The sequence below is a fragment of the Rhodococcus parequi genome, assembly GCF_046042785.1.
Taxonomy (GTDB): domain Bacteria; phylum Actinomycetota; class Actinomycetes; order Mycobacteriales; family Mycobacteriaceae; genus Prescottella; species Prescottella parequi.
Map to the genome: position 1 here is coordinate 57,003 of NZ_JBDLNV010000003.1, position 222,573 is coordinate 279,575.

General features: G+C 69.1%; 219 protein-coding genes, 3 tRNA genes and 2 pseudogenes (1 of these 224 cut by a window edge). 123 read left to right on the plus strand and 101 right to left on the minus strand.

What is annotated here, in order from left to right; translation table 11 throughout:
• Nucleotides 1-39: 39 nt before the first annotated feature.
• Nucleotides 40-1,005, minus strand: coding sequence for an alpha/beta hydrolase (locus tag ABEU20_RS08465; RefSeq protein ID WP_420163978.1), 966 nt, complete (start codon nt 1,003-1,005; stop codon nt 40-42).
• 85 nt (nt 1,006-1,090) lie between these two features.
• Between ABEU20_RS08465 and ABEU20_RS08470 the strand changes: the two genes are divergently transcribed.
• Nucleotides 1,091-2,485 (plus strand): ATP-binding protein, encoded by a 1,395-nt coding sequence (locus ABEU20_RS08470; RefSeq protein ID WP_420163979.1) that lies wholly within the window; start codon nt 1,091-1,093, stop codon nt 2,483-2,485.
• A complete protein-coding gene (locus ABEU20_RS08475; protein WP_420163980.1) occupies nt 2,482-4,431 on the plus strand; it encodes a vWA domain-containing protein in 1,950 nt (649 codons plus the stop codon). The genes ABEU20_RS08470 and ABEU20_RS08475 overlap by 4 nt, the downstream gene beginning before the upstream one ends.
• 9 nt (nt 4,432-4,440) lie before the next feature.
• Here the strand turns inward: ABEU20_RS08475 and ABEU20_RS08480 are convergent, their stop codons facing one another.
• Nucleotides 4,441-4,827 carry a VOC family protein gene (locus tag ABEU20_RS08480; RefSeq protein WP_420163981.1) on the minus strand — a complete coding sequence of 129 codons (387 nt, stop codon included), beginning with the start codon at nt 4,825-4,827 and terminating at the stop codon, nt 4,441-4,443.
• Nucleotides 4,824-5,126 (minus strand): ArsR/SmtB family transcription factor, encoded by a 303-nt coding sequence (locus tag ABEU20_RS08485; RefSeq protein ID WP_420163982.1) that lies wholly within the window; start codon nt 5,124-5,126, stop codon nt 4,824-4,826. The genes ABEU20_RS08480 and ABEU20_RS08485 overlap by 4 nt, the downstream gene beginning before the upstream one ends.
• Before the next feature lie 142 nt (nt 5,127-5,268).
• Between ABEU20_RS08485 and ABEU20_RS08490 the strand changes: the two genes are divergently transcribed.
• Both ABEU20_RS08490 and ABEU20_RS08495 read left to right on the plus strand, forming a co-directional pair.
• On the plus strand, nt 5,269-6,687 hold the full coding sequence (locus tag ABEU20_RS08490; RefSeq protein ID WP_420163983.1) for an amidase: 1,419 nt from the start codon (nt 5,269-5,271) through the stop codon (nt 6,685-6,687).
• A 20-nt stretch (nt 6,688-6,707) separates the two neighbouring features.
• Nucleotides 6,708-7,403 carry a helix-turn-helix transcriptional regulator gene (locus ABEU20_RS08495; protein ID WP_420163984.1) on the plus strand — a complete coding sequence of 232 codons (696 nt, stop codon included), beginning with the start codon at nt 6,708-6,710 and terminating at the stop codon, nt 7,401-7,403.
• Nucleotides 7,404-7,413: 10 nt separating this feature from the next.
• Here the strand turns inward: ABEU20_RS08495 and ABEU20_RS08500 are convergent, their stop codons facing one another.
• Nucleotides 7,414-8,340 carry an AEC family transporter gene (locus ABEU20_RS08500; RefSeq protein ID WP_420163985.1) on the minus strand — a complete coding sequence of 309 codons (927 nt, stop codon included), beginning with the start codon at nt 8,338-8,340 and terminating at the stop codon, nt 7,414-7,416.
• A gap of 145 nt (nt 8,341-8,485) precedes the next feature.
• Here ABEU20_RS08500 and ABEU20_RS08505 point away from each other — a divergent pair, with 145 nt between their 5' ends.
• Nucleotides 8,486-8,809: a MerR family transcriptional regulator gene (locus tag ABEU20_RS08505; protein WP_420163986.1), complete on the plus strand. Its 324-nt coding sequence runs from the start codon at nt 8,486-8,488 to the stop codon at nt 8,807-8,809.
• A gap of 48 nt (nt 8,810-8,857) precedes the next feature.
• Nucleotides 8,858-9,253 carry a hypothetical protein gene (locus ABEU20_RS08510; RefSeq protein WP_420163987.1) on the plus strand — a complete coding sequence of 132 codons (396 nt, stop codon included), beginning with the start codon at nt 8,858-8,860 and terminating at the stop codon, nt 9,251-9,253.
• A 19-nt stretch (nt 9,254-9,272) separates the two neighbouring features.
• Here the strand turns inward: ABEU20_RS08510 and ABEU20_RS08515 are convergent, their stop codons facing one another.
• The 8 genes from ABEU20_RS08515 to rpmB all read right to left on the minus strand — a co-directional run bounded on the left by ABEU20_RS08515 (nt 9,273) and on the right by rpmB (nt 15,797).
• Nucleotides 9,273-11,603: an arylsulfatase gene (locus ABEU20_RS08515; protein WP_420163988.1), complete on the minus strand. Its 2,331-nt coding sequence runs from the start codon at nt 11,601-11,603 to the stop codon at nt 9,273-9,275.
• Between the two features lie 113 nt (nt 11,604-11,716).
• Nucleotides 11,717-12,493: an ABC transporter ATP-binding protein gene (locus tag ABEU20_RS08520; RefSeq protein WP_420163989.1), complete on the minus strand. Its 777-nt coding sequence runs from the start codon at nt 12,491-12,493 to the stop codon at nt 11,717-11,719.
• Entirely contained in the window at nt 12,490-13,527 is a 1,038-nt protein-coding gene (locus ABEU20_RS08525; RefSeq protein ID WP_420163990.1) for an iron chelate uptake ABC transporter family permease subunit, read from the minus strand. The genes ABEU20_RS08520 and ABEU20_RS08525 overlap by 4 nt, the downstream gene beginning before the upstream one ends.
• Complete coding sequence (locus ABEU20_RS08530) at nt 13,524-14,711, minus strand: ABC transporter substrate-binding protein (RefSeq protein ID WP_420163991.1); 1,188 nt, start codon at nt 14,709-14,711, stop codon at nt 13,524-13,526. The genes ABEU20_RS08525 and ABEU20_RS08530 overlap by 4 nt, the downstream gene beginning before the upstream one ends.
• 101 nt (nt 14,712-14,812) lie before the next feature.
• A complete protein-coding gene (rpsR, locus tag ABEU20_RS08535; RefSeq protein ID WP_031940661.1) occupies nt 14,813-15,070 on the minus strand; it encodes a 30S ribosomal protein S18 in 258 nt (85 codons plus the stop codon).
• Nucleotides 15,071-15,079: 9 nt separating this feature from the next.
• Nucleotides 15,080-15,385 (minus strand): 30S ribosomal protein S14, encoded by a 306-nt coding sequence (gene rpsN / locus ABEU20_RS08540; protein ID WP_420163992.1) that lies wholly within the window; start codon nt 15,383-15,385, stop codon nt 15,080-15,082.
• Nucleotides 15,386-15,390: 5 nt separating this feature from the next.
• Nucleotides 15,391-15,555: a 50S ribosomal protein L33 gene (rpmG, locus tag ABEU20_RS08545; RefSeq protein ID WP_420163993.1), complete on the minus strand. Its 165-nt coding sequence runs from the start codon at nt 15,553-15,555 to the stop codon at nt 15,391-15,393.
• 5 nt (nt 15,556-15,560) lie between these two features.
• A complete protein-coding gene (gene rpmB / locus ABEU20_RS08550) occupies nt 15,561-15,797 on the minus strand; it encodes a 50S ribosomal protein L28 (RefSeq protein WP_420163994.1) in 237 nt (78 codons plus the stop codon).
• Between the two features lie 113 nt (nt 15,798-15,910).
• On the opposite strand from rpmB, the gene mrf reads away from it, so the two are divergent.
• The 8 genes from mrf to ABEU20_RS08590 all read left to right on the plus strand — a co-directional run bounded on the left by mrf (nt 15,911) and on the right by ABEU20_RS08590 (nt 22,618).
• Nucleotides 15,911-17,149, plus strand: a complete 1,239-nt coding sequence (gene mrf / locus ABEU20_RS08555; protein ID WP_420163995.1) for a ribosome hibernation factor-recruiting GTPase MRF — start codon at nt 15,911-15,913, stop codon at nt 17,147-17,149.
• The gene (locus tag ABEU20_RS08560) at nt 17,146-17,415 is read left to right on the plus strand and encodes a type B 50S ribosomal protein L31 (protein WP_420163996.1); all 270 of its coding nucleotides are present in this window, start codon (nt 17,146-17,148) and stop codon (nt 17,413-17,415) included. Before mrf ends, ABEU20_RS08560 begins: the two co-directional genes overlap by 4 nt.
• Before the next feature lie 83 nt (nt 17,416-17,498).
• A complete protein-coding gene (locus ABEU20_RS08565; RefSeq protein WP_420163997.1) occupies nt 17,499-18,110 on the plus strand; it encodes a trimeric intracellular cation channel family protein in 612 nt (203 codons plus the stop codon).
• A 62-nt stretch (nt 18,111-18,172) separates the two neighbouring features.
• Entirely contained in the window at nt 18,173-18,859 is a 687-nt protein-coding gene (locus ABEU20_RS08570) for a response regulator transcription factor (RefSeq protein WP_420163998.1), read from the plus strand.
• A 65-nt stretch (nt 18,860-18,924) separates the two neighbouring features.
• Complete coding sequence (locus tag ABEU20_RS08575; RefSeq protein WP_420163999.1) at nt 18,925-20,325, plus strand: HAMP domain-containing sensor histidine kinase; 1,401 nt, start codon at nt 18,925-18,927, stop codon at nt 20,323-20,325.
• Between the two features lie 165 nt (nt 20,326-20,490).
• A complete protein-coding gene (locus ABEU20_RS08580; RefSeq protein WP_420164000.1) occupies nt 20,491-21,873 on the plus strand; it encodes a S1C family serine protease in 1,383 nt (460 codons plus the stop codon).
• A gap of 80 nt (nt 21,874-21,953) precedes the next feature.
• Complete coding sequence (locus tag ABEU20_RS08585) at nt 21,954-22,448, plus strand: MogA/MoaB family molybdenum cofactor biosynthesis protein (protein WP_420164001.1); 495 nt, start codon at nt 21,954-21,956, stop codon at nt 22,446-22,448.
• Nucleotides 22,445-22,618 (plus strand): hypothetical protein, encoded by a 174-nt coding sequence (locus ABEU20_RS08590; RefSeq protein WP_420164002.1) that lies wholly within the window; start codon nt 22,445-22,447, stop codon nt 22,616-22,618. Before ABEU20_RS08585 ends, ABEU20_RS08590 begins: the two co-directional genes overlap by 4 nt.
• Before the next feature lie 94 nt (nt 22,619-22,712).
• Here ABEU20_RS08590 and mscL read toward each other — a convergent pair whose 3' ends face one another.
• The 4 genes from mscL to ABEU20_RS08610 form a co-directional block, all read right to left on the minus strand.
• Nucleotides 22,713-23,147 (minus strand): large-conductance mechanosensitive channel protein MscL, encoded by a 435-nt coding sequence (mscL, locus tag ABEU20_RS08595; protein ID WP_420164003.1) that lies wholly within the window; start codon nt 23,145-23,147, stop codon nt 22,713-22,715.
• A 78-nt stretch (nt 23,148-23,225) separates the two neighbouring features.
• Entirely contained in the window at nt 23,226-23,930 is a 705-nt protein-coding gene (locus tag ABEU20_RS08600; RefSeq protein WP_420164004.1) for an SAF domain-containing protein, read from the minus strand.
• Nucleotides 23,931-24,039: 109 nt separating this feature from the next.
• Nucleotides 24,040-24,318 carry an FmdB family zinc ribbon protein gene (locus ABEU20_RS08605; RefSeq protein WP_420164005.1) on the minus strand — a complete coding sequence of 93 codons (279 nt, stop codon included), beginning with the start codon at nt 24,316-24,318 and terminating at the stop codon, nt 24,040-24,042.
• A 113-nt stretch (nt 24,319-24,431) separates the two neighbouring features.
• Entirely contained in the window at nt 24,432-25,022 is a 591-nt protein-coding gene (locus ABEU20_RS08610) for a 5-formyltetrahydrofolate cyclo-ligase (RefSeq protein WP_420164006.1), read from the minus strand.
• Between the two features lie 61 nt (nt 25,023-25,083).
• Here ABEU20_RS08610 and ABEU20_RS08615 point away from each other — a divergent pair, with 61 nt between their 5' ends.
• The 3 genes from ABEU20_RS08615 to ABEU20_RS08625 are packed head-to-tail and all read left to right on the plus strand — an operon-like array spanning nt 25,084 to nt 27,963.
• Nucleotides 25,084-26,007 carry a UTP--glucose-1-phosphate uridylyltransferase gene (locus tag ABEU20_RS08615; protein ID WP_420164007.1) on the plus strand — a complete coding sequence of 308 codons (924 nt, stop codon included), beginning with the start codon at nt 25,084-25,086 and terminating at the stop codon, nt 26,005-26,007.
• A gap of 53 nt (nt 26,008-26,060) precedes the next feature.
• A complete protein-coding gene (gene glp / locus ABEU20_RS08620; protein WP_420164008.1) occupies nt 26,061-27,320 on the plus strand; it encodes a molybdotransferase-like divisome protein Glp in 1,260 nt (419 codons plus the stop codon).
• Nucleotides 27,304-27,963 (plus strand): GNAT family N-acetyltransferase, encoded by a 660-nt coding sequence (locus ABEU20_RS08625; RefSeq protein ID WP_420164009.1) that lies wholly within the window; start codon nt 27,304-27,306, stop codon nt 27,961-27,963. The genes glp and ABEU20_RS08625 overlap by 17 nt, the downstream gene beginning before the upstream one ends.
• Nucleotides 27,964-28,026: 63 nt before the next feature.
• On the opposite strand, the gene ABEU20_RS08630 is transcribed toward ABEU20_RS08625, so the two are convergent.
• Complete coding sequence (locus ABEU20_RS08630; RefSeq protein WP_420164010.1) at nt 28,027-28,776, minus strand: MspA family porin; 750 nt, start codon at nt 28,774-28,776, stop codon at nt 28,027-28,029.
• 498 nt (nt 28,777-29,274) lie between these two features.
• On the opposite strand from ABEU20_RS08630, the gene sepX reads away from it, so the two are divergent.
• Both sepX and ABEU20_RS08640 read left to right on the plus strand, forming a co-directional pair.
• A complete protein-coding gene (gene sepX / locus ABEU20_RS08635) occupies nt 29,275-30,084 on the plus strand; it encodes a divisome protein SepX/GlpR (protein WP_420164011.1) in 810 nt (269 codons plus the stop codon).
• 172 nt (nt 30,085-30,256) lie between these two features.
• Nucleotides 30,257-30,329, plus strand: a tRNA-Ala gene (locus ABEU20_RS08640).
• A gap of 96 nt (nt 30,330-30,425) precedes the next feature.
• On the opposite strand, the gene ABEU20_RS08645 is transcribed toward ABEU20_RS08640, so the two are convergent.
• Complete coding sequence (locus ABEU20_RS08645; protein ID WP_420164012.1) at nt 30,426-30,842, minus strand: helix-turn-helix domain-containing protein; 417 nt, start codon at nt 30,840-30,842, stop codon at nt 30,426-30,428.
• 235 nt (nt 30,843-31,077) lie between these two features.
• Between ABEU20_RS08645 and ABEU20_RS08650 the strand changes: the two genes are divergently transcribed.
• The gene (locus tag ABEU20_RS08650) at nt 31,078-31,221 is read left to right on the plus strand and encodes a hypothetical protein (protein WP_022594568.1); all 144 of its coding nucleotides are present in this window, start codon (nt 31,078-31,080) and stop codon (nt 31,219-31,221) included.
• Between the two features lie 148 nt (nt 31,222-31,369).
• Nucleotides 31,370-32,209, plus strand: coding sequence for an SDR family oxidoreductase (locus ABEU20_RS08655; RefSeq protein WP_420164013.1), 840 nt, complete (start codon nt 31,370-31,372; stop codon nt 32,207-32,209).
• On the opposite strand, the gene ABEU20_RS08660 is transcribed toward ABEU20_RS08655, so the two are convergent.
• Nucleotides 32,193-32,885: an ABC transporter ATP-binding protein gene (locus ABEU20_RS08660; RefSeq protein WP_420164014.1), complete on the minus strand. Its 693-nt coding sequence runs from the start codon at nt 32,883-32,885 to the stop codon at nt 32,193-32,195. The two genes, ABEU20_RS08655 and ABEU20_RS08660, sit on opposite strands and share 17 nt — an antisense overlap.
• A 27-nt stretch (nt 32,886-32,912) precedes the next feature.
• Complete coding sequence (locus ABEU20_RS08665) at nt 32,913-33,980, minus strand: ABC transporter permease (protein ID WP_420164015.1); 1,068 nt, start codon at nt 33,978-33,980, stop codon at nt 32,913-32,915.
• 128 nt (nt 33,981-34,108) lie between these two features.
• On the opposite strand from ABEU20_RS08665, the gene ABEU20_RS08670 reads away from it, so the two are divergent.
• The 3 genes from ABEU20_RS08670 to ABEU20_RS08680 are packed head-to-tail and all read left to right on the plus strand — an operon-like array spanning nt 34,109 to nt 36,472.
• Entirely contained in the window at nt 34,109-35,317 is a 1,209-nt protein-coding gene (locus tag ABEU20_RS08670) for a sensor histidine kinase (protein ID WP_420164016.1), read from the plus strand.
• A complete protein-coding gene (locus tag ABEU20_RS08675) occupies nt 35,314-35,940 on the plus strand; it encodes a response regulator (RefSeq protein ID WP_420164017.1) in 627 nt (208 codons plus the stop codon). Before ABEU20_RS08670 ends, ABEU20_RS08675 begins: the two co-directional genes overlap by 4 nt.
• 22 nt (nt 35,941-35,962) lie before the next feature.
• Nucleotides 35,963-36,472, plus strand: coding sequence for a DUF2505 domain-containing protein (locus tag ABEU20_RS08680; protein WP_420164018.1), 510 nt, complete (start codon nt 35,963-35,965; stop codon nt 36,470-36,472).
• Nucleotides 36,473-36,483: 11 nt separating this feature from the next.
• Here ABEU20_RS08680 and soxR read toward each other — a convergent pair whose 3' ends face one another.
• On the minus strand, nt 36,484-36,945 hold the full coding sequence (gene soxR / locus ABEU20_RS08685) for a redox-sensitive transcriptional activator SoxR (protein ID WP_420164019.1): 462 nt from the start codon (nt 36,943-36,945) through the stop codon (nt 36,484-36,486).
• Nucleotides 36,946-37,035: 90 nt separating this feature from the next.
• On the opposite strand from soxR, the gene ABEU20_RS08690 reads away from it, so the two are divergent.
• Nucleotides 37,036-38,262, plus strand: a complete 1,227-nt coding sequence (locus ABEU20_RS08690; protein ID WP_420164020.1) for an arginine deiminase — start codon at nt 37,036-37,038, stop codon at nt 38,260-38,262.
• A gap of 11 nt (nt 38,263-38,273) precedes the next feature.
• On the opposite strand, the gene arsC is transcribed toward ABEU20_RS08690, so the two are convergent.
• Nucleotides 38,274-38,630, minus strand: coding sequence for an arsenate reductase (glutaredoxin) (arsC, locus tag ABEU20_RS08695; protein ID WP_420164021.1), 357 nt, complete (start codon nt 38,628-38,630; stop codon nt 38,274-38,276).
• Nucleotides 38,631-38,711: 81 nt separating this feature from the next.
• On the opposite strand from arsC, the gene ABEU20_RS08700 reads away from it, so the two are divergent.
• The 4 genes from ABEU20_RS08700 (at nt 38,712) to ABEU20_RS08715 (ending at nt 41,920) form a co-directional block, all read left to right on the plus strand.
• A complete protein-coding gene (locus ABEU20_RS08700; RefSeq protein WP_420164022.1) occupies nt 38,712-39,395 on the plus strand; it encodes an SDR family oxidoreductase in 684 nt (227 codons plus the stop codon).
• Nucleotides 39,396-39,446: 51 nt separating this feature from the next.
• Nucleotides 39,447-39,806 (plus strand): GntR family transcriptional regulator, encoded by a 360-nt coding sequence (locus ABEU20_RS08705; RefSeq protein ID WP_420164023.1) that lies wholly within the window; start codon nt 39,447-39,449, stop codon nt 39,804-39,806.
• 45 nt (nt 39,807-39,851) lie between these two features.
• Nucleotides 39,852-40,280: a DoxX family protein gene (locus tag ABEU20_RS08710; protein WP_420164024.1), complete on the plus strand. Its 429-nt coding sequence runs from the start codon at nt 39,852-39,854 to the stop codon at nt 40,278-40,280.
• Nucleotides 40,281-40,363: 83 nt separating this feature from the next.
• Nucleotides 40,364-41,920, plus strand: a complete 1,557-nt coding sequence (locus tag ABEU20_RS08715) for a BCCT family transporter (RefSeq protein ID WP_420164025.1) — start codon at nt 40,364-40,366, stop codon at nt 41,918-41,920.
• A gap of 12 nt (nt 41,921-41,932) precedes the next feature.
• Here ABEU20_RS08715 and ABEU20_RS08720 read toward each other — a convergent pair whose 3' ends face one another.
• Both ABEU20_RS08720 and ABEU20_RS08725 read right to left on the minus strand, forming a co-directional pair.
• A complete protein-coding gene (locus tag ABEU20_RS08720; protein ID WP_420164026.1) occupies nt 41,933-42,976 on the minus strand; it encodes a phosphatidylinositol-specific phospholipase C domain-containing protein in 1,044 nt (347 codons plus the stop codon).
• A gap of 71 nt (nt 42,977-43,047) precedes the next feature.
• Entirely contained in the window at nt 43,048-44,628 is a 1,581-nt protein-coding gene (locus tag ABEU20_RS08725; protein ID WP_420164027.1) for a dolichyl-phosphate-mannose--protein mannosyltransferase, read from the minus strand.
• A 2-nt stretch (nt 44,629-44,630) separates the two neighbouring features.
• On the opposite strand from ABEU20_RS08725, the gene rsmI reads away from it, so the two are divergent.
• Nucleotides 44,631-45,461 carry a 16S rRNA (cytidine(1402)-2'-O)-methyltransferase gene (rsmI, locus tag ABEU20_RS08730; RefSeq protein ID WP_420164028.1) on the plus strand — a complete coding sequence of 277 codons (831 nt, stop codon included), beginning with the start codon at nt 44,631-44,633 and terminating at the stop codon, nt 45,459-45,461.
• Between the two features lie 48 nt (nt 45,462-45,509).
• Here the strand turns inward: rsmI and ABEU20_RS08735 are convergent, their stop codons facing one another.
• A complete protein-coding gene (locus ABEU20_RS08735; RefSeq protein WP_420164029.1) occupies nt 45,510-45,683 on the minus strand; it encodes a hypothetical protein in 174 nt (57 codons plus the stop codon).
• 293 nt (nt 45,684-45,976) lie between these two features.
• Between ABEU20_RS08735 and ABEU20_RS08740 the strand changes: the two genes are divergently transcribed.
• Nucleotides 45,977-50,044: an nSTAND1 domain-containing NTPase gene (locus ABEU20_RS08740; protein ID WP_420164030.1), complete on the plus strand. Its 4,068-nt coding sequence runs from the start codon at nt 45,977-45,979 to the stop codon at nt 50,042-50,044.
• Here the strand turns inward: ABEU20_RS08740 and ABEU20_RS08745 are convergent.
• From ABEU20_RS08745 to metG, 3 genes are all read right to left on the minus strand, one after another.
• On the minus strand, nt 49,965-51,275 hold the full coding sequence (locus ABEU20_RS08745; RefSeq protein WP_420164031.1) for an aminodeoxychorismate synthase component I: 1,311 nt from the start codon (nt 51,273-51,275) through the stop codon (nt 49,965-49,967). The two genes, ABEU20_RS08740 and ABEU20_RS08745, sit on opposite strands and share 80 nt — an antisense overlap.
• A gap of 88 nt (nt 51,276-51,363) precedes the next feature.
• Nucleotides 51,364-52,617: a DUF2786 domain-containing protein gene (locus ABEU20_RS08750; protein ID WP_420164032.1), complete on the minus strand. Its 1,254-nt coding sequence runs from the start codon at nt 52,615-52,617 to the stop codon at nt 51,364-51,366.
• A gap of 45 nt (nt 52,618-52,662) precedes the next feature.
• Nucleotides 52,663-54,249, minus strand: coding sequence for a methionine--tRNA ligase (gene metG / locus ABEU20_RS08755; RefSeq protein ID WP_420164033.1), 1,587 nt, complete (start codon nt 54,247-54,249; stop codon nt 52,663-52,665).
• 20 nt (nt 54,250-54,269) lie between these two features.
• Here metG and ABEU20_RS08760 point away from each other — a divergent pair, with 20 nt between their 5' ends.
• Entirely contained in the window at nt 54,270-55,109 is an 840-nt protein-coding gene (locus ABEU20_RS08760; protein ID WP_420164034.1) for a TatD family hydrolase, read from the plus strand.
• A gap of 19 nt (nt 55,110-55,128) precedes the next feature.
• On the opposite strand, the gene ABEU20_RS08765 is transcribed toward ABEU20_RS08760, so the two are convergent.
• The gene (locus tag ABEU20_RS08765) at nt 55,129-56,130 is read right to left on the minus strand and encodes a pirin family protein (RefSeq protein WP_420164035.1); all 1,002 of its coding nucleotides are present in this window, start codon (nt 56,128-56,130) and stop codon (nt 55,129-55,131) included.
• Nucleotides 56,131-56,330: 200 nt separating this feature from the next.
• On the opposite strand from ABEU20_RS08765, the gene ABEU20_RS08770 reads away from it, so the two are divergent.
• From ABEU20_RS08770 to ABEU20_RS08795, 6 genes are all read left to right on the plus strand, one after another.
• Nucleotides 56,331-57,458: a transglycosylase family protein gene (locus tag ABEU20_RS08770; RefSeq protein ID WP_420164036.1), complete on the plus strand. Its 1,128-nt coding sequence runs from the start codon at nt 56,331-56,333 to the stop codon at nt 57,456-57,458.
• Between the two features lie 9 nt (nt 57,459-57,467).
• Nucleotides 57,468-58,595: a transglycosylase family protein gene (locus ABEU20_RS08775; RefSeq protein ID WP_420164037.1), complete on the plus strand. Its 1,128-nt coding sequence runs from the start codon at nt 57,468-57,470 to the stop codon at nt 58,593-58,595.
• A 29-nt stretch (nt 58,596-58,624) separates the two neighbouring features.
• The gene (rsmA, locus tag ABEU20_RS08780; RefSeq protein ID WP_420164038.1) at nt 58,625-59,515 is read left to right on the plus strand and encodes a 16S rRNA (adenine(1518)-N(6)/adenine(1519)-N(6))-dimethyltransferase RsmA; all 891 of its coding nucleotides are present in this window, start codon (nt 58,625-58,627) and stop codon (nt 59,513-59,515) included.
• Nucleotides 59,516-59,632: 117 nt separating this feature from the next.
• Entirely contained in the window at nt 59,633-60,250 is a 618-nt protein-coding gene (lppU, locus tag ABEU20_RS08785) for an LppU family putative lipoprotein (RefSeq protein WP_420164560.1), read from the plus strand.
• A 152-nt stretch (nt 60,251-60,402) separates the two neighbouring features.
• Nucleotides 60,403-61,233 carry a hypothetical protein gene (locus tag ABEU20_RS08790; RefSeq protein WP_420164039.1) on the plus strand — a complete coding sequence of 277 codons (831 nt, stop codon included), beginning with the start codon at nt 60,403-60,405 and terminating at the stop codon, nt 61,231-61,233.
• Nucleotides 61,234-61,357: 124 nt separating this feature from the next.
• A complete protein-coding gene (locus ABEU20_RS08795; RefSeq protein WP_420164040.1) occupies nt 61,358-62,959 on the plus strand; it encodes an ABC transporter substrate-binding protein in 1,602 nt (533 codons plus the stop codon).
• Nucleotides 62,960-63,029: 70 nt separating this feature from the next.
• Here ABEU20_RS08795 and ABEU20_RS08800 read toward each other — a convergent pair whose 3' ends face one another.
• The 3 genes from ABEU20_RS08800 to ABEU20_RS08810 are packed head-to-tail and all read right to left on the minus strand — an operon-like array spanning nt 63,030 to nt 66,435.
• Nucleotides 63,030-65,288: a heavy metal translocating P-type ATPase gene (locus ABEU20_RS08800; protein ID WP_420164041.1), complete on the minus strand. Its 2,259-nt coding sequence runs from the start codon at nt 65,286-65,288 to the stop codon at nt 63,030-63,032.
• Nucleotides 65,288-66,217: a hypothetical protein gene (locus ABEU20_RS08805; RefSeq protein ID WP_420164042.1), complete on the minus strand. Its 930-nt coding sequence runs from the start codon at nt 66,215-66,217 to the stop codon at nt 65,288-65,290. The genes ABEU20_RS08800 and ABEU20_RS08805 overlap by 1 nt, the downstream gene beginning before the upstream one ends.
• An 8-nt stretch (nt 66,218-66,225) precedes the next feature.
• Nucleotides 66,226-66,435: a heavy-metal-associated domain-containing protein gene (locus tag ABEU20_RS08810; RefSeq protein ID WP_420164043.1), complete on the minus strand. Its 210-nt coding sequence runs from the start codon at nt 66,433-66,435 to the stop codon at nt 66,226-66,228.
• 337 nt (nt 66,436-66,772) lie between these two features.
• Between ABEU20_RS08810 and cspE the strand changes: the two genes are divergently transcribed.
• Nucleotides 66,773-66,976 carry a transcription antiterminator/RNA stability regulator CspE gene (gene cspE / locus ABEU20_RS08815; protein WP_005514750.1) on the plus strand — a complete coding sequence of 68 codons (204 nt, stop codon included), beginning with the start codon at nt 66,773-66,775 and terminating at the stop codon, nt 66,974-66,976.
• 133 nt (nt 66,977-67,109) lie between these two features.
• Nucleotides 67,110-67,607 carry a nuclear transport factor 2 family protein gene (locus tag ABEU20_RS08820; RefSeq protein WP_420164044.1) on the plus strand — a complete coding sequence of 166 codons (498 nt, stop codon included), beginning with the start codon at nt 67,110-67,112 and terminating at the stop codon, nt 67,605-67,607.
• On the opposite strand, the gene ABEU20_RS08825 is transcribed toward ABEU20_RS08820, so the two are convergent.
• Nucleotides 67,592-68,560 carry a helix-turn-helix transcriptional regulator gene (locus ABEU20_RS08825; RefSeq protein ID WP_420164045.1) on the minus strand — a complete coding sequence of 323 codons (969 nt, stop codon included), beginning with the start codon at nt 68,558-68,560 and terminating at the stop codon, nt 67,592-67,594. The genes ABEU20_RS08820 and ABEU20_RS08825 overlap by 16 nt on opposite strands.
• A 110-nt stretch (nt 68,561-68,670) precedes the next feature.
• Between ABEU20_RS08825 and ABEU20_RS08830 the strand changes: the two genes are divergently transcribed.
• The 8 genes and pseudogenes from ABEU20_RS08830 (at nt 68,671) to ABEU20_RS08865 (ending at nt 76,015) form a co-directional block, all read left to right on the plus strand.
• A complete protein-coding gene (locus ABEU20_RS08830) occupies nt 68,671-69,630 on the plus strand; it encodes an ATP-binding cassette domain-containing protein (protein ID WP_420164046.1) in 960 nt (319 codons plus the stop codon).
• 59 nt (nt 69,631-69,689) lie between these two features.
• Nucleotides 69,690-70,437: pseudogene (locus ABEU20_RS08835) on the plus strand (ABC transporter permease).
• A 62-nt stretch (nt 70,438-70,499) separates the two neighbouring features.
• Nucleotides 70,500-71,435: a 4-(cytidine 5'-diphospho)-2-C-methyl-D-erythritol kinase gene (locus ABEU20_RS08840; protein WP_420164047.1), complete on the plus strand. Its 936-nt coding sequence runs from the start codon at nt 70,500-70,502 to the stop codon at nt 71,433-71,435.
• Nucleotides 71,435-73,225 (plus strand): ABC-F family ATP-binding cassette domain-containing protein, encoded by a 1,791-nt coding sequence (locus ABEU20_RS08845; protein WP_420164048.1) that lies wholly within the window; start codon nt 71,435-71,437, stop codon nt 73,223-73,225. The genes ABEU20_RS08840 and ABEU20_RS08845 overlap by 1 nt, the downstream gene beginning before the upstream one ends.
• 111 nt (nt 73,226-73,336) lie before the next feature.
• On the plus strand, nt 73,337-73,831 hold the full coding sequence (locus ABEU20_RS08850) for a nuclear transport factor 2 family protein (RefSeq protein ID WP_420164049.1): 495 nt from the start codon (nt 73,337-73,339) through the stop codon (nt 73,829-73,831).
• Nucleotides 73,780-74,238 carry a VOC family protein gene (locus tag ABEU20_RS08855; protein ID WP_420164050.1) on the plus strand — a complete coding sequence of 153 codons (459 nt, stop codon included), beginning with the start codon at nt 73,780-73,782 and terminating at the stop codon, nt 74,236-74,238. Before ABEU20_RS08850 ends, ABEU20_RS08855 begins: the two co-directional genes overlap by 52 nt.
• A 9-nt stretch (nt 74,239-74,247) precedes the next feature.
• Nucleotides 74,248-74,952 carry a pyridoxine/pyridoxamine 5'-phosphate oxidase gene (locus ABEU20_RS08860; protein ID WP_420164051.1) on the plus strand — a complete coding sequence of 235 codons (705 nt, stop codon included), beginning with the start codon at nt 74,248-74,250 and terminating at the stop codon, nt 74,950-74,952.
• A gap of 25 nt (nt 74,953-74,977) precedes the next feature.
• A complete protein-coding gene (locus ABEU20_RS08865; RefSeq protein ID WP_420164052.1) occupies nt 74,978-76,015 on the plus strand; it encodes an enoyl-CoA hydratase/isomerase family protein in 1,038 nt (345 codons plus the stop codon).
• Nucleotides 76,016-76,021: 6 nt separating this feature from the next.
• Here ABEU20_RS08865 and ABEU20_RS08870 read toward each other — a convergent pair whose 3' ends face one another.
• The 5 genes from ABEU20_RS08870 to ABEU20_RS08890 all read right to left on the minus strand — a co-directional run bounded on the left by ABEU20_RS08870 (nt 76,022) and on the right by ABEU20_RS08890 (nt 80,649).
• Entirely contained in the window at nt 76,022-77,311 is a 1,290-nt protein-coding gene (locus ABEU20_RS08870) for a sensor histidine kinase (protein ID WP_420164053.1), read from the minus strand.
• Nucleotides 77,308-78,009, minus strand: coding sequence for a response regulator transcription factor (locus tag ABEU20_RS08875; protein WP_420164054.1), 702 nt, complete (start codon nt 78,007-78,009; stop codon nt 77,308-77,310). The genes ABEU20_RS08870 and ABEU20_RS08875 overlap by 4 nt, the downstream gene beginning before the upstream one ends.
• Before the next feature lie 22 nt (nt 78,010-78,031).
• Entirely contained in the window at nt 78,032-78,469 is a 438-nt protein-coding gene (locus ABEU20_RS08880) for a hypothetical protein (RefSeq protein ID WP_420164055.1), read from the minus strand.
• A gap of 112 nt (nt 78,470-78,581) precedes the next feature.
• A complete protein-coding gene (locus ABEU20_RS08885; RefSeq protein WP_420164056.1) occupies nt 78,582-79,409 on the minus strand; it encodes an aldo/keto reductase in 828 nt (275 codons plus the stop codon).
• Between the two features lie 43 nt (nt 79,410-79,452).
• Nucleotides 79,453-80,649, minus strand: a complete 1,197-nt coding sequence (locus ABEU20_RS08890; RefSeq protein WP_420164057.1) for an MFS transporter — start codon at nt 80,647-80,649, stop codon at nt 79,453-79,455.
• A gap of 144 nt (nt 80,650-80,793) precedes the next feature.
• Between ABEU20_RS08890 and ABEU20_RS08895 the strand changes: the two genes are divergently transcribed.
• Nucleotides 80,794-81,243: a MarR family winged helix-turn-helix transcriptional regulator gene (locus ABEU20_RS08895; protein WP_420164058.1), complete on the plus strand. Its 450-nt coding sequence runs from the start codon at nt 80,794-80,796 to the stop codon at nt 81,241-81,243.
• A gap of 11 nt (nt 81,244-81,254) precedes the next feature.
• Here ABEU20_RS08895 and ABEU20_RS08900 read toward each other — a convergent pair whose 3' ends face one another.
• From ABEU20_RS08900 to ABEU20_RS08910, 3 genes are read right to left on the minus strand one after another with little or no spacing between them, the layout of a single operon-like run.
• Nucleotides 81,255-82,124 (minus strand): LLM class F420-dependent oxidoreductase, encoded by an 870-nt coding sequence (locus ABEU20_RS08900; RefSeq protein ID WP_420164059.1) that lies wholly within the window; start codon nt 82,122-82,124, stop codon nt 81,255-81,257.
• A gap of 28 nt (nt 82,125-82,152) precedes the next feature.
• Nucleotides 82,153-82,821 (minus strand): nicotinamide riboside transporter PnuC, encoded by a 669-nt coding sequence (pnuC, locus tag ABEU20_RS08905; RefSeq protein WP_420164060.1) that lies wholly within the window; start codon nt 82,819-82,821, stop codon nt 82,153-82,155.
• Nucleotides 82,818-84,494, minus strand: a complete 1,677-nt coding sequence (locus ABEU20_RS08910) for a peptide chain release factor 3 (RefSeq protein ID WP_420164061.1) — start codon at nt 84,492-84,494, stop codon at nt 82,818-82,820. Before ABEU20_RS08910 ends, pnuC begins: the two co-directional genes overlap by 4 nt.
• Before the next feature lie 156 nt (nt 84,495-84,650).
• Between ABEU20_RS08910 and ABEU20_RS08915 the strand changes: the two genes are divergently transcribed.
• Complete coding sequence (locus ABEU20_RS08915) at nt 84,651-86,279, plus strand: fatty acyl-AMP ligase (protein WP_420164062.1); 1,629 nt, start codon at nt 84,651-84,653, stop codon at nt 86,277-86,279.
• A 4-nt stretch (nt 86,280-86,283) separates the two neighbouring features.
• Here ABEU20_RS08915 and ABEU20_RS08920 read toward each other — a convergent pair whose 3' ends face one another.
• Nucleotides 86,284-87,150, minus strand: a complete 867-nt coding sequence (locus ABEU20_RS08920) for an RNase H family protein (RefSeq protein WP_420164063.1) — start codon at nt 87,148-87,150, stop codon at nt 86,284-86,286.
• A gap of 259 nt (nt 87,151-87,409) precedes the next feature.
• Between ABEU20_RS08920 and ABEU20_RS08925 the strand changes: the two genes are divergently transcribed.
• On the plus strand, nt 87,410-88,990 hold the full coding sequence (locus ABEU20_RS08925; protein ID WP_420164064.1) for an HNH endonuclease signature motif containing protein: 1,581 nt from the start codon (nt 87,410-87,412) through the stop codon (nt 88,988-88,990).
• Nucleotides 88,991-89,069: 79 nt separating this feature from the next.
• On the opposite strand, the gene pth is transcribed toward ABEU20_RS08925, so the two are convergent.
• The 5 genes from pth to ABEU20_RS08950 all read right to left on the minus strand — a co-directional run bounded on the left by pth (nt 89,070) and on the right by ABEU20_RS08950 (nt 94,039).
• A complete protein-coding gene (gene pth / locus ABEU20_RS08930) occupies nt 89,070-89,648 on the minus strand; it encodes an aminoacyl-tRNA hydrolase (protein WP_420164065.1) in 579 nt (192 codons plus the stop codon).
• A gap of 112 nt (nt 89,649-89,760) precedes the next feature.
• Nucleotides 89,761-90,354 (minus strand): 50S ribosomal protein L25/general stress protein Ctc, encoded by a 594-nt coding sequence (locus tag ABEU20_RS08935; RefSeq protein WP_420164066.1) that lies wholly within the window; start codon nt 90,352-90,354, stop codon nt 89,761-89,763.
• 258 nt (nt 90,355-90,612) lie between these two features.
• Entirely contained in the window at nt 90,613-92,088 is a 1,476-nt protein-coding gene (locus tag ABEU20_RS08940; RefSeq protein WP_420164067.1) for an FAD-dependent oxidoreductase, read from the minus strand.
• A gap of 174 nt (nt 92,089-92,262) precedes the next feature.
• Nucleotides 92,263-92,763, minus strand: coding sequence for a hypothetical protein (locus ABEU20_RS08945; protein WP_420164068.1), 501 nt, complete (start codon nt 92,761-92,763; stop codon nt 92,263-92,265).
• Nucleotides 92,764-92,860: 97 nt separating this feature from the next.
• On the minus strand, nt 92,861-94,039 hold the full coding sequence (locus tag ABEU20_RS08950) for an aminotransferase class V-fold PLP-dependent enzyme (RefSeq protein ID WP_420164069.1): 1,179 nt from the start codon (nt 94,037-94,039) through the stop codon (nt 92,861-92,863).
• Between the two features lie 87 nt (nt 94,040-94,126).
• Between ABEU20_RS08950 and egtA the strand changes: the two genes are divergently transcribed.
• The 4 genes from egtA to egtD all read left to right on the plus strand — a co-directional run bounded on the left by egtA (nt 94,127) and on the right by egtD (nt 98,421).
• Entirely contained in the window at nt 94,127-95,365 is a 1,239-nt protein-coding gene (gene egtA, locus ABEU20_RS08955) for an ergothioneine biosynthesis glutamate--cysteine ligase EgtA (protein WP_420164070.1), read from the plus strand.
• Nucleotides 95,362-96,654, plus strand: coding sequence for an ergothioneine biosynthesis protein EgtB (gene egtB, locus ABEU20_RS08960; RefSeq protein WP_420164071.1), 1,293 nt, complete (start codon nt 95,362-95,364; stop codon nt 96,652-96,654). Before egtA ends, egtB begins: the two co-directional genes overlap by 4 nt.
• The gene (gene egtC, locus ABEU20_RS08965) at nt 96,654-97,382 is read left to right on the plus strand and encodes an ergothioneine biosynthesis protein EgtC (RefSeq protein WP_420164072.1); all 729 of its coding nucleotides are present in this window, start codon (nt 96,654-96,656) and stop codon (nt 97,380-97,382) included. The genes egtB and egtC overlap by 1 nt, the downstream gene beginning before the upstream one ends.
• A gap of 67 nt (nt 97,383-97,449) precedes the next feature.
• On the plus strand, nt 97,450-98,421 hold the full coding sequence (gene egtD, locus ABEU20_RS08970) for an L-histidine N(alpha)-methyltransferase (protein ID WP_420164073.1): 972 nt from the start codon (nt 97,450-97,452) through the stop codon (nt 98,419-98,421).
• A gap of 31 nt (nt 98,422-98,452) precedes the next feature.
• Here the strand turns inward: egtD and ABEU20_RS08975 are convergent, their stop codons facing one another.
• The 6 genes from ABEU20_RS08975 to ABEU20_RS09000 all read right to left on the minus strand — a co-directional run bounded on the left by ABEU20_RS08975 (nt 98,453) and on the right by ABEU20_RS09000 (nt 103,283).
• Nucleotides 98,453-98,941, minus strand: a complete 489-nt coding sequence (locus tag ABEU20_RS08975) for a GNAT family N-acetyltransferase (RefSeq protein ID WP_420164074.1) — start codon at nt 98,939-98,941, stop codon at nt 98,453-98,455.
• A gap of 13 nt (nt 98,942-98,954) precedes the next feature.
• Entirely contained in the window at nt 98,955-99,467 is a 513-nt protein-coding gene (locus ABEU20_RS08980) for a hypothetical protein (protein WP_420164075.1), read from the minus strand.
• A 320-nt stretch (nt 99,468-99,787) separates the two neighbouring features.
• Complete coding sequence (locus ABEU20_RS08985) at nt 99,788-100,423, minus strand: DUF2461 domain-containing protein (protein WP_420164076.1); 636 nt, start codon at nt 100,421-100,423, stop codon at nt 99,788-99,790.
• 68 nt (nt 100,424-100,491) lie between these two features.
• Nucleotides 100,492-101,472 carry a ribose-phosphate diphosphokinase gene (locus ABEU20_RS08990; RefSeq protein ID WP_005514695.1) on the minus strand — a complete coding sequence of 327 codons (981 nt, stop codon included), beginning with the start codon at nt 101,470-101,472 and terminating at the stop codon, nt 100,492-100,494.
• Entirely contained in the window at nt 101,469-102,947 is a 1,479-nt protein-coding gene (glmU, locus tag ABEU20_RS08995) for a bifunctional UDP-N-acetylglucosamine diphosphorylase/glucosamine-1-phosphate N-acetyltransferase GlmU (RefSeq protein WP_420164077.1), read from the minus strand. Before glmU ends, ABEU20_RS08990 begins: the two co-directional genes overlap by 4 nt.
• Nucleotides 102,948-103,212: 265 nt before the next feature.
• Nucleotides 103,213-103,283 (minus strand) — tRNA-Gln (locus ABEU20_RS09000).
• Between the two features lie 220 nt (nt 103,284-103,503).
• Here ABEU20_RS09000 and ABEU20_RS09005 point away from each other — a divergent pair.
• From ABEU20_RS09005 to ABEU20_RS09015, 3 genes are all read left to right on the plus strand, one after another.
• Complete coding sequence (locus ABEU20_RS09005; RefSeq protein ID WP_420164078.1) at nt 103,504-104,094, plus strand: TetR/AcrR family transcriptional regulator; 591 nt, start codon at nt 103,504-103,506, stop codon at nt 104,092-104,094.
• A gap of 85 nt (nt 104,095-104,179) precedes the next feature.
• Nucleotides 104,180-107,857: a transcription-repair coupling factor gene (mfd, locus tag ABEU20_RS09010; protein ID WP_420164079.1), complete on the plus strand. Its 3,678-nt coding sequence runs from the start codon at nt 104,180-104,182 to the stop codon at nt 107,855-107,857.
• Between the two features lie 5 nt (nt 107,858-107,862).
• Complete coding sequence (locus ABEU20_RS09015; RefSeq protein ID WP_420164080.1) at nt 107,863-108,549, plus strand: MazG family protein; 687 nt, start codon at nt 107,863-107,865, stop codon at nt 108,547-108,549.
• A 25-nt stretch (nt 108,550-108,574) separates the two neighbouring features.
• On the opposite strand, the gene ABEU20_RS09020 is transcribed toward ABEU20_RS09015, so the two are convergent.
• The 5 genes and pseudogenes from ABEU20_RS09020 to efeU all read right to left on the minus strand — a co-directional run bounded on the left by ABEU20_RS09020 (nt 108,575) and on the right by efeU (nt 113,842).
• Nucleotides 108,575-109,633 carry an ATP-binding cassette domain-containing protein gene (locus tag ABEU20_RS09020; RefSeq protein WP_420164561.1) on the minus strand — a complete coding sequence of 353 codons (1,059 nt, stop codon included), beginning with the start codon at nt 109,631-109,633 and terminating at the stop codon, nt 108,575-108,577.
• Between the two features lie 48 nt (nt 109,634-109,681).
• Nucleotides 109,682-110,182, minus strand: a pseudogene (locus ABEU20_RS09025) (ATP-binding cassette domain-containing protein); the annotation flags it as partial.
• 294 nt (nt 110,183-110,476) lie between these two features.
• Complete coding sequence (efeB, locus tag ABEU20_RS09030) at nt 110,477-111,718, minus strand: iron uptake transporter deferrochelatase/peroxidase subunit (RefSeq protein WP_420164562.1); 1,242 nt, start codon at nt 111,716-111,718, stop codon at nt 110,477-110,479.
• 55 nt (nt 111,719-111,773) lie between these two features.
• Nucleotides 111,774-112,934: an iron uptake system protein EfeO gene (gene efeO, locus ABEU20_RS09035; RefSeq protein WP_420164081.1), complete on the minus strand. Its 1,161-nt coding sequence runs from the start codon at nt 112,932-112,934 to the stop codon at nt 111,774-111,776.
• Nucleotides 112,931-113,842, minus strand: coding sequence for an iron uptake transporter permease EfeU (gene efeU, locus ABEU20_RS09040; protein ID WP_420164082.1), 912 nt, complete (start codon nt 113,840-113,842; stop codon nt 112,931-112,933). Before efeU ends, efeO begins: the two co-directional genes overlap by 4 nt.
• Before the next feature lie 179 nt (nt 113,843-114,021).
• Between efeU and ABEU20_RS09045 the strand changes: the two genes are divergently transcribed.
• The 6 genes from ABEU20_RS09045 (at nt 114,022) to ABEU20_RS09070 (ending at nt 118,721) form a co-directional block, all read left to right on the plus strand.
• Nucleotides 114,022-114,876 (plus strand): lytic transglycosylase domain-containing protein, encoded by an 855-nt coding sequence (locus tag ABEU20_RS09045; RefSeq protein ID WP_420164083.1) that lies wholly within the window; start codon nt 114,022-114,024, stop codon nt 114,874-114,876.
• A 181-nt stretch (nt 114,877-115,057) separates the two neighbouring features.
• Nucleotides 115,058-116,344: a phosphopyruvate hydratase gene (gene eno, locus ABEU20_RS09050; protein WP_420164084.1), complete on the plus strand. Its 1,287-nt coding sequence runs from the start codon at nt 115,058-115,060 to the stop codon at nt 116,342-116,344.
• A 326-nt stretch (nt 116,345-116,670) separates the two neighbouring features.
• Nucleotides 116,671-117,084: an FtsB family cell division protein gene (locus tag ABEU20_RS09055; protein ID WP_420164085.1), complete on the plus strand. Its 414-nt coding sequence runs from the start codon at nt 116,671-116,673 to the stop codon at nt 117,082-117,084.
• On the plus strand, nt 117,081-117,617 hold the full coding sequence (locus ABEU20_RS09060; RefSeq protein ID WP_420164086.1) for a DUF501 domain-containing protein: 537 nt from the start codon (nt 117,081-117,083) through the stop codon (nt 117,615-117,617). Before ABEU20_RS09055 ends, ABEU20_RS09060 begins: the two co-directional genes overlap by 4 nt.
• Nucleotides 117,614-118,570, plus strand: a complete 957-nt coding sequence (locus ABEU20_RS09065) for a Ppx/GppA phosphatase family protein (protein ID WP_420164087.1) — start codon at nt 117,614-117,616, stop codon at nt 118,568-118,570. Before ABEU20_RS09060 ends, ABEU20_RS09065 begins: the two co-directional genes overlap by 4 nt.
• A 77-nt stretch (nt 118,571-118,647) precedes the next feature.
• Nucleotides 118,648-118,721 (plus strand) — tRNA-Leu (locus ABEU20_RS09070).
• Nucleotides 118,722-118,825: 104 nt separating this feature from the next.
• Here ABEU20_RS09070 and ABEU20_RS09075 read toward each other — a convergent pair.
• Complete coding sequence (locus ABEU20_RS09075) at nt 118,826-119,068, minus strand: hypothetical protein (protein WP_420164088.1); 243 nt, start codon at nt 119,066-119,068, stop codon at nt 118,826-118,828.
• A 664-nt stretch (nt 119,069-119,732) separates the two neighbouring features.
• Nucleotides 119,733-119,957 carry a hypothetical protein gene (locus ABEU20_RS09080; RefSeq protein ID WP_420164089.1) on the minus strand — a complete coding sequence of 75 codons (225 nt, stop codon included), beginning with the start codon at nt 119,955-119,957 and terminating at the stop codon, nt 119,733-119,735.
• A gap of 142 nt (nt 119,958-120,099) precedes the next feature.
• On the opposite strand from ABEU20_RS09080, the gene ABEU20_RS09085 reads away from it, so the two are divergent.
• A complete protein-coding gene (locus ABEU20_RS09085) occupies nt 120,100-120,303 on the plus strand; it encodes a cold-shock protein (RefSeq protein WP_420164090.1) in 204 nt (67 codons plus the stop codon).
• 86 nt (nt 120,304-120,389) lie between these two features.
• On the opposite strand, the gene ABEU20_RS09090 is transcribed toward ABEU20_RS09085, so the two are convergent.
• Entirely contained in the window at nt 120,390-120,731 is a 342-nt protein-coding gene (locus tag ABEU20_RS09090) for a GNAT family N-acetyltransferase (protein WP_420164091.1), read from the minus strand.
• A 40-nt stretch (nt 120,732-120,771) separates the two neighbouring features.
• Nucleotides 120,772-122,409 carry an acyl-CoA dehydrogenase family protein gene (locus tag ABEU20_RS09095; protein ID WP_420164092.1) on the minus strand — a complete coding sequence of 546 codons (1,638 nt, stop codon included), beginning with the start codon at nt 122,407-122,409 and terminating at the stop codon, nt 120,772-120,774.
• 145 nt (nt 122,410-122,554) lie between these two features.
• Here ABEU20_RS09095 and ABEU20_RS09100 point away from each other — a divergent pair, with 145 nt between their 5' ends.
• Genes ABEU20_RS09100 through ABEU20_RS09110 form a run of 3 tightly spaced genes read left to right on the plus strand, consistent with a single transcriptional unit; the run spans nt 122,555 to nt 125,374 of the window.
• Entirely contained in the window at nt 122,555-123,643 is a 1,089-nt protein-coding gene (locus ABEU20_RS09100; protein ID WP_420164093.1) for an LLM class flavin-dependent oxidoreductase, read from the plus strand.
• The gene (locus ABEU20_RS09105) at nt 123,640-124,269 is read left to right on the plus strand and encodes an FMN reductase (RefSeq protein ID WP_420164094.1); all 630 of its coding nucleotides are present in this window, start codon (nt 123,640-123,642) and stop codon (nt 124,267-124,269) included. The genes ABEU20_RS09100 and ABEU20_RS09105 overlap by 4 nt, the downstream gene beginning before the upstream one ends.
• A 49-nt stretch (nt 124,270-124,318) precedes the next feature.
• Nucleotides 124,319-125,374 carry an alpha/beta fold hydrolase gene (locus ABEU20_RS09110; protein ID WP_420164095.1) on the plus strand — a complete coding sequence of 352 codons (1,056 nt, stop codon included), beginning with the start codon at nt 124,319-124,321 and terminating at the stop codon, nt 125,372-125,374.
• A 3-nt stretch (nt 125,375-125,377) separates the two neighbouring features.
• Here ABEU20_RS09110 and ABEU20_RS09115 read toward each other — a convergent pair whose 3' ends face one another.
• On the minus strand, nt 125,378-126,175 hold the full coding sequence (locus tag ABEU20_RS09115) for an SDR family NAD(P)-dependent oxidoreductase (RefSeq protein ID WP_420164096.1): 798 nt from the start codon (nt 126,173-126,175) through the stop codon (nt 125,378-125,380).
• Nucleotides 126,176-126,360: 185 nt separating this feature from the next.
• Between ABEU20_RS09115 and ABEU20_RS09120 the strand changes: the two genes are divergently transcribed.
• Nucleotides 126,361-127,494 (plus strand): methyltransferase, encoded by a 1,134-nt coding sequence (locus tag ABEU20_RS09120; RefSeq protein ID WP_420164097.1) that lies wholly within the window; start codon nt 126,361-126,363, stop codon nt 127,492-127,494.
• A gap of 3 nt (nt 127,495-127,497) precedes the next feature.
• Here ABEU20_RS09120 and ABEU20_RS09125 read toward each other — a convergent pair whose 3' ends face one another.
• Nucleotides 127,498-127,845: a hypothetical protein gene (locus tag ABEU20_RS09125; RefSeq protein WP_420164098.1), complete on the minus strand. Its 348-nt coding sequence runs from the start codon at nt 127,843-127,845 to the stop codon at nt 127,498-127,500.
• A gap of 243 nt (nt 127,846-128,088) precedes the next feature.
• Here ABEU20_RS09125 and ABEU20_RS09130 point away from each other — a divergent pair, with 243 nt between their 5' ends.
• Nucleotides 128,089-128,940: a Bax inhibitor-1/YccA family protein gene (locus ABEU20_RS09130; protein ID WP_420164099.1), complete on the plus strand. Its 852-nt coding sequence runs from the start codon at nt 128,089-128,091 to the stop codon at nt 128,938-128,940.
• A gap of 144 nt (nt 128,941-129,084) precedes the next feature.
• Here the strand turns inward: ABEU20_RS09130 and ABEU20_RS09135 are convergent, their stop codons facing one another.
• Both ABEU20_RS09135 and ABEU20_RS09140 read right to left on the minus strand, forming a co-directional pair.
• Nucleotides 129,085-130,302 carry an acetyl-CoA C-acetyltransferase gene (locus ABEU20_RS09135; protein ID WP_420164100.1) on the minus strand — a complete coding sequence of 406 codons (1,218 nt, stop codon included), beginning with the start codon at nt 130,300-130,302 and terminating at the stop codon, nt 129,085-129,087.
• 38 nt (nt 130,303-130,340) lie between these two features.
• Entirely contained in the window at nt 130,341-131,318 is a 978-nt protein-coding gene (locus ABEU20_RS09140) for an SGNH/GDSL hydrolase family protein (protein ID WP_420164101.1), read from the minus strand.
• 141 nt (nt 131,319-131,459) lie between these two features.
• On the opposite strand from ABEU20_RS09140, the gene ABEU20_RS09145 reads away from it, so the two are divergent.
• The 5 genes from ABEU20_RS09145 to ABEU20_RS09165 all read left to right on the plus strand — a co-directional run bounded on the left by ABEU20_RS09145 (nt 131,460) and on the right by ABEU20_RS09165 (nt 138,103).
• A complete protein-coding gene (locus tag ABEU20_RS09145) occupies nt 131,460-132,842 on the plus strand; it encodes a cystathionine beta-synthase (protein WP_420164102.1) in 1,383 nt (460 codons plus the stop codon).
• Nucleotides 132,843-132,918: 76 nt separating this feature from the next.
• The gene (locus ABEU20_RS09150; RefSeq protein ID WP_420164103.1) at nt 132,919-133,524 is read left to right on the plus strand and encodes a hypothetical protein; all 606 of its coding nucleotides are present in this window, start codon (nt 132,919-132,921) and stop codon (nt 133,522-133,524) included.
• A gap of 10 nt (nt 133,525-133,534) precedes the next feature.
• Entirely contained in the window at nt 133,535-134,689 is a 1,155-nt protein-coding gene (locus ABEU20_RS09155; RefSeq protein WP_420164104.1) for a cystathionine gamma-synthase, read from the plus strand.
• 162 nt (nt 134,690-134,851) lie between these two features.
• A complete protein-coding gene (locus ABEU20_RS09160; RefSeq protein WP_420164105.1) occupies nt 134,852-136,222 on the plus strand; it encodes a C40 family peptidase in 1,371 nt (456 codons plus the stop codon).
• 9 nt (nt 136,223-136,231) lie between these two features.
• Nucleotides 136,232-138,103, plus strand: coding sequence for an SEC-C domain-containing protein (locus tag ABEU20_RS09165; protein ID WP_420164106.1), 1,872 nt, complete (start codon nt 136,232-136,234; stop codon nt 138,101-138,103).
• A gap of 71 nt (nt 138,104-138,174) precedes the next feature.
• Here the strand turns inward: ABEU20_RS09165 and greA are convergent, their stop codons facing one another.
• Both greA and ABEU20_RS09175 read right to left on the minus strand, forming a co-directional pair.
• Complete coding sequence (gene greA, locus ABEU20_RS09170; protein ID WP_005514653.1) at nt 138,175-138,669, minus strand: transcription elongation factor GreA; 495 nt, start codon at nt 138,667-138,669, stop codon at nt 138,175-138,177.
• Nucleotides 138,670-138,918: 249 nt separating this feature from the next.
• A complete protein-coding gene (locus ABEU20_RS09175; RefSeq protein WP_420164107.1) occupies nt 138,919-139,344 on the minus strand; it encodes a DUF4307 domain-containing protein in 426 nt (141 codons plus the stop codon).
• A gap of 207 nt (nt 139,345-139,551) precedes the next feature.
• Here ABEU20_RS09175 and mca point away from each other — a divergent pair, with 207 nt between their 5' ends.
• Genes mca through ABEU20_RS09190 form a run of 3 tightly spaced genes read left to right on the plus strand, consistent with a single transcriptional unit; the run spans nt 139,552 to nt 142,797 of the window.
• Entirely contained in the window at nt 139,552-140,430 is an 879-nt protein-coding gene (gene mca / locus ABEU20_RS09180; RefSeq protein WP_420164108.1) for a mycothiol conjugate amidase Mca, read from the plus strand.
• Entirely contained in the window at nt 140,430-140,765 is a 336-nt protein-coding gene (locus ABEU20_RS09185) for a hypothetical protein (protein WP_420164109.1), read from the plus strand. Before mca ends, ABEU20_RS09185 begins: the two co-directional genes overlap by 1 nt.
• A 7-nt stretch (nt 140,766-140,772) precedes the next feature.
• Nucleotides 140,773-142,797 (plus strand): thioredoxin domain-containing protein, encoded by a 2,025-nt coding sequence (locus ABEU20_RS09190; protein ID WP_420164110.1) that lies wholly within the window; start codon nt 140,773-140,775, stop codon nt 142,795-142,797.
• Nucleotides 142,798-142,846: 49 nt separating this feature from the next.
• Here the strand turns inward: ABEU20_RS09190 and ABEU20_RS09195 are convergent, their stop codons facing one another.
• From ABEU20_RS09195 to trhA, 5 genes are all read right to left on the minus strand, one after another.
• Complete coding sequence (locus ABEU20_RS09195; RefSeq protein WP_420164111.1) at nt 142,847-142,993, minus strand: hypothetical protein; 147 nt, start codon at nt 142,991-142,993, stop codon at nt 142,847-142,849.
• Between the two features lie 1,176 nt (nt 142,994-144,169).
• Nucleotides 144,170-144,985 (minus strand): alpha/beta hydrolase, encoded by an 816-nt coding sequence (locus tag ABEU20_RS09200; protein WP_420164112.1) that lies wholly within the window; start codon nt 144,983-144,985, stop codon nt 144,170-144,172.
• 551 nt (nt 144,986-145,536) lie between these two features.
• Entirely contained in the window at nt 145,537-145,731 is a 195-nt protein-coding gene (locus ABEU20_RS09205; protein WP_041674000.1) for a hypothetical protein, read from the minus strand.
• Nucleotides 145,732-145,855: 124 nt separating this feature from the next.
• Nucleotides 145,856-147,364, minus strand: coding sequence for a wax ester/triacylglycerol synthase domain-containing protein (locus ABEU20_RS09210; RefSeq protein WP_420164113.1), 1,509 nt, complete (start codon nt 147,362-147,364; stop codon nt 145,856-145,858).
• Between the two features lie 91 nt (nt 147,365-147,455).
• Nucleotides 147,456-148,124, minus strand: coding sequence for a PAQR family membrane homeostasis protein TrhA (trhA, locus tag ABEU20_RS09215; RefSeq protein WP_420164114.1), 669 nt, complete (start codon nt 148,122-148,124; stop codon nt 147,456-147,458).
• A gap of 178 nt (nt 148,125-148,302) precedes the next feature.
• Here trhA and ABEU20_RS09220 point away from each other — a divergent pair, with 178 nt between their 5' ends.
• Nucleotides 148,303-149,070: an isoprenyl transferase gene (locus tag ABEU20_RS09220; protein ID WP_420164115.1), complete on the plus strand. Its 768-nt coding sequence runs from the start codon at nt 148,303-148,305 to the stop codon at nt 149,068-149,070.
• A gap of 91 nt (nt 149,071-149,161) precedes the next feature.
• On the opposite strand, the gene ABEU20_RS09225 is transcribed toward ABEU20_RS09220, so the two are convergent.
• Nucleotides 149,162-149,791 (minus strand): TetR/AcrR family transcriptional regulator, encoded by a 630-nt coding sequence (locus tag ABEU20_RS09225; RefSeq protein ID WP_420164116.1) that lies wholly within the window; start codon nt 149,789-149,791, stop codon nt 149,162-149,164.
• A 147-nt stretch (nt 149,792-149,938) separates the two neighbouring features.
• On the opposite strand from ABEU20_RS09225, the gene ABEU20_RS09230 reads away from it, so the two are divergent.
• Nucleotides 149,939-151,273, plus strand: coding sequence for a flavin-containing monooxygenase (locus ABEU20_RS09230; RefSeq protein WP_420164117.1), 1,335 nt, complete (start codon nt 149,939-149,941; stop codon nt 151,271-151,273).
• Nucleotides 151,270-152,409 carry a serine hydrolase domain-containing protein gene (locus tag ABEU20_RS09235; RefSeq protein ID WP_420164118.1) on the plus strand — a complete coding sequence of 380 codons (1,140 nt, stop codon included), beginning with the start codon at nt 151,270-151,272 and terminating at the stop codon, nt 152,407-152,409. The genes ABEU20_RS09230 and ABEU20_RS09235 overlap by 4 nt, the downstream gene beginning before the upstream one ends.
• A 53-nt stretch (nt 152,410-152,462) precedes the next feature.
• On the opposite strand, the gene coaA is transcribed toward ABEU20_RS09235, so the two are convergent.
• Nucleotides 152,463-153,395, minus strand: a complete 933-nt coding sequence (coaA, locus tag ABEU20_RS09240) for a type I pantothenate kinase (protein ID WP_225015775.1) — start codon at nt 153,393-153,395, stop codon at nt 152,463-152,465.
• Between the two features lie 183 nt (nt 153,396-153,578).
• Between coaA and ABEU20_RS09245 the strand changes: the two genes are divergently transcribed.
• Nucleotides 153,579-154,856: a DUF885 domain-containing protein gene (locus ABEU20_RS09245; protein ID WP_420164119.1), complete on the plus strand. Its 1,278-nt coding sequence runs from the start codon at nt 153,579-153,581 to the stop codon at nt 154,854-154,856.
• A 42-nt stretch (nt 154,857-154,898) separates the two neighbouring features.
• Nucleotides 154,899-156,209 carry a serine hydroxymethyltransferase gene (glyA, locus tag ABEU20_RS09250; RefSeq protein WP_420164120.1) on the plus strand — a complete coding sequence of 437 codons (1,311 nt, stop codon included), beginning with the start codon at nt 154,899-154,901 and terminating at the stop codon, nt 156,207-156,209.
• A gap of 51 nt (nt 156,210-156,260) precedes the next feature.
• On the opposite strand, the gene ABEU20_RS09255 is transcribed toward glyA, so the two are convergent.
• Nucleotides 156,261-156,884, minus strand: a complete 624-nt coding sequence (locus ABEU20_RS09255; RefSeq protein WP_420164121.1) for a nucleoside/nucleotide kinase family protein — start codon at nt 156,882-156,884, stop codon at nt 156,261-156,263.
• Between the two features lie 296 nt (nt 156,885-157,180).
• Here ABEU20_RS09255 and ABEU20_RS09260 point away from each other — a divergent pair, with 296 nt between their 5' ends.
• Complete coding sequence (locus ABEU20_RS09260; RefSeq protein ID WP_420164122.1) at nt 157,181-158,491, plus strand: PhoH family protein; 1,311 nt, start codon at nt 157,181-157,183, stop codon at nt 158,489-158,491.
• A gap of 376 nt (nt 158,492-158,867) precedes the next feature.
• Nucleotides 158,868-160,571 carry a 3-oxosteroid 1-dehydrogenase gene (kstD, locus tag ABEU20_RS09265; RefSeq protein ID WP_420164123.1) on the plus strand — a complete coding sequence of 568 codons (1,704 nt, stop codon included), beginning with the start codon at nt 158,868-158,870 and terminating at the stop codon, nt 160,569-160,571.
• Here kstD and ABEU20_RS09270 read toward each other — a convergent pair.
• From ABEU20_RS09270 to glpX, 4 genes are all read right to left on the minus strand, one after another.
• Nucleotides 160,558-160,971: a carboxymuconolactone decarboxylase family protein gene (locus tag ABEU20_RS09270; RefSeq protein ID WP_420164124.1), complete on the minus strand. Its 414-nt coding sequence runs from the start codon at nt 160,969-160,971 to the stop codon at nt 160,558-160,560. The genes kstD and ABEU20_RS09270 overlap by 14 nt on opposite strands.
• A gap of 76 nt (nt 160,972-161,047) precedes the next feature.
• On the minus strand, nt 161,048-161,458 hold the full coding sequence (locus ABEU20_RS09275) for a limonene-1,2-epoxide hydrolase family protein (RefSeq protein ID WP_420164125.1): 411 nt from the start codon (nt 161,456-161,458) through the stop codon (nt 161,048-161,050).
• Between the two features lie 28 nt (nt 161,459-161,486).
• Entirely contained in the window at nt 161,487-162,893 is a 1,407-nt protein-coding gene (locus ABEU20_RS09280) for a class II fumarate hydratase (protein WP_420164126.1), read from the minus strand.
• A gap of 107 nt (nt 162,894-163,000) precedes the next feature.
• Nucleotides 163,001-164,041, minus strand: a complete 1,041-nt coding sequence (gene glpX, locus ABEU20_RS09285; RefSeq protein ID WP_420164127.1) for a class II fructose-bisphosphatase — start codon at nt 164,039-164,041, stop codon at nt 163,001-163,003.
• Between the two features lie 180 nt (nt 164,042-164,221).
• Here glpX and ABEU20_RS09290 point away from each other — a divergent pair, with 180 nt between their 5' ends.
• Entirely contained in the window at nt 164,222-164,788 is a 567-nt protein-coding gene (locus tag ABEU20_RS09290; RefSeq protein ID WP_420164128.1) for a DUF4245 domain-containing protein, read from the plus strand.
• Nucleotides 164,789-164,807: 19 nt separating this feature from the next.
• Here the strand turns inward: ABEU20_RS09290 and ABEU20_RS09295 are convergent, their stop codons facing one another.
• The 3 genes from ABEU20_RS09295 to ABEU20_RS09305 are packed head-to-tail and all read right to left on the minus strand — an operon-like array spanning nt 164,808 to nt 166,914.
• Nucleotides 164,808-165,044, minus strand: a complete 237-nt coding sequence (locus ABEU20_RS09295; RefSeq protein ID WP_420164129.1) for an exodeoxyribonuclease VII small subunit — start codon at nt 165,042-165,044, stop codon at nt 164,808-164,810.
• Nucleotides 165,041-166,297 (minus strand): exodeoxyribonuclease VII large subunit, encoded by a 1,257-nt coding sequence (gene xseA / locus ABEU20_RS09300; RefSeq protein WP_420164130.1) that lies wholly within the window; start codon nt 166,295-166,297, stop codon nt 165,041-165,043. Before xseA ends, ABEU20_RS09295 begins: the two co-directional genes overlap by 4 nt.
• Complete coding sequence (locus ABEU20_RS09305) at nt 166,294-166,914, minus strand: lipid droplet-associated protein (protein ID WP_420164131.1); 621 nt, start codon at nt 166,912-166,914, stop codon at nt 166,294-166,296. Before ABEU20_RS09305 ends, xseA begins: the two co-directional genes overlap by 4 nt.
• A gap of 119 nt (nt 166,915-167,033) precedes the next feature.
• On the opposite strand from ABEU20_RS09305, the gene ABEU20_RS09310 reads away from it, so the two are divergent.
• A complete protein-coding gene (locus tag ABEU20_RS09310) occupies nt 167,034-168,038 on the plus strand; it encodes a 4-hydroxy-3-methylbut-2-enyl diphosphate reductase (RefSeq protein ID WP_420164132.1) in 1,005 nt (334 codons plus the stop codon).
• 12 nt (nt 168,039-168,050) lie between these two features.
• Here ABEU20_RS09310 and ABEU20_RS09315 read toward each other — a convergent pair whose 3' ends face one another.
• The gene (locus ABEU20_RS09315; RefSeq protein WP_420164133.1) at nt 168,051-168,974 is read right to left on the minus strand and encodes a DUF6542 domain-containing protein; all 924 of its coding nucleotides are present in this window, start codon (nt 168,972-168,974) and stop codon (nt 168,051-168,053) included.
• A 116-nt stretch (nt 168,975-169,090) separates the two neighbouring features.
• Between ABEU20_RS09315 and ABEU20_RS09320 the strand changes: the two genes are divergently transcribed.
• Together ABEU20_RS09320 and ABEU20_RS09325 are read left to right on the plus strand one after the other, a co-directional pair.
• Nucleotides 169,091-170,272: a metallophosphoesterase family protein gene (locus ABEU20_RS09320; protein ID WP_420164134.1), complete on the plus strand. Its 1,182-nt coding sequence runs from the start codon at nt 169,091-169,093 to the stop codon at nt 170,270-170,272.
• Complete coding sequence (locus ABEU20_RS09325; protein WP_420164135.1) at nt 170,269-173,250, plus strand: AAA family ATPase; 2,982 nt, start codon at nt 170,269-170,271, stop codon at nt 173,248-173,250. Before ABEU20_RS09320 ends, ABEU20_RS09325 begins: the two co-directional genes overlap by 4 nt.
• Here the strand turns inward: ABEU20_RS09325 and ABEU20_RS09330 are convergent.
• Nucleotides 173,247-174,488, minus strand: a complete 1,242-nt coding sequence (locus tag ABEU20_RS09330) for an AI-2E family transporter (RefSeq protein ID WP_420164136.1) — start codon at nt 174,486-174,488, stop codon at nt 173,247-173,249. The two genes, ABEU20_RS09325 and ABEU20_RS09330, sit on opposite strands and share 4 nt — an antisense overlap.
• 141 nt (nt 174,489-174,629) lie before the next feature.
• On the opposite strand from ABEU20_RS09330, the gene ABEU20_RS09335 reads away from it, so the two are divergent.
• Complete coding sequence (locus tag ABEU20_RS09335) at nt 174,630-175,127, plus strand: hypothetical protein (protein WP_420164137.1); 498 nt, start codon at nt 174,630-174,632, stop codon at nt 175,125-175,127.
• A 9-nt stretch (nt 175,128-175,136) separates the two neighbouring features.
• On the opposite strand, the gene ABEU20_RS09340 is transcribed toward ABEU20_RS09335, so the two are convergent.
• The gene (locus tag ABEU20_RS09340; protein ID WP_420164138.1) at nt 175,137-176,714 is read right to left on the minus strand and encodes an FMN-binding glutamate synthase family protein; all 1,578 of its coding nucleotides are present in this window, start codon (nt 176,712-176,714) and stop codon (nt 175,137-175,139) included.
• 99 nt (nt 176,715-176,813) lie between these two features.
• Here ABEU20_RS09340 and ABEU20_RS09345 point away from each other — a divergent pair, with 99 nt between their 5' ends.
• The 6 genes from ABEU20_RS09345 (at nt 176,814) to ychF (ending at nt 181,841) form a co-directional block, all read left to right on the plus strand.
• Complete coding sequence (locus ABEU20_RS09345; RefSeq protein WP_420164139.1) at nt 176,814-177,245, plus strand: MarR family winged helix-turn-helix transcriptional regulator; 432 nt, start codon at nt 176,814-176,816, stop codon at nt 177,243-177,245.
• 78 nt (nt 177,246-177,323) lie between these two features.
• A complete protein-coding gene (locus ABEU20_RS09350) occupies nt 177,324-177,779 on the plus strand; it encodes a MarR family winged helix-turn-helix transcriptional regulator (protein WP_420164140.1) in 456 nt (151 codons plus the stop codon).
• Nucleotides 177,780-177,849: 70 nt separating this feature from the next.
• The gene (locus tag ABEU20_RS09355) at nt 177,850-179,526 is read left to right on the plus strand and encodes an MDR family MFS transporter (protein ID WP_420164141.1); all 1,677 of its coding nucleotides are present in this window, start codon (nt 177,850-177,852) and stop codon (nt 179,524-179,526) included.
• Between the two features lie 82 nt (nt 179,527-179,608).
• Nucleotides 179,609-180,196 (plus strand): class I SAM-dependent DNA methyltransferase, encoded by a 588-nt coding sequence (locus ABEU20_RS09360; RefSeq protein WP_420164142.1) that lies wholly within the window; start codon nt 179,609-179,611, stop codon nt 180,194-180,196.
• 68 nt (nt 180,197-180,264) lie between these two features.
• The gene (locus ABEU20_RS09365) at nt 180,265-180,687 is read left to right on the plus strand and encodes a CD225/dispanin family protein (protein ID WP_420164143.1); all 423 of its coding nucleotides are present in this window, start codon (nt 180,265-180,267) and stop codon (nt 180,685-180,687) included.
• Nucleotides 180,688-180,761: 74 nt separating this feature from the next.
• Nucleotides 180,762-181,841 (plus strand): redox-regulated ATPase YchF, encoded by a 1,080-nt coding sequence (gene ychF / locus ABEU20_RS09370; protein WP_420164144.1) that lies wholly within the window; start codon nt 180,762-180,764, stop codon nt 181,839-181,841.
• 85 nt (nt 181,842-181,926) lie between these two features.
• Here ychF and ABEU20_RS09375 read toward each other — a convergent pair whose 3' ends face one another.
• Together ABEU20_RS09375 and ABEU20_RS09380 are read right to left on the minus strand one after the other, a co-directional pair.
• Nucleotides 181,927-182,055, minus strand: a complete 129-nt coding sequence (locus ABEU20_RS09375; protein ID WP_420164145.1) for a hypothetical protein — start codon at nt 182,053-182,055, stop codon at nt 181,927-181,929.
• Between the two features lie 420 nt (nt 182,056-182,475).
• Nucleotides 182,476-182,730 carry a hypothetical protein gene (locus ABEU20_RS09380; protein WP_420164146.1) on the minus strand — a complete coding sequence of 85 codons (255 nt, stop codon included), beginning with the start codon at nt 182,728-182,730 and terminating at the stop codon, nt 182,476-182,478.
• 79 nt (nt 182,731-182,809) lie between these two features.
• On the opposite strand from ABEU20_RS09380, the gene ABEU20_RS09385 reads away from it, so the two are divergent.
• The 3 genes from ABEU20_RS09385 (at nt 182,810) to ABEU20_RS09395 (ending at nt 186,526) form a co-directional block, all read left to right on the plus strand.
• Nucleotides 182,810-183,796, plus strand: coding sequence for a glycoside hydrolase family 43 protein (locus ABEU20_RS09385; RefSeq protein WP_420164147.1), 987 nt, complete (start codon nt 182,810-182,812; stop codon nt 183,794-183,796).
• Between the two features lie 414 nt (nt 183,797-184,210).
• On the plus strand, nt 184,211-185,098 hold the full coding sequence (locus ABEU20_RS09390; protein ID WP_420164148.1) for an AurF N-oxygenase family protein: 888 nt from the start codon (nt 184,211-184,213) through the stop codon (nt 185,096-185,098).
• A gap of 12 nt (nt 185,099-185,110) precedes the next feature.
• Nucleotides 185,111-186,526: an FAD-dependent oxidoreductase gene (locus ABEU20_RS09395; RefSeq protein WP_420164149.1), complete on the plus strand. Its 1,416-nt coding sequence runs from the start codon at nt 185,111-185,113 to the stop codon at nt 186,524-186,526.
• Here ABEU20_RS09395 and ABEU20_RS09400 read toward each other — a convergent pair.
• Both ABEU20_RS09400 and ABEU20_RS09405 read right to left on the minus strand, forming a co-directional pair.
• Nucleotides 186,462-187,460, minus strand: coding sequence for a pseudouridine synthase (locus tag ABEU20_RS09400; RefSeq protein WP_420164150.1), 999 nt, complete (start codon nt 187,458-187,460; stop codon nt 186,462-186,464). The genes ABEU20_RS09395 and ABEU20_RS09400 overlap by 65 nt on opposite strands.
• A 94-nt stretch (nt 187,461-187,554) precedes the next feature.
• Nucleotides 187,555-188,625 carry a GmrSD restriction endonuclease domain-containing protein gene (locus tag ABEU20_RS09405; RefSeq protein WP_420164151.1) on the minus strand — a complete coding sequence of 357 codons (1,071 nt, stop codon included), beginning with the start codon at nt 188,623-188,625 and terminating at the stop codon, nt 187,555-187,557.
• 358 nt (nt 188,626-188,983) lie between these two features.
• On the opposite strand from ABEU20_RS09405, the gene ABEU20_RS09410 reads away from it, so the two are divergent.
• Nucleotides 188,984-189,826, plus strand: coding sequence for a dimethylarginine dimethylaminohydrolase family protein (locus ABEU20_RS09410; protein ID WP_420164152.1), 843 nt, complete (start codon nt 188,984-188,986; stop codon nt 189,824-189,826).
• Nucleotides 189,827-189,836: 10 nt separating this feature from the next.
• On the opposite strand, the gene ABEU20_RS09415 is transcribed toward ABEU20_RS09410, so the two are convergent.
• A complete protein-coding gene (locus tag ABEU20_RS09415; RefSeq protein ID WP_420164153.1) occupies nt 189,837-190,106 on the minus strand; it encodes a GlsB/YeaQ/YmgE family stress response membrane protein in 270 nt (89 codons plus the stop codon).
• A 374-nt stretch (nt 190,107-190,480) separates the two neighbouring features.
• Here ABEU20_RS09415 and ABEU20_RS09420 point away from each other — a divergent pair, with 374 nt between their 5' ends.
• The 5 genes from ABEU20_RS09420 (at nt 190,481) to ABEU20_RS09440 (ending at nt 194,707) form a co-directional block, all read left to right on the plus strand.
• The gene (locus ABEU20_RS09420; RefSeq protein WP_420164154.1) at nt 190,481-191,491 is read left to right on the plus strand and encodes an ABC transporter substrate-binding protein; all 1,011 of its coding nucleotides are present in this window, start codon (nt 190,481-190,483) and stop codon (nt 191,489-191,491) included.
• Nucleotides 191,488-192,330 carry an ABC transporter permease gene (locus ABEU20_RS09425; protein ID WP_420164155.1) on the plus strand — a complete coding sequence of 281 codons (843 nt, stop codon included), beginning with the start codon at nt 191,488-191,490 and terminating at the stop codon, nt 192,328-192,330. Before ABEU20_RS09420 ends, ABEU20_RS09425 begins: the two co-directional genes overlap by 4 nt.
• On the plus strand, nt 192,303-193,037 hold the full coding sequence (locus tag ABEU20_RS09430) for an ABC transporter ATP-binding protein (protein ID WP_420164156.1): 735 nt from the start codon (nt 192,303-192,305) through the stop codon (nt 193,035-193,037). The genes ABEU20_RS09425 and ABEU20_RS09430 overlap by 28 nt, the downstream gene beginning before the upstream one ends.
• Complete coding sequence (locus tag ABEU20_RS09435) at nt 193,034-194,131, plus strand: LLM class flavin-dependent oxidoreductase (RefSeq protein ID WP_420164157.1); 1,098 nt, start codon at nt 193,034-193,036, stop codon at nt 194,129-194,131. The genes ABEU20_RS09430 and ABEU20_RS09435 overlap by 4 nt, the downstream gene beginning before the upstream one ends.
• Nucleotides 194,132-194,218: 87 nt before the next feature.
• Entirely contained in the window at nt 194,219-194,707 is a 489-nt protein-coding gene (locus ABEU20_RS09440) for an FBP domain-containing protein (protein WP_420164158.1), read from the plus strand.
• A 26-nt stretch (nt 194,708-194,733) separates the two neighbouring features.
• Here the strand turns inward: ABEU20_RS09440 and ABEU20_RS09445 are convergent, their stop codons facing one another.
• Entirely contained in the window at nt 194,734-195,351 is a 618-nt protein-coding gene (locus ABEU20_RS09445; RefSeq protein WP_420164159.1) for a hypothetical protein, read from the minus strand.
• Between the two features lie 114 nt (nt 195,352-195,465).
• Nucleotides 195,466-196,356, minus strand: a complete 891-nt coding sequence (locus ABEU20_RS09450) for a carboxymuconolactone decarboxylase family protein (protein WP_420164160.1) — start codon at nt 196,354-196,356, stop codon at nt 195,466-195,468.
• A gap of 169 nt (nt 196,357-196,525) precedes the next feature.
• Between ABEU20_RS09450 and ABEU20_RS09455 the strand changes: the two genes are divergently transcribed.
• The gene (locus tag ABEU20_RS09455; protein WP_420164161.1) at nt 196,526-197,722 is read left to right on the plus strand and encodes an RtcB family protein; all 1,197 of its coding nucleotides are present in this window, start codon (nt 196,526-196,528) and stop codon (nt 197,720-197,722) included.
• Between the two features lie 71 nt (nt 197,723-197,793).
• Here ABEU20_RS09455 and ABEU20_RS09460 read toward each other — a convergent pair whose 3' ends face one another.
• The 3 genes from ABEU20_RS09460 to ABEU20_RS09470 form a co-directional block, all read right to left on the minus strand.
• Nucleotides 197,794-197,916: a hypothetical protein gene (locus ABEU20_RS09460; protein ID WP_258013417.1), complete on the minus strand. Its 123-nt coding sequence runs from the start codon at nt 197,914-197,916 to the stop codon at nt 197,794-197,796.
• 100 nt (nt 197,917-198,016) lie between these two features.
• On the minus strand, nt 198,017-198,496 hold the full coding sequence (locus ABEU20_RS09465; protein ID WP_420164162.1) for an SRPBCC family protein: 480 nt from the start codon (nt 198,494-198,496) through the stop codon (nt 198,017-198,019).
• A gap of 24 nt (nt 198,497-198,520) precedes the next feature.
• Complete coding sequence (locus ABEU20_RS09470) at nt 198,521-199,441, minus strand: SDR family oxidoreductase (protein ID WP_420164163.1); 921 nt, start codon at nt 199,439-199,441, stop codon at nt 198,521-198,523.
• 191 nt (nt 199,442-199,632) lie between these two features.
• Between ABEU20_RS09470 and ABEU20_RS09475 the strand changes: the two genes are divergently transcribed.
• The 4 genes from ABEU20_RS09475 (at nt 199,633) to ABEU20_RS09490 (ending at nt 202,048) form a co-directional block, all read left to right on the plus strand.
• A complete protein-coding gene (locus ABEU20_RS09475; RefSeq protein ID WP_420164164.1) occupies nt 199,633-200,109 on the plus strand; it encodes a VOC family protein in 477 nt (158 codons plus the stop codon).
• 40 nt (nt 200,110-200,149) lie between these two features.
• Nucleotides 200,150-200,719 carry a mismatch-specific DNA-glycosylase gene (locus tag ABEU20_RS09480; protein ID WP_420164165.1) on the plus strand — a complete coding sequence of 190 codons (570 nt, stop codon included), beginning with the start codon at nt 200,150-200,152 and terminating at the stop codon, nt 200,717-200,719.
• Between the two features lie 73 nt (nt 200,720-200,792).
• Nucleotides 200,793-201,395 (plus strand): methyltransferase family protein, encoded by a 603-nt coding sequence (locus ABEU20_RS09485; RefSeq protein WP_420164166.1) that lies wholly within the window; start codon nt 200,793-200,795, stop codon nt 201,393-201,395.
• A gap of 68 nt (nt 201,396-201,463) precedes the next feature.
• Nucleotides 201,464-202,048, plus strand: coding sequence for a TlpA disulfide reductase family protein (locus tag ABEU20_RS09490; protein WP_420164167.1), 585 nt, complete (start codon nt 201,464-201,466; stop codon nt 202,046-202,048).
• 13 nt (nt 202,049-202,061) lie between these two features.
• On the opposite strand, the gene ABEU20_RS09495 is transcribed toward ABEU20_RS09490, so the two are convergent.
• Nucleotides 202,062-203,075 carry an alcohol dehydrogenase catalytic domain-containing protein gene (locus ABEU20_RS09495; RefSeq protein ID WP_420164168.1) on the minus strand — a complete coding sequence of 338 codons (1,014 nt, stop codon included), beginning with the start codon at nt 203,073-203,075 and terminating at the stop codon, nt 202,062-202,064.
• A gap of 159 nt (nt 203,076-203,234) precedes the next feature.
• Nucleotides 203,235-204,932 carry a fumarate hydratase gene (locus ABEU20_RS09500; protein WP_420164169.1) on the minus strand — a complete coding sequence of 566 codons (1,698 nt, stop codon included), beginning with the start codon at nt 204,930-204,932 and terminating at the stop codon, nt 203,235-203,237.
• A gap of 233 nt (nt 204,933-205,165) precedes the next feature.
• Between ABEU20_RS09500 and ABEU20_RS09505 the strand changes: the two genes are divergently transcribed.
• The 5 genes from ABEU20_RS09505 (at nt 205,166) to ABEU20_RS09525 (ending at nt 210,515) form a co-directional block, all read left to right on the plus strand.
• Nucleotides 205,166-205,927: a CPBP family glutamic-type intramembrane protease gene (locus ABEU20_RS09505; RefSeq protein WP_420164170.1), complete on the plus strand. Its 762-nt coding sequence runs from the start codon at nt 205,166-205,168 to the stop codon at nt 205,925-205,927.
• Between the two features lie 116 nt (nt 205,928-206,043).
• A complete protein-coding gene (locus ABEU20_RS09510; protein ID WP_420164171.1) occupies nt 206,044-206,619 on the plus strand; it encodes a TetR/AcrR family transcriptional regulator in 576 nt (191 codons plus the stop codon).
• On the plus strand, nt 206,616-208,142 hold the full coding sequence (locus ABEU20_RS09515; protein WP_420164172.1) for a flavin-containing monooxygenase: 1,527 nt from the start codon (nt 206,616-206,618) through the stop codon (nt 208,140-208,142). Before ABEU20_RS09510 ends, ABEU20_RS09515 begins: the two co-directional genes overlap by 4 nt.
• Entirely contained in the window at nt 208,139-209,878 is a 1,740-nt protein-coding gene (locus tag ABEU20_RS09520) for an FAD-dependent oxidoreductase (RefSeq protein WP_420164173.1), read from the plus strand. Before ABEU20_RS09515 ends, ABEU20_RS09520 begins: the two co-directional genes overlap by 4 nt.
• The gene (locus tag ABEU20_RS09525) at nt 209,862-210,515 is read left to right on the plus strand and encodes an acetoacetate decarboxylase family protein (RefSeq protein ID WP_420164174.1); all 654 of its coding nucleotides are present in this window, start codon (nt 209,862-209,864) and stop codon (nt 210,513-210,515) included. Before ABEU20_RS09520 ends, ABEU20_RS09525 begins: the two co-directional genes overlap by 17 nt.
• Before the next feature lie 9 nt (nt 210,516-210,524).
• Here the strand turns inward: ABEU20_RS09525 and ABEU20_RS09530 are convergent, their stop codons facing one another.
• Nucleotides 210,525-211,646: a winged helix DNA-binding domain-containing protein gene (locus ABEU20_RS09530; RefSeq protein ID WP_420164175.1), complete on the minus strand. Its 1,122-nt coding sequence runs from the start codon at nt 211,644-211,646 to the stop codon at nt 210,525-210,527.
• 56 nt (nt 211,647-211,702) lie between these two features.
• Here ABEU20_RS09530 and ABEU20_RS09535 point away from each other — a divergent pair, with 56 nt between their 5' ends.
• Nucleotides 211,703-212,299: a TetR/AcrR family transcriptional regulator gene (locus tag ABEU20_RS09535; RefSeq protein ID WP_420164176.1), complete on the plus strand. Its 597-nt coding sequence runs from the start codon at nt 211,703-211,705 to the stop codon at nt 212,297-212,299.
• 3 nt (nt 212,300-212,302) lie between these two features.
• Here the strand turns inward: ABEU20_RS09535 and ABEU20_RS09540 are convergent, their stop codons facing one another.
• Nucleotides 212,303-213,229 (minus strand): alpha/beta hydrolase, encoded by a 927-nt coding sequence (locus ABEU20_RS09540; protein ID WP_420164177.1) that lies wholly within the window; start codon nt 213,227-213,229, stop codon nt 212,303-212,305.
• Nucleotides 213,230-213,256: 27 nt separating this feature from the next.
• Nucleotides 213,257-214,192: an SDR family NAD(P)-dependent oxidoreductase gene (locus ABEU20_RS09545; RefSeq protein WP_420164178.1), complete on the minus strand. Its 936-nt coding sequence runs from the start codon at nt 214,190-214,192 to the stop codon at nt 213,257-213,259.
• Nucleotides 214,193-214,432: 240 nt separating this feature from the next.
• Between ABEU20_RS09545 and ABEU20_RS09550 the strand changes: the two genes are divergently transcribed.
• From ABEU20_RS09550 to ABEU20_RS09580, 7 genes are all read left to right on the plus strand, one after another.
• A complete protein-coding gene (locus tag ABEU20_RS09550; RefSeq protein WP_420164179.1) occupies nt 214,433-216,367 on the plus strand; it encodes a flavin-containing monooxygenase in 1,935 nt (644 codons plus the stop codon).
• Nucleotides 216,368-216,432: 65 nt separating this feature from the next.
• Nucleotides 216,433-217,071 carry a TetR/AcrR family transcriptional regulator gene (locus tag ABEU20_RS09555; RefSeq protein WP_420164180.1) on the plus strand — a complete coding sequence of 213 codons (639 nt, stop codon included), beginning with the start codon at nt 216,433-216,435 and terminating at the stop codon, nt 217,069-217,071.
• A 133-nt stretch (nt 217,072-217,204) separates the two neighbouring features.
• Nucleotides 217,205-218,146: an alpha/beta hydrolase gene (locus tag ABEU20_RS09560; protein WP_420164181.1), complete on the plus strand. Its 942-nt coding sequence runs from the start codon at nt 217,205-217,207 to the stop codon at nt 218,144-218,146.
• Between the two features lie 275 nt (nt 218,147-218,421).
• Nucleotides 218,422-219,606: an LLM class flavin-dependent oxidoreductase gene (locus tag ABEU20_RS09565; RefSeq protein WP_420164182.1), complete on the plus strand. Its 1,185-nt coding sequence runs from the start codon at nt 218,422-218,424 to the stop codon at nt 219,604-219,606.
• Nucleotides 219,607-219,608: 2 nt separating this feature from the next.
• Complete coding sequence (locus tag ABEU20_RS09570) at nt 219,609-220,688, plus strand: zinc-binding dehydrogenase (protein ID WP_420164563.1); 1,080 nt, start codon at nt 219,609-219,611, stop codon at nt 220,686-220,688.
• Between the two features lie 114 nt (nt 220,689-220,802).
• Entirely contained in the window at nt 220,803-222,218 is a 1,416-nt protein-coding gene (locus ABEU20_RS09575) for an MFS transporter (RefSeq protein WP_420164183.1), read from the plus strand.
• 19 nt (nt 222,219-222,237) lie between these two features.
• Nucleotides 222,238-222,573 carry the beginning of an alpha/beta fold hydrolase gene (locus ABEU20_RS09580; protein WP_420164184.1) on the plus strand. Its footprint extends 639 nt past the window's final position, so 336 of the gene's 975 nt are visible here — the first part of the coding sequence; it begins with the start codon at nt 222,238-222,240; its stop codon lies off the right edge, out of view.

Consider the following 222,573-nt stretch of genomic DNA (forward strand, 5'->3'; position numbering starts at 1 on the left):
GTGTGTCGCCGGGCCGCGGGAAACCGGCTCCGTGCGTGCTCAGAGGGTGCGGAGCCAGCCCTCGAATCCGTTGGTGAACTCGGTCGACCACGGCAGCGGCTCGATGTAGTCGGCGCCCGTGGAGGCGGCGTCCCCGATCTCCTTGAGCACATGGTTGGCGGTCGTCATCCGCACCGGCGTCAGCGCGGTGTGGGCGAGGGCGGCGTCGAGGGCGTCGACGTCGCTGCCGATCAGCTGGATGTCCTTGACCGAGCAGCTCGTCACGACCGGGAGGCCGGCGGGCAGGCGCGAGGCGAGCTCGCGCGGGTCGAGCGCGTCCTCCTCGGCGAGGGCCTTGGCGTTGGCCGGGACCAGGCCCGCGGCGCGCAGCGGGTCGGGCAGGTCGTCACTCAGGGTGGCGTCGGTGCGCAGCGACTCGACCGCGCCGGCGAGGGCGACCCGCAGTTCGTCGGCGAGCTCCACCGGCAGCTGTCCGGCGCCGACGACGGCGGTGAGCTGGCCGTCGATCTGGGTGGTGAGCAGGTCCAGCAGCCGGACGGCGAGCGGTTCGAGCAGCCCCAGGCCGGCGACCTTCGCGCCACTGTCGGCGAGCGCGAGTGCGATGAGCGCGCCCTCGCTGTGCCCGACGACGTACACCCGATCGGGGTCGACGGCCGTCCGATCGGACAGGAACGTCAGCGCGGACCGGGCAGCGTCGGTGAACACCGAGAAACCGAGGTCGCCGATGTCGTCGACCTCGTACGGGCCGAGGCCCGTGGAGCCGCTGCCCAGCTTGTCGTAACGCAGGCTCGCGAAGCCGTGCTGCTCGAGGAGGTCCGCGAGGAATTCGAGGGTGCCGATCGAACCCGGGAGCAGTGCGCTGTCGCCGTTGCGGTCGGTCGGCCCGCTGCCGGCCAGCAGCAGGACCGCGGGGGCGGGGGCGTCGGGCCCCGACCCGGCCGGTAGGCGCAGGCTGCCGTGCAGGGTGATCGCGCCGGTGGTGAAGGTGATCTCGGTGTCGGCCATGAGGTGTGTCTATCAGAGCGGGGAGGCCACCTCGTGCGCGACGACGAGACCACGTGCCGAATCGCCCGAACACTCGTAACTTGGAGTGGTGACTGCCACACCGCCTGCGCACCTGCCCCGGACTGTCGGCCAACTCCGGGCCTCCGGCCACGTCCAGCGCCCGGTCAAGGACGAGATGCGCGAGAACCTGCTCGCGGCCCTCCGGGACGGCCTCGATCCGTGGCCCGGCATCGTCGGGTTCGAGGAGACGGTGCTGCCGCAGCTCGAACGCGCCCTCATCGCGGGCCACGACGTCGTCCTGCTCGGCGAACGCGGTCAGGGGAAGACGCGCCTGCTGCGTACGTTGCCGCTGCTGCTGGACGAGTGGACGCCGGTGATCGCGGAATCCGAACTGGGAGAGCACCCGTACGAGCCGATCACCCCGCTGTCGTTGCGCCGCGCCGCCGAACTGGGCGACGCGTTGCCGGTCGAGTGGCGGCACCGCGGCGAACGCTATGCGGAGAAGCTCGCGACACCCGACACGTCGGTGGCGGACCTGGTGGGCGACGTCGACCCGATCAAGGTGGCCGAGGGGCGCAGCCTGGGCGATCCGGAAACCATCCACTTCGGGCTCGTGCCGCGCGCGCACCGCGGCATCGTCGCGATCAACGAGCTGCCCGACCTGGCCGAGCGGATCCAGGTGTCGCTGCTCAACGTCATGGAGGAGCGCGACATCCAGGTCCGCGGCTACACGCTGCGGCTGCCGCTGGACGTGCTGTTGGTGGCCAGCGCCAACCCCGAGGACTACACCAACCGCGGACGCATCATCACCCCGCTCAAGGACCGCTTCGGGGCCGAGATCCGCACCCACTATCCGTCGCTGCTCGACGACGAGATCGCCGTGATCCGGCAGGAGGCGAACCTGCAGGCCGTCGTGCCGCACCATCTCCTCGAAGTGCTGGCCCGGTTCACGCGGCTGCTGCGCGAGTCGACGTCGGTGGATCAGCGGTCGGGTGTCTCGGCACGCTTCGCGGTGGCAGGCGCCGAGACCGTCAGCGCCGCGGCGGTGCATCGCAGTGCCGTGCTCGGCGAGGCCGAGGCGGTGGCCCGGCCCATCGACCTCGGCACCATCGTGGAGGTGCTGCGCGGCAAGGTCGAGTTCGAATCCGGCGAGGAGGGGCGGGAACTCGAGATCCTCGAACACCTGCTGCGCCGCGCCACCGCGGACACCGCCCGCACCCGGCTCGGCGGGATCGACATGGCGCCGCTCGTCACCGCCGTCGAACAGGGGCGGCCCGTCGTCACCGGCGAGCGGGTCACCGCGAAGGCGCTGCTCGGGGAACTGCCGGAACTCGACGTGCTCGACGACGTCGCGACCCGGCTCGGGGCGCAGTCGGACGGGGAGCGGGCGTCAGCTGCCGAACTCGCGCTCGAGGGTCTGTATCTGGCCCGGCGGATCTCGAAGAATCCGGACGAGAACGGGCAGGCCGTCTACTCATGAGCCCGTCCCGCGGCGCACGGTACGGCCCGTACGAGGGCGGCGATCCGCTGGCTCCGCCGGTGGATCTGCGGGATGCGCTGGCCGCGATCGGAGACGACGTGCTCGAGGGGGCCTCGCCCCGGCAGGCACTGCGCGAGTTGTTGCGGCGTGGACTCGGGGAACGGCGCGGGCTCGACGACCTCGCCGCGGAGGCCAATCGACGACGCCGGGAGTTGCTGCAGCGCAACAATCTCGGCGGGACCCTCGACGAGGTGCGGGAACTGCTCGACCGTGCGGTGCTCGAGGAGCGCAAGACGCTCGCCCGGGCACTCGACGATGATGCTCGGTTCGCGGAGATGCGGATCGAGGAACTGCCGCCGTCGACGGCGCAGGCCGTCGCGGACCTCGCCGACTACGACTGGCGCAGCAGTCGGGCCCGCGAGGACTACGAGAAGATCCGCGACCTGCTCGGCCGCGAGCTGCTGGACCAGCGGTTCGACGGGATGAAGCAGGCACTCGAGGGGGCCACCGAGCAGGACCGCCAACGCATCCGGGACATGCTCGAGGATCTGAACGCGTTGCTGGACAGTCACGCTCGCGGCGAGGACACCACGCAGCAGTTCGAGGATTTCATGGACCGGCACGGCGAGTTCTTCCCGGAGAACCCGCGCAACACCGACGAGTTGCTCGATTCGCTGGCCCGCCGGGCCGCCGCCGCGCAGCGACTGCGAAACTCGCTCACCCCGGACCAGCGGGCCGAGTTGGATGCGCTGGCGCAGCAGGCGTTCGGTGATCCGTCGTTGACGAACCAGCTGGACCGCCTCGACGCACATCTGCAGGCCGCCCGGCCCGGCGAGGACTGGGACGGCTCCGCTCAGTTCCGCGGCGACGAGGGGCTCGGGCTGGGGGAGGGGACGTCGGCCGTCGCGGACGTCGCCGACCTCGAGCGGCTGTCCGAGCAACTGTCGCAACAATATCCGGGCGCCCAACTCGACGACATCGATACCGACGCGCTGGCTCGGCAACTCGGCAACGAGGCCGTCGCGGACGCCCGGACGCTCGCCGACCTCGAGAAGGCGCTGCAACAGCAGGGCTTCTTCGACCGGGCACCGGACGGCCAGTGGCGGCTCTCACCCAAGGCGATGCGGCAACTCGGCCAGACCGCGTTGCGGGACATCGCCGGAAGCCTCGCGCACCGCGGCGGGCAGCGCGAGACGCGCCGCGCCGGGGCGATGGGAGAGCCGACCGGGGCGTCGCGGGCGTGGGAGTTCGGCGACACCGAACCGTGGGACGTGACCCGGACACTGACCAACGCGATCCTGCGTGAACCCGGCCGGACGCCGGTGCGGATGACGGTCGCCGATGTCGAGGTGGCGGAAACCGAGCAGCGCGCTCAGGCCGCTGTGGCGCTGTTGGTGGACACGTCGTTCTCGATGGTGATGGACGGGCGCTGGGTGCCGATGAAACGCACCGCGCTCGCATTGAACCATCTGGTGACCACACGATTCCGGGGAGATGCTTTGCAGCTCATCGGTTTCGGACGCTATGCGCAGGCCCTCAGCGCCGCCGAGCTCGCCGGTCTGGACGGCGCGTGGGACCAGGGCACCAACCTGCACCACGCACTGCTGCTCGCGGCCCGGCACCTGCGCCGGCACTCCAACGCGCAGCCCGTCGTGCTGATCGTCACCGATGGTGAGCCCACCGCCCACCTCGAGTCGGACGGGCAGGCGTTCTTCGACTATCCGCCGAGCATGCGGACGCTGGGGCTGACGGTGCGCGAACTCGACACCCTCGCTCGGCTCGGCGCGCAGGTCACCATCTTCCGGCTCGGCGACGACCCCGGCTTGGCTCGTGTCGTGGACCGGATGGCGCAGCGCGTCGGCGGCCGCGTCGTCGCCCCCGATCTCGACGGCCTGGGTGCCGCCGTCGTCAGTGACTACATGCGGATGCGCCGACCCGGGCGGTGAGCGTGGGCGTCAGTCCTGAGCGACGATCTGGATCAGATTGCCGCAGGTGTCGTCGAAGACGGCGGTGGTGACGGGCCCCATCGTCAACGGCTCCTGCGTGAACACGACGCCGAGTGCCTGCAGCCGTTCGAACTCGGCCTGCACGTCGTCGACCGCGAAGGACGCGGCCGGGATGCCGTCGGCGATGAGTCCGCTCTTGTATGCCTGGGCCGCGGGATGCTGATCGGGTTCGAGCAGCAGCTCGGTGCCGTCCGGGTTCTCGGGGGAGACGACGGTGAGCCACGCGAACTCGCCGAGCGGGACGTCGGACTTCTTCACGAAGCCCAGGACGTCGGTGTAGAAGGCGAGTGCCTTGTCCTGGTCGTCGACGTGCACGCTCGTCAGGTGGATCCTCATGGCGCTTCTTCCTCTCCGTCATGGTGCGGGCCGCGAACCGGCCAGCGATCTGTGATCTCCCGCAGGCGTCTGGTGTCGAGGTGGTGGAACTTGTACCGGCCCTCGCGGCGAGTGTGGAGCAGTCCGGCATCCTCGAGCACCGCGAGATGCTGCGAGACGGCCTGGCGGGACGAGCCGAGTTGGTACTTCGTGACCAGGCGCGTGCACAGCTCGAACAGCGTCTGACCGTCCCGGTCGACGAGTTCGTCGAGGATCGCCCGGCGCGTCGGGTCCGCGAGGGCCCTGAACAGGTCAGCCACGCCCGAAACGATAGGCAAGCCCACGCTTGCCTGTCAATGCCTGGTCGGCTGCACCATCGGTCACCCGACCGATGGTGCAGGTGTGACGACGGTCATAGCGTGGCGATCGACTCCGAAACACGTCACCTGAAGGGCGGTTCCCATGAACACATCGGATCTGGGCTGGATGCCGGCTACCGAGATGGCTGCGCAGGTCAGCTCGAAGAAGCTGTCGCCCAACGAGATCGCTGAGGAGATGATCCGCCGGGTCGGGGAGGTCAATCCCTCCGTCAACGCGATCGTGCACTTCGATGCCGACCAGGTGCGCCGCGACGCCGCGGACCTGACACGGGCACGGGAGGATGGCGAACCGCTCGGTCCGCTGCACGGCGTTCCGTTCACGATCAAGGATCTGACCGACGTGCGCGGCCTCCCGACCACCTTCGGTCTGAAGCCCATGCGCGACAACATCGCCGAGCGTGATGCTGTCATCGTCACGCGGTTGCGGCGGGCCGGTGGCCTCTACCTCGGCAAGACCAACACGCCGGAGAGCGGCTACTACGGCGGCACCGACAACCACCTGTTCGGCCCGACCCACAACCCGTGGAAGCCCGGTCACAGCGCCGGCGGGTCGAGTGGTGGTGCGGCGGCAGCCGTCGCCGCTGGTCTCGCTCCGCTCGCGGAAGGCAGCGACGGCGCCGGGTCGGTCCGAATCCCGTCGGCGCTGTGCGGCGTGGTCGGCCTCAAGCCCACGACCGGCGTGATCCCGCAGACGATCCTGCCCGGACGCTACAACAACTGGGCCTACCACGGCCCCATCACCCGCACCGTCACCGACAACGCCCTGATGCTGGACGTCCTTGCCGGACCGGACCATTCGGATCCGCTCAGCATCGAGCGAGTCGAGACGTCGTACGCCGAGGCGGCGCGCGGCGACATCGACGAGCTGCGGGTCGCGTGGTCGCCGAACCTCGGACTCGGCCACGTCGAACCCGACGTCGCGGCGGTATGCGCCGAGGCGGTCGCGTGCTTCGAGGAGATGGGCGCGAAGATCGTCGAGGCGACGCCCGCCTGGGGCAACCCGTCGGAGGCGATGTGGCACGGCATCTGGGTGCCCGGGTTCGCGGGTGAGCACGACATGCTCGACTGGGATGCGCTGCACGGCGACGTCGACGAGAACCTCATCGAACTGATCCACGAGGGGCGCCGCCTCACCGGGGTCGACTACGGCCGCGCGGACACCTTCCGCGGTCGCATGTGGGACACCTGGACCGAGTTCATGAACGACTACGACGTCCTGGTGTCGCCGACCCTGGCGTCCGCGACGTTCCCGCTCACCCAGTTCGCCCCCGACTGGCTGCAGGGTAAGTCGCTTCGCGAGCAATTGTTGGACTGGCTGCTCACCTACCCGTACAACATGCTGAACAATCCCGCGATCACCGTGCCCGCCGGCTTCACTCCGGACGGCCGTCCCGTCGGTCTGCAGATCGCCGCGCGGCACCGGCAGGATGCGCTGGTGCTGAAAGCCGCCGCCAATCTGGAGCGGGCGCGGCCCTGGGCCGACCGGCGTCCGGTGGCGTAGGCCGCAGGTACATTCGGGTCATGAGCGAGCGGTGCGAGACGGTGGCCGGGGAGCGGGACTTCGTGTCGTCCCGATCGCCGGTCACCGTCGCGCACGGGCTGCTCTCGCGCTGGTCGGCCGAGCTCGGCTACGTCGCGGCCGCGATCACCTACCGTCGCCGCGGCGACCGGGCCCACCGGGTGCTCGCGAACGGCGGCTACACCGTGCCCGTCGCGCAGTACCTGGCGCACGAGTTCGTCGAGGACACCCGAACTTTCGACCACATCCGGGTGGCCTCCGGGCGGCCCGTCTGCTGGGACGACGTGCCGGATTTCGAGCGGACGCCCGCGGCGGCGAACGTGTTGCGGCCGTCGGGATTCCGGGAAGGTTCTTCGGTGGCGCTCGGTCTGGAGCGGGGGCAGGTGACCAGCGTCCTGCACGTGAGCTTCACCATCCCGCGGGTCGATTCGACCGCGCGCGCCGGGATCGAGGCGCTGGCACGGCAGTGTCGTGGCATCGTCGCCGATCAGAGCGACCGAGAGTCGTTCCGGTTGAGCGGCCGGGAGTATCAGGTTCTCGGGCTGGTCGCGCAGGGCGCGAGCAACGCCGAGATCGCAGCCGAGCTTTCGATCAGCAGGCGCACCGTGGCGACGCATCTGGAGAACATCTTTGCCAAGACGGGGTCGCGGTCGCGCGTGCGGGTGGCGGTACGCGCCACGGAACTGGGCATCTTGTGAGCCGGGCGGCTCAGGTCAACAACGCCGCCACCAACCCGATGGCCGGGATCGAGGCCAGCGTCGTGACGAACGCGGCGTCCCGCGAGAGGACCATGCCGCGCTGGTAGCGGCTGGCGTAGACAAACACGTTCTGGGCCGTGGGCAGTGTCGAGACGACGACGATCGCGAACAGTTCGTGGCCCTCGAGACCCAGCAGAAAGCGGGCCATCAGGTAGCCGAGCACCGGCTGGACGCAGATCTTGAGGACGGACGCGAGCGCGACGTCGCGGCGCGGACTCGCCCCCTTCTCGAGCACCCGCACCCCGTACAGCGAGAGGCCGAACGCCAGCAGGGCGCCGGGTACCGACGCCCCACCGATGAGCTGGAACGGTTGCATCAGGGCCTCGGGCGGTGACCAACCCGACACGGCCACCGCGAGGCCGGCCGCGCCCGCGAGCACGATCGGATTCTTGAACGGTGCGGTGATCGTCTCGACCCGGGACGCGCCCTGGCGCATGGTGCTGATGTCGAGCACGGTCAGCGCGATCGGCGAGAAGATCATGATCTGGAACAGCAGCAGCGGCGCGACGAAGGATGCGTCGCCGAGTACGAACACCGCGATGGGAATGCCGAGGTTCGCCGAGTTCACGTACGACGACGCGAGCGCGCCGATGACCAGTTCCGGCAGCGGCCGGCGCAACCACAGCTTCGCGACCACCAGGTAGATGCCTGCGACCGCGAAGGCAGTGGCCGCCGCGACCGCCAGCGTGGGAGAGAACACGACCGACAGGTCGGAGTTCGCAAGGGTGTCGAACAGCAGCGCCGGTGTGGCGACGAAGAACACGAGGCGGCTGAGCACGAACTGACCGTGCTCGCCGAGCGTGCCGCTGCGACCGAGGAAGTACCCGATCGCGATGACGACGAAGATGACCGTGAAGCCTGCGACCACACCCGACACTGACTACATCCGCCGATCTACCGAGGCGTCGCTGAACTGCACATACCGTCGGGAACTCTACTCCCGGGCCGTCCCCACGCCGCGCCGGGCCGGTAGTGCGAGCCGCTGCTCATCGGGCGTGTCCGGCACTGCTACCTTTCTTTTCGTGGGAACTCAACCGCCGGAGGAATCTCCACGCTCGAAGCGTGGCGTCTACGGCATCTCGGTGACGTCGGAGCTGTCCGGGATCGGTCCGCAGACGCTGCGGCTGTACGAGAGCCGCGGACTGATCACGCCGTCTCGCACCGCCGGCGGCACCCGCCGGTACAGCGAGCACGATCTGTACCGCTTGACCCGGATCAGCGAACTGGTCGCGCTCGGGGTGAACCTGACCGGCATCGGGCTGATCCTGGCGCTCGAGGACGAGCGTGAGGAGTTGAGCGCCGAGAACGCCCGGTTGCGGGCGACGACGGCCGAATCGGCCGTGTAGCAGCGAGACCGCCGAGTCCGATCCCGCGCCTACCCGAAGGACCATCGAGTGCCACGCACCCAGGAACACGCAGACCGCTACGCCGACGCGTTGACCGCATTGGCTGCCGCCACGCATCGACCCACCAGCGTCGTCAACATCGGTGGCGAGTACGCGATCCGTGTCGACTTCGCCTTCGGAATGTACGTGCTCGCAACCAATACCGAGCACGGCCTGAGCAGTGACCCCGATGCCCGGGACATCTGGCTCGTGCGCTTCTTCGAGCAGACGCCGGACGAATCGACCAGTGACAACGAACTTGTCCGGGCCCGTCACGAATGGCTCGCCGACGCGTTCGATCTCGTGATCGCCGAACTGATCAGCACCGGCCAATGGGTGTCGTCGGACGCGATGCTCCACGAGATCGCGCCGCGCCCGGACGCCCCGGATCGATCGGACGACTAGCCGCGCGGCCGTGGTCCGGTCAGGTGTACTCGACCACCACCCGCTCGATCGTCCCGTCGAACGAGAAGGGCGCTCGGTCGCGGTAGTCGAGCGACACCGGCGACCCCAGGGACGTGCCGATGTCGAGGCAGTCGTTGGCGGTGAACAGCAGGGGCGCGCTGACCGGCACCGTGGTCTTGCAGACCGGGCGCCCGTCGACACTCAACTGGATGTTCAGCGGCCCTCCGGGGTGGGGGTCGTCGGCGTACTCGGTGAGCACCTCGACAGTGTGCGTGCCCGGGGACATCGGATGGGGCGAACGAACCTTCGTGCGCATGAGAATGAACAGGTTGTACTCGTAGCAGAGGTAGCCGTCGTCCATGAAGCACGTCAGGCCACCGCTGTTGGCGCCCAGTGAGTAGAGGACTCCGCGGGCCCGTTCGGGGGCGGTCAGCCGGACGGTGACCCGGTTGTTCCTGTTGCCCAGCGCGGGCGCGCAGAACTCGGGCATCCGGACGACGTCGCCCGTGAACTCCCAGCTCGTGAACGGCGTGGAGATTCTCTGTTCGGGATGGATCGCCGCGACCCACAGGCCCCCACCGATCGGGAGTGCATTGTTCCGCGCTGCCTCGATCGCGAAGATCTCCCGCAGCCGGGCGAGCTTTTCCGGGTGCTCCCCGGCGAGGTCGCGGTTCTGGGTCCAGTCCTCGTCGAGGTGATAGAGCTCCCAGGTGTCGTCGTCGGGGCTCCAGTCGCGGATGCCGCCGGGCAGCCCTGGTACCCACGGGGATCGCGGGCCGAACGCCGACGCCATCCAGCCGTCGTGATAGATCGCACGGCTGCCCATGATCTCGAAGTACTGGGTGATCTTGCCCGCCTTCGCATCCCGATCGATCAGGGTGGGTGCGAAGCTCGCGCCGTCGACAGGATCCTGCGGCACCCCGTTCACCGTCCGCGGCGCCGTGATGCCGAGCAATTCGTAGAACGTCGGCACGATGTCGTTGCAGTGCAGGAACTGCGTGCGCGGGACGGGGTCGGGCGTGATCTTCGCGGGCCACCGTGCCACCATCGGGTTGCGCGTGCCGCCGAGGTGGGAGGCCAGCAGCTTCATGCCCTTGTAGGGCGTGCTGCCTGCCCACGCCCATCCCGCGTGGTACATGTTGTCGGTCTTGGGGGAGCCGAGGACGTCGAGCCCGCCGAGCTCGTCCAGCGCGGCGATGTGCTGAGCGGTGGTGGTGGGGATACCGTTCTGCGCCAGCAGTTCGCTGATCGTGCCGTTCTGACCCTCGCCCGACGAGCCGTTGTCCCCCCAGATGTAGAGGACCAGAGTGTTGTCCCCGTAGCCGAGGTGGTCGAGTTCGTCGAAGAGTCGTCCGATCTGGACGTCGCAGTGTTCGGCGTAGCCCGCCGCGACCTCCATCAGCCGCCGCTGGAACGGCTTCTCGTCGTCGGGGATGTCGTCCCACGCCGTCATCGTGGGATCGCGATCGGTGAGTTCCGCCTCGGGCGGGATCCACCCCTTGTCCTTGGCGCGTGCGAAGACACGCTCCCGGTAGGCGTCCCACCCGTCGTCGAACTTACCGGCGTACCGGTCCGCCCACGGCTTCATGATGTGGTGCGGCCCGTGCAGGCACCCGCTCGCCCAGTACATGAAGAACGGCCGCTCGGCGTCGAGTGCCTTGTGGCGGCGCAACCACCCGATGGCGTCGTCGGCCAGGTCCTCGCTGAGGTGGTAGCCCTCCTCCGGGGTCTTGGGCGGAAGAACGACGGTGGTGTTGCGCACGAGATTCGGCTCGTACTGGGACGCCTCTCCGGCGAGGAAGCCGTAGAAATAGTCGAACCCGACACCGGTGGGCCAGTTGTCGAACGGCCCTGCGGCGGTGGTCTCCTCGGCCGGAGTGTTGTGCCATTTACCGAACGCGGCGGTGGTGTATCCGTAGTGGCGCAACACCTCGGCGCCGGTGGCACTGGATTTCGGGATGTGACCGGAGTAGCCGTCCCAGTCGTTGGCGAGTTCGGCGATCTGACCGTTGCCCACGCGGTGATGGTTGCGCCCGGTCAGCAGCGATGCGCGGGTCGGCGAACACATCGCCGTCGTGTGGAAGCGGTTGTAGGAGATGCCCTCTCCGAGCATCCGGTCCAGGGTCGGTGTGTTCACTTCGCCGCCGAACCCGGTCGGCAGACCCGGTCCCGCGTCGTCGACGAGGACGACGAGGATGTTCGGTGCGTCCGAGGGCAGGCGCCGCCCCTTCGGACGTGGGTTGTACACGGACTCCTGCATCGTCCGCCCGGCGATGCTGCCCGACGGCACCGGTGGAAACGGCAGGCTCTCCCCGCCGGGAATCGCCTCTGCCCACGGAACACCACTCATCGTTTCGAGCTCCTCCCACCGCGACCGGCACTGTGTCGCTCAGTGGACCATCGGCGCCGCGGCGTAAGCCTCATCCCGACCGGGTGAAAGGCGGCGAGGGGTGAAGCCCTGCCCTAGCCCTCGCCGAGCCGGAAGATTCCGTCGTACGGATCGAAACGGACGCGCCGCGAGTCGAACGCCCGCGTGATCGCGCCCGATTCGATCAGGGCGGCGGGACTGCCGTCGACGACGGTGCCGTCGCCGGCCGCGAGCCACACGTGTTGCGACGTGCGCAGCACCAGTTCCACGTCGTGCGTCGACAGCAGCACCGTGATGCCGGCATCGGTGGCGATCTCGTCGAGCAGCGCCAGCAGTTCGACGCGGGCGGCCACGTCGAGGAAGGCACTCGGCTCGTCGAGCACCAGCAGGGCCGGTTGCTGCACGAGAGCGCGGGCGATGAGGACCCGCTGGCGCTGGCCGTCGGACATCTCGTGCATGCGGACGTCGCCGAGATCGGTGGCGCCCAGCCGGTCGAGGCTCTCGGCGATCAGATGCTTCTCGTCCGCGCTCAACCGGGACGTGAAGCCCTGGTGGGGGAGCCGTCCGAGCGCGGCCACCTCGCCGCCCGTGAGGAGACCACCGTCGACGCGGTCGGTGAGGACCACCGCGATTCGCCGGGCGCGGTGCGCGGGGGAGAGCTTCGTGACGTCGTCGCCGTCCAGGAACACCGAGCCGCCGAGAACTCGCTGCAAACCGGCCACCGACCGCAGCAGGGTCGACTTGCCCGCGCCGTTGGGGCCCAGCAGCGCGGTCACCTGCCCAGAGTGCGCGGTCAGTCGCACGTCCCGCAGGACCGTGCGCGCCGGACGGCCCGGGTAGCCGACAGTGACGTCGTCCAGGACGAGGGTCACGAGACGCTCCCCGCCTGCGCGCGTCGCGACCGCATGAGGACGAGGATCACGACGGGCGCGCCGACGAGCGCGGTGACGACATTGAGGGGCAGGACGCCGTCGCGTCCGGGCAGCTGCGCCACCACCGAGCACAACAGCGACACCCCCGCTCCCATGAGGACGGCGCCGGGCAGCAGGATCCGGTGATCGGACGTCCCGAGCGCCAGCCGGGCGAGGTGCGGGACGGCGATGCCGAGAAACGCGATGGGGCCGCAGAAGGCAGTGACGGCCCCGGCCAGCAGCGCCGACGCCGTGATCGCGACGGCGCGGGTGCGCACCAGGTGGACGCCCATCGAGTGGGCGTAGTCCTCGCCGAGCAGCATCGCGTTGAGGGGCCGCACCAGCGTCGCGGCCAACGCGATGCCGACGAGGACCGCGGGCACGAGCACCCGCAGGTCCGACCACGACGCGCCCGCGTACGAGCCCAGGCTCCACAGGATGAACTGCTGCATCTGGGCGGGCTGCGAGAACGCGACCAGCAGCGAGACGATCGCGCTGGTCACCGACCCGACCATGACCCCGACGATGAGCAGCGTGACGACCGAGCGGATCCAGCGCGAGATGGCGAGCACGAGCAGCAGGACCGCCAGTGCACCGATCGCGGCGGCCGCCGCGATCCCCAACCGTCCGGTGCCCGCGACCGCGGCGAACACGCCGGCGCCGGTGCCCGAGCCCAGGACGACCAGCGCGACACCCAGACTGGCGCCGGAGGACACCCCGAGGATGTACGGGTCGGCGAGCGGATTCGCGAACAGTGTCTGCATCAGCAGGCCCGCGACCGCGAGCGCCGCACCCGCGCACGCCGCGGTGACCACGCGCGGCAGACGGATGTCCGCGATGAGCGTGGTCCAGCGCGCGGATCCCGCGTCACCCGTGAACAGGTAGCGCGCGGTGGTGCCGAACGGGATCGTCACCGACCCGACCGACACCGCGAGGATCGTGGCCGCGACGACGAACGCGACCAGCGCGGTGACGGCTGCGGCGGTGCGGTTCACTGCAGCCGGCGGTAGAAGGTGAACTCGTGGCCGGGCAGCAGGTCCGGGTGCGCGATCGCGACGAGGTCGGCGAGCACCAGATCCGGCCGCAGCACACCCTGCTCGTAGATGTCGAGCGCGCCGGCGTCGGTCATTCGCGCCGACGACGTCCACACCTGGCCGTCGCGGAACGCCGCGAACTCGGCGAGACGCGGCTCGGCGGCGATCGCCTCGGCCTTCGTCGTGTTCGACGACGTGCTGATCGCGAGCGGGAATCCACCGGCCTTCGCGTACACCGTCTCGAGGTCCGTCTGCAGGCTGCCGGTGCCCGGTTCGGTCATCCACGGGTGCGTGATGCGGGCGGTGGAGTAGAGGGCGTTGGAGTAGCTGGCCAGCGGCACCGACCATGCGCCCTGGTAGGGCAGCCCCGGGACGATCGGCACCTCCGCGGCGTCCGCGGCGAGGGTCGTGTACTTGCCGTAGTCGGAGACGATCCCGTCGAACGTCTCGCCGGCCTGCTGCTCGGTGCCGGTGAGGGCCGCGAAGAACTTGATCCACTCGGCGCGCCCGAGCGGGTCGGTCTCGAGCCAGTCGTAGTTGTCGAGGACCGGGATCTTCGAACGTTCGATCACCGCGAACGCGGGATCGGTGAAGCCTCCGGTCACGAAGGCCTGCGGCGCCTGCGCAACCACGGCCTCGGCATCGACCTGACCGGCGGTGGCGAACTGCGTGACGCCGTCGGCGGCGATGTGTTGACGCGCGGCGTCGCTGTAGACGTAGTCGGCGCTCGCGAAACCGGTCAGCACGTCGAGCTTGCCGAGCGCCTCGAGGCTGGGCAGGTGGGTGGTCGACTCGGCGAACAGGCTCGTCACCGGCGTCGTGACCTGCTGCGCGCCGGCGAGGTCACCGGTCAGTTCGGGCGCCGGGGCGCCGCAGCGGGTGAGCACGTACGACTCGTCGGCCTGGCCGGGCTGGCGGACCGTCAGCACCTGGTACGACCGGTGGTATTCGATGTCGAAGTTCTCCGCGTACTCGACCGTCTGCTTGTCCGGGAAGTAGTCGGTGCTCGCATCGAAGTCGGTGATGCAGTCGGCGCCGGCGGCGGGCGCGGAGTCACTCGGGTCATCGGACGAGCACGCCGCGACACCACCCACGGTCAGGGCGGTCGCAGCGAGAAGAACAGCGGTACGGAACGAAAACGACACCCGGAGAATCTAGCGTGCACCCGCGACGACCCGTGCGCCGCTCGCCAGTAACGCCGAGAGGCCGCGCGGTCACTCGGACCGCGCGGCGTCCGGCAAAGGTTCTAGCGGCTGGTGAAGGGGAGGAGCGCCATCTCGCGGGCGTTCTTCACGGCCACGGCGACCTGACGCTGCTGCTGCGGGGTCAGACCCGTGACGCGACGGCTGCGGATCTTGCCGCGGTCCGAGATGAACGTGCGGAGCAGGTTGACGTCCTTGTAGTCGACGTACTCGATCTTGGCCGCGAACAGCGGGTTCTTCTTGGGCTTACGGCCGGCGTCCGCGCCGCGCCCCTTCTTCGACGGTGCCCTTTTGACTGCCATTGCTCTTCCTTACCAGCTCGACTTGTGTACGCCTGGCAGTTCCCCGCGGTGGGCCATCTCGCGTACCCGCACGCGGGAAAGGCCGAACTTTCGCAGGTGACCGCGCGGACGTCCATCCGCGGCGTCTCGATTGCGCAATCGTACCGGACTCGCGTCCCGCGGCAGCCCTGCCAGCCGAAACTGTGCTGCGGCACGTTCCTCGGGAGTGGAGGTCGGTCGCCGGATCGTCTCCTTCAGTTCCGCGCGCAGCGACGCGTAGCGCGCCACCACCGCCTTGCGTTGCTCGTTCCGGACGATCTTCGACTTCTTCGCCATGCCCGTCAGCGCTCCTCTCGGAAGTCGACGTGCCGGCGCACCACCGGGTCGTAGCGGCGCAGCACCAGCCGCTCGGGGTCGTTGCGCCGGTTCTTCCGGGTGTAGTACCGGTAGCCGGTGCCCGCCGTGGACTCCAGCTTGATCGATGGACGGATCTCGTTGCGTGCCATGGTTCTCACACCTTCTCTCCGGCCGCCCGGATGCGGGCGACGACGGCTTCGATGCCGTCGCGGTCGATCGTGCGGATGCCCTTCGGGGTCACGCGCAGGGTGATGCGGCGACCCTCGCCGGGCAGGAAGTACGTCTTGGTCTGGATGTTCGGGTTCCAGCGCCGACCGGTTCGTCGGTGCGAGTGCGATACGGAGCGGCCGAACCCGGGGCGTCTGCCGGTCACCTGGCAGTGAGCGGACACGGGGCCTCCTTCCGGCCGACGGACGGCCAGTTCTTGAAAATGGTTGTCGATAACGAGAAGGGACTGTAGTCTTCGTTAATCGTAATGACAATCGTTTTCGAAAGGGGTTCTCTGTGGCTGCGCTACCGGAGCTGTCGGACGGCCGCACCCCGCTGGTGCTCGTGAGCGGGTGGCGCGGGCCGGTACACGAGACGGCCCGCTCGTTCCTCGGTGACGAGGGCACCGTCGTGATCCGTCACGATCTCGCCGAACTCGGGCAGGGCGTCGTGCGCCGAACGGTCACGACGGGGACCGCCTCCGCGCCCGTGGAGACCACGGAAATCCTCGAACTCGCCCACGGGTGCGTGTCCTGCACGCTGCGGTACGACCTGCTGCCGATGCTGCGAAGGCTGCACGCACGCAGTTCGGTGCACCGCGTCGTCCTCGAACTCGACCCGGCCCTGGAACCCGAGGCGGTGTGCTGGGCGATCGAACACGTACCGGTGGTCGGCGTCGTGGGGCAGATCGACGGGCCCGCCGCGCGCGACGTCCGAGTCGAGGGCGTCGTGACCTGTCTGAGTGCCGATGCCTGGTGGGATCCGGTGACCGGCGACGAGGACCTCGACGACGACCGGACCGTCGCGCAGGTCGCGGTGGGTCAGGTCGCGTTCGCCGACGCGCTGGTGGTCGACGACGGCGCGTGCGACCCGTGGTCGAGCCACAGGATCCGAGCAGTGCTGGCCCGTCTGGCGCCGGGCGCCCCGGTCTCGTCCGTGGCCGACGGACCCGTACTCCTGCCACGCATCGGCGCCGACGCCCGCCGCGGCCGTGTCGACGGTGCCCACTCGCCGCTGCTGCGCGGCCGCCCGCCGCTCGACGAGGATCACGGAGTGGCGCTCGTCGAGTTCGCAGCGCGCCGCCCGTTCCACCCGGGCCGCCTCCACGAGGCGATCGACGTCCTGCTCGACGGTGTCGTCACCGCCCGCGGCCGGCTCTGGCTCGCGACTCGGCCCGACGTCGCGCTGTGGCTCGAATCCGCCGGTGGTGGACTGCGGGTGGCCGCAGCAGACCGCTGGCTCGCCGACATGAGCGACGACGAGATGTCGGAGGTCGACCCGGAACGGCGGGCCCTCGCTGCCCTGCGCTGGGACGCGCGGTTCGGCGACCGGGACACCTCGATCGTCGTCCTCACCCACGACGTCGAACCGGAGGAGATCACCGCGGCGCTCCGCTGGGCGCTGCTCACCGAACGCGAACTCGTCGACGAGGCGTCGTGGCCCACCTGGGACGACCCGTTCGGCGAGTTCCACACCGACCCCTGCGCCGAGGCACCCCTGGGCGCGTTCGAGAAGAACGGAGAGAACGCATCGTGAAGACCGGAATCCATCCCGACTACCGACCCGTGGTGTTCCAGGACGCGAACACCGGAACGGCCTTTCTCACGCGATCGACGGCCCGCACCGACCGCACCGTCGTGTGGGACAACGGCCACAGTTATCCGTTGGTGGTCGTCGACGTCACCTGCGCGTCCCACCCCTTCTGGACGGGCGCGGACAGGATCGTCGACACCGAGGGCCGGGTCGAGAAGTTCGAACGCCGGTACGGCCGCCGGATCCGCGGCGAACGTCGGGAGGGCTGAGCGATGGCGGTACCGAAGCGACTCGGGTGATCGATCCGCCGCGCCTGTGATCGTCGACACGGCGGCCGTGCGAGGCTGTCGGCGTGCTGCTGAAGATCCTCGAACTGGTGGGCATCGTCGCGTTCGCCGCGTCCGGCGCCCTCGTCGGGGTCAGCAAGCGCTTCGACATCTTCGGGGTGTGTGTCGTCGGCGTCTTCACGGGCATCGGCGGCGGCATCGTGCGCGACGTCCTGCTCGGCATCCACCCACCGACGTCGCTGACCAGTTGGCCGCTGTTCGGGACGGCGGTGGGGACGTCGGTCATCGTGTTCTTCCTGCACTCGACGCTCGGCAGGGTGCGTCGGGAGATCCTGGCGCTCGACGCCCTCGGCATGGGGTTGTTCGCCAGCACCGGTGCGGTGATCGCGCTCGACGCCGACGCCGGCGTGCTCGCGTCGGTGCTGATCGGGGCCACCGCCGCGATCGGTGGCGGCATCCTGCGCGACGTCCTGGTGAACGAGGTGCCGCTGCTGCTGCACCGCGATCTGTACGCGATCCCGGCACTGCTGGGAGCCGCGCTCGTGGTGGCGGGGACGTCGGCAGGGCTGACCGGCAACACGTCGCTCGTGATCGGAACGGTCGTGGCGTCGGGGCTGCGCCTGCTCGCGCTGTGGCGGCACTGGTCCCTGCCGGGCCCGCGGCTGTCGCGGGAGTGAGCCGACACGCGTGAACGGGATCCTCTCAGCGGGATCTCAGTCGGTGGGGCCAAAATGTCGGCATGCGCATTTTGGTGGTCGACGACGACCGGGCGGTGCGGGAGTCGCTGCGGCGATCCCTCAGCTTCAACGGCTACACGGTCGAGCTCGCCGTCGACGGTATGGACGCGCTCGAGAAGGTGGCCGCGTCGCGCCCCGATGCGCTCGTGCTCGACGTGATGATGCCGCGCCTCGACGGGCTCGAGGTGTGTCGCCGGTTGCGCAGCACCGGCGACGATCTGCCGATTCTCGTTCTCACGGCCCGTGATTCGGTGTCCGAGCGGGTCGCCGGCCTGGACGCCGGGGCCGACGACTACCTGCCCAAGCCGTTCGCGCTCGAGGAGTTGCTGGCCCGCCTGCGCGCACTGTTGCGGCGCGCGGCGCCCGCGGTCGGTGACGACTCCGAGGCGATGACGTTCGAGGACCTGACACTCGACCCGGTGACCCGCGAGGTCACCCGCGGGGGGCGTTCGATCAGCCTCACCCGCACCGAGTTCGCGCTGCTCGAGATGCTGATGGCGAACCCGCGCCGGGTCCTGTCCCGCAGTCGCATCCTGGAAGAGGTGTGGGGCTACGACTTCCCGACCTCGGGCAACGCGCTCGAGGTGTACGTCGGGTACCTGCGCCGCAAGACCGAGGCGGACGGTGAGCCGCGACTGATCCACACAGTGCGCGGTGTCGGCTACGTCCTGCGGGAGACGCCTCCGTGATGGGTGCCCCCTTCGGCAGGTCCGGACCGCAACACCAGCCCGGTCCGCTTCCCCCGCTCCGTCCCATGCGTCCCGTGCAGCACGAGATGCGGCCGCCGATGCCGTTGACGCGATCGGTGTCGCTGCGCTGGCGCGTGACGCTGCTCGCGGCGTCGGTCGTCGCGATCGCGGTGGCGCTGATGGCGTTCGCCGCCTATGCGGTGGTGTCGCGGGCGCTGTACGCGGACGTCGATCACCAACTGCGCTCGCGGGCGTCGGCGATCGTCGACAACGACCTCATCACGTTCGATCCGCGCTACATCGCGGGCGCCACCCTCTACACCACCGATATCAGTGTGGCGCTCATCTTTCCGGACCTGAACAAGTACATCCCGCCGGGTTCCGTGGTGCCGATCGGGCCCGCCGAGCTCGCCGTCGCCCGCGGCCAACTCGACTCGTCGCTGCGGACCGTCGAAGGCAACCGGGTACTGGCCGAGCGGACCCGCGACGGCAGCACCCTGGTGATCGCGCAGCGACTCGAACCCACCGAGGACGTCCTCGACCGTCTCGCCTGGGTGCTGTTCGTGGTCGGTGGTTGCGGCGTCGTGCTCGCGGCGGCCGCCGGAACCACGGTGGGACGGACGGGTCTGCGCCCGATCGGACGGCTGACCGCCGCGGCCGAACGCGTCGCCCGCACCGACGACCTCACCCCCATCCCGGTGACCGGCAACGACGAACTGGCCCGGCTCACCGTCAGTTTCAACACCATGCTCCGCGCACTGGGGGAGTCGAGGAACCGGCAGAGCCGCCTGGTGGCGGACGCCGGTCACGAACTGCGCACGCCGCTGACCTCGCTGCGCACCAACATGGAGCTGCTGATCGCGTCGAGTCGCCCCGGCGCACCGAGCATCCCCGACGAGGACATGGCCGATCTGCGCGCGGACGTCGTCGCGCAGATCGAGGAGTTGTCGACGCTCGTCGGCGACCTCGTCGACCTCGCCCGTGAGGACGCCCCGGAGACGGTGTTCGAACTCGTCGACCTCAGCGAGGTCGTCGAACGATCGTTGGAGAAGGCCCGTCGGCGCCGCAACGAGATCGACTTCGAGGCGCAGACGACGCCGTGGTTCATCTACGGCGACCAGGCGGGGCTGTCCCGCGCCGTCCTCAACGTCCTCGACAACGCGGCCAAGTGGAGCCCGACCGGGGAGCGGGTCGACGTCACGATGCGGCAGATCGGCGATCGACTGCTCGAACTCGTCGTCGACGACGCCGGCCCGGGCATCCCGCTCGAGGACCGCGAACTGGTCTTCGAGCGGTTCTACCGGTCCACCGTGTCCCGTTCCATGCCGGGATCGGGGCTGGGTCTGGCCATCGTGCGGCAGGTCGTCGTCAAGCACGGCGGCACGATCGCGGTGGAGACGTCGGATCGGGGTGGCGCCCGGATCCGCATCGTGCTGCCGGGGGAGCCGGAGGCCGACGCACGCTGAGCCTTCGGGTCGGTTTCGTGTCCGAATTGCCGTGCTGGCCAGGCTGATGAGGTCACGGGAAACTGAAAGGACCGTCTCAGCGGCCTCTCAGACGGGCCGGGCAGTCTGGTAGTCAGCGACCACGAGCGCCGCCCGACACAGGCGGTCACGACAGAAAGCGGTGCGATGACCGACGACCGTAATCCTCACGGTGACCCGAACCAGGGCAATCCCTACCAGGGTCATCCCGCCCCGAACGCTCCGCAGCACGGCGAGGGGCAGCAGCCCGCCGCACCCCGCGATCCGTGGAGCCACGGCGCCGGGTACCACCCGACGACGCCGCAGGGCGCCGGATACCCGGGCTACCCGCAGCAGCCCGGCTACCGGACGGGCTACCACCCCACCGAGCAGATCCCGAGCGTCGGCGCCGGCGGAACCCTTCCCACGACGGGCGCCCCGGTACCCCCGTCCGAGCACCGCAAGGTCGGGCGATCGGCGCTCGTCGCCGGCGCCATCGCACTGGCGCTCGTGAGCGGTGGCATCGGCGGTGTCGTCGGCTCGCTCGCATCGTCGAACAACGGCAGCAGCGCCCCCGTCTCGAATGCGCTCGACGCACCCAAGCCCAGCACGAGCCCCGCGTCGAATGCGCCGGAGGGTTCCGTCGAGGCCGTCGCCGAGAAGGTCGTGCCGAGCGTCGTGCAGATCCAGGTGGCGGGCACCCGCGGTGAAGGCGAGGGCTCCGGTGTGATCCTCTCGTCCGACGGTCTGATCATGACCAACAACCACGTCGTCGCCGGCGGCGGGACGGACGGCAAACTGCTGGTCGCGTTCTCCGACGGCAGCACGGCGCCGGCCACTCTCGTCGGCACAGACCCGACCTCCGACATCGCGGTCATCAAGGTGGACGGCAAGTCGGATCTGACGCCGATCGACCTGGGCTCGTCCGAGGACGTCAAGGTCGGTGAGGAGGTCGTCGCGATCGGTTCCCCGCTCGGCCTGGCGGGCACCGTCACGGCCGGCATCGTCTCGGCCCTCGACCGGCCGGTGTCGACCAGCGGTGAGACCGGCAACCAGAACACCGTCATCGACGCGATCCAGACCGACGCCGCGATCAACCCGGGCAACTCGGGTGGCGCGCTGGTGAACATGGAAGGCCGGCTGATCGGTGTCAACACCGCGATCGCGACGGCCGGCGGGCAGGGCGGCTCGATCGGGCTCGGCTTCGCGATTCCCGTCGACCAGGCCCGGCGTATCGCCGACGAACTGGTGAAGACCGGCAAGGCCACTCAGGCGATCATCGGCGTCCAGGTGTCGGCCAAGGAGACGACGGGCGGCGCGACGGTCGTCGACGTCACCGGCGGCAGCCCGGCCGAGAAGGCCGGTATTCCCAAGGGCGCGGTCGTCACCAAGGTCGACGACCGGGTCATCACGTCGGGTGACTCGCTCATCGCCGCCATCCGGTCCCACGCCCCCGGCGACAAGGTGACCGTCACCTACAAGGACCCGTCCGGCAACGTCAAGACCGTCGACGTCGAACTCGGCACCGCGCCCACCACGGGTGGCCGTTGATGAACTCCGCAAGTGGCGCGACGCCGCGGATTCTCCGCCACGTCCGGACGTCGTCGGATGCTGCCACTACGGTAGGAACCATGGAACTCGAATCACCGATGGCCGGGCGTGCACTCGTCGTCATCGTCGACGATCGCACCGCACACGGCGACCTCGACTCGACGGGGCCGCTGGTCACCGAACTGCTCACCGAAGCCGGATTCCTGGTGGACGCGACGGTCGCGGTGACCGCGGACGAGGTGGAGATCCGCAATGCGCTCAACACCGCGGTGATCGGCGGCGTCGACCTCGTGATCTCGGTCGGTGGCACCGGTGTCACCCCGCGCGACGTCACGCCGGAGGCGACCGCCGAGGTACTCGATCGGGAGTTGCCCGGCATCAGTGAGGCGCTGCGGTCGTCGGGTCTGGCGGCGGGCGCTGTCGACGCGGTGATCTCGCGTGGGCTCGTCGGTATCTCGGGGAGCACGCTCGTGGCCAACCTCGCGTCGTCTCGGGCGGCCGTCCGTGACGGCATGGCGACGCTGACTCCGCTGGCGAGCCATGTCATCGGCCAGTTGTCGGCGATCGACGAATGACTCGGGACAAGAAGACGGAAGTCGACCGGGCACGGCTGGATGCCGTGTTCGGGACGGTCCTGCCGGAGCAGACGTCCGACGAGCGGTCGCATGACGGCGACGCGCGCGGCGACGGCGCCGGCACCCAGGACGAGTGGTTGCGTCGTCAGGTGCCTCCGCACCACGGCTGAGATCGGTTCTGCCCGAACTTCATTGCACCGAAATGCGTGATGCGCGTGCCCCTGCGGGGTCACGCGCATCACGCGTTCTGCGGTCGGTACCCGGTCAGTCGTCGACCTGTGTGTGTCGGCCGTCGGAGGCGGGTGCCGTCTCTCCGATCCGTCCCTCGGCCAGGATGTCGCGAATCTGGATGAGGAGATCCGCCTCGCTGGCCTTGGTGTCCTCCTCCTCCGTCGCGAACCGCGCCTTGACCGCGTTCGCGGGCACGATCAGGACGAAATAGACGACGGCGGCGATGATGACGAAATTGATGATCGCGGTCACGACCGCGCCGACGTTGACGAACGTGGCCTCGTTGCCCTCGATGATCGCCTTGCCCCACGGGAGATCGTCGGATCCGCCGACCGCGGCGATGAGCGGGCTGATGATGTTGTCGGTGAACGCGGTCACGATCGCGGTGAACGCGGCGCCGATGACCACCGCGACCGCCAAATCCAGGACGTTGCCCCGGAGCAGGAAGTCCTTGAATCCCTTGAGCATCTGTGCCCCCTCGCTTCGGATGACTGGTGCACCAGCAGACCCTAATTCACGGCGGCACGTCGGGCGACCGGCGCGCGTTCACCGCAGTGTCACCGTGAGCGCGTCGGTGAGTGACGCGGTGGCCACCGCGCCGGCAGCGGGCGCCGGTAGCGCGAGCATCACCACACGGTCGCGTCGTCCACCTCCGGACGCCTCGGGCGCGACGAGGACGACCGTGGCGTCGGTCGCCAGCACGGTGGGGATAGGCCGTCGAATCTCGTCGGTCCCGGACGACTGATCTACGGTGAGGACGTCGACCCGGTCCCCGGCGCGAATGAGTTCGGACAGACCGGGATCGGTCAACCGGACCGGAACCATGCGCGCGTCGGGTGATCCGGCAGCGGCCTCGGTGAGCCTGGGGCCGAGCAGGCGGACGTCGGTGAGGACCTCGCCCGCCCGGACCGGTGAGGCGACGGTGCGACCGGAGACGTCGCCGACGATGCGCACCGATCCGTCGGGCAGGTCCGGGTCCGGGCGGTCGACCGCCCGGACGTCGTCGGGAGTGAGGATGCTGCCGGGCGCCAGATCGCGCGCCGCGACGAGGACGGGCGTGCCCGCGTCGCGCAGGCCGTCGCGCACCAGGAGCACCCCGGCGGCGACGATGAGGACACCGGCGGTGATCCGCCGTGCCGTGTCGGTGCGGGCCCAGTCCGGACGCACAGCGGCGCCGACCCTGCTGAGCAGTGTCGGCGCCAACGGTGAATCGCGACGCGGCCCCCGGAAACGGGCGGAGTACTTCGGCATGCGCCGAACGCTACGACCGGGTGCGAGGAACCGGCCCCGGCGTTCATGGGAGAACCGATCGGCCTGTGGATGGGCCGGGGGCTGTGGAGAAAGTGGGTCGGGGCGGAGGCTAGCTCGCGGCGGCCGTGCTCGACCCGCTCGCGGTGGACGAGGAAGCAGTCGAGGTGGACTCGGACTTCTTCGCGGGTTCGCTCACGGTGCTCGAGCTGCCGCCACGGCTGTCGGTGCGGTAGAAGCCGCTGCCCTTGAACACGATGCCGACCGAGTTGAACAGCTTGCGGAGCTTGCCCGAGCATGCCGGGCACACGGTCAGGGTGTCGTCGCTGAACGACTGCACGATGTCGAACTTGTTGTCGCACTCGGTGCAGGCGTACGAGTAGGTGGGCACTGGGGTTCCTCCGCACTGTGTAGTCAAACCGCAGGTGTTGGCACTCTACAGTCGACAGTGCCAACAGTGGAAACCAGGATGCTATTTCCGCAGGGGCGGAGACGTCGCGAACGTCACTCGCTGCCGAGCGGGACGAGCCCGCGACCCGGGGTGAGCGCGTACCGCATCGGGACGTCGTGGGGATCGGCCGGCAGCGACGGCACCAGTTCGGCGTCCCGCACCACCGCGACGAGTGCAGTGTCGGGACGGACCGCACCGAGGGTGCGGTCGTAGAAGCCGGCGCCGCGACCGAGCCGGGCACCCTGCTCGTCCACCGCCAGCGCCGGGACGAAGATCACCGCCGCCGACGCGACGACGCCGACCGGCAGTACCGGGCCCGTCGGTTCCCGGAGGCCGTGTCCTGCAGCGACGAGGCTGTCGTCGCCGGTGAACTCGGCCCATCGGAGCGGACCGGGTTCCCCGGTGACCGGGACCAGCACCCGGTACCCGGCCGTACGCAGCCCGTCGAGCATGGCGACCGAACCGGGTTCGGAGCCGACGGGCACGTACGCGCACACCGTCGCGCCCGCGGGTGCCGTCGCGGCGACGAACGAAACCGCCCTCGCGGCCAGCGTCCGCGCCTCCGATGCCCGGGTCCCGAGGGGTACCGCACGGCGTTCACGGAGGACGTGAGCACGCCATTCCGGCTTGGAGAGCGAATCCATGACGGCCACCTTAGGATCGCTCCGTCCGGCCGCGGGGGCCGGATGGATAGGGTGGTGAGTTATGACAGATGCCGTCACCAATGGAAACAGGTGCTTTCGGACGGCGGTCGTTCCCGCTGCAGGGATGGGAACACGCTTCCTACCTGCGACGAAGACCGTCCCGAAGGAGTTACTCCCGGTGGTCGACACCCCGGGTATCGAATTGGTGGCCGGAGAGGCGGCCGACTCGGGCGCCAACCGTCTCGTCATCGTGACATCGCCCGGCAAGGACGGTGTCGTCGCTCACTTCGTCGAGGATCTCGTTCTCGAGAGCAAGCTCGAAGCCAGCGGCAAGTACCACCTTCTGGAGAAGGTGCGGAAGGCGCCGGGGCTGCTCGAGGTCGACTCGGTCGTCCAGGAGGAGCCGCTGGGCCTCGGTCACGCGGTCGGCTGCGCCGAGGCCGTGCTCGACGACGACGAGGACGCCATCGCGGTGCTCCTGCCCGACGACCTGGTCATGCCGCGCGGTGTGCTCGACACGATGGCCCGGGTGCGCGCCAAGCGCGGCGGCACCGTGCTGTGCGCGATCGACGTGCCCAAGGAGCAGGTCAGCGCGTACGGCGTGTTCGAGGTCGAGACCGTCCCCGACGCCACCAATCCGGACGTCCTCAAGGTCACCGGCATGGTCGAGAAGCCCGCGATGGAGGACGCTCCGTCCACCTTCGCTGCGGCCGGTCGGTACCTGCTCGATCGCGCGATCTTCGACGCGCTGCGCCGGATCACTCCGGGTGCGGGCGGCGAACTGCAGCTCACCGATGCGATCGCGCTGCTGATCGCCGAGGGGCATCCCGTCCACGTCGTGGTCCACCGCGGAACTCGACACGATCTGGGAAATCCCGGCGGTTACCTGCGCGCTGCGGTTGACTTTGCGTTGAACAGCGACGAGTACGGCCCGTCGCTGCGGGAGTGGCTGACCGACCGACTGCAGCAGCCCTCCGCCGAATAGCGGTTCGCAGCAGTACGGGTCGGGTCGACAGGGTCTGGAGGACGAGAAACCACATGCGCTCGGTTGAGGAGCAGCAGTCGAGAGTGACTGCTGCCGCGGTGGCACCCCGGCCCGTCCGGGTGGCGATCTCCGAGGCACAGGGATTGCTCTGCGCCGAAGAAGTGGTGACCGAACGGCCACTGCCGGGCTTCGACCAGGCTGCGATCGACGGCTACGCAGTGCGCAGTGTCGACGTCCTCGCCGCGGGTACCGATATCCGCGGCGAGGACGGCGAACCCACCGAACTCACCCTCCCGGTGGTCGGTGAGGTGACCGCGGGCTCCCGTCAGCCGATCAGGCTCCAACCGCGCCAGGCGGTGCGAGTCGACACCGGTGCGCCGCTGCCGACGCTCGCGGACGCGGTCCTGCCGATGGACCGCACCGACGGCGGCCACGCGCGGGTCAAGGTCTACAAGCCGGTCCGCTCGGGCGACTACGTGCGGCGCGCCGGCGACGACGTCCAGCCCGGCGACGTCGCGGTCCGGGCGGGAACGATCATCGGCGCGGCCCAGGTCGGGCTGCTCGCCGCGGTCGGCCGGGACAAGGTTCTCGTGCATCCGCGTCCGCGGCTCTCGGTGATCTCGGTCGGCGGCGAACTCGTCGACATCGACCGAACCCCCGGTCCGGGCCAGGTGTACGACGTCAATTCGTATGCGCTCGCGGCCGCCGCGCGCGACGCCGGCGCCGACGTCAACCGGGTCGGCATCGCGACGATGGATCCGCGCCGCCTCCGAGAGGTCGTCGAGGGGCAGCTGATCCGCTCGGAGATCGTCGTCATCGCGGGCGCCGTCGGCGGCGGGGCCTCCGACGACGTGCGGGAGGCGCTCGCCGATCTGGGCGATCTCGAGGTGGAACGGGTGGCGATGCACCCGGGATCGGTCCAGGGATTCGGGCAGCTCGGACGGGACGAGGTTCCGACCTTCCTGCTGCCGTCGAACCCGGTGAGTGCGCTCGTCGTGTTCGAGGTGATGGTGCGTCCTCTGATCCGTATCGCCCTGGGGCGACGACAGCCGATGCGCCGGATCGTCACCGCCCGCTCGGTCGCGCCCATCACGTCCATCGCGAACCGCAAGGGCTTCCTGCGCGGGCAGTTGATGAGGGACGAATCCACCGGTGAGTACCTGGTGCAGGCGCTCGGTGGCGCCCCCGGCGCGTCGTCACATCTGCTGGCCACCCTCGCCGAGGCCAACTGCCTGGTGCTCGTCGATCCCGCGGTCACCGAGGTTCGTGCCGGTGAAGAGGTGGAAGTCGCGTTCCTTGCGCAGCGGGGTTGAGCGCAGTGGGTCGGTTCACCCGGGGTGGCCGGCCCGGGTCGGGCCGCTGCGGGTGGCGGCCGGTCGAGTAACGCTGCGACCCATACGGTTACGTGATGCGGCGACGTGGAGTCGGCTGCGGATCACCAATCGTGAGCACCTCGAGCCCTGGGAGCCCACCGGGCAGGCGCTGTGGAACGATCGACACCACGTCACGACCTGGCCGGGCCTGTGCTCGAGCCTGCGGTCGGAGGCGCGCAAGGGTCGCATGCTGCCGATGGTCATCGAACTCGACGGCAACTACTGCGGGCAGATCACCGTCGGCAACATCATCCGCGGCGCGTTGAGTTCGGCGTGGATCGGCTATTGGGTCGCGAAGGACGTCGGTGGTCAGGGTGTTGCGACCGGGGCGCTCGCGCTCGGCCTGGACCACTGCTTCGGCCCGATGGGCCTGCACCGGGTGGAGGCCACGGTGCGCCCGGAAAACGTTGCGAGCCGGGCGGTTCTGGAGCACGCCGGGTTCCGCGAGGAGGGCTTGCTGCGCCGCTACCTGGACGTGGACGGCCAATGGCGCGACCACCTGCTGGTCGCGATGACGGTGGAAGAAGTTCCCGGCTCGATCTCCGATCGGCTGGTGCGTGCCGGACGCGCGACCTGGGGGTAGCCGCGCGAACGGCCGAGCGGCCCCGCCGGGGCCCGACGCCCGACGAGGCCGCTCGGCCCTCGATCACACGATGACGGGCGGTCCGTAGCTGACGACGACGTCGTCGGCGATGTCGGTGGACGCGGTGAAGATGGCGTACGAACGCACCGACACGGTGCCGAGTGCGTGATTGACCTCGAGGTGCACGTCACGCAGGGTGATGGCGCACTGCGTCGACTTGCACTCCTTCTTCTGGACCGGCACGGTCGCGATGGTGCCGGGTGCGATCTGCGTCGAGAGGTTGCCCTCCACCGGCGTCTCGACGCCCAGCTCGAGTGCCTGTCCGTTGAACAGTTCGACGACGGCGGGCACCTCGGGATCGGCCGTGAGGATCAGGTTCTCGGACACCTCGGGGATGAATACTGCGCCCGGGGTGACGCCGGCGTTGCCGGTGATGACGGCACCGTTGGAGACGTCGGCCTGGTAGCCGATCTGGTAGCCGACCTCGAGAGTGCCGCCGGTGTAGGGCGAGCCGCCGTTGCCGCTCACCGTCGCGAGCGCGCGCTGGCTGGCGAAGAGGTCGCGCGTGAACTGGTTGCCGGACAGCGGTTGCACGCTGTTGATGGATTGCCCGGTCTGCTGGACATCGAGATCCCAGCCGTCGAAGCTCACGGTGTGCGCCGAGGTGTTCTCCTGCTGCGTCACCTCGGCGCCCGCGGTGCCCACACCGGCCGCGAGGAGCAGGGCCGCCGTGCCGGCGACGACCGCGGTGGCCGAGCGGGTAAAGCTGCGGCGGCGGAAGTGTCGAAGGAAAAACCGGTGATTCACGTGCATGGGAATTCCTCGTCTTCGATTGTTGCGCGACCGGAGCGGAACTCCGGCCTCGGGCGGTGTGGAACGGGCAAATCGCGAGCGCCTGTCCCGGATGCAGTATTGGGGCTGAATCACTGATCCGTAAGATTTTGGCGACTTGTTTTCCTAGATTTGATCAAGAGGCGCTAACGATTTGGAATCGGCGTCGTGTTTTGTCGCTTTTCCCGGGTCATTGAAGGACGCTGAAGGACGCTGAAGGGCGCTTACTCCCGTGCCGGGCTCGGCCCCGGCGCGGCGACCCGCAGCGGGAGCCGATTGCTGCGCGGCCGGGGTCGTCGCACGGGGCGGGGAATCTCGAGGCTGCAATTTCTTCCTCGAGAGGTGATAATCGAGTGACGGGTGTGACACCTGCGAAACTTGAGTCGGCGCGTCTGCGACGATGGAGGCCTCGCTGCCACTACCCTGAACAGGTCATTGGCGACATCAGTGCTGGTAGACGAATGGGAGGAGGCCGCCGGTATGCCGAGTTCCTCGATCCTCTGGATCGCGCTCGTCGCCGTCTGGCTGTTCGTCCTTGTTCCGATGCTTGTCAGCAGGCGGCCTCGGATCCGGCAGACGACCGACGCGGCACTCGCGACTCGAGTGTTGTTTCGGGGCGGGGCCGAGCGGACGGCGCGGGGTCCCGCGGCCGGGCACCGCAGCGACCCGAACTGGAGACCGGCACCGCATCTCGGTGACACCCACGGTGACGACCACTACGGCGACGACCACTACGGCACGGACGCGGAGGATCGAATGGACGCTCACGCCGACGACGACCTGAGGGCGCGTGATCGCGGCGCCGCAGGAGAGTACGTTCCGGACCGGCGCGGCCGGGGCGGATTCGACCCCGAGGCCGACGCGATTGCACGCGTGGCGCGATATCAGTTCCGCCAGCGCTCCGTGCTGGGGCTGGTGTTCGCGTCGCTCCTCACAGCGGGGCTGGCCGTGGCGCTCACCCCCGTCATGTGGTGGGTCTTCGCGCTGACGTTCTTCGGGCTCGGGTTCTACCTTGCGTACCTGCGCCGCCAGGTTCACATGGAGCAGGCCATCCGCCGCCGGCGGATGGCGCGGGTCGGCCGGTCGCGGCTCGGTGTGGAGTCGCTGTCCGACGACGAACTGCGTCTCGTGCCGTCGCGGTTGCGTCGGCCCGGTGCAGTGGTCCTCGAGGTCGACGACGGAGACCCGGCGTTCGACCACCTCGACTACTACGACGCGGAGGCCGCCGAGTACGGCTACGACGACAGCCGATACCGCGACGACGATCTGCGGCGAGCGTCGGGACAGTAGTCTCCCCGGTATCTCCGACGAGCTTTCCTGAAGGGCGCCCGATCATCGATCGGGCGCCCTTCACGTTGTCGAGGACCGGACGCGAATTGTGGCCTCTGACCAGCCGATTCGTTATCCGGAGGCGCGGCCTGTTAGAGTTTCGGAGCGGTCAGGGAAAGATGGACCGTGGTTCGGGGCTGTGGCGCAGTTGGTAGCGCGCTTCGTTCGCATCGAAGAGGTCAGGGGTTCGATTCCCCTCAGCTCCACCGACAAGAAGGCCCCCTCCCTCGGGAGGGGGCCTTCTTGGTGTCTGTGCCGACAGCGGCCGGCGGATGACTCTGTCATCGCCGCCGAACGCGTGGTCAGCGTGAGGCGTCCGGCGGGATCTCGGGCAGGCCCTCCGCCGCGCGCAGCTTCTCGGCCAGCGTCGTCAGCAGCGCCTGCGACTCCTCGGACAGATCGAAGGCGCGGGTCGCGAGCCTGCGCAAGCCGTAGCCCTGCAACTGATTGAGCAGGTCGAGGTCGTGATCGATCTTGGAGGCGTAGATGTCGTTGAAGAAGTACGCCGGCTTGACCTTGAAGAACTTCGCGAACGCGGCGACGGTCTCGTCCGACGGATTGCTCCGCTGACCGGAGCGCAGCTGCGAGATGTACGGCTTGGAGATCTTGTGGCCGTCCGCGATGAGGGCATTCGCCACTTCTGCGTTGGTGTGCGGCTTCCGGCCAGGTGGGTGGACGGTCTCGAAGAGCTTGTTCAGCCGTGCGGCGAAATCAGACATCGCGACGATAGTAGCACCGGCGATAGCCCGCAGGTAGCTCGAAAGCGTTGACTGGTCATCCGTTCGGCGACTTCGTGGAATGGTGCGGACAAGGGGCGCGAGTGAATGGTGAGATGCGGTGAATAACTTCATCGTTGCTCGAATACCTATCCGGCATTTCCGGCACACGGCGGCGAATTCGGATCGGCTGGCGAACCCCGGCGGCACCGGGGAGACTTGGATCATGGACCGCAGAATGAGCGACAACGAATTGCGCAGGGCGATTCGCGTGCTGCGCGATCGGGCCGACGACGCCCGCAGCCACGGGCGCCCCGAGGACGCGGACGGCATCGAGAGGACGATCCGCGACTATCAGGACGAGATGGCGCAGCGTCTCTGAGGAACCTGACGCCTCGACGCCGCTGACGCACGAGGCGTTCGTTCCGCGCTGCCTCGCGCCGGCGTTCGGATCGGCGCCGATGTGGCGTGTGCGACGTACACTGCCGGGACGGACGAACCGATCGGCGAAGGTGGGGGATCTGCAGACGATGGCGATCAGAACGCTCGACGGAAAGAAGTGTCTCGTCACGGGCGCGGCCAGCGGGATCGGGCGGGCGACGGCTGTCGCCGCGGCCCGCCGAGGTGCCGAGTTGGTACTCACCGACGTCAACGAGGTCGGACTGGTGGAGACCGTCGCGCTGTGCGGCGACGCGGGCGGGAAGGTGCTGTCGGCGCGCGCATTCGACATCACCGACTTCGACGCCGTCACCGCGTTCGCGGACGAGGTACACGAAGAGTTCGGCAGCCTCGACGTCGTCATGAACGTGGCGGGAATCTCCGCGTGGGGCACCGTCGAGAACCTCGAACACCGGCACTGGAAGTCGATGGTCGACGTCAATCTCATGGGACCCATCCACATCATCGAGCGGTTCGTGCCGCCGATGATCGCGGCCGGGCGCGGGGGACACCTGGTGAACGTCTCGTCCGCGGCCGGGCTGCTCGCACTGCCCTGGCATGCGGCGTACAGCGCCGGCAAGTTCGGGCTGCGCGGGGTGTCGGAGGTCCTCCGGTTCGACCTCAAGCGGCACGGCATCGGGGTGAGCCTGGTGGTTCCGGGAGGCGTCAAGACTCCGCTGGTCGAGACCGTGCAGATCGCGGGCATCGACCGCGAGGACCCGCGGGTGCGGAAGCTGACCCGGCGATTCGAGAAGCACGCCGTCACGCCCGAGAAGGTGGCCGACTGCATCCTCGCCGGGATCGTGAAGAACCGTTTCCTGGTCTACACGTCGGCCGACATCCGCTTCGGCTACTGGTGGGCCCGCAAGTTCGCCCCGCCGTACGAGTTCGTGATGCAGAAGGCCAACGACCGGTTCAGCGCACTGCTGTAGCGATCGCGCGCGGACGTAGTGCGCCGCTGTGCATCTCGTATGCCGCGTCGACGAGGTCGAGCTGGCTCAGGTCGTGGGTGACCATGACCGTCGCGACGGATCGCTCGCGGCTCAGATCGGCCAGCAGCGCGACGATCTCCCGGCTGCGTTCCTCGTCGAGCGCCGACGTCGGCTCGTCGACCAGCAGCACCGCGGGATCGTTCACGAGCGAGCGGGCGATCGCGACGCGCTGACGCTGTCCGCCGGAGAGTTGGTTCGGCCGCCGGTCGAGCTGGCCCTCGAGTCCGAGGCCGACCAGCAGGTCCCGGGCGCGGCGACGGCTGTCCCGGACCTTGCCGCCGTTCAGGTGCGTGATCATCTCCAGTTGCTCGGTCGCGGTGAGGGACGGCAGCAGGTTCGACTGCTGGAACACGAAGCCGAGTTTCTCGCGCCGCACGTCGGTTCGGGCGCCGCGGTCGAGGCCTGTGACGTCGGTGCCGTCGATCGTCACGGTGCCGGAGTCGGGCGTGGTCAGCAGGCCGGCGACGGCGAGGACACTCGACTTGCCGGATCCGGACGGGCCGGTGACGGCGACCAGTTGTCCGCGGTCCACGTGGAGGTTGACGTCGTCGAGGGCGCGCAGTCGGGTGTCGCCGTCGGGGTAGGTGAGGACGATGTCGCGGAGTTCGATGCTCATGGAATTCCTTTCCGGGGGTCGGTCGGCTCAGCGGGCGGTCGCGAGTGCGGCCTGCGGATCGATGGAGACGATGCGGGCCAGGGCGGCGGTCGCGCCCACCATGCCCATCACGATCAGTGCTACGAACGGGACCAGGGTGCCGGAGACGGTCAGCGTGAACGGCACGACCTGCGCCGCGATCGCGCCCAGGCCCACCGCGGCGAGGCTGCCGAGGCCGGCGCCGAGGACGAGCACGATCAGCGACTGGCCGAGAGCATCCTTGAGCAGGTATTTCGTCGAGGCGCCGACGGCCTTGAGGACCGCGAGGTCCTGACTGCGCTGGATGGTCCAGACGGTGAAGAACGCGCCGACCACGAGAGCGCTGACGGTCATCAGCATCACCTGCATGAGGAGCAGCGAGCCCCGCTCGGACGTGTACGAGCCGATCGCGTCGAGCGCACCCTTCCGGTCGGTGATCGACGTGCCGGTCGCCGCGGCGGCGCCGGCGGCGTCGAATTCACCCGACGTGCGCAGCGCGACGACGGTGCCGTCGCTGCCGCCGGCGGACGGCAGCTGCGTCCACGCCCCGTGGTCGATCCACACCACGGGCTGGTGGCTGTAGAGGGAGTCGTCGACGAGAGCGGTGATCGTGAACGTCCGGGCGCCGATGGAGATTCGGCTACCCACGTCCCAGCCGTTGTCCTTCGCGAGGGTGGCGTCCACTGCGGCGGACGTGCCGTCGAGCGCGGCGGGGGCGGCGAAGGATCCGGTGTCGACCCCGAAGGCGGACGCGGCCACCTCCCGGATGCCGGTGCTGATCCGGACCGGGGCGATGCCGAGTACGGCGGCCTCGTCGACACCCGGTGTCGCGGCCAGGGCGTCGCGTTGCTGCTCGGTCACGGTGGATTCGCCGAACGAGAGCGACTGGCCCTCGGCGGGTTCGCCGAAGGCGAAGTTGTCGGCGCCGATGTGCTCGACGGCGGCGATCGACTGGTTGCCCAGTCCCGTGGTCAGCCCCGACAGCATGACGACCATCAGGGAGATCAGGAACAGGGCCGAGCTCATGAGAGCGAACCGGCCCTTGGCGAAGCGGAGATCTCGAATACTGAGGAACATGTGATCCAGCGTCGCGGAAAGCCGGTGTTCGGGGCATCGCGCATCGGTTCACTTCGCCGGTCCATCGAAAGTTGGACTCCGTGGTTCACGGCGGCCGGCGGTACATCGGCGGTGTTAGCGTGAGTGAAATGCAGACCTCCGACGCGTACCACCCGGGCGGTGTCGCCCCGGTACTGCGCGCCATGCAGATCGGTGCGCACACTCTCTTCCTGCTCCTGCTCGCGGTCGGTGTCGGGCGTGTCCTCGTCACGGAGGGGGCCACGAGCTGGTGGATCGTGGCGATCGCTCTCGCGGAGCTCGTCTGGTACGGGTGCGGTGTGTTCTTCGCGCGCGGCGGCCGGGCCGGTGGCACCGTCGACAAGGCGTCGGGGCGCTCGTGGCTGGGCATCCTCGTCCTCGGCTGGCTGCTGCTGGTGATCGCGGACTCCAACTTCGTGTGGCTCGTGTTCGCGCTGTTCTTCCTGTGCTTCCATCTGCTCACCATTCCGCAGGCGTTCGGGGCGACCGTTGCGCTGACAGCGGTGGCGATCGCGGCGAGCCTGTGGCACGGGGTGACCGAGACGGTGCCGTCGATCGTCGGACCGCTGATCGGTGCGGCCGTCGCGGCCGGCATGGCGACGGTGTACCAGCTACTGGTGCGCGAGGCCGCGGAGCGGCAACTACTGGTCGACGAGCTCACCGAGGCGCACCGAGAGCTCTTCGGCGCCCAGGACGAACTGGTGGCTCTGCAGCGCGAAGCGGGTGCGCTGGAGGAACGTTCACGGCTCGCCCGGGACATCCACGACACGCTCGCGCAGGGCTTCTCGTCGATCCTGCTGCTGGCCCGCGCAGGACAGCGGGGCAACGACGCCGCCCCGATCTTCGACCAGATCTCCGAGACCGCACAGGAAAATCTCGTGGAGGCCCGGCGCGTCGTGGCGGCCCTCGCGCCGGCCGACCTGGAATCGGCGCCCCTCGAATCGGCGTTGCGGCGTCTGCTGGCCCAGCTCGGTGACCAAACCGGCATCGTCGGCGAACTGCGCACCGACGGCGACGACGTCTCGTTGCCGATGGACTACGACGTCGCGCTGCTGCGGGTCGCCCAGAGCTCGCTCGCGAACGTGCGGTTGCATTCGCGAGCCCAGCGGGTGCGGGTGACACTGACGCACGAGGCCGACGAGGTGCGTCTGGACGTCGTCGACGACGGGATCGGCTTCGATACCCGGGAGGCCGGCGGGTTCGGTCTCCGGGCCATGCGCGAACGTCTCGCGGAACTGGGAGGAACGTTGGTCGTGGAGAGCGCACCGGGTGACGGAACCGCCGTCGCGGCAACGCTTCCCGTGGGGAGGCTGCTGTGAGCGGCGTTCGGGTGCTGTTGGTGGACGACCATCCTGTCGTGCGGGCGGGGCTGCGGGCCCTGCTCGCGTCGCACGACGGCGTCGAGGTGGTGGCCGAGGCGACGTCGGGCGAGGAGTCGGTGCTGCTGGCTGCGACTACGAAACCCGACGTCGTGCTGATGGACCTGCGGCTCGGCTCCGGTCTGGACGGTGCCGGAGCGACGGCGCAGATCACGGCGGTCACCGATCCACCGCGGGTGGTCGTGCTCACGACGTACGACACCGATGCCGACATCCTGCGTGCGGTCGAGGCCGGCGCCTCCGGATACCTGCTCAAGGACACGGCGCCGGAAGTGCTGATCGAGTCCGTCTTCGCGGCGGCGCGAGGTGACACGGTGCTCGATCCTGATGTGGCGCAACGGCTCTACCGCAGGATGCAACAGCCGAGGGTGGAGTTGAGTGCTCGCGAGGTCGAGGTTCTCGATCTGGTGGCGCAGGGGCTGTCGAACCGGGCGATCGCGAAGCAGTTGTTCGTGAGCGAGGCCACCGTCAAGTCCCATCTGGTGCACGCGTTCACGAAGCTCGGCGTCGACAGCCGGACGGCGGCGGTCGCGGCTGCCCGCGAACGGGGCGTGATCGCCTGATCCGTCGGGTAGCGTCCGACGCATGCCGAAGCGTTTCGAGTTCTCGGCCGAGTTCGAATATCCGGTCGAAAGTGTGCACGCCCTGCTCACCGACGAGGGGTACTGGCGCTCGCGTCTCGCGCCCGGTTCCGGCGGAACGGTGGAGGTGCTCGAATCCGCCGACCACGACGGGTCTCCGCTCGTGACGGTCACGATGACCGAGACGGTCGATCCCGGCAACTTTCCGTCGTTGGTGCGCAAAGTCGTTCGCGGGGAGATGCGCATGCAGCGCATCGACATGTGGAGGCCCGTCGACGACGGCCGGGCGTCCGGACGCGTCGAGGGCGCTTCGACCGGCATACCCGTCGCGATCGCCGGCGACTACGACCTGAGTCCGCTGGGGAGTGGGGCGCTGCTCGCGGTGAGTGGGACGATCACGGCGAAGATCCCCGTGATCGGTGGCAGCATCGAGGCGCTCGCGCGCCAGATGGTGGGCCAGATGGTGGCGCGGGACCGCGAAGAGTTGCTGCGCCGGCTCACCGACGGCGGCTGACCGCGTGCGGGTCAGTCGATCTCGACGTCGATGACGCGCGCGCCGGGGCCGTCGGTGCCCAGCTCGTCGTGCGGATTCGCGAGGGTGCAACTGGCCAGCGACAGGCATCCGCACCCGATGCAGGTGGTGAGGTCGTCCCGCAGTCGGGTGAGCTGTTCGATCCGCCGGTCCAGATCGGCGTGCCAGCGACTCGACAGCCGCGCCCAGTCGCTGCGGGTGGGGGTGCGGCCGTCCGGGAGAGTCGACAGCGCGTCACGGATCTCGGCCAGGGGGATCCCGACGCGTTGCGACAGCCGGACGAACGCGACCCGGCGCAGCACATCCCGCTTGTAGCGGCGCTGGTTGCCGCTGGTCCGGCGGCTCGAGATGAGGCCTTCACGCTCGTAGAAGTGCAGTGCCGACACCGCGACCCCGCTGCGCTCGGACAGTTGTCCGGGCGTGAGTTCCCTGGTGTTCCATTCCGGCATGTCCACGACCTCGGCCCTTCTCGCTGCGGCAACCTCGACAATACTCGAGGATTGGGACGGTGTGCCGTCCGGCGCGCGCGGGACTACCGTTTACGCATGAGCCTGCGGGAATCGTCGAAGCCGGGTGTGGATACCGAGGTGGGAGCGCTGCGCACGGTGCTGCTGCACCGCCCCGGCGACGAACTCCGCAGGCTGACCCCCCGTAACAACGACCAACTGCTCTTCGACGGCCTGCCCTGGCTGGACCGCGCGCAGGACGAGCACGACGCGTTCGCCGACGTACTGCGTGGGCGCGGCGTCGAGGTCCTGCTCCTCGCCGACCTCTTGGCCGAGACGCTCACCACCAGCGGTGCGGCGCGGATGCAGGGCATCTCGGCCGCCGTCGATCCACGCAAACTGGGGCATGTGCTCGCACAGGATCTCGCCGCGCACCTGCGGGGCATTCCCGCGGCCGATCTGGCGGACGTCCTCACCGCCGGGATGACCTTCGACGAGTTGCCGATCGGGACCGGCGCCGCGACGCCGTCGCTGGTCCGGTTGATGCACCACGGCGGCGACTTCGTGATCGACCCGTTGCCGAACCTGTTGTTCACGCGGGACTCGTCGTTCTGGGTGGGCGGGCGTGTCGCGATCACGACCCTCGCGCTACCGGCCCGGGTGCGCGAGGCGTCGCTCACCGACCTCATCTACGCGCATCACCCGCGTTTCCGCGGCGTGCGGCGAGCCTACGAATCGCACACCGCCCCGGTGGAGGGCGGCGATGTACTACTCCTGTCGCCGGGTGTGATCGCCGTCGGTGTCGGGGAGCGGACCACGCCGGCCGGTGCGGAAGCGTTGGCGCGCAGTGTCTTCGAAGACGGGCTCGCGCACACCGTGCTCGCCGTGCCGATCGAGCAGAGGCGGGCGTCCATGCATCTGGACACCGTGCTGACGATGGTGGACACCGATGCGGTCGTCATGTACCCGGCGGTGCGGGAAACGCTGTCGGCCTTCACGATTCGCAGCGAGGATGGCACCGCCCGGATCGGTGGTCCGGAACCGTTCCTCGAAGCAGCCGCGGCCGCAATGGGGATCGGCAAGCTGCGGGTGATCGACACCGGACTCGATCACGTGACCGCCGAGCGGGAACAGTGGGACGACGGCAACAACACGCTCGCGCTCGCGCCAGGTGTCGTGGTGGCCTACGAGCGCAATGTCGAGACCAACGCGCGGATGGAGGCGTCGGGCATCGAGGTGCTCCGAATCTCCGGCTCCGAGTTGGGGTCCGGGCGGGGCGGACCGCGCTGCATGTCGTGCCCGATCGCGCGCGATCCGCTGCCCTGACGATCGCCCGATCAGAGGATCTCGCGCACCTTCTCGTACGGCCGCGCCAGCACGGTGCCACGGTCGGTCACGACGATGGGGCGCTCGATGAGGATCGGATTGTCGACCATCGCGTCGAGTAGTTCGTCCTCGGAGGCGGTCGCGAGACCGAGTTCCTTGTAGACGGCCTCCTTGGTCCGGATCGCCTCGCTCGGGCGCAGGCCGGCGTCGTCGAGCAGCTTGCGCAGACCGTCGCGCGACGGTGGCGTCTCGAGGTACTTGACGACGGTCGGCTCGAGGCCGGCTTCCTCGATGAGCTTCAACGTGTTCCGCGACGTGCTGCAGCGGGGATTGTGATAGATCGTTGCGTTCTTTGCGGTACCAGCCATGCCTGCCATTCTGCACGGGGACAATGGGTGAGGGAGCATGCATACGAGCGAGTCACGAAACCGACGTGAGGAGTCTTGGACATGACCGATCGACGCATCGTCATCGCCGGAGGGCACGGCAAGATCGCCAGACATCTGATCAAGGAGTTGACCGCGTCGGGGGACCGCGCGGTGGCGCTGATCCGTAACCCCGACCACGTGGGGCCGGTGCAGGCACTCGGGGCGCTGCCGGTGGTCATCGACCTCGAACACGCGTCCGTCGACGACGTGGTGGACGTCGTCCGCGGTGCGGACGCGGTCGTGTTCGCGGCGGGCGCCGGGCCGGGAAGCGGCGCTGCCCGGAAGGACTCCGTCGATCGGGGCGCCGCGGTCCTGTTGGCCGACGCCGCCGAACGGGCCGGCGTGCGGCGATTCGTGCAGATCAGCTCGTTCGGTGCCGGCGAGCCGATTCCCGACGGCACCGACGACGGGTTCGTGGCGTACCTCGAGGCGAAGACGGCCGCGGAGGAGGACCTGAAACGCCGGGACGGCCTCGACTGGACGATCCTGCGGCCCGGGGGACTCACCGACGACGATCCGACCGGCGAGGTCGCGCTCACCGAACCGCCGCTCGAGCGGGGCACGGTGCCGCGAGGCGATGTCGCGGCGGTGATCGCGGCGTTGCTCGGGACGGACGCGGACGGCCGGCCCCGGGCGGTGGGGCGCACGTTGATGCTCACCGAGGGTTCGTTTTCCGTTGAGGACGCCGTCGCCGCGTTACCGTGAATTCACGCGCGCTTCGCTGCGGCGGAACCGTGACGGGCAGGAAGGGAAGTCGTGGACATCGAGATCGACCATGCGTCGTCGACGCCGCCGTTCGAGCAGTTGCGCACGCAGATCCTCGAACTCGTGAAGTCCGAGCGGCTCGTGGCCGGTACCAAGATCCCGACGGTTCGTGGCCTGGCGTCCCAGCTCCACATCGCGCCCAACACGGTCGCCCGGACCTATCGCGAACTCGAGCAGCTCGGGGTCATCGAAACCCGGGGGCGGCTCGGGTCGTTCGTCGCGACGTCCGGGGACCCGACGCGGGCCGAGGCGCAGAAGGCCGCGACCGAGTACGTCCGCGTGATCCGTCGGCTGGGAATCTCGGACGAGGACGCGGCGGCGTTCGTGGGGAGTGCGCTCGAGGGCGCCTGAGCAATTAGGTTGACGCTTCAACCTAATATGTGTCAGGGTGGCCTCATGAACTCCACCGCATTCCGCGACGTCAGCCTGCTCATCGCCCGTATCGGCATCGGCGTGATCTTCATTGCGCACGGATGGCAGAAGTTCTCCACCTGGGGCATCGACGGCACCCAGGCCGCCTTCGCCGGCATGGACGTCCCGCTGGCCGACGTCTCGGCGATCGTGGCCGCGACGATCGAACTGGTCGGCGGCATCGCCCTGCTCGTCGGATTCGCCACCCGCATCGCCGGCGGCCTGCTGTTCCTGAACATGCTCGGCGCGTTCTTCATCGTGCACGTCGGCAACGGCATCTTCGTCGGCGACGGCGGCTACGAACTGGTCCTGGCGCTCGGAGTCGCGTCGCTGCTGATCGCGGGGGTCGGGGCCGGTCGGTTCAGCGTCGACGCCGTGGTCGGCAGGAAGTCGCGGGTGCTGTCCGCGTCCTGACACCGATCCGCGCGCACCCGGGACTCGCCACGGCGGGCTCCGGGTGCTTGCTTTTGGCCGCGAGAGTGAGCACCGTTTGAGGAATGGCAGGCGCACGCGAGCTGTCCGGAACCGACCGGGTGGTGTTCGGCGTGGCCGCGAGCGCAGTCGCCGCGATCGTGGTCTGGGGGCTCGCTGCGCCCGACAACCTCGAATCGATCACCGGCGACATGCTCGACTGGCTGGTCACCAACATGGGCTGGCTGTTCGTCATCGCCGCGTCGTCGTTCGTCGTCTTCATCCTGTGGATCGCCGCGAGTAAGTACGGCCGGGTCCCGCTCGGGAAGGACGGCGAGAAGCCCGAGTTCACGACGGTCAGCTGGATCGCGATGATGTTCAGCGCCGGTATGGGCATCGGCCTGATGTTCTTCGGCGTCGCGGAACCGCTCGCGCACTTCGTGACGCCGCCGCCCGGCACCGACGGCGGAGTCGGTACGGCGATGGCGACCACGATGTTCCACTGGAGCCTGCATCCGTGGTCCATCTACGCGGTGATGGGACTCGCCATCGCGTACGGCACATATCGGCGGGGCCGCCCGCAGCTGATCAGCGCGGCGTTCTTCCCGCTGCTCGGCCGGCGCAGTCAAGGTCCGATCGGCAGGGTCATCGACATCCTCGCGATCTTCGCGACCATGTTCGGCACCGCGGCATCGCTCGGCCTGGGCGCCCTGCAGATCGGTTCCGGGCTCGAGGTGATCGGCTGGATGGGGGAGGTGGGTACCTTCCTGCTGGTCGCCGTCGTCGCGGTACTGACCCTCGCCTTCGTCGCGTCGGCGGTCTCCGGTGTGGCCAAGGGCATTCAGTGGCTGTCGAACATCAACATGGTCCTGGCCCTCGCGCTCGCGGTCTTCGTGTTCGTACTCGGGCCGACGGTACTGATCCTCAATCTGATTCCCACCACGATCGGCAACTACGCCGCCGACCTGGCCGCGATGTCCGCGCGCACCGCAGCGTCGAGCAATCCCGCGACCGCCGAATGGCTGTCGTCGTGGACCATCTTCTACTGGGCGTGGTGGATCTCGTGGACACCGTTCGTCGGGATGTTCCTCGCACGGATCAGTCGGGGGCGCACCATCCGCGAGTTCGTGATCGGTGTGATCCTCATTCCGAGCCTGGTCAGCCTGTTGTGGTTCTCGGTGTTCGGCGGTGCCGGGATCAACGAGCAGAGCGAGGGCGTCGACCTGGCCGGACGGGACACCACCGAGAGCCAACTGTTCGGAATGCTCGAGCACCTGCCGCTGTTCGGGATCTCCACCGTGCTCGTGATGGTGCTGGTCGCGATCTTCTTCGTCTCGGGCGCCGACGCGGCCTCGATGGTGATGGGCACCCTGTCGCAACGCGGTGCCCTCGCGCCGGCCCGCTGGGTGGTCGTCTTCTGGGGACTGCTCACCGGCGGGGTCGCCGCGCTCATCCTCTGGACCGGCGGTGCCGACGCACTCAACGGCCTGCAGACGATGACGATCATCGCCGCAGCACCGTTCGTGCTCGTCATGATCGGCCTGTGCGTCTCGCTGTACCGGGATCTGTCCCGCGATCCGATGATCCTCGCCGAACGCAAGGAGCGACGTCTGTCGTCGCGGGCGCTGCGGCGCTGGACGTGACGCCCGCGCTCGTCAGCCGCGATCGGTGACCATCGACAGGATCTGTGGAAGGGACGTCCAGTCGGTGGAGACGACGGACGCCGAGCGGCCGGCGAGGTCGAGTACCCGGGCCCGGGCGTCCGCCTCGGACGGCGCGACCGGGTCGAGCGTCGGGAACACCTTGTGCGCATCGGTGACGACGACCAGATAGCCGTTGTCGCGGTACCACCCGGTGTCGGAGTCGCCGCCGACGAAGTCCGTGGCGTCCACGTCGAACACCACGAACCACGGCCGCAGCGCGGCGTCGTACCGCAGCCGCGGGTCGCCCGCCTGTGCCCGGTGCACCGCGGGGAACGCACTCGCCAGGCCCAGGGCGCCGACCCGCGCCAGATCCGACAGGTGCGTCGCGTACGCGCGGTCGATCCACCACGTGTCGAGCGGGTTGTTCTCCTGCACGGTGCCCGGGATCAGTTCCACGAGGAACCTGCCGCGCAGCTCCCGGGCAGCGGGCCAACCCGCGGTGCGGACGGCGTCGTCGAGCGTCGCCGCGGACGGACCGCCGTGCGCCAGGAGATCGGCCGGGCCGAAGACGGCGTCGCCGAGCCGGCTGCGGACCAGGGCGTCGAACTCGCGCGGACCACGTCCGAACGGCGGGGTGAATCCGTCCTTCATCTCGACCTTCACCACCACCGGCGGGTGGTCCGGGTGGGCGTCGTGCCACGTGCGCAGGTCGTCGAGGCAGCCGCTCAGGAACTGGTCGCGCGGCCCGGTCCGTAGCCGGTCGGCCGAGGTCGCGCCCGCACAGTTGTTGTCGTTGGCGATCGGGTTCGAATGCGACACCCGCCAATCCGGACCCGCCGCGTTGGTCCACACGTCCAGCTCGATCAGACCCGCGCCGGCATCGAGGGCGTCGGCGAGGAACGGATAGCGGTGCTTCTCGAACGTGTTGTGGACGCCGACCGACGTCACGTCGGACAGGGCCGGCGCCGTACCGCCGGAATCGGCATGTGCCGTCGCGGGTACCGACAGGGCCGACACGGCGAGCGCGATCGCCGCGATCACGGACGTTCTGGACATTCGCAGCACGCTACCCACGGGGAGAGTGGTGTGGGGCGTTTCGCGGAGAAGCGGTCACCGGTGGCGGCGGATCAGCGCCAGCTCGGCAACCACAGCTGCTGCTGCCACATCTCCGGGGTGATCGGCACAGCGGTCAGGATCGGCCACAGCCACACGAAGTTCGCGACCACCAGGCCCACGTAGAGACACACCGCCAGCAGCCCGGTGCCGCGCCTCTCGGCCGAAGCCCTGGCGGCGCCGAGGATCTCGCCGAGGATCAGCGCGATCGCCATCACGAAGAACGGGGCCAGCGCGACCGCGTAGAAGTAGTACATCTGGCGGTCCAGCGTCACGAACCACGGCAGCAGCGCGGCAGCGTAGCCGGTGAGCACCGTCGCGTAGCGCCAGTCGCGGCTGACGAACGTGCGCCACAGCGCCCAGCCGAGAACCGGCACCGCAAGCCACCACATCGCGGGCGTGCCGATCAGCATCACCGCCTTGACGCAGCTGGGTCCGCCGCAGCCGGACACGTGCTCGCCCTCGGCGAAGTAGTACAGCATCGGGCGCAGGCCCATCGGCCACGTCCACGGCTTCGACTCCCACGGATGGTGGTTGCCCGCCGAATTGGTCAGGCCCGAATGGAACTCGAGCACCTTGGCGCTGTAGTACCACAGTGACCGAAGCGCCTCGGGCACGAACGAGAACGGGCCGCCGGTGCCGATCTGATTGCCGGCGGCGTGCCGGTCGACACCGGTCTCGCTCGCGAACCACGCCCCGTACGTGCCGAGGTACACGATCAACGGCACCACGACGAGCGCGTACAGCGACGGCACGATGTCGCGGATCGCGGTGCCGACCCACGGCCGCCGCACCCCGTACGCGCGGCGGGCGGCGATGTCGTATCCGACGCACAGCAGGCCGAAGAACGCGATGAAGTACATGCCGGACCACTTGGTGCCGCACGCGAGACCGAGCATGAGGCCGGCGCCGAATCGCCACCACCGCACGCCCAGCCGCGGGCCGAACTCGGTGACCCCGATACGTCCCTCCGCCCGCACCCGGGCCATCCGCTCGCGCACCTGGTCCCGGTCGACGACGAGGCAACCCAGCGCCGCGACGGTGAACAGGGCGAGGAAGATGTCGAGCATTCCGAGGCGGGAGGAGACGAAGGTGACGCCGTCGACGATCAGCAGGACGCCGGCGATCGTGCCGATCAGCGTCGATCGGGTCATGCGCCGGACGATCCGCATCACCAGCAGCACCAGGATCGTCCCGGCGACGGCCGACGCGAACCGCCAGCCCCACGCGTTGTAGCCGAACAGCGCCTCGCCCATCGCGATCAGCTGTTTGCCGACCGGCGGATGCACCACCAGTCCGTAGCCGGGGTTGTCCTCGAGCCCACCGCCGGTGAGGACCTGCCACCCCTGCGGCACGTAGTGCTTCTCGTCGAAGACCGGGGTGCCCGCGTCGGTCGGATAGTTCAGCATCACGAACCGTGTGATCGCGGCGAGCGCGGTGACCACGAGCGTCGCGATCCAGCCGCGCCGGCGGTCGGTCGGACCGAAGTCCGGGGGCGGGGCGGTCGGAACCGGGCTGACGGTTCGGGGTCCGCCGGACGAGGGCGCGGGGTGCTCGTCCGTCAGCTGGGTCACGTGTCGATCGTAGGCTGTCATCCATGACTGGTCGCCTCGTCCTCGCCGCAACTCCCATGGGGGACATCGGTGATGCCTCCGAACGCCTGCGCACCGCCCTCGGATCGGCCGACGTCGTGGCCGCCGAGGACACCCGCCGCACCAAGGCGCTCGCCGCGGCCCTCGGAGTCACGATCACCGGTCGAGTCGTCAGCTTCTACGACCAGGTCGAGGTGTCCCGGCTGCCGGTCCTCGTCGCCGATGTCGAGGAGGGCCGGACCGTGCTGCTCGTCACCGATGCCGGCATGCCGTCCGTGAGCGATCCCGGATACCGGTTGGTGGCGGCCTGTGTCGAGAAGGACCTGCCCGTGACGTGCCTGCCCGGCCCGTCGGCGGTCACCACGGCGCTCGCGCTGTCCGGGCTGCCAGTGGAACGTTTCTGCTTCGACGGCTTCCCGCCCCGCAAGCAGGGGCAGCGGCGCGCGTGGTTCCAGACGCTGAAGACCGAGCCGCGGGCGTGTGTCTTCTTCGAGGCGCCGCACCGACTGGCGGCGTCCCTCGCGGACGCGGTGGAGGTGCTCGGCGGGAGCCGACGCGCGGCGGTGTGCCGGGAACTGACGAAGACGTACGAGGAAGTCCGTCGCGGCACTCTGGCGGAACTCGCGGAGTGGGCCGTCGAGGGGGCGCGCGGCGAGATCACGGTGGTACTCGAGGGCGCGCAGCCGGTGGCGGCGGATCCGGAGGATCTGGTCGGCGAGGTCGAGCGACTCGTCGCGGACGGAGTGAGACTGAAGGACGCGTGCGCTCAGGTCGCCACCGAGGGCGTGTCGAAGCGCGAGTTGTACGAGACCGTACTGGCGTCCCGGAAGGATTGACACCTCCGGGCGCTGGGAACGCGGTTCCCGCCGACCCCCGACGAGCGGCTACCCGGGGGTGGGCGCTCCGGTCGAAACCGGAGCGCCACCCGGCGGGGCAGCGACCGCATCGGCGGGGGCCGCACCCAACAGCACCATCAGGCCCACGGTCGCGGCGATGACCAAACCTGCCCCGACAGCCGGCGGTGTCTTCGCCGTCAGTTTGGCCGCCTTCGCGATCATTCCGAGTTCCTCCTCCGTGGACGCTGCACCCGGCAGGGGATACCCCTCGTGGATTTCTCCAACCCCCACCGGTCGCAGCGCCGCTTGGCGCAGGGCCCTTGTGTGTCGACGTCGACTTTGCCGCATTCGGCGGAACGGACGAACTGGATGGTTCGCAAGACGAGCTATCATCCCTGTTCGCGGGCGGTGAGGAATAATTCCGCAGCGGAATCCGCAGGGGCCGCAGAGCGCGGAGATCGGGGTGGACCCGGTGGAATGCCGCGGCCCGCGACACGGAAGGAACGACCAGCGCGATGACAGCGGACAGTGAGGCCCAGAGCGACGCGGAACGGTCGGGCGCGGCGGCTCGGTTGATGTTCGCCGACCAGATGCGGTTGCTGTTCGCGACCGCCGGAGGCCCGCCGCTGAAGAAGGTCGTCACCGAGGCGGCAACTCTCGGCCGCTCGGTCGGCGGGGAGAAGCCCGCCACCGTCCAGCGGATCAGCGACTGGCGATCGGGCAAGCGGATGCCGGCGACGTTCGAGTCGGTCCGCCCCGTGCTCGCGGTCCTCATCCGAATGGCCCGGGCACTGCACGAAGGTCCGCCGCCCACCGACGGATTGTTCTCCATGCGGCAGTGGGAGGCGTGGTGGCGCAACGCCAGCTCCGCTCCCGCGACGAAGCCCGCGGCGTCCGGAGCCGGGGAGCCCCCTGCGACGTTGCTTCCGGCGGGCGTGCGGCCCTATCGCGGGCTGGCGCCGTACCGGGAGAAGGACGAGCGACTGTTCTTCGGGCGCACCCAGAGCGTCGACGGTCTCGTCGCCGCCGTCGAGGCCGCGCAGGGCAAGGGCATCGTGATCGTCACCGGCGCCTCGGGCGTCGGCAAGTCGTCGCTCGTGCAGGCCGGGTTGATCCCGCAGTTGCGTGCCCTCGACCGGGTCGGCGAGCGCCGCGCGTTCGCGGCGGTGGTGTTCGCGCCGGGCGCGCATCCGCTGGCGGCGCTGCGGACCGCCGTACCCGAACTGACCGAGGTGTCGCCGAGCGCGGAACAGCTCCACGACGCGCTGGCCCGCGCCGCGGACCGGCTCGGCGCCCACCACCTCCTGATCGTCGTCGACCAGATCGAGGAATTGTTCTCGCAGTGCTCCGACGCCGACGAGCGCGCGGACTTCCTCGCGCTGCTCGACATGGCCGCGACGGCGCCGGTCAGCGGTGGCGCGACCGACACGACGTCCGTCGTCGCGACGATGCGATCTGACTTCTACCCGCAGGCGCTCACGCACAAGGTGCTCGCACGGGCCCTCGAGCAGCGCAGCAAGACGGTGTCGCCGCTCCTGCGTGAGGACGTCGTCGAGGTGATCACGAAACCGGCCCGCATGATCGGACTCAAGCTCGAGCCCGGCCTGGTGGACCTCATCCTCAACGATCTCGGTGTCCTCACCGCGTCGTCGCCCAACCCGTCCGAGGGCAGCGACACCGTGCTCCCGCTGGTATCGCACCTGCTCGACACGATGTGGGAGCGGCGCCGCGGGGGACAGCTCACCATCGCGAACTACCGCTCCACCGGCGGGGTGCGCGGGTCCATCGCGGCCGCCGCCGAGCGCGCGTGGGAGCAACTCGACGAACGCGGCCGCGTTCTGGCACGGGCGATGTTCGTGCACCTCGTCTACGTCACGAGCACCGGCACCGACGTCAAGATCCGCCGGACCGTTCCGCAGCTCGTCGCGCTCGAGGGGTCCGACACCGGTGCCGGTCGCCGCGTCGTCGACCACTTCGTCAATGCCCGGGTGCTGGTGGCGGACGGTGACGCGGTCGAACTCATCCACGACGCGGTCATCTACACGTGGCCGCGGCTCAGGGCGTGGATCCAGGAGGACCGCTCCTACTCGGCGCTGCGTCAGCAGATCGAGACGGACGCGGTCCACTGGGAGGACGCCGACCGCAACAACAGCCTGCTGTACCACCGCGGCCGGCTCGACTTGCTGACCGAGCACGCGGAGAAGCAGGCCGATCACAGGTCCCCGGCGGATCAGCCGGGTGTCGAGGCTGTCGCGGCGACGCTGACGCCCGCGGCCGTGGACTTCCTGGAGGCGTCGGTTCGGCAGGTGGGTCGTCAGACGTGGCGCAAGCGCACCGTCATGACCGCGCTGGCGCTGTCGACCGTGGTCGCCGTCGCGATGGGGGCGATGGCGCTGGCCGCGAAGTCGCGGGCCGAGGACGAGCGCAGTGCCGCGCAGTTCCAGCAGGTGGTCGCGCTCGCCGACGCCCTACGGGAGAGCGATCCGACGACGTCCGCGCAGCTGTCGCTCGCCGCGTGGCGCATGCGGCCGGGCAACGACGACGCGTTCTCCCGACTGGTCGCCACCGAGAACACCCCGATCTCCCGGAGCCTGAAGGGCCACAGCGGACCTGTCTACGGCGTCGCGTTCTCGGCCGACGGCCGGACCCTCGCATCCGCGAGCGATGACCGGTCGGTGCGATTGTGGGACCTCACGGACCGGTCGGCCCCGACGCCGATCGGCGGCGAGCTGACCGGTCCGGACCAGTACATGGCGTCGGTGTCGTTCAGCCCCGACGGGCACCTCCTCGCCGCGGGCGGCGGCGACGGGACCATGTGGATCTGGGACGTCAGCGACCGGGCCGCGCCGCGGGCACTGATGTCGGGACTGCGGACCGCGCCCGGTGCAGTGCACAACGTGCGGTTCAGCCCCGACGGCCGACTGCTGGCGGTCCCGCACGACGACGGCACCGTGACGCTGTTCGACACCACGAACCCCGACTCCGGGCAGTTCCCCGCCACCACGCTGCGGGCGCACTCCGGCGCGGTGCGCACCGTGTCCTTCCGCGGCGGCACGGTGCTGGCGACGTCGAGCGACGACCGCACGGTCCGGGTGTGGGACATAGCCGACCTCGGGCGGCCGGTGCAGGTGGGGCGGGACCTGACCGGCTTCGACGACGTCGCGCACTCGGTGTCGTTCAGTCCCGACGGCACCACCCTGGCCGCGAGCAGCGACGACGGCATGATCCGGGTCTTCGATTCGACGGACCTCCAGGACGTCCGCCAGGTGGGGGCCCCGCTACAGGCCCACACGGGTGGCATCTGGACGATCGCCTTCGGTCCCGACGGGACGACACTGGCGAGTGCGTCCTGGGACGGCACCGCGAAGTTGTGGTCGGTCGATCCGGCGACGCGCGCGGTGCACGAACTGCGGCCCGCGCTCAGCGGCAACGGCGGCGGCGTCCCCGCACTCGCCCTCTCGCCGGACGGAACGACGATCGTCACCGGCGGCCAGGATTCGATCGTGCGGATGTGGACGCTGCCGTCGGGGACGGTGCCGGTGTCGGACGCGTCGCTGACCCTGCCGTCGATCGACAGCGACGGCTCGACGGTGGTGACCGCGGGATACGACGCGCAGGTGCGGTTGTGGAGGGTGTCGGCGGGCGGCGCGATGGACCGGGTCGGCTCGATCGAGCTGCCGCGGCCGTTGGGCGGCGGCAACGTCGCGGAGCTGTCGCCGGACGGAAAGGTCCTGGCGACCACCCAGACGTCGGGCGGCCACGTGCAGCTGTGGGACGTCGCCGATCCGGCACGCCCGGCGCCGCTGGGGCCGCCGATCGTGACGGCGACGCGGTTCACGTGGGAGATGGCGTTCAGCCCGGACGGCCGGACCCTCGCGATCGGCGACGACGACTTCACCGTCGCACTGTGGGACGTCCAGGATCCGCGTAACCCCGTGCGAGTGGGCGAACGCCTGACCGGGCCACGGAACCTGGTGCGCAGCGCCGCCTTCGGTCCCGACGGTGACGTGCTGGTCGCGGCCGGCGCGGACGGCGACATCTATGCGTGGGACGTGTCCTCACCGGCGCAGCCGTCGCCGCTTCCGATCCGTGCCGGCGGGCACGACGGCGGCGTCAACGCCCTGTCGTTCGATCCGGACGGAGACACCCTGGTCACCGCCAGCGACGACCACACCCTCGTACTGTGGGACCGCGACGCCGACGGTGGCTTCACGCCGCGCCCGGTGCCGCTGCGCGGACACACCGGGACGGTGTACAGCGTCGCGTTCAGCGGTGACGGCACCCACGTGGTCAGTGGCAGCGACGACGGCTCGGTGCGGCTGTGGAACATCGACGGCGCGGGGGAGTCCGAGGAGGTCGGCGGCCCGCTCACCACCATCGGGACCGGGCGGTGGCAGGTCGCGTTCCTGCCGCAGACCGACACGGTGATCGCGGGCGGTGGTGACGGCGTGCTTCGGACGTGGCGTCTCGACGAGGACCCCGTCACCGACCGGATCTGTGCGGCTACCTCGGAGCTGACACAGGATCGGCCGGCGCATTTCGAGATGCCGGAGTCCGGTCGGGGAGCGTGCGCGACGCGGTGAGCGTGACGATGCTCGACGCCTTGTCCAGGCACTCCTGCCATTCGGCATCGGGGTCGGAGTCGATGGTGATTCCACCGCCGACTCCGAGGCCGACGCGGCCGGCCGCGTCGAACTCGACCGTGCGGATCGCGACATTCAGTTCGAGTCCCGCCAGGGGGCTGTGCATTCCGACGGCGCCGCAGTAGACGCCGCGGGGGTCCGGTTCCCACGAGCGGAGCAGCGCCCGCGCCGAATGCTTGGGACACCCGGTCACCGAGGCGGGCGGGAACGCTGCGTCGAGCAGGTCCGCGGCGCTGACCCGGTCCGAGACGTCGGCGGTGACGGTCGAGACCAGGTGCCACACGCCCGGGGCCGGCTTGACCCGCAACAGGTCGGTCACCTTGACCGAACCCGCGTCGGCCACGCGGCCCAGGTCGTTGCGGACGAGGTCGACGATCATCACGTTCTCTGCGACATCCTTGACCGAGTTCCGCAGGCGCACAGGGTCTTCGCCGAGGGGAAGGGTGCCCTTGATGGGGCTGGACGTGACGGTGCCGCCGCGGCGCGACAGGAACAGTTCGGGGGACAGCGAGGCGACCGCACCCCACCGACCCTGCACGAACCCGGCCCGGCTGGGCCGGGTCCGGTCGACCGCATCGGTGAAGAAGTCGACCGGGCGGCCCGAACTGGTCCCGTGGAAACGGGCACACACGCACGCCTGGTAGACGTCGCCGCGGGCGATGGCGTCGAGACAGTCCTCGACGCCGCGCCGGTGGGCGTGCCGGTCCGGGGTGGTCCAGTCGATGTGCCACGGGCCGAGGGCGGCGTCGGGGCGCCGGACGATGTGTACCAGGTCGTCGGGACACGGACGATCGATCAGGCTCTCGAACCACCAGCAACCCGAGTCGTCCAGCCGTAGAACATGATCGGTCCAACCGCCCGCGGCCTCGGGTAGGGCTCCGGTTCGGTCCGGGTAGGCACGGTAGCCGATCCACCCACCGCCGATGACTGGACCGCCGATGACCGGACCGGTGGTGCTGATCTCCGGTCCGGCGTCGCGCCGCGGCACCGTGAAGGCGGCTCGGGCGTCGTGCGGTGTGGCGCGCACACTGGGCGCGAGAACGGCGGCGGCGTCGAACCAGTTTCCGATCAGGCCGGCCGGCGGTGCCAGCTTCCGCGAGCGAGCCCGCCGAGCCAGTGCGCGGAGCACGTCGGCGGCGCTGCCACCGTCTCCGATCCGCTCGATCCGCATTGGTCCAGCTTTCCATGCTGTGGGGCCTGCAACGACATCGGTCCGCGGTGACGTGCATCCGGTCGGCACCCGAGGTGTGGCCGCTGGCTCATCGCGCGATCGCCCGTTCGCCCGGCGCGAGCGACGCCCCGTCGGCGGCCGTCTGCCCGGCGTTCCAGCCGTGCGCGTCGACGGATCTGCTGCGGGCCGCCCGGGTGCTCGGGAAGAGTCGCTCGAACTCCGCATCGACCGCGGCGGACCGCGCGGCCAGCACCGGCAGCAGGTCGTCGATCCGCACGTCCGCGTCCACCGCGGTCTCCGCGGTCGCGCGGCTGTCGGCCTCCTTGAGGCGCTGACCGATCCGCACCGCGAACCCGAACAGGAACGCCTTGCGGAACGACGCCGTGCGCGAGTCGGCGGGTGAGCGGGCCCCGGCCTCGTGCATCGCCCGGGTCGCCTGGACCAGCAGCGACATGAACAGCAGATCGATCTGCCGCAGGTCGATGGGGTCGCCGACCACGGTCGCGATCGCGAATCGGTCGAACCACACCGTGCGGGCGCGGTTGGCCTCGCCGATCGCCGTCAGCAGATGCACCTTCTCCCGGACGTACGGGCTGTCCAGGTGGATGCGGCGACTGCGAATCGTGCTCGACCCGGGGGCGTCGGCGCCGTGCAGCAGCGCCGCACCGATCGCGTAGCGGGTCATGAGGTCCTGCGCCTTGGCCGTGAACGTCTCGGCCTCCTCGACGAACTCGGTGGCCTCGGCCTTGGCCAGCAGCCCGCGGATCCGGCCCAGGAGTTTCGGGTCGACATCGGCACTGCCCCCATCGGCACTGCCCCCATCGGCACTGCCGCCACCGGTCTCGCGCGGAGATGCCGCCGAATCGTCGCGCCGCTCCGGCCACCTCGACGGCGGATCGCACAGGTACGTCAATCGCGGTAGCTCGAGCCAGTGCACCGAGAGCGCGACCCAGTCGCGGACACCGATCTGCCAGTTCGCGGCGTCCAGGGCGGCCCCGAAGTCGTCGGGCGTGCAACGGGGCGGCAGACCGTCGGCGAACCGGGCGGCCTCGGGTTCGCGGTCGGCGATCTGCTCGAGTTGTTCGCGCCATTCCCGGGGCGCCCGGAAGTGCGCCTCGGTGGCGTGCGCATGGAACAGCAGGGCGGCGGCCGCGGTGGGCGCGGTGGCGGCGCCGAGCGCCCGCCGTGTCACGTGCAGGACATCGGCGGGCTGCCAGCCGCGCTCGTACGCGTCGGCCAGCGCGCTCACGAGTCCGGCTGCCGACCGCTGCCGGGGCGGCGGTGGGCATCCGAACCGATCGAAAGCGTCTCGCGTTCGAAAGTATGTTCTATTGCTCCCCATGCGTGACAGTGTGCACGAGGGGGCCGACAACTTCAGGAGCGACGGTTACGCCTCGGTCTCCTCGACGTACCGCGGGAACACGCCCACCGGCTTCGGTAGCGGCGTACCTGCGACGATGCGGTTCGCGATGTCCGCGAAAGCACGGGCGTCGGGCGCCTGCCCGAGCAGGTCGAGGATCTTCTCGGCCGAGTCCGGCATCACCGGCTGGACCAGCAGGCCGACGATGCGGACCACCTCGAGCGTCACGTACAGGACCGTGGCCATGCGGGCCGGATCGGTCTTGCGCAGCACCCACGGCTCCTGCTGCGAGAAGTACCGGTTGGTCTCGCCGAGCACGTGCCAGATCGCCTCGAGCCCGAGGTGCAGCGCCTGCACGTCGAACTCGGCGCGCACCTTCGCGAGCAGCGCGTCGGCCTGCGCGAGCAGCGCGCGGTCGGCGTCGGTGAGTTCACCCGGCGTCGGCACCTGCGCGTCACAGTTCTTCGCGACCATCGACAGCGACCGCTGGGCCAGGTTGCCCAGTTCGTTCGCGAGGTCGGTGTTCATCCGGGTGACGATCGCCTCGTGGCTGTAGCTGCCGTCCTGGCCGTACGAGATCTCGCGCAGCAGGAAGAAGCGCACGGCGTCGAGGCCGTACTGCTCCACCATCGCCAGCGGGTCGACGACGTTGCCGACCGACTTCGACATCTTCTCGCCCTTGTTGAACAGGAAGCCGTGCACGAAGACCCGCTCGGGCAGCTCGATGCCCGCGGACATCAGGAAGGCCGGCCAGTACACGGTGTGGAACCGCGTGATGTCCTTGCCGATGATGTGCAGGCTCGCGGGCCAGTACCGCTCGAACTCCGCGGACTCGGTGTTCGGGAAGCCCGCGCCGGTGAGGTAGTTGGTGAGCGCGTCCACCCACACGTACATGACGTGCGCGGGATCGCCGGGCACCGGAACACCCCAGTCGAACGTGGTGCGCGAGATCGACAGGTCCTTGAGCCCGCTCTTGACGAAGCTCAGGATCTCGTTACGGCGCGTGGCCGGCGCGATGAAGTCCGGGTTCTCCTCGTAGTGCGCGAGCAGGCGATCCTGGTACTTCGACAGCCGGAAGGTGTAGTTCGACTCCTCGGTCCACTCGACCGGCGTGCCGGTCTCGGTGGCGATCCGGGTGCCGTCCTCGAGGACCGTCGTCTCCTCCTCGGCGTGGAACGCCTCGTCGCGGACGGAGTACCAGCCCGAGTAGGTGTCGAGGTAGATGTCGCCGGCCGCGACCATCCGCTCCCAGATCGCCTTGCTGGCCTCGAGATGGTCGGCGTCGGTGGTCCGGATGAAACGGTCGTACGAGATGTTCAGCACCTTGTCCATGGCCTGGAACACGTCGGAGTTGCGCGTCGCGAGGTCGCGGACGTCGATGCCTTCCTTGGCCGCCGTCTGCTGCATCTTCAGGCCGTGTTCGTCCGTGCCGGTCATGAAGAACACGTCGAAACCGTCGAGGCGCTTGAAGCGCGCAATCGCGTCCGACGAGATGTACTCGTAGGCGTGTCCGATGTGCGGGACGCCGTTGGGGTACGCGATCGCCGTCGTCAGATAGAACGGCGGACGATCCGTCGGGGCAGGCATCTGGTTGGGCGAGGAAGGCACAGTCATGGTGCGCCTACTCTATCGACGTGAGCAAAGATCGTCCCGCCCCGGACCTGCCCGAGCCGCTTTTTCCGCTCGTCGACGCCCATACCCATCTCGATGCGTGCGGTGCCACCGACGCGGAGACCACGCGGGTGATCGTCGACCGTGCAGCCTCGGTCGGGGTCGAACGGATCGTCACCGTGGCCGACGATCTGGCTGCCGCGCAGTTCGCGGTGGACGCCGCGAACTGGGACGAGCGGGTCTTCGCGGCGGTTGCGATCCACCCGACCCGGGCCAACGCCCTCGACGACGACACCAAGGCGGAGATCGAGCGCCTGGCGTCCGACCCGCGCGTCGTCGCGGTGGGGGAGACGGGCCTGGACCTGTACTGGCCCGGCAAGCTCGACGGCTGCGCGACGCCGGAGGAGCAGGAGGACGGGTTCCGCTGGCACATCGACCTCGCGAAGCGCCTCGGGAAGCCGGTGATGATCCACAACCGCGAGGCCGACACCGACCTGCTGCGCGTCCTCGACTCCGAGGGCGCCCCGGACACGGTGATCTTCCACTGTTTCTCGTCCGACGCGACGATGGCGCGCGCGTGCGTCGACGCCGGCTACGTGCTGAGTTTCTCCGGCACCGTCAGCTTCAAGAACGCGAAGGCGCTGCGCGAGGCCGCGCTGCTGGTCCCGTCGGAGCAGTTGCTCGTCGAGACGGACGCGCCGTATCTCACCCCGCACCCGTTCCGCGGCGCGCCCAACCAGTCGTACTGCCTGCCGTACACGCTGCGGGCCCTCGCCGACGTGCGCGGCGAGGACCCCGTCGAACTGGCGAAGGCGTCGACCGCGACAGCCGAGCGCGTGTACCGTCTGCCCGCGCGCGGCTGATCGCTCGGCCGACGGGAATCTACGGACGGCTCGGCCGTCGCGGGTTCTTCCGGGGCCGGATCCGCGCGTTCGGCAGCGGCGGTGCGGGCAGTCGCGCCACGTCGCCGGTATAGCCCTGCACCGCGCCGAAGCGGTCCGACCCGGCTTGCCACTCGTCGCGGAACTGCTCGATCTCGTCGTGGCTGCGGCCCACGAAGTTCCACCACATCACGATTTCCTCGTCGAACGGTTCGCCGCCGAGCAGCACGACGCACGCCGGTTCGTCGGTGAGGTTCGTCAGCGTCAGGTCGGCGGCTCCGGTTCCGACGTAGCCGAGGTCGGCGCGGGCGAGTTCGAGGCCCTCGACACCGACCGCACCGGTGTCGACCAGGATGCCGTGCTCGAACGCCGGATCGACGTCGAGGCGCACCTCGGCGCGCGGCTCGAGGACGAGTTCTGCACCGAGCAGGGGAGTGAAGGTGTGGACGGGCGAGGTCGAGTCGGCCAGTGAGCCGAGGAAGACGCGGGCTGACGCGCCGTCGACGGACACGACCGGCGGTGTGTAGTGCTCGAAGTTGCGCGGGGCGTCGCGGGCGTCGTCGGGCAGCGCCACCCACAGTTGGACACCGTGCAGCACGGTCGTGTCCGCCGTCGAGACCTCGGAATGGCAGATGCCGTGGCCGCCGGTCATGAGATTGACCTCGCCGGGCCGGACCAGCGCGTGCATGCCGAGGCTGTCGCGGTGCTCGATCTCACCGGTGAACAGCCAGCTCACGGTCTGCAGTCCGGTGTGCGGGTGCGGTGCGACGTCCATGCCGCCGGTGCGCGCGACGTCGTCGGGGCCGTAGTGGTCGGCGAAGCACCATGCGCCGATCAGCGACCGCTGTCGTTGCGGCAGCGTCCGGCGCACAGGCATCGCCCGTGGTCCTCCCAGCGGGACCTCGCGGGAGGTGATGATCTCGGAGAGCGGACGGCCCGTCGCGCCCGCACGCGGGCCGTTCTCGCACTCGATCTCGATCGGTTCGGCTTCGACGTTGCTCATGTCCCTACCCTCCCACGGGCCCGGTCGGGTGTGACACGCGCAACTGCCGGAAAGTTCCCGTAACCGATTCGTGATCGACCAGCGCTTTCCTCGATATCTTCGTAGCTGCGATTGTGCTGATCGAGATCATGTGGTTGCCACATCACAGCCCCACCGTTACCGTGCTGTGATCGAACCTGTCGTCTGCCCCAGGATTTGTCGTGTCGCCTTTTGCTCGGATCAACACCGCCAGGTCGCCGCTCCTGTATGTCGTGGTCGCCGCACTCTTCATGACCCTTCTCGTCGGTGGAGGCCTGGTCGTCACTCAGCACAAGACGATCACCCTCGACGTCGACGGCGAGCAGATCGCACTCAGCACACTGCGTTCCGAGGTCGGTTCCGTGCTGGACAATGCCGGCTACCCGATCGGTGAGCACGACGTCGTCGCACCGAGCGCCGACGCGAAACTGTCCGACGGCGACACGGTCGTCCTGCGCCGCGCCCGGGAGATCGCACTCACGGTGGACGGCGAGCGCCGCACCGTCTGGTCGACCGCCCTCACGGTCGACGACGCGATGCGTCAGCTGAGCGTCGCCGGGGATGCCTACGTGTCCGCGTCGCGCGGCCAGCGAATCCCGCTCGACGGCATCGAGTTCGACGTCGTGAACGCGAAGGCGGTGCGGATCTCCGACAACGGTGCCCCGCACGCGGACGTCCGGGTCGCGGCGCCGACGGTCGGTGACCTCCTCACCGTCACGAACGTGCCGCTCGAACAGGCCGACACGGTCGTTCCCGCGCCGGAGACGCCGCTCACCGACGGTCTCGAGATCGTGGTGACCCGGACGCGCACCGAGACCCGCACGGAGACGCTGCCGATCCAGGTGCCCGAGAACCGCGTCGACGATCCGGCGCTCGAGCAGGGCAAGACCACCGTCGAGAACCCGGGCTCCCCGGGCGAGCGAACGGTGACGGCGAGCGTCACGACCGTCAACGGGGTCGAGACGCAGCGCCAGGAACTGTCGTCGGCGGTGGTCCGCGAGGCCGCACCGGCAGTCGTGCGGGTCGGAACCAAGCCCCGGCCGGCGGTTCCGTCGGTCGCGAACGGGTCGGTGTGGGACTCGCTCGCGCAGTGCGAGGCGACGGGCAACTGGTCGATCAACAACGGCAACGGCTTCCACGGCGGGCTCCAGTTCTCGCAGAGCACGTGGGCCGCCTACGGCGGCACGCAGTACGCGCCGACGGCCGACCGCGCGTCGCGCGAGCAGCAGATCGCCGTCGCCGAGAAGGTTCAGGCCGCGCAGGGCTGGGGCGCGTGGCCGTCATGTTCGAGCAAGTTGGGTCTCCGGTAAGGAATCGCGATGTCGCCACTGTCGAAGATCAACTCGAGTCGGTCGCCGCTGATGTACGGCGTGGTCGCCGCAACGCTCGTGACCCTCACGGTCGGTGGCGGAGTCGCCGTGACGCAGCACAAGACGGTGACCGTCGACGTCGACGGGGAACTGGTGACGGTCGGCACGATGTCGTCGAAGGTCGACGGGGCACTCGCGGCCGCGGGCTACAGCGTCGGCGAGCACGACGTCGTGGCACCGGCCGCGGACTCCGGGCTGTCCGACGGCGACACGGTGGTCCTCCGTCGCGGACGCGAGGTCGCGCTCACCGTGGACGGTCAGCAGCGCACGGTGTGGACGACGGCGCTCACCGTCGACGAGGCCCTGAACCAGTTCCGGCTCGCCGGTGACGTGCACGTTTCCGCGAACCGCTCGCAGCGCCTGCCGCTCGAGGGCTCCGACCTCGACGTGCTGAGCCCCCGCACGGTGAAGCTGGTCGACGGTGCGTCCGCCCCGACGGACATCCGCCTCGCCGCGCCCACGGTCGGCGATTTCCTCTCCGCGCACGGCACTCCCCTCGAGCAGGCCGACACCGTCGAGCCGCCCGCGGAGACGCCGCTCGCGGACGGTATGGAGGTCACCGTCACCCGAGGCCGGGTGGAGACCCGCGTGCTGACCGAGCCGGTCGCACCGCCGGAGCAGCGGATCGAGGATCCGTCCATGAACATGAGCCGCACCGTCGTGGAGAACCCCGGCAGTGCCGGCGTCGCGGACGTCACGTACGAGGTCACGACCGTCAACGGTGTCGAGACCGGTCGCACGCCGGTCGGGTCGACCGTCACGGCCCCGGCGCAGCCGAAGGTCGTCCGGGTCGGCGCCAAGCCGGGCACCGAGGTGCCGCCGGTGCAGAACGGTGCCACGTGGGACGCGCTGGCCCAGTGCGAGGCCACCGGCAACTGGGCGATCAACACGGGCAACGGCTTCTACGGCGGCGTGCAGTTCGACCAGAACACGTGGGAGCGCCAGGGTGGCCTGAAGTACGCGCCGCGCGCCGACCTCGCGACCCGCGAGGAGCAGATCGCGATCGCATCCCGCACCCAGCAGACGCAGGGCTGGGGTGCGTGGCCGTCGTGCACCAGCAAGCTGGGCCTGCGCTGACCCGTTTCCCCGTGCGTTAGGTTCTTCAGGTGTCAGACGCCGTGCCGCCCCCCGTCCATCCGCGAGGACAGGCCGCCCTCCTGGGGCCCGCCGAGGTCCGCGCCCTCGCCGAAGAGTTCGGGGTGCGCCCCACCAAGCAGCTCGGCCAGAACTTCGTGCACGACGCCAACACCGTCCGCCGGATCGTCTCGGTGGCCGGCGTCGGTCCGCAGGACACCGTTCTCGAGGTCGGCCCGGGTCTCGGTTCGCTGACGCTGGCCCTGCTCGATGTCGTCGATCGCGTGGTCGCCGTCGAGATCGATCCCAAGCTCGCTGCCCGGTTGCCCGCGACGGTCGCCGATCGCGCGCCCGAACTCGCGGATCGACTCACCGTGGTGGCCGCTGACGCGATGCGAGTGATGCCCGACGACGTCCCGGCCGAGCCCACCGCGCTCGTCGCGAACCTGCCCTACAACGTGGCCGTCCCGGTGCTGCTGCACCTGTTCGCCGAGTTCCCGAGTCTGCGTACCGCGCTGGTCATGGTGCAGGCCGAGGTGGCGGACCGGCTGGCGGCCACTCCCGGCAACAAGGTGTACGGCGTGCCCAGCGTCAAGGCCAACTTCTTCGGCACCGTCAAGCGTGCCGGTCACGTCGGCCGGGCGGTGTTCTGGCCGGTGCCGCAGGTCGAGTCCGGTCTGGTGCGGATCGACCGGTACCAGGATGCGCCGTGGCCGATCGACGCCGACCATCGGCGCAAGGTCTTCGCCGTGATCGATGCGGCGTTCGCTCAGCGCCGCAAGACACTTCGTGCAGCCCTCGCCGGCTGGGCCGGTTCGCCAGTCGAAGCCGAGCGACGTCTCGTCGCGGCGGGGATCGAACCATCCACGCGCGGTGAGAAACTCGACGCGGCGGCGTTCGTGCGTCTGGCCGACGTCCCCTGACACTCGACGGCCGACGTTCCCTCTCGATACTGTTTCGGCAACAATGGTCCAGGCGGTCCGTTCCTGTCGGATCGTCGAGCTGTGGTCCCCGGTGACGGGGCTGGTGTGAGGAATGTGATTGTGAGCAAGGGAATTCGGGCGATCGTTCGGCGATCCGGTGCCGTCGTGGTCGTGCTGGCGGGATTGGCTGCGGCAGGGTGTGGGACGTCGGTGGAGGGTACGGCGACAGCCGGTGGCACCTCCACGGCCGGCGAGACTTCGACGACGACGACGACGACCACGTCCGCGCCGCTGGGCGCCGACCAGGGCGGCCGGGTCGACATCGACGTCGAGATCGGCGACTGTGTGCGCCTGGGCGGTACGGCGGACGCCGCGACCATCGACGAAGCCGTCTGTGGCAGTGAGAAATCCAATTACAAGGTCGTCGGCAAGGCCGCGAAGAACGCGCAGTGCGCGTCGGACGTCGATCAGGTCTACTACGAGACCAAGTGGGGGAGTGAGCGGGGCGCGCTGTGCCTCGACATCGACTGGGTGATGGGCGGCTGCATGAGTCTGCCCGACGGTGACGACGACGAGCCGCAGCGCGTCGACTGCGATCACCCGTCCGCCCCGGGCATCGAGCGCGCGATCGAGGTCATCGAAGGCGCCACCGACGTCGAGCAGTGCTCGGAGGGCGGGTACGTCCACGACGAGCGTGAGTTCACGGTGTGCACGGAGACGGTCCGTCCGCTGTAGGCGGCGCGATGTCGACCACGAGGGTCCTCCTACTTTCGTAGGAAACGCCTCCTACCTTCGTACCGAAGACCGCTTCCGGGGCAGCGGAAACGGGCTGTGGCTCTCTAACTTCGTTGGGGTACAGCCTGTTTCTGCATCCGAAAGGTCTTCCCATGTCGAGTAGTTCGCTTCGTCGCGTCGCCACGGTGGTCGCGATCGCCGGTACCGCGATCCTGGTCTCGCCGGCCATGTCCTCGGCCGCCTCCGGCTCGCTCGGTGGTTCCCTCGGTAGTTCCTCCGGGTCCCTCGGCAGCGTGTCCGGTTCCCTCGGCAGCTCGTCCGACGAGCCGGCGGGTGGTTTCACGTGTGACGCACTGTCGACCGAGCCGACGCCCGCGGGTTGGGGCGTGCCGTTCGAGGACGAGAAGGGCCAGGAGGCCGCGTATTCCGCGGACACCGTGCTCGACGAGAACGGCTCGCTCGAGCTGGCCGTGACGGGTCCGTCGGACCGCACCGCGTGGTACCACGAGGCCGGTGGCGTCGCGCTCGCGGACGTCATCTCGAAGGACATCGGTTTCGCCGAGAAGGCGGCCACGTCCACCGCGTCGTTCCAGATCCGTCTGCTGGGCACCACCGGCGGCAAGTTCGACAACGGCTTCACCACGCTCGTGTGGGTCGCCGAGCCGGGTGCCACCGTCGCCGAAGGTGCGACGCACGAGCAGATCCAGAAGGGTCTGTGGTGGAGCACCCAGAACATCGACGGCGCGGAGGATCGTGTGCCGACCACGCTGGCGGCGATCTCGGAGGCGAACCCGAACGCGACCGTCGAGCACTACGGGGTGAGCGTCGGCTCGGGCTCGGCGGCGACGTCGACACTGGTCGATGCCGTGCAGTTCAACGGCTGCACCACCGATTTCGCCAAGAACGATCCCGAGCCGGCCGGAGCGGGATCCCTGGGCAGCCTGGGCAGCCTCGGCAACCTGTTCGGCAGCGTGTCCTCCTAGCCGTCGACGTCTTCCACGCAGGCATTTTCCCGCTCAATGGGACCGGGCATTCCGTACGTTCTGCCGCCGGATAACGTCTCCGCGGATGTGTGGCGCGAGTCACACCGTAGCGGCTGGAGGGTGCGTGGGTAGCAGGGCGAGGTTCGGTAGGGGCCTGACGACGGTGTTGGTCGCGAGTGCGCTGGTGCTCGCCGGTTGTGCCAGTTCGGACAGCGGCGGCGAGGCCGGCGACACTCGCACCCCGCCCGCGGTGGGCTTGGTGGGTGACCAGGCCCCGGACCCGACGGGCTCCACGCCGCAGCTGACGTTCAGCGTGCAGGCGCTGGCGGCGGTGCTCGACCCGGCCAGGACCACCGCGCGGGGCGGCAGTGGCGGCGACGAGTTGGCCGCCGTCTACGATGTCCTGCTCCGGTACGACGAGACGACGGGCGATTTCGTGCCGCGCCTGGCGCAGTCGCTGACGTCGGACCAGGCGGGGAACGTCTGGACGTTGAAGCTGCGCCCCGGCGTCACCTTCAGCGATGGCACCCCGCTCGATGCGAATGCGGTGGTGGCGAGCATCAACCGCTACAACACCAACAAGGGCAACGGCGCCGCGGTGTGGGTGGACGCCGTCGAGTCGACGACGGCCGTCGACCCGCAGACGGTCGAGTTCCGTCTGAGCAAGAAGTGGCCCACGTTCCCGTCGATGCTGGCGCTCGGGCACGGGATGATCGTCGCGCCCGGTGCGGGCGAGGGTGAGGCCTTCAAGCCGATCGGCGCCGGCCCCTTCGTCCTGGACCGCTACGCGCCCAACGAGGAGCGAGTGCTCACGGCGCGCGCCGACTACTGGAACGGCAAGCCCAAGTCCGACAAGCTGCGCTTCATCGCGCTGAGCGGTTCGCGTGAGAACCTGGAGTCGATGCGCACCAACGGCATCGACATCGGCTTCCTGCGAGGCAACCCCCAGGCGATCTACGACACGATCGACGCCGGCTACCCCGGCTCCTTCAGCATCCTCAACAGTGGCGGAGCCGAGCTCGTCAACAACCGTGAGGGTCGGCCCGGCGCGGATGTCCGGGTGCGCAGGGCGATTGCGCTGGCGATCGATCCGGAACTGGTCGGTCAGCGCGGCGACAACGGTCTGGGACTGCCCGGGAAGGCCATGTTCAACGACCTCTCCCGCTGGGCCACCGACGTCGACGGCGTGCCGTTCGATCCCGACGCCGCTCGCAAGCTGCTCGACGAGGCGAAGGCCGACGGCTACGACGGCAAGTTGGACTACATCGTGCTGCAGGAGCCGAGTGAGGCTGCGATAGGCCTGGCCGTGCAGTCCCTGCTGCAGGCGGTCGGGTTCACGGTGAACATCATCAACGCCAACAACGCCGGCGATATCGTCAAGCAGGTGTACGTCCAGCGCGACTACGACATGGCGCACGCCGGTATCGGCCTGTACGAGGCGATTCCGTACCTGGGCCTGGACACGACCCTGTCGGCGACGTCGACCGCCAACTTCGCGGGCTACTCGAACCCGCAGATGGAGGTGCTGCTCGACAAGCTGCAGGCCGCCGACGGCGACGACCAGATCCGCGGTGTGCTGGCCGAGATCCAGACGCTGTGGAACGAGACCGTCCCGAGCGTCCCGGTGAGTTCGGTGATGATCTACGTGGCGTGGCAGAAGAATGTCGGCGGTGTGGTTCCCACCGCGACGGGAATCATGCTGCTCGACAAGGCCGGTCGCAACTGACCGCGTCCGGCACGGTGACGTGACGAGGGCCCGGCGGCCGTGTGGTCGCCGGGCCCTCGTGCTCGTGCCGCTAGACGGACGGGGCGAACCGCCGCAGCCGCAGGCTGTTGCTGACGACGATCACGCTCGAGAATGCCATCGCCGCACCGGCGAGCATCGGGTTCAGCAGGCCCGCGGCGGCGAGCGGGATCGCCGCCGCGTTGTAGGCGAAGGCCCAGAACAGATTGCCCTTGATGGTGCGAAGGGTCTTGCGGGACAGTTCGATCGCGTCGGCGGCCGAGCGGAGGTCGCCGCGAACCAGGGTGATGTTGGCGGCCTCGATCGCGACGTCGGTGCCGGTGCCCATCGCCAGGCCCAGATCGGCCTGGGCGAGTGCGGCCGCGTCGTTGACGCCGTCGCCGACCATCGCGACGACCTTGCCGTCCGCCTGCAGCTTCTGGACGGCCTCGACCTTGTCGCCGGGCAGCACCTCGGCGATCACGGTGTCGATGCCGACCTGTGCCGCGACGGTGCGGGCGACGGTCTCGTTGTCGCCGGTGAGCAGGACCGGGTTCAGTCCCAGCTGCTTGAATCGGCGCACCGCGTCCGCGCTGGTGTCCTTGATCGCGTCGGCGACCACGAACACGGCACGCGCGCGGCCGTCCCAGCCGGCGGCGATCGCGGTGCGGCCCAGCTTCTCGGCCTCCCGCTTCGCCCGGGCGAGGGCGTCGGGCAGGTGCAGCGACCAGTCCGCGAGAAGGCTCTCACGTCCGGCGACCACGGCGTGGCCGTCGACGACGCCCTGCACGCCCTTGCCCTCGACGTTCACGAAGTCCTCCACGCCGGGCAGGGTTCCGACGCCGTCGGCAGCTCCGGCCGCGACGGCCTGTGCGATCGGGTGCTCCGACGCATTCTCGAGCGCACCCACCAGTCGCAGAGCCTCGTTGCGGTCGACTCCGTCGGCGGTCACCACGTCGAGCAGGGCCATCTTGCCGGTGGTGACGGTGCCGGTCTTGTCGAGCACGATGGTGTCGACGCCGCGCGTGGTTTCGAGTACCTCGGGTCCCTTGATGAGGACGCCGAGCTGGGCACCGCGTCCGGTGCCGACCAGCAGAGCGGTCGGGGTCGCCAGGCCCAGGGCGCACGGGCACGCGATGATGAGTACCGCGACGGCAGCCGTGAAGGCCATCTGCAGCGGATTGCCGGTGCCGATCCAGTAGCCCAGGGCCGCAACGGAGATCGCGATCGCGATGGGGACGAACACGCCGGCGATCCGGTCGGCGAGGCGTTGCACCTCGGCCTTGCCGTTCTGGGCGTCCTCGACGAGCGCGGCCATCTGGGCGAGCTGGGTGTCGCTGCCGACCCGGCGGGCCCGCACCACGAGGCGTCCGCCCGCGTTGACGGTGGCGCCGACGACGTCCTCGCCGACCCCCACCTCGACGGGCACCGATTCGCCGGTGAGCATGCTCATGTCGACGGCCGAGTTGCCCTCGACCACGACACCGTCTGTGGCGATCTTCTCGCCGGGGCGGACCACGAACAGGTCGTCGACGCGCAATTGGTCTGCGGGAATGCGGGATTCGGCACCGTCACGCAGGACCGACACTTCCTTGGCGCCCAGTTCGAGCAGGGCGCGCAGCGCGGCGCCGGCGGTCCGCTTGGACTTGGCCTCGAAGTACCGTCCGGCGAGCACGAACGTGATGACGCCGGCGGCGACCTCGAGGTAGATGTTGGCGGCGCCGTCCATCCGGTTGACGGTCAGCTCGAACGCGTGCTTCATACCTGGCGCGCCGGCGGTGCCGAAGAACAGTGCGTACAGCGACCACGCGAACGCGGCGGTGGTGCCGAGCGAGATGAGGGTGTCCATCGTCGCGGTGCCGTGCCGCAGGTTGGTCCAGGCGGCGCGGTGGAACGGTAGACCGGCCCACACGATCACCGGTGCGGCGAGCGTGAGGGAGAGCCACTGCCAGTTGTCGAACTGCAGTGCCGGGACCATCGCCATCGCGATGACCGGAATCGACAGGATCGCCGAGACGATCAGCCGGGTGCGCAGCGCCGCGAGTTCGCGATCCCGGGGGTCCTCGCCGTCGGCGGAATCCTCGGCGGACGGGGGAGTGGGTAGGGCCGCCGTGTAGCCGGCATTCTCGACCGCGGTGACGAGATCGTCAGTGCTGACGCCCTCGGGGAAGGCGATCTTCGCCTTCTCGGTGGCGTAGTTCACGGTGGCGGTGACGCCCTCGATCTTGTTGAGCTTCTTCTCGACTCGGGCGGCGCACGAGGCGCACGTCATACCGCCGATCGCGAGTTCGATGGTGTCACTGCGGCCGGTGGCGAGATCGGCGGTAGTCATCAGTGTCCTCCTTCGTGACCGTCGTGAGGCGCGGGTGTGGATCCCGCGGTGGGGGTGGGCGTCGGGCCCACCGGAACGGTGAACTCGGCGGTGCGGACGGTGCCCTCGTGCTGGAAGTCGAGGAACAGTCGGTAGGTGCCGACGCTCGGGGCCTGCGCATGGAACGTGACGTCCGGGCCGGGTGCGGTGACGCCGTCACCGGGCTCTCCCTCGGGGTGCACGTGCAGGTAGGCGAGGTCGCCGGTGCGTAGCGCGACCAGGTGGCCGTACGCGCCCAGGTAGGGGTCGAGATCGGTGACGGGTGCGCCGTCGCGGGTGACCGTGAGCGTCAGCGGGCCGCCGGCCGTGGTGAGGTCGCCGGCGAGGGCGACCGTGTAGCCGTCGACCGTCGCGGTGCGCGAGGCGGCCGGCAATGCGGCCGGCTGCAGGTCGCCGACGACGTCGACGTTGCGTCCCAGGGTCAGCTGGCCCGGGCCACCGCTCGCCTGGAAGTCGGCGAAGACCCGATAGGTGCCGCCGGTCGGCCAGGCCCAGTCGATCGACCACGTGCCGTCCGGGCCCAGGGTGGGGTGGACGTGGCGGAACTCGCCGGTGTCCGAACGGACGACGATCAGGTGCAACTGCTTCTCGTGGAGGTCGTCGTACCGGCGCACCGGGGCGCCGTCGGCATCCAGGATGCGGAAGCTCAGCGTGCCGGACCGGCCGGCGAGCGTGGGCGCGGTGATCTCGCCGAGGGTGTAGCCGTCCTGCGAAACCTGTAGCCCGGCGGGGACGCCCGAGGCGGGCTCGGGGTCGGCGGCCGCATGGCTGTCGGTGTGGGTGCTCGTCATGTCGATCGGACTTCCCGTGACGGCGCCCACGCCGAGGGCCGCGGCGAAGACGACCGCGAGCCCCCCGGCGTAGGCGATGAGCGTGGTGGACGTGCGCATCGGATTCCTCAGATCGGCTGTGCGGTGTAGCCCGCCTCTTCGACGGCGGCGGTGACCGCGTCGACGGGGAGGGGCTCGGCGGAGGTGACGGTGAGGCGGCCCGACTTCAGGTCGACCGCGACGTCGGAGACGCCGCCGATGGCGCCGACCTCTTCCTCGACCGAGGAGACGCAGTGTCCGCAGGTCATTCCGGTGACGGTGTACTCGGCGGTGCTCATGTCGACTCCTTGCTCTGGTACTGGTACCCCGTGTGGGTACCTCGTCGTGACACTTCGAAAGGTACCCCTGGGGGGTATCGATGGCAAGGGGCGGGAAGAGATGTGCGTCACCACGGCGGGGTGTGACGAGGGTCCCCGGGCGCTTCCGTGCCGGGTGTGGTTGACTTGGTCTCGGTCGTAGTTTTTGTGTTTGTGTTAGTCCACGCTCGCAAATCCTGAAGTTGCGGGCGGACGGGTTCTCTCTCCGAGAATCGACGAAGCCGCCGTGTGACACCGGCCCGGGAACCCCTGACCTGGAGTTTCCCGAGTTTGCACTTCGTAAGAGAGAGAAAGAAACATGGCAGAAGGCACCGTGAAGTGGTTCAACGCTGAAAAGGGCTTCGGCTTCATCGCGCCCGACGACGGCAGCGCCGACGTCTTCGTCCACTACTCGGCCATCCAGACCAACGGCTTCCGGACCCTCGAGGAGAACCAGCGCGTTCGCTTCGAGATCGGCCAGGGCAACAAGGGCCCGCAGGCCACCGACGTCACCGCGGTCTGATGTCGCGCCCGGCCTGACCGGGAACTGACGTGAACGGGGCTCCATCCGTGAGGATGGGGCCCCGTTTCGGCATTTCCGGGCGGATTCGCGGGACCGGTCGGCGATTCGGAAGTAGGGTTCGGCAACTGCCCAAGTGACCGAAAGGACGACGTTGGCTGCCGACGAACTCCGCGCACTCTCGGATCGTGCCGAGATCGACGACGTCCTGCTCCGCTACTTCCGGGGTGTCGACCGCCGTGACTGGGATCTGGTGCGCGGCTGCTTCTTCGACGACGCCCACAACGACTACGCGCCGTTCTACCAGGGTGGGCTGGACGACTTCATGCAGTTCCTCGCCGACCCGGCCGGCTTCGGCCTGTTCGATCGCACCTTCCACTTCGCCGGAAACCGGTTGATCGAGCTGAACGGTGACGTGGCCGACACCGAGACATACGCAATGGCGCAACACACCAGTGCGGCCGACGCGGGCCACTCGACCCGCAACTTCCTCACGGTGTGGCTGCGTTACCTGGACAGATTCGAACGCCGTGACGGCCACTGGGCGATCGCGGACCGACGGATCGAGGTGGACTGGATCCGCAACGACGTCGGCGGCAGCTGGATGGACGTCCCGGGTCAGGCGCCGCGGTAGCGCTGGGCGACCAGTGCGTGATGCTCGGCGCGACGTCGGCACTCGTCGCGCAGTTCCGGAGGATCGAGCACCGTGAAGTCGACGTCGAACGCGCTGAGCCATCGCGCGATGGAGGACGGGGATTCGCCGCCCAGCGCCACCACGCAGCGGTCGTCCGGCGCGTCCTCGAGGGTGCCCCAGGCAGGATCCACCATCGGCGAGATCTCCTCGATCGGGGCGTGCAGCAGCACCCGGGCACGCACGCGGGTCACGGCCCGGCCGATGCCGCGCGCGACGAACTCTGCAGCGCCGCCCGGCGGCAGCTCGCGGGGCGCGAAGCGCGGTCCGGTCGGGATCTTCGGTTCCATCCGGTCGACCCGGAACGAACGCCAGTCGTCCCTGGACAGGTCCCACGCGACGAGATACCAGCGCGCCCCGGAGCGGACCAGTCGATACGGCTCGACCTCGCGCCGGGTCTCGCTGCCGTCGTGTGCCCGGTAGTCGAATCGGAGGCGCTCGTGGCCGTGGCACACCGACGCGATCGCCGACAGGACCGCGGCGTCCACCGCACTCGGGGCCGGTTCGCGCTGCACGACGTCCACCTGCAGTGCTTCGAGCCGGTGTCGCAGCCGTGACGGCATCACCTGCCGCAGCTTGGTGAGCGCCCGCACCGACGATTCGCCGATCCCGACGACGGAACCGGTCGCGCCGGACTGCAGGCCGAGCGCGACGGCCAGCACTTCGTCGTCGTCGAGCAGCAGGGGCGGCATCTCCGCGCCCGCACCGAGCCGGTATCCGCCGCCGACGCCGACGGTCGCGTCGACCGGATAGCCGAGACCGCGCAGCTTGTCGACGTCGCGCCGCACCGTTCGTGGGGTGATGTCCAGGCGTGTGGCGAGCTCCACGCCCGACCAGTCCCGTCGGGTCTGGAGCAGGGAGAGCAGCCGGAGCAGCCGTGCCGAGGTTTCCCGCATGCGTCGAAGCATTCCAGAGATTGCGGACGCCAGCTGTCCGCAATTGCTCCTAGCTTTCGTGGTGAGACCGAAGGAACCACGAGAACGGGGAGGCAGAGGCGATGCACGCGATGATCCGCACGGAGGGTCTGACCAAACGTTTCAAGCAGGGCAAGAACACGGTCGAGGCGGTGGTGGACGTCGATCTGGACGTCGCCGAGGGCGAACTGGTGGCGCTGCTCGGACCCAACGGCGCGGGCAAGTCGACGACGCTGCGCATGCTGACGACCCTGCTGGCCCCGACGGCGGGGCGGGCTGTGGTGGCCGGCTTCGACGTCACCGCGGACCGGGACGAGGTGCGCCGCCGGATCGGCTACGTGGGCCAGGGAAGCGGGGCGGGGCACAACCAGCGTGTCCGGGACGAGTTGGTGACGCAGGGACGCTGCTACGGCATGACGAAGCCGGCGTCGGACGTGCGGGCGGACGAACTGCTCGAGGCCCTCGATCTCGACGACCTGGCCACGCGGAAGGTCAGCACACTCTCCGGCGGTCAGCGCCGACGGCTCGACATCGCGCTCGGGCTGGTCCACCGGCCGCCACTGCTGTTCCTCGACGAGCCGACCACCGGTATGGATCCGCAGAGCCGGGCCAATCTGTGGGAACACATCCTGCGACTGCGGGAATCGATGGGCACCACGATCGTGCTCACCACGCACTACCTCGAGGAGGCCGATGCGATGGCCGAACGGGTGATCGTCATCGACCGCGGCACGGTCATCGCCGACGACACCGCGTCGGCGCTCAAGGCGGATCTCGCCGGTGATCTGCTGACCGTGGGCTTCGACGACCCGGCGGCGGCGACCCGGGCCGCGGGCCTCGCGGCGAGTCTGGTGACGGTCCGCGATGTCACGGTGACCGGCGCCGTCGTCGAGGTGCGCTCCCGCGAGGGCGAGATGACGCTGCCCGAGCTGTTCCGGGTGGTCGAGGACCACGGACTGCACGTCGCGACCGCGGAGATCGCCCGTCCGACCCTCGACGACGTCTTCCTCGGGTTGACCGGCCGCAGCCTGCGCGAGACGGCCGCCGCGTGAACGCGTTCCCTTCCGCACCCCTCGACACCACTCGGCGTCCAGACCTCAGGAGATCTCCCATGACCGGAATCGTGCGCGACAGCGGCATCGTGATGGCCCGTGAGCTGCGTCCCACACTGCGCGACCCCGTGAGCGTCGTGTTCAGCCTCGCTCAGCCGCTGATCCTGCTGGCGTTGTTCGGGCCGCTGCTGAAGAGCGTGCCCGGCATGGGGGAGGGCGTGTGGAACTGGTTCATCCCCGGCGTGCTGGTGATGATCGCGATCTTCGGCACGTCGATGACGGGCTCGAACCTGCTGATGGAGATGCAGCAGGGTTCGCACGAGCGGATGCTGGTGACGCCGCTCCACCGGTCGTCGCTGCTGATCGGGCGCGCCGCGAAGGAGATGGTTGGTTCCCCTTGCCGCCCAGGCGGTCCTGATCATCCTGGTGGCGCTGCCGCTGGGCCTCGACGTCGATCCGCTCGGCGCGGTCGTCGGCATCGTGTTGCTCGGCGTGTTCGGGGTGGGCCTCGGCGCGCTGTCGTACGCGTTGGCGCTGGCCGTCCGTGATCAGGACTGGATGTTCTGGGTGGTGCAGCAGACGCTGATGTTCCCGATGCTCATCCTGTCCGGCACGATGCTCCCGCTCGACGACGCGCCGGGCTGGATGCGGGCGCTCGTCGCGATCAACCCGCTCGGCTACGTCGTCGACGCCGAGAGGACGCTGTTCGCGGGCGATCTCGCGTCCGGGTCGGTGCTGTCGGGCGTGATCGCGGCCGTCACCGTCGCGGTCGTCGGGCTGGGTGTCGGCGTGCGGTCCGTGCGGTAGGCGGAAGTGGCGCCTGAGGTGCGTTTTCGTCACCTCGGGCGCACCGCCTATTGTGGGAACCTGTGCTCTCCGTCGTTCCTCGCCCCGTCACGGTTCGGGCGCCGTCCAAGGTCAACCTGCACCTGTCGGTCGGTGACCTGAGAGAAGACGGCTACCACGAACTGAGCACGGTCTTCCAGGCGTTGTCACTCGCGGACGACGTGTCGGTGATCCCGTCGGACGCGCTGTCGGTCCGGGTGCGGGGTGAGGGTGCCGAGTCGGTGCCCACCGATCGCACCAACCTCGTCTGGAAGGCTGCCGAGATGCTGGCCGCCGAGGCCGGGATCGCGCCCGACGTGGAGATCTCGATCGTCAAGGGTATCCCCGTCGCCGGTGGTATGGCTGGCGGCAGCGCCGACGCGGCCGCCGCGTTGGTCGCCCTCGACGAACTGTGGCACCTCCATCTCGACCGTGACACACTCTCCGGGTTCGCCGCCCGACTGGGCAGCGACGTCCCGTTCTCACTGCACGGCGGCACCGCCGTCGGCACCGGGCGCGGAGAGAAGCTGCTGCCGGTGCTGTCCCGCAACTCGTTCCACTGGGTGCTTGCGCTCTCGAAGGGCGGGCTGTCGACGCCTACGGTGTTTCGCGAACTCGACCGGTTGCGCGCGGAGGGGGACCCACCGCGGGTCGGCGACGTCGGTGAGCTGATGCACGCGCTCGCGGCCGGTGACGCCGAGGCGCTGGCGCCGCTGCTCGGCAACGACCTGCAGGCGGCGGCCCTGTCGCTGGCGCCCGACCTGCGCCGGACCCTGCGAGCGGGAGTCACCGCCGGCGCACTTGCCGGCATCGTCTCCGGTTCCGGTCCGACGTGCGCGTTCCTGTGCACGGACGCCGACGCGGCCGTTGCGGTGGGGGCAGAACTCTCCGGTGCGGGAGTCTGCCGCACCGTCCGTGTCGCGAGCGGGCCCGTGCCCGGTGCGCGCGTGATCGACCCCGAGCCGGAAGGCAGCCTCTGATGGCGAATTTGATCAATCTCGAACAGGTTTCGAAGTCCTTCGGTATCAAGCCGCTGCTCGATTCCGTGTCGCTCGGTGTCCAGGAGGGTGAACGCATCGGCGTCGTCGGCCTCAACGGCGGCGGCAAGACCACGATGCTCGAGGTGCTCGCCGGCGTCGAGGAGCCCGACTCCGGTCGGGTCAGCCGGGTCGGCGGTCTGCGGATGGCGGTCGTCACCCAGCGCGGCGTCCTGCCCGCGGGCTCGACGGTCGGTGACGTGGTCCTCGGACCGCTCGGGGTCGCGGACCACGAGTGGGCGGGAGACGCCCGCATCCGCGGCATCCTTGCGGGCATCGGTATCGACAACCTCGGGCTCGATGTGTCGGTCGACGGCCTGTCCGGTGGCGAGCGCCGCCGCGTCGCGTTGGCCGCGGCACTCGTGCAGGAACTCGATCTGCTGGTGCTCGACGAGCCCACCAACCACCTCGACGTGGAGGGCGTGCAGTGGCTCGCCGAGCATCTGGTGTCGCGGCGCTCGGCGCTCGTCGTCGTCACCCACGACCGCTGGTTCCTCGACACCGTCGCCACGCGCACCTGGGAAGTGGTGGGCGGCAAGGTCGAGAGCTACGAGGGCGGCTACAACGACTGGATCTTCGCGCGCGCCGAACGTGCCCGGCAGGCGGACGCCGCCGAGGAGCGGCGCCAGAATCTCGCGCGTAAGGAACTGGCGTGGCTGCGCCGCGGACCGCAGGCCCGCACCTCCAAGCCGAAGTACCGCGTCGAGGCCGCCGAGGCGCTCATCGCCGACGTACCCGCCCCGCGCGACAGCATCGCGCTCGCGTCGTTCGCGAAGCGGCGGCTGGGCCGGGTCGTCATCGAACTCGAGGACGCCACGCTCACGACGCCGGACGGCCGCGAACTGGTCCACGACCTCACGTGGCGGCTGGCGCCCGGCGAGCGCGTCGGTCTCGTCGGTGTCAACGGCTCGGGCAAGACGACGCTGCTGCGGACTCTCGCAGGCGAACTGGAACCGGCCTCGGGCAAGCGGATCCAGGGCCAGACCGTCAAGATCGGCTGGCTCCGACAGGAACTCGACGACCTGCCCACCGATATGCGCGTGCTCGACGCCGTCAAGGATGTCGCGGAGCGGATCACACTGGGCGACAAGGAGATCTCGGCCGGACAGCTCGCGGAGCGGCTCGGCTTCGCGCCGGCCCGCCAGCGCACGCCGGTCGGCGACCTGTCCGGTGGTGAGCGTCGTCGTCTGCAGCTCACCCGCGTCCTGATGGCCGAGCCGAACGTGCTGCTGCTCGACGAGCCCACCAACGACCTCGACATCGACACCCTGCAGCAGCTCGAGGATCTGCTCGACGGCTGGGCCGGGACGATGGTCGTCATCTCCCACGACCGCTATCTCATCGAGCGGATCTGTGACACCACGTGGGCGTTGTTCGGCGACGGCAAGCTGACGAACCTGCCCGGCGGCATCGAGGAGTACCTGCGCCGGCGCGCGGTGCTCGCGCAGAAGCCGGAGAACGTGGCGCAGTCGGTGGCGTCGACTGCCGGGGCTTCCGCTCCCAGGGTGGCGCGCGACGGTGCCGCCGACCGCGCGGCCCGCAAGGAACTGTCTCGGCTCGAGCGTGCGGTGGCGAAGCTCGACGAGCGCGAGGCGAAGCTGCACGCCCAGCTGGCGGAGGCCGCGACCGATCCGACGAAGCTGATGACCCTCGACGCCGAACTCAAGCAGGTGGTGGCCGAGAAGGAAGCGGCCGAGGAGCAGTGGATGGAACTCGCGTCCGAACTCGACTGAGCCGGGGCGGTATCGCTGCCCTGCAACGATAATCGCACTACACACCCCATTCGGGCGTGTGGCCGGATAGCCTGCACTTGTCACCGTACGCGCGGGTGGAGGGCGGGCATCGTGGATCTGGAGGCGATAGCCGAGATCAGTCGGCTCAAGTACCGGTACGTGCGTGCCCTCGACACCAAGTCGTGGGTGGAATTCGCGGAGACCCTGCTGCCGGACGTGACGGCCACCTACGCCGAGCATCTGCGATTCGACTCGCGGGACGCGTTCGTGTCGTTCCTACAGGACACGCTCGGGCCGCACGTCATCACCGAGCACCACTGCGGGCACCCGGAGATCGACGTCCACGGCGACACCGCGACCGGCATCTGGTATCTATCCGACACCGTCGTGGTGCCGGGCGACCAGATGTTGATGCACGGCGCGGCGTTCTATCAGGACCGCTACGCCCGGGACGCCGCCGGGCGGTGGAGGATCGCGCACACCTCGTACGAGCGCACCTACGAGTCGGTGTACTCACTCGCCGACGTGCCCAGTTTCCGGCTCACCTCCAACCGATGGGCCCTCATCGGGTCGCCGCAGCCGGGGGTGTCCGGGGTGGCCCCGTGACCGACTTCCCGGCCGCCGGCGCCCTGCCCTACCTCACGGTGCGCGGGGCGCGGGAGGCCATCGAGTGGTACCGGAAGGCCTTCGGTGCCGAGCTCCTGGGCGAGCCGATCGTGATGGACGACGGCCGCATCGGGCATGCGGAGCTGCGGCTGCCGACGGGGATGATCTACCTGGCCGAGGAATTCCCCGAGATGGGCCTGACGGCGCCCGAATCCGGGGCGACATCGGTCAGTCTCATGCTCCCGGTCGACGACACGGACGCGGTCCTCGAGCGTGCCCACGACGCGGGCGGCTCCGTCGAGCGCTGGATCTCGGAGAACTACGGCCGGCGCAATGCGACGCTCGTCGACCCGTTCGGGCATCGCTGGATGCTCTCGGGCCCGGCGAAGGGCGGCGCCGCTCGATAGGGTCGGTCGGTGACCGTCCCGCCCCGCGCCGAGTTCCCCGACACCCGCGGTTGGATCCGCGCGATTCCGGGCGCGTCGGCTTCGCCGCCGGGCAGTGGCCTGCCGCCGCCCGGCGATCGGGCCCTACCCGCGGATCCCGTCGCGCTGTTCGTGTCGTGGCTCGAGGAGGCGGTGGCCGCGGGCGTGGTCGAACCGCACGTCGCGACGCTGTCGACGGTCGACGTGTCGGGCCGTCCGGATGCCCGGACGCTGCTGCTCGAGGACGTCACCGAACGCGGGTGGTGGTTCTCGGGTGACGCGCGGTCACCGAAGGGCCGCCAGCTCGATGCTCATCCCGCCGCGGCCCTGACCTTCTACTGGCGGGAACAGGGGCGTCAGGTGCGGGTGCGCGGACACGTCGAACCCGGAGACGACGAGGTGAGCGCCCGTGATTTCCGCGACCGGTCCGCCACGGCGCGGGCGGTGGCCGCGGCCAGTCGACAGAGCGAGATCCTCGCCGACGTCGCAGAGTACGACGCCGCCGTCCGGGCCGCGGAATCGGAGATGGAGGGCGACCGATCGTTCGTTTCGGCAACCTGGCAGGCTTGGTGTCTGGTTCCGGCGACAGTCGAGTTCTGGCACGCAGATCCGGGCCGACGGCACCTGCGTGTCCGCTACCGGCGCCTCCTTCCCCCGGAGGGGTCCGGCTGGCGCTCCGACGCGTTGTGGCCGTGAACAGTTCGACAGGAAGGGAGATGCGATGACGTCGTTCATCCAGACCCATGTGCACGGAAACGTCGCAGAGATCGTGCTCGATCGCCCCAAGGCTCTCAACGCCTTGGACAGCAGCATGATTCGCGACATGTATGCCGCGTTGACCCGATGGCGCGACGACGATGCGATCACCGCGGTGTTGGTCACCAGCGCATCGGAGCGCGCCTTCTGCGCGGGCGGCGACATCAAGTCCGTCCGCCAGTCCGCGCTCGATCGCGATCACAACGCGGTTCACGCGTTCTTCGAGACCGAGTACCAGCTCAACGCGCTCATCGCGAACTACCCCAAGCCGTACGTCGCGCTGATCGACGGCCACGCGATGGGCGGCGGACTCGGCATCTCGGTGCACGGTTCGGTGCGCGTGGTCACGGAGAAGGCCGCCCTCGCGATGCCCGAGACGGCCATCGGCTTCTTCCCGGACATCGGTGCCAGCTACTTCCTGCCCCGGCTGACCGGTGCCACGGGTATGTACCTGGGCCTGACCGGGGCCCGCGCGTCCGCGGCCGACGCGGTCTTCTCCGGCCTGGCCACCCACTTCGTGCCGAGCGACAAGCTCGGTGCGCTCGCCGACGACCTCCGCGCGGCGAGCAGCGCGGCGGACGTGGATGCGGTGCTGTCGCGGCACACCACCGAGGCACCTGCGTCGGACCTCGAGGACCAGCTGGCCGAGATCGACCGGGTCTTCGGTTCGGGCACCATCACCGACATGGTGGCGCGCCTGACCGGCGACGACGAGTGGACCAAGCAGACCCGTGAGGCCCTCACGACGCTCGCACCCAGCAGCCTGTGGATCACCGCGGAGCTGGTGCGCCGCGGCGCGGACCTGAGCCTGCGGCAGTGCCTCGACCTCGAGCTGGTGCTCGGGGCCGAGGTGACCCGCAACGCCGACTTCATCGAGGGCGTGCGGGCGGTCCTGGTCGACAAGGATCGCAATCCGTCGTGGAATCCGCCGTCGATCGACGACATCGACGCCGAGGCGATCGAGGCGTTGTTCACCGAGATCACCGCCGATCTGGCGGAGTAGCCACGGTCAGACGGTTCGGGGCAGCTCGAGCCGTAGCCTGGTGCCGCCGAGCGGACTGTCGGTCAGCTCGGCGGTGCCGCCGTGCAGCGACGCCTGCTGCGCGATGAGCGCCAGTCCCAACCCGGAACCGTCCGGGTGTGCGGACGAACCGCGCGCAAAGCGATCGAAGACGGTCGTCCGCTCGTGTTCCGGGACGCCGATGCCGTTGTCGTCGATCGTGACCGTGATCCGGCGCGAGTCCCGGCCGATCCCGATCTCGACGCGGTCGGCGAGACCGTGGCGAGCCGCGTTGGTGACGGCGTTCTCGAGGACCATGCGCAGTCCCGACGGCAGCCCGCGCATCGGCAGCGTCGGCGGTGCGTCCAGTTCCACGACCACGCCGGGGAGGCGACGCGTCGACTCCTGCACGCAACGGTCCGCGACCTCCACCAGGTCGAGGTCCTCGTGGTCGGCGACGTCGGAGAGTTCGCCCACCGCGAGGCTCTCCAGATCCGTCAGCGTCGCCTCGATCTGGCGTTCGGTCGCGCGCAGTTCGGCGAGGATCTCGGTGCGTTGCGCGTCGGAGAGGGGCATGGTGGCGAGCACCTCGAGGTCGGTGCGCATCGACGTCAGCGGCGTGCGCAGCTCGTGCGCCGAGACTGCCGCGAAGTCGCGCGCCGAACCGAGAGCCGACCGGGTCCTGTTCTGCGCCTTGCTGATCCGATCGAGCATGAGCGTGATCGCCTCGGCCAGGTCCTCCGCCTCGCGGGACCCGCGAATGTGGGGCAGCGGCGACGGTAGGTCGTCGCGGACGTCGTGGGTGGCGGCGGCGAGGCGCTGCAGCGGCCGGACCGCTCGTCCGGCGAGCAACCAGCCCAGCCCGGCGGCGACCGCGATCGCGACGACCGCGGCCCCGGCGACCTGCCACTGCTGTTCCCGGATGGCGCGGCCGAGCGCATCCTCCGGAACGGACACCGCAATCACCTGACCGAGAGTGCCGGCGATCGTGACGTCCTTCGCCCGCACCGCGGCGCCGTCGATCATGGTCGTGCGGACCGGCTCCGACACGGCGGCCGCCGAATAGCGATCGAGCGCGGCGATCTCGGGGGATCCGGCCGGAACGTCGGTCGGCACGGCGGTATCGGCGGCGACGCTCAGCGACACCGAATCGAGGGTGCGGTCGAGTTGCTCCGAGCTGTTGACTCGCAGGAAGACCACGAATGCCACCCCGATCGCGGCGATCACGATCGTCGCGGCCAGGGCGGAGACGAGCGCGACCCGGGCACGCAGCGAGAGTGAGCGCCGCCGCGGGATCACGGCTTCTCCCGCAACACGAAGCCGACCCCTCGCACGGTGTGCAGTACGCGTGGCCTTCCGCCTGCCTCCAACTTTCTCCTCAGATACGTCACGAAGACGTCGACGACGTTGGTGTCGGCGTCGAAGTCGTAGCCCCACACCAGTTCCAGGAGGCGCACCCGGCTGAGCACGATGCCGGCGTTCTCGGCGAGAACCTCGAGCAGATCGAACTCCCGCTTGGTCAGTTCGATCCGTTCGCCGCTCATGTGGACGCGGCGGCCCGGCAGGTCGACCTCGAGCGGACCCACCGTGACGGTTCCGGCCGGCGCCGGCCTACGCGGCGCCCGGCGCAGCAGGGCGCGCAGGCGGGCCACCAGTTCGCCCAGCTCGAACGGCTTGGTGAGGTAGTCGTCGGCGCCGGCCTCGAGTCCCGCGATCCGGTCGCCGACCGTGCTGCGCGCGCTGAGTACGCAGATCGGTACGTCGTTGCCCATCGCGCGCAGGGCGGTGACGACGCTCACCCCGTCGAGGACGGGCATGTTCACATCGAGCACGATCGCATCCGGGCGGGCTCCCGCGACGGCCCGCAGCGCGGAGGCCCCGTCCTCGGCGGTCTCGAGTTCGAAACCGGAGAGTCGGAGCCCCCGCGTGAGGGAGGACAGGACCTTGGGGTCGTCGTCGACGAGCAGGATGCGGGCACGATCGGTCACCGCATCCATAGTGCCCGTGTCCCCGGGGTGCTCAGCAGGCCTGCGCGGTGACCGTGGTCGCCGCGACGGGATCGGTTGCCGTCATCTCGCCGTCCGCGGGTGCGGCGTCCGTCTCGACGGCCGCGGTGGTGGCGGTGGCCATCGAGAACGAGACGGTCGACGACTCACCCGTCTCGGAGACCGTCTCCGACTCCTTCGTGACGATCCCACCGTCGCGCAGCGTCTGCAGTTCCGCGTCCGTCAGCGGCGTCACCGTGAGGCCGCAGACGGCTCCGTCGGGGGAGGTCGTGGCGGCGGGGACGACGGACACAGCCGGTGCGGCGGCCCCCGTCATGGCGACGGCCACCGGCGAACCACCCGGGATGGCGTTCTGCGCCCACGCGACGCCGGGCACTGCGAGGGCTCCGGCGGCTGCAATGCTCGCGGCGGCGACCGCCACGCGGTGGCGGGTGACGAAGGTCTTGTTCATGTGCGGCCTCCTGGCTCGGTGGCGGTGCCCCGGTGGCACCGACACCGGCCAAGTTATGGGCACGACTATCGGTCCCCGTTAGCGAACTGTTAGGGGTTGGTGAGGGTCGCCGCTAGCCGTTGAACTCGGCCGGGTGCGGCCCGGTCCGCCCGTCGCGATCCAGGGCGTCGACTTCCGCCAGCTCGGCGGGAGAGAGTTCGAAGCCGAGGATGTCGAGGTTTTCCCGGATGCGCGACGGCGTCACCGACTTCGGGATGATGATGCGCCCCTGCTGCAGGTGCCACCGGAGGACGACCTGGGCGGGTGTCCGCTCGTGGGCAGCCGCGATCCGCGCGATCGCCGCATCGTCGAGGACCGCGCCCTGCGCCAGCGGACTCCACGCTTCGGTGGCGATGCCGTGGGCATCGGCGAACTCGACGACGTCGCGCTGCTGCAGCGCCGGATGCAGCTCGATCTGGTTGACGGCGGGGACGATCGAGCCGGCGTCGAGTACCCGTCGCAGGTGCTCGGGCAGGAAGTTGGAGACGCCGATCGCTCGAACGCGCCCGTCCGCGTACAGCTTCTCGAGCGCACGCCAGGAATCGACGTATCGATCGTGTGCGGGTGCGGGCCAGTGGATCAGATACAGGTCGAGGTAGTCGAGGCCGAGCCGGTCCAGGCTCGCGTCGAAGCCCGCGAGAGTGGCGTCGTAGCCCTGGTCGGTGTTCCACAACTTGGACGTCACGAACAACTCGTCACGCGCGATACCGGAGGCGGCCAACGCTTTTCCGGTACCGGACTCGTTTCCGTAGACAGCCGCGGTGTCGATCGAACGGTATCCGGCGTCGAGCGCAGCGGTCACCGCCGCCGTCGTCTCGTCGTCGGGAACCTGGAAGACGCCGAAGCCGATCTGCGGCATCGTGACGCCGTTGTTCAGGGTGATGCTGGGAACGGTGGACATGATTCTCCTCGGGTGTGGGTGAAGGTCGGTCGGTTGGGGACGGTCAGACACCGGCGAGGTCGCCGGTGCGGGGTGCGAGTTCGGCTCCGGTGCGGAAGTTCGCCTTTCGGGCCGCGAGTGCCATGACAGCGACGGCGGCCAGGGTGATGGCGGCTCCGGCCCAGATCGGTGAGGTGTAACCGAGACCCGCCGAGATGGTGACGCCACCGATCCAGGCGCCGAACGCGTTGCCCGCGTTGAAGGCGCCGATGTTGGCGCCGGACGCGAGAGTGGGAGCCTCGCTGGCGTACTTCATGACGCGCATCTGCAGTCCGGGCACGGTCGCGAAGCCGAAGATGCCCATCAGCAGCAGGGACACGACCGCCATCACGGCACTCGCAGCGGTCAGCGCGAAGACGGCGAGGACGACGGTCAACACGGACAGCGCCGCCAGGAGGGTGGCGTCGACGTTGCGATCGGCAGCCTTGCCGCCCAGTGTGTTTCCGATGAACAGGCCCACACCGAACACCATGAGCAGCCACGGCACCGTCGCGCTGCCGAAGCCGCTGACCGACGTGAGCGTGAACGCGATGTACGTGAAGGCGCCGAACATTCCGCCGTAGCCGAGGACCGTGATGGCGATCGAGGCCCACACCTGGCCGGAGCGGAAGGCTCGCAGTTCGCCGCGTAGCCCGGTGGTTCCTGCGGTGCCGCGCTCGGTGACGGGGACCAGTGCGAGGATGCCGACAAGGGCGACGACGCCGATCGCGCTGATCGCCCAGAACGTCGAACGCCAACCCGCGGCCTGTCCCAACAGCGTCCCGAAGGGGACGCCGAGGACGTTCGCCGCGGTCAGTCCGGTGAACATGATCGCGATCGCTCCGGCCTTCTTGTTCGGCGCAACCATGTCGGCGGCCACGACGGCGCCGATACCGAAGAAGGCCCCGTGGCACAGTGCTGCGACGACGCGGCCGAGCAGCATCATCGAGAAGTCGGGGGCGAGCGCCGAGAGCGTGTTCCCGACGACGAACAGGACCATCAGTCCCGCGAGCACGGGTTTGCGGGGGAGGCGGGTGACCGCCGCGGTGAGCAGGAGGGCGCCGACGACGACACTGAGGGCGTAGCCGGAGATCAGCCAGCCCGCGGTGGCCTCGCTGACGGCGAAGTCGGCGGAGACTTCGGGCAGGAGGCCCATGATGACGAACTCGGTCAATCCGATGCCGAACCCGCCGAGGGCGAGGGCTATCAGGCCTATGGGCATGTGGAGTGCTCCTAGAAGCATGGTGAGAGCAGATGGGGCGCGTAAGCTGTTATTTGCAGGCGCTGCATAAATAGTTGCACGAGTAGATATGCCGCGCAAGCAACTATCGACGGATGTAAGGCTCGTCACCGGGAAAGGGGCGTCGTGGGCATCAGGGACGATGCGGTCGAGATCAGGTCGCAGGGGTGGCGGACGCTCGCTGCGCTACACGGTCTGATCGAGTCCGAGCTCGAGCGATCGCTGCAGGCGGAGGCCAAACTGTCGGTCGTGGAATACACGGTGATGGACGCCCTGAGCAGGCAGGACGGCTGGCACATGCGCATGCAGCAGCTCGCTCGTGCGGCGGCGCTCAGTGCCAGCGCCACGACCCGCCTGGTGAATCGACTCGAGGACCGGGGCCTGCTGACCCGAATCCTGTGTGCGGACGACCGGCGCGGGATCTACACCGAACTCACACCGGCCGGGCGCGCGCTGCTCGAGGAGGCGCGGCCGGTCCACGACGCGACGCTCGAGCGCGCGCTCGCCGAGGCGCGAGAGGTACCCGAACTGGCACCCCTCGTCGAAGCGCTGCCCCTGCTGCACACCGCGTCGTAGGGGCGCTGCGGCTACCCGCCGATCTGCAGTGTCGCGGCGAGTTCGCGCAGTGCGGGCAGCGGATCTCCCGCCATCGGCAGCACCTGGATCGCGACGTGGTCGGCGCCGGCGTCGAGGTGTGCGGTGAGCCGCGGGGCGATCGCGGCCGAGTCCCCGTGCGCGACGAGGGCATCGATGACGCGGTCGCTGCCGCCGTTGTCGAGTTCCTCGGTCGGGAAACCGAGCCGCTCGAGGTTGCGCCGGTAGTTCCGCAGATGCAGGTAGGGGTTCTCGACGGCCTCGCGACCGGTCGCACGGGCGGCGTCCGCGTCGGTGCTCAGCACCACCTTCTGCTCGGGGGCGAGCAGTGCGTCGGGGCCGACGATCTCTCGTGCCTGCCGGGTGTGCTCGGGCGTCGTCAGATAGGGGTGGGCGCCGGCGGTGCGGTCGGCCGCGAGCTTCAGGACCTTGGGGCCGAGCGCGGCCAGGACGCGCCGGTTCTTCGGGACGCCCGCGTCGTCGAGGACGTCGAGGTAGCGGACGAGGGCGTCGTACGGCTTCTCGGCGCCCATGCCGGGCACCTCGGGATGTCCGACGCCGATGCCGAGGACGAAGCGTCCGGGATGACGGGATTCGATGCGCTGATAGGACTGCGCGATCTCGTCGGCCGGGGCCGAGAAGATGTTCACGATGCCGGTCGCGACGGTGATCGTCTCGGTGCCGGCGATGAGGTCCTCGATGACCTGCAGGTCGGCGGGAGGTGACCCACCGGCCCAGATCGCGCCGTATCCGAGCCGTTCGATTTCGGCGCCTACCTCCGGTTGGAGGCCGAAGGCGTGTCGCCACACGCCGAACTTTCCGTACGAAGGGGTATCTGTCGTGTCATGTGTGACCGCTGCCATACCGGTTCCAACCGGACCGGTCGGTGGATCATTCCGCCGCGACCGCTGTCGACTGCTGCGCCGACTGTCGCTGGATGCGTAGCCACACCGCGAAGCCCCACAGCACGAAGCCCGCGTACACGAGGTACAGCAGCGCCGACGGGTAGTAGCCGCCGCTGAAGAGCAGCGGGACGCCGACGGCGTCGACGCCGATCCAGATCAGCCAGAACTCGGTCCAGCCGCGTGCCATGCCGTACGTCGCGAGGATCGAGCCGGTGAAGATCCAGGCATCGGGCCACGGGCCCCACGAGCCGAGCATCTCGAACACCTTCGCGAACGCGACGGTGCCGATCGCCATCGTCGCGATCATCCCGATCCGCGCGCGGGTGGACGCCCAGTGCGGCAGCACCGCCTTGCCGGAGTCGTGCCGCGACTGCAGCCAGCGCATCCAGCCGTACACGCTCACGGTGATGAACAGGAGCTGACGGCCCGCCTGCCCGTACAGGTCGAGGTTCTGCGGGGTGTGGAACAGCGCGCCCATGAACACCGTGAACAGCAGCGCGTTGCCGATGATGCCTACCGGCCACGCCCACACGACGCGCTTCATCCCGCCGATCGCCGACGCGATACCGAACGCGTTCCCGATGATCTCGCGCCACAGGATCGTGGCGCCGCCGATGTGCAGTTCGGCGTCGAACAGGTTCTGCAGCAGACTCACTGATCGCCTGCGGCGACCAGCGGTTCGAGTGTCAGCTCCGGCATCTCCTTCTGGATGTACTGCAGCCGCCACTTGTCGCTGAACAGGGCCAGCAGGACGCCGTCGGTGCGGGTGAAGACCTCGACGCCGCGCTGTCGGCCCAGCTCGACGGCCGACTCGGCGTCGGTGCGGCGGCACAGCGCGTAGCCGAGCGGTTCCATCCGGGCTTCGACGTTGAACTCGGCCTTCATGCGGGCCGCGACCACCTCGAACTGCATGGGGCCGACGGCCGCCATGACCGGGGACGCGTCGCCGCGAATGTCGTTGCGCAGGATCTGCACGACACCCTCGGACTCGAGCTGGTCGACGGCGCGACGGAACTGCTTGTACTTGCTGGCGCTCTCGGCGCGCAGCACCGAGAAGTGCTCGGGTGCGAACGACGGGATCGGCGGGAATTCCACCTTCTTGTCGGTGAACAGCGTGTGGCCGGGCGCGAGGGCGTTGGCGTTGACGAGGCCGACGATGTCGCCGGGGTACGCGTTCTCGACCGTGTTGCGGTCGCGGCCGAACACCGTCAGCGCGTACTTGGTGGCGAACGGCTTGCCGGTCTGTGCGTGTGTGACGACCATGCCGCGCTCGAACACGCCGGAGACGACGCGCATGAACGCCAGGCGGTCGCGGTGCGCGGTGTCCATGCCGGCCTGCACCTTGAACACCACGGCACTGAACGGATCGGTGACCTCGCGCGGCTTCTCGGCGATGTCCTTGCGGGCCCCCGGCGGGGGCGCGAGCGCGACGAGTGTGTCGAGGATCTGGCGGACACCGAAGTTGAGCATCGCGGATGCGAAGATCACCGGCGACGTCTGTCCGGCCAGGAACATCTCCTGATCGTGGTCCTGACCGCTTGCCGAGAGCAGCTCGCTCTCCTCGGCCGCGGTCACCCACTCGTCGCCCTCACGCTCGAGGGCGGCGTCGGCGTCCATGACCTCCTCCGGGGCGATCCGCGCGCCGCCCGCGGTGCGGGTGAAGCGGATGTACTCGCTCGGAGCACCGTCCTCGCCGCGGCGCAGGAGGCCGCGGAAGTCACCGGCGATGCCGACGGGCCAGTACAGCGGGGTGGGGGTGAGTCCGATGCGCTCGTCGATCTCGTCGAGCAGCTCGAGAGGGGTGCGGCCCGGACGGTCCCACTTGTTGATCACGGTGATGACCGGGATGCCGCGGTGGCGGCACACCTGGAACAGCTTGAGGGTCTGCGGCTCGAGGCCCTTCGCGGCGTCGATGAGCATGACGGCGGCGTCGACCGCGGTGAGGACGCGGTAGGTGTCCTCGGAGAAATCGGAGTGGCCCGGAGTATCGACGAGGTTGACGACGTTGATCTGGTCCTCGGGAGTCTCGTCCGAGTGGTAGTTGAACTGGAGAGCCGTCGAGGACACCGAGATGCCGCGGGCCTTCTCCATCTCCATCCAGTCGGAGACCGTCGACTTGCGGCCGGCCTTGCCGTGCACCGCGCCCGCCTCCGAGATCATCTTCGCGTGCAGCGCGAGGGCCTCGGTCAACGTCGACTTACCGGCGTCGGGATGGGAGATGACGGCGAACGTCCGTCGTCGGTCCGCCTCGTTCGCGAGGTTCTTGGGTGCAGTGGTCGACGCCTTCTCGGCGGTGGTGATCTCGGCCGAGTCGGGCGCGCTGGTCAACTGGGAACCTCTCGGATCGGAATAGGGGCCGCTACCAGGGTACTCGGGGCGTTCGCCGGAGTAACAGGTCGGCACCGCTTCCGGATATACGTGTCGGAGATCGGTCGTGCCGTCGTAGTGTCCGCACAGGACCGGCAGGAGCTTGCAGGAGCTTCCATGAGTATGTTCACCGACGAGATGTACGCCACGGCCGCGACCAGTTCGCAGGCACTGATCACGGGTGAACCGGACGCCCCGCTTCGCCAGACGTGGGGCGAGGTCCACAGCGTCGCCCGTCGCATGGCCGGCGCGCTCGCGGAGTCCGGGATCGGTCCCGGCGCGGCAATCGGTGTCCTCGCGGGCATGCCCGTCGACATCGCGCCAGCCTGCCAGGCGATCTGGATGCGCGGCGGGTCGGTGACGATGCTGCACCAGCCCACCCCGCGTACGGACCTGCTGGTGTGGGCGCAGGACACCGAGGCGATCATCCGAATGATCTCCGCCGCGGCCGTCATCGTGGGCGCACCGTTCGAGGCGGCCGTCCCGCTGCTTCTCGAGCGCGGCATCGAGGTCGTGACGATCGAGACGATGCGCGACGGCGACGACATCGACCCCGTCGAGACCGACGAGTCCGATATCGCGTTGCAGCAGTTGACCTCCGGATCCACCGGATCGCCCAAAGCCGTGCAACTGACGCACGGAAACTTCTACGCCAACGCGTACGCGATGATCGACCGCGTCAAGTTCAGTCCCGAGCGCGACGTGATGATCAGCTGGCTGCCACTGTTCCACGACATGGGGATGATCGGGTTCCTCACCGTCCCGATGCAGATCGGCGCCACCACCGTCCACATCACTCCGCTCGACTTCCTCCGGACGCCGTTGCTGTGGGCGGAGCTGATGGGCAAGTACCGCGGAACTGTCACCGCAGCACCGAACTTCGCGTACTCGCTGCTTGCCCGGCGGCTCGCGCAGGCGCCGGCGGGGGAGTACGACCTGTCGTCGATGCGGGTCCTGCTCAACGGTGCCGAGCCGGTCGACCCGGACACGATGGTCGCGCTCGCCGAGGCGGGCGCCCGGTTCGGCCTGGACCCACTCGCACTGGCCCCGACGTACGGGATGGCCGAGGTGACCCTCGCGGTCTCGGTGCCCGAACCGGGGCAGGGTCTGATCGTCGACCGGGTGGACCCGGATCTGCTCGAGGCCGGCGGCCTCGCGGTTCGTTCCAGTCGTGCCAACGCGCGTGCGTTGGCGACGCTCGGACCACTCGTGCCGGGGCTCGAAGGGCGGGTGGTGGCGCGGGACGGGCTGGAGCTGCCGCGGCGTGCCGTGGGTGTGATCGAGTTGCGCGGTAAGGCCGTCACCCCCGGCTATCTCACGATCGACGGGCCGGTAGCGACTCAGGACGCGGACGGCTGGATCAACACCGGCGACATCGGCTACTTCACCGAGGACGGACTCGTCGTCGTGTGTGGCCGCGCCAAGGACGTCATCATCATGGGCGGCCGCAACATCTATCCCACCGACATCGAACGTGCCGCCGGATCCGTTGCCGGAGTGCGCCCCGGCAACGCCGTCGCGATCCGCCTCGACGCCGGCGACAAGCGTGAGAGTTTCGCAGTTGCCGTGGAGACCAACGCAATCGACGACGCCGACGAGGTCAAGCGGATCGAACGCGAGGTGGCGCACGCGGTCGTCGCCGAGGTCGGCGTCCGGCCCCGCACCGTCGCCGTCCTCGGCCCGGGCTCACTGCCCAAGACGTCCTCGGGCAAGCTGCGGCGGTCGAGTTCGATCGGGCTGCTCTGATCTCTCAGGCCGCGGCCCACAGTGGCTCGACGGTCCGGTCGGCGATCGACCGGCGCGTCTCGGCGGGGATCTGGGACTCGTACGCGCGTCGGACTGCCACGGCCAATCGACCCGCGGTCTCGTTCAACAGGTGACCGTCGTGTCCACGCACCCAGGTGAATCGCACTTTCCGACCGACCAGCGAGCGCCGGATCCGGTCCGCCACCGCTGTCGCCTCGCCATCTCGGGGCAGCGGTCGATCGGGATACGTGATCCCGAGGTACTGGAGGGCGGCCTGGCTGTCGGTGAGGATGTGCAACCGACGGCCGGTGAACCGGTCGACCGCGAGTTCGGTGGCGAGCAGTTCGCCCGCCACCGCGCTCTTGATGTTCGGCAGCATCTTCTGGTGCCGATCACCTTCCTTGCTCACGCAGGCCACGCCGACTGCCCGACGGCGTGACTTGGAAGCGTCGGTGGCGACGACAAGGTCCGGCAGGGCGGCGATCTGTTCGCATTCGCGGGCCGCGGCCACTGCTTGACGGTCGAGGTTGTCCGCATCCAGGACGTCGAGCGCCGCGAGCGACAGTTGCACGACCGCACCGCGGGCCACGCCGGCCATCGTCACCGAAGGGAACGCTCCGACCACGGCCACGATCTCGCTGCGCAGCTTGTTGTCGGTGACGTGCAGGAGGATCGGCTCCGACACGGCCACCGAGATCTCCAGGATCAGAGCGAACGCGTCGAGACCTGCACCGTAGAAGGACGCGTCGCTCGCATCGTCGTACGTGAAGAGTCGGCTCTCGGTGTCTCCGGCCGTACGCCACGTGGCAACCGCGCGTACCAGTTGGACTCGGTTGCGCTGGTTTCGTCGGATGTGGATGACTGCGAGCAACGGCACTTCTTCGCATCGGCCGGCTGAACGGCCATCACGATGCACCAGGGGTGTGACAGTTCGGTTCCCGCCGGGATCGGCGAGCCGATCGGCCTCCACTTCGGTCCGGATACAGGCGGCGAACGACGAGTTCGTGGCGCGGGCCCGGGCCGGTCACGTGGCGTCTCTCGCGGGCGACGCCGACGTGGAATCACCACCCGAGTGGATCGCCGTTTCGGATTCCGCGATTCTGTCGGTGGCTCGCCTTATAGTCGAAACTATGTTCGATACGGGGGTGTTGACGGTGAGCGCGAGCGAGGGGTCGACCGCGGCGCTCGTCGCCCGCCATGCGCGGATCGCGTGCGAACAGTTCCTCGAAATCGACCTGGTGACAGACTTGTTCGTCATGCGTTGCGACGAGGACGCGCGGGCGGGCCGCAACGAGGCTCATCACGGGGAGTTCGCTCACGTCGAGATTGCTGGGCTCCTCGGGCTCACCGAGACCGCGGCCCAGCGGATGATCGGCCTCGGCTGCGATCTGCGCTGGCGACTGCATCAGGTGCGGGCCGCCTTTGCCTCCGGTCGGATCGATCTCGCGAAGGCACACGCGTTCTCCGAGGCGCTCGCGAACGTCTCCGACGACGCGCTCGCCGACATCGAGCGCCGACTGCTGGACGGTGCGGAACGCGTCAGCACCACCCGACTCAAGGATCGGGCCCGACGCCTCATCGCGCGTCTCGATCCGGAGGGCGCCCGCGAACGCCGCCGCCGCGCCGTCGCGGATCGGGATGTGCGAGTCGTTGCGCGTGACGATGCCATGACTCAGGTCGACGGCCTGCTTCCGGCGGAAGGCGGCCAGATCCTCGCGGGCAGGTTACGGGCGATGAGTTTCGACGTGTGTGCCCGAGATCCCCGTACGTACCCGCAACGCCGGGCCGATGCGCTGGTGGCTCTCGCCGCCGGCCACACACACCTCGAATGCCGGTGCGGGCTCGACAACTGCACCGCGCGAGCCGATCTCGGCTCTGCCGGGACGTCCGGCGTGACCGTACAGGTGCATGTCGGGGTGAACGCGTCCACTCTGCTCGGTCTCGACGACGCACCCGGCTACCTGTCCGGCTACGGTCCGATCGACGCGGACCTGGCACGTGAACTGGCCGCGGACGCCACGTGGAAGCAGGTTCTGACGCTGCCGGACGCCGATCGGGCCGCGTCCGACACCGAGGCCGGATCGGTTCTCGGCATCGGGCGAGGCCACCCGTCGCCCCGGACATCTCCCGTGGATGTCGCGTCGCGAACTCGGAAACGATTGCAGGAAAAGGCGTATCGGCCCAACGCTCAGCTCGTGGAGATCGTGCGAACCCGGGACGGCGCGTGCCGCTTTCCGAATTGCGGAGTCCAAGCCAGGGCGTGCGACCTCGACCACACGATTCCGTTCGACCACGACGACCCGGCTCGCGGTGGGCTCACCACCGAAACGAACCTGGCCTGTCTGTGCCGAAAACACCATCGGCTCAAGACTCTCGGCTATTGGGCCGTCCGCCAGATCGGTCGTGGACGGTTGGAATGGTCCGATCCCACCGGCCGCATCACAGTCACGGAACCCCAGGGCATGTTCGCCGACGGGTCGAGCGGTGAAGACCTTCGTACAGGCGTCCACGGTGAACTGCTCGCGCGGCTCACCGACAGTCGGGCCCTCGCGAAGCTCAACTATTCGGCGGCGGAACTCGACCTCGACTATCTCCTCGAGAGCCGGATCCCGCCCCGGCAACGCCGACGTCGTGGGTACACGCCGCGGCACAGCGACACGGCTGCCACCACGCACACGGCGGTTGCGGCCGCGGAAGATCCGCCGTTCTGAGGACGGAAACCCAGATCGCTCAGTGTGGTCAACGCTCAGTGTCGCAATGGCTCAGCGGCGCAGCTCTGCGTGCGAGCCTTCAGTGCAGCCGGTTCTGCGCCGCCTCGAGTCCGAGCTGCAGCACCAGTTCCACGGCGTCCGCGGCTTCCTCGCAGACGAGGTCGAGCTCCTTGCGTTCGACGGTCGAGAACGGCTTGAGCACGTAGTCGGCGGGATCCTGCCGACCCGGCGGGCGGCCGATACCGACGCGGGTGCGCAGGTAGTCCTTGGTGCCGAGGGACTGAGAGATCGAGCGGAGGCCGTTGTGGCCGCCCTCTCCGCCGCCCTGCTTGAGCCGGACTGTGCCGAAGTCGAGGTCGAGTTCGTCGTGGATGACGACGATGTTCTCGGGCTTCACGGAGAAGAAGCGGGCGAGCCCGGACACCGCGCCGCCCGAAAGGTTCATGTACGAGCGGGGCTTGGCGAGGATCACCTGCCGACCGACCAGCCGGGTCTGCACGATCTCCGCGCCACTGCGCTTGTGGGCGCTGAACTTGCCGCTCACTCGCCCGGCGAGGACGTCGGCCACCATGAAGCCGATGTTGTGGCGGGTCTTCTCGTACTGCGGTCCCGGATTGCCCAGGCCGACGACCACTGCGGTGCCGGTGTCGTCACTCACTGCTCGGGAGTCCTTTCGATGCGACGGTGCTCATACGACCGTGCCTATAGAACAGCGGCGCGTCGAACCCGAACGGGATCGACGCGCCGCTGGATGTTCAGCGCGGAGCTGATCAGGCCTCGGCCTCGGCCTCGGTCTCCTCGCCGGCGGCGGGCTCGGCAGCCTGAGCGGCAACGACGTTCACGAGCAGCAGCTCGGCGTCGTCGGCCAGGGTGGCGCCCTTGGGCAGCGCGACCGCGCCGGCCAGGAACTGGGTGCCGACCTCGGCGCCCTCGACCGAGATCTCGACGGACTCGGGGATGTTCAGAGCGTCGACCTCGAGCTTGATCGTGGTGGTCTCCTCGGTGACCAGCGCGCCCGGAGCGGCGTTACCGGTGACGACGATCGGGACCTCGACCGCAACCTTCTCGCCCTTCTTGACGATGAGGAGGTCGGCGTGCTCGATGTGGCGACGGATCGGGTGGACGACGATCGACTTGGTCAGCGCCAGCTGATCCTTGCCGTCGATGTCCAGGTTGATGACGACGTTGGTGCCGTGCGCGCGCAGGACGGCGGCGAACTCGCGAGCCGGGAGGTTCAGGTGCTGCGGGTCGGTGCCGTGGCCGTACAGGACAGCGGGGACCTGGCCGTCGCGGCGGGCACGGCGGGCAGCGCCCTTGCCGAACTCGGAACGAACAGAGGCTACGAGGCGATTGTCGTCAGACATGTGAAACGGCTCCTACAACTCACGTGAGATATTCGTTGACGGTCGTTCGTCGCGACGAGGGGCGGACAGACACGAACGGCCGGAGCAAACTGCTCTATCGAAGCCGTGCCGCGTCGATCACGGTGATTCAGCGCGTTACGCGAATCGCCCTCGCCGAGACAACTTGATGCAGTCTACCGGATGGCTGAACGGAAGAGAATCGGGCCCGGTCGACGCGCACGTGCGTCGACCGGGCCCGATTCGGACTACCGCTGTATGTCAGGCCTTGGCGGCGCTGATGCCGGCGCGACGGCCGAAGAAGCTGCCGTCGCCGAGCGACGTGCCCGACGCGTAGCCGCCGGCGCAGACGCCGGAGGTGCAGCGGCCGGCCGCGAACAGGCCGGGGATCGGTTCACCGGAGACGTGCAGCACCTCGGAGTCGGTGTTGGTGCGCAGGCCACCGAGCGTGAAGCCGCCGGTCATACCGCGCAGGTCGATGGCGGCGACGGGGGAGCCGATCGGCTTGACCCACTCCGTCTTCTTGCCGAACAGCGGATCCTCACCGTTCTCGGCGTGCCGGTTGAAGACGTCGACGGTCGCCTGCAGGGTGCCCGCGGGCAGCCCCATCTCGGCTTCGAGCTCCTCGACGGTCTCGGCGACCCACTTGGGCTGGTGACGCAGCTGCGGGCTCGACGTCGGGCGGGTCATGCCCTCCTCGTACGCGGCCTCGTCGATCACGAGGAACGCCTCGTTGTGGTTCTCGTACAGCGTCGCCTGGCCGACGCGGCCCGGGTAGGTGTCCTCGTTGATGTAGCGCTGGCCGCGGCCGTTGACGAGGATGCCGCGAATGAACAGCTGGGGGTCGCAGAAGAATGCGACCTCGGCGGCGTCCATGTGCGCGAGATCCGCACCGAGAGCCTGCGCCATGCGGATGGCGCGACCGTCGTGCTCCTCGATCGAGGCGGCCGGCCGGTTGACCATCTTCGGCGCGAACGACTCGAGCATCTGGTTGTTGTAGGCGAAGCTACCGGTCGCGAGGACGACGCCCTTGCGGGCGCGGACGGCGACATCCTTGCCGTACTGCTTGGCCTGCACGCCGACGACCCGTCCGTCGGCGTCGACGATCAGGGTCTGCACCCGCATGTCGTATGCGGAGCGCACGCCGAGTTCGGCGGCCTTGTCGGTGAGCGGCTTCATGAGCATGTAGCCGCCGCCCTTCTCGGTGCTGACGTGCTTGTCCTGCATCTGCGGGACGTGTCCGCGCGGCGCGGGCGGGATGGATGCGTTGAACGGTGCCGCGTTCTCGCCGCCCGTGTACTGCAGGCCGTCGTCGCCCGGCGGCTCCCAGCCCGGCTCGCCCCAGAAGGACATCTTGAACGGGACGCCACACTCGTCGACGAGCCAGTGGTAGTGGTCGACGCTGCCCTCGCAGTAGGCGTCGATCTTGGCCTCGTCGGTGCCCGGGCCCAGCGCGGCCTTCATGAAGGCCTTCATGTTGTCGACGGTGTCCTCGAAGCCGCACGCCTTCTGCAGCGGAGTGCCGCCGCCCATGTAGATGAAGCCGCCGGCCATCGCCGCGGCACCACCCCAGCCGCCGGTGCGCTCGAGCACCAGGACGTCGGCGCCGTTCTGCGCAGCGCCGACGGCGGCGGATGCACCCGCGACGCCGAATCCGGCGACGACGACGTCGGCTTCGTAAGCCCATTCGGTGATGTGATCTGCGGGAATCGGGCGAATCGGTGTGGCCTCGGCCATAGGTCGTTCCTCTCACAAACGTGACAAACAAAGGTGTGACACAAATCATCTACACGCCCCGAAAGGGTGGTGTCACACAGTTCCCGCACAGCGGGAACGAACTTCGCGGTTTGTGAACTCGGCGCAGGCGCGCGGTGTGGCGATCCACCGAGAGGTCGCCACACCGCAGGTGCGTCAGCCGTTCGAATTCCCTGGCTCGCCGTCCCCGCCGTTCTCGGTGCCCGAGCCGTCGTCGGGTGTCGTCTCGTCCTCCGGGTCGTTGTCGCCCGGCGTTTCGCCCGGGTTCTCAGCTTCCTCCTTCGGCTTCTCCGGATCCTCGGCAGGAGTCTCCGGGGCGGCCGGAGCGTCGCCGCCGCCTGGCGCGGGCGCGGGCGCCGGAGCCGGGGCTGCGGGCGCGGGAGCCGGTGCCTGGGCATTGCCGCCGCCGGCGTTACCCGCCGCCGGGCGAGCGCCGCCCCCGGTTCCGGTTCCAGTGCCGGAACCTGCCGGTGCGCCGTCCGCGTCGGCGGATGCGCTGGACGGCGCCGCGGTGGTGGAGCTCGGCGCGGTCGTCGTCGAGGACGGCGCGGTGGTTGTCGTCTCGGCGGTCGTGTCGCTGTCGTCGTTGCAGCCGGCCAGCAGCAGCGCGGACGCAAAGATGCCCGCCCCGAGAACGGCAGCCTTGGTACGTCGCATAACTCGATTCCTCCCCATTGATTGGTACATGCCGGACAATGGATACCATCCGGTTGGTTGGGAAGATGTGAGCTTTGCGAAGGGTTTGTCCGAATTGTTACTCGCGGGTCAGTTGCCCGACGGCCTCGGCGAACCGTGACAGGTCGCCGTCGGAGACGAAGTAGTGGGGCGACGCCCGGACGACGGCGTCGAGCCCGCGAGCACTCATGTCGAGCAGCGTCGACGACCGTCCGCTGACGGTCACCGTTATCCGGCTGTCCGCCAAGCGGTCCCGAATGCTCGACGGTTCCGTGCCGTCGATCGTGAACGTCACGATGCCGCAGCGGTCGGTGCCGAGATCGTGGAGCCGCACACCTGGCAGCGCGCCCAGCTCGCTCCGAATCCGGTCGGCTCCGGTCGCGATTGCCCGCGCCGCGTAGTCGACCCCGATGCTCAGGAGGTAGTCGACCGCAACACCCAGCCCGAGTCGAGCGGCGACGTCGCACTCCCACAGTTCGAAGCGTGACGCGTCGGCGGCCGGTAGGTACTCGTCGGGCGACAACCACTGCGCCCCGTGGAGGTCCATCGCCATGGGCTTCAGTTCGCGGGCGAGATCGCCCCGGATATAGAGGAATCCTGTGCCGCGCGGTCCGCGCAGCCACTTGCGTCCGGTTGCGGAGAGGGCGTCGACCCCGAGCTCGCCGACATCGATGGGGAGCTGGCCCACCGATTGGCAGGCGTCGAGCAGGACCAGTGCCCCGTGCCGGTGCGCGAGGTCGACCACCTCGCGCACCGGATTGATCAGCCCACCGTTGGTGGGGACGTGAACGAGCGATACGAGCGTGACGCGGTCGTCGATCATCCGTTCGAGGGCGTCCAGATCGATGCGTCCGGTGGGGTCGCTGGGGACCACCTCGACGACGGCCCCGGTCTCCTTCGCGCGGTGCAGGGCGGTGATCGCATTGCTCGCGTACTCCACCTGCGAGAGCAACACCCGATCGCCCGGACGCAACGGAATCGACGTGAAGAAGTCGCACCACGCGCGGGTGGCGCTGTCGACGAGAGCGATCTCCGGCGCCGTGGCCCCGATCAGCTGCGCGATCGACGTCCGCACGGCCGTGAGGTCGTCTGCCCGTTCGGCGGCCGCGACATAACCGCCGACCTCGGCTTCGCGGCGGAGATGCCCGATCACAGTTGCGAGCACCGGCTGCGGAGGCAGCGACGAGCCCGCGCTGTCGAGAAACACCCTTTCCAGACAACCCGGTGTGTCGAGCCGGAGGCGTTCGAGATCGAGCATCGGCTATTCCTCCCGATCGGTAGCCACGACAGGGAGTCGGCTCTACCCTCGAGAAGGACGTTCGACCGCTCCCGAGGGGAGGATGGCATGGTTGTCGCAGTCGAGTCCACCGGTTTCACCTCGCGCCCAGCGGCCGAGTCCTACGTCGGCGGAGTCTGCTTCAAGCTGGGTCCGCCGAGGCTGATCGGTGCCGAACTGGAATGGCTCACCCACCACGACAGATCCCCGTCCGACCGACCCGACCTCACCTCCATCGCCGCAGCTCTCGGGCCTCACGCCCCGAAGTCTCTCGACCCCGGATCTCCTGCCCGCCCGCTTCCTTCGGGCAGTCTCGTCACCGTCGAACCCGGCGGTCAGATCGAACTCTCCAGCGCGCCCCACGACAGTGCCGTCCGGCTGTGCGAGGCGCTCGCTTCCGACGAACGCACCCTGCGCGCGCTGCTCGCCACCCGTTCCATCACCGCGCACGCGCATGCGGCCGATTCCCGGCGCACCGCGCGGCGCCTGCTCCAGATGCCGCGGTACCGCGCGATGGAGGAGCGCTTCGAGGAGATCGGTCCGTTCGGCAAGCTCATGATGTGCAACACCGCCGCCGTACAGGTGAGCGTCGACGCCGGTGCGGATGTCGCCGACGTCGCCCGTCGCTGGAACCTGCTGCAGGCCGCCGGGCCGGCCCTGATCGCCGCGTTCGCGTGCTCACCGCGGCTACGGGGAATTCCGCCGGGGGACTGGGCGTCGCAGCGGATGCGGACCTGGTTCGAACTCGATCGGTCACGCACGATCGGCCCACCCGAATCGGCGGCGTCGTCGGCCGATCCGATCGCCGATTACGCGCGCTGGGTACTCGACGTCCCGCTGCTGTGTGTGCGCCGTGACGGGCCGTGCTGGACGGCTCCGCCCGGCGCGACCTTCGCGGACTGGGTCGACGGCGCGCTCGACGACGAGATCGGCCGGCGCCCGACGCCCGACGATCTGGACTACCACCTGACGACGGTGTTCCCCGCGGTGCGGGCGGTCGGCCACCTCGAGGTGCGGTACTTCGACACCCAACCGGACGATCAGTGGCGCAGCCCGATCGCCGCGCTCGAAGCCCTCCTGGCGACGGGCGAGGCGGTGGACGCGGCCACCGCGGTCGCCGCGGACACGCGGGAACGGTGGATCGATGCGGCCCGGCAGGGCCTCGCGGACGGCGAGTTGCGTCGTGCGGCAGCCGAATTGCTGGAACTTGCGGCCGACTTCGCGGCGGATCGCGGGCTGGCCGCAGGACTGGGGGCGGCATCGGCGCGCTGTCGGCGCGGCGAGAATCCTGTGGGGGAGAGGTTGTGACCGGTCTTCGGGAACAGTTGGAATCCGCGTTGCTGAGGGCCCGGCACCGCAGCCATGCGCTCACGGACTGCGTCGACGACGCGGACCTCGTCGCTCAGCATTCGCCACTGATGAGTCCGCTCGTGTGGGATCTCGCGCACATCGGTAACCAGGAGGAACTCTGGTTGATCCGCGACGTCGGGGGGCGCGACCCGGTCCGCCACGACATCGACGATCTGTACGACGCCTTCAAACATGCTCGATCCACCCGTCCGGCGCTGCCGCTGCTCGGTCCGGACGAGGCCCGCAAGTACGTCGGTCAGGTGCGCGACAAGATGTGGGACGTGTTGGACGCGAGCCGCTTCCGTGGACGAAAGCTCGAGCACGACGGGTTCGCCTTCGCGATGATCGCGCAGCACGAGCAGCAGCACGACGAGACGATGCTCGCCACCCATCAGCTGCGGAAGGGGCAGGCGTTGCTGACCGCGCCGGACGTCCCGAGGACGGCCGTTCCCGTCACCGATCGCGAGACCGTGATCCCGGCAGGCGAATTCACGATGGGCACGTCGGACGATCCGTGGGCGCTGGACAACGAGCGGCCCGCGCACCGGGTGTACGTCCCGGAGTTCGCGATCGACACGGTGCCGGTGAGCAACGCGGACTACGCGGAGTTCATCGACGACGGGGGATACCGGCGGCGTGAGTTGTGGAGTGAGCGGGGTTGGCTGCACCGTCGCGAATCGGATCTCGAGGCGCCACAGTTCTGGACCGGTGACGGCAGCGGTCGGTGGTGGCGGCACCGGTTCGGGGTACTCGAGCCGGTCCCGCTCGACGAACCCGTCATGCACGTGTGCTGGTTCGAGGCGGAGGCCTATGCCCGGTGGGCGGGCAAGCGGTTACCCACCGAGACCGAGTGGGAGAAGGCGGCACGCTGGCATCCCGCGAGTGGGCGGTCACGCCGTTTTCCCTGGGGCGACGAGGAACCCGACCGCACCCGGGCGAATCTGGGGCAACGCCATCTCGCGCCGGCAGCGGTGGGGTCGTACCCGGACGGCCGGTCTCCGCTGGGGGTGCGTCAGCTGATCGGGGACGTCTGGGAGTGGACGTCGTCGCGGTTCACCGGGTACCCGGGATTCGCAGCGTTCCCGTACCGCGAGTACTCGGAGGCGTTCTTCGGTGGCGACTATCGCGTACTGCGCGGCGGTTCGTTCGGCACCGATCCGGTGGCCTGCCGCGGGACGTTCCGCAATTGGGATCACCCCATCCGCCGGCAGATCTTCGCGGGCTTCCGCTGTGCCAGGGACGTGTGATGTGCCGGCATCTGGGCTACCTCGGGCCCACCCGGTCGGTGCGCGAGGTGATCGCGGCGGGAGAGTTCTCGTTGCTGCGGCAGTCGTGGTCGCCGCGGGACATGCGGGGCGGTGGCACCATCAACGCCGACGGCTACGGCGCCGCGTGGTGGGGGTCGACACTGTCCCGCTATCGGTGCGCGATGCCGATCTGGTCGGATCCCGCTCTCTCCGAGATGCTCTCGAAGGTCCGTTCGCATGCGGTGATGGCCGCCGTCCGTTCCGCGACCGTCGGCATGCCCGTCGAACGCAGTGCGTGTGCGCCGTTCGTCTCGGGGCACTGGGCCTTCAGCCACAACGGACGGATCGAGCAGTGGCCCGAGTCGATGACCGACGTCGCGGCGGGCCTGCCGATGCTCGACCTGCTGGGTCTCGAGGCCCCCACCGACTCGGCGCTGCTCTGGTTGCTGGTCCGGCACGCGCTGCGCGACAACAGTCCGGAGGTGGCGCTGATGCAGGTGACGGCCGCGGTCGCGGAGGCGGCGCCCGGGTCGCGGTTGAACATGCTGCTCGGTGACGGGAACCAACTGTGGGCGACCACGTGGGACCACTCGTTGTCGGCCCTGGTGGACGACGACCGGGCCGTGCTCAGTTCCGAACCCTTCGACCACAACCACCTCTGGAAGGAGATCCCGGACGGGCACATCGTCACCGCGCGGCCGGGGCACCTGATCGTCACGCCCCTGTGAGTGCCCCTGAGAACTGTGAGCACCCCTGAGAACTCGACTCGAGATCGACCACGGAGATGGGAGAGGTATGCGAGCACCGACCCTGGAAGTCCACATCACGCCGGAGCAGTTGAACGCAGCACTGCGGGCGGACGCCGAACGTGGGCTCACCGCGACGCCCAAGTGGCTGCCACCGAAGTGGTTCTACGACGCGCGCGGTAGCGAGCTGTTCGAACGCATCACACAGCTTCCGGAGTACTACCCGACTCGTACCGAGCGGGCACTGCTGGAGGAGCACGCGCGCGACATCGCTGCTGTCGCGATGCCGCAGATCCTCGTCGAGCTCGGCTCGGGTTCGTCGGAGAAGTCGCGCCTGCTGCTGCACGAGCTGGGCGCGCGGGGGACGCTGGAGAAGTACGTGCCGCAGGACGTGTCGGAGAGCGCGCTGCGCGACGCGACCCGGCGGATCTCGGTGGAGTTCCCGGAGATCGACGTCCACGGGGTGGTGGGGGACTTCACGGAATCGCTGCGGCACCTACCCGGCGGCGGCAGTCGGATGATCGCCTTCCTCGGCGGCACCCTCGGCAACCTCGTCCCCGACGAGCGGCGGGAGTTCCTCGCGGAGATCGCCGCGGTACTCGGGTCCGGGGAACACTTGTTGCTCGGTGTCGCGCTGGTGACCGATCCGCGGGTCCTGATCCCGGCGTACGACGACGCGGCCGGGGTCACTGCGCAGTTCGACCTCAACGTGTTGTCGGTGTTGAACAAACAGTTGGGTGCCGATTTCGATCTGGACGGCTTCCGTCACGTCGCCGTGTGGGATCCCGTCGACGAGTGGATCGAGATGCGGCTCGAGGCGACCGCCGACATGACCGTGCGCGTGGCGGACCTCGGGTTGACGGTCCGGTTCGCGGCCGGCGAGCAGATGCGGACCGAGATCTCGGCGAAGTTCCGGATGAGCGGGATCAGCGCGGAACTGGCCGCAGCAGGGTTCGAGGACGTCCAGACGTGGACGGACGACGACCAGCGTTTCGCCCTCGTGTGCGCGCGGCGCCGCTGACCGGCCCTGTCTCCCGGAGGATCGACCCGGCCTAGAGGATCAGCTGCAGGTACGTCATGTCCAGCCAGCGGCCGAACTTGCGTCCCACCTCGGGCATCCGGGCGACGACCCGGAACCCGAACCGCTCGTGCAGGGCGATCGACGTCGCATTGGTCGATTCGACGCTCGCGACGATCACGTGGATCCCGCCCGCGCGGGCCCGTTCGATCAACTCGGCCATGAGCGCGGTCGCGATGCCCCGCCGATGGTGATCGACGTGCACGTACACGGAGTTCTCGACGGTGGTCCGATAGCCGCTCTTGGCCCGCCACACCCCGTACGACGCGTACCCCGCGACCGCGCCGTCGACGTCGGCGACGAGCACCGGGAACCCGGCGGCTCGACGGCCGTCGAGCCACCGGCGACGCTCGTCCAGATCGGCGAGTGTCTCGTCCCAGATGGCCGTCGAGTTGGCGATCGCCTCGTTGTGGATCTCGAGGATCCCGGGCAGATCGCTCGGGGTGGCGTCGCGGATCAGCATGTCGAGGAAGCCCTTACGCCCCGGCGCTGCGGCGAGCCTTCTCCAGCGCCGCCAGCGTGCGCAGGATGGTGGCCTTCTGCCCGTTGAGATCGTTGAGTCGCGCGCGGGCTGCGAGACCCTGGCCGGCCTCGGCCAGGGCGATCTGCGAGTCGACCTTGGTCAGCTGATCGAGCAGACCGGTGACGCGCTCCTCGAGGGCGGCGACGTCGAGCTTCTTCGCGGGGGCCACCGCGGCGGTGGGGGTCGGTGCCGGCCCCGACGTGGTGCGCGGGCGCGCAGCGGGTGCCTTGCGGGCCGGGGCGGATTCCGCCTCGAAAGCCTTCACGATGCGAGCAGCCTTGGGGCGCATCGACTTGCGGACGAGGGCCGGGTCCGGGGGCTCGGGCAGACGAATCTGGTTGAGGGCGGCGCGGGCGTCGCGGGCGCCGACGCGCCACTCGCGCTCTTCCTCGTCGTCGGACTGGAGCGTGCCGCCGATCGGGCGCAGGCCGTACATGCCCATGAACTTGCGGGCTTCGTCGATCACGGTCTCGTGCTCACGGCACACACCGCAGCGGGGCTCGTTGCGGAACTCCTCGATCGCATCATCGCTTCCGCACCACACGCACGACCCGGGAGTCCAACGGCGAACCGGCTGCGGGTTCGGAACAACAGAGGCGGCGGCGGGGTTTTGCAGGGTCTGCGCGTCGATCACGACGAGCCAGAATAGGGCACCCGTTCGCGCCCGGCTACACCGAGGTCCAATTTTCTCGGCGCGCGTGACCAAACTCATGTCCGGGCACCCTCGACGTCGGCAAAGTCTTGTGGCACACGAGTTCTCCGCTCCTGCGTCAACTGCCGAGTACGTCAGCCGCGAGCACCGAAGGTGTCGGTGAACCACTCGACGAGAGGACGCATCGAACGCCACGCGGAGCGGATCTCGTCTACTACCGCGGGCGTGCCGAGCCAGTCCGGGCAGCCGTAGTTCAATCCGGCGGTGAGCGACCGGTGCCGCATCAGTTCGATGCGCGCATGGTCGGCGGAGACGCCGCGCGGGCGCGTGGCCAGACGGTCGCCACCGATCTCGAATCCGGCCTTCTCGATCGTGCGAACCGTCCGCTCCAGCGCTCGTCCGCGACGCTCGTCGTCCACGGCCTCGCGGTAGCGCGCGAGTTGCTCGGGGGTATGGGAGTAGTGCCCACCGGCGACGAACAGGCCGGAGGCATCGATCTGCACGTAGAAGCCGACGCCGGGACACGACTCGACGAACCCACCCTGATGGGTCTTGTAGGGGGACTTGTCCTTCGAGAAGCGGACGTCGCGATAGGGCCGGAAGGCCTTGCCCGGCCCGAATTCGGGTTCCAGTGCGGTCAGCAGGTCGACCATGGGGGCGCGAACGTCCGTGTCGTAGACGGACTTGTGGGACGCCCACCACGCCTTGCTGTTGTCGGCCTCGAGGTCCTCGTAGAAGTCCAGTGCGGTCGTCGGGAATCCGGTGAACACACTTGGAAAGACTACGCCCGTGCCCGGTCCGCGAGGAGCGAACCAGGAACGGGCGCAGACGCGGGCGTCTAGGCGATGCCGTTGAACAGCGAGGTCACCGAGCCGTTCTCGAAGACCTCCTGGATGGTGCGCGCCAACAGCGGCGCGATCGACAGCACCGTCAGCGTCGGGAAGCGCTTCTCCTCCGGGATCGGCAGCGTGTTGGTCGCGATGACCTCCTTGGCGCCGCAGTTCGCGAGGCGCTCGGCGGCCGGATCCGAGAACACACCGTGCGTGGTCGCGATGATGACATCGCCGGCGCCGGCATTCTTGAGGACCTCGACGGCACCGGCGATCGTGCCGCCGGTGTCGATCATGTCGTCGATCAGCACACAGGTGCGGCCGCTCACGTCGCCGACGACGCGATTGGACTTGACCTGGTTCGGGACCAGCGGGTCACGGGTCTTGTGGACGAACGCGAGGGGAGCGCCGTCGAGGGCGTCGGCCCACTTCTCGGCGACCTTGACGCGACCGGCGTCGGGGGAGACGACGCAGATGTTCTCGGTGCCGTAGTTCTCACGGACGTACTGCGCGAGCTGACCGAGGGCGTGCATGTGGTCGACCGGGCCGTCGAAGAAGCCCTGGATCTGATCCGTGTGCAGGTCGACGGTGATGATGCGGTCGGCACCGGCCGTCTTGAGCAGATCGGCGATCAGGCGGGCCGAGATGGGCTCGCGGCCACGGTGCTTCTTGTCCTGGCGGGCGTACGGGTAGAAGGGCAGCACGGCCGTGATGCGCTTGGCCGATCCACGCTTGAGTGCGTCGATCATGATCAGCTGCTCCATGATCCACTGGTTCAGCGGAGCAGGGTGGCTCTGGAGCACGAACGCGTCCGATCCACGGACGGACTCCTCGAAGCGGACGAAGATCTCGCCGTTCGCGAAGTCACGAGCCGTCTGCGGCGTGACCTTGATGTCCAGTTCCTTGGCCACCTGCTCGGCCAACTCGGGGTGTGCGCGGCCCGAGAAGAGCATCAAGTTCTTCTGCACGTCGCTGGATATCGCGCTCACTGGTCTTCGCCATCCTTCGGTTCTAGCGGATCGGTATCTTGCTGGGCTGATCGAGCCGCTGCGTCGGCAGCGGGAGTACCGGGTCTGTTACGCGCGACCCAGCCCTCGATGTTTCGTTGCTTCCCACCCGAGACGGCGAGCGCCCCCGGCGGAACGTCGTTGCGCAGGACGGTGCCTGCACCCGTGTACGCACCGTCCCCGACACGGACCGGGGCGACGAACATGGTGTCGGATCCGGTGCGAACATGCGAACCGACGACGGTCCGACTCTTGCTCACTCCGTCGTAGTTGACGAACACACTGGATGCTCCGATGTTGCTGTGCTCGCCGATGGTCGCGTCGCCGACGTACGTCAGGTGGGGGACCTTCGAGTGCGCCCCGATGTCGGCGTTCTTCGTCTCCACGAACGCGCCGAGCTTGCCGGACTCGCCGAGAACCGTGCCTGGCCGCAGGTACGTGAACGGGCCGACGGTGGCGTCGGGACCGATCTCGGCGGACTCGCCGTGCGTGCGGATGACCGATGCGCCCGCGCCGACGGTGACGTCGGTGAGGGTGGTGTCGGGTCCGACGACCGCGTCCTCGCCGATGTGGGTCGATCCACGCAATTGCACGCCGGGGCGCAGCGTCACGTCGCGCTCCATCGTCACGTCGACGTCGATCCACGTACTGGACGGGTCCTCGACGGTGACCCCGGCCCGCATGTGGCGCTCGAGGACGCGGCGGTTGAGTTCGGCTGCGAGAGTGGCCAGTTGAACGCGGTCGTTGGCACCGGCGACGAGCAGGTCGTCGTCGATGTGCTGGGCACGAACGGTTTTCCCGGCCGCCCGGGCGATGGCGATCACGTCGGTGAGGTACAGCTCGCCCTGCGCGTTGTCGGCGCTCAGCGACGACAACGCGGACCGCAGCGTGGCGGCGTCGAACGCGTAGACGCCGGAGTTGACCTCGGTGATCGCGCGCTGCGCCTCGGTGGCGTCGGCCTGCTCGACGATCGCGGCGACCTCGCCGTCGGTGGTCCGCAGGATCCGGCCGTAGCCGGTGGGATCCGCTGCCGTGGAAGTGAGCACGGTCACCGCGGCGGCGGGGGCGGCGGTGTGCGTCGCGATCAGGGCGTGCAGCGTCGCGCTGTCGAGGAGGGGGACGTCGGCGGCGGTGACGAGCACCGTGCCGTCGAAATCGTCGGGCAGTGCGGTCAGGCCGCAGCCGACGGCGTGGCCGGTGCCGTTCTGCTCGTGTTGGACGGCGGTGGCGACCGCGCGCCCCAGATCCTTGGCCACCTCGTCCACGGCGCCGCCCACGGCGTCGCGATCGTGGCCGATCACGGTGACCAGTTCGGTGGGTTCGATGCCGGACGCGGCATGCAGCGAGTGGGAGAGCATCGAGCGCCCGGCCAGGGTGTGCAACACCTTGGGGGTCTTCGACCGCATTCGCGTCCCGGCGCCGGCAGCAAGGACGATGACGGCGGTCTGCGGTGGCATGAAGCTCCCTCGAAGTCGATCTACGCTTAGCCGCTCACGCGGCCCGACGGTCGCGCACGTTCCGAAAGAGAATATCGCGAGTCGCACCCGCGAAGGCAACGTGCCCGAGATTAGCCGCCCGTCGGCGCAGGTGTCCGCCGAACCGTTTCGGCGCCCGCGAGCTGGCGCGAAAGTTAACGGGGGAGTAACAACTTCGAACCGACCGGTCTGCAAGTTGTGTGAAGGATCACAGCTCTCGGGTGAGGGGTGAACCGCGTCCGAAGGGCTCCGCCGCCAGGACTCGAACCTGAACTATCTGAACCAAAATCAGAGGTGCTGCCATTACACTACGGCGGATTACCGCGCGCCCGGGCCGATGCCCGGATGCGCGGGAACGATCCTCGCATGCCGACGCGCCGTGCGTCGAACCGCCGGAGGAATTACCCCTGAACCGGGCTATAGGGTGGCCTCTACCAGCGCCGAAGCGTTCGACGCGGCGTGTCGGAAAGGACGGTGACCTCCAGTGTCGCGACCATCGCGGGAAACCCAGACCACCGAGCGTGTGCCCCGGACGCGCATGACGGGTACCCAGCGCCGCGAGCAGTTGATCGAGATCGGCCGCACGCTGTTCGCCGAACGCGGCTACGAGGCCGCCTCGATCGAGGAGATCGCGGCGCGCGCACAGGTGTCCAAGCCCGTCGTCTACGAGCACTTCGGCGGCAAGGAGGGCTTGTACGCCGTCGTCGTCGATCGTGAGATGTCGAAGCTGCTCGAGATGATCACGTCGTCGCTCACCCAGAACCGCTCCCGTATCCGGGTCGAACGGGTCGCGCTGGCGCTGCTCACCTACGTGGAGGAGCGGACCGACGGCTTCCGGATCCTGGTTCGGGACTCACCCGTCGCGGCGCCCGAGGGCACCTACTCGAGCCTGCTCAACGAGGCCGTCCGGCAGGTCGGGCACATCCTCGCCGGCGACTTCGCTCGCCGCGGTTTCGATCCCGAACTCGCGCCGCTGTACGCGCAGGCCCTCGTCGGCATGGTCGCGACCACCGCTACATGGTGGCTCGACGATCGCACCCCGTCCAAGGAAGTCGTCGCCGCGCACCTGGTGAACCTGTGCTGGAACGGGCTGACCAATCTCGAGGCGGACCCGCAGCTCGGTCAGTGACCGTGCCGGGACGCCTTGTCGGTCGGCGCGCCTAGAATCGAACGGTCTGCATTTCACGACATCAGGAGCGCCGTCGTTGTCTTCCGTGTCCCCTTCAGATCACTCCTCGGCCCCTGACGCCGCAGCCACTCCGCTCGCCGGTCTCGTATCGACGGCCCTCGCGGACGATGCGATCGGTCGGGTCCTCGACAGTGTCGGTCGGACCGGTGTCGACATCGTCGCGCCCGGTGCCGCGCGCCCGTTCGTCGCCGCGGCGCTCGCGGGCCGCACCCAGCTGCTCCTGGTCACCGCGACCGGGCGCGAGGCCGACGACCTCACCGCCGAACTGAGGGAGATCATCGGCGACGGTGTCGCACAGTTCCCGTCGTGGGAGACGCTGCCGCACGAGCGGCTCTCGCCGAGCGCCGACACGGTCGGACGCCGGCTGCAGGTGCTGCGGCGCCTCGCCCGTCCCGACGACGCCGTCTACGGGCCGCCGCTGCAGGTGATCGTCACGACAGTGCGTTCCCTCGTGCAGCCGATGGCGCCCGGGCTCGGGGAGCTCGAACCGGTCGTGCTGGCGATGGGGTCGGAACACGACTTCGGCGCACTCGTCGCTCGGCTCGCGGAACTCGCGTACACCCGCGTCGACATGGTCGGCAAGCGTGGCGAGTTCGCGGTGCGCGGTGGCATCCTCGACGTCTTCCCGCCCACCTCCGACCATCCCGTCCGCGTCGAGTTCTGGGGTGACGAGGTCACCGAACTGCGCGCATTCTCGGTCGCGGACCAGCGGTCGCTGCCGGAGCTCGAGCTCGCGACCGTCGTCGCGCCCCCGTGCCGCGAACTGCTGCTCACCGAGGCGGTGCGCGATCGGGCGGCCCAACTCGCCACCGAGAACCCCGCCGACGCGGCTCTCGTCGAGATGCTCGACAAGCTCTCGGCCGGCATCCCGGTCGAGGGCATGGAAGCGCTGCTGCCGCTGCTGCAGCCGGGCGAACTGCAACTGCTGACCGAAGTGCTCCCGCGCGAGACCCACGTGCTGCTGTGCGATCCGGAGAAGATCCGCACCCGGGCCACCGACCTCGTGCGCACCGGGCAGGAGTTCCTCGAGGCGTCGTGGACGGCAGCGTCGATCGGCGGCGCGGCCCCCATCGACACGTCGGTCCTCGGCGGCGGGATCGACCTCGGGGCGTCCGCGTACCGGTCGCTGCGTCAGGTGCGGGAGAACGCCGAGGTGCAGGGCCGTCCGTGGTGGACGATCAGCCCGCTGGCGTCGGGCAGCGACGACGAACTGGTGCTGCCGGTGCAGTCGGCGCCCGAGGTGCGCGGCTCCGAAGAGATTCTCTCGATGCTGTTCGCGAATCTGCGGGCACACGTGACGACCGGCGGACGGGCCGTGGTCGTCGTCGCCGGATCCGGCACTGCGCACCGCGTGCTCGAGCGACTCAAGGAGGCCGACGTCCCGGCCGGCGAACTCGCGCCGGGTGCCGAACCGGCCCGCGGTCTCGTCCAGGTCCTGTGCGGATCCCTGCACGAGGGCCTCGTCCTGCCGGGCGACGACGCGGCCGGGGTGCCGGGACTGGTGATCGTCACCGAGTCCGACCTCACCGGAAACCGGGTCGCCGCCGCCGGCGACGGTAAGAAGATGCCGGCCAAGCGCCGCAACCAGGTCGACCCGCTCGCGCTCACCGCCGGCGACATGGTGGTGCACGACCAGCACGGCATCGGCCGCTTCGTGGAGATGGTCGAGCGCACCATCGGCGGAGCCCGTCGCGAGTACCTGGTCATCGAGTACGCGGCCAGCAAGCGTGGGCACCCGGGGGACCGGCTGTTCGTGCCGATGGAGTCGCTCGATCAACTCTCGCGGTACGTCGGCGGCGAGATGCCCGCGTTGTCCAAGCTGGGCGGCTCGGACTGGCAGAACACGAAACGCAAGGCGCGCAAGGCAGTCCGGGAGATCGCCGGCGAGCTGGTGCAGCTCTACGCGGCTCGGCAGGCGGCACCCGGTCACGCGTTCGGCCCGGACACGCCGTGGCAGAAGGAGATGGAGGACGCGTTCGCGTTCACCGAGACTCACGACCAGTTGACCGTCATCGACGAGGTGAAGGCCGACATGGAGAAGGCGGTCCCGATGGACCGCGTCGTGATCGGCGACGTCGGCTACGGCAAGACCGAGGTGGCGGTCCGCGCTGCCTTCAAGGCCGTGCAGGACGGCAAGCAGGTCGCGGTACTGGTGCCGACGACGCTGCTCGCGCAGCAGCACCTGCAGACGTTCTCCGAGCGGATGGCGAACTTCCCGGTGAAGGTGCGGGGACTGTCCCGCTTCACCGATGCCGCCGAGTCCAAGGAGATCATCGCGCAGCTGGCCGACGGCGAGATCGACGTCGTGGTCGGCACCCACCGCCTGCTGCAGACCGGTGTCCGCTGGAAGGATCTCGGCCTGGTGATCGTCGACGAGGAACAGCGGTTCGGAGTCGAGCACAAGGAACACATCAAGGCGCTGCGCACGCACGTCGACGTCCTCACCATGTCGGCCACCCCGATTCCGCGCACGCTCGAGATGAGCATGGCCGGCATCCGCGAGATGTCGACCATTCTCACCCCGCCCGAGGAGCGGCACCCGATCCTCACCTACGTGGGCGGGTACGCGGACAAGCAGGTGGCGGCGGCGATCCGCCGCGAACTGCTGCGCGACGGCCAGGTGTTCTACGTCCACAACCGGGTCAGCTCGATCGACAAGGCCGCCAAACGTATTCGGGAGCTGGTCCCCGAGGCGCGGGTCGTCGTCGCGCACGGCCAGATGAACGAGGACACCCTCGAGAAGACCGTGCAGGGCTTCTGGCAGCGGGAGTTCGACGTCCTGGTCTGTACCACCATCATCGAGACCGGCCTGGACATCTCGAACGCCAACACCCTCATCGTCGAACGTGCCGACTCGCTGGGCCTGTCGCAGCTGCATCAGCTCCGCGGACGCGTCGGCCGCAGCCGCGAGCGTGGGTACGCGTACTTCCTGTACCCGCCGGAGAAGCCGCTGACCGAGACCGCGTACGACCGGCTCGCCACGATCTCGCAGAACTCTGATCTCGGCGCCGGTATGGCCGTCGCGATGAAGGACCTCGAGATCCGCGGCGCCGGAAACGTGTTGGGCGCCGAGCAGTCCGGCCACGTCGCGGGGGTCGGCTTCGACCTGTACGTGCGTCTCGTCGGTGAGGCGGTCGAGGCGTACCGCGCGGTCGCCGACGGCCGGCCAGTGACGACGGAGCCGGAGACCAAGGAGGTGCGGATCGATCTGCCGGTCGACGCGCACATCCCGCCCGACTACGTCACGAGCGACCGGCTACGGCTCGAGGGCTACCGCAAGCTGGCCGCCGCGGCCGACACCGAGGCGATCGCTGCGGTCGTCGAGGAACTCGTCGACCGGTACGGCCCGCTCCCGGAGGAGGTGGGCCGACTGGTGTCGGTCGCCAAGCTCCGTCTGCTGTGCCGCGAGTACGGCATCGAGGAGGTGGCCGTCACCGGCACGCAGCTCAAGATCTCGCCGATGCAGCTGCCGGACTCGAAGCAGTTGCGGCTCAAGCGGATGTACCCGAGCGCGCAGTACCGGGCGACCACCGGAATGGTGCAGATGCCCCTGCCGCGCGCCGGTTCGGGTGGCGTCGGTGCCGACCGGGTGCGCGACGTGGAACTGCTGCAGTACATCGCGAACTTCCTCCTCGCGATGGACGGCAAGGCGGCGGACTCGGTCGACGTGCGCACCCCCACGGGTGTGCAGGCCGGGGTCTGACGCGGATGAGTGCCGGCGATGAGCGCCAGGACGATTGGCGCGCGGGCGACGCCGTCGTCGAGGCCGTGGAGGTGATGGACAAGCTGTGGGGCTTCGGCGGCTGGGAGGTGACGCAGACGCACGACTCGCTGCGCCCCTACCTGCTCGAGGAGACGTACGAACTGCTCGACGCGATCCAGTCGGGCGATCCCGTCGCGATTCGGGAGGAACTCGGAGACCTGTTGCTGCAGGTACTGTTCCACTCCCGGATCGCGGAGGCCGCCGGTGAGTTCACGGTCGACGACGTGGCCGCCACCCTCGTGACCAAGCTGGCCCACCGCAGTCCGCACCTGGCGGACGGCATCGTGGGCCCGGTGGACATCGCCGAACAGGAACGCGCGTGGGAGGTGCGGAAGGCGGCCGAGAAGGCGCGCGAATCCTGCATCGACGGCATCGCGCTGCAACAGCCCGCCCTGGCGCTCGCCGAGAAAGTGATCTCGCGGGCCCGCAAGGCGGGACTACCGGACGAGCTGGTGCCCGACGAGCTGCGGGTCGTGCGGCTCGGCGGACCGGCCAGCGCCGAGGACGAACTACGCAAGGCCGCACTGCGGTTCGTCGCTCGGATCCGGGCCGCCGAGACCGCCGCGCACGCGGACGGTGTCCCGTGGGGCGGACTCGACGGCGATGCCTGGCGGAGCTACTGGGTTCGGTAGCCCCACCGGGCGTCGCGTGCCCGGGTCAGCGCCAGGACTCGTCGCGGCGCTGCGAGAGCCGTCCGTGCTCGTCGAGTTCGATGGTGACGTCGATGCCGACCTTGCGGAGGAACTCGTAGTCGTGGCTGACGATCAGCATCGCGCCGCGGTAGGCGTCGAGCGACTCGGCCAGTTGCTCCACACTGGTGATGTCGAGGTTGTTCGTCGGCTCGTCGAGGATCAACAACTGTGCGGGCGGATCCGCCAGCAGTAGTTTGGCGAGGGAGACGCGGAAGCGTTCGCCGCCGGACAGCGTCGCGACCGGGCGGTCGGGAGCGCTGCCGCGGATCAGGAGTCGGGCGAGCTGGTTCCGGATCGTGCCGGCCGACGTTCCGGTCGCGACATCCTGCACGTTCTCGAGCGCACTCTTGGATTCGTCGAGGTTGTCGAGTCGCTGCGGAAGGTAGCCGACCCGCTCGGTGAGCAACGCCCCGCGCACTCGATCCGAGTCGCCCTCGGTTCCCTCGACGAGGTGTTCGAGGAGCGTCGACTTGCCGGCGCCGTTGGGGCCGACGAGCGCGATCCGTTCCGGGCCCTGCACCACGATGGTGCGCTCACCGTCCCGGAACTCGGCGATGCGTCGACTCCGTGGCACGTCGGGGTCCGGAAGCACGAGATGGATGTGCTCGTCTTCGCGCACCCGGCGGGACGCGGAATCGACCGCGGCCTGGGCATGTGCGACCTTGTCGTCGAGCGTCGAGCGCATCGACCCTGCCGAGGCCTGTGCCTTGCTCGCCCGATTGCCGGCCAGGATCTTGGGGATCCCGCCGTCCTTCTGGGTCTTCTTCGCCGTCCGTTCGCGGCGGGCGAGTTTCGTCTCGGCCTCGATCCTCTGCCGCTTCTCCACCTTGAGCGCCTGCTCGGCTGCGCGCGCGGCCTGCGCGGCCGCGGCCTGTTCCTGTTCGAGGTGCTCCTTCCAAGCGCTGTACGGGCCGCCGAACACCTCGATCCGGCCGTCGTACAACTCGGCGGTGTGATCCATGTGCTCGAGCAGTTCCAGATCGTGACTGACCACCACGAGCGTGCCGGTCCAGTTGTCGACCATCTCCGCCAGGCGCGCACGCGTGGGCCGGTCGAGGTTGTTCGTCGGCTCGTCGAGCAGGGTGATGGGAGTGCGTCGGACGCGCAGACCGGTGATGGCGACGAGCATGGCTTCGCCGCCCGAGAGCGTGGCCACCCTACGGTCGAGATCTGCTGCGGTGAAACCGATCTCATGCAGTGCCTCGTCGGCGCGCGCCTCGATGTCCCAGTCGTCGCCGACCGTGTCGAAGTGGCGTTCGGCGGCGTCACCGGACTCGATGGCGCGGAGCGCTGCAATGACGCCGTCGATGCCGAGGAGTTCGGCGACGGTCGAGTCCCTGCTCGTGGTGAGCGTCTGCGGTAGGTACCCCACCTCCCCGACGCGGTCGATCCTGCCGGACGTCGGCTGCAGCAGTCCGGCCACCAGCCGGAGCAGCGTGGACTTGCCCGCGCCGTTGCGCCCGACGAGTCCGGTGCGCCCGGCGGTGAAGGTGCCGCTCACGCGGTCGAGCGCGACGGTGCCGTCGGGCCATTCGAAGGTGAGATCTCTCAAAGTGATTGCGGAGGCACTCATGCGTTGCCGTCCCTTTCGTGAAAGGTTGCTGATCAGCGGGGCTGAGGGAAGCGACCGATCACGAGGGGTCGCCGGGACGGGCAAGCATGCGTCGTACGAGGGGTCGACATCGCTGTGCACACGGGAAGCGTGATCGGCGCGAGCCGGAAGTGCCGGGAAGGGAGCCCTGAAAAGGGCATGGGTCGTCAGCCGAGGCGCGGTTCGCGCCGGAACGGCTACGCCACCGGCAGTCCGGTGGCTAGATTCTGTCGACCTCGATGTCCATGGCCGGCACTCTATCAGCCGTGCGCCGGGTCACCCGTCGAAGAGCGTCGACCCCCAGTAGCCGCCGTCGCCGACTCCCGGCGGCACCGCGAACACCGCGGAACCGACGTGCTTGATGTACTCGTTGAGTGCGTCGTTGCGAGCGAGGTTCTGTTGCATCGGCACGAACTGCTTCTGTGGGTCGCGGCAGTACGCGATGAAGAACAGCCCGGCGTCGAGATGACCGAAACCGTCTGTGCCGTCGGTGAAGTTGTAGCCGCGGCGCAGGATCTGGATACCGTTCAGCTCCTCGGCCGACGCCAAGCGCACGTGCGCGTCCTTGTCGATCACCGGCTTGCCGCCGGCGCCCTTGGCACCCAACTGCAGATCGTCGAACTCGTCCTTGCGACCCAGTGGTGCGCCGCTGCCCTTGGTTCGCCCGAACACCCGCTCCTGCTCGTGCAGGGTGGTGCGGTCCCACGGCTCGATCAGCATCCGGATGCGTCGGGCCACCAGGTACGAGCCGCCCGCCATCCACGACTGGTCGTCCCGCGGATCCACCCACACGAATTCCGCGAGTGCGTCGGGATCCTCGGCCTTGATGTTGCGCGTTCCGTCCTTGAACCCGAACAGATTTCGTGGTGTCTTCTGACTCGTCGACGTCGACGACGTGCGGCCGAATCCGAGTTGCGACCATCGCACCGCGACCACACCGAAGCCGACGCGGGCCAGGTTCCGCACGGCGTGCACCGCGACCTGCGGATCGTCGGAGCAGGCCTGGATGGCGATGTCGCCGCCGGAGCGGGCCGGTTCGAGCGCGTCGCCGGTGAACTTGGGCAGGTCGGCGAGCGCCGCGGGCTTCTTGTCGGCGATCCCGAATCGGTCCTTGCCGTTCGTCTCGAACAGCGACGGTCCGAACCCGATCGTGAGCGTCAGCTTCGACGCGTGCAGGTCCAGTGCCTCGCCGGTGTCGCTGGGCGGGTTGTACTCGCCGGCGCCGATGGCGCCGTCCTCGGCGGCCTCCTCGCCGGCGGTCATCCGCGCGGCCATCTCTGTCCACTTCTTCAACATCGCCACGAGTTCGTCACGCGAATCGGTGATGACGTCGAACGCGACGAAGTGCATGCGATCCTGTGCGGCCGTGACGATTCCGGCCTGGTGTGTGCCGCGGAACGGCACCACCTCGGAGGTCGGTGCCGCGGCCTCGGGGGCCGTCAGACGCCCCGCCGCGACGCCCGCGCCTGCCAGCACCGCGCCCGCCCCGACGGCGCCGAAGAGGCGCCGCCGGGACAGACCCGGACGAGGTTCGGTTCGGCCGGTGTCGTCCGGCTGGTTGTCGTTCCGGGAGTTACTGGCCTGCGACGACACCCTGCACCTGGCTCACTTCGGCGGACAGCGCGTCGATCTTCTGTGACAACGCCTGACGCTGCGGCTCGGTCACGGTCTCGTACGAGACGAATCCGTCGCCCTGGCGGAACTGCGCGAGTTCGGCGTCGAGGTCGGCGAAACGCTGGTCGATGCGCGCGGCCAGTTCCGGGTTGCGGTCGTCGAGGATCGGGCGGAGCGACGCGATCGCGGCCTGCGAGCCGTCGGCGTTGGCCTGGAAGTCGTACAGGTCGGTGTGGGAGAAGATGTCCTCCTCGCCCGTGATCTTGGTGCGTGCGATCTCGTCGAGCAGCGTCTGGGCGCCGCCGGCCACCTGGATCGGGTCGACGACGAAGTCCGGGGCTGCGACACCGTCGGCGAGCTCCTGGATGTCGGCGACGAGTCGGTCGGCGATCGCGTTGGTGTCGGGCTGCAGCCCCTGGACCCACAGGTCCTTCTCGAGGCGGTGGAAGCCGGTCCAGTTCCAACCGGGCTCGACGTCGACCTCGCGCAGGTCGATGCGCGGATCGAGGTCGTCGGGGAAGCTCTCGGCGATGGGCTCGATGCGCTCGTAGTACGTGCGGGTCAGCGGGTACTGGGCCTTCGCGGCGGCGACGTCGCCGGCCTTGATCGACGCCACGAACGCGGCGACCGTCTCCTGCAGCGCGGTGAGCTGGCTGTCGACGTAACGCTTGTAGCCGGCGGCGGCCTCGGTGAGGCGGCCGTCCTCGTCGGTCGCGGCCACCGAGTCGCCGGTCACGAGGAACTCGGCACGGATGCCGTTGCCGACCATGCCGGGCTTGCACGCGGTGTGGTAGGTCCCGGCCTCGGCGAGGTTGACGATGAGCTGTCGGGTCAGACCGGGGCCGACGTTCTCGACCTCGCCCATCACGCGATCGCCGGCGCCGAAGACGTAGAACTCGGTGACCTTGGATCCGTTGTTGGTGATGGAGAACGTGGTGTTGCCGGTCTCCGCCGAACTGCCCGAGATGTCACAGGTGGTGTCGGTGGCGGTCACCGTGATCGCGTCGGCGTCCGCGGTCGACTTGGACGTGCACGCCGCGAGGGCGAGTGGAGCGATCGCGAGCAGGGCGAGTGCGGAGGTGGTACGACGCACGAGCGGAACCTTTCGGGTGACGGTCATCGGGAAGCGTTGATCTCGGATTCACCGGACGGTGCCGGATCGGCCTGCGGTGCAGCGTTCTTCGCCTTCACCGGGCGCAGGAAGAGAGGCATCACGATCGCGAGGTAGGCCACCCACGCGATCACCTGCAGGACGGTGGGATCGGGACGGAAGTTGAAGATGCCCTGCAGGACGGTGCCGTACCAGCTGGAGGTGTCGAACACGGACGAGACGTCGAATGCGAGCGAGGATCCGCCGGGCAGCCACCCGGCGATCTGCAGGGCCCGGACGCCGTAGGCGAGGATGCCGGCCGCGACGACGACGAGGAAGGCGCCGGTGTAGCGGAAGAATCGGGCGAAGTCGATCCGGACGGCCCCGACGTACAGCAGCACGGTCAGGACGGCGGCCACCGCGATGCCGAGCAGCAGGCCGACGAGTGGCCACGCACTGCCGGCGGCGTTCTCCGCGTAACCGACGAGGAGCAGAGCGGTCTCCACGCCCTCCCGGCCGACGGCGAAGAACGCCATCGTCGCGACGGCCACCGGGCCGATCGCCAGCGCCCTGTCCAGGCCGGCGCGCAGGTGTCCGGACATCGACGCGGCCGCGGTCCGCATCCACAGCACCATCGCGGTGACGATCGCGACCGCGACGAGCGACGCGAGACCGCTGATGAGTTCGGCTGCCATGCCGGTGACGGTGGAGGTGCCGAAGTGGATGCCGACGAAGATCGCGACGACCATCGCGACGGCGGCACCGACGCCGACCCACACCCATTTGAGGGCGTCGCGGCGTTCGGACTTCACCAGGAAGGCAACCAGGATCATCACCACGATCCCGGTCTCGAGTCCTTCGCGCACCCCGATCAGGCCACTGCCGAACAGTTGGGTCGCGATGGACGGCGCGTCGGCGCCGGCGGCGAGGACTGACACTCTGTGCTCCTGCTCCGAGTCGGGGCGGCGTGTCCGAGGAAGGCAAGCCAAACCTCGAATGACCCTGCGAAAAGTAGCACCCCCTAAGCTCGGGCGGAAATGCGCCCTGAGCTGGTTCTTTTTGTCCTAAACGGGGCTTTGGTCCCAATTCGGTACACGTCGCGACCGCGCGGTTCTGGATGATGGACGGCGTGACGAGAGAAGCCGCGACCCGCCCAGCCGCGCCGAGAACGGGGACCGGTCGGTCGTTCGGGCCGCCCACGCCGACGCCCCCACGCCCCCGGCGCCGGCTGCGCACGTTCCTGATCGTGACGTCGTCGCTCCTCGTGGGCGTCGCAGTAGTCGCCCTCGCGGTCGGATCGGACGAGTTGGACCAGCGCAAGCCGCGCATCGAGATTCCGGAGGGCATCCCGCCCGGCCCGGGGGCGCCGACGCCGCCGATCGACATCAACGGACCCGGCCGGACCGCCGGGCTGCTGGGGGAGTGGGCGGCGCCCCTGTCGGACGCGCTGGCCATCTCGCCGACCGCTCTCGAGGCCTACGGCTATGCGGCCGCGGTGATGACGGCGACCAAACCGGACTGCGGAATCGGCTGGACGACCCTGGCGGGGATCGCCGCCGTCGAGAGCAAGCACGGGACGTATCGGGGCGCGAGCGTGGGCGACGACGGGAAGGTGAGCCCGCCCATCCGCGGCATCCCGCTCGACGGCTCTCCCGGGGTCGCCGAGATCCCCGACACCGACGGGGGCGCGATGGACGGCGATGCGACTCACGACCGCGCGATGGGGCCGCTGCAGTTCATTCCCGAGACGTGGGCACGCTGGGGCGTCGACGCCAACGGCGACGGCGTCGTCGATCCCGACAACATCGACGATGCGGCCCTCACCGCCGCGCGGTATCTGTGTGCCCGCGGCGGTGATCTCACCACCGCGGACGGGTGGACCGCCGCCCTGATGGCCTACAACCTGTCGGGGGAGTATCTGCGTGACGTTCGCGACCGCGCGGCGGCGTACTCGGTGGGAGTGCGGAGGTGACCTGCGCGACGGGCGTGCCTGGAGGCGGGAGTCGGTTACTCCCGCTAGGCTCAGACCTGGCACGATGCATCCGGCGACTCAGCGTGGTCGCCTGCCCGTAGACAACCCAGTTGCTGCTGTCCGGACCGGCTCGATCCGCCGTCCGCAGCAGCCGTACGAAGCCGCCGAAGGAGAACCATTCGTGGCCATCATTGAGCAGGTCGGAGCTCGCGAGATCCTCGATTCCCGTGGCAACCCCACGGTTGAGGTCGAGGTGCTGCTCGAGGACGGTAGCTTCGCCCGCGCCGCCGTTCCCTCCGGCGCGTCCACCGGTGAGCACGAGGCCGTCGAGCTGCGTGACGGCGGCGACCGCTACCTGGGCAAGGGTGTCCAGAAGGCCGTCGAGGCCGTTCTCGGTGAGATCGCGCCGGCCATCATCGGCCTGGACGCCACCGAGCAGCGCACCGTCGACCAGGCCCTGCTGGACGCCGACGGCACCCGCGACAAGTCCCGCCTCGGTGCGAACGCACTGCTCGGCGCGTCGCTCGCCGTGGCCCGCGCCGGCGCCGAGGCCTCCGGCCTGGAGCTGTTCCGCTACGTCGGCGGTCCCAACGCCCACGTGCTGCCCGTCCCGATGATGAACATCCTCAACGGTGGCGCCCACGCCGACACCGGGGTCGACGTCCAGGAGTTCATGGTCGCGCCGATCGGTGCTCCCACGTTCAAGGAGTCGCTGCGCTGGGGTGCCGAGGTGTACCACTCGCTGAAGTCGGTCCTCAAGGCCAAGGGCCTGTCCACCGGCCTCGGTGACGAGGGAGGCTTCGCCCCCGACGTCGCCGGCACCAAGGAAGCCCTCGACCTGATCGCTGTCGCCGTCGCGCAGACCGGCCTCAAGCTGGGTACCGACGTCGCGCTGGCGCTCGACGTCGCGGCCACCGAGTTCTACACCGACGGCACCGGCTACAAGTTCGAGGGCAAGAACCGCACGGCCGAGGAGATGGCCGCGTTCTACGCCGAGCTGCTCGGCGCGTACCCGCTGGTCTCGATCGAGGATCCGCTGGACGAGGACGACTGGGAGGGCTGGGTTTCCCTGACCGAGCAGATCGGCAACAAGATCCAGCTCGTCGGTGACGATCTGTTCGTCACCAACCCGGAGCGCCTCGAGGAGGGCATCGCCAAGGGTGCGGCCAACGCACTGCTGGTGAAGGTCAACCAGATCGGCACGCTCACCGAGACGCTGGACGCGGTCGACCTCGCGCACCGCAGCGGCTACAAGACCATGATGAGCCACCGCTCCGGTGAGACCGAGGACACCACGATCGCCGATCTGGCCGTCGCGGTCGGCAGCGGCCAGATCAAGACCGGTGCCCCGGCCCGCAGCGAGCGCGTCGCGAAGTACAACCAGCTGCTCCGTATCGAGGAGAGCCTGGGCGACGCGGCCCGCTACGCCGGCGAGCTGGCGTTCCCGCGCTTCGCCTTCGAGGCGTAAGCACGCCGATGAGTCAGCGCGGTAGGTCGCGGTCGGGTCGTCCCTCCCCGGGAGGGCGGCCCGAGCGCCACGGTGCCGGGACCGGGCAGGGCTCTCGCAGGCCCCGCCGGAACCGTGCCGGCGCCACTACCGCGACCGGACGGGTCGGTCCGGACGCATCGAGCCCGCTGGATGCCGACGCCGGCTCGACCGGGCCTTCCGACGGCCGGTCCACCGGGTCCCGCGTCCGCTCTGCACGAGCGGGCGCGGGACGCCGGTCGACATCGGCACGGGCCGAGCGCACCTTCTTCGGGCTCTCGACCGGACGCGCCGTCATCCTCGGCGTCGTGATCTGCGCTCTCGCGCTCACGCTCGCGATGCCGTTGCGGACCTACCTCACGCAGCGCTCGGAGGCCGATCGCCTCGCGTCCGAGCAGGTTGCCCTCGAGCAGCAACTGGACGAGCTGCGCCGCCAGAAGGAACAGATCGAGGATCCGGCGTGGATCGCGGCGCAGGGCCGCGAGCGACTCGGCCTGGTGCGCCCCGGCGAGACGCCGTACAAGGTGCAGTTGCCCGGCGACTGGCAACCACCGAAGAAGGACGCGCCGCCGCCACCGCCCTCGACGGGCGCCTGGCACAGCGACCTGTGGCAGCGGCTCACCGAGCCCGCGCCGATCGCCGAGGCAGAATCAGAGACACCGCCGGTGGCCCCCGTGGTGCCGGCCCCCGCACCAGAAGAACCAGGAGTACCCACCGGGTGAGCGAATCGTCCGTCCCCCAGGAAGACCTCGATGCCGTGGAGGCCCAGCTGGGTCGTGTCCCGCGGGGGGTGCTCGAGATCGCGTACCGCAGCCCGGACGGCCGGCCCGGCGTCGTGAAGACTGCCCCCCGGCTGCCGGACGGTACGCCGTTCCCCACCCTCTACTACCTGACCGACCCGCGACTGACCGCCGAGGCCAGCCGCCAGGAGTCGGCGGGTGTGATGCGCGAGATGACCGAGCGTCTGGGCACCGACCCGCAGCTCGCGGCCGCCTACCGCGCCGCACACGAGTCCTACCTCGCTGAGCGCGACGAGATCGATTCCCTGGGAACCGATTTCACCGGCGGAGGCATGCCCGACCGGGTGAAGTGCCTGCACGTCCTCATGGCGCACTCCCTCGCGAAGGGGCCGGGCGTCAACCCGTTCGGTGACGAGTCCGTTGCCCTCGCGGCGCGCGGCAAGCTGCGCGGAACCGCCATTCCCGCCGACTGGCCCGAGTACCAGGGGTCGGCCGCCGCCGGGGACGACGAGTGACGCGCGTCGCCGCGATCGACTGCGGCACCAACTCGATTCGGCTGCTCGTCGCGGATGCCGACGAGCACGGCCGGCTCACGGACGTCACCCGCCTGATGCGGATCGTGCGGCTGGGGCAGGGCGTCGACGCCACGGGGGCGTTCGCGCCCGAGGCCATCGAGCGCACCAAGGTCGCGCTGAGCGAGTACGCCGAGATCATCCGTGACACCGGGGCCACCGCGGTGCGCATGGTCGCCACATCGGCCACGCGCGACGCGTCGAACCGCGACGACTTCTTCGCGATGACACGAGAGATCCTCGGTGCGGTGATTCCCGGCGCCGAGGCCGAGGTCATCACCGGCGACGAGGAGGCGCGGCTGTCGTTCTCCGGCGCCGTCGGCGAACTCGACGCGGCCGAGGGCCCGTTCGTGGTGGTGGACCTCGGTGGTGGCTCCACGGAGGTGGTGCTCGGCGACGGCACCGGCGTCCACGCCGCGTACTCCACCGACGTCGGGTGCGTGCGGGTCACCGAGCGCTGTCTGCACGACGACCCGCCCACCGCAGAGCAGATCGACGCCGCCCGCCAGTTCGCGGCCGACCGTCTGGCCCAGGCCTTCGAGCAGGTGCCGGTCGAGCAGGCCCGCACCTGGGTCGGTGTCGCCGGCACCATGACGACGCTGTCGGCCGTCGTGCAGGACCTGCCGGAGTACGACCCCGAACGGGTCCACCTCTCCCGGCTCTCGGTCGGACAGCTGCACGACGTCGCGAACCGACTGGTGTCCATGACCCACGACGAGCGGGCCGCGCTCGGACCGATGCACCCCGGACGGGTGGATGTGATCGGTGGCGGAGCCATCGTCACCACGGTGCTCGCCGACGAACTCTCGCAGCGTGCGGGCATCGACGAGCTGGTCGTCAGCGAACACGACATTCTGGACGGAATTGCAATGTCTGTCCTACTGGGCGGGTCGTGAATTAGCTCACTGTTTGTGCCGCTTACACTGTTCCTTGGTTTCCACTGTCGTGGCCACCGGAGTCGGGCCGGTGGTGGGCCCCCATAGCCCAATTGGCAGAGGCAGCGGACTTAAAATCCGCCGAGTGTGGGTTCGAGTCCCACTGGGGGCACGCCCGTCCGGCCGTCCGACGGCACATGGCATCGGGGATCCCGTCCACCGTACTTCCGGTGGGCGGGACCTTCCGCCAGTTTCCCGGTGATCGGTGGGCGCCACTCACCGGCAGTGCCAGTGCCCGTAGGCGTTGGGGTTCTGCCACCGACGGCACGGTGCGGTGCGGTCGGGACCGGTCTGCGCGGCGGCGGTGGCCACGGGGTGATCGCTCGGGGCTGCCACAGGCTCGGCCGCGGCGGTCGCCGTCGGTATCCCGAGCGTCGCGATCGGGAACACGGCCGCGACGAGAACCTTTGCGAGCGTGCGTCTTCCGGGTGTGGCGGGTGAAACGTGCTCCTGCGTCATCGGTCGGTCCTTTCGACGAGACCGCAGGGCCCCTCATTGCTGTCGCCCGAGGTGTCGTTGGCAGCCCGGACGCAGCCCGTTGCGGCGCAGTTCCCATGCTATCGACCGGGGTGAGGGCAGAGAAGAGAGTGTCGAGTGGGGGATCGCGGAGAGGGGGAATCGGCGCCTCTTCTCCACTGCCAGTCCACTGTCAGGTGTTCTTCTGTGCCTCGGTCACGTAGGGTGGGGTTGTCAGGCGCGTCGTCGAGTTGGCGTGTCAACTCGGATATCGATCCTGAGCGGCCGCAGCGATGAACCCCTGACCTCCTCACGAACTCTCCGGTCGAGTGCTCGCGAGTCGAGCCGATCTTCGACCGAACGATCTCATTCACAGGCGCGATGGCGCCGATACGTGTTGTCGCCGAGATGATCTCGCGATGACCACGAAGGAAATTTCATGCACTACAACTTCATCCCTTCGCCGCATGCCGGCGATGCGACGTCAGTACGTCACAACAGATCCGCCGGTGTCCGTGCGCGCGCACTGGAGATCGTGGGAATCCTCTATCGATGTGACCCCGAGGCGTCCGCGCGGCAGCTGATGCGGCACTCGCAAGCGAACAATTTCAAGCTCACCGCGCTCGCGGAATCGCTTGTCGCCGTTGTCGACGGTCCGTCGGCCGCCTCACAGGGCAACCCCCAGACGACGCTCGCCGCGCACTTCTGGCTTCAGGAGATCCGCCGACTCGGTCACGTGCACCGTCGAACCGATCGAAGTGTCCGCCATGTCGCCGCGTCTGCCGGCTGTGTCGGCGGCGTCCGAGGCGGATCCGGAAAAGCCGTTGCCCAGCAAAGTGATAGGAAACGCGTCGACTTCGCGACCCGAGTGTGATTCACTGAATGTGGTCATAGTGTTTTGTGTCCGCGCTCAGGTGCGCACAATTCCTTAGTTGTGGGGGACAGATCTCCTCTTCGGGTATCGCTTTACGCAGTACCGGCCCGGGTCGCTCGAACATCGGCGATTCGTGATCGGCAAGCAAGAGGAGTACGAAATGGCAAACGGCACCGTCAAGTGGTTCAACGCTGAAAAGGGCTTCGGCTTCATCGCTCCCGAGGACGGCAGCGCCGACGTGTTCGCGCACTACTCGGAGATCCAGGGTGGCGGATTCCGCAGCCTGGAGGAGAACCAGCGCGTGTCCTACGACCTGGGCCAGGGCGCCAAGGGCCCCCAGGCCACCAACATCACCGCGATCTGATCGTGTGTCGCCCGTATCGGGCGATGTGAGTGCGACAGGCCCCACTTCCGACCGGGAGTGGGGCCTGTCGTGTGTCGGGGTGCGGATCAGCGTTGGGAGTCGATGACCGCTTGCTGGGCGGCCGGCGTGACCGCATCGACGAATCCCTTGAAGTCGTCGTGCTTGTCGAGGAAGCCGGCGACGAAGGGGCAGATCGGCACGATCCGCTTTCCGTGCGCAACCGTGTCGTCGAGCGCGGACCGGATCAGGGTCCCGGCCAGGCCCCGCCCGGCGAAGCGTTCCTGGATCTCGGTGTGGAAGAAGATGCGCTGGTCACCGCTGTCCACGAACTGGGTGAACCCCGCAGTGGCGTCACCCACCCGGATCTCGTAGCGGCGGAGGTCGTGATCGGGGGTCACTTCGGGTTGTGCGTCGAGTTCGTCGCTCATGCCTCCACTATGACGCGACGATCGTGATGGTGCGAGTTCTTCACGAACCGACCTTCGGGGTGGCGCGGTCGAGGATCGACGTCAGATCGAGGCCCGTCGGCAGGGTGCCGAATACGGTGCCCCACTCGCCGGACAGCCGGCTCGCGCAGAAGGCGTCGGCCACCGCCGGATGGCCGTACCGGACGAGCAGGGCGCCCTGCAGTGCGAGTGCCATCTCGCCGACGACGGTGCGGGCGCGGTGCTCGAGCGATGCGACGTCCGCGAACGACGCCTTCAGCTTCTCGACCGCGGAGTCGAGCCGATGGTCGCCGCCGGCGCTGTCGTCCAGTTCGTCGAAGAACGCCTCGAGCGACTCGGGCTGACGGGCCATCGCGCGGAGGACGTCGAGCGCCGCGACGTTGCCCGATCCCTCCCAGACCGACAGTAGCGGCGCCTCGCGATACAGGCGCGGCATCCGCGACTCCTCGACATAGCCGTTGCCGCCCAGACATTCCAGAGCCTCCGCGGCGTGCACCGGCCCTCGTTTGCACACGTAGTACTTGCTCACCGCGAGGGCGACGCGGCGCAGGATCGATGCCTGCGGATCGCCGTTGTCGGCGCGGTCGGTGAGCGCGGCGAGCCACATCGCGACGGTGGTCGACGCCTCGGATTCGACGGCGAGGTCCGCGAGCACGTTCCGCATCAGCGGCTGGTCGATCAGGTGGGCGCCGAACGCGCTCCGGTGCGCCGCGTGATGGGCGGCCTGCATCACGCCGACGCGCATGCCGGTCGCGGTGCCGATCGTGCAGTCGAGGCGGGTCATGTTGACCATCTCGATGATGGTGCGCACGCCACGTCCCTCGTCGCCCACCCGCCAGGCGACAGCCTCGTCGTACTCCACCTCGCTGCTCGCGTTGGAGTGGTTGCCGAGCTTGTCCTTGAGTCGCTGCAGGAACATCGCGTTGCGGCTGCCGTCGGGCAGGATGCGGGGGAGCAGGAAGCATGTGAGCCCGTCCGGGGCCTGGGCCAGCACCAGGAAGATGTCCGACATCGGCGCCGACGTGAACCACTTGTGCCCGGTGAGCAGGTAGGAGCCGTCCGGCTGCGGGACCGCGCGGGTGGTGCCGGCCCGGACGTCGGAGCCGCCCTGTTTCTCCGTCATCGACATGCCGGCGATCAGTCCGGGTTTGGTGAGCGGGGCGCGCAGCTCGGGGTCGTACACCTTGGCGGTGAGCAGGGGTTCGTACTGCAGGGCGAGTTCGGGGTTGTGGCGCAGCGCCGGGACGACGGCATACGTCATCGAGATCGGGCATCCGTGCCCGGCGTCGACCTGACCCCACACGGCGTTCTTGGCGGCGCGGATCAGGTGCGCCTGCGGTCGGGAATCCGCCCAGGGGGCGCCGTGCAGGCCCAGTTCCACCGCGGTGACCATCAACTGGTGGTAGGCGGGGTCGTACTCGACCTCGTCGATCCGGTTGCCGTAGCGGTCGTGGGTCCGCAGGACCGGGGGGTGGGCCTCGGCCAGGTCGCCGAGCGCCTGGGCCTCGGAGCCACCCGCGAGGCGTCCGACGCGATGCACCTCGTCGAGCGCGTGGTGGGCGCCCTCGCGCTGCAGGGCCTCGAGCAGCGGCGGATAGTCGGCGGCGTCGTAGTCGATCAGCGGCGGAACCTGGTTGGTGACCTCGTGCGTGACCCTCATACGACCCCCTGCGGTGGTGGTGACGGTGATCCTCGAATGCAGTCAATGACGGTTCGCCGGGTACGTCAAGGATGCGCGCGGAATATTCCGCGTGGCGTCCCGGTTCGTGCATATAGTTGAAACTTGAAATACTTGGAGGTAGGGCATGCAGTTCGGAATCTTCACCGTCGGCGACGTGACCATGGACCCCACGACCGGGCGGACCCCGACCGAGGCCGAGCGCATCAAGGCGATGGTCGCGATCGCCGAGAAGGCCGAGGAAGTGGGTCTCGACGTGTTCGCCACCGGCGAGCACCACAACCCGCCGTTCGTGCCCTCGTCGCCCACGACGATGCTCGGTTACATCGCGGCGCGCACCGAGCGCATCATGCTCTCGACGTCCACCACGCTCATCACCACCAACGACCCCGTGAAGATCGCCGAGGACTTCGCGATGCTCCAGCACCTCGCCGACGGCCGGGTCGATCTCATGCTGGGCCGAGGCAACACCGGGCCCGTCTACCCGTGGTTCGGCAAGGACATCCGCGAGGGCATCCCGCTCGCGATCGAGAACTACGCCCTGCTGCACAAGCTGTGGCGCGAGGACGTCGTCGACTGGCAGGGGCGATTCCGTACTCCGCTGCAGGGATTCACGTCGACTCCGCGTCCGCTGGACGACGTCCCGCCGTTCGTGTGGCACGGCTCGATCCGCAGCCCCGAGATCGCAGAGCAGGCCGCGTACTACGGCGACGGCTTCTTCGCGAACAACATCTTCTGGCCCAAGGAACACTTCGTCCAGCTGATCGACCTGTACCGCCGGCGCTACGAGCACTACGGCCACGGATCGGCCGACCAGGCGATCGTCGGGCTCGGTGGCCAGGTGTTCATGCGCAAGAACTCGCAGGACGCGGTCCGGGAGTTCCGCCCCTACTTCGACAACGCGCCGGTCTACGGTCACGGCCCGTCGCTCGAGGAGTTCACGGAGCAGACGCCGCTCACCGTCGGCAGTCCGCAGGAGGTCGTCGACAAGACCCTCACGTTCCGGGAGAGCTTCGGCGACTACCAGCGTCAGCTGTTCCTGATGGACCACGCCGGGCTACCGCTGAAGACCGTCCTCGAGCAGCTCGACCTGCTGGGCGAGGAAGTCGTGCCGGTGCTGCGGCGCGAGATGGACGCGATGCGCCCCGCTCACGTGCCCGAGGCCCCCACCCATGCGAGCCTGCTGGCCCGCGGAAAGGCGCAGGTGCTGTCGTGACCGGTACGGAAAGCCGCACTCTGACCGTGATCTCGGCGGGGCTCACGCAGCCGTCGTCGAGCCGCTTGCTCGCCGATCGACTCACCGCCGCGACCGTCGCGGCCCTCGACGAGCGCGGCGTCGGGACAGACGTCGAGGTCGTCGAACTGCGCGACCACGCACACGCGCTCGTCGACAATCTGCTCACCGGATTTCCCGGTGGGGCACTGCGATCCGTCGTCGCGCGGGTCGCGGCGTCCGACGGCATCATCGCGGTGACGTCGATCTTCAACGCCTCCTACAGCGGCCTGTACAAGTCGTTCTTCGACGTCCTCGACCAGGGGACGCTCGACGGCGTGCCGACCCTGCTCGGTGCGACCGGCGGTACCGCGCGGCACTCGCTCGCGCTCGAACACGCGATCCGCCCGATGTTCGCGTATCTGCGTGCGGCCACGGTGCCGACCGGGGTCTACGCGGCCTCCGAGGACTGGGCGGGGTCGGGCGATCAGGCCCTGGCGGGGCGGATCGCGCGAGCCGGGGACGAGCTGGCCGCGGCGATGGCGGGGCGTGAACACACCGGACCGGCAGATCCCTTCGCCGACGCGGTGCCGTTCGAGGAGTTGCTGGCGCGGCAGCGCGCTAACTGACTCACCGGTAAGATGCCCGCAACGAAGGTCGAGAGGGCAGGGGAGAGTCGTGCGGGAATCGGACTGGGGATCGCGGCTGAACACGTCACTGCGCAATGCGTGGGGGCTGACGTTCGGAGGAGGCGTCGCGCCCGTCGAGCGGACGCCGTCGGTGCTCGTGCACCGTGAACCGCATCGTGACCTGCACCGTTACGGCGTCCGGAGCGCGGGAGCCCCGGTCCTGCTGGTGCCGCCGCTCGCGGTGCCGAGGCACTGCTACGACCTGCGCCCCGGTCAGTCGCTCGTCGCGCACCTGGCCGGGACGGGGCGCACGCCGTACGTCGTCGACTACGGGACCATCGGATACGCCGACCGGAACCTGGGATTCGAGGACTGGGTCGACGACATCGTCCCGGGCGCACTGCGACGCGTGAGTGACCTGCACGGCGGCGCCCCCGTCGACGTCGTCGGCTGGAGCCTCGGCGGCACCATCTCGCTGCTCACCGCGTCGGCGCACCCGGATCTGCCGATCGCGTCGGTCACCGCGCTCGGCACCCCGATCGACTACTCGCGGATCCCGACGATGGCCGTCGCGCAGGCCGTCGGCCGCTTCACGGGGCACCGCCCCGTCACCGAACTCACTCGGCTCATGGGCGGGTTGCCGGCGCCGCTGGTCCAGCTCGCCTACCGGGCCACGGCGCCGCAGCGGGAACTGCTCAAGCCGTGGTTCGTCGCGAACAATCTGCACGACACCGAGACCCTCGCCCGGATGGAGGCCATCGACCGGTTCATGGCCGAGATGCCCGGATATCCGGCGCGGTTGTTCTATCAGATGGCCGAGGAACTGGTGCTCGGCAACGGGCTGCTCGACGGCCGGATCACCGTGGGCGAGAAAACGATCAAGCTCGCCGAACTCGCCGTCCCGGTCCTGGCCGTCGGCGGTACCGGCGACGTGATCGCCACCGCCGACTCGGTCGCCGCGATCGCCGACGTCCTCACCGGTTCGCCGTCGGTGCGGTTCGAGACCGCCCCGGGCAGCCACCTGGGTCTGCTCGCCGGGCCCGGCGCGAAGGACACCGCGTGGCGGCACATCGACGCGTTCCTCGGCGAGCGCGTCGACGCCTGACGGTCAGTCGTCGAGCAGCACGCGCCGACTCGCCGCGATCGGACTCTGGGCGGTGAGGCCGCCGTCGACGACGAGTGTCTGCCCGCTCATGTAGCGCGACTCGTCGGACGCGAGATACACCATCGCCCAACCGATGTCGTCGGGCTCGCCGATCAGGTCGAGGGCGTTGTGCCGCTGGATGTCGGCGATGACATCCGACGGCAGATTGTCGCGCAGGGCGGGCGTCATGATCGCTCCCGGCGCGACCGCATTGCAGCGCACGTTGTGTCGGCCGTACTGGGTGGCCACGTACTGCGTCAGACGGATCACCGCGGCCTTGGACGCCCCGTAGGCGCACTGCAGGACGTCGCCGGTGAGGCCGGCGACCGAGACCGTGTTGACGATCGATCCACCGCCCGCATCGATCATGTGCGGCAGTGCCAGGCGGGAGGCGACGACGGTACTGCGCGCGTTGAGCGCCATCGCGCGATCCCACTCGGCCAGATCCATACGCAGCAGGTCCAGGTCGGTGCGCGGGTTGCTGCCGCCCACGTGGTTGCACAGGACGTCGACACCGCCGAACTCCGCGACCGCCCGATCGATCATCGCGGCCACCGACGACTCGTCCATCACGTCGACGGCGATCCCCACCGCGCGCCCGCCCGCGAGACCGATCTGCTCCGCGGCCTCGCCCGCCGCGTCGGCGTCGAGGTCGGCGATCAGCACCTGCGCGCCCTCCGCCGCCATCAAGCCCGCAGCGGCCCGCCCGATCCCGCTCGCAGCGCCGGTGATCACGACCTTCTTGCCGGCCAACCGATTCATGGTGATCCCTTCGTCGGGTGTCCCCATCCCGCAACTCAGTGTCCGCCGGACGGACCCCCTTCACCAGCGGGTGTCGCCGATGTCCACTCCCGTGGGTATTCGGCCGAATCCCGCAGGTCTCGGTCGGGTAGTGGACACTCAGGCCGAATGCGGCGCGCACCAGCGGGTCGAGGACACTTGTCCTCATGCTCTCCGTCGAAGACCTGTTCGCCGGCCTCACGCGTTTCCCCGACGTCGAGGCACCCAACCTGTTCGCCGTCGACGCCGCCGACCGGCTGATCCTCGACGAGGCTGCGGAGGCCCTGGCGGGCGCCCCGGACGCGTCGGTGGTGGTGGTCGGCGATCACTACGGTGCGCTCACACTCGGCGCCGCCGTTCGGTTCGGCGCGAACGGTATTCGGGTGCATCAGGATCCGCTCACGGGCGAGCGCGCGCTCGCGAACAATGCGCAACGGTTAGGGCTTGCAGACCGGTATCGATCGTGTGAGCTGGGGGAGGATCTGCTGACCGGCGCGCGCGTCGTGCTGCTGCAGCTGCCGCGCAGTCTGGACGAGCTCGACGAGATCGCCGACGCCGTCGCGCGCTACGCCGATCCCGGTGTCGTGGTGTTCGCAGGCGGTCGCAACAAGCACATCACGCCGGCGATGAACGACGTGCTGCGCCGTTCCTTCGGCGGGGTCTCGGCGACGCTGGGCCGGCAGAAGTCGCGGGTGCTCGTCGCGGAGGCTCCCCGAGCGAGTATCCAGCCGTCGAGGTTCCCCGTCACCTCGCATCTCGACGAACTCGGGTTGGACGTCGTGGCGCACGGTGCCGTGTTCGCCGGTCCGAGGCTCGACATCGGTACGCGGTTCCTGCTCGAGTTCCTGCCACGGATGCGCGACGGGCACACCGCTGTCGACCTGGGCTGCGGAACGGGCATCCTCGCGGTGAGTCTCGCGCAGGCGCAGCCGTCGGTGGAGGTGATAGCGAGCGACCAGTCGGCCGCCGCCGTCGCGTCCGCCGCGGCCACCGCACGGGCGAACGGGGTGGAGGCGCGGGTGCGCGCGCTGCGCGACGACGCGCTGTCGTCGCTGCCGGACGAGAGCGTCGATCTGATCCTGTGCAACCCGCCCTTCCACGTCGGGGCCGCGGTGCACACCGGCGGCGCGGGCAAGATGTTCGACGCAGCCGGCCGGGTGCTCCGACCAGGCGGAGAGCTGTGGACCGTCTACAACTCCCACCTCGGCTACAAGCGCGCGCTCGCCCGCGCCGTCGGCCGCACCGACGAGATCGGCCGCAATCCGAAGTTCACCGTCGCGCGGTCGGTCCGCGCGCGGTAGGGGCTACTCGATCGGTCCGCCGCCGGCCGCGTCGCCGTCGACCTGACCGCGGTGCAGTCCGACGTCCTCGACGATCACCCCGTCGATGATCTCGGCGCCCTGCAGTTCGTCCGGGTCTTCGGCGTCCTCACGCTCGTCACCCGACGGCGGGGTGTCCGGCTCCTCCTCGGCGAGTCGCTGGTCGAGGCTCTCGCCCTCCTCGGCCTCGCGCAAGGTGGTGCCGAACCGATCGGCCTCGCTCCAGTGGTCCGGCGGATCGACGACGTCGTCGCCGTCCTCGTTGCGGACCTCGTCGGAATCGAGGCTCTCGCTGACGTCCAGTGTGTCGTCTGGTCCTTCTTCGATACCCATGACTTCATTCTGTTCCGGATCGCCGTTTCGCGCTCGATAGTGCGCGGCGGCGATACCGTTGATCAGGCGCTCGGATGGCACCTACTTGCGCGCGCCCGGTAAAGTCCGAATTGTCCAAGTCATCTTCGTGGTGTGGGAACTTCCCTCCCGTGCGGTGCGTTCTACGGACAACGACGCCGGTGGAACCCGGCCGAACTCGGGCCCGACAGGCTCGACAGACGACCACGAGAAGGGATGTTCACGGTGCGCACCACCAGCAACCCGGTGTTCAAGAACCTGCCCAAGCAGGAGGGCACGGGCTACGCCACGTTCGGATCCGCGCAGGCCGGTGCCGCGCAGGTCGGCCAGGAGTACGGCCAGCAGTACGGCGCTCCCGAGCAGTACCAGCAGACCACGCAGCGGGCGATGACGATCGACGACGTCGTCACCAAGACCGCGATCACGCTCGGCGTGCTGACCGTGTCGGCGATCATCTCGTACTTCCTGGTCAACGACAACGAGGCGCTCGCCGCGCCGTTCGTCATCGGTGGCGGCCTCATCGGTTTCGTCCTGGTGATGGTCGCGTCGTTCGGTCGCAAGATGGACAACCCGGCGATCGTGCTCGCCTACGCGGCGTGCGAGGGCGTCTTCCTCGGCGCGTTCTCGTTCATGTTCACGACATGGACGATCGGTGAGAGTGGGGCTGATGCATCGGTCCTGATCGGCCAGGCCGTTCTCGGTACGTTCGGCGTGTTCTTCGGCATGCTCGTCGTCTACAAGACCGGCGCCATCCGCGTCACCCCCCGCCTGACCCGCATGATCATCGGCGGCCTCATCGGCGTCGTGGTCCTCATGATCGGAAACCTGATCGCGAGCTTCTTCACCGACGGCGGCTTCGGCCTGCGCGACGGTGGCGCGATCGCCATCATCTTCAGCCTCGTGTGCATCGCGCTCGCGGCGTTCAGCTTCCTGCTGGACTTCGACGCCGCCGACCAGCTGATCCGCGCCCAGGCGCCGGAGAAGGCCGCGTGGGGCGTCGCCCTCGGCCTGACCGTCACCCTGGTGTGGCTGTACGTCGAGATCCTGCGCCTGCTGAGCTACTTCAACAACGACTAGTCTCACCGCGCCTCACGAACGGGCGGTCGCCGCGAGAGCGGCGGCCGCCCGTTTCGCTTCTGCGCAAACGCAGAACGGGCGGTTACCGCGGCAACGGCCGAGAGCCGTGCGCGGTAACCGCCCGTTCGCGGTTTCAGCCGAGGATCAGCTCAGGCGCTCGAGCACCATCGCCATGCCCTGGCCGCCGCCGACACACATGGTCTCGACACCGAACTGCTTGTCGTGCGTCTGGAGGTTGTTGAGCAGCGTCGCGGTGATGCGGGCGCCGGTCATGCCGAACGGGTGGCCGACGGCGATGGAGCCACCGGACACGTTCAGCTTGTCCTCGTCGATGTTCAGCGCGCGGGCCGAGCCCAGCACCTGCACCGCGAAGGCCTCGTTGATCTCGAACAGGTCGATGTCGCTGATCGACTTGCCGGCGAGTGCGAGGGCTTTCTTGGTGGCCTCGATCGGGCCCAGGCCCATGATCTCGGGGGACAGGCCGGAGACGGCGGTGGAGACGACGCGCGCGAGCGGCGTCAGGCCCAGCGCCTTGGCCTTGGTGTCGCTCATGATGACGAGCGCGGCGGCACCGTCGTTGAGCGGGCAGCAGTTGCCGGCGTTGATGGTGCCGTCGGGACGGAAGACCGGCTTCAGCTGGCTGACGGCCTCGTAGGTGACGCCGGCGCGCGGGCCGTCGTCGGTGCTGACGACGGTGCCGTCGGCCAGGGTGACCGGGGTGATCTCCCGCTCGAAGAAGCCGGCCTTGATGGCCTCCTCCGCGCGGTTCTGCGAGCGGACTCCCCAGCGGTCCTGGTCCTCGCGGGTGATGCCGGTGATCTGCGCGACGTTCTCGGCAGTCTGACCCATCGCGATGTACGCGTCGGGAACGATGCCGTTCTCGCGCGGGTCGCTCCACTGCACGCCACCCTGCGCGGCGACGGCGGTGCGCTCCATGGCCTCGGCGAAGAACGGGTTCTTCGTGTCGGGCAGGGAGTCCGAGTTGCCGGCCGCGAAGCTCGACACCGACTCGACACCGGCGGAGATGAAGACGTCACCCTCGCCGGCCTTGATCGCGTGCAGCGCCATACGGGTGGTCTGCAACGACGACGAGCAGTAACGGGTGATGGTGGTGCCGGGGAGGGTGTCGTAGCCGAGCTTGATGGCGACGATGCGACCCATGTTGAAGCCGGCCTTGCCGCCGGGCAGACCGCAACCCAACATCAGGTCGTCGATCTCGGTGGGATCGAGCTCGGGAACCTTGGCGATCGCCGCGGCAACCATCTGAGCTGCCAGATCGTCCGGGCGCATGCTGGCCAGCGAGCCCTTGACGGCGCGGCCGATGGGCGAGCGGGCAACGGAGACAATGACTGCCTCGGGCATGGAAACTCCTTCGTACGGTGGTCTCTTCGCCCTTGAACTTACGTTGCCGGGGCAGCATCACCACCTTGCCGTCTCCCGAACGTGGCCCGCAGCCGGTCCCGAGGCATGTTTGTCCAGGATGACGGCGCCGCCACCTGGGGGAACGGAGCGTTTTCCGGAACGCGTTCGGGGTGGGAGCGTGACGAAGGTCCGTCCCACTCAGCGAGAGCCCGCATCAGGGCCGGAGCGAGGTGATCGGCGGCCAGCCGATAGCCCGCTGCGGAGGGGTGATAGCGGTCGTCGGACAGCATCGTCGCGGGGTCCTCGAGGAAGCGGGACGCGAGTAGTCGGCCTATCGGGACGGGGTGGCCGCCGCTCGCCCGGGTGGCCGCTGTCTGCAGCCGCGCCAACTGCATTCCCCAGCCGTGGGCCAGCGCGCGCAGCGGCTGCGGGATCGCGCTGATCACCCCCAGATCAGGACACGTCCCGACGACCACGACGGCTCCGGTGTCGCGAAGCCGGGACACCACTCTGCCGAGACGGCGGGCGGAACCGTGCAGCGACATCCCGGCCGTGACGTCGTTGGCCCCGATCATGATCACCGCGGCGTCGGGCGCGGGACCCGCGACGAGCATCGCGTCGACCTGGCCGGTGAGCCCGCGCGAGGTGGCACCCGAGATTGCCTTGGTGCTGAGCCGGATTCGGGCCCCGGTGCGTTCGGCGAGGTCGCGGGCCAGTAGGACCCCGGGGACCTCCTCGGCGACGTCGCAACCCAGCCCGGCCGCGGTGGAGTCGCCGAACAGCATCAGGTGCAGGTCGACGTCGGCGCCGCGGCGCCACCGCGCGGGCTGGACGCACCCGGCGGTGTAGATTCCGTCGGCTTCCGGGGGCCACCGGCGGGTCGGGACGATCTGACCCCGCGCGAGCCCGGCCTGCCACGCGAGATACGTGTAGGCGGCCCACGACGCCGTACCCGCGCCGGAGCCCGCCAGCAGGGCAGCCGTCCCCGCCTTCGCTGCAGTCCGCCACCGGTCCATCGGACTCACCCTCCGAGAAGCGCGTCGGACTCCTGAATCTAGTCGCCTCGACCCGCCCCGGTCGGCGAGTCCGGGAACCGTCGACGCAGGTAATGCCCCCTTCACGACACGTGTCCGAATCGGATCTGGAAGCATGGGGGCATGCGCATCGCGGATCATGTCGTCGACCTCATCGGCAACACACCTCTGGTCAAGCTGTCCTCAGTGGTCGGCGAGGGCTCCGGGCTGGTTGCCGCCAAGATCGAGTACCTCAATCCGGGCGGCAGCTCCAAGGACCGCATCGCGGTCAAGATGATCGACGCCGCGGAGGCGTCGGGCGAGCTGAAGCCGGGTGGCACCATCGTCGAGCCCACGTCCGGCAACACGGGCGTCGGCCTGGCCCTGGTCGCTCAGAAGCGCGGCTACAAGTGCGTGTTCGTCTGCCCCGACAAGGTCAGCGAGGACAAGCGCAACGTTCTGCGCGCGTACGGCGCGGAGGTCGTGGTGTGCCCCACCGCGGTGGCCCCCGAGCACCCGGACAGCTACTACAACGTCTCCGACCGTCTGGTGAAGGAGATCCCGGGCGCCTGGAAGCCCAACCAGTACGCCAATCCGGGTGGACCCGACAGCCACTACGAGACCACCGGCCCCGAGATCTGGCGGGACACCGACGGCAAGGTGACGCACTTCGTCGCCGGCGTCGGCACCGGCGGCACCATCACCGGCACCGGCCGCTACCTCAAGGAGATCTCGGGCGGCAAGGTCAAGGTCATCGGCGCCGACCCCGAGGGCTCGGTCTACTCGGGCGGCACCGGCCGGCCGTACCTGGTCGAGGGCGTCGGCGAGGACTTCTGGCCGTCCGCCTACGACCCGTCCGTGCCGGACGAGATCATCGCGGTCTCCGACGCCGACTCGTTCGAGATGACCCGGCGCCTCGCCCGCGAGGAAGGCCTGCTCGTCGGCGGCTCGTGTGGCATGGCCGTCGTCGCGGCGCTCGAGGTCGCCAAGCGCGATCCGGATGCCGTCGTCGTCGTGCTGCTGCCCGACGGCGGCCGCGGCTACCTGTCGAAGATCTTCAACGACGACTGGATGGCGTCGTACGGCTTCCTGCGCACCCCGCTCGACGGCGACACCACCGAGCCCACCGTCGGTGATGTGCTGCGCGGCAAGTCCGGTGAGCTTCCGGACCTGGTCCACACGCACCCGTCCGAGACCCTCCGCGACGCGATCGAGATCCTGCGCGAGTACGGCGTCTCCCAGATGCCGGTCGTCGGCGCCGAACCGCCGGTCATGGCCGGCGAGGTCGCGGGCAGCGTGTCCGAGCGCGATCTGCTGAGCGCGGTCTTCGAGGGCCGCGCGGCCCTGGCCGACCCGGTCGAGAAGCACATGAGCAAGCCGTTCCCGCTGATCGGTGCCGGTGAGCCGGTGTCGTCGGCGACGAAGGCACTGGGCGACACCGACGCGCTGATGGTCGTCGACGACGGCAAGCCGGTCGGCGTCATCACCCGCCACGATCTGCTCGGGTTCCTCAGCGCCGGAGCCTGATTGCCCGATTCCGACGAATTCCCGGTGGACACCCACCGGGAATTCGTCGTCTCGGGCCTCGGTTAGGCTCGGCGCCATGCAGTGGGGGAGAGCAGTGGGGGCTGCCGCGTGCCTTGCGGTGGTGGCGGTGTCGGGAGCGGCGTGCGCGACCGCGGTCGAGGGGCAGGCGCGAGCGCAGCAGGACGGCATGGTCGCGGCGGGCCCCGACCGGGTGGATTCGCCGGCCCCGCCCGCCGTGCGGCCGGTGTCGGCGTTACCGACGTGCGCAGATCTGGAGAAGCCGGTCACGAGCGTGCTGACGGGGTACCGCCTGGACCGGGATCCTCGGATCGAGACGGACATGACGCTGTGCTGGTTCAGCCCCGCCGGCGCGGGGGAGGCCGTCACCGTGTCCGTGTCGCCGGCCGACCAGACAGCCGAAGAGTTGGCGAGCACACGGGACTATCTCGCGAGGGCCAAGCCCGACCGATTCGTCGCTGCACCGAGCGCGGAACGGCTCGGCGGTTACATCTCCGAGCCGCTCGGCGACGGCAATCTCGCGCTCGCGATGCCCGGCGCGCAGGTGGTCCTGATGCTTCCGGCCGGTACGACGTTGCCGCAGCAGCAGGTCGTCGACGTTCTGGTCGCGGTCGCGGTCGGCCGCGGCGGGCTGAGCCGACCGCTGTCGCCGCCGGGTCGCTAGGCTGGTCGCCATGAGTGAGCAGGGAATCTCCAGCGGTTTCTCCACCAGGGCCATCCACGCCGGCTACGAGCCGGATCCGCAGACCGGTGCGGTCAACGTGCCGATCTACGCCAGCTCCACGTTCGCGCAGGACGGAGTCGGCGGTATGCGTGGCGGCTTCGAGTACGCGCGCACCGGCAACCCGACGCGTCGCCCGCTCGAGGCCAACCTCGCGGCGCTCGAATCGGGAACGTTCGGACGGGCGTTCGGCTCCGGCATGGCGGCGACCGACTGCGTGCTGCGATCGCTACTGCGCCCGGGTGACCATCTGGTGATCCCGAACGACGCCTACGGCGGCACGTTCCGGCTGATCGACAAGGTGTTCACGCAGTGGGGAATCGAGTACACCCCGGCCGCGGTGTCGGACGTCGACGCGGTCCGCGCCGCGATCCGGCCGAACACCAAGCTGGTGTGGGTCGAGACGCCCACCAACCCGCTGCTCAACATCGGCGACATCGCCGCGATCTCCGACGTCGCGCGCGCCGCGGGCGCGAAGCTGGTCGTGGACAACACATTCGCGTCGCCGTACCTGCAGCAGCCGCTGCAGCTGGGCGCCGACATCGCGCTGCACTCGACCACCAAGTACATCGGCGGACACTCCGATGTCGTGGGTGGTGCGCTGGTGACGAACGACGAGGAACTCGACACCAAGTTCGCCTTCCTACAGAACGGTGCCGGCGCGGTGCCGGGGCCCTTCGACGCCTTCCTCACGATGCGTGGCATCAAGACGCTCGCGCTGCGCATGGAGCGGCACAGCGACAACGCCGAGAAGATCGTCGACCTGCTCACCGGTCACTCGGCGATCTCCCAAGTCATCTACCCGGGTCTCGAGTCGCACCCCGGCCACGCTGTGGCGGCCAAGCAGATGCGTCGCTTCGGCGGAATGATCTCGGTGCGGTTGAAGGGCGGGAAGCAGGCCGCGCTCGACTTCTGCTCGCGCACGCAGATCTTCACGCTCGCCGAGTCGCTCGGTGGCGTCGAGTCGCTGATCGAGCACCCGGGCGCGATGACGCACGCGTCGACGGCCGGGTCCGCGCTCGAGGTCCCCGAGGACCTGGTGCGCCTGTCGGTCGGCATCGAGGACGCGGCGGACCTGCTCGCCGACGTCGAGCAGGCGCTCGGCTGATCTGCTCCTGAACTCGCGTTTCGCGCACTTGTCGTCCCGTCCGGTGAACGGCCGTCGACGACAAGTGCGCGAAACGCTGAGGGTTTCCTGAATCCTGCCCGCAGCAGTCGGTTTGCCCGTTACCGTGAGTCCTCGGATCAAGTACGACCCCAGGAGCGGTGTATGAAATGGGAGCCCGCAGCCGCCGTCGTGGCTGTCGCAGCAGTAACAGGTGTCGCGTTCCCAGCGGTGGCGACTGCAGCACCGGACCCGGCTCCCGAGGCGCCACAAGCGCCCGCCGCCCTGCAAGCCGCGCCGCAACTCGTGGAGCCGGTGAACAGCATCGTCGCGCTGCTCCCGCCGGACATGCGGCAGCAGGCAGCTACCGATCTCGTGAGGGCCATTCCCGCTCTCGAGGCCCCGAAGCCCCCCGCGGAGCAGCCGTCGACCGCCGCGGCTCCGCCGCCGGAAACGCCGCTCGAGCCTGCGCCGCCCGCGGCCACCCCTCCGGCGCCCGCACCGGCCGTGTCCGCCCCCGCTGCCGTCGCGGACCGGGCTCCGGCGGTCACCGCCCCGGCCGTCACCCTGCCCGGGATCGGCAGCCTCACGTTGCCGACGCTGCCGGCGATCCTGCCGACCACGAATCTCGGTCAGGTCGGTGCCATCGCGGTGTTCGCTCCGTGGCTTCGGCAGGCCGGCGAGATCTGTGGCGGCGTGAAGGCACCCACGCTCGCGGCGCTGTTCTCCGTGGAGAACGACTTCCGCTACGGGCCCACTGCACCGGTGTCGCTCGCCGGTGGACGCGGGCCGGCCAAGTTCATGCCGAGCGAGTGGGCCAAGTACGGCAAGGACGCCGACGGCGACGGCAACGCCGACATCCTCGGCGTCGCCGACTCCGTGATGGCGGCCGGACACATGTTGTGCGACAACTACGCTCAGGTCGAGGTGTGGAAGAACGAGGGTCTCGTCGAGGGCGACACCCTCGACCTCGCGCTGGCGGCCTTCAACGCGGGCACCCGCGCGGTCCGCAAGGCGGGTGGGGTGCCGTCGGGCGCCGACGACGCGGCCGACCAGAGCGGGCCGTACATCCAGAAGATCCGGGCGTCGGAGGGGCAGTTCGAGCAGTTGCTCTCGCCGTTCGCGAACTTCAACCTCGACATCAATCTGCCCACCACCGGCATCGGCGGCGCCATCGTCCAACTCGCGATGCGGTACCTGGGCCTGCCGTACGTGTGGGGCGGCGGCAACATCACCGGTCCCACGGCGGGCGGGTTCGACTGCTCGGGCCTGACGTCGTACGCCATCTTCGCTGCCAGCGGTGGCAAGGTGGCGCTGCCGCGGACGTCGGAGACGCAGTGGGCGGTCGGGACCGAGATCCCGATGGCCGCGGCGCAGCCGGGTGACCTGGTGTTCGGCAACTGGCAGGCGGGTGGCCCCGGGCACGTCGGCATCTACATGGGCAACGGCATGATGGTGCACGCGCCGACGTTCGGCGACGTCGTCAAGGTCGGACCGGTCTTCGAGGGCATGAAGGCGCGTCGGGTACTGGCCTAGGATCACGGGGTGAGTGCGACGCCCGATCCCCGTGACCTGACCTCCGCAGCCATCGCCGACTTGCGGGCGTCCGGCCCGTCGACCGGGGAGGAGTGGGCGCAGCGTCTCGCCGATGCCGGGCACGGCTCGCTGCCGGCGATGACCGAACTGGTCGAACTGCTCGACCATCCCCAGGTGGTCCTGCTCGCGGACGGACGCAACGCCGTGCTGGACACGCTGGTCGAGGGTCGGGTGTTCACTCACCGGTTGTCGAGCGGCGAGATCGCGTCGGGGCTGCTGCACGCCGACCCCGATCTGACCCCGCTCGTGTTGCCGGCGATGGCGCAGGACGACGGTCCCGCGCGGGTACTGTTCGCGGACTACGACGCCGACGAGATGGCGGCGCTCGGTATCGCAGACGAGGATTTCCCCGAGGGTGCCGGACTTCTGTTCGGAGATGCAGCGCTGCAAGGCTATTCGCCTGGTGACCTGATCGCGGTGACGGTAGGGTCGGGTGGCGCACTCGCGCTGTCCGTGGTCGACGGCGATGTGGTCGACGTTCCCGACATGGCGGACCGGCTCGACCGCATCGTCGGTGCCGACAACGCCGACAACCTGGAAACCGTTGCCTGGCAGCTACTTGCGGACGATGCACGTCTGTTCTCGGCGCCGACGGCACCGCTCGGGGAGCTGATCGAGACGGCCGGTTACGACCTCGACGGCGACTACGTCGCGGCACGCGGTTTCGATTTCGGCGCGCACCGGCTCGCCACGCACGTCGCACTGGTTGCGCGCGAGAACGAGCTGCACCCGGACGAAGCGGCCGCGGTGGTGTCGTTCGTTCAGCTGGTCGGCATCGTGCACGACGACGAGCTCGATCTCGCGGACGTCCGCGCCCGCGTCGCCGAGGACACGGAGTCCTTTGTCGGACTGGAGGATCCGGCTGCCGCGGCCGCCGCACTGGACCTGGTCAACGCCGTCGAGGACGATTTCATCCCCGCGCTGTACACGACCGCGTCGGCGGTGGTGGGCGCGGGCCCGCGGCGCGCGAGGGCGTCCGGCCACTGGCTGGCGGGGATGGCCGCGGACACTCTCGGCGATGTGCTGGAGGCGGAACGCCACTTCGCCGATGCCGCCGCGATGGACGAGGCGTGGACTCCGGCGCTCTTCGAGCTGGCGCAGATCGCTTCCGACCGGGGCGACGCCCAGCGGGGGCTGTCGCTGCTGAGCCGCATCGACGGTGGACAGGACGAGCGTCTCCACGATGTGCTCACCCGGTTCGCGCCCACCGAGCATCCCGAACTCGGCCGCAACGACAAGTGCTGGTGCGGGTCGGGGCGCAAGTACAAGGTGTGTCACCTCGGCAGGGCCGACGCCGCGCTCGACGACCGGGCGCACTGGCTGTACGAGAAGGCCACCCTGTACGCGCAGTCGACGGTGCTGTTCGATCTGGTGCTGGGGCTCGCGGAGCGTCGGGCACAGCAACGGGACGACGAGGGCGCCGTCGCGCAGGCTTTCGACGAGCCGTTGGTGATCGACACCGCGCTGTTCGAGGGCGGACTGTTCCAGCTGTTCGTCGCCCGGCGCGGGGTCCTGTTGCCCGCCGACGAACGCGCACTCGCCGACCGCTGGCTCCACGCGCGGCGGTCGGTGCACGAGGTGGTCGCGCTGGAGGGTTCGACGGCGACGCTGCGGGATCTCGCCACCGACGAGACGGCGGTCGTCGACGCCGGTGGATGGGCCGTCGGAGATCTGTTGTGCTCGCGGGTCGTGCCGACCGGGGAGCGGACGCAGATCGTCGGCGGCGCCGAGCCGGTGACCGGTGAGCGGAAGGACATGGTTCTGGCCGTCCTGTCGGCCGAGACCGTCGAGCCCGAGGACGTCATCGACGTGCTCGGCTGACCGACGCCCGAACGAACGAACCCCGGTCCGAGCGAGGCTCGGCCGGGGTTCGTGGGTTCGTGGCGGCGTGATCAGCCGTGGTACGGCTCCGCGCTGATGAGCGTCACCTTCATCAGGCTGCCGTTGGGGAGGGTGTACTCGCGGGTCTCGCCGACCTTCGCGTTGAGCAGAGCGCCACCGAGTGGCGAGTTGGGGGAGTACACCTCGAGCTTGTTGTCGCGCGCGCCCTCTTCGCGGGTCGCGATGAGGAAAGTCTCGGTGTCGGACTCGTCACCGTCGTAGTAGACCTTGACGACGGAGCCGGGCAGGGCCACACCGGACTGGGTGGGGGCCTCGCCGACCTTGGCGTTGTTCAGCAGTTCCTGCAGCTGGCGGATGCGCGCCTCCTGCTGGCCCTGCTCCTCGCGGGCAGCGTGGTAGCCGCCGTTCTCCTTGAGGTCACCCTCTTCGCGACGCTCGTTGATCTCGGCGGCAATGACCGGACGATTGGCGATGAGCTGGTCGAGCTCATTCTTGAGCCTGTCGTGAGACTCCTGAGTAAGCCAGGTCACCTGGGTCTCGGTCATTCTCGATCACTCCCTTGTAGTCGAAGTCCGGGTGGACTCCCTCGGCAGATCGCTGCGAACAGCAACGATCAACGGGCAGGCCGGCTCTAGTCCGTGGCGAAAATCCCCCGGGTGTACGCCCACCGCGTGAGCAGACTCGTCCTGCCGTCAATGCAGCAATACACGGCTCCCAGTGGAACCGTGTATCGACTCATTTTAGCACGGTGAGGGTTTTCGACCGATCGGAACGAAGACCGATCGGTCGGCTGCTCAACCGGCGCGAAGGTAGTCCGGAACGGTCGAACTGCACCCGTACAAATCGCCCATGGCGGGCGGCTTGGAGGCGTACACCGGGGCGGTGATCTCCACCGTCTCCGAATCCGACGGGGCCACGTAAACCTCCCGGCGGCCGGTCTCCGAACCATCCTTGGAGCGGGTCCGGATGATGCAGACCGCCGGTTCGGACGGGTTGTCGCGTGTCACGGTGAACTGGATGTTCATCGTGCGGTCGTCGACGATGTCGAACGCGATCTGTTTGCCCTCGACATCCTTGACCGAGAACTTGGTGTAGCCGATGTATGCGATGCCGATGCCGGCGAGGACGACGAGGCCGGTCAGCAGCAGCTTGCCCCACGGGAGCGGGCCCGACTGGCGTCGGGCGGTTCCGTAGCGGTCGGGGGAGGGGGTACTGCTCATCACTCTGCTCTCGCGCCGTCGGTCGAAAAAGGGGCTGTGCGCGGCCGTCGGAGTCGCTGTTTACCGCGCGTAGCGGGGGTACGACAGACGGTCGTATGTGTCAGGTGGAACTATAGGGGAAGGACGACTGCGCCCCGCGAGTGGTGGCGGTCGGAGACTGCAGGTGACACACCACGACGGTGACACGAAGCTGAGGTGAAGACACACGTGAGCGGATTCCGCCTCATGGCCGTACATGCCCATCCCGACGACGAGTCGAGCAAGGGTGCTGCGACGATGGCTCGCTATGCCGCGGAGGGCAACGAGGTCCTCGTGGTGACCCTCACCGGTGGTGAGCGGGGCGACATCCTCAACCCGGCGATGGACGTGCCGGGCATCCGGGAGCGGATGCCGGAGGTGCGCCGCGAGGAGATGGCCGAGGCCGCCCGCATCCTGGGCGTGCGGCAGACGTGGCTCGGATTCGTCGACTCCGGTCTGCCGGAGGGCGACCCCAAGCCTCCGCTGCCCGAGGGATGCTTCGCGCTCGAGCCGCTCGAGGTCCCCACCGAGGCGCTGGTGAAGGTGATCCGCGAGTTCCGACCGCACGTGATGACCACGTACGACGAGAACGGCGGCTACCCGCACCCGGACCACATCAAGTGCCACGAGGTGTCGATGGCGGCCTACGAGGCGGCCGCGGACCCGGAGCAGTTCCCGGGCGCCGGTGAGCCGTGGGCCGTGCAGAAGGTCTACTACTCGCACGGCTTCATCCGTAAGCGCCTGGTCCAGTTCCAGGAGGAGTACGAGCGCCGCGGCGAGGAATTCCCGATGGCCGAGTGGTTGAAGAAGTGGAAGACCGAACAGGGCGATCTGATGGCCCGGGTGACCACACAGATCGAGTGCGGCGACTACTTCCCGCAGCGTGACGACGCACTGCGGGCCCACGCGACCCAGATCGACCCCAACGGGTCGTTCTTCGCGGTGCCGCTCGACATTCAGCAGAAGATCTGGCCGACCGAAGAGTTCGAGTTGGCGAAGACCCGGGTACACACCGCAATCCCGGAGAACGACTTGTTCGCGGGCATCGTGAAGGATGAGAAGCAGTGATGACGACGTTGGCGTGGGAGATCCTCGCCCAGGGGACCAGCACCCCGAGCAGCCCGCAGGGGCCCGAGTTCGGCAAGGCGTCGCCGCTCGGACTGGTGCTCGTCGTGGCGCTGCTGGTCGGCACGGTCCTGCTGATCCGTTCGATGAACAAGCAGCTGAAGAAGCTGCCGGACACGTTCCAGCCCGAGCACCCCGAGGCGGACCAGGCGGCGGACGAGGGAACCGACCTGGGGGCCGCGACGATCGCCGAGGTGGCCGAGCCGAAGCGGAAGGCCGAGCACAAGGCCGGGGACGCGCGGACCGAGCAGGACCCGCCCGCGCAGCCGGCGAGCTAGGACGCTCGTGACCGCGCCGGGACCCCGCGACCGCAACACACTCGGCGACGCGACGAGCCCGTATCTGCGTCAGCACGCCGGGAACCCGGTGCACTGGCACCAGTGGGGTCCGGAGGCGTTGGCGTGGGCGCGCGAGCGCAACGTCCCGATCCTGCTGTCCATCGGTTACGCGGCGTGCCACTGGTGTCATGTCATGGCGCACGAGTCCTTCGAGGACGACGCGACCGCGGCCGTGATGAACGAGAACTTCGTGTGCATCAAGGTGGACCGCGAGGAGCGTCCCGATCTCGACGCCGTCTACATGAACGCGACCGTCGCGATGACGGGGCAGGGCGGCTGGCCCATGACGTGCTTCCTCACCCCCGACGGTGCACCGTTCTACTGCGGCACCTACTACCCGCGGGAGCCCCGCGGCGGGATGCCGTCGTTCACGCAGTTGCTCCACGCCGTCACCGACACGTGGCGGAGTCGTCGGGGCGACGTAGACGATGCGGCCGCGTCGGTGGTGGCGGAACTGCGTCGCAGCAGCGGCGCGCTGCCCGCCGGTGGGGCGCCGATCGACGTCCCGCTGCTCTCGGGCGCCGTCGCGAGCGTGCTGCGCGATGAGGACCGCGACCGCGGCGGGTTCGGCGGGGCCCCGAAGTTTCCGCCGTCGATGCTGCTCGAGGGGCTCCTGCGGTCGTACGAGCGGACGGCTGCCGAACCGACGCTCCGGACGATCGAACGCACCGCGCAGGCGATGGCCCGCGGTGGCATCTACGACCAGCTCGGCGGCGGTTTCGCCCGCTACTCGGTAGACGCCGAGTGGGTGGTGCCGCACTTCGAGAAGATGCTCTACGACAATGCGCTGCTGGTGCGGTTCTACGCGCACCTCGCCCGCCGGACCGGGTCGGCGCTCGCAGGTCGTGTGGTCGAGGAGACCGTCGACTTCCTGCTGCGGGACCTGCGGACCGCGGCGGGCGCGTTCGCGTCAGCGCTCGACGCCGACACCGAAGGCGAAGAGGGTCTCACTTACTCGTGGACGCCGCAGCAACTCGTCGACGTGCTGGGAGACGACGACGGGCGGTGGGCAGCCGAGGCGTTCGCGGTGACGGACGCGGGCACCTTCGAACGTGGCACATCGGTGCTGCAACGCCTCGTCGATCCGCCGGACACGGACCGGCTGGCCGACATCCGGTCGCGCCTGCTCGCGGCGCGGAACCGTCGCCCGCAACCGGCGCGGGACGACAAGGTCGTCACCGCCTGGAACGGACTGACGATCACGGCTCTCGCCGAGGCGGGCGCCGTGTTCGGTCGCGGCGACTGGGTCGAGGCCGCCGAGGAGTGCGCGCACATGGTGCTGTCCTCCCACCTCGTGGAGGGGCGGCTGCGCCGCGCGTCGCTCGGCGGTGTGGTGGGGGAGCCGGCCGGGATCCTCGAGGACTACGGAGCCCTCGCCACTGCCCTGCTGACGTTGCATCAGGTGACCGGCGCCGTCGAGTGGCTGGACGCGGCAACCGGACTGCTGGACACCACGATCGAGCATTTCGCCGATCCCGACGAGCCGGGAAGCTGGTTCGACACCGCCGACGACGCCGAGACGCTGGTGACACGTCCACGCGACCCGCTGGACGGGGCGACACCGTCCGGCGCATCGCTGACGGCGGAGGCGCTGCTGACGGCGTCGTCGCTCGTGGATGCCGACCGGTCGGCGAAGTATGCAGCAGCCGCGGCAGATTCGTTGGACCGCGCCTCGGTGGCCCTCCAGCGTGCGCCGCGGTCCGCCGGGCACTGGCTGGCCGTCGCCGAAGCATTCGTTCGAGGGCCCCTGCAGATCGCGGTCTCGGAGGACGCGCCGTCCGAGCTGTCCGAGCAGGCGCGGATTCTCGCGCCCGGTGGGGCCGTCGTGGTTGCGGGGCGGGCGGATTCGACGCCGCTGCTGGCGGACCGACCGCAGATCGACGGTACGCCGACCGCCTACGTGTGCCGGGGATTCGTGTGTGATCGGCCGGTGACGGACCCGGCGAGCCTACGAGAACAGATCGAGAGATGAGAACGGCCCGCACGGTGATCCGTGCGGGCCGATCCTGCGACTCTGTGGATCAGGAACCGAGGCTGCCGAACAGGTCGCCGGCGACGGCGGTGATCCCGGACAGAACGTAGTCGACCGAGTCGATGATGCCGGCGAGAACGATGTCGGCGCTGCCGAACGGGATGCTGATCGCGGCGGTGAGAGAACCGAAGTCCATGGTGTACCTCCAAGACGGGGCGGGCCCAGCCTGGGCGGGGCCTGCAAGAGATGGTGGGGTGCTCCGCGCGGGAGCGAGGGCGTCGCGGGTTCAGGAATGAACGCGACCGTCCCGGGTCGGATTCAGTCTCAGCTGCCGAAGATGCCGAAGATGCCCTCGACCGATCCGGTGATGGTGTCGAACAGGTCCTCCAGCGAGGCCGAGGAATTGGCGAACAGGCCTTCGAGCGATCCCATGTGAGTCTCCTTGCGTTGTGCGGTCTGCGCTCCCGCCGCTCGAGCGGTGCGCGATCTGTCCGCGAGTCGTCCGACTCGTGACGGGTGAGACGCTAGCAATCGGTTGGTATCTTTTGTGGCGATTTCAGATACTCGTGAAAGTGGACCACCGGCACGAATCCGTGACGTAGGTTCGGGATTTTGTCTCGGCCCGGGCTTTGACGTTTCCCACCTTTCCGTCAACGCGCCGAATTCTCGCCGTTGCCCGTCCGTCGAAATGGTCCGATATTCCGACAACTGGGGCCCGTGCAGAGAGTTCTGCACGGGCCCCAGTTATTCACCGACGTACTTGATCGGCGTCTGCCTCAGCTCAGGACGAGGCCGGCGTAATCGATCAAGTTGCGGAACGAATTGAGCAGGCCGACACCGAGGGCGTCGACGCTCATCACGGGGATCTTGATCAGGTCTGCGAGCGAGCTCATTTCCAACCTCCGGATTTGTTACAGGCCCCGATGAGAGGCGCTGTAGTCGATTGATGAGAAGCGGGACGTGATCGCACCGCGATCACGCACAGTTTCGTCGGACGCGCGCAGGCCGAATCAGGCGCCGCTGCTCGTGACGATGCCACCCAGCCAATCCAGGATGGCCTTGACCGTGCTTCCCGCCAGATCGATCGACTGGACGGAATCGAAGATGTCCGCTAAGGAACCCATTTCCTACTCCCGACAGTGTGCGGCCGCGCATCTCCGTCGGGGTCCCGACAGAAACGCGAGTGCCGAGTTCTGTACGAGCAATTGCCCGTACCCACCGAACTGTAGCAACGAACGGTCGGTTCGTCCTGTCGATACTGCGGCGTTTCTGCCGATTTCGTAAACTGGTCGAACGTTCGATAGCCGGAAGGTGACCGCAAGAGTCTTTGTGCCCGAAGTCGTTGCCGGACCGCCGCTTCGTCGACCGAGTGCTACCGGAGGGCTGCTTCGATTGTGGGCCACGAGCGGCCGAGTTCGTCGCGCCAGTACGGCCACGCGTGGACGCCCACCGGTTGTGCGCTGCGGGTGACGTCGGCGCCGGCGTCTCGAAGCGCCTGCGCGAGTTGATCGGTGCAGAGATTCGAGCCGGCCTCGAGTAGTCCACCCACGACGACGGTCTGCGCGATGCCTTGGTGGTTCAGCGATTCGTGCGGGCCGGGAAGGCCGTTGCCGGAGGACAGGTACACCTTCTTGCCTGCGAGGGCGGACGCGTTGCGGAACAGGTCGTGCTCGCGCCAGGGCTCGCTTCCCTCCGGGCCCCACATCATTTCGGAGTTGGCCATGCCGTTGATCACGACCAGGTCGGTGAGAGCTTTTCCGATCGGTCCTTCGGTGAGGTAGCAGCCGCTGTATCCCACGGCGCCCGAGTAGAGATCGGGAACCCTGGAGGCGAGCATCAGTGCACCCTGCGCGCCGGAGGAGATTCCGCCGATCACGTTGCGTCCGTTGGTATCGAATTGTGCGTCGATCAGCGGGGGCAGCTCCTCGGTGAGGAACGTTTCCCACTTCGTCTTGCCGAACTTCGGGTGGTCGGTTTCCCAGTCGGAGTACAGGCTGCCGGTGCCGCCGACCGGGAGAACTGCGTAGACGTTCTTGTCGGCGAAGAAGGCCTCTGCGTTTCCGCGCTGGGCGTCGAGCCAATTGGTGCTGTCGGCCTGGCCCGAGTTGCCGTCCAGCAGGTAGTAGACCCCCCGAGCTTCGGAACGATCCGCCGGCACGATCACGTTCACAGGTACGTCGCGACCCATGGCTGGTGAAGCCACCTGCAGGAGAACGAGACGATCGGTGACGTCGATTGTCTCGACTATCGACGGCTGTGCGTCTCGAGAGGGCGTCGCGGCGACCGAGAACGGGGCGCCGGCAACCGAAATCACGGTCAGTGCAGCTGTCGCGGCGAGTGCGCACGCGGCGCGGCGGAGGCGGATGGGCGTGCTGCTTCGTCGAGGTGTTCCGACGCTCGTCATTCTCGATGTCCTTCGGGGCGTACGGGCCAGGTCGTCGAAAGCACAAACGCAATCGGGACCCGCGCAAGTCACTTGCGCGAGGCCCGATTGCGGTGCGTCTGGCCGTGCTACTTCGGCATTCCGCCGGGGTAGCCGCTCAGGGTGAAGAGGGCATTGATGCCCTTCGTGATCTGTGCGCTCACGCTCCCGGTCACAACTCCGAGGGCTTCGTAGATGGATCCCATGATTCTCCTTAGATGTCGCGAATCTGAGTGATCGACGGGCCGTGTGGGCCGAGGCTCGAGGCGAACTCCGGCCGACCGGGATGATCGATCGTGATCTGTGAACTCGGCGAACTACGGTGTCGGGGCGGCCGAGAAGCTGTCGATCGAGCCGAAGCCGATGTTGACGAGTTCACCCAACGACGCGAGCGCATCCGTGATGCTCGTCTGAGCTGAACCGAGGAACGCGGGGAGAAGACCGTCGGCCATGAGCGAGCCGAGCCCTTCATTCCCCAAGATCGCTCCGAGAACTCCTTCGAGTGAACCCATTTGTGCCTCCTCAGGACGTCATGTGTACCCGGCACCGAATCCTGCACACGCGATTCGGATCACACACCGGTTTCCGCGTATCACGGGCCGATTGCCTGTGATCAAGGTGAACGGTAACAACGGGTCACGGGCGGACGGGTCGGTTTCGTGAAAGTTCTCTGGAATCCGAGGAAGGTCCTGGCATGTCCGGTGCCGCCGCGCATTCCACCAGTGCGCGGAACGATTGGGTGAGGAGCGTTTTGTAACGGTCGGTGTCCGGCATCATCGCGGTGTCGGCGCAGAACGAGATCTCGATCTCGTCGTCGTGATGGGACACGATCAGGTGCCTCAGACCGACCCTGTCGATGACTCCCAGAATGCCGAAGCTCCGCACGAGGGGCGCACCTCTCAGGATCAGGTCCTCGCCGGTCCACGGGATGTTGCTGACCATCGTGTTGACTGATTCGACGGTGTCGTCCGGCCGGTTGCGCAGGCCCTCCAGTCGTATGACGAGCCTCAGCAGCCATGAGGGCGAGGTGTCGATTCTGGCTGCCGTCGCCTGGACGTCTGGATTTCGGTGCCGATTCTTCTCGGCGCGAACCGACGCGCTGACGGCGTGCAGTCGCTGGATCGGGTCGTCGATGTCCGTATGGAGGTTCACCGCCATCAGCGCCAGGTGGTTCGCGCGGTTCCCGTCCGGATGGTCCGCCACGCCCGGACGGGTGCCGCGCAGTGACATCGGTACCAGGGCGGCGAGGGAACTTGGCGGCGTCTCGCCTTTCTCCGTGAGGTACGCGGAGAGGGCGCCGGAAATCGTCGCCAGCAGAACGTCGTTGAAGGTCGCGCCCTCGACGGCGGCTCGAACGGCGCGGATGTCGCTCGGTGAGAAGCTCACGACATCGAATGTGAGGTCCGAGGTGATCGCCGTGTTGAAGCGAGTCGCGGGGCGTCGTGGTGGTGCGGGAGCGATCGCGCCGGTCTCGATCTGTTCGGCAACCCGGCGTGCTCCTTCTCCGGAGTCGGTGAGTCCTCGGTGGAAGTCACGCCACTGCCGCGGGAGTCGGCCGACGGCCTTGACGAGTTCGGCGGTCGCGGACCAGCCCGCCGTGGGCTGGGGAACCGGCGGGTGGTCGTCCGTGCGGCCGAAGATACGCAGCGCGAGGTCGCGCGCCGCGAGACCGTCACCGGAACTGTGGTGGCAACGCAGAACCGCGACGGTCATTCGATCGGGCAGACCGTCGATGCCCGTGACGTCGGTGAGGAAATGCAGCTGCCACGGCGGACGTGTGAGATCCAGCGGCTTCCCCGAGAATCTCGCGATGTGGTGGCGCAGTGCGTCCCATCCGGGGCCGTCGACGCGTTCGACGATCACGTGGTCGGAGAGGTCGAGGGTGGGATCGGGGACCCAGGAGGGGTAGTCGAGAGCGAGCGGAATGTGCCGGAGCCGGCGGGTGAAGACTCCGCTGTAGCCGAGGCGCGGACGCATCCACTCGACGGCCTCGGCCTGCGTGATCGGGGCCGCCTCGGCGGTGGTGTCGAACAGGTAGATGCCCGTCGAGTTCGAGATGTGGTGCTCGCGCTCGTGGTAGACGAAGTCGGCATCCTGAGGGGCCAGTCGGGTGACGTCACCCACCGTGCCTTCGGTCGTTGTCACACTGTTCCTCCCGCGTCGGATCAGAACAGGGTAGGCAGACGAAGTCGCTCGGCGGTCCGTTTTGCGTTGCTCGGTGGCTGCTCGCCACCGCCTACCCGAACACCACCAGACAGACCGCGACGAAGTGGCACATCGCCGCGACCGCGGTGGCGGCGTGGAAGAACTCGTGATGCCCGAACGTCTGCGGCCACGGATCGGGCCACTTGGTGGCGTAGAGGACGGCGCCGACGCTGTAGAGGACGCCGCCGACGGCGAGCAGGACCATCGGCGCGACGCCGGCATCGTGGACGAGTTCACCGGCAACCGGGACGATCGCCCAGCCGAGCAACAGGTACAGCGGGACGCCGACCCAACGAGGGGCGGTGGGCCACAGCATCTTCAGCGCGACACCGGCGAGCGCGCCGCACCACACCACCGTCAACAGGGTGGCGCCGGTGTGCGGGGGCAGCGCCAACAGGCCGAACGGCGTGTAACTGCCGGCGATGAACAAGAAGATCATCGAATGGTCGGCGCGCTTCATCCAGATTCGCGCGCGGACGGTGCGCCAGTGGATCCGGTGATAGGTCGTGCTCACCGCGAACAGCCCGCACACGGTGATGCCGTAGACGAGGGTGGCGATCCCGGCGCGTGCACCTTCGATCGCGAACGCGAGCGAGACCAGTACGGCGCTCGCGAGGATCGCCACGACCAGGGACCAGGCGTGGATCCACCCGCGCATGCGGGGCTTGACCGGGAGGTCGTCGAGCCCGAGTGCCGTCATGTCGTGCCCTGCCTGTTCGTTCCGTTCGGTGGGACAGTCTGCGCAAAACCTACGCAACAGTAACCTACGGTTCCGTAACCTAGATAGCGTTCCGTGGTGAGGCCTGCGCGACACTCGGGTGCTCGGCGCCGGTGGAACATGTTCGCGGCGTAGTCTTTCATCCCGTGGTGATGTCCAGGTGAAGTTGCGCGGCCTGCTGTACAGCATCTACGAGCGACGGCTCCTGCGCCGACTCGACGGTTTACAGCATCCGCGCCATGTGGCGGTGATGTGCGACGGTAATCGCCGCTGGGCGCGCGAGAACGGGTTCGCCGACGTCAGTCACGGGCACCGGATGGGTGCCCGCAAGATCGCGGAACTGCTGCGCTGGTGCGATGCCGCCGGGATCGAGATGGCCACCATCTACCTGCTCTCCACCGAGAATCTGCGGCGTGAGCCCGAGGAACTCGACACGCTGCTCGAGATCATCACCGAGGTCGTCGAGGAGATCTCCGGCCCGGGCAAGAACTGGAGCGTCAAGATCGTCGGCACGCTGGATCTGCTCCCCGAGGACCAGGCGCGGCGCCTGCGGGACGCCGCCGAGGGCACGCGGGGCCGTACCGGCACGCACGTCAACGTCGCCGTCGGCTACGGCGGGCGCCAGGAGATCGCCGACGCCGTCCAGTCCCTGCTGCGCGACAAGCTGGCCGAGGGGCTGACCGGCGACGATCTCGTCAAGGCCATGAGTGTCGAGGGCATCGACGGCCACCTCTACACGTCGGGCCAGCCCGATCCGGACCTCGTGATCCGGACATCGGGGGAGCAGCGGCTGTCCGGATTCCTGTTGTGGCAGAGCGCGTACTCGGAGATCTGGTTCACCGAGGCGTACTGGCCCGAGTTCCGACGCGTCGACTTCCTCCGTGCGCTGCGCGACTACGCCGCGCGGCACCGCCGCTTCGGCGCGTAGCGCCGTCGTCGACGCAGTGGCGCGTAGCCGCCGTCGTCGCGACGCTTCGGCGCGTAGCCGCCGTCGTCGACGCCGTGGGGCCTGATCGCCGTCAGCTCGTCGGCGGCGTGAGGGCGGGGAACCAGATGTCGGTGAGGACCTCCGCGGCCTGGTCGCGGGGGATCTCGATCGTGCCCTGGACGGCCCAGCGGGTGAAGAAGCGCTCGAGCTGGGTGACCAGCAGTTCGATCCGGACCCGCGCCTCGCTCTCCCGGTCCGTGCCCCACCGGGAGAGATACGACGGCATCGCGTCCGGCAACGCTGCGATGGCCTCCCGGGCGGGCTCCCGGAAATCGGGCTCGAGGACCAGGGCCTCGTCCCATGCCGGCAGGATCGCGCGATTGTGGTCGAACCAGTCGATGGCCCGCTCGACCCAGCGCGTGAACTCCGCGCGCGACCCCGTCCCCAGGACGTCGTCGAGGTCGGCGTAGACCGACGCGGCGCGAGGGTCCATCGACTCGGATCCGATCTTGCGCAGGATGTCGGTCTTACCGGTGAAGTGCAGATAGAACGTGGCCCGGCTGCAGCCCGCCGCGGACGCGATGTCGTCGATCTTCACGGCGGCGTAGCCGTTCGCCGCGAACAGATCCCGCGCGCAGTCGAGAAGGCGTCGTCGGGTCAGACGCTTCTGCTCGTCCCGAAGTGTCGGCTTCCTGACGGGCGCTTCCTCAGTCTCGTTCATCGCACACCTCCGCTCGCATCGTACGGACGCGGCATTTCGATCCTCGCGGCCCTTCGCTTGACAGTATGTCAGCGAGTCCGGTTCTATGACGTGGATCACGTTTCGTCCCGTTGCCTCCCGCAATCCGATTGTGGGAAAGGAGCTTCAATGCCCCCGCTACCCAAGGTGTGCATCATCGGCGCCGGCTGTTCCGGCTTCACAACGGCCAAGCGGCTCAAGGACCACGGCATCCCGTACGACTGCTTCGAGGCGTCCGACGACGTCGGCGGCAACTGGTACTACAAGAACCCCACCGGCATGTCGTCGTGTTACGAGAGCCTGCACATCGACACGTCGTCGACTCGCCTGCAGTTCGAGGACTTCCCCGTCCCGGCGGACTGGCCACACTTCCCGCACCACTCGCTGATGCACGGCTACTTCCGCGACTACGTCGAGAAGTTCGGTCTGCGTGAGACCATCACGTTCGGGACGATGGTGGAGAGGGCGCGACGCAACGCGGACGGCACCTGGGACGTCACACTCGACACCGGCGAAACCCGCACCTACGACGCACTCGTCGTCGCCAACGGGCACCACTGGGATCCGCGGATGCCCGAGTACCCGGGCACGTTCGACGGTTCGATCATCCACAGTCACGACTACCTCAACGTGTTCGACCCGATCGACATGCGCGGCAAGAACGTCGTGGTCGTCGGCATGGGCAACTCGGCGCTCGATATCGCATCGGAACTGTCGCACCGCTCGATCGCGAAGCACGTGTGGGTATCCGCTCGACGCGGGGTCTGGGTGCTGACCAAGTACCGCGAGGGCAAGCCGGCGGACAAGATGATGATGCCGCCGTGGATGCCGAAGAAGCTGGGACTGGCTATCGCGCGGCGCAAGATCAAGAAGTCGCTGGGGCAGATGCAGGACTACGGTCTGCCCGAGCCGGACCACGAGCCGCTCGGCGCGCACCCGTCGGTGAGTATCGACTTCCTGGCCAAGGCCGGATCCGGTGACCTGACGTGCGTTCCCGCGATCGAATCACTCGACGGCGACCACGTCCGGCTCGTCGACGGACGGCGGATCCCCGCCGACGTCGTCGTGTGCGCCACGGGGTACAACATGAGCTTCCCGTTCTTCGACGACCCGTCGCTGCAACCGGATGCGCAGCACCGCTTTCCGCTCTTCAAGCGGATCATGCAGCCCGGCGTCGACAATCTGTTCTTCATGGGTCTCGCGCAGGCGTCGCCGACGATCGTCAATCTCGCGGAGCAGCAGAGCAAGCTGGTGGCCGGAGTGCTCACCGGCGCGTACGTGCCGCCGTCCGAGGACGAGATGCGCCGCATCATCGGGGTCGACGATGCTGCCAGTCTCGCGCAGTACTACCAGACGCCGCGGCACACCATCCAGGTCGATTTCGCACGATATGTGCGCGACCTGAAGAAGGAGATCGCGGCCGGCGAGAAGCGCACGCAGCAGACACCGGTCGGCGCGCGGTGACGGCCGTCGAGGGCTTCGCCGACCCCGCGTTCTCGGGTCTGCGAGACCTGTTGCAGCGCAACCTCGACGACGGCACCGACGTCGGCGCGTCGGTGTGTGTGGTGGCCGACGGCGAGACGGTGGTCGACCTGTGGGGCGGTGTCGCCGACGTCGACACCGGGGCGCGGTGGGTCAAGGACACCGTCGTCAACACGTACTCGCTGACGAAGACGATGACCACGCTCGCAGCGTTGCTGCTCGTCGACCGCGGGCACCTCGACCTTGATTCTCCCGTCGCCGACTACTGGCCGGAGTTCGCGGCCAACGGTAAGGACGGGGTGCTGGTGCGCCACGTCCTCGGGCACACGTCGGGGGTGAGCGGTTGGCAGCAGCCGGTGTCGCTCGCCGACATCTGTGACGCCGTCCACGCGGAGGACCTGCTCGCGCAGCAGGCGCCGTGGTGGGAGCCCGGCACCGCGTCGGGCTACCACGCCACCAACTTCGGGCACCTTGTCGGCGGCATGGTCCGCCGCGTCACCGGCGTCGGGCTGGGCGAATTCTTCGCCACCGAGGTGGCGGCAGCGTGCGGTGCCGACTACCTCATCGGTGTTCCCTCGGACGTCGACCCGCGGGTTGCACCGCTCGTCGCGCCGCCTCCCACCGGATTCGACTATGCGGCACTGCCGCCCGACGGAATCTTCGTCAAGACGATGGCGAACCCGGTGATCCCCGTGGCGGAGACGTCGAGCCGGATGTGGCGCGGCGCCGAGATCGGCGGCGCCAACGGGCACGGCAACGCCCGTTCGGTGGCGCTGGTCCAGTCGGTGGTCTCGCACGGCGGTCGGACGGTGTCCGGCGAGCAGTTGTTGCGCCCCGAGACGGTCGACCGGATCTTCGACGTGCAGTCCGACGGCGTCGACCAGGTGCTCGGTGCGGCGCTGCGATTCGGCCTCGGCTACGCGCTGCCGGCGCCGGCGGTGCATCCGTCGATCCCCGACGGGCGGGTGTGCTGGTGGACCGGGTACGGCGGCTCGATCGTCGTCAACGATCTCGACCGCCGGACGACGTTCGCCTACGTGATGAACAAGATGTCCCCGCAACTTCTCGGTGCGCCGCGCACCGAGGAGTACGTCGCGCAGGCGTACGCGGGTCTCTAGACCCGGGTGTTCTTTGCGTTCGGAGGGGGGCGCAAAGAACACCCGCGCCACGATCAGAGTTTGCGCAGGCGCAGACGGTTGATGGTGTGGTCGGCGTCCTTGCGCAGCACCAGTGTTGCACGCGGACGGGTCGGGAGGATGTTCTCGACGAGGTTGGGCCGGTTGATCGAGTTCCAGATGTCCTCGGCCGCGAGGGTCGCGTGCTCGTCCGACAGTGCTGCGTAGTGGTGGAAGTGCGCGTTGGGATCCGCGAACGACGTCTTACGCAGCGCGAGAAAGCGTTTGATGTACCACGCCTCGATGTCCTCGATGCGGGCGTCGACGTAGATGGAGAAGTCGAACAGGTCCGACACCATGAGCCGCGGGCCGGTCTGGAGCACGTTGAGGCCCTCGATGATGAGGATGTCGGGCTGCCGGATGAGGTGGTACTGGCCCGGAATGACGTCGTACGAGATGTGCGAGTACACCGGGGCCGCAACCTCTTCGGCACCCGACTTGACCTCGGTCACGAAGCGCAGGAGCTTGCGGCGGTCGTAGCTCTCCGGGAAACCCTTCCGGTGCATCATGCCCCGGCGGGTCAGCTCGGCGGTGGGGTAGAGGAACCCGTCGGTGGTGACGAGGTCGACGCGAGGGTGGTGCTCCCAGCGGGCGAGCAGGGCCTGCAGGACGCGGGCGGTGGTCGACTTGCCCACCGCGACGCTGCCGGCGACGCCGATGACGAACGGCACCTGACGGTCGGGGTGCTTGTCGCCGAGGAACGTTGCGGTGGCCGCGAACAGACGCTGGCGGGCGGCCACCTGTAAGTGGATCAGACGTGCGAGCGGGAGGTAAACCTCGGCGACCTCGTCGAGATCGATCTGTTCACCGAGGCCGCGGAGCCCGACGAGTTCTTCCTCGGTGAGGACGAGCGGTGTCGACTTGCGGAGCTTGCGCCACTGCTTGCGGTCGAACTCGACGTAGGGGCTGGATTCGCTCACCCGTGCCATCGCTGCACCTCTCGCGAGAGTGGCTTCGATCGCGATCGGCGCATGCGCGTGCTGGGGGAAGGCAGGTGCATGACGCAAATTGTGCTCGCAACCACAGGAGCCCGCTGCGCCGGGTCCGTCTCGCGGTGGAAACCGGAGCCGACGGACTGCTGTAAGCACAGGTGACGGACTACTGTCCCCACCATGGAACCGGACGCATTGGTACGCGACTACCTCCTGCTGGGCTTGCGGTTCGACCGCCTGGAAGACGGCTTCGTCGACGCCTACACCGGCGACCCGGCCCTGCGCCGACAGGTCGAGAACGAGTCGCGACCGGATCCGCGTCGGCTCGTCGCCGACGCCCGGGCGCTGCGGGGCGAACTCCCGGGAGCCGGGTTCACGGAAGAACGGACCCGCTTCCTCGACGCGCACCTCACCGCGCTCGAGTGCTCGGCCCGGAAGTTCGCGGGCGAGGACATCGGGTTCGTGGACGAGGTCGCCGCCTACTTCGACGTGCGGATCGAACCGGGCAGCGAGGACGAGTACCGCGAGGCGCACCGCCGGATGGACGCCGTCCTGCCCGGTCCGGGCACCCTCGGCGAGCGGATGGAGGCACACCGCGCTGCCGACCGCATCCCGCCGGAGCGGCTGGCCGAGTGCGTCGAGGCGTTCAACAGTGCGCTGCGCGACCGGGTGCGCGCCGAGTACGCGCTGCCCGAGACCGAGCGGGTGGACTACGAGGTGGTCGGCGACAAGCCGTGGTCCGGGTTCAACTACTACCTCGGCGACTATCGGTCCACCGTCGCGATCAACTCCGACCTCGACCAGCACATGTCGCACCTGCCGCGCCTGATCGCGCACGAGTCCTACCCGGGCCACCACACCGAGCACTGCCGCAAGGAGGCCGGGCTCGTCGGCGCCGGACAGCTCGAGCAGACGCTGTTCGTGGTCAACACCCCGCAGTGCCTGATGGCGGAGGGGCTCGCCGATCTCGCGCTGGCGTCGATCGTGGGCGACGGTCGGAGCGGAGCCGGCGGAGCGACCCATCAGAGCTGGGGACGCTGGGCGCAGGAGATCTACGCCGACCTGGGGCTCCGGTTCGACGGCGAGCGGGCCGAGGAGCTGTCCGCGGCGTCGGCCGGGCTGCTGTCGGTGCGTCAGGACGCCGCGCTCCTGCTGCACGACCGCGGCGCCGATCCGGACGACGTCGTCGCGTTCCTCCAACGCTGGACGCTGTCGAGCCCCGAGCGGGCGAAGCAGAGCCTGCGGTTCCTGTCGTCGCCGCTGTGGCGGGCCTACATCAGCACCTACGTCGAGGGCTACCGGCTGCTCGGCGCCTGGTTGGACCGCGCGCCCGTCGGCCCGGACCGCTCCGCGCGGTTCCGCCGGCTGCTCGACGAGCCGCTCACCCCGGGCGCGCTCCGCGACGAGCTGGCGAGCGCCGACGGAGCCGCTGTGGGGACCGAACAGCCTCGTCCTTAGACTGGAGGCGATACTTCCGCAATCCAGCCTGGAGATTCGCTGATGACTGCTGTGCCTGCCACCGACGTGAACACCGCGTCCCTCGCCGAACTGGACCCCGAGGTCGCCACCGCGATGGCGGGTGAGCTGTCGCGTCAGCGTGACACCCTCGAGATGATCGCGTCGGAGAACTTCGTTCCCCGCGCCGTGCTCGAGGCCCAGGGCAGTGTGCTCACCAACAAGTACGCCGAGGGCTACCCGGGTCGCCGCTACTACGGTGGCTGCGAGTTCGTCGACGTCGTCGAGGACCTGGCGCGCAACCGCGCCAAGGAGGTCTTCGGCGCCGAGTTCGCGAACGTCCAGCCGCACGCCGGCGCGCAGGCCAACGCCGCTGTGCTGATGGCGCTGATGAACCCGGGCGAGAAGCTGATGGGCATGGACCTCGCCCACGGCGGCCACCTCACCCACGGCATGAAGCTGAACTTCTCCGGCAAGCTGTACGAGGTCGCGTCGTACGGTGTCCGCGAGGACACCCACGTGGTCGACATGGACCAGGTCCGCGAGACCGCGCTGCGTGAGAAGCCGCAGGTCCTGATCGCCGGCTGGTCCGCCTACCCGCGTCACCTCGACTTCGCGGCGTTCCGCTCGATCGCCGACGAGATCGGCGCGAAGCTGTGGGTCGACATGGCGCACTTCGCCGGTCTGGTCGCCGCGGGTCTGCACCCGTCGCCGGTCCCGCACGCCGACGTCGTCTCCACCACCGTGCACAAGACCCTCGGTGGCCCCCGCTCGGGCATGATCCTGGCGAAGAAGGAGTGGGCGAAGAAGCTCAACTCCTCGGTGTTCCCCGGTCAGCAGGGCGGCCCGCTCATGCACGCGATCGCCGCGAAGGCCGTCGCGATGAAGATCGCCGGCACCGAGGAGTTCAAGGCCCGTCAGGAGCGCACCCTGGCCGGTTCGAAGATCCTCGCCGAGCGTCTCGGTGGCGCCGACGTCGCCGGCAACGGCATCTCGGTCCTCACCGGTGGCACCGACGTCCACCTGGTCCTGGTCGACCTGCGGCACTCGCAGCTCGACGGTCAGCAGGGTGAGGATCTGCTGCACGAGATCGGCATCACGGTCAACCGCAACGCGGTGCCGTTCGACCCGCGCCCGCCGATGAACCCGTCGGGTCTGCGCATCGGCACCCCGGCCCTGGCCACCCGTGGCTTCGGCGAGGCCGAGTTCACCGAGGTCGCCGACATCATCGCGACCGCGCTCGCCACCGGCGCCGACGCCGACGTCCCGGCACTGCGTGCCCGGGTCTCCAAGCTGGCGCAGGACTTCCCGCTGTACGACGGCCTCGAGAACTGGGGCCTGCTGCCCAAGGCCTGATCTCCCGGTCCACGACGGCCCGCGCCCTTCGGGGTGCGGGCCGTCGGCGTCTCAGCGCAACGCGTCGTCCGACACCGCCGGACGGTCGGGATGGTCGTAGCGCACCACGATGTCGGCGGCGGCATCGTGCGCGGCGTCGTGCGCGAGCAGGGGATCGACCGTCCACAGGTCGTCGGGTGGAGTGCGGCGTTCGAGGGCACTGCGGGAGAGCACCAGCCGTACGACGAGGTCGGTGCCGAGGCCGCGTCCGTGCAGCATCGGGCCGGCGAGAAGGAGCACCTGACCGGGTCCGGCGTCGAGGGTGGATGCCCGCGCCGAACGGTCGGCGGCCTCGTCCCACAGCCGCGGGAGCCACCGTCGCCGCTCGCGCAGGGCCGTCACGACCTCCCGCTGCAGCGCGGGATAGTCGAACCAGCCGGTGCGGAAGCTGTAGTCGTCGTGATGGCCGTGCTCGAGGCGGAGCGAGGCCGGGCGGACGTAGTCGTGCAGCGACACCACCGCAGCGGGGCGACCGGAGAGCTGCAGACGGGCTGCGATCCGCCCCGCGAATCCCACCGGATCCGCGGCGTCCGCGCCGGATACCGCGACCAACCGGACGCCGTCGGCGGCGGCGGCTCGTTCGGCCACCAGGTCGATCAGTGCGCCCGGAGTGACGGGGCGGAAGGTGGTCGTCACGGATCCAGTGTGGCGGAACTCGTCGGGCCGCGGCGAGCGGCTCTTCCCGTGAGCCGTCGTTCACGTGGACTTCACTCGACACGCCGGTCGCGTGCATCGGGCGATCGGTGTTCAGGCGTAGCGTCGCGCGTAACAGGCAGCAGGCGAAGCTGCCTGTACGGGAGGTCCTGATCGTGGCTGAAACATTCAGTGCGAGGGGGCCGGCACCCGGCCCTCGTGTCATCTGACACTCGGGCCCGGACCGGTCCAGCGAACAGGTTTGCGCGGGTGCCACGCAGACGAACGAGGAGCCTCACGTGACCGCAATCAGCTCCGTCCGCACCTACGTCCTCGACACCTCGGTCCTGCTCTCGGACCCGTGGGCCGTCAGTAGATTCGCCGAACACGAAGTGGTGCTGCCACTGATCGTGATCAGCGAACTCGAGGACAAGCGCCACCATCACGAGCTGGGATGGTTCGCCCGCGAAGCGCTGCGGATGCTCGACGACCTTCGTCTCGAGTTCGGTCGACTGGACCGTCCGGTGCCGATCGGCACCGAGAACGGCACGCTCCAGGTGGAACTCAACCACACCGACCCGTCCGTGCTTCCGGTCGGATTCCGAACGGACAGCAACGATTCCAGGATCCTGGCCTGTGCCCTCAATCTTGCCGCCGAGGGCAAGGACGTGGTGCTGGTCAGCAAGGACATTCCACTGCGCGTCAAGGCCGGCGCCGTGGGTCTGCCCGCCGACGAGTTCCGCGCGCACGACGTGGTCCCGTCCGGTTGGACCGGCATGACGGAACTCGATGTCAGCTCCGAGTTCATCGACCAGCTGTTCTCGGACGGCGTCGTCGACCTCGACGAGGCGCGGGAGCTACCGTGCCACACGGGTATTCGGCTGCTGGGTGACCGCTCGAGCGCGCTCGGTCGGGTGACCCCGGACAAGCGGGTGCAATTGGTGCGGGGCGAGCGGGAGGCGTTCGGACTGCACGGCCGGTCCGCCGAGCAGCGGGTGGCTCTCGATCTGCTGCTCGACGAGAGTGTCGGGATCGTCTCGCTCGGCGGCAAGGCGGGCACCGGCAAGTCGGCGCTCGCGCTGATGGCGGGGCTCGAGGCCGTCCTCGAACGGCGGAGCCATCGCAAGATCGTCGTCTTCCGTCCGCTGTACGCGGTGGGCGGCCAGGAACTCGGCTACCTGCCGGGCAGCGAGAGCGAGAAGATGGGCCCGTGGGCGCAGGCCGTCTTCGACACCCTCGACGGACTCGCCAGTCCCGAGGTGATGGAGGAGGTGCTCAGTCGCGGAATGCTGGAAGTGCTGCCGCTCACGCACATTCGTGGTCGTTCGCTGCACGATTCCTTCGTGATCGTCGACGAGGCGCAGTCGCTCGAGCGCAACGTCCTGCTCACCGTGCTCTCGCGGCTCGGCACCGGATCGCGGGTCGTGCTCACCCACGACGTCGCGCAGCGTGACAACCTGCGCGTCGGTAGGCACGACGGCGTCGCCGCCGTGATCGAGAAGCTCAAGGGCCACCCGCTGTTCGCCCACGTCACCCTCACCCGCAGTGAGCGTTCGCCGATCGCTGCGCTGGTGACGGAGATGCTCGAGGAGTTCGGGCCGACCGCCTGAGTGTTCCGCCGGGGGTGGGCATTCGCGGCCACCGGACGGCCTCCGAGGGGGAGGTGGCCGGACGGTGGCTGCGGCCGGCGTGACCGCACCCACCGCCCGGCGGTGCAGCGCTCGCCCGCGTCGGGGGGTGGGCGAGTGCCGCGACTGCTGCGACAGAGGAGAAGCAGCACCTCGGACGGTAGCGGCGGCAGCGGCCTCGAGGGAAACCGATAACGCCCGAAACTGGACATTTCATCCACCATTTCACCCCGTAGCAGCGCTGCCTCGTCGAGGTCGTACCAGCGTGCGGCCGGTTCCGCCCTCAAATCGTTGTTCAATATTGAAACGTGTTCTAGATTTGGATCCGGTGGTCGTCGGCGCGTACCGAGGGGTGGTCATGGAACAGAACACGGGTCAGGACGAGCGGTTCGACGTCGTCGTGGTGGGCGCGGGCGGCGCCGGCATGGCGGCCGCGATCACGGCAGCGCAGAAGGGGCTGAAAGTGGTCATCGTCGAGAAGTCCCGGTACTGGGGCGGATCCACGTCCCGATCCGGCGGCGGCGTGTGGATTCCGGGCAATTCGGTGTTGAAGCGGGAGGCGCCCGCCGACGACGTCGAGGCGGCTCGCCGCTACCTCCACAGCATCATCGGTCCCGGGGTGGACCCGGCCCGGATCGACACCTACATCGATCGCGGTCCCGAGGCGCTGCAGTTCCTCATCGACAACTCGGCGCTGAACCTGGAATGGGTGAAGAACTACTCCGACTACTATCCGGAGGCTCCCGGCGGACTGTCCACAGGACGTTCGTGCGAGCCCAAGCCGTTCGACGCCAGGGCGTTGGGTGACGACCTCGCCACGCTGCACCCGCCGTACAGCAAGGCTCCGCTCAACGTGGTGGTCAAGCAGTCCGACTACCGTTGGCTCAGTACCGGACTGCGGCACTGGCGCGGACCGGTTCGGATGATCCGGGTCGGCCTGCGCACGTTCGTCGCGAAGGCCCGGCGGCAGAAGCTGCTCGGGATGGGCGGCGCCCTCATGGCGGAACTCATGCTGGGTGTGCGCGCGGCCGGAATTCCGTTGTGGCTGAACACCGCCCTGGTCGACCTCGTCGTCGAGGACGGCCGGGTGGCCGGGGTGGTCGTCGAATCCGACGGCGGCAAGCGCACACTGCGGGCCGAGCACGGCGTGATTCTCGCCTGCGGCGGGTTCGACGCGAACGACGAGATGCGCAAGAAGTACCAGCGCGCGCCGATCGGCGCGGACTGGACCATCGGCGCCCCCACCAACACCGGCGACGGCATCAATGCCGGTCTGAAGGTCGGTACTGCAACAGCTTTCATGGACGATGCGTGGTGGGCACCGTCCATTCCCCTGCCCAGGGGGCCGTGGTTCGCGCTCGCCGAGCGGTCGCTGCCGCGCAGCATCATGGTCAACGACCGGGGTGAGCGGTTCATGAACGAGTCGCTCCCGTACGTGGAGGCCACGCACCGTATGTACGGAGGCGAGTTCGGGCAGGGCGACGGCCCCGGCGAGAATCTCCCCGCGTGGCTGATCTTCGACCAGACCTACCGTGACCGTTACCTGTTCGCGGGCGTCACCGCGCGCAGCCCGCTGCCACGCAAGTGGCTCGACAGCGGCGTGATCGTCAAGGCGTCGAGCATCGAGGAACTGGCCGACAAAGTCGGCCTCCCCGCCGACACCCTCGCGGCAACCATCCAGCGCTTCAACGGATTTGCGCGCAGCGGGACGGACGAGGACTTCCATCGCGGCGAGAGCCGGTACGACCACTACTACGGCGACATCACCAACAAGCCCAACCCGAGCCTGGGGGAGCTCTGCAAGCCGCCGTTCTACGCCGCGCAGATGGTGCCCGGCGATCTGGGTACCAAGGGCGGCATCGTCACCGACGTCGACGGGCGGGCGCTGCGCGAGGACGGCTCGGTGATCGAGGGCCTGTACGCGGCGGGCAACACCAGCGCCCCGGTCATGGGCCACACCTATGCCGGGCCGGGCGCCACGATCGGGCCGGCGCTGGTGTTCGGCTACCTCGCGGCGCTGGACATCGCCGCCAAGGCGGGTCGTCCGCTCAGCTCTCGCTGAGCGGTCCCAGCTCGGTCTCCAGAACCTCCTGCACGACGCGCATCGCGGCGAGCCCGGCCGGGGCGCCGCAGTAGGCGCTCGCATGGATCACGGTCTCGACGATCTCGGTGCGGGTCAGTCCGTTCCGGAGGGCGCCGCGGACGTGGCCGCGCAGCTCGTTCTCGGCGCGCAGCGCGATGAGCATGCCGAGGTTGATCAGGCTGCGGCTGCGGCGGTCCAGTCCGGGCCGGGTCCACACCGATCCCCAGACGTGTTCGGTGATGAACTCCTGGATGTCCTCGGAGTCGGTTCCGCGGGTGCGTTCGAAGGCCCGTTCGACGAAGTCGGCGCCCATCACCTCGGTGCGGACGTCGAGACCGGCCTGGAAGGCGGGGGAGGTGTTCTGGTGCTGTTCGGTCATCGCCGTCGGCTTCCTGTGTGGGGGTCTCGCGGCACGTATCGCCGGTACCGCACGCTCAGGGAGCCTACCCGGGTGGTCAGCGGCTCCGGAGCGAGCGGGCCGTGGCGGTGACCGTGCCCACCGCCACGTTGCCCCAGCTGAAGCGGTCCCGCCAGACCGCGATCCGGCCGTCGCGCAGCTCGAAGGTGCCGCACACCCAGAACGTCGAGCGCAGCGGACCCACGAACAGGGTGTCGAGCCGTTCGGTGAGGACGGTGTCGCCGTCGCCGACGATGTGCTGCATCACCGCCTCGAACCTTCGTGTCGGCTTGTTCGCGAAGGCGAGCGCCCGGCGGACCGCGGGCAGCCCGCGCAGGGTCGGGAGCGTCGTGTTCTGCCACACGATGTCCGGGGTGAGGTGTTCGACCGCGCGGTCGACATCCATGTCGGTGAGGGCCGCGAAGAAGTCCTCGACGACCTGTACTGCTGCGTCCGGTCGGTTGTCCACGGTGCACTCCTCCTGAATCGTCGTGGGGCTACTCGTCGTCCACCTTGGTCATCGCGAGCACGTCCAGGCGACGGTCGAGTTCGGCCTCGGTGAGCCCGTCGCCGATCAGCCCGCGATCGATCACGGTCTGCCGAATCGTCTTCTTCTCCTTCAGTGCCTGCTTCGCGACGGCGGCCGCCTCCTCGTAACCGATGACCGAGTTGAGCGGGGTGACGATGGACGGCGACGACTCGGCGAGCGTGCGCAGGTGCTCCTCGTCGGCCTCGAGTCCGGTGACGCAGCGGTCGGCGAACAAGCGGGAGACGTTGGCCAGCAGCCGGAACGACTCGAGCAGATTGCGTGCCATGACCGGGATGTAGACGTTCAGCTCGAACGCTCCGGCAGCGCCGCCCCACGCGACGGTCGCGTCGTTGCCGATCACCTGCGCCGCGACCTGCGTGACCGCCTCCGGCAGAACGGGATTGACCTTGCCGGGCATGATCGAGCTGCCCGGCTGCAGATCCGGCAGTCGGATCTCGCCCAGACCGGTGAGCGGACCCGACCCCATCCACCGGATGTCGTTGGCGATCTTCGTGAGCGAGACTGCGACGGTGCGCAGCGCACCGGACGCCTCCACCAATCCGTCCCGCGCCGCCTGCGCCTCGAAGCTGTTGCGGGCCGGGGAGAGTGCGTCGAGCCCGGTGGTGCGGACCAGTTCGGCGACGACCCGCGGACCGAAGCCGTCCGGCGCATTGAGGCCGGTCCCCACCGCAGTGCCGCCGATCGGGAGTTCACCGAGACGGGGGAGGGTCGCCAGCACCCGTTCCATGCCGGCCTCGATCTGGTGGGCGTACCCGCCGAACTCCTGGCCGAGCGTGACCGGGACGGCATCCATGAGGTGCGTGCGCCCGGACTTGACCACGGTCTTCCACTGCGCCGCCTTGTCGAACAACGCCAGCCGCAGGTGGTCGAGGGCGGGCACCAGATCCTTGACGGCCGCCTCCGTCGCGGCGACGTGCGTGGCCGTCGGGAACGTGTCGTTCGACGACTGCGACATGTTGACGTCGTCGTTGGGGTGCACGGTGACACCGGACTTCGCGGCGAGGCTCGCGATCACCTCGTTGGCGTTCATGTTCGAGCTCGTGCCGGATCCGGTCTGGAACACGTCGATCGGGAACTGGTCGTCATGGCGGCCGTCGGCGATCTCGTTCGCGGCGGCAATGATGGCGTCGGCTTTGGTGGATTCGAGGAGTCCGAGGTCCTTGTTGACCTGGGCGCAGGCGGCTTTCAGGAGGCCCATCGCGCGGATCTGAGCGCGTTCGAGGCCGCGCCCGGAGATCGGGAAGTTCTCGACGGCGCGCTGCGTCTGGGCCCGCCAGAGCGCGGCGGCCGGGACACGGACCTCGCCCATCGTGTCGTGTTCGATGCGGAACTGCGGTTCGCTGCTGTCGCTCATGGATCCAGCTTGCCACCGCGCGGGTCCCGCCGTGGAAGAGCTGAAGGGTCCCTTCGTGCGCTCGCGGCGCACGAAGGGACCCTTCAGCTGGAAGTACAGGTGGCCGATCAGGGCATCGGCGGCTGTGCGCCGTCGACGCCGTCGAAGTTGATCGACGAGAATTCGTGCAGCTTCTCGAGGCGGTGGTACGCCTCGATCATGCGGACGGTGCCGGACTTGCTGCGCATGACGATCGACTGCGTCGTCGCGCCGCCGCCGTAGTAGCGCACGCCCTTGAGCAGGTCGCCGTCGGTGACACCCGTGGCGCAGAAGAAGATGTTCTCGCCGGTGACCAGTTCCTCGGTGCGCAGGACGCGGTCCAGGTCGTGGCCCGCGTCGATCGCCTTCTGGCGCTCGGCGTCGTCGGTGGGGGCGAGCTTGCCCTGCAGCGCGCCACCCATGCAGCGCAGCGCGGCGGCGGCAATGATGCCCTCGGGGGTGCCGCCGATGCCCAGCAGCATGTCGACGCCGGAATCGGGGCGGGCCGTGGCGATGGCACCGGCCACGTCACCGTCGGAGATCAGACGGATGCGGGCACCCGTCTCGCGGATCTCGCGGATGATGTCGGCGTGCCGCGGACGGTCCAGGATCGTGACGGTCGTGTCGGAGACCGCGCGGTTCTTGGCCTTCGCGACGCGACGGATGTTCTCCGCGACACCGGCGGCCAGGTCGATGACGTCGGCAGCCTCGGGGCCCACGGCGATCTTGTCCATGTAGAACACGGCCGAGGGGTCGAACATCGCGCCACGCTCGGACACCGCGAGCACCGCGATGGAGCCCGGGGCGCCCTTGCTCATCAGCGTCGTGCCGTCGATCGGGTCGACTGCGACGTCGCACAGCGGGCCGTCGCCGTTACCGACCTCTTCGCCGTTGTACAGCATCGGGGCTTCGTCCTTCTCACCCTCACCGATGACGACGACGCCCTGCATCGAGACCGAGCTCACCATGTGGCGCATGGCGTCGACGGCGGCGCCGTCGCCGCCCTCCTTGTCGCCCCGTCCGACCCAGCGGCCGGCAGCCATGGCGGCCGCCTCTGTGACGCGTACCAGCTCGAGAGCGAGGTTGCGGTCCGGGGCCTCGCGGCGACTCGATGGGGTGCTGGCCGTCATGGGCAGTGCCTCCTGCAGTCAAGGTCGGCGCAATGTGGTGGCCGACACTTCTTGGGCGGTCGACCGCGGTGCGGTCGGGCCGTCGATTCGGTGGACGAATCTCGAGGGTGATTGTTTCATTAGCCGACGATGCGTGGCCTGCTGGGCCACCCGGAGCCGGGAACAGGAATACTGGACACCGTGCCCGACAAGAAGCCCCGCATCCTGCAGAACGGCCACGACATGATGTGGTCCCTGATCCCGCTCGTGATCGCGTGTCTGCTGATCGCGGGCGTTGCGAGTCAGTGCTCGTTCAGCCCGGGCGGCCCCAAGCCCGGACCGGTCCCCAGTTTCGACGCGGACGCGGCCTTCAAGTACGACTCGCGCGAGCTCGGCTTCCCGATCCGCAAGCCGGAGATCCCCGAGGGTTGGCAGCCGAACTCGGGCAGCCGCAGCATCGTCTCGGGGGACGGCGGCGGCGACTCGAGCAACATCGGCTTCATCACCGAGGTCGGCCGGTACATCCAGCTCACGCAGAGCGACGCGACCGTGGAGACGCTGGTCCCGTTCGTGGCGGGCGACACCCGGATCCAGAGCGGCACCGAGCGGATCGGCAGCCGGCAGTGGGACGTGTTCGACGACGGCGACTCCGAGGCGATCTGGGTCTCGGACTTCGGTGACGCCCGTGTCCTCATCACCGGCCCGGCACCGGCGGAGGACTTCAAGCAGCTCGCGGCCGCGATCGACGTCGCACCGCTGCAGCCCTAGGATCGTCGGCGCCGAGCCGTCACTCGGCGTCGTCCGCGTCCGCGTCTGCGTCGTCGGCGTGCGCGAGGGCGTCCTCGACCCGCTTGCGGGCGCCCGCGAGGTGCTCCTCGCAGCGCTTGGCGAGCGCCTCGCCGCGCTCCCACAGCGCGAGCGACTCGTCCAGGTCCAGGCCGCCCAGCTCGAGGGTCTTCACAACGACGACCAGTTCGTCCCGTGCCGCCTCGTATCCGAGTTCGGCCACATCGGTGTTGCTCATGATTCTCTTCCCATCACGGCGGCGCGTACCGCGCCGTCGGCCAATCTGACTCGGATCTGCGTGCCGGGCGGCGCGTCGTCCACCGATCGCAGCACCTCGGGCTCGCTGTCGCCGTGCACGCGCTGCACCACCGCGTAGCCGCGTGCGAGGGTCGCGGCGGGGCCGAGCGTGGCCAGCCGCGCCCGCAGATGTTCGACGGTTGTCGCGTCGGCGTCGATCGTGCGGGTGATGTCCCGGCGCGCGGTGTCGCGGAGGCGCTCGACCTCCTCGGCGCGGCGATCGATGCCGGCGAGGGGATCGGCGAGCACCGGCCGGCTACGCAGCTGCGCCACGAGATGCGACTCGCGTGCCACCCAGTTCCGCAGCGCCGCGCCCGCCCGTCCGCGCAGGTCGGCGACCAGCGCCTGCTCGGCGACGGCGTCGGGCACCACGCGCTTGGCGGCGTCGGTCGGGGTCGCGGCCCGGAGATCGGCGACGTGGTCGCTCAACGGGCTGTCGGGCTCGTGTCCGATGGCACTGACCACCGGCGTCGTGCATGCGACGATCGCGCGGCACAGCGTCTCGTCGGAGAACGGCAGCAGGTCCTCGACGCTGCCACCGCCCCGGGCCAGGATGATGACGTCGACGCCGGGATCGCGGTCGAGTTCCTCGAGCGCCTCGAGGATCTGCGGCACCGCCGTCGGACCCTGCACCGCGGTGTTGCGCACCTCGAACCGCACCGCCGGCCACCGGCGCTGCGCGACGCTCAGCACATCGTGCTCGGCCGCGCTGGCCCGACCGGTGATCAGACCGATGGTGCCGGGAAGGAACGGCAGCGGACGCTTGAGGCGAGGATCGAACAGGCCCTCCGCCGCGAGCAGTGCCCGCAGGCGCTCGATCCGGGCCAGCAGTTCGCCGATACCGACGGCCCGGATCTCGGTGACCCGCAGCGACACGGACCCGCGGCCGGTGTAGAACGACAGCTTGCCGAACATCACGACGCGGCTGCCCTCGGTGAGCGGCACCGGTGCGTCGCGCAGCAGTTGCGGCGAGCACGTCACCGACAGCGACATGTCCACGGACGGATCGCGCAGCACGAGAAAAGCCGTGCGGGTCCCGGGCCGGGCGTTGATCTGGGTGATCTGGCCCTCGACCCAGACGCTGCCGAGGCGGTCGATCCACTGCGCGACCTTCGTCGAGACGGTCCGCACGGGCCACGGCTGCTCGGCCGAACTGGGGGCCGGGCCGCTGGATGCGGGACGAGCGGAGGTCACTTGGCGCGGGCGGAGGTGATGCGGTTGGCGAGCATCGTCTGGAACGGTGCCCGGGCCGCGGTCCGCTCCTCGTACTCGAGCAGCGCCGTCAGATCCTCGACCGACAGCGACCGCAGGCGCGACCGCAGCTGCGCCAGTGTGAGAGCGGCGTAGTCGAGTTCCTCGGCAATCTCGGGAACCGGCACGTCGCCGGTGGCAGGCGTGTCCTGGCCCGTCGGCGCGGACGTGGTGCTCACCTCGTCGTCGCCCGGGGCCATCGAGTACAGGGCGAACCGGCCCGGAGTCGCACGGCCCTCCGCGTCGTCGTCGGTGGAGTTGTCGACGACGTCCGCGGAGTCGTCGACGTCCACCTCACCATTGGTGTCGAGATCGGCGCGGTCCTCGTCGAAGACGGCCCACTCCGGCTCTTCCTCGGTGCGGTCGAGGAGGCAGAACGCGCGGTCACCCTTGATGGCGAGCGCGGTCATCGACTGCTGCATCCGCATCGTGGTCTGCAGCACCTGACTGACCGCGGTCATCGGCAGCGTCATGGCCGTGGACGGCAGCTTGAGTGCCTCTTCGTAGGCCGTGATGGCCACACCGGCGGCGACGCGCGCCATGAACGGGGGACGAATCATGGTCACAGCCTGCCTCACGCGCGCCCCATTTGGTAGCCGACGGCCGCGAAGACCCCGCCGCTCGGCGTGGGATCCCGTGCTCGGCGGTTCGTTCGTTGTGTGCACCGTAGGCTGGGGTCATGTCTTCGGCAGTTCCTCTCAGTCTGGGTATCGCACGATCGGCCGGCGCGGATGCGGCCGGCAGCGGCAAGCGGGTCCTCCTCGCGGAACCGCGCGGCTACTGCGCGGGCGTCGACCGCGCGGTCGAGACCGTGGAGAAGGCCCTCGAGAAGCACGGTGCGCCGATCTACGTGCGCAAGGAGATCGTGCACAACCGGCACGTCGTGGACACGCTCGCCGAGCGCGGCGTCGTCTTCGTCGACGAGACGGACGAGGTGCCCGCGGACTCGGTGCTCGTCTTCTCCGCGCACGGAGTGTCCCCAGCGGTGCACGCCGCGGCCGCGGAGCGGAGGCTGCACACCATCGACGCGACGTGCCCGTTGGTGACCAAGGTGCACCAGGAGGCCAAGCGGTTCGCCCGCGACGACTACGACATCCTGCTGATCGGCCACGAGGGCCACGAGGAGGTCGAGGGCACCGCCGGCGAGGCGCCCGAGCACGTCCAGATCGTCGACGGTCCCGACTCGGTGGATTCGATCACGGTCCGCGACGAGAACAAGGTCATCTGGCTCTCGCAGACGACGCTGTCGGTCGACGAGACCATGGAGACGGTGGAGCGCCTGCGGGAGAAGTTCCCGAAGCTGCAGGATCCGCCGAGCGACGACATCTGCTACGCCACCCAGAACCGTCAGGTCGCGGTGAAGGCGATGGCGCCCGAGTGCGACCTCGTCATCGTCGTCGGGTCGCGGAACTCGTCGAACTCGGTGCGTCTCGTCGAGGTGGCGCTCGGTGCGGGCGCCGGATCGGCCTACCTCGTGGACTACGCCCGTGAGGTGGACCTCGCGTGGCTGGACGGAGTGCAGACGGTCGGCATCACGTCGGGCGCCTCGGTGCCCGAGATCCTGGTTCGCGGCGTCATCGACCTGCTCGCCGAACAGGGGTTCGCGAACGTGCAGTCGGTCACCACGGCCAACGAGACGCTGGTCTTCGCCCTGCCCCGCGAACTGCGCGCGGCGCGGACGTAGGACTCCGCCGGATCAGCCCTCGAACGGGGGCTGATCCGGGCGATCGCGGTACCGGACCTCCGGGATCGGATGTGCCGGAACCTCGGTGGTCCGGCGGGCGCGGGTCGACACCGGATCGCGCTGGACGGGCTCGCGATACGGGGCCTCGCGGCGCGCACCACGAGGGATCGGGTCGCGGTGAACGCTCTCCCGGGGCCCGGTCTCACTACGCACCGGTTCGCGGTGACCGTAGTCGCGGCGCAGTGTCGTGTCCTCGTAGGCGCGACCCTGGTACGGGTTGCCGGTCGATGCGGGGGGAATGTGCGCGGTCGCGGGCTCCGGTGCGGGCCGGGACGTCCGGGTCGGCCGCGCGGCACGGGTGGGTGCGCGTCGATCGTCGGCGATCGGTTCGAAAACGGTGGTGCGGTCGTCCTGCACGGTGGTGCGGTCGCTGCGCGGACGACGGGAGCGGGAGGGGCGAGCCTCCGCGCGGCGGTCCCGCGAGCGTGGCGGTGTGCTGGGCCGCGGCTGGACGAGGAACACCCGCGCCGCAGCGATCAGGCCCACGACGACGGTGGCCGCGAGCATCAGCGGAAAACGGTTGACCAGCGGGTAGGCGACGTTGATCGCCATGTCCTTGAGGCCGGTGCCCGCGCCGTCGGTGAGGAACTGTGCGCCGAGCGGGACCGCGACGAAGAGCAGCAGCGGGGGCTGCACGACGGCCGTGAACAGGCCGCGCTTGCGGACCGCGAGCACCGCGAGGAGACACCCCAGGAAATACATGGCGGAGAACGCCGACGTCAGTTCGTTCCCCGAGACGGCGTCGAAGGCGAACCCGAGGAAGGTGGATCCGGCAGCCACGGCGACGGCGCCCCACGCGGGTATGCCGGGAACTGTGGGCAGTGCGGAACGTTGGTCGAGGGGCACCCCGGATCGAGCGCGTTGGGTTGCGGACACACCTCGACAGTAGTCGTTCATCGGCCGTGTGCTCGAGTGGCGCCGCCGTCCGAGGCCCGGAAATCGCCGACGGTCGCGCCGCGCGTTGTCGGTCGGGTGCTCTAGCGTGAGCGCGCATGAGGATCCTCCACACGTCGGACTGGCACATCGGGCGCACCTTCCACGGTGTCGACCTGCTGGCCGATCAGGCTCGGGTGCTCGACGCGATCGCGGCCGTCGTGACGGAGCGCGGCGTCGATGTCGTCGTGGTGCCGGGGGACGTGTACGACCGGTCGATCCCCAGCGCCGACGCGGTCGCCGTGTGCAATCGGGGGTTCGAGGCCATCCGAGCGGCCGGGGCCACGATCGTCGCGACGTCGGGCAACCACGACTCGCCGGTGCGTCTCGGCGCCGGCGCGGCGTTCGCGGCGGCCGGTGGGCTGCACCTCATGACCCGGGTGTCGGCGCTCGACGTTCCGGTGGTGCTCGACGACGAGCACGGCCCGGTCGCGTTCTACGGCATTCCTTACCTCGAGCCCGAGATCACCCGCGCCGAGTTGGGTGTGCCGCAGGCGCGGTCGCACGCCGAGATCCTCGACGTCGCGATGACGCGGATCCGGGCCGACTTCGACGCGCGGCGCGCGGGTCGGCCCGGGCTGCGTTCGGTGCTGCTGGCGCACGCGTTCGTCGTGGGCGGGGAGGCCACCGGTTCGGAGCGGTCGATCTCGGTCGGCGGTGTGGAGACGGTGTCGGCGTCGGCGTTCGACGGTGTCGACTACGTGGCGCTCGGACACCTGCACTCGCCGCAGACGCTCGCGGAGAACGTTCGCTACAGCGGTTCGCCGTTGCCCTACTCGTTCGGTGAGCGCTCGCACCGCAAGGCGGTGTGGCTGGTGGATGTCGACGCCGCCGGTCTGGCGACGGTGGACCGGCTCGATCTCCCGGTGGTGCGCGGGCTCAGTCAGCTCACCGGGACGCTCGACGAACTACTGACCGACACCGCGTTCGAGGTCGCCGAGGATCACTACGTCTCGGCGGTGCTCACCGACGCGCTGCGCCCGGTGGACGCCATGCGGGCGCTGCAGTCTCGTTTTCCGCACGCGGTCCACATGGAATGGCAACGCCCCGAGGGTAATCCGGAGCTGAGGTACCGCGACCGGGTGCGTGGCCGCTCCGACCTCGAGATCGCGGCGGGCTTCCTGACCGACGTGCGCAGCGACGCGACGGCGGGTGAGGTGCGGCTGCTCGAGCAGGCGCTCCGCAGCGCCACCGCGGCCGAGTCCGCCATTCCGGCCGTCGTGGCGGAGGCGTCCGCGTGAGGCTGCACGATCTCGAGGTGTCGGCGTTCGGTCCGTTCGCAGACACCGTGAGGGTCGACTTCGACGAGCTCGGCGCGGACGGGCTGTTCCTGCTGCACGGGCAGACCGGCGCCGGGAAGACGACGATCCTGGACGCGGTCGCGTTCGCGCTCTACGGAACGGTGCCCGGGGCCCGCAAGGAGGGCAAGCGGCTGCTGTCGGACCACGCCCCGGCGGGGGCCGTGCCGACGGTGACGCTCGAGGCGACGGTCGGTGGGCGCCGGGTCCGGATCACCCGCAGCCCCGAGTACCAGCGCGCCAAGAAGCGTGGCACCGGAACGATCACCGAGAACGCCAAGGCCACCCTGGCGTGGCTGGACGGTGAGGGTGAGAATCTGTCGCGGATTCCGGACATCGCCCGTGAGATCGAACATCTTCTGGGCATGACGGCCGATCAGTTCTTCCAGGTCGTCCTTCTCCCGCAGGGCGAGTTCGCGAAGTTCCTGCGCGCCGACAACGAGGAACGCGGCAAGCTCCTCGAGAAGCTCTTCGACACCACCCGGTTCAAGACGGTCGAAGAGTGGTTCGTCGACCGCAAGAGGGCCAGTGACGCGCGGGTCGTGGAGCAGCGCAAGCAGGTCGAGTTGGCGTTGGCGAAGGTGTCGGCGGCGGCGGGGATCGAAGCCGGGTCCGACGGCGAGCCACTGGTCTGGGCGCGGCGCCTGCTCGATCAGGCCGTCGAGACCGCGGAGCTGACCGTCACCGAACTGGTCCGCGCCCGGGGCGTGGGCGCGAAGGTGCGCGCTGCGGCGGTGAAGGCTCGGCAGGTTCTCGACCTGCAGCGTCGGCGTGATGCCGCCCGCAGTGCGATCGCCGAGCTCGACGAGCACGCCGCCGAACGCGAGGCGCTGGCGACCGAGGCGGCCCGTGCCGGGCGAGCCGAGGCCGTGGCATCCGCTTCGGCGGAATCCGAGTCCGCGGCACGCGCAGCCGAGGCAGCGGCCCTGCAGGCGCGCACGGTCGCCGCGCGGCTCGCGGCGTCCGAGGACGGTGCAGGTCTGGTGGCGCGGCTGTCGTGGCCGCAGTCGGATGCGGACCGGGCGACGATCCGCGCCCAGGAGCGGGCCTGGGCGGCCGAGGTCGTCCGCTTGGATTCCCTGCTCGGCGAGGCTCGCGCGATGACGCAGGGAGAGCGCGAGCTCGACGAGATGCGTCGCCGCAGTGCGGATTTGGATCGACAGGCCGAGAAGCTCGTCACCCTGCGCGCCCGACTACCCGAGGACGTGGCCGCCGCCGAGGAAGCGCTGCGCAGGGCCGAGCAGGCGCAGAGCATCCTGCCCGGATCGGAGGAAGCCGCTGCGCGCGCCGGGGACGCCGCTGCCGCCGCCGACGAATTGATCACGGCGACAAAGGCACTGGAGGATCGTCGCGCTGCGGTCATGCAGGCGCGCGGCGCCCAGCAGGATGCGCGCGCCCGACTGCTGGACGTGCGGGAGCAGCGCATCGCTGGGATGGCCGCGGAGTTGGCCGCGCAACTCGTCGACGGCGAGCACTGTGTGGTGTGCGGATCGATCGAGCATCCCCGGCCTGCCCTCCCCGGTGGTGTCCCGGTCACCAAGGAGGACGAGGAGGCCGCCCGGGTCACCGAACAGCGGGCGGCGGCCGCACTCGAGCGCGAAACGGGACGTCTGGCCGAGGCGGAGCGGCACGTCGACCGGCTGACCCAGCGTGCCGGCGGCGGTGATCGCGAGGAACTGCGCCGGCTCCACGCCGCCGCGGTGGCCCGGGTCGAGCAGACGCGTGCGGTCGCGGCCGGACTCGCGAGTGCGACGGCGTCGGTGCACGAGCTGCGTGCCCGGGGAACGCAGTTGGAGGAACAGGCCCGTTCGATCGACACCGATCAGGCCGCGCTCCGCGCTCGGATCGACGCCACCGAGACACAGGTGTCCGAGCTCCGCACCCGGCTCGTGGACGCCGCCGGGGACGACGAGAGCGTGCCCGCCCGGCGGGACCGCTTCGACGACCTCGCGACGCGGGCGGCACAACTACTCGACGTCCGCGATCGGGCTGCCGCGCTCGAGGCTGCTGCGCACGACGCCCGGACCCGCGCCCTCGCCACCGCCGCCGATGCAGGGTTCGCCTCGATCGCAGACGCGTTGGAAGCGGTGCGCCCGACGCAGCGGATCACCGAGATCGAGGCCACGCTGGCTGCGGCGCGGGACCGCCTCGCCGCCGCCCGCGCGGTGCTGGCCGAGCCGGACATCCTCGCGATCGACGGGCTGGACCCGGTGGATCTGACGGCCCCGGAGGCGGCGGAACGCGAAGCCGCGCGGGTCATCGAGGCGGCCGCGAGCGCGGCCGACGAGGCGGAGAACCGACGGCGGAACCTCGAGCACTACATCGACCAGTTGGGAACGACCCTGACCGCGCTGGGGCCGGTGCTCGCCGAGCACGAGGAACTGGCCGGCCTCGCCGACGTCGTCGCCGGACGCGGCCAGAACTCGCGCAAGATGTCGTTGCGTTCGTACGTGCTGGCCTCACGGCTCGAGGAGGTTGCGCTGTCTGCGTCGGTGCGGCTGCGCCGGATGTCCGCGGGCCGGTACGAGTTCGTCCACTCCGACGAGGCGGGCTCCCACGGGCGCCGCGGCGGCCTCGGGCTCGACATCCGCGACGACTACACCGGGGTGGTCCGCTCCGCGAAGACCCTGTCGGGCGGAGAATCGTTCCTCGCGTCCCTGGCGTTGGCGCTCGGTCTGGCGGACGTCGTGGCCGCCGAGTCCGGTGGTGTGGTGCTCGACACGATGTTCATCGACGAGGGGTTCGGCACGCTGGACGCCGACACCCTCGACCTGGTGATGGGTGTGCTCGACGAACTACGGGCGGGCGGGCGCGTGGTGGGCATCGTCAGCCACGTCGACGAGATGCGTCAGCGGATCCCGAGCCGGCTGCACGTGCTGCGCGGCCGGACCGGGTCCTCGTTGGAGATGATCGCCGGCTAGACCGTCGGCCCCGGCAGATTCGGGTTCGGCGCGGGTTCGGCGATCGGGCTGGGCTCGTCGGTCGTGGGCTCGCCGATCAGCGGGGTGACGGCGCCGCCGGCCGTCGCGTCGGCGGCGTCGAGCAGCGCATCCTCCTCGAGTCGTTCGTCGATCTGCTCACCGAGGTAGCGGATCACGACGGCGCCGACGGCCGCGACGGGGACGGCGAGGAACGCGCCGACGATGCCGAACAGCGATCCGCCGGCGGTCACCGCGAGCAGCACCACGACGGCGTGCAGTCTCATGCTCTTGCTCTGCAGCACCGGCTGCAGGACGTTTCCTTCGATCTGCTGGACCGCGATGATGATCGCGAGCACGATCAGCGCGGTGGTGAGGCCGTTCGCGACCAGTGCCACCAGGACCGCGAGAGCGCCGGCGACGAACGCGCCGACGATCGGAACGAAGCCGCCGATGAACGTCAGAATCGCGAGGACGGGGGCGAGCGGCACCCCGAGGATCAGCAGTCCCGCGCCGATGAAGACCGCGTCGATGAGGCTGACGAGGGCCTGGGTGCGGATGAAGCCACCGAGCGTGTCCCACATCCGTCCGAGGACCTCTTCGAGGTGCCGTCCGGCGCGGCCACCGCTGACTCCGTGCAGCCACGGGACGAACCGCGGACCGTCCTTGATGAAGAAGAAGGCGAGGACCAGGACGAGGCCGAGGGTGACGATCATCGATCCGGCGGTGGTGACGCCACTGAAGACGCCGGACGCGATGGCCGTGCCGCTCTCCTGCAGCTTGGAGGTGACCGCGTGGACCGCGTTGTCGATCTGTTCGTCCTGCAGGTTGATCGGAGGGCCCTTGAGCCAGTCCTGCACCTGCTGGATGCCCTGGGTGGCCTTGTTCGCCAGCTCCGGGGCCTGGTCCACGACGGACGGCACCACGAGCGCGACGACGCCGCCGAAGAGGGCGAAGAAGACGAGCAGTGTGATCGATGCCGCACCGGCGGGCGGCACACCGCGCTTGGTGAGGGCCCGCGTGGGCGGCCACAGCACCGTGCTCACGACGATCGCCAGCATCACCGGGAGTGCGATCACCCACAGCTTCTGGAGGATCCAGCCGACGACCAGTGCGCCGATCGCGATAGCGGCGAGGATCAGCGACCACTTCGCCAACCACAACCCGCCGGCGCTGATCACCTCGCCGCGCTCGCGTAGCCGCGGTCGCTCGGTGGGCAGGGCGGTCTTCTTCAGGCTCACAGGGCGAGGGTCCTTCCGGCAGGCTGAACAGTGACCTGTCGAATCTACGCATTTCTCCGCGGAACGGCTCGAGTAATCGATCCGGTCACGGCCCGGTTAAAGCCGACATTCGGTGTTCGCGTCGTCCGTAGTATCCGGCGCATGACGAGAATCAACGGGAGACTCACCGCAGCGATCGTCACCGCAACCGTCGTCGTGCTCACGGTCGGAGCGTGTTCGAACGACAACGGCACATCCGAGGAAACCAAGGAGAGGATCAGTTCGGCGGTCACCTCCACGCCGGAGCAGGGCCCGGGGGAGGCCTTGAAGTCGAGCATCCAGGCCACGGCGTCGAGCGTCGTGTCGAGCATTCAGGCGACGGCGTCGAGCGCGGTGTCGGGGATCGGTGGGGCGTGGGACAGCGCCAAGCTGACGACCTTCGTGGCCGCGTTCCGGACCGCGTACCCGAATCTGTCGAGCGATCGCGACGACGAGTCGATCGAGTCGATCGTCAAGGAGACGTGCCCGGCGATCGAGGCGAATGCCGGCGACGACGAGTTGAAGGCGAAGGTCAAGGAGACCGCGTCCAACGACGGAACGGTTCCGACCGACGATCAGGTCGATCGGATCCTGCAGCTGGTGCGTCCCGCCTGCCCGTAGCGCCGGTGCTCAGAACCGTGCGGGGTCGGCGGCGTGCCAGTCGCGCCGCCAGTCGGCCGGAGCGTGGTTGAGCAGTGCCCCCGGCTCGAGCCAGTCGTACAGGTCGGCATAGGTGCGTGTGGTGACCCCGTCGATGCGCCGATTGAGCATCGACGGGTCGAGGTCGTCGAAGCTGTCCAGGCCCATCGAGGCCACCATCTGCTTGGCGCTCGCGACGGTGGCCTGCTGGAACCGAGCGACGCGTGCGGTCTTGTCCGGCACGTCGAGCGCTCGGGTCCGCGCGGGATCCTGGGTGGTGACGCCCACGGGGCACCGGTTGGTGTGACACTTCTGCGCCTGGATGCAGCCGACGGCGAACATCATCGCGCGGGCGGCGAGGGTGAAGTCGGCGCCCTGGATGATGCGTTTGACGATGTCCGCCCCGCTCGCGACCTTGCCGGACGCGCCGACCTTGACGCGGTCCCGCAGCCCCGCACCGACGAGCGCGTTGTGGACGATGATCAGGCCCTCGGTGAGCGGCATGCCCATGTGGTCCTCGAACTCGACGGGCCCGGCGCCGGTGCCGCCCTCGGCGCCGTCGACGATGACGAAGTCGGGTGTGACGTCCCGTTCGAGCATGGCTTTGCAGATCGCGAGGAACTCGACGCGTGAGCCGACACACAGCTTGAAGCCGACGGGTTTGCCGCCCGACAGGTCCCGGAGTCGGGTGATGAAGTCGATCAGTTCGACGGGTGTGCCGAACGCGCGGTGCGCCGGCGGTGATGTCACGGTCTCGCCGATCGGCACGCCGCGGGCCTCGGCGATCTCCGCGGTGACCTTGGCGCCGGGCAGGACCCCGCCGAAGCCGGGCTTGGCGCCCTGCGACAGTTTGATGGAGATCGCCTTCACCTGGTCGTCGGAGGCCTTGGCCGCGAACTGGTCGGGGTCGAAGTTGCCGTCTTGGGTGCGGCAGCCGAAGTAGCCGGACGCGATCTCCCAGATGAGGTCGCCGCCGTGCTTGCGGTGGTAGCGGCTGATGCCGCCCTCACCGGTGTCGTGCGCGAAGCCGCCGCGGGCGGCGCCCGCGTTGAGGGCCTCGATCGCGTTCGCGGACAGCGACCCGAAACTCATCGCGGAGACGTTGAGCAGCGCGATGTCGTACGGGCGGGTGCAGTCGGGACCGCCGAGTCGCACCGTCGGGGTCGCGGCAGGCGCGATGCGGGCGCGCAGCGAGTGCGTCATGAACTCGTAGCCCACGGCGTGCACGTCCCGCTCGGTGCCGAACGGTTCCTCGTCGAGCGTCCCCTTCGCGCGCTCGTACACCAGATCGCGTGTCTCCCGGTCGAACGGTGTTCCGTCGGTTTGGGATTCGACGAAGTACTGCTGGATCTCGGGGCGGATGCGTTCGAGCAGGAAGCGGGCATGGCCGAGGATCGGATAGTTGCGCAGCACGTTGTGGCGTCGTTGCGTCAGATCCCAGGTTCCGACGACGGCGAGCGCGAGCAGCGGGAGGGCGACGACGAGCCACCACGAAGACGCTGTCGGGACAGCGAACCCGGCGGCCAGAGCGAGTGCCCAGACACCGACGACGATCGACCAACGAGCCATGCGGCGATGGTAGGCCGCGACGTCGGGCCGTACCCTGACGGGCATTGCGCGTCGGTGTGTCCGCCGACGCCGACCGAACTGAGAAGGGTGCGTGCGCGCATGGAGTCGGATCCGATCACCGACCTGGAGGCCGAACTGGTCGACATGTGGCGGCGTGGACGGATCTCATCCCGTGAACGGGCCCGCCAGATCGATCCGAAGCTCGACCCCGCGTGCTACCCGCTGCTGGCGATCCTCACGCGCACCGATGCGGTACCGATGTCGGAGTTGGTGTGCGAACTCGGCCTGGAGAAGTCGACGTTGACGCGGCAGATCGACGCGCTCGTGCGCCTGGGGTTGGTGGAGCGTCGACCCGATCCGCAGGACGCGCGGGCCCGACTGGTCGTGCTCACCGGCTCCGGCCGGGAACGGCTGACCGCGCAGCGCCAGGCAGTGATCGCCCAGTGGCACGAGCGGTTGTCGCGGTGGGATCCGGCCGACGTCCGGCAGCTCACGACGCTGCTGCATCGACTCGGAGAGAGCACAGCCTGACGGCCACACCCGAATATTAGTTGCGCCATGCAACCATCTGGCGTATGGTTGCATGACGCAACTAGTTGGGGAGGTGTGATGGCCGAGGCGAACACGGCGGAGATCCTGATCGGACTCCTGCGTGACGTCATCCGTCGTGGGCGTGAGCTGAACGTGCATCTCGCTCGGGAATCCGACGGCGATCTCCTCACCGAACCGCTGGGTGCTCTGTTGTCGCTCGTCGGGGCGTCCGAGGGCAGTCGCTGCAACGCGCTGGCCGAGAGAATGCGGATCACTCCGTCGACGTTGAGCAGACACATCGCGCACGCGGAGGAGCTCGGGTACCTGACGCGGGTCGCCGATCCAGCCGATCGTCGAGCCACGCTGCCCGCATTGACCGACGAGGGCGATGCCGTCCTCGAGCGGTACCGGTCGAAGCAGCGGGAATGGCTGCTGGACTCGATCGCCGACTGGACCGACGAAGAGGTGCAACAACTCGTGGACGGGTTGACGCACCTGAAGTCGTCGTTCCGCACCAAGGTTTCGGCGCTCTGACGTCGAACCGTCAATCCCTTTTGCAATTAATCGTTTTCGGGATCACTCGAAGAATTCGTGAGGTTTCTGCATGAGTACATCCGTCACCCGAGACACCGGGAAGCCTGATCAGGCGACGGACGCGCCGATGACCCATCCGCAGCGCATCCAGGCGCTGGTGGGTCTGCTCCTCGGCATGTTCGTCGCGTTCCTGTCGTCGACCATCGTCTCCAACGCGCTGCCGACGATCATCACCGACCTGCACGGCACCCAGGACCAGTACACGTGGGTCGTCACCGCGACGCTGCTGGCGTCCACCGCGACGACGCCGATCTGGGGCAAGTTCTCGGACATGGTCAGCAAGAAGATGCTGGTCCAGTTGGCGCTGGTGATCTTCACTGTCGGCTCCGTACTCGCCGGCCTGTCGCAGTCGGTCACCATGCTCATCGGGGCGCGCGCCGTCCAGGGTCTGGGTCTCGGTGGTCTGCAGGCGCTGGTCGTCATCGTCATCGCGACGATGTTCAGCCCGCGTGAGCGTGGCCGCTACCAGGGCCCGATGGCCGGCGTCATGTCGATCGCGACCGTCGCGGGCCCGCTGATCGGCGGACTCATCGTCGACACCAGCTGGCTGGGCTGGCGCTGGACCTTCTTCGTCGGCGTCCCGCTGGCGGTGATCGCACTGTTCGTCATCCAGCGCACCCTCAACCTTCCGGTCGTGCGCAAGAACGTCAGCATCGACTACATGGGCGCCCTGTTCATCGCGTCCGGCGTCAGCACCCTGCTGATCTGGGTGACGCTGGCGGGCAAGAACTTCGACTGGGCGTCGGGTGTCTCCTTCGGTCTCGTCGCACTCGGCGTGGCGCTGTTGGCGCTCGCGATCTTCACCGAGACCAAGGCCAAGGATCCGATCATCCCGCTGCGCCTGTTCAGGGACCGCACCACCGCACTGGCGACCCTCGCGAGCGTCGCGGTCGGCATCGCCCTCTTCGGCGGCGCGGTGTTCCTGGGCCAGTACTTCCAGATCGCCCGCGGCTACTCGCCGACGGCGGCCGGACTGCTGACGCTGCCCATGGTCATCGGTTCGATGGTGTCTTCGGCGGTCTCGGGCGCACTGATCACCAAGTTCGGTCGCTGGAAGGGCTTCATCCTCGGCGGCGCGATCATGATGACGGTCGGCTTCTTCCTGCTCTCCACGATCGACCACGCCACCAACATGGGTGTGCTCGGGGTGTTCCTGTTCGTCCTCGGCGTCGGCATGGGTCTGACGATGCAGAACCTGGTGCTGGCCGTGCAGAACACCGTGAGCCCGTCCGACCTGGGTTCGGCCAGCTCCGTGGTGTCGTTCTTCCGCTCGCTCGGTGGCGCGGCCGGCGTCTCCGTTCTCGGCGCGGTCCTCTCCAGCCGCGTCTCGGACCTCACGATCAAGGGTCTGACGGCGGCCGGGGTGGACATGAGCCAGGCGGGCGGATCGGGTGCCGGTCTGTCCAACCTCAACGAACTGCCGGGCCCGATCGCGGACATCGTCCGCGGCGCCTACGGCGACGCGACCGCGCGGATCTTCCTGATCTCGGGCATCGTCTCGCTGCTCAGCCTGGCCGCGATCTTCTTCATCAAGGAGGTTGCGCTCCGCACCTTCAGCGCCGACGAGCAGCGTCGCGCCGAAGCGTCCGGGGAGGACATCGACGCCGAGCTGGCGGAGATCGTCCAGGGCGATCCGGTGCTGGTCGATCCGATGCCGGTCGAGCCGTCGGAAAAGGCGCGCCGTTAGCGCAGGTTCCGGACGCAGCGGGCCGGGTGGGTGTCGTCGACGCCCACCCGGCCCGTCTCGCGTTGCCCCTATCGTGAACGGCATGGCCGACACTCGATGGCAGCGTGAACGATCCGCATCCGACTCCCGCGCGTACGTCGCGCGCTTCGATCGGCTCGAAACCGACGGGACCGACCTGCACGGTGAGGCGCGGGCGGTCGACGCGATGGTGCCGCGCGGTGCCCGGGTGCTCGACGCCGGTTGCGGCACAGGGCGGCTCGGCGCCGAACTGGCCCGCCGAGGACATCACGTGACCGCCGTCGACCTGGATCCGGTGCTGGTGGCCGAGGCGCGCAAGAAGCCCGCCCTCACCGTCCACGAGGCCGACCTCGCGACCCTGGACCTGCCGGGGGAGCGGTTCGACGCGGTCGTCGCGGCCGGCAACGTGCTGATCTTCGTCGCCCGCGGAACCGAACGCGCCGTACTGGGACGCATCGCCCACCATCTCGTGCCGGGCGGCATCTTCGTCACCGGATTCGCGACCGACTACGAATACGGCGTCGACGAGTTCGATGCCGATCTCGCCGCCGTCGGACTAGTGCGTGAGCACCGCTTCGCGACCTGGGACCTGCGGCCCTGGCACGACGACGCCGGTTGGGCCGTCACGGTGGCCCGCAAACCTGGCTTCTGACCGACGCGTCGGTTTGGGCTACGGTCTCTGCCGACAGAATGCTCGTCAGAATCCAGGGGGGATCCCACATGTCCGAACCGACCTACAACTCCGGCCCGTCCGAGCAGTACGGCGCGCCCGCATACACGCAGCAGCCGTACTCGTCGGCGCAGCAGTATCCGTCGGCACCGCAGTACCCGGCCGCGCCGGCGCCCGGTCAGTACGGGGGACCGCCGCCGTCGAACGCCGGGTGGGCCGTGGCCACCATCATCTTCTTCTGGCCCCTGGCGTTCTCCGCGTTCAACCATCTGCACTCGATCTTCCCGAAGTGGTCGATGGGTGATTACCAGGGCGCGCAGTACGCGTCGGAGCGGGTCAAGTCGCTCGGCAAGATCGCGCTGGGCGTCGGCGTCGGGCTGATCGTGCTCTCCGTCATCATGTGGTTCATCATGTTCGCGGCCTTCGCGGCAGCGGTGGACGACGCGAGTACGAGCACCACCTACCCGTGGTGAAAGGTGGCGGTGGTCGGCGCTGTAATGCGGCCGACCACCGCCATCGCCCGGTGACGCCGTAGAATCCCTATACCGTGAGCCTTACCCTCGGAATCGTCGGCCTCCCCAACGTCGGCAAGTCGACCCTTTTCAACGCGCTGACCAACAACGACGTGCTGGCCGCGAACTACCCGTTCGCCACCATCGAGCCCAACGTCGGCCTGGTGGAGCTGCCGGACGAGCGGCTGAAGAAGCTGGCCGAGATCTTCGGTTCCGAGCGCATCCTGCCCGCCACCGTGTCGTTCGTCGACATCGCCGGCATCGTCAAGGGCGCCTCCGAGGGCGCGGGTCTGGGTAACAAGTTCCTGGCCAACATCCGCGAGGCCGACGCCATCTGCCAGGTCGTCCGCGTGTTCGCCGACGACGACGTCGTACACGTCGACGGGCGCGTCGATCCGGCGTCGGACATCGAGGTCATCGAGACCGAGCTCGTCATCGCCGACATGCAGACCTTGGAGAAGGCGCTGCCGCGTCTGGACAAGGAAGCGCGCAAGAACAAGGAACTGAAGGCGCAGCACGACGAGGCGCTCAAGGCTCAGGCGTTCCTCGACGAGGGCAAGACGCTGTTCAGCGTCAAGGACCAGCTCGACTTCTCGCTGCTGCGTGAGCTCAGCCTGCTCACCACCAAGCCGTTCCTGTACGTCTTCAACGCCGACGAGGCCGTCCTCACCGACGAGGCGAAGGTTGCCGAGCTGCGCGCCTCCGTGGCGCCCGCGGATGCCGTGTTCCTCGATGCCAAGGTCGAGCAGGAACTGCTCGAGCTGGACGAGGAAGACCGCCAGGAGATGCTCGACTCCATCGGCCAGTCCGAGCCCGGCCTGCACGCCCTCGCGCGCACCGGCTTCCATACCCTGGGCCTCCAGACGTACCTGACGGCGGGCCCGAAGGAGGCGCGCGCCTGGACGATCCACAAGGGCGACACCGCTCCCCAGGCCGCAGGCGTCATCCACACGGACTTCGAGCGCGGCTTCATCAAGGCCGAGATCGTCTCCTTCGACGACCTCGTCGAGGCCGGTTCCATGAACGCCGCCAAGGCCGCCGGCAAGGTGCGCATGGAGGGCAAGGAATACGTCATGCAGGACGGCGACGTCGTGGAGTTCCGCTTCAACGTCTAGAGGTCCTGCTCAGAGAGTCGACAAGCCCCTCGTGCTGACGAAGGGGCCACGGATGCCCGGGCCCCTTCGTCGCCGCAGTCGCTGATCAGATGAGCGCGGCTACCGCGCCGACCAAGCCGAGGATTGCGCCGAGGCCACCGATGACGGTGCCGATACCGCTGACGACGGGCTGGATCTGCTTGATCAGAGCGAGATCTGCGTCGGAAGAACCCATGTCGAACTCCTTGTGCTGGTTGAGGTACCGACAACTCGCCGGTTCGTGGCCGACCTGATCACCCCACTCGGACAACCCGTACGGGGTGGGGTGATCAGGCCGGCAGCCCGGCGCAGCATGCCAGTGTGCGGTGCCGGACTTCGCCCAGGAGGGCGGGATGCCGCCTGTAGTCCAGTGCCGGGATTCGAGGCGACGCGGAGGACGTTAGATCACCGTGTGGGACCTGTCACTACCTATTTACGGTATCTCGCCAACTGTAATTGCAGGTAAGAAGCAATTTCAGCCGAAACAATTGACCGTTTGGTTGGAAAGCGCGAGCGTGGCGGCCGGGGTGGTTCTCGCCGACTGGAATCAACCTCCAGAATCGGCCGAACCGGTCGTGAGCCGCCGGTGCGCCTCCTGGGCGGCGCGCCGAGGTGCTCAGGTCCGGACGCGCCGGTAGGCACGAAGGGCAGCCAGGAAAGCGACCGCCGACAGCAGATCCGCCACGGTGAGCCCGTGACTCGGCGTGACCACCAGCAGGACCGGGCCTTCGACCGGGCCGTTCACGAGCAGCCACACGGCGGCCGCGACCACTGTCGTCACGGCCGACAGCGCGGACGGACGCGCCAGACACCGGGATGTGGCCGCCGAGAGCAGGACCAGCCACACCAGCGGGAGGAGTAGTTCCGGCACGAGCCCATCATGCATCGGCTGCTTCGGTAACGATCTGCTAAGTGCTGGGGCCGAAGCTGCCTGCGCGGCGACTGCCGTCATGGATGCTGCAGAGGTGACGCTCGCCAAGCGAAGCCTTCTCGCCGTACCGATGGTGATGCTCTGTGTCGCAGGACTGTTGGTCGCCGCCGCAGGGAGCGGCGGGGCCGAACCGCCGCCGGGATGGCGATACACGCTGGTGGCGTTCAGCAACACCAGCGACAGCGACATGGACGTGTTCGAGTCGGGCGACGGAACCCAGTTCCAACTGGTGCGGCCCGCAGCCTATCGGCCACCGTCGGGGCTGGTGCGCGACCCGAGCATCTTCCGGAACACGGACGGGATGTACTACATCACGTATACGACGGGCGGCGGGGCGAGTATCGGCTTCGCGCGCAGCAGTGACCGCGTCAACTGGACGCACATGGGCAACCTGCCCGTCCCGTTCTGCTGCGCCTTGATACCGGGCACGGGAGACGGCACGGGTTCGGCGAGCCCACCGGGTTCGTCCGGGTCGGCGGGGTCGGCAGACGGGCCGTCGCTGTCACCCTTCACCACGAAGGCTTGGGCACCCGAATGGTTCGTGGAAGGCGACCGCGTCAACGTCATCCTGTCGATGTCGACGGGTGGGGGATTCGTGCCGTACCTGATGACGGCGATGGAACCCTCTCTCCGGCAGTGGAGTCTGCCCGTGCCGCTCGCCGGCATCGGAACCGACCACATCGACACCACGGTGGTCAAGGTGGGGTCGACCTATCATGCGTTCACCAAGAACGAGACGACGAAGGTCATCGAGCATGCGGTCGCCCCGTCGGTGACCGGCCCCTACTCGTTCGTTCCGCCCGGGAACTGGGGCACGCTGGTAGAGGGCCCGGCCGTTGTCCAGTTGCCGAACGGGGCCTGGCGGATCTACCTCGACGCCTACACCGAAGGAAAGTACATCTACTCCGACAGTACGGACGGACTGGCCACCTGGTCGCCCGTGCGCGAGGTCCCAGGTTTCTCGGGGGCGGTCCGCCACATCGGTGTGATGCGAGAACCCGTATGACGAGCGCTGGAGTAAGCGATCAGGGCGAATGCGCCTGATCGCGTTGTCCCCCGCCTGATTTCGACATACGGGGCATATGGGCTGAATCGCGACTGGGCGGCGCGCCCAGGGCCTGCAATAAGCGGGCGGATCGGCCTCGCGGTCACTGTGTCGACACATCGGGGCACCACTGGAGACCGGGTTCATCCCGCGCTGCTCTGCGAGTTCTGGCGTCTCCACCGGCCACGCACGCTCTCGGTGGCTGCGATTCGGGTTACGCTCGGCCGGCGGGACATCGACTGTGAAGAACCGCCGGTTCACGCGGCAGCGCTCTGCAGCGACAGCGCGCCGAACGTGTGGTTCCATGCCCGTACGAGTTGTCGGCCGGGAACTTCCGTGCCCGCATCGGCACGGTGATCGGAGGAGTCGGACAGAATGGCAGGTTCCGAGAGCGACGCACTGTTCGAGACCCTCCTCGAATCCGCGAAGCGACTGTCGTTCGATTCGAGGAGCCCGCTCGTCTCCCGGCTCGAACCCGGCGACGACGAACGTCACGGCATGACGCCGCAGTGGTCGCCGCTCTTCGGGACCCCGCTGTGGGACGGCATGTCGGAGGTCGAGCGCGTCCGGCTCACCCGGAGCGAGGTCGCGCAGTTCCTGGGCATCGGCATCTGGCTCGAGGTGGGCTTGCAGGTGGCTCTGCTGAGGGCGAGCCACAGCGCGGATCCGGGACGCCCGGACGTCAAGTTCCTTCTCAACGAGTGCGCGGACGAGAACCTGCACTCGTTGATGTTCGCCAACGCCGTCGAGAGCATCGGATCCCACTTCTATCCGCGCGACCGGATGCTGGACTTCTTCGGTTGGCTGTTCCGCCACATCGCGTGGGACGAGGTCGCGTACGGCATCGTCCTCGCCGGCGAGGAGATCTTCGACGTCATGCAGCGTGACTGGATGGACAGTGACGACGTCGCCGCACCCATCCGCCGGTCCGCCTACATTCACGTCGTCGAAGAGTCCCGGCACATGGCGTTCGCGCGTCGCAAGATCCGTGATCGACTGGTCGGGCGCTCGCGCTTCCGGCGATTCGTCAGCACCGTGATCATCGCGGCGGGAATGCACCTGATCGCGCGGAGCCTGATCAATCGCCGGGTGTACGAGGATCTCGGCTTCGACTGGGATGTCGTGAAGGCGAACATCGATGGGAACGAACACCATCGGATGATGTTCCGGAGGGCTGCGGAGGCGTTCGTCGAGTTCCTGAGCAGAGAAGGGCTGCTGAATTCCGGCGCTCGATGGATCTACCGAAAGTCGAACCTTCTCTGACTAGGAGTTGTCGTGGCCCACGTCATCCTGGGACATTGCTGCAAGGATGCCTCGTGCGTGCGGGTGTGCCCACAGAACTGCATCCATCCCGCCCCCGGCGAGGACGGCTTCGCGTCCACCGAGACGCTCTACATCGACCCCGACTCGTGTATCGACTGCACCGCCTGCGTCGAGGCCTGCCCCGCCTCGGCCATCAAATCCGAGCATGCGCTGACCTCCACCGAACTCCCGTACGCCGCCCGCAACCGGGAGTACTTCGTGCAGGCCCCCGCCGTGCCGCGTTCCCGGCCGCGCGTGGTCTTCGAGTTGCCCCTGGCCGGCCCGCGCGACCGACTCGAGATCGCCATCGTGGGGTCGGGTGCGGCCGCGATGTACACCGTCCGTGAACTCCTGCAGCGATCGTCGTCGATCCGGGTCACCGTCTACGAGCAGTACGACACGGTCGGGGGCCTGTTGCGTCGGGGTGTGTCCCCGGACCACGTCGGCGTGCGCGAGATGATCCGGCTGTTCGACGTGCCCTTCGGTGACGACCGCGTCACGATCGTTCCCGAAACCGAAGTCGGCGTGGACATCTCGATCAGCGAGCTCAGGTCGAGGTTCGACGCCGTGATCCTCGCCAGCGGAGCCTCGCAGCCGCGTCGGATCGGCTCCTCGGGCGCCGGCGACGGGATCCACCAGGCCATCGACATCCTGGTCGCCGAGAACAGCGGCGCATCCACACCGACCGCACCCGCCGGACCCGGATGCGTCGTGGTCGGAGCCGGCAACGTCGCCTTCGACGTCGTCCGCTGGGTGGCGAGGACTCGCGACCGCACACCCGTGGGTGAGCAGCTCCGCGAACTGGTGATCCTGTCGCGTTCGGCCCCGGAGGCCGCCGCCTTCACACCGTCGGCGTTCTACGAGCTCCTCGGCCTCGCCGACGCCGAGGTGCTGATCGACCGCGCCGGCAGCATGCCGCGCGCCGACGTGGGCAGCCCGCTGCTGCGCGCGTTGTCGAACCTGCCCTCCACCGACGTCGGCGGCGTGCCCGCACTGCCGACCGGGGCTGCGGGCCCGTTGCGCGTCGTGCTGTCGTTCGGGCAGAAGGTGGCCGAGTTCGCGAAGACCGAGCTCGGTGCCGTCGCGGTCACCACGACCGCCGGCCGGACCTTCCTCACGAACTCCGCGATCTGCGCCACCGGATTCACCACCGCACCGATCGACGGCGTCCCGGTGGGCGCCCGCGGCGTCGTGCCGAACCTTGGTGGACAGGTGATTTCACCCGAGACCGGCGAGCCACTCGGCGGGCTGTACGTCGTCGGCTGGGCGAAGCGCGGCGCGATCGGCGGTGTCGGTGACAATCGGGGCTGCGCGGCCGAGACCGTCAGCCGGCTGGCCGCGGACCTCCGCTCGCGGACACGGGCGCCTCACTCAGCGTCCGTCCGGTGACGAACCGCCGCGGCTCCCCGGACAGTGGGTCGGTGAATTCCAGTTCCCGCGCGAGCAATTGGAGCGGGAGGGAATGATCATCCGGCTCCTCGGGCAGTAGGTCGGGATACCAACTATCCCCGAGGATTCCGACACCGAGCGCCGCCAGGTGCACCCGCAGCTGGTGCATCCGTCCGGTGTGCGGGCGCAGGGTCGTATGCAGCACAGTACGTCCCGAGGAACTGCTACCGGCGCCGCGCACCTCGATCAGCGTCTCTGAGTTGGGCTCGCGGGTGTCGTCGACGATGACCCGCAGCTCGCCGCGCCGGGCCTCGATGTGGTTGCGGTACACCACGGGAACGGCGTGCCCGGCCAGTGTCGGGACGTCCGGGTCCCATTCGGCCGGTAGCGGCGACACCGCCTCGTAGACCTTGGTGACCAGCCGCTTCTCGAACAGTGACTGGTAGGGGCCGCGCGTCGCCGGGCGGGCCGAAAACATCACCAGGCCGGCGGTCGCGCGGTCGAGGCGGTGGATCGGTGTCAGGTCCGGGTTGCCCAGGCGGGTCCGCAGCCGCACGAGCGCCGACTCACGCAGATAACGTCCGCCCGGAGTGGTCGGGAGGAAGTGGGGCTTGTCGATCACCACGAGGTCGTCGTCGACGTGCAGGATCTCCTCGCGGAAGGGGATCGGCTCCTCCACCGGCAGGTCGCGGTAGTACCAGAGGAACACGTGTTCACCGAGGGCTGCCTCACGCCTGATCGGGCCGCCGTCGGCGCCCACGATCTCGCCGGCGTCGAACCGTCGGTACAGGTCGTCCGCGTCCATGTGGTGGAACCTCGCGACGACGTAGTCGGCGATCGTCGCCCACGGGCCGGACGTCGGGACGCGCAGACGCGTCGGTCCGACCCCGTTCCGGACGGGCAGCGGTGAGGGCATCGGCACGCGTCCCATCATCCCACCGGCGCGGGCCCGACCCCGCGGCGGCCCGCGACGAGAAGTCGGCGGTTGCGGGTCCGGTTTCCCTCGCCCGGAATGTGCGGCTCGGACGCTATTCGCAGGCGACCCCGTCGTTGTCGCGATCGAGCTTGCTGCTGTAACCGGGCTGCCCGGCGTAGATCGGGGCGGCCCCGGCAGCCCGGGCTGCAGCGCAGTTGGCGTAGTGCACGCTGTCGCCGCGCGGTGCCACGGGCGCAACCACGGGCGCCGGTTCCGGTGCCTGCTGCCGCACCGCGGCGGTGGCGGGCGGCGCGAGGGGCGTCGGAGTGGTCGACGCCGGTGCAGGCGCCGAGGTGGCGCCCAGGGAAGGCGCGCCACAGTCACCGAGAACCCTGCCGATCGCGTCCTTCTCGGCCTGGGTCACCCACAGCCCGTATGCGGCTTTCACCTCGACCTGTCGTGACACGTAGGTGCATCGGTAGGCCTTGTTCGGGGGCAGCCACGTCGCGGCGTCCCCGTCGCTCTTCTGCCCGTTGGTGGGGCCGTCGACGGCCTGCAGATTTCGTGGGTCGTTCGCCAGGTTGCGTAGGGCCGTTTCGTCGAGTTGCTGTGCACCCTTCTGCCAGGCGTCGGACAGCGCTACGACGTGATCGATCTGCACGGCATTCGAGGTGCCCTCGCCTCGGACGAACTCGATGGTCCTGCCCGTGTACACGTCGTCGAGGGTTCCCGTCAGGACCGTGCAGTTGTTCGATCCGGGTTTGACGGTGATGTCGATCAGATCGCGGCGCAGGATGTCGTTGCGGGTGTCGCAGCCGTTGTGGCCACCGCCGACGGTCACATCGTCGGACCACGCCTGACCGAAAAGTGCTCGGTCGTAACCGGTCTTGGGCGCCCGGCCCTTCACCGGGAGTGCCTCGAGCGCGCCGAGAGTCGCTGCGGCGCTGCCGTCGGAGGACGGCATCGCCGCGGGAACGGCGGCAGGTGTCGTCGAGCTGCTCGGGTGGGTGGTCGTCTCGGACGTCACCGACGTCCGAGGCGCGGCGGTGGTCGGGGATGCCGTGTCCTCGCCGCTACCGCACGCGGTCGACGACACCGCGACGCCGCCCGCGAGGAGCAGCCAGCACACACGGCGGACCCAGGGCAGGGGTCGAGAGGATTTCAGGGGCAGGGGAGCGGGCACGGCTCTTCCTTCGGAGGGGCGGCGTCACGCATCGACTCGGGTGGGGTCGGTCGAGCGTCGGCCGGTTTCGGGCACGAATCGCAATGTCTACCAAAAAGGACCGGCGCACGGGTCGAAAGTGTCACGATTCGATGCGCGTCGGCTCGCAGTGGTGGCGACCGCGGTAACGGCCCGCGAGCCGCCGACGGCGACGTAGTCTCGGGCAATGGACGCCGTCGCGAGTGGTCCGGCCGATCGAATCATGGTCCGAAGCGAGTTCGCGCCCTTACGCACAGTTGTCGTATCGCGGTCTCAATTCGGGGCGCCGGAGACGCTGTCGGAGAGCAGCACCGCCTTTCTGGCTCCGGAGGACCGGGACATGCTCGCGACGATGCTCGGACGCGACCATGCGGATGCCTTTCCGGAGCGTCAACGCCGGTGGGAGGCCGAGCGCGACGAGTTGTGCGCCCTCTTCACGCGGTACGGCATCGAGGTGCTGCGCCCGAGGCTGCTGAACGATACGGAGAAGCGCGCCGCCGGCTCGAACGGATATGCCGACTTCTTCGTCCGGGACCCGTGGTTCACCGTCGGCGACGTCGTGATCGAGGGGTCTCTGCGGCTGCCGCACCGGCGTCTCGAGGTGCTGGCGAGTCGCGAGATCCTGACCGACAGGGTGCTCGACGGCCGCTGCTCGTACGTCGCGCTGCCGCAGCCCGGCGTGCCGAGCAGCGCCGCGGCCGGAGCGGGCGCGGGGCCGTTCCTCGAGGGCGGTGACGTGCTCGTGCACGAGGATCATGTCTATGTCGGGAATTCGGGGCTGGCGTCCGACGAACTCGGGATCCGGTGGCTGCGCAAACTGCTCGGGCCCCTGGGGTACACCGTCGAGGAGGTGCCTCTGGCGCCGAACTTCCTGCACCTCGACTGCGCGGTCGGCCTCATTCGGGAAGGGCTCGCGGTCGTCTGTCCCGCGGCCCTGCCCGACGGCCTCCCGGAACGGCTGCGGGACTGGACGCTGATCGAGATCACCGAGCGAGACGGCATGCATCTGGGGACGAACGGACTGCCGATCAGCCCCGAGGTCTATGTGACCGACCCGGAATTCCGGCATATCGGCGACCGGATCGCCCACCACGGCGTCACGGTCGAGTATGTCGATTTCGCCGTGACCCGTAGCTTCGGCGGCGCCTTCCGCTGCACCACGCAGGTGCTGCGTCGCGAGTGACCGGTGGAGGTCAGCCGACCTCGGCCACGTCCCGCGACTTCCACCAGGACCACACGGCGGTCACGATGATCGCGCCGGCGAGGGAGCCGATGATCCCACTCGGCCGGAGCGCGAGGCCGTCACCGGCGAACAGGCTGATGACCAGACCGCCGACGAACGATCCGCCGACACCCGCGGCGCAGGCCAGTCCCCAGTCGATGCCCGACTTGGATTTGCCCACGATCAACTGGGCGACGGCACCGACGAGCAATCCGAACAGGATGATCCCGATGATCAGCATGGCCGGAGTATGGCAGTTCGCGCGCCTGTCTGTCCCGGATATGCCGCTTTTCCAACGGGATCGAGGCGGATCGGCGTCGGATGATCGAAACTCTTGAACTCCCTGCACAACCGACCGAACGACGGTGCGGTCCCGCCCCCGTCTGTTGACGGTCGGCCGGGGTGCTCTCAGGATTCTCGGCATGACTCACGGCAGCGTCGACACCCTGGCCCGCCGGCACGCCTTCTCGGCCTGCCGCGTGTGTGCGCCCTGTCCGCGTTCCTGTTGATTCCACCGGTCGCGCATCCACGCCAGGCCGATTCTCCGCACCCGCCGGTCGTCCCGATTCGGGCCGGGTTCCTCGTGCACTCCTCACGTATCCATCGGAGGTTTCCATGCGTCGTTCGACGCGAACACGTTTCGTCCTCGCCGCTCTGACGGCCGTCGCCGCCCTGACGGTCGGGGCCTGCAGCAGTTCCAATGCGTCCGAAGCGTCGGACTCGGCGGGCAACTCGCAGGCCGATGTCACGCTGCGTATCGGCGACCAGGTCAAGAGCACCCAGTCGCTGCTGGAGGCCGCAGGCGCACTCGACGGGCTGGACTACAAGATCGAGTGGTCCACCTTCGAGGCCGGTCCGCCGCTCCTGGAGGCCCTGGGCGCCAACAAGATCGATGCCGGCGGCACGGGCGACGTGCCCCCGGTGTTCGCGCAGGCGAACGGCAACTCGGGCCGAATCGTGGCGGTACAGGCGCGGACGGGGGCCAACGACTTCCTGTTGGTGCCCTCGAACTCGTCAGCGTCGTCGATCGCGGACCTGAAGGGCAAGAAGATCGCGGTCACCCAGGGGTCGAGCTCACACGGGCTCGTGTTGGGTCTGCTCGAGCAGGCCAAGCTGCCGGTGTCGGACTTCCAGTTCCAGTTCCTCGGTCCGGCCGACGCCCTGAGCGCCTTCAACGCCGGGCAGGTCGACGCGTGGGCGGTGTGGAACCCCTACTCGACGATCGGCAAGAACACCGCGGGCGCCAAGATCATCGCGGACGGCAGTGAGGTCACCACCGGGCAGTCGTACTTCTCGGCCGCATCGGACGCACTCGCGGATCCGGCGAAGTCGGCGGCACTCGCCGACTTCTTCGGGCGCCTGACCCGGGCCCAGGCGTGGGCGGACGACCATCCCGAGGCGTGGGTGCCGATCTTCGCGAAGCTGACCAAGTTGCCCGAGGACGTCGCCGCGGCATCGTTCGACACGTCCAAGGGGTCGTACGTTCCGATCGACGACCAGCGCATCGCGAAGCAGCAGAAGCTGATCGACCTGTTCGCCGCCGCGGGACTGCTGAAGCAGGCGCCGGTCGCCGGTGACTGGTTCGACGACCGATTCAATCAGCAGATCCAGGCGGGTGCGAAATGACCGCCGTGCTGCCGAAAGGCCTGGCGGAGGCCGCGGCGACGGACGCCGCCGCACCGGAACAAGCACAACAATCGGGGCGCTCGTGGACGCCGCTGCTGCGCCTGATCTCCCCGCTGGTACTGCTCGTCCTGTGGCAGCTGCTGAGCAGCGCCGGCCTCGTCTCGGACAAGACACTCGCCTCGCCCGCGCAGGTGATCTCGGCGGCCGCGGAACTGTGGTCGGACGGCAGCCTGCAGGACGCGCTGGCGGTGTCGGTCCAGCGGGTGCTGCTCGGTGCGGTCCTGGGAATCGTCGTCGCGGTGCTGTTGGGGGTGCTGGCCGGATTCTCCAGGATCGTGGAACTCGCGATCGACCCGCCGATCCAGATGCTGCGGACGGTCCCGTTCCTCGGGCTGATCCCGCTGTTCATCATCTGGTTCGGGATCGGTGAGCAGCCCAAGGTGTTCCTCGTGGCGCTCGGCGTGATGTTCCCGCTCTACCTCAACCTGTTCGCCGGCATTCGCAGCATCGACGGCAAGCTGATCGAGGCGGCGGAGACGTTGGGGCTGAACAAGTTCCAGCTCGCTCTCCATGTCATCCTGCCCGGTGCGCTGCCGCAGGCGCTGACCGGGCTGAGGATGTCCCTCGGCGTCGCCTGGCTCGCGCTCATCGTCGCCGAACAGATCAACGCCGACGCGGGCCTCGGCTACCTGATCAACAACGCCCGCATCTATTTCCGCATCGACATCGTCATCTTCGGTCTGCTCGTCTACGCATTCCTCGGTCTCGCGACCGACGCGATCGTGCGGGCCCTCGAGGGAAGGCTGCTGACATGGCGCAAGACGTACCAGGGCGCGTGAGCGACGCCGTCGTCGCCGCCCGGGGCGTGCGCCGGGTGTTCGGATCCGACGTGGTGCTCGACGGCATCGACCTGACGCTGCACTCCGGCGAGATCGTCGCACTCGTCGGACGCAGCGGATCGGGCAAGTCGACGCTGCTGCGCACCGTCGCCGGACTCGATCGCGGGCACGAGGGCCGCATCGACGTCGACGGTTCGGTGGCCGTCGCATTCCAGGAACCACGCCTGCTGCCGTGGAAGCGGGTGCACCGCAACGTGTCCCTCGGCCTGCCCGACGGCGACGGCAAGCGGCGGGCGATCGAGGCCCTCGGCGAGGTGAACCTCGGGCACCGCGTCGACGCGTGGCCGCTCACCCTGTCCGGTGGCGAGGCGCAGCGGGTGTCCCTCGCCCGCGCGCTGGTCCGCGAGCCGGACCTGTTGCTCCTCGACGAGCCGTTCGGGGCGCTCGACGCGCTCACGCGGATCACGGCCTACGAGTTGTTGATCCGGCTGTGGCGCCGGCACGGCTTCGCGGTCCTGCTGGTCACCCACGACGTGGAGGAGGCGGTGCTGCTCGCCGACCGCGTGCTCGTCCTCGACGACGGCCGGATCGCCCACGACGTCGCCGTCACGGCCCCGCGTCCCCGGCAGCGCGCCGACCCGGGGGTCGTCGCCCTGCGCACACAAGTTCTCGCTCATCTCGGTGTTCTCGAAGGGATTTCGGCATGACCCTGCACTTCCACTGGTACCTGCCCACCAACGGTGACGGACGGGAGGTGATCGGCGCGCTCGAACCTCGGGAGGCGTCCGGCCGTGCATCCGAGTTCCGACCCGCGTCGCTCGACTACCTGACGCTCGTGGCGAAGACCGCCGAACAACTCGGGTTCGAGGCAGTGCTCACGCCGACCGGCTCGTGGTGCCCCGACGCCTGGATCACGACCGCGGCGCTCATCCGGGAAACCCGGAGCCTGAAGTTCCTCGTCGCGTTCCGGCCCGGACTGATCACCCCGACACTCGCGGCGCAGCAGGCGGCCGCCTTCCAACAGCTGTCGGGCGGACGTCTGCTGCTGAACATCGTCACCGGTGGCGACGCGGAGGAGCAACGCAGGTTCGGCGACTTCCACTCCAAGGAGGAGCGGTACGAGCGCACTGGCGAATTCCTCGACATCGTCCGCGGAGCCTGGAGCGGCACGCCGTACGACTTCTCCGGCAAGTACTACACGGTCGAGGGCGCGGCGGCCTTCCCGACGCCGTCTCCGGCGCCGGGGATCTTCTTCGGCGGCGCCAGCGAGCCGGCGCTCGATGTCGCGGCAAAGCACGTCGACACGTACCTCACCTGGACCGAGCCGCCGGCCAAGGTGGGAGCACTCATCGACGACGTCCGGCGCCGCGCCGCCGCCCACGGGCGGACACTGAGCTTCGGCATCCGGGCACACGTGATCGCCCGGGACACGTCCGAGGAGGCGTGGGCCGAGGCCGACAAGCTCGTCGGCCGGATCAGTCCCGCCCAGATCGAACTGGCCCGGACTCGGCTGGCGCAGAGCGAGTCCGAGGGGCAGCGGCGCCAGCTCGGGCTCAGCGCGGACCTGCGGAATCTCGAGGTGTACCCGGGACTGTGGGCGGGCTTCGGCCTGGTCCGCGGCGGTGCCGGGACCGCGCTCGTCGGCAGCCACGAGGAGGTCGCGTCGCTGATCCAGGAGTATGCCGCCGTGGGCGTCGAGCACTTCGTCCTCTCGGGTCAGCCGCACATCGAGGAGGCGTACTGGTTCGCGGAGGGGGTGCGACCGATCCTGTCCCGGCGGGGGCTGCTGCACGCCGCCTGACGCCCGGAAAACCGTTTGTCCGATGCCGGGGCCGGTCGTATCGTGGCGGCAGTCAGCCGCCCGAACGATCGAAGGAGCCGGCCCGCCATGGATCCGATCACCGAACGCGACCTGAGGGCGTCGTTCGTCAACTGTTCCAAGGGGGACGCCAAGCGCCTGCCCGCGCCGCGTGACCTGGACGATCGGCCGTGGGAGGAACTCGACTTCCTGGGCTGGACCGACCCGTCGTTCCCGGGGCGCGGCTATCTGGTCGTCCCCCGGGCGGACGGCCCGGTGGGAATCTCCATGCGGTTCGAACCCAACGGGTCCGGCAAGTCCCAGATGTGCGCGATCTGCCTCACCACCCACACCCGCGGCGGCATCGCGCTCATGACGGCGAACAAGGTCGGCGAGTCGGGCCGTGCAGGAAACTCGGTCGGCATCTACATGTGCATCGACTTGGCCTGCCCGCTCTACGCCCGTGGCCGGAAGAAGCCCACGCTCGGTAGCCGGTACCGCGAGGACCTCACACCGGAGGAGAAGACCGCGCGCGTCCGAGACAACATCGACGCTTTCGTCGACCGCCTGTACGCCTGAACCCGCGGCCGTCGGTGGGTCGACGGTCAGACCATCTCGGGTACGTGCAGGTGCGCGATCGCGAGTTCGAACTCGCGTACCTCCAGCAATTCGGCGCCGGTCTCGCGGAGTGCCGCGGCCCGGATCGACTCGGCGTGCTCGCGACCGGCCCGCATCTGCTCGGCGGTGTCGATGGTCACCGAGGACACCGCCAGACCCGCTGCATGATCGACCATCAGGCTCGCGCTGCAGAATCCGTCGGTGTCCTCCATCGCGGGCAAGTGCAGCTTGTAGACGTCGACGGCATGCGTCATCGTCCCGGGATCGACCTTGAACCAGGTCACGCGGACGCAGGCGCCGGGCTGCGACGCGTGGTCGCGGTGCAGGACCTCGATGTCCCACCGCTCGACGTGGACCGTGCCGTGGAAGACCGCGGTGGCCTGATCCCGAAGGTGTATGGCGGGCGCTTCGCTCGCACGCAGAGTTTCTTCGTCCCTCCACGAACTGGTGGCGATGCAGCGCCCGGAGTCGCGGTCGACCAGGAGGGACAGTCCCTCGCTGCCCTCGATGTCGGCGAGAGCCGGCATCACGGTGTCCCGGATGTGTCTGATTCCGGCGTCGATGAACGAGGGATGCGCCTGGATGGTTGTAGAACGTGCGTACACGATCGACTTCCTCTGCTCGAGGCGGTGCCTCGGTCGGCACCGCCGGTCCCGTTCCTCACTTCACCTTCCTCCCGTGGTCGGGACCTGGCAATGGCCTTCCGAGCACGAGGTCCGTCAGCGGGGGAGTGCCAGCCCGAAATCGACGCTGCCGTCGGGGTTGACGTCGTAGACCTCGATGCCGTCGGCGACGTTCGCCCCGTCCGTTCCCGTCGACACAGCGATCTTGTTGCACGCGTTGCGCATCATGTCGATCACCAATTCGACTGCCTCGGCGGGGGAGAAGTGCGTGCGCACGTCGGCCACGACCTCCGGGTCGAGACGTCCGGGCTGCCAGACCAGCGCGTCGGTGAACTCGAGCGCCGCCTTGTGCCGGGCCGAGAGACTGCTCGCCCGGAAGTCGTCGATCTCGTCGTAGAGGTCCTCGCCGCCGCCGGCCAGCATCGCGGTCCGGTTGCGCAGCGACTTGCACAGGCGACAGTTGTGTTGCCGGGCCTGGTAGAGGCGAACCACCTCGGTGGTCACCGGGTCGAGTTCACGCACCCGTGCGACCTCGACGAGTGTGCGCTGGATCAGCGGCCACGGCTCGCCGGTGGTGTCCCATTCGGCTGGGGCGGACCACGCCGGTTGCGGTGCGGTGAACAGCGCGTCGAGGCCGGCCCGCGCCCGGGGCACCCAGTCGGCGACGTAGAGCACTTGGACGAACCGGCCGGTGTCCGGGCCGAGCGCCGATGCCAGCGCGGCCCGCTGGGAGTCGTCGATCATCGACACGTCCACGCAGAACTGCTCGGCGAACTCCAGCGGCGCGCCGGTGAGCGTGTCCGCGGCCGATTCGGGTGTCGGCAGCGCCGGGAGCGACAGCGTCTGCGCGCCCACCCGTCGGGCGGCGGTGACGAGAGGAGCAGGAGCGATCGCGACGAGTTCGTCGAGGGTCGACGCCACGCCGGGAGCGAAGTGGCGTAGTGCCGATGCGCCGCTGTGGCGCATCCAGTCGTCGTGTTCCGTCATGCTCCGTCACCGTCCTCGCGTGGGGTCCTCCGTCGCGGTCCATTGAACGCTGCGGAAGCGTAATTCGCTTGCCCTGTCCCGAAATCGCTCTACGGTTGGAATATCCAACAATTGATCGGACGGCGACACGGGCGATCCCCGTGCGCCGGTCCATGACCGGAGAAGGACAGTGAGCCCCACCGAGCACGGCCACAACCTCGTGAACTTCGCCAGCCACATCGACGACGGGACCCTCGCCCAGGCGCGAGAGACCGCCTCCATGCCGTTCGTGTACCCGCACGTGGCGCTCATGCCGGACGCGCACGTCGGCAAGGGCTCGGCAGTGGGAACGGTGATCCCCACCCGCGGTGCGGTGATCCCGGCAGCGGTCGGCGTCGACATCGGATGCGGAATGATCGCGGCCCGAACGCGGTTCACGTACGCCGATATCGAACGCGCCGAACGGGAGGGGCGGACGCTGCACGCGCTGCGGCTGCGGATCGAGCACGCGATCCCGTTGTCGCCGGGCAACTACAACCTCACTGCGTCCCTCGGAAAGTGGTTCGCGGAACCCAGGATCGCCGAACTCGAGGAGCGAGCCGCCCGCGACGGAGTCGACCTGTCGCACTCCCCGAAGTGGCGCGAGCAGTTGGGTTCGCTGGGCGGCGGCAACCACTTCGTCGAGCTGTGTCTCGACGAGCAGGACCGGGTGTGGATGTTCCTGCACTCCGGTAGCCGGGGCGTGGGAAACAAGATCGCACAGAAGCACATCGCGATCGCCCAGAGGTTGTGCCGCACATGGCACATCGACCTGCCGAACCAGGATCTCGCCTACTTGGCGGAGGGCACACCCGAGTTCTGGGACTACATCCGGGAACTGCGCTGGGCGCAGCGGTTCGCGCTGCTGAACCGCGCCGAGATGATGGACCGTTTCAGCAAGGTGCTCGGCGAGTGGATCGGGGCCCCGGTGGTCGAGACCGAGCGGATCAACTCTCACCACAACTACACCGAGCAGGAGGAGCACTACGGCGAGACGGTCTGGCTCACCCGCAAGGGCGCGGTGAACGCGCACGAGGGCGTCGACGCGGTCATTCCCGGATCGATGGGCACCCGGTCGTATGTGGTCCGCGGTAAGGGAGATGCGCGCGGGCTGTGTTCGGCCCCGCACGGCGCCGGCCGCAGGTTCTCCCGCACCCAGGCCCGCAAGCGGTTCACCGTCACGGACCTCGCCGATCGGATGACGGGGATCGAGTACCGGCACGGCGCCGAGTGGATCGACGAGATCCCGGACGCCTACAAGGACATCGACGTCGTCATGCACGACGCGCGGGATCTCGTCGAGGTTCGGTACCGGTTGCGCCAGATCCTCAACGTCAAGGGCACCTGAGCCGGCAACGGATGCACGAACACCCCGGGAGGAGTCCCGGGGTGTTCGTGTGCGGTGCGCGAATGTCGCGTTCAGCTGAAGTCGAGGGTGCTGCCGAAGTTCAGGAGGTTGCCGATCGGTCCGATCAGAAACGGGAACAGCGAGACGAGGTTGAGGTTCATCGTGGGCCTTTCGAGGGCGAGACCGGTCGACACGGGTCGTTATGCGACCGAAATATAGCCGAGCGTCGACTCGGATCACGGCGTTTTCCGGAAAGAGAGCTGGACGGACGTCCAGCATTCGGGTCCGGACGGATCAGGAGGGCCGGGCGAGCAACGTGTCGAGTGCCGCGAAGCTTGCATTCATCCCCGCCTCCATGCCGGACTGCAGCATGCCGTCCCGGTCCTCGGTGGTCATGAAGATCGAGTCCATCACCAACTTGGTGTGGCCGTCGCCGAGGTCGACGAACTCGATCGTCTCGACCGAGACGTGGGTGGGCATGCCGTCCCACTCGAACGACCAGACGATGCGGTCTTCCGGCGTCACCTCCCGGAATCGCCCCTCGAATCCGGCGACACCGCCCTCATGGTGCTCGACGAAGCGCCAGTGCCCGCCCCTCCCGAGTTCCCACTTCTCGATGTCGAGCCGATTTCCGCGTCCCCACCACTGGGCGAGCAACTCCGGATCGGTGTAGGCCGACCACACCCGGTCGCGTGGTGCCGCGACGACGCGTTCGATGTGCACTCCGCGGTCGCCGGTGGTGGTCACGGTCGCCGTAGCTGCCGGGTCGGTCATCGATCCTCCCTCGGTGGGGTGTGCTCAGAACGGAAGCGTTGTGGCGGTCAGCTTTTCGGCAACCGCCCAGAGCGAGGGTGCCAGATCCACACCGCGCGAGCTGCGTGGTGGATCGTATCGCCGGGTGGGACCGACGAGTGCCATGCGGCCACCGGGACCGTAGTAGCCGCCCTGCGCGGCCTCGGGGCTGGTGGCGGCGAAGAGGATCGGCTCCACGCCGTGGCGCACGTCCTGCGACGGCAGCATCGTGCGGTCGTTGCCCGAGAACATGCCGTGGCGGGGTGTCTCGCGGCCCAGGCTCGCCCCCGCCGTCTGGAGATTGGTGCGGGTGTAACCGGGGTGTGCGTAGGTGCTGAGCAGATCCCAGCCGAGTTGGTCGGCCACCCGAGCCAGATGCTGCGCCATCAGCATGTCGGCGAGCTTGGACTGTGCGTAGCTGAGGGGCGGACTGTAGCGGTGACGCGACTGCAGGTCGCGAAAGTTGATCCGGCCGTAGTGCGCCGTGCCGCTCGTCATCGTCGCGACCCGCGACGCGGGCGCGTCCAGGAGCAGCGGCAGCAGCAGATTCGTGAGGGCGAACGGGCCCAGGAAGTTGCTGCCGAACTGCAACTCGAACCCGTCCACGGTCTCGAACCTGCGCGGCGGTGACCTCACGCCCGCGTTGTTGACGAGCAGGTCGATCGGTCGACCGTCGTCGAGGAAGCCGGCGGCGAACTCCCGGACGGATCCGAGATCGGCGAGGTCGATTCGTCGGATCTCGAGCTGCGCGTCGGGGTTCTCGTGCATGATCTCGGCGCACGCCGACTCACCCTTGCCCGGGGTGCGGACCGCCATCACGACGTGCGCGCCGGCCGCGGCCAACCGTCGGGTGGCCTCCTTGCCGGTGCCGCTGTTGGCGCCGGTGACGACGACGTACCGGCCCGTCATGTCGGGAACCTGATACATGGGAACCACCTCGGCGATCGACGATGCACGGGCTCGTTCCCGATCCAATCTACCGCCGGACCGGCCCACGTCCGGCCGGTTCTCGCCGCGGCGTCGTACGCTCGCGACCGCCGGCCGATGAGTTTTCTGCGCGGTCGCGGTCTATCCCACAGAGCACGATGCGGAACACGACGACCGGAAGGATCTCGACCATGCAGACGATCACCCCCTGCCTGTGGTTCGACACCGAGGGCGAGGAGGCGGCGACCTTCTACGTCTCGCTGTTCGAGAATTCGCGGATTCTCGACATCTCCCGGTACGGGCCCGGCATGCACCGGCCGGAGGGGCTCGCGTTGACGGTGGAGTTCGAGTTGAACGGCCAGAAGTTCACCGCTCTCAACGGGGGACCGGAGTTCCCGTTCACGGAGGCCGTGTCGTTCCAGGTGAGTTGCGCCGACCAGACCGAGGTCGACGAGTACTGGAACCGGTTGACGGCCGACGGCGGCCAGGAGAGCCGGTGCGGCTGGCTGAAGGATCGCTGGGGGGTGTCGTGGCAGATCGTCCCGGAGGCCCTCGCGTCGTACATCGGCGGGCCGGATCCGGCGGGCGCGCAGCGCGCCACACAGGCGATGATGCAGATGCGCAAACTCGACATCGACGTCATCCGTCAGGCGTACGAGAGCGAGTGACGGTTTGGTCGTGCCCGGTCGGTGCGGTTCGCTGTCAGTCATGGGATTCACGCGTGCCGAACTCGAGGCCTTCCGCGACGCCGAGGTGCCGGATCTGATCGGCCCGGGCTGCCGCCTGCTGTTCGTGGGCATCAACCCGGGCCTGTGGACGGCGGCCACCGGCGCGCATTTCGCGCGGCCCGGTAATCGCTTCTACCCCGCGTTGCTGCGGGCCGGCATCGTCGACCGTCCGATCGACCCCACGGCCGGCATGTCCGACGGCGACCGGGAGATGCTCGTCGCTCGCGGCGTCGGGATCACGAACATCGCCCACCGTGCGACGGCGCGCGCCGACGAACTCACCGCGGACGAGCTGCGGGCGGGCGGTGACCGCCTGCGGGAGACGGTTGCCCGGGTACGACCGCAGGTGGTTGCGGTCGCCGGGATCACCGCGTACCGGACGGCGTTCGGGGTACGGAAGGCGGTGGCCGGACGTCAGCCCGAGGGCTTCGAAGGCACGGCACTGTGGGTGGTGCCGAACCCGAGCGGCCTCAACGCCCACGACACCGTCGACTCCCTTGCCCGGGCGTACCGGGCCGCCGCGGTCGATGCGGGCGTCGTGTCGGACTGACCGCGCCACGTCTTCTGCCCGGACTCGGTGATTCCGCTCGTGGCAGCCCCGGGGCCGCGAGACACTCGAAGGGATGGCGGACGACGTCGAGGTGCTCCCGTTGTTCGCGGCCGATCCGGTCGCGGCGGTGATTCTGGCCGTCGCGTTCCTGGCCGTCCTGCTGTCGGAAGCCTGGATCGGCCGGACCCACCCGGGTGCAGGCTCCCACCGAGACGGATGGACCGGGGCGGCGGTGGGGCTCGGTCTGCTGGTGGCGTACGTCGGTGGTGCGTTGGTCGCTGTGCTCGTTCCGGCGGCGGTGATCACCGGCGGCGCCTGGTGGTTCTTCTGGGCGGGTCTCGCCGTGGCCGCGGCGGGGCAGGCGCTGCGTCTGCGGGCCGTCCGTGAACTGGGCGCGTCGTTCACGTTCCAGGTCCAGACCGTGCAGGGCCAGCGCGTCGTGGACACGGGCCTGTACCGCCGGATCCGGCACCCGTCGTACACCGGGGCGCTGACCTGCGCGCTCGGGTTCACCATCGCGTACACGAATTGGCTTGCGCCGCTGACGGTGCTGGGTCTCGCTGCGGCCTACGTCGTGCGGATCCCGCACGAGGAGCAGGTGCTCGTCGAGGGGCTGGGGGAGCCGTACCGGCAGTACATGCGCCGAACCCGGCGGCTGATCCCGTTCGTCCTGTAACCCGCGCGCCCCTATATCTACGATCTACGTACGTAGATAGTATGTTGGTGGTCGTGTGGATGTCAGGAATGAGAAGCGGCCGTGCGATCGCCGCCGCGGGGGCCGTCGCCCTGCTGCTGTCGGGGTGTGCCACCGGTGCGGACGCCGTGGCACAGGGTGGAACGTTCGATTTCGTGGCCCCGGGCGGCCGGATGGACATCTTCTACGACCCTCCGGAAGCGAGGGGATCGATCGGGAATCTCGCCGGCCCGGAACTGATCACCGATCAGCCGATCGCGCTCACGGACTTTCCCGGACAGGTCGTGGTGATCAACCTGTGGGGCCAGTGGTGCGCGCCGTGCCGCGCCGAGGCGGACGATCTCGAACGGGTCTATCAGGCGACCAGGGGCAGTGGCGTGCAGTTCCTCGGCATCAACGTACGAGATCCCCAGCGGGACAAGGCTCAGGACTTCGCCGTCGACTTCGGGCTCACGTACCCGTCGATCTACGACCCGCCGATGCGCTCGCTGCTCGCACTGGGCGGCAAGTATCCGACGAGTGTCATCCCGTCGACGATCGTCCTCGACCGGCAGCATCGCGTCGCCGCGGTGTTCCTGCGGGAGTTGCTCGACGTCGATCTGCAGCCCGTGGTCGAGCGGATCGCCGCGGAATGACGCGACCGCGTGCTCACATCGTGAGCACCATGCGGTACCGCGCGCGGCCCTCGTCCATCGCCGCGTAGGCCTCCGCGGCCCGGGCGAGTGGGCGTTCCTCGATCTGGGCGCGCACCCCGGACAGCACCGCGAACTGCATGGTCTCCTCCACGTCGCGGGCGGTGCCCGACGGATGCCCCGTCACGCTGACGCCGGGCATGATGAGTTGCAGCGGACTGATCGGCAGAGGATCCGGCGTGACGCCGACGACGACCAGCTCGCCCTGCGCGGCCAGCCCGCCGACGGTGTCGGCCATGGCCTTCGAGTTCGCGGCGGTCGCCAGTACCACGGACGCACCCCCGAGCGCCTGCAGGGCCGCGGCGACGTCGCCGGCCGTGGAGTCCACGTAGTGGTGGGCGCCGAACCGGCGTGCGTCGTCGCTCTTTTCGGCACCACGCGCGATGGCGATCGTCTCGAAGCCCATCGCCCGGGCGAACTGGACGCCGAGGTGCCCGAGGCCGCCGACCCCCAGGACGGCGACGCGATCGCCGGGCCGGGCCGGGGTCTTGCGCAGCGCATCGAAGGTCGTGACGCCGGCGCAACTCAGGGGGGCGGCCTCCGCGAACGACAGGCCGTGGGGGATCCGCGCCAGCGCGTTGGAGGGCGCGGTCACCGACTCGGCGTAGCCGCCGGGATACTGCCAGCTGGGCACCTGCATCCTCTCGCAGTGGATGAAGTTGCCCTTGCGGCACGGGACGCACTCGTTGCAGTGCCCGCCGAACCAGCCGACGGCCACCCGATCGCCCACCGCGAAGTCGTCGACACCGTCTCCGAGTTCGACTACGGTTCCGGCGATCTCGTGCCCCGGAGTGAGCGGCCAGGACATTCCCGGGAATCCACCGTTGACGAACCCGTGGTCGGTGCCGCAGACGCCGCACGCGGCGACCGCGATGCGCACATGGTCGCGGCCCGGCGGCGTCGTCTCGACGTCGGCGAGCGTCAGAGGTTCGCCGGGGGACTGGACGTGTACTGCTCGATGGGTCGACATCGGCACCCTCGCTCCGTGTGGCGGTCGGCGGTCCGCGTTCCAGTCAAGACCCCGCAGGCGGACCCTGGCAAGGCCGCGCGGCGTACGCGGCAAAGACGACGAAAGGCCCGGCGGAGCGAATGCTCCACCGGGCCTTCGGTATTCGATGCGCCGGTCAGCTCACAGGCCGGGGCGCTTGCCGATCGTCAGCGTGACCTCTCCGGTGTGGGCGAAGAAATCGTTGCCCTTGTCGTCGACCACGATGAAGGCCGGGAAGTCCTCGACGTCGATCTTCCAGACCGCCTCCATGCCGAGCTCTTCGTATTCGACGATCTCGACGTTCTTGATGCAGTCCAGCGCCAGACGGGCCGCCGGGCCGCCGATGGAACCGAGGTAGAAGCCGCCGTGCGTGTTGCACGCGTCGGTGACCTGCTTGGAACGGTTGCCCTTGGCGAGCATGATCATCGATCCGCCCGCGGCCTGGAACTGCTCGACGTACGAGTCCATGCGGCCGGCGGTGGTGGGGCCGAACGAGCCCGACGCCATGCCGTCCGGGGTCTTGGCCGGGCCGGCGTAGTACACCGGGTGATCCTTGAGGTACTGCGGCATGTCCTCGCCCGCGTCCAGGCGCTCCTTGATCTTCGCGTGCGCGATGTCGCGCGCGACGACCAGCGGACCGGTCAGCGACAGGCGGGTCTTGACCGGGTGCTTCGACAGCTCGGCCAGGATCTCCGGCATCGGGCGGGTCAGGTCGATCTTGACCGCAGCGCCCTTGCCGGTGCCCGAGACGCCGTCGGTGTCCGAGTCGAGCTGCGTGTCGGTGACCTCGGGCAGGAACTGGCCGGGGTTGAACTCGAGCTGCTCGAGGAAGACGCCCTCGGGGGTGATCTTCGCCTTCGCCTGGCGGTCGGCCGAGCAGGAGACGGCGATCGCGACGGGCAGCGAGGCGCCGTGGCGGGGCAGGCGGACGACGCGGACGTCGTGGCAGAAGTACTTGCCACCGAACTGCGCGCCGATGCCGATCTTCTGGGTGAGTTCGAAGACCTGCTTCTCGAGCTCGTGGTCGCGGAAGCCGCGGCCGGTGATCGCACCCTCGGTGGGCAGCTCGTCCAAGTAGTGTGCCGACGCGTACTTGGCGGTCTTGAGCGCGAACTCGGCCGACGTGCCGCCGACGACGATCGCCAGGTGGTACGGCGGGCAGGCCGCGGTGCCGAGCGAGCGGATCTTGGCCTCGAGGAACTGCATCATCGAGTCCGGGTTCAGGATGGCCTTCGTCTCCTGGTACAGGTACGATTTGTTGGCCGATCCGCCGCCCTTGGCCATGAACAGGAACTTGTAGGAGTTCTCGTGGCCCTTCGCGGTGTCCGCGTACAGCTCGATCTGCGCGGGCAGGTTGTTGCCGGTGTTCTTCTCGTCCCACATCGTGATGGGGGCGTTCTGCGAGTAGCGCAGGTTCAGCTTGGTGTAGGCGTCGTACACGCCGCGGGCGATCGACTCCTCGTCGTCGCCCGGGGTGAGCACCTGCTGGCCGCGCTTGCCCATGACGATCGCGGTGCCGGTGTCCTGGCACATGGGCAGTACGCCGGCCGCCGAGATGTTCGCGTTCTTCAGCAGGTCCAGGGCGACGAACTTGTCGTTGCCCGACGCCTCGGGATCGTCGAGGATGCTCGCGACCTGCTTCAGGTGATCGGTCCGCAGGTAGTGCGAGATGTCGTGCAGAGCGGTCTCGGTGAGCAACCGCATGGCCTCGGGCTCGACCTTCAGGAAGGTGCGGCCGTCGGGTCCCTCGACGGTGGACACCCCCTCGGTGGTGAGCAGCCGGTACTCGGTGGGGTCTTCACCGATCGGCAGCAGGTCCTCGTAGAGGAATTCCGGCATCGTTTCTCCTGAACACGGGCTGTTGAGTTCGTATTCAGGCTAACGGCGGGCGTTTGCGCGTCCGAATCGGGGCGGGCGGGAGTCCGTAGCATCGAAGGTGGGCGCGGTGGGGTGTGCGACAGCTCACCGGGCGCCGGACGCCGGAAGGCGTACGCTCGATTGGATAACGGACAGATAACGATGAGTTGTCTGTCGGTAGCAGCAGGATCGGACAGACGGGGGCTCCTCACCGTATGAACAGCGCTACAGCGAACGCCGGCGCCGTGCCGACGACGGGCATCCATCGCATCCGCGCCGCACACGCGTGGCTCGACGTGGTCGTCGTCATCGCGGTGCTGATCTCGACCAACCTCGTCGCGCACTTCACCACCGTGTGGGCGAGCATCGCGACCGTGCCGATCGCGGCGGTCGTCCTCGTGGGACTCACGCGTCGCCGCGGCCTGGGCTGGTCGGAGCTGGGCCTGTCGCCGCGGCACTGGAAGAAGGGGACGCTGTACGCCCTCGCCTCTGTCGGCCTCGTGCTCGCGGTCGTCGCGATCGGTATCGCGTTGCCCGTCACGCGACAGTTCTTCATGGCCGACCGGTACGCCACCATCTCCGGCGCCCTCGTAGCGTCGATGATCGTCATCCCGCTGCAGACCGTGATCCCGGAGGAGCTCGCGTTCCGCGGCGTGCTGCAGGGCACGCTGTCGCGCGTCTCGGGGGCTCGCGGTGTCTTCGCCGCCGGATCCTTGCTCTTCGGTCTGTGGCACATCGCTTCGTCGCTGGGGCTCACCACCGGGAACCGCGGCCTCACCGGCATCCTCGGTGGCGGACTGATGGGGCAGATCCTCGGTATCGCCGGCGCCGTTGCGGCCACCGCGGCCGCAGGCTTCGTCTTCACGTGGCTGCGCAGCCGTAGCGGCAGCCTGCTGGCGCCGATCGCGCTGCACTGGTCGCTCAACGGCATAGGCGCGCTCGCTGCAGCACTGGTGTGGCACGCCTCGCTGGCCTGATCCGACGCCCCTCCGAACGGCCCGTTCCGCCCTCCGCGGAACGGGTCGTTCTCGTTTCGCCGACGAATTTTGCCGACAGTCTGGACTGTTTGTAAGTTGCCCGCTACTGTCGCCTTGTGACCCAGGGCACAGCAACGACATCTCGCACCCAGGCCGAGCGCAGTGCGGCGACGCGCGGAAAGCTTCTTGACGCCACCATCGACCTTCTGGTGGAGGTGGGTTACGCCGGGACCAGCAGCCAGGCGGTGACGAAGCGGGCCGGCGTGTCGCGGGGTGCCCAACTGCACCAGTTCCCCACCAAGGAATCGCTCGTGGTGGCCGCGGTCGCCCATCTGGTGGACAGACGCCTCGACGAACTGCTGCGCTCTCGTCCCGATCCCGATCTTGGGCTCGAGACGCTGTGTGAGGCGTTCACCGGACCTCTCTTCTACGCGGCCCTCGAACTCTGGGTCGCCGCCCGCACCGATCCCGGCCTGCACGAGGCGATGATTCCGCTCGAGCGCAAGGTCGGGGACGCGCTGCGTCTGGGGTTCGCCGAGATCGTGGGTGATCGTATGAGCCCGGACGCGGTCGACCTGAGTATCGAGATCGCCAGGGGGCTGGCGGTCTCCGCCCTGTTCCGCACTCCCGAAGCCGACCGGCAGCTGCGTGATCGCCTGCTGCCCGTCTGGAAAGCGATGGTGACCGAGTGAAATCCGGACGGACAACCCTGCCCGCTCACGTCCACACCCTGATCGTCGGCGCGGGCTTCGGCGGTATCGGCCTGGCCGCCACCCTGCTGCGCGAAGACCCGACCGCGGACCTCCTGGTGATCGAACGCGCCGACGACGTCGGCGGCACCTGGCGGGACAACACCTACCCGGGATGCGCGTGCGACGTCCCCACCGCCCTCTACTCCTACTCGTTCGCCCCGGAGCCGGGCTGGCGGTACGCCTACGGCAAGCAGGACGAGATCTACGGCTACCTGCGCCGCGTTGCCGACGAGACCGGTGTGACAGGTCGGACGGTGACGGGATGCGAACTGATCGAGGCGCAGTGGGACGCCGGCCACCGGCAGTGGCGCGTCCACACCGGGCGAGGAACCCTCACCGCGACCGTTCTCGTCGCCGCCACGGGGGCGCTCTCGGCGCCGAAGCGGCCGGACGTCCCGGGAGTGGAGTCCTTCGCGGGCACCGCATTCCATTCAGCGACGTGGGACCACGGCTACGACCTGGCCGGTAAGCGGGTCGCGGTGATCGGCACGGGAGCGTCGGCCATCCAATTCGTTCCGGAGATCGTCGATCGAGTCGAACACCTCACGCTGTTCCAGCGGACGGCGTCGTGGGTGCTTCCCAAGCACGACCGCCCCATCTCGCGCTTCGAGCGGGCCCTGTTCCGCGCGCTCCCGTCCAGTCAGAAGCTCGTGCGCGGCGCCGTGTACGCGCAGAAGGAGGGCTACGTCCTCGGCATGGCGCACCAGCTCTGGCTGCTGCGCTTGTTCCAGCGTCGTGCGGAGGCGTACCTGCGGGCGCAGGTGCCCGACGACGGATTGCGTGCGGCGCTGACGCCGACGTTCACCATCACGTGCAAGCGGATCCTGCTCTCCAACGACTGGCTGCGAACGCTCACCCGGCGCGACGTGACCGTTGTCTCGTCGGGGCTGACCGCGGTCACCGAGAACGGCGTGATCGACGATCTCGGCAACGAGTATCCGGTCGACGCAATCATTTTCGCGACCGGATTCACTCCCACCGAGCCTCCCGTCGCACGTCACGTCCGCGGGGCGGACGGTCGTACCCTGGCCGAGCACTGGGCGGGCAGCCCGTCGGCGCATCTCGGCACGACCGTGCACGGATTCCCGAATCTGTTCCTGATGTACGGCCCCAACACGAACCTCGGCCACAGCTCGATCGTCTACATGCTCGAATCCCAGGCCGCATACATCGCCGACGCACTCCGGGTGATGCGCGCGGAGCGGGCCGCGACCGCCGAGGTCACCGACGGCGCGCAGCGGCGCTACAACGAGGAGCTGGATCCGCAGCTGGCCCGGACGGTCTGGAACGCGGGTGGGTGCGACAGCTGGTACCTCGACCGCAGCGGGCGCAACTCGGTGATGTGGCCGACGTTCACGTGGCGGTTCCGCAGGCGCACGCGTCGGTTCGACCAGGAGAACTACCGGTTCACGGCGGCGGGTGAGGGCCGCCGGGAGGCCGAGGATGCCGGAGTGGGCGCATGACGCACTACGACGTCGTGGTGATCGGCTCGGGCTTCGGCGGAAGTGTCGCCGCACTGCGCCTGACCGAGAAGGGGTACCGGGTCGGCGTCCTGGAGGCGGGACGGCGCTTCGCGGACGACGAACTGCCCAGGACGTCGTGGCGGTTGCGGCAGTACCTGTGGGCGCCGTGGCTCGGCTGTTACGGCGTCCAACGGATGCACCTGCTTCCGGACGTGTTGGTGATGGCCGGCGCCGGTGTGGGCGGGGGTTCCCTCAACTACGCCAACACTCTCTACCGGCCTCCGGCCCCGTTCTTCCGGGACTCCCAGTGGGGTCACATCACCGATTGGGAGCGGGAACTCGCGCCCTACTACGAGCAGGCCGAACGCATGCTCGGAGTGCGCGAGAATCCCACCTTCACCGCTGCCGACGCGGTGATGCGTTCGGTCGCCGAGGAACTCGGGGTCGGGCACACCTTCACGACCACGCCGGTCGGGGTGTTCTTCGGCGAGCCCGGGACGCGTGTCCCGGACCCGTTCTTCGGCGGCGCCGGCCCCGAACGTACCGGCTGCACCGAGTGCGGAGGCTGCATGACCGGATGCCGGGTCGGCGCCAAGAACACCCTCGTGAAGAACTACCTCTACCTGGCCGAACACGCCGGGGCGGTCGTCCACCCCCTGACCACCGTGGAGGAGGTGCGCCCGCGCTCCGGTGGTGGCTACGCCGTCGTCACCCGAACCACGGGGCGGAGGCGGACGGCCCGTACGACCTTCACCGCGGATCAGGTGGTGGTCGCCGCCGGCACCTACGGCACCGGACGTCTGCTGTTGTCGATGCGCGACCGCGGCGTCCTCCCGCAGCTGTCGCCTCGGCTCGGGACCGTCGTGCGGACCAATTCCGAAGCGGTACTCGCCGCAGCGGCGCGGACTCGCACGGAGGATTTCACGCACGGCGTGGCCATCACGTCCTCGTTCCATCCCGACGACCACACCCACATCGAGCCCGTTCGATACGGCAAGGGCAGCAACGTGATCGGTTTGCTGCAGGCACTGCTCACCGACGGCGGCGGGCGCGTCCCACGTCCGCTGAAGGCGGTGGGGGTCGCGTTGCGGAATCCCGGCGCGTTCCTCCGCACGTTGTCGGTGCGGCACTGGTCCGAGCGCACCGTCATCGCGCTCGTCATGCAGACCGACGACAACTCGCTCGAGCTCGCCAGCCGGAAGGGGCTGTTCGGTCGCCGCCGACTCACCAGCCGGCCGGGGCCGGGAACCGCACCGCCCGAGTGGATCCCGGTCGGGCACAAGGTGATCCGAAGGGTGGCCGAACGGATCGGTGGGGACGCGGGCGGGTCGATCCTCGATCTGGTGAATATTCCGATGACGGCACACTTCCTCGGCGGCTGCGCCATCGGCGACAGCGCCTCGACCGGGGTGGTCGATCCCTACCTGCGGGCGTACGGGCACGACGGGCTGCACGTCGTGGACGGGTCGGTGGTCAGCGCGAACCTCGGAGTCAATCCGTCGCTGACCATCACCGCGCAGGCCGAGCGCGCGATGGCGTTGTGGCCCAACAAGGGGCACGACGATTCTCGTCCCGAACTCGGTGCGCCGTACGTCGCGGTGCCGCCCGTCGCTCCGGCACATCCCGCCGTGCCCCCCGACGCGCCCGGGGCCCTGCGCCTGCCGTTGTTTCCGGTGAGCCGAACGACCGCCGAGGCGGACACGACAGAGAGGGACGCCCGTGTGGAGCGTGCGTGAGAGCGAGCAGATGCGGGACGAGTGGCCCACCAGCCCGCCACCGCCGTGGCCCGCGACGGTCCGGGCGACGCTGTGGTGGCATCGCGCGACGCCCGGCGCGGGCCTGTTCGGTCCGGGTGGGCGGGTGCTGCCGGTGACGCTCGCGATGATGGTCGACTACCTCGAGTCACCGGTCGGACCGTATCGGGAGATCCTCGCCAGCCCCGTGCTCCGAGCGCCGTCGCGGCGGATCGGTGTTCTTCCCGCGATGGCGGTGCCGTTCATCGCCGTCGATTCGGAGCCCTCGGTCCACGGCGGACGCGAGCACTGGCATCTGCCGAAGGTGCTCGCCGACTTCGACGGCGACGTCACGGACACGGTGACTGCGGTCGGTGACGGCTGGCGAATCCGGACCACCGCGCGTCCGTTCGGACCCTCGTTACCGATCCTGGGCGCGCTCGGTTTCGCGCAACCCGTGCCGGACGGCGGTCTGGCCGGCGCCCGGGCACGACTGCGGGGGCGCTTCCGCGCCGCGCGGGTCACGGTGAACGCCACGGGTCCCACCCTCGGACACTGGATGAAGCCGGGGACACATCCCGGGATCGTCATCGAATCAGGCGCGATGAGTACCGGGCCTGCGCGCATCACGCGCGGGTGACACCCCGTCTCAGAGCACGGTCACCGTATCCGCCGACAGCCCACGGAACGTGGCGAGCGCGCGGGCCTGCTGCTCGACCGCGGCCTGTGTCGACCTCGGCAGTTTCTCCCACGCCGTGACCTCGACCGACAGCTTCTTGCCCGCGGTGCGCGGGCGCCACAGGCCGACGATCTCACCGCCGACGGCGACTGCCCCGGGCCGGCCGAGCGTCGGCCACAGCGCCTTTCGGTGCCCCTCGTCGGCCACGAGGAGCTCGCGGTCCTTCAGTTGCAGGTACGGATCGAACGGGCCGAGTAGCCGGACCGAGTCGTCGGCGGGCGACTCGAGCAGTGCATCGAGAGTCTCGCTCAGGATCGACCGCGGAGCACCGTCGACCGACACCTCGGTCACCTCCGAGGGCCAGTGCGCCTTGACGTCCTTGACCGGTGCGTCGATGTACGCGGCGGCGGCCTTGGGGTCGGCCGGACCGAAGAACCTCAGGTAGCCGCGGATCACGTCGAAGCGAGCGTCGGCGTCCGCGGCGGTGCGGGTATAAGGCTTGCCGCGCCAGCCGGGGATCCGCTCGAGGACGGGCGGTGAGGTCTCGGGCCGCAGTTCCAGACCTGCCTGCAGTGCCGCGAGCCGGAACGGCATCTCGTACATGTGCGTCGCGTTGCACGGGCGGCAGAACCGCAGGTACGGGTCGTCCATCCGCGCGGTGAGCGCCGACGACATCGTGCCCTTCACAGTGGGTTGCCGGACGATGTCGCGCATCTCGGTGGCCACCGTTCGGAGCGCGTCCAGTGTCGGTATCCCGGCGGCCTTCAGCGGACGGTTGGCGTCGAAGATGCGCTTGGCGGCGTCCGCGTCCGAGAGCGGTGCGGTCGCGACCGCGACGGCCGGCAGGTCTGCGCGCCGGTAGCGGTGCGGCGCCCCGCGCAGCGTCCAGGCGAGTGCCAGATCGTCCGAGGTCCCGGGTGGCGTGCCGCGCAGGTGCAGCGCCCACGCCGCCCCGTCGGGGCCGGTGTTCTGGATTCCGAGGTCGAGGAGGTCGCAGTCGGCGGGACCAGTCGCGATGCCGGGAGAACGATCGAGTTGCTGGACATGCCACCGGTACGAGAGCACCTGCGCGCGGGTCACTTCCACGGTCATAGCCGCGAGTGTAAGGGCGGTCACGGACAAACGCCCGCGGACACTAGACTGCGAGTATGGAAACCGAACCCGGCGAGAAGCTGTCCCTGCGCGCGTTGCAGAAGCAGCGGAGCCGGGCGCATCTGCTGGATACCGCCGCGCGGCTGATCGGCGAGCGGGGATTTCGTGAGACGACCATCGACGACATCGCCAAGGCGGCCGGGGCGAGCCGCGCCACGCTGTACTCGTACTTTCCGAGCAAGGACGCCATCGTCCACGAGATCGTCGTCGAGGTGTGGGATCGCGCCGAGGCGCTGTACCGCGATTTCGGTGGTCTGGACGACTGGTCGCGACCGACGGTTCGCAACTGGGTGGGGCGCGTCGTCGAGGCGTGGGAGGCGAGCGGTGACAGGCTCCGTGTCCAGTCCGCGGGTGTCGTGCGGTTCGACGCCTTCTACCTCGACTACCACCGCCGGTTCGTCACGGCGCTCACCGCGAACGCCGCGTTGTGGGGGCGGTTCGACGCCGCCGACGTCGAGCGGCGTGCGCTGCTGCTCATCAGTGGGCTCGAGCTGTTCCTGAACACCTGGATGGTGCGCGGGTGGCGTGTCGATCGCGACGGCGCGATCGACACCCTCACCGACGTCTGGTGTGCGGCTCTGCGGTCGGAGTAGCACTCAGCAGTACGTGAACTTGGCCCGCATGATGCCGCCGATCTCGGCCAGGGCCAGCCGGGCCCGAGCGTGGAGATCGGCGTGCATCAGGAAGCCATGCGCCACACCGGGATACCGTAGAACGGCGGTCTGGACCCCCGCGTCCCGGAGGCGGTGTGCGTACTCCTCGGCGCCGTCGCGGCTGGGATCGTGCGACGCCGTGACCACGATCGCCGACGGCAGGCCCGTCAGGTCCTCTGCCAGGCTCGGCACGCCGTACGGGTGGTCCCGGCTCGGGTCCTCGCCGAGATACAGGTTCTTGGTCCACGCGAAGTCGCCGGCGGTGATGATCGGGCCGTCCGCGAACTCGAGCACCGAGGGCTTGGTGTCGTCGCGGTCGATGCCCGCGTAGATGTGCAACTGGAACGCCAGCGGCGCCCCGCCCTCGTCGCGGGTCTGCAAGGTCACCCCGGCGGCGAGGGTCGCGCCGGCGCTGTCCCCGGCGACCGCGATCCGATCTCCGTCGATACCGAGGCCGGCGGCGTTGCCGGCCACCCACTGCGTCGCGAAGTACGCCTCGTCGGTGGCCACCGGGTAGGGGTGTTCCGGAGCGAGTCGGTAGTCGACGCTCACCACCACCGCGCCCGAGGCCTCGGCCAGGAGGCGGGCGAGCCGGTCGAAGCTGTCGATGCTGCCGATGACCAACCCGCCGCCGTGGAAGTACACGAGCGCCGGCAGGTCCGGTGCGTCGACCGGGTGGTAGATCCGCAGGCGGAGTGGTCCGTGTGGGCCGTCGACGACGCGGTCCTCGACCCGGTGCATGTCCGGGCCCGGTCGCTGCGGCAGCGATTCGAAGGCGCTGCGGGCCGCGTGCACTCCGGCCACGTGCATCGGTACCCAGTCCTCGCGGGTGCCGAGGTAGGCGGCGACGTCGGGGTCGAGTTCGAGCATGTTCGGTGTCCTCTCGGATACAGGGGTTCAGGCCGTGACCTTGCCGTCGACGTCGGGGGCGACCTTGATCGCATCCCAGTCGGTGCGGGTCTTCGGCCCCATTCGGGAGACGAACGAATCGAGCTGGGACCACAGCGATTTCGATACCGTCATGTCGCCCGGCGCCATCACCTCGTCGATGAGTCCGGACCACGCCTCGGGGGTGTGGTCGGCGGTCAGCGCGCCCGGCGTCTCGGCCTGTACCACCCGGGAAACCAGCCCGCCGCCCACCGCGAACACCTCGCCACTGAGGGGCGTGTCGGCATGCAGGAGGTACGTGGCGAACGCCGCGACCGCGTCGGGCGGGAAGTGGGTCTGCATGAACTCGCCGAACCCGGGCTGTTCGATTCCGGCGGTGGAGCGGGTCCACGCCGCGGGAAGGATCGCATTGGAGCGCACTCCGATTCGCTTCCCGAGAATGGCCTGCGTGCGGGTCAACGAGAGGATCGCGCCCTTCGCGGCCGCGTAGCCCGGCATGGCGGGGGCGCCGTAGCTTCCGTTCGACGAGATGTTGAGGATCCGGCCGTTCCCGGTCGCGGAGAGATGCGGCCACGCGGCCTCGGTGATGCGGTGTGCGCCGCGCAGGTGCACGTCCACCAGCGTGTCGAAATCGCCGCCCGCTCCGGCGTTGTTGACAACGACGTCCAGGCGGCCGAAGGCCTCCACGGCGGCCTGCACGATTCGATCCGCCTCGGTCACGACGTCGCCGGTCACGCCGACAGCCGTACCTCCCTCGGCTTCGATCGAGCGGACGGCCTCGTCGGTCCCGGGGGCGTTGGCCCCGCCCGTCCAGTCCCGCCCGAGGTCGTTGACGACCACCGCGCACCCGCGGGCGGCCAGCAGGCGGGCGTACGTGAGGCCCAGTCCGAACGTGGACACGCCCGTGACCAGAGCGACCTGTCCGTCGAAGCGAAGTTCATTCATGGCGGGCAACACCTTTCGTCGGGGCGCAGGTTTACGGATCGGACGTTAGCGCACGGAGTCGGGCTTCGGTAGACATTCGAGCAAAAAAGCAGACTGTGAGTCTGGTAAATGGAATGCAGGTATGGACAAGTGTCGCCCCGTGCCCTACTGTCCCGACTCACACGACCGCGTTCAGCGGTGCGTCGGCGCTCGCCGCCCGCGACTCCCGCTCCCGGAATGCCCGTCCGCAAGGAGATTTCCATGACTTCCAGTACCGCCGCACTGCCCTTCGCTCCCGACGATCGCGCCCCGGCGGACCCCGCAGCGTTGGCGGATCGTCTGCGGCGGGCCGACCCGGCCGTGCTGTTGGCGGTCCTCGCGCAGGTCACCGGGGACGCCTCGGTCCTCGACCGTTATGCCGGCGCGATCGCTCACGTTCCGGACGCGCCCGAGATGGCCGGCGTCACCGATCCCGCCACGGCCGCCGCCATCGTCTCGGACCTGGCTGCGGCGCTGGCCGTCGAAGGCCGGGCGCCGGTCCTTGCGCCGGACGACCCCGAGCTGTTCGCGCGGCTCGTTCCGCTGGCGCTCGGGGTGACGCCCGGCGACGAGTTCCTGCCGATGCTGCTCGAACAGGGTGGGTTCCATCCGGCACAACCGGTGCTGCCGCGCACCGCACCGCTGCCGCCCACTCTGGACGTGGTGATCATCGGCGGGGGACTGGCGGGGATCGCGGCCGCGATCGCCGCCGCACGGGAGGGAGTCTCGTACGAGGTGCTCGAGCGCAACGACGACATCGGCGGCACCTGGCTGGTCCAGAACTATCCCGGTGTCGGTGTCGACACGCCGTCGTCGTACTACTCGTTGTCCTCGGAGCTGAACCCCGACTGGACCAGCTACTACCCCAAGGGCGGCGAGTACCAGGACTACCTGCGGGCCGTTGCCGACAAGCACGGGATCCCCGAGCACACCCGTTTCGGGGCCGAGGTCGAGTCGCTCGTCTGGGACGACGCGGAGCACCGTTGGGACGTCCACGTGCGGTCGACGGACGGCACCCGTTCGGTGACCCGCGCCGCAGCGGTGATCACCGCGCTGGGCTATCTCAATCGGCCGCAGTTCCCGCGAGTCGAGGGGCGGGACTCCTTCGCGGGCATCAGCGTCCACTCGGGTGAGTGGGATCCCGCACTCGACCTCACCGGTAAGCGCGTCGCGGTGATCGGGGCCGGTTGCACGTCCGCGCAGATCGTCGACTCCATCGTCGACGACGTCGCGCACCTGACGCTGTTCCAGCGTCAGCCGCACTGGGTGGCACCGCGCAAGCGGGACAGCGACGATGTCCCCGAGCATCACCGGTGGCTGTCTCGGCACGTTCCGTTCTACGCGAACTGGCTGCGGCTCAAGGCGTTCTGGGGGTCGGCGGACAGTGCGTACCCGGTGGTGATCGTCGACCCGGAGTGGGCCTCGACGCACCTGTCGATCTCCCGCGCCAACGACGTGCTGCTGCAGGACTGCCTCGCCTACATCGACCGGGCGTTCGGGGCCGGGTCGGAACTGGCCGCGAAGGTCACGCCCGACTTCGCGCCCTTCGGCAAACGCATCATCCGCGATCCCGGCGGCTACTACCCGGCGCTCGCGCGCGATCACGTCGACGTGCTGGTGACCGAGCCCGCCCGGATCGTGCCGGAGGGGGTCGTGACCCCGGACGGGGATCTCGTGGAGGTGGACGTCATCGTGTACGCGACGGGCTTTCATCTGGACTTCCTGTCCACCATGGACATTCGTGGTCGTGACGGACGCGCGCTGGTCGACGAGTGGTCCGGCAACCCGCGGGCCTACCGCGGAGGAACCGTCCCCGGCTTCCCGAATCTGTTCATCACGTCGGCGCCCAACACGAACCCGAGCCACGGTGCCGGTAACAACTTCGGCATCGAGGTGGCAGTCCACTACATCGTCGAGTGCCTGCATCTGCTGGCCGAGCGCGGTGCCCGGTCCCTCGAACCCACCCGCGAGGCATACGAGGACTACGTCGACGAGATCGACCGGGCGATGGAGAGCACCGTGTGGCGGCACACGCCGGGAGCGCACACGTATTACCGCAACGAGTCCGGACGCGTGATCGTTGCCAGCCCGTGGCGGCTGGTGGACGTGTGGCAGCAGCACCGCTCGCCGATCGAGGAGCACTTCGTTCTGCGGTAGTCCGCGCGAGCCTGGCGGATTCGACGGCCGGCGGGGCCGAAACGGTGGTCGGCTACGCTCTCCGCATGGCCCGCACGATGTCGAATCGCCAGGGTGACGCCACCCGGATCCGCCTGATCAAGACCGCCGAGAAGCTCTTCGCCGCGCAGGGCGTCGACGCGGTGTCCGTGCGTGCCGTCACCGCCGCGGCAGGGCAGGGTCCGGCGGCCGTCCATTATCACTTCGGGTCGAAGGAAGACCTGCTGTCGGCGGTGCTGCTGGACGTCGGTGAGCGGGTCAAACAGGAGATCTCCGCACGCGTCGACACATTGGCCGCGTCGGAACGCCGCCCCGACCTCGAGGACGTGGTGCGGGCCCTCACCGACCCGTACCTGGAACTGCTTCTGAATCAACGGGTTCGGGGCATCCGGTGGATCAAGATCGTCGTGCAGGTCTCGCGAGAGGCTCGACCCGCCGTGACCGCGACGGGGCAGGACGAGCTGTCGTTGCGCCTGCGGGATCAGGTCCGGCGGGCGTTGCCGGACACCCCGTCGGAGCGGATCGACCAGCGGTGGCCGATCGCGGTCATGAGCTTTCTCCAGTCCCTCGGCCGAGTGGACGACTGGGCCGTCGGCGCGGCGCGGCAGAGTCGCGAGGAACTCGTCGCGTTCTACGAGGATCTCGTCGCCTTCGTCGTCGGCGGGGCCGAGCGCATGCTGACCTGAGATCGGCCCGCGGCCGTCCCGCTCGGTGGGCCGACAGGTTCTGGGCGGTGATGTCCGTTTCTACCCTGGTCATGTCGAACTGCAGCGTCATCGCTGATCATGTGCCGTTCCGAGACACCAGGAGTCTGCGTTGATGGATCGCATCCACCCCGACCTCCGTTCCCTGGTCCCCGCGCTACCGCAGGTGGACATCGCCGAACCGGCAGCGTTCCGGGAGCGTCAGCGGATTCGCGCGACCGAACTCGCCGCGGCGGTCGTGCGCCCACCGGGCATGGCGGTCGTCGACCGTCCGGTCCGGGGTCCGGCCGGTGCGCCCGACGTGCCGGTACGCATCTACACCCCGGGCGGAACGGCGACCGGGGCCGGTGCGCTGGTGTGGTTCCACGGCGGCGGCTACGTCTTCGGCGAGATCGCGGCGTCCGAGCGTGCCTGCGTCGAGATCGCGGACGTGGTGGGGTGCGTCGTCGTCAGCGTCGAGTACCGGCTGGCGCCGGAACATCCCTACCCGGCGGGGCTCGACGACTGCTTCGCGGCGCTGACGTGGGTTGCCGAGCACGGTGACGAACTCGGCGTCGATCCCGAGCGGCTCGCGATCGGCGGGGTCAGCGCCGGTGCCGGGCTCGCGGCGGGCCTCGCGCTGCGGGCGCGCGACGAGAGCGGACCACGGCTCGTGTACCAGTTGTTGGACAACCCGATGCTCGACGACCGTATGGAGACCGTGTCCATCCGCGAGTTCACGGACACGCCGCTGTGGACCCACGGGCAGGCGATCCTGGGGTGGGACTTCTATCTCGGCGGCCGGTCCACGGAGACCCCGCCCTACGCCGCCGCGGCCCGCGCCACCGACCTGTCCGGGCTGCCGCCGGCGTGGATCTCGGCCAACGAACTGGACCCGTTGCGCGACGAGGCCATCGAGTACGCGGTGCGGCTCATGCGCGCCGGGGTTCCCGTGGAATTGCATCATCGTCCGGGGACGTTCCACGGGTCCAACGGATTCCCCGGAATCCCGGTCTCCGACCGGACACGCGAGGACATGCACCTCGGGTTGAAGGCGGCCCTCGCGGTCCCGAACTGACGCCGGCCGGCCGGCTCGAAACGGCCCGCATCCCGATCGCAACGTGATCGGGATGCGGGCCGTGCGTGTCGAGCCGCCAGGAAGGCGTGACCGTTGAACCTGCACTTGCGCAGTCGTATTCGACGACGACCGTCCGAACCTGTAGGGCTCGCCGAAACCTCCCACTGAGCGGGAAGCCGGCGATTCGAATTGCCAGAATTCAAACATGTGTTTCAGATCTTTGGTAGACCTCGGAACGTCGAGAAGTTCGACGCACCACCGAGGCAGGAGACGACATGTGGACACCGGACTCGATCAGATTCGGAGCCTTCCTGGCACCGTTCCACCCCCTCGACGCCGACCCCGCCCTGCAGCTACGGCGTGACATCGACCTCATGGAGCACCTCGACCACCTGGGCTTCGAGGAAGCCTGGATGGGGGAGCACCACTCGACGGGCGCCGAGATCGTGCCGTCGCCGGAGGTGTTCATCGCCGCGGCGGCCGAGCGGACGGAGCGGATCCGGTTCGGCACCGGCGTCGTCTCGCTGCCCTACCACCACCCGCTGATCACCGTCGACCGGATCATGCAACTCGACCTGCAGACTCGCGGCCGCGTCATCTTCGGGACCGGGCCGGGAAAGATCCCGCTGGATGCACACATGATGGGCATCGATCCCAGCGATCAGCGGCGACGACAGGGTGAGGCGCTCGAGGCGATCCTCCCGCTGATGCGTGGCGAGATCGTGAACATGGAAACGGACTGGTTCACGCTGCGTGACGCTCGCGCGCAGCTACCTACTTACGATCCCGCGGGAATCGAGGTCGTCACGGCATCGACCGTCTCGCCCAACGGCTCGGTGCTGGCCGGCACGAACGGGCTGTCGCTGCTGTCGCTGGCAGCCAGTTCGCCGTCCGGTTTCGATGCGCTCGAACGGAACTGGTCGATCTACGAGAAGGTGTCGGCCGAGCACGGGCACACCGCAGATCGGTCCACGTGGCGCGTCGTGAATCCGATGTTCCTCGCCGAGACCCAGGCCGACGCGGAGCGTGCCGTCAGCCGGCGCATCCAGTCGATGGCCTACTACGCCAATCGGCAGAACGGCCGCTACCCCGAGTGGGGCGAGACCCCGCAGGGCGTCATCGACCACTGGCGCCACGATTCGCTGGGTGAGTTCGGCCAGGCGATCATCGGCACCCCGGATCAGGCCATCGCCCAGATCGAGCGGCTCATCGAGAAGACCGGCGGCTTCGGGACGCTGCTCGTCCTGCACGTCGACATGGCCGACTGGGAGGACACCAAGCGCAGCTACGAGTTGTTCGCCTCGGAGGTCGTGCCCCACTTCCGTCGGCGCAACGTCCGGCGACAGGCGAGCCTGCAGTTCGCCGAGGACAACCGTGAATACCTCATCGGCAACCTCGTCGGTGCACTCGAGAAGGCGCGGGCCGACTACTACGGTCAGCCCGCGCAGACGGGGGCGTGACCGTGCGCGCCGTCCAGTTCCACCAGGGCGAGTTCACGCTCGCCGACGTCGCCGACCTCCCCGTGACCGGGCCCGGGCAGCTGCGGATCGACGTCATGGCCTGCGGTATCTGCGGCAGCGACCTGAGCGTGTCGAAGGATCCGTGCCGGTTCGTCGACGTCATCGACGCCGCGCGATACCCGCTCGCCACGTTCGACCACGATCGGCCGGTCGTGCTCGGGCACGAGTATGCGGGCCTCGTCGCGGAAATCGGGACGGGCGTCACCGATTTCGCGGTGGGTGATCGCGTGGCAGGTCTCGGGATCGTCACCGACATCTCCACGGGCATCCCGAAGATCATCGGGTACTCGAACACGTATCACGGCGGGTTCGGTGATCAGATCGTCGTCGACGCGGTCTGGGTGCGGCACATCCCCGACGGGCTGTCGTTCGAGCACGCAGCCCTCGCGGAGCCGCTGCACGTCGGCGAACTGCACATGCAACGTTCCGGGCTGACCGCCGTGGACTCTGCTCTCGTGCTCGGCTGCGGCACGATCGGTCTCGGCGCCATCGTCGCGGCCAAGGCGCGCGGCGCCCACACCGTGATCGCGTCCGAACCCTCGCCCAAGCGCCGTGAACTCGCGCTGAGGATGGGTGCGGACGTTGTGGTGGACCCGGCGTCCGACGATCCTGTCGAGGTGTGGAACCGCATGGTCGCCGGTGGCCACAACGACCCGCAGCGCGGCGGCGGAGGAATCCTCATCGCCTACGAGTGCAGCGGGCGCAAGGGGATGCTCGACATGCTCCTGCGAAACCTGCCCTACGACTCCCGGATCCAGGTCCTGGCCGCACCGTTCGCGGACGAGACGATCATCCCGGTCATCGGACAACTGCGTCGACTCGCGATCAACTTCGGGCACGGCCCCACCGAGCGCGGCTACGAGATCGTGCTCGAACGCCTCGCCTCCGGAGAGATCGACGCCGACGCGATCATCACGGGCCGGGTCGATCTCGACGGTGTCGCGGGTGCGTTCGACGCCTTGCGAGCCCCCGACGACCACGTCAAGATCATGGTCCTTCCCCGAGGTGTCGCCTCGGCGTGACGCCTGTTGGACTTCGATCACGGAGTCCGATTCAGTTCTGCCCCTACTCATCTGAGCGAGGTATTCATGTCTGTGCGGACCAATGACGGACCGGATGAACACCGCGTCGGCCGTGTGCCGACGGATGCGAACGAGCAGCCCACCCGGTACTGGGTGCGCACCCTCCTGATCCTGCTTCTCCTCACCGAGCAGTCCGCGCTGGGTTTCTCGCTGTTCGCGCCCACGCTGCCCAAGGTCGCTGCGGAGTTCCAGACCACGCAGGTCGTGTGGGTGATGACGGCCTTCACACTGTCGGGCGCGGTCGCGTCGCCCATCATCGGCAAGCTCGCCGATCTGTACGGCAAGAAGAAGATGCTCGTCGTCACCGCGGCGATCGGGGCGCTGGGCGCGCTGATCTCCGCAACTGCGCCGACCTTCCCGGTGCTCGTGGCCGGACGCTTCCTGTCGGGCGCCGGCTTCGCCTGCCTCGCACTGGGGTACACGCTCATCCGGGACACGTTCCCGGCGCGGTTGCAGCCCATCTCGATCAGCATCGCGAACACCGGCGTCGGCGCCGTCGGCGTCGGGGCGCTGCTCGTCGCCGGTGTGCTCATCGACCACCTCGGTGTCCGGTCGGTGTTCTGGTTCGCGTTCGGGTTCTGTGCGATCGGTGCGCTGCTCACGTTCTTCTTCGTGCCGGAGACCCCGATCCGTTCGCACGCACGCATCGACTGGCTCGGTGCGGTGCTGCTGGCGGCGAGCATGTTCGTCATCATGGTCGGGCTCTCGCGCGGCAAGGAATGGGGCCTGACCGACGGGCGCACGATCACGTGCGTCGCGGTCGCGCTCGTCGGCTTCGCCTTCTGGGTGTGGTGGGAGCGTCGTACCGACGAGCCGCTGATCCGCCTCGACCTCATCGCGAAGCCGGCCCTGCGGTACACGCTCATCGGCGGCGGCATCGCATACGGCGCCACCACGCTGCTCGCGAGCCTCACCCCGATGCTGCTGCAGGCCCCCGAGAGTACGTCGTACGGGTTCGGGTTGTCGGCGACGGAGATGGCGGGCTGGCTGCTGCCGGGCCAGTTGATGATCGTCGCAAGCGGATTCATCGTCGGCGCCACCGCGAAGTCGATCGGCTTCCGCAACCACCTGGTGTTCGGTGCGGTGTTCATCGCGATCGCCGCCGCGGTGCTGTCCGCGGTCCCGACCGTCCCGGCGGTGATCGTCCTCGCGTGGGTGGTGTTCGGGCTCGGCTGCATGATCTACGCGGCCGTCCCGAACCTGGCGCTGCTCGCGCTCCCGGAGACCGAGCGCGCCGTCGGGTCCAACTTCGTCGGCGTGGCACAGACCCTGGCCGGCACGTTGATCTCGACGATCGGGTTCACGGTGCTCGCGCACTATGTGGTGGCCACCGACGGCCACGGCGTCGCCTACGAGTCCGCCGGATTCCGCAGCGCGTTCCTGATCGCGGCGGGCGCCGCCGCGATCGGCGCGCTGGTCTCTCTCGCCGTCCCGCGGATCAAGCAAGCCGCTGCGTCCCACACCCACTGAGCCCCGGAAGGAAACCGCCATGCTTCCCGAACCGAGATTCGTCGACACCAACGGCGTCCGCCTCGCCGTCTTCGAGGCGAGGCCCGAGCACGTCACCCGCGACGTGTGCGTCGTGCTGTGCCACGGTTTTCCCGAACTGGCCGCGTCGTGGCGGCATCAACTACAGCCCATCGCGGACGCCGGCTTCCACGTGATGGCCCCCGACATGCGGGGCTACGGGCAATCGTCCGGGCCCGCCGACCGCCGCGCCTACAGCATCGCCGAGACCACCGCCGACGTCGCGGGCCTCATCGCGGACGCCGGCTACGAGAAGGCCGTCGTGGTGGGTCACGACTTCGGTGGCATGGTGTCGTGG

What these genes read in the sequence shown, in the direction of transcription:
- ABEU20_RS09475 (WP_420164164.1), top strand. Translation starts at nt 199,633, where the DNA reads ATGCAGACGATCACCCCCTGCCTGTGGTTCGACACCGAGGGCGAGGAG.
- egtC (WP_420164072.1), top strand. Translation starts at nt 96,654, where the DNA reads ATGTGCCGGCATCTGGGCTACCTCGGGCCCACCCGGTCGGTGCGCGAG.
- ABEU20_RS08880 (WP_420164055.1), bottom strand. Translation starts at nt 78,469, where the DNA reads ATGAACAAGACCTTCGTCACCCGCCACCGCGTGGCGGTCGCCGCCGCG.
- ABEU20_RS09470 (WP_420164163.1), bottom strand. Translation starts at nt 199,441, where the DNA reads ATGTATCAGGTTCCCGACATGACGGGCCGGTACGTCGTCGTCACCGGC.
- ABEU20_RS09415 (WP_420164153.1), bottom strand. Translation starts at nt 190,106, where the DNA reads ATGCTGATCATCGGGATCATCCTGTTCGGATTGCTCGTCGGTGCCGTC.
- ABEU20_RS08475 (WP_420163980.1), top strand. Translation starts at nt 2,482, where the DNA reads ATGAGCCCGTCCCGCGGCGCACGGTACGGCCCGTACGAGGGCGGCGAT.
- ABEU20_RS08885 (WP_420164056.1), bottom strand. Translation starts at nt 79,409, where the DNA reads ATGTCCACCGTTCCCAGCATCACCCTGAACAACGGCGTCACGATGCCG.
- ABEU20_RS09550 (WP_420164179.1), top strand. Translation starts at nt 214,433, where the DNA reads ATGACTTCCAGTACCGCCGCACTGCCCTTCGCTCCCGACGATCGCGCC.
- ABEU20_RS09005 (WP_420164078.1), top strand. Translation starts at nt 103,504, where the DNA reads ATGACGGGTACCCAGCGCCGCGAGCAGTTGATCGAGATCGGCCGCACG.
- ABEU20_RS08735 (WP_420164029.1), bottom strand. Translation starts at nt 45,683, where the DNA reads ATGATCGCGAAGGCGGCCAAACTGACGGCGAAGACACCGCCGGCTGTC.
- ABEU20_RS08575 (WP_420163999.1), top strand. Translation starts at nt 18,925, where the DNA reads ATGCGTCCCGTGCAGCACGAGATGCGGCCGCCGATGCCGTTGACGCGA.
- ABEU20_RS09505 (WP_420164170.1), top strand. Translation starts at nt 205,166, where the DNA reads ATGAACAGCGCTACAGCGAACGCCGGCGCCGTGCCGACGACGGGCATC.
- ABEU20_RS09530 (WP_420164175.1), bottom strand. Translation starts at nt 211,646, where the DNA reads ATGACCGTGGAAGTGACCCGCGCGCAGGTGCTCTCGTACCGGTGGCAT.
- ABEU20_RS09540 (WP_420164177.1), bottom strand. Translation starts at nt 213,229, where the DNA reads ATGCTCGAACTCGACCCCGACGTCGCCGCCTACCTCGGCACCCGCGAG.
- ABEU20_RS08855 (WP_420164050.1), top strand. Translation starts at nt 73,780, where the DNA reads ATGGGCCCTCATCGGGTCGCCGCAGCCGGGGGTGTCCGGGGTGGCCCC.
- rpmG (WP_420163993.1), bottom strand. Translation starts at nt 15,555, where the DNA reads ATGGCACGCAACGAGATCCGTCCATCGATCAAGCTGGAGTCCACGGCG.
- ABEU20_RS08495 (WP_420163984.1), top strand. Translation starts at nt 6,708, where the DNA reads ATGAGCGAGCGGTGCGAGACGGTGGCCGGGGAGCGGGACTTCGTGTCG.
- ABEU20_RS09075 (WP_420164088.1), bottom strand. Translation starts at nt 119,068, where the DNA reads ATGACGCAGGAGCACGTTTCACCCGCCACACCCGGAAGACGCACGCTC.
- ABEU20_RS09195 (WP_420164111.1), bottom strand. Translation starts at nt 142,993, where the DNA reads ATGGACTTCGGTTCTCTCACCGCCGCGATCAGCATCCCGTTCGGCAGC.
- ABEU20_RS09125 (WP_420164098.1), bottom strand. Translation starts at nt 127,845, where the DNA reads ATGGGTATCGAAGAAGGACCAGACGACACACTGGACGTCAGCGAGAGC.
- ABEU20_RS09270 (WP_420164124.1), bottom strand. Translation starts at nt 160,971, where the DNA reads ATGACCGAACAGCACCAGAACACCTCCCCCGCCTTCCAGGCCGGTCTC.
- ABEU20_RS09485 (WP_420164166.1), top strand. Translation starts at nt 200,793, where the DNA reads ATGGCGGACGACGTCGAGGTGCTCCCGTTGTTCGCGGCCGATCCGGTC.
- ABEU20_RS08900 (WP_420164059.1), bottom strand. Translation starts at nt 82,124, where the DNA reads ATGGCAGCGGTCACACATGACACGACAGATACCCCTTCGTACGGAAAG.
- ABEU20_RS09340 (WP_420164138.1), bottom strand. Translation starts at nt 176,714, where the DNA reads ATGGCTCGTTGGTCGATCGTCGTCGGTGTCTGGGCACTCGCTCTGGCC.
- ABEU20_RS09400 (WP_420164150.1), bottom strand. Translation starts at nt 187,460, where the DNA reads ATGATGGGACGCGTGCCGATGCCCTCACCGCTGCCCGTCCGGAACGGG.
- ABEU20_RS09185 (WP_420164109.1), top strand. Translation starts at nt 140,430, where the DNA reads ATGACGACGTTGGCGTGGGAGATCCTCGCCCAGGGGACCAGCACCCCG.
- egtD (WP_420164073.1), top strand. Translation starts at nt 97,450, where the DNA reads ATGCGAGCACCGACCCTGGAAGTCCACATCACGCCGGAGCAGTTGAAC.
- ABEU20_RS08700 (WP_420164022.1), top strand. Translation starts at nt 38,712, where the DNA reads ATGACCGATCGACGCATCGTCATCGCCGGAGGGCACGGCAAGATCGCC.
- ABEU20_RS08810 (WP_420164043.1), bottom strand. Translation starts at nt 66,435, where the DNA reads ATGAGCACCGCCGAGTACACCGTCACCGGAATGACCTGCGGACACTGC.
- glmU (WP_420164077.1), bottom strand. Translation starts at nt 102,947, where the DNA reads ATGCCACCGCAGACCGCCGTCATCGTCCTTGCTGCCGGCGCCGGGACG.
- ABEU20_RS09495 (WP_420164168.1), bottom strand. Translation starts at nt 203,075, where the DNA reads ATGTCGACCCATCGAGCAGTACACGTCCAGTCCCCCGGCGAACCTCTG.
- ABEU20_RS09245 (WP_420164119.1), top strand. Translation starts at nt 153,579, where the DNA reads ATGGAACCGGACGCATTGGTACGCGACTACCTCCTGCTGGGCTTGCGG.
- ABEU20_RS08740 (WP_420164030.1), top strand. Translation starts at nt 45,977, where the DNA reads ATGACAGCGGACAGTGAGGCCCAGAGCGACGCGGAACGGTCGGGCGCG.
- ABEU20_RS09390 (WP_420164148.1), top strand. Translation starts at nt 184,211, where the DNA reads ATGGCAGGTTCCGAGAGCGACGCACTGTTCGAGACCCTCCTCGAATCC.
- egtA (WP_420164070.1), top strand. Translation starts at nt 94,127, where the DNA reads ATGGTTGTCGCAGTCGAGTCCACCGGTTTCACCTCGCGCCCAGCGGCC.
- ABEU20_RS08865 (WP_420164052.1), top strand. Translation starts at nt 74,978, where the DNA reads ATGACGTCGTTCATCCAGACCCATGTGCACGGAAACGTCGCAGAGATC.
- ABEU20_RS09155 (WP_420164104.1), top strand. Translation starts at nt 133,535, where the DNA reads ATGAGTGAGCAGGGAATCTCCAGCGGTTTCTCCACCAGGGCCATCCAC.
- ABEU20_RS08715 (WP_420164025.1), top strand. Translation starts at nt 40,364, where the DNA reads ATGGCAGGCGCACGCGAGCTGTCCGGAACCGACCGGGTGGTGTTCGGC.
- ABEU20_RS09490 (WP_420164167.1), top strand. Translation starts at nt 201,464, where the DNA reads ATGAGAAGCGGCCGTGCGATCGCCGCCGCGGGGGCCGTCGCCCTGCTG.
- ABEU20_RS08805 (WP_420164042.1), bottom strand. Translation starts at nt 66,217, where the DNA reads ATGCGCACGTCCACCACGCTCATCGCCTACGCCGGGGGGCTCGCGGTC.
- ABEU20_RS09225 (WP_420164116.1), bottom strand. Translation starts at nt 149,791, where the DNA reads ATGAACGAGACTGAGGAAGCGCCCGTCAGGAAGCCGACACTTCGGGAC.
- ABEU20_RS09480 (WP_420164165.1), top strand. Translation starts at nt 200,150, where the DNA reads ATGGGATTCACGCGTGCCGAACTCGAGGCCTTCCGCGACGCCGAGGTG.
- ABEU20_RS09020 (WP_420164561.1), bottom strand. Translation starts at nt 109,633, where the DNA reads ATGGTCGACAACTGGACCGGCACGCTCGTGGTGGTCAGTCACGATCTG.
- efeO (WP_420164081.1), bottom strand. Translation starts at nt 112,934, where the DNA reads ATGACCGTCACCCGAAAGGTTCCGCTCGTGCGTCGTACCACCTCCGCA.
- ABEU20_RS09410 (WP_420164152.1), top strand. Translation starts at nt 188,984, where the DNA reads ATGCTCGCGACGATGCTCGGACGCGACCATGCGGATGCCTTTCCGGAG.
- ABEU20_RS08725 (WP_420164027.1), bottom strand. Translation starts at nt 44,628, where the DNA reads ATGACAGCCTACGATCGACACGTGACCCAGCTGACGGACGAGCACCCC.
- ABEU20_RS09565 (WP_420164182.1), top strand. Translation starts at nt 218,422, where the DNA reads ATGTGGACACCGGACTCGATCAGATTCGGAGCCTTCCTGGCACCGTTC.
- ABEU20_RS08915 (WP_420164062.1), top strand. Translation starts at nt 84,651, where the DNA reads ATGAGTATGTTCACCGACGAGATGTACGCCACGGCCGCGACCAGTTCG.
- ABEU20_RS09175 (WP_420164107.1), bottom strand. Translation starts at nt 139,344, where the DNA reads ATGAGCAGTACCCCCTCCCCCGACCGCTACGGAACCGCCCGACGCCAG.
- ABEU20_RS09160 (WP_420164105.1), top strand. Translation starts at nt 134,852, where the DNA reads ATGAAATGGGAGCCCGCAGCCGCCGTCGTGGCTGTCGCAGCAGTAACA.
- ABEU20_RS08945 (WP_420164068.1), bottom strand. Translation starts at nt 92,763, where the DNA reads ATGCGACGTACCAAGGCTGCCGTTCTCGGGGCGGGCATCTTTGCGTCC.
- ABEU20_RS09305 (WP_420164131.1), bottom strand. Translation starts at nt 166,914, where the DNA reads ATGATTCGTCCCCCGTTCATGGCGCGCGTCGCCGCCGGTGTGGCCATC.
- ABEU20_RS08800 (WP_420164041.1), bottom strand. Translation starts at nt 65,288, where the DNA reads ATGACTACCGCCGATCTCGCCACCGGCCGCAGTGACACCATCGAACTC.
- ABEU20_RS09545 (WP_420164178.1), bottom strand. Translation starts at nt 214,192, where the DNA reads ATGAATGAACTTCGCTTCGACGGACAGGTCGCTCTGGTCACGGGCGTG.
- rpsR (WP_031940661.1), bottom strand. Translation starts at nt 15,070, where the DNA reads ATGGCAGTCAAAAGGGCACCGTCGAAGAAGGGGCGCGGCGCGGACGCC.
- ABEU20_RS09555 (WP_420164180.1), top strand. Translation starts at nt 216,433, where the DNA reads ATGGCCCGCACGATGTCGAATCGCCAGGGTGACGCCACCCGGATCCGC.
- ABEU20_RS09360 (WP_420164142.1), top strand. Translation starts at nt 179,609, where the DNA reads ATGGCCGACACTCGATGGCAGCGTGAACGATCCGCATCCGACTCCCGC.
- ABEU20_RS08590 (WP_420164002.1), top strand. Translation starts at nt 22,445, where the DNA reads ATGACTCGGGACAAGAAGACGGAAGTCGACCGGGCACGGCTGGATGCC.
- ABEU20_RS09500 (WP_420164169.1), bottom strand. Translation starts at nt 204,932, where the DNA reads ATGCCGGAATTCCTCTACGAGGACCTGCTGCCGATCGGTGAAGACCCC.
- ABEU20_RS08615 (WP_420164007.1), top strand. Translation starts at nt 25,084, where the DNA reads ATGACAGATGCCGTCACCAATGGAAACAGGTGCTTTCGGACGGCGGTC.
- ABEU20_RS09120 (WP_420164097.1), top strand. Translation starts at nt 126,361, where the DNA reads ATGCTCTCCGTCGAAGACCTGTTCGCCGGCCTCACGCGTTTCCCCGAC.
- ABEU20_RS09350 (WP_420164140.1), top strand. Translation starts at nt 177,324, where the DNA reads ATGGCCGAGGCGAACACGGCGGAGATCCTGATCGGACTCCTGCGTGAC.
- ABEU20_RS08710 (WP_420164024.1), top strand. Translation starts at nt 39,852, where the DNA reads ATGAACTCCACCGCATTCCGCGACGTCAGCCTGCTCATCGCCCGTATC.
- ABEU20_RS09375 (WP_420164145.1), bottom strand. Translation starts at nt 182,055, where the DNA reads ATGGGTTCTTCCGACGCAGATCTCGCTCTGATCAAGCAGATCCAGCCC.
- ABEU20_RS08975 (WP_420164074.1), bottom strand. Translation starts at nt 98,941, where the DNA reads ATGCTGATCCGCGACGCCACCCCGAGCGATCTGCCCGGGATCCTCGAG.
- ABEU20_RS08925 (WP_420164064.1), top strand. Translation starts at nt 87,410, where the DNA reads ATGTTCGATACGGGGGTGTTGACGGTGAGCGCGAGCGAGGGGTCGACC.
- ABEU20_RS08745 (WP_420164031.1), bottom strand. Translation starts at nt 51,275, where the DNA reads ATGCGGATCGAGCGGATCGGAGACGGTGGCAGCGCCGCCGACGTGCTC.
- ABEU20_RS09430 (WP_420164156.1), top strand. Translation starts at nt 192,303, where the DNA reads ATGGCGCAAGACGTACCAGGGCGCGTGAGCGACGCCGTCGTCGCCGCC.
- ABEU20_RS09015 (WP_420164080.1), top strand. Translation starts at nt 107,863, where the DNA reads ATGAGTGCCGGCGATGAGCGCCAGGACGATTGGCGCGCGGGCGACGCC.
- glyA (WP_420164120.1), top strand. Translation starts at nt 154,899, where the DNA reads ATGACTGCTGTGCCTGCCACCGACGTGAACACCGCGTCCCTCGCCGAA.
- ABEU20_RS09200 (WP_420164112.1), bottom strand. Translation starts at nt 144,985, where the DNA reads ATGGGTCGCGACGTACCTGTGAACGTGATCGTGCCGGCGGATCGTTCC.
- ABEU20_RS08845 (WP_420164048.1), top strand. Translation starts at nt 71,435, where the DNA reads ATGGCGAATTTGATCAATCTCGAACAGGTTTCGAAGTCCTTCGGTATC.
- ABEU20_RS08515 (WP_420163988.1), bottom strand. Translation starts at nt 11,603, where the DNA reads ATGAGTGGTGTTCCGTGGGCAGAGGCGATTCCCGGCGGGGAGAGCCTG.
- ABEU20_RS09465 (WP_420164162.1), bottom strand. Translation starts at nt 198,496, where the DNA reads ATGACCGACCCGGCAGCTACGGCGACCGTGACCACCACCGGCGACCGC.
- glpX (WP_420164127.1), bottom strand. Translation starts at nt 164,041, where the DNA reads ATGACGGCCAGCACCCCATCGAGTCGCCGCGAGGCCCCGGACCGCAAC.
- ABEU20_RS09230 (WP_420164117.1), top strand. Translation starts at nt 149,939, where the DNA reads ATGCCCCCGCTACCCAAGGTGTGCATCATCGGCGCCGGCTGTTCCGGC.
- ABEU20_RS09365 (WP_420164143.1), top strand. Translation starts at nt 180,265, where the DNA reads ATGTCCGAACCGACCTACAACTCCGGCCCGTCCGAGCAGTACGGCGCG.
- ABEU20_RS09280 (WP_420164126.1), bottom strand. Translation starts at nt 162,893, where the DNA reads ATGAGCGACAGCAGCGAACCGCAGTTCCGCATCGAACACGACACGATG.
- ABEU20_RS09345 (WP_420164139.1), top strand. Translation starts at nt 176,814, where the DNA reads ATGGAGTCGGATCCGATCACCGACCTGGAGGCCGAACTGGTCGACATG.
- ABEU20_RS08775 (WP_420164037.1), top strand. Translation starts at nt 57,468, where the DNA reads ATGTCGCCACTGTCGAAGATCAACTCGAGTCGGTCGCCGCTGATGTAC.
- ABEU20_RS09145 (WP_420164102.1), top strand. Translation starts at nt 131,460, where the DNA reads ATGCGCATCGCGGATCATGTCGTCGACCTCATCGGCAACACACCTCTG.
- ABEU20_RS09205 (WP_041674000.1), bottom strand. Translation starts at nt 145,731, where the DNA reads ATGGGTTCACTCGAAGGAGTTCTCGGAGCGATCTTGGGGAATGAAGGG.
- ABEU20_RS08875 (WP_420164054.1), bottom strand. Translation starts at nt 78,009, where the DNA reads ATGGATGCGGTGACCGATCGTGCCCGCATCCTGCTCGTCGACGACGAC.
- ABEU20_RS09310 (WP_420164132.1), top strand. Translation starts at nt 167,034, where the DNA reads ATGTCTTCGGCAGTTCCTCTCAGTCTGGGTATCGCACGATCGGCCGGC.
- kstD (WP_420164123.1), top strand. Translation starts at nt 158,868, where the DNA reads ATGGAACAGAACACGGGTCAGGACGAGCGGTTCGACGTCGTCGTGGTG.
- ABEU20_RS08790 (WP_420164039.1), top strand. Translation starts at nt 60,403, where the DNA reads ATGTCGAGTAGTTCGCTTCGTCGCGTCGCCACGGTGGTCGCGATCGCC.
- ABEU20_RS08585 (WP_420164001.1), top strand. Translation starts at nt 21,954, where the DNA reads ATGGAACTCGAATCACCGATGGCCGGGCGTGCACTCGTCGTCATCGTC.
- ABEU20_RS08490 (WP_420163983.1), top strand. Translation starts at nt 5,269, where the DNA reads ATGAACACATCGGATCTGGGCTGGATGCCGGCTACCGAGATGGCTGCG.
- ABEU20_RS09355 (WP_420164141.1), top strand. Translation starts at nt 177,850, where the DNA reads ATGAGTACATCCGTCACCCGAGACACCGGGAAGCCTGATCAGGCGACG.
- ABEU20_RS08830 (WP_420164046.1), top strand. Translation starts at nt 68,671, where the DNA reads ATGATCCGCACGGAGGGTCTGACCAAACGTTTCAAGCAGGGCAAGAAC.
- ABEU20_RS08690 (WP_420164020.1), top strand. Translation starts at nt 37,036, where the DNA reads ATGAGCCTGCGGGAATCGTCGAAGCCGGGTGTGGATACCGAGGTGGGA.
- ABEU20_RS08720 (WP_420164026.1), bottom strand. Translation starts at nt 42,976, where the DNA reads ATGTCCAGAACGTCCGTGATCGCGGCGATCGCGCTCGCCGTGTCGGCC.
- arsC (WP_420164021.1), bottom strand. Translation starts at nt 38,630, where the DNA reads ATGGCTGGTACCGCAAAGAACGCAACGATCTATCACAATCCCCGCTGC.
- ABEU20_RS08935 (WP_420164066.1), bottom strand. Translation starts at nt 90,354, where the DNA reads ATGTCTGACGACAATCGCCTCGTAGCCTCTGTTCGTTCCGAGTTCGGC.
- ABEU20_RS09100 (WP_420164093.1), top strand. Translation starts at nt 122,555, where the DNA reads ATGCAGTTCGGAATCTTCACCGTCGGCGACGTGACCATGGACCCCACG.
- ABEU20_RS08950 (WP_420164069.1), bottom strand. Translation starts at nt 94,039, where the DNA reads ATGCTCGATCTCGAACGCCTCCGGCTCGACACACCGGGTTGTCTGGAA.
- trhA (WP_420164114.1), bottom strand. Translation starts at nt 148,124, where the DNA reads ATGACGGCACTCGGGCTCGACGACCTCCCGGTCAAGCCCCGCATGCGC.
- ABEU20_RS08680 (WP_420164018.1), top strand. Translation starts at nt 35,963, where the DNA reads ATGCCGAAGCGTTTCGAGTTCTCGGCCGAGTTCGAATATCCGGTCGAA.
- ABEU20_RS08645 (WP_420164012.1), bottom strand. Translation starts at nt 30,842, where the DNA reads ATGTCTGATTTCGCCGCACGGCTGAACAAGCTCTTCGAGACCGTCCAC.
- ABEU20_RS08825 (WP_420164045.1), bottom strand. Translation starts at nt 68,560, where the DNA reads ATGCGGGAAACCTCGGCACGGCTGCTCCGGCTGCTCTCCCTGCTCCAG.
- metG (WP_420164033.1), bottom strand. Translation starts at nt 54,249, where the DNA reads ATGACTGTGCCTTCCTCGCCCAACCAGATGCCTGCCCCGACGGATCGT.
- ABEU20_RS09150 (WP_420164103.1), top strand. Translation starts at nt 132,919, where the DNA reads ATGCAGTGGGGGAGAGCAGTGGGGGCTGCCGCGTGCCTTGCGGTGGTG.
- ABEU20_RS09535 (WP_420164176.1), top strand. Translation starts at nt 211,703, where the DNA reads ATGGAAACCGAACCCGGCGAGAAGCTGTCCCTGCGCGCGTTGCAGAAG.
- ABEU20_RS08665 (WP_420164015.1), bottom strand. Translation starts at nt 33,980, where the DNA reads ATGTTCCTCAGTATTCGAGATCTCCGCTTCGCCAAGGGCCGGTTCGCT.
- greA (WP_005514653.1), bottom strand. Translation starts at nt 138,669, where the DNA reads ATGACCGAGACCCAGGTGACCTGGCTTACTCAGGAGTCTCACGACAGG.
- ABEU20_RS08570 (WP_420163998.1), top strand. Translation starts at nt 18,173, where the DNA reads ATGCGCATTTTGGTGGTCGACGACGACCGGGCGGTGCGGGAGTCGCTG.
- ABEU20_RS09425 (WP_420164155.1), top strand. Translation starts at nt 191,488, where the DNA reads ATGACCGCCGTGCTGCCGAAAGGCCTGGCGGAGGCCGCGGCGACGGAC.
- ABEU20_RS08660 (WP_420164014.1), bottom strand. Translation starts at nt 32,885, where the DNA reads ATGAGCATCGAACTCCGCGACATCGTCCTCACCTACCCCGACGGCGAC.
- ABEU20_RS09115 (WP_420164096.1), bottom strand. Translation starts at nt 126,175, where the DNA reads ATGAATCGGTTGGCCGGCAAGAAGGTCGTGATCACCGGCGCTGCGAGC.
- ABEU20_RS09085 (WP_420164090.1), top strand. Translation starts at nt 120,100, where the DNA reads ATGGCAAACGGCACCGTCAAGTGGTTCAACGCTGAAAAGGGCTTCGGC.
- ABEU20_RS08750 (WP_420164032.1), bottom strand. Translation starts at nt 52,617, where the DNA reads ATGGGGAGCAATAGAACATACTTTCGAACGCGAGACGCTTTCGATCGG.
- ABEU20_RS09095 (WP_420164092.1), bottom strand. Translation starts at nt 122,409, where the DNA reads ATGAGGGTCACGCACGAGGTCACCAACCAGGTTCCGCCGCTGATCGAC.
- ABEU20_RS09135 (WP_420164100.1), bottom strand. Translation starts at nt 130,302, where the DNA reads ATGCCCGAGGCAGTCATTGTCTCCGTTGCCCGCTCGCCCATCGGCCGC.
- ABEU20_RS09450 (WP_420164160.1), bottom strand. Translation starts at nt 196,356, where the DNA reads ATGACGGAACACGACGACTGGATGCGCCACAGCGGCGCATCGGCACTA.
- ABEU20_RS08940 (WP_420164067.1), bottom strand. Translation starts at nt 92,088, where the DNA reads ATGGCCGAGGCCACACCGATTCGCCCGATTCCCGCAGATCACATCACC.
- ABEU20_RS08580 (WP_420164000.1), top strand. Translation starts at nt 20,491, where the DNA reads ATGACCGACGACCGTAATCCTCACGGTGACCCGAACCAGGGCAATCCC.
- coaA (WP_225015775.1), bottom strand. Translation starts at nt 153,395, where the DNA reads ATGGCACGGGTGAGCGAATCCAGCCCCTACGTCGAGTTCGACCGCAAG.
- ABEU20_RS09420 (WP_420164154.1), top strand. Translation starts at nt 190,481, where the DNA reads ATGCGTCGTTCGACGCGAACACGTTTCGTCCTCGCCGCTCTGACGGCC.
- ABEU20_RS09080 (WP_420164089.1), bottom strand. Translation starts at nt 119,957, where the DNA reads ATGACCACATTCAGTGAATCACACTCGGGTCGCGAAGTCGACGCGTTT.
- ABEU20_RS09560 (WP_420164181.1), top strand. Translation starts at nt 217,205, where the DNA reads ATGGATCGCATCCACCCCGACCTCCGTTCCCTGGTCCCCGCGCTACCG.
- ABEU20_RS08655 (WP_420164013.1), top strand. Translation starts at nt 31,370, where the DNA reads ATGGCGATCAGAACGCTCGACGGAAAGAAGTGTCTCGTCACGGGCGCG.
- ABEU20_RS09335 (WP_420164137.1), top strand. Translation starts at nt 174,630, where the DNA reads ATGACGAGAATCAACGGGAGACTCACCGCAGCGATCGTCACCGCAACC.
- rpsN (WP_420163992.1), bottom strand. Translation starts at nt 15,385, where the DNA reads ATGGCGAAGAAGTCGAAGATCGTCCGGAACGAGCAACGCAAGGCGGTG.
- mscL (WP_420164003.1), bottom strand. Translation starts at nt 23,147, where the DNA reads ATGCTCAAGGGATTCAAGGACTTCCTGCTCCGGGGCAACGTCCTGGAT.
- ABEU20_RS09090 (WP_420164091.1), bottom strand. Translation starts at nt 120,731, where the DNA reads ATGAGCGACGAACTCGACGCACAACCCGAAGTGACCCCCGATCACGAC.
- ABEU20_RS08650 (WP_022594568.1), top strand. Translation starts at nt 31,078, where the DNA reads ATGAGCGACAACGAATTGCGCAGGGCGATTCGCGTGCTGCGCGATCGG.
- ABEU20_RS09435 (WP_420164157.1), top strand. Translation starts at nt 193,034, where the DNA reads ATGACCCTGCACTTCCACTGGTACCTGCCCACCAACGGTGACGGACGG.
- ABEU20_RS08890 (WP_420164057.1), bottom strand. Translation starts at nt 80,649, where the DNA reads ATGCCCATAGGCCTGATAGCCCTCGCCCTCGGCGGGTTCGGCATCGGA.
- ABEU20_RS08480 (WP_420163981.1), bottom strand. Translation starts at nt 4,827, where the DNA reads ATGAGGATCCACCTGACGAGCGTGCACGTCGACGACCAGGACAAGGCA.
- glp (WP_420164008.1), top strand. Translation starts at nt 26,061, where the DNA reads ATGCGCTCGGTTGAGGAGCAGCAGTCGAGAGTGACTGCTGCCGCGGTG.
- ABEU20_RS09140 (WP_420164101.1), bottom strand. Translation starts at nt 131,318, where the DNA reads ATGGACCGGTGGCGGACTGCAGCGAAGGCGGGGACGGCTGCCCTGCTG.
- ABEU20_RS08600 (WP_420164004.1), bottom strand. Translation starts at nt 23,930, where the DNA reads ATGCCGAAGTACTCCGCCCGTTTCCGGGGGCCGCGTCGCGATTCACCG.
- ABEU20_RS08670 (WP_420164016.1), top strand. Translation starts at nt 34,109, where the DNA reads ATGCAGACCTCCGACGCGTACCACCCGGGCGGTGTCGCCCCGGTACTG.
- ABEU20_RS09520 (WP_420164173.1), top strand. Translation starts at nt 208,139, where the DNA reads ATGACGCACTACGACGTCGTGGTGATCGGCTCGGGCTTCGGCGGAAGT.
- ABEU20_RS08610 (WP_420164006.1), bottom strand. Translation starts at nt 25,022, where the DNA reads ATGGATTCGCTCTCCAAGCCGGAATGGCGTGCTCACGTCCTCCGTGAA.
- ABEU20_RS09440 (WP_420164158.1), top strand. Translation starts at nt 194,219, where the DNA reads ATGGATCCGATCACCGAACGCGACCTGAGGGCGTCGTTCGTCAACTGT.
- ABEU20_RS08765 (WP_420164035.1), bottom strand. Translation starts at nt 56,130, where the DNA reads ATGAGCAACGTCGAAGCCGAACCGATCGAGATCGAGTGCGAGAACGGC.
- ABEU20_RS09295 (WP_420164129.1), bottom strand. Translation starts at nt 165,044, where the DNA reads ATGAGCAACACCGATGTGGCCGAACTCGGATACGAGGCGGCACGGGAC.
- ABEU20_RS09385 (WP_420164147.1), top strand. Translation starts at nt 182,810, where the DNA reads ATGGATGCTGCAGAGGTGACGCTCGCCAAGCGAAGCCTTCTCGCCGTA.
- ABEU20_RS08630 (WP_420164010.1), bottom strand. Translation starts at nt 28,776, where the DNA reads ATGCACGTGAATCACCGGTTTTTCCTTCGACACTTCCGCCGCCGCAGC.
- sepX (WP_420164011.1), top strand. Translation starts at nt 29,275, where the DNA reads ATGCCGAGTTCCTCGATCCTCTGGATCGCGCTCGTCGCCGTCTGGCTG.
- ABEU20_RS09045 (WP_420164083.1), top strand. Translation starts at nt 114,022, where the DNA reads ATGATGGACGGCGTGACGAGAGAAGCCGCGACCCGCCCAGCCGCGCCG.
- ABEU20_RS08465 (WP_420163978.1), bottom strand. Translation starts at nt 1,005, where the DNA reads ATGGCCGACACCGAGATCACCTTCACCACCGGCGCGATCACCCTGCAC.
- ABEU20_RS09320 (WP_420164134.1), top strand. Translation starts at nt 169,091, where the DNA reads ATGAGGATCCTCCACACGTCGGACTGGCACATCGGGCGCACCTTCCAC.
- rsmI (WP_420164028.1), top strand. Translation starts at nt 44,631, where the DNA reads ATGACTGGTCGCCTCGTCCTCGCCGCAACTCCCATGGGGGACATCGGT.
- cspE (WP_005514750.1), top strand. Translation starts at nt 66,773, where the DNA reads ATGGCAGAAGGCACCGTGAAGTGGTTCAACGCTGAAAAGGGCTTCGGC.